Here is a 230,686-nt window from a genome sequence, read left to right on the forward strand (position 1 = left end):
TAAATCTGTTACAATAATATCCATAAGAAACCGCCTCTTGTAAGTAGTGCTCGCCAGCCTAATTACTAGAGTAACGGTTTCTTTTTTATTCGTCTAATGTTCTACCTCAATAAATTTTACACTTAGCCTCAAGGGTTTTCACGTTCAACGATCTGATAATAGGTACGGGCAGTCAACAGATAAACGATAAAATAAAGAATCGTAAAAGCGACCGCTACCAGTAATGTCGCGTAAAGAAAAACCTGCGTATGAGCAATCTCAAACAATAACAGTAGCTGTTTTATCATTGGAAAAGCAAAGAGCAAGTGACTAAAAGCTGTCAGTAGTGGCAGTGAAAAGAACATCAAGACTTGCTGGCGAATCGTTTTTTTGACTTCTGCACGACTCATGCCGACTTTTTGTAAAATAATGAAGCGTTCACGATCCTCTAAGCCCTCTGAAATTTGTTTGAAGTAGATGATCAGCACCGTTCCTAGAATGAAGACGATGCTCAACAACATACCAATAAAGAAAAAGCTGCTGTCGAAGTCTCGATTGACTTCACTAACAAGATCACGTTCCCCTCTTCTATAAGAATAACCACTCTCTTCAGGCAGTACACCGGTGCTACCGATCCTTGACAACTGTTCCGACAGTTGGCTGGCAAAGTTTATTCGTTGATCGTCTTCTTTGGTTTCAAAATTGAAATCAACCTGATACCACCAACGATCGATCGTAGTCCCTTGATAGTTTTCCGGAACAGTTGCGTTCAGCACTTCATTGAGTACTTCATCATTTGGCATAACGACCAACACGATCTGATTGAATGGCAGTGTAAACTGGTGCATCTTAAATCCTGATACTTTATCTTTTACGTGGAAGAGCAGGTTATCGCCAAAGTTCAACGTATCCTGCTTTTTATAGACGTTTTCTAGTTCATCCACTAGCACCTCATCCTCTGACAAAGTGTAGGAAGTGTGCATTTGACGATTGTATTCCTCCAACGAGATGAAAACATGGTAGTTCGAGCGAGCGATTTTTCTGGCTTCATTGAAATCTAAACCTGCTTCATAGACCCATTGCAACTGACCATTTTCTTTCAGATAAAGCAGTTCTTTACTCGTCTTGACTTCATGGTTTTCAGTGATCTCTACGTTCTCTTCCTCTGCCAGCTGATAGACTTCATCTACCCACTTCTTATTATCAAAAGAAGTAGCAAAGCTGTAATCATAAGGATACTGAACATTCAGATCTGTCTCCCGACCAAAGTACAAGCTCGCCGTGGTCGAGATGGTAATCAATGCCATCGTCGAAAGAATACAAATACTAGCAAGTCCAGCAGCATTTTGCTTCATCCGATACATCATGCTTGAGATCGAGATGAACAAACGCGGTCGATAATAGATTTTTTTGCGCTTTTTCAAAAACCGTAAAAAGGTGATGCTGCCACCGATAAAAAGCGTATAAGTCGCCAAAATAACCAACACGACAGCAACCACAAAATAAAGCATCGCCTCAAACGGAGAATGGATGGTAGCCGCAATCCAATAGCCAATGACTAGGGACAAGACACCAATAAGCGTCAGCAGCTTTTTGGACTTGGGTTCTTTTTCCCCTTTTTTAGCACTGGTCAATAACTCAAGTGGATTCGTTTTGTAAATATAGCGACAGTTTAAAAGAAACAGAAGCAAGAAAATACCGAAAAATTGGAGAAACAGGAACAACAAGCTGCTTCCTTCGATTTGAAAAATAAATTGCTCGCCGATCTCAAACATCTTCATCAGTAGCAACGAGGTAAGTTTAAATAAAACATAACCTGAGATTACACCAAAACTAATCGAAAAGAAGAAGCTGTAACAAATCTCCCAAAAAGATAGTCGATACAAATCACTTTTTCCTAAACCTAAGATATTGTACAAGCCGAGTTCCCTCGTTCGCTGCTTGATCAAAAAACGGTGAGTATAGACAGAAAAGATCCACGTAAATAACATGATCACGATTTGTCCTAAACGAAAAGCGACTTCCACGCCTTCACGTGTGCCTAATGTCTCCATCCCTTGATTGTAGACCAATAAATGAATCATGGTATTGATTGCAACAATGAAAATCATCGAGATCAAAAACGGCAAATAAATCTGCTTATTTTTTCGTAAATTTTGAAAACCTAACTTTGCAAAAAACATTTTACCCCTCCTTTGTCAGCAAGGCGGTCATTGTCTCAGCAATGGTTTCTAAAAACTGCTGGTTGTTTTTTTTCCCGCGATAAAGCTGGTGAAAGACTTGTCCATCTTTGATAAACAAAACTCTTTGAGCATGACTGGCAGCAATCGAACTGTGGGTAACCATCAAAATCGTTTGACCATTATCATTCAGACGTTCAAACAGCTGTAATAATTGATTGGATGTCTTGGAATCCAAGGCTCCAGTTGGTTCATCTGCCAACAAAAGCTCAGGTTGGGTAATCAAGGCTCGGGCAATCGCCACTCGTTGCTGCTGTCCTCCTGATAATTCATAAGGATATTTCTCCAACAGCTCACTGATTCCCAAGGCTGCTGCCAAAGGTGTTAAACGGGCTTCCATCTTTGGATACGGCGTCCGTGACAAAACCAACGGCAGTAAAATATTGTCCTTCACGGAGAAGGTGTCCAGCAAGTTAAAATCTTGAAAAACAAAACCTAAATGGTCACGGCGAAAATTAGCCGCTTCTTTTTCTAAAATTCGATTAAAATCCATGTCCCGCAGCTGGATCAAGCCAGAGGTCGGTTTGTCTAGCGTAGCAATCAGATTCAGCAACGTACTTTTCCCTGAACCGGACTCTCCCATGATCGCCACATATTCTCCTTCATCGATCGTAAAATCGATTTGACGAAGGGCGTGGACTAGTTGACCGCTAAAACGGCTTTGATAGACTTTTTTTACATTTTTTACTGTTAATAATCGTGACATTTTTCATTCCCCCTCTTCTCTATCTTAACGACAAAGGCTCTCAACAGCTACTTACAAAAAGAAATCCAAACTTACAGTTCGGTAAGTTTGGATCATTCATAAAAATTTTGCTCTTTCGGAAAAGTTAGGTAGACCCGCGTGCCTTTTCCCAAGATCGATCCGATCCTCATTTGGATACCGATCTTGCTCGCAACCATTTGGCAAAGATACAAACCTAGACCACTGGCCCGCTGCTGCTCCCGTCCATTATAGCCGGTATAGCCCTTTTCAAAAACTCGCGGCAAATCTTCCGGACGAATCCCAATCCCGGTATCGGCGATCACCAGCTGATCTGGTTCCCAAAACAAAGCAATCTCGCCATCGCTCGTGTATTTGACTGCATTAAAAATTAGCTGTTCCAAAATAAAGGTCAACCACTTGCGGTCTGTATAGACCTGGACATTCAATGATTTCAAAACCAGACGTAAATTTTTCTGCGAGAAAAAAATAGCATACTTTCGCAAAACAACTTTGACGACCGACTCCAAAGAAACCTTTTCAATCACTAGATCTTCATGATCCAGATTCTGACGTAAATAATTCAACATCATTTGCAGATATTCATTGATCTTAAAGAGTTCACTTTTCATTTTGACTGGATCTGGTTCTGGCGACTGCACTAAAAGATCCAAACCGGCGATCGGGGTTTTGATCTGATGTAACCAAAGTCCAAAGTCTTCCAAAATCTCTTCTTTGTTGAAATGGATCTGCTGCTGTTGTTCTTCTTTTTGTTGGATGGCTTTCAAGACCAGTTGCTGATACAAGTCTTCACTACCAGAGCTTGCTTTTGGCAAGAACTGACGAATCTGAGAGGTCATTTCTCTCTCTGTAAAACGTTGCAGCTCTTTGATTTTTTGATGATAAAAATAAAATCGAACCATTGAATAGACTGCCAAAACGAAGGTCAAAAATAAAAATATATCGGTAAAGGGACGCAAAGAGAGATCGTGTAGATACAGAGTCAAAAACGTCAATCCCAGAAATAAAAGATAGATGATATAAACATTGCTGTTTTCCTTTAAATAAGATACGACCACTTTCATTGTGCTTGCCTCTCTATCAAATAGCCTCGGTTTTTAACAGTTTGAATTAGATTCTCTACACCGATCGACTGTAATTTTTTACGAATCCGAGTCATATTGACCGACAAGGTATTGTTGTCAATAAATTCATCGCTGTTCCATAAGGTTTGAATAATGTCTTCTCTAGCCACGACTTCCCCTTGTCTTCCCATCAAAACTGCCAAAATACGTGTTTCATTTGGAGAAAGAACCAACGTCTCTTTCTCAGATTTGATTTGATTTTCTAAAGGATTGAACATCAGTCCCTGAAGTTCATAGGTCAGTGCATGTTGTCCATACTGGTAACTGCGTCGCAGCAAAGCTTGAATCTTCGCCACTAACAAACCTAAATCAAAAGGTTTGGCTACAAAATCATCTGCCCCCATATTCATCGCCATGATTTGATTCATTTTGTCTTCTGCTGAAGAAAGAAAAATGATCGGTACCTCTGAAACCTTGCGAATCTCCTGACACCAGTAAAATCCATTAAAATAAGGCAATGAGATATCCATTAAAATCAAATCCGGTTCGATTATTTGGAATTCTTCAAAAATCTTTTGAAATTCGTTTGGTGAAAACATTTGATATCCCCATTGCTTCAAATGTTCTGAAATACCCGCAACGATCGTCTCATCATCTTCAATCAAATAAATCTTTTCCATGATTTCGCCTCTTTTCTCTTAAAATTAGTTATAACACAATCAGAAAAGAGAAGAAAGTCGATTTTTGAGCTTCCGACCATTCTTTCAATTTTGATAGCTCTCCTTTTTGGTTAGAACCGCTACACTACACAACGAAGGACTCACTTCGGATCAGTTGTGGAACGTCGTTAGTTTTTCTCTCCATTGTGCTAAAAGCTATCTTTCAATCATGACCAACTTTCATGGTAAAGACGGTAATTGTTCGTAGTGAAACGAAACAACAAGGCTGCGACGTCACCGTGCCCAAGAGCCAATGTGAATTACTGGGACTAGTCGCTTGAGCGATTAGTCCCAGTTTGAAGCTTGGCAGGCTTGAGACTTTAGGCTCAAGGTGGTCTCACGGTCGACAAAAGCAGACTTTGTTGTGCAGTGAAGCAATTCTCTTAGAGTCGAACTTCAAACAGTTTCTATTGAAAATAAATCCTCTGAAACGGTCTATGCCTAGAATTCAGAAGCCAACCATGCTAAAATGAGTAGGACTTTAAAAGAAATGAGGGAAAATCGTGACAGAATATCTAAATGTAGGAAAAATCGTCAATACTCATGGGATTCGTGGGGAAGTGCGCGTAATCTCGCAAACAGACTTTCCTGAACAGCGTTACCAAAAAGGTGCTGTATTGACTTTGTTTCAACAAGGAAAAGCCCCACTAAAATTGACGATTGCGAATCATCGCAAACACAAAAATTTTGACTTATTGATTTTCGAAGGTTATCCGAATATCAATGATGTCGAACCTTTTCGAGACGGTATCTTGAAGGTTTCTGAGGAAGACCTGACCGATCTAGAAGAAAATGAATATTACTACTACGAGATCATCGGCTTAGACGTGATCGATGAAGAAGGAAAACTGTTAGGAAAAATCAAAGAGATTCTTTCTCCAGGAGCGAATGACGTTTGGGTCGTTCAACGAAAAGGTCAAAAAGATGCCTTGATCCCTTATATCTCTTCTGTAGTGAAAGAAATTGACTTGGATGCCAACGAAGTCCACGTAGAAATTCCGGAAGGATTGTTAGACGATGCGAATTGATATCTTGACCTTATTTCCAAGAATGTTTGAGCGTCCGATGGGCGAATCGATCATCGGCAAGGCCCGAGAAAAAGATTTACTAGAATTGAAGGTCTCAAATTTTCGCGACTATTCAGATAACAAGCACCAAACCGTGGATGATTATCCTTATGGCGGCGGCGCCGGGATGCTTTTGAAGGTCCAACCGATCTATGACAATCTCCAAGCGATCGAGCAGGAAGCACCTGCGACCAAGAAACGCGTGATTCTTTTGGACCCTGCTGGTAAACGATTTGACCAGGCGATGGCAGAAGAATTTTCTCAAGAGGAACATTTGGTCTTTATTTGTGGACACTACGAAGGCTACGATGAGCGTATCCGTTCGCTAGTCACGGATGAAGTATCTTTGGGTGATTATGTCCTGACTGGCGGAGAACTGGGCGCCATGGTCATGGTGGATGCCACTGTTCGTTTGTTGCCGGATGTTTTGGGAAACAATCTTTCAGCACAAACCGACTCACACTCTACCGGCTTACTGGAACACCCGCAATACACACGTCCAGCCGTTTTCAACGAAATGGAAGTTCCTGCAGTCCTCATGAACGGCAACCATAAGCTGATCGAAGAATGGCAGTTGAAGGAATCTCTGCGTCGAACCTATTTGCGCCGACCAGATATGCTAGAGAGAATCGAGCTGACCGATCAGATGAAAAAACTGCTGAACACCATCAAAAAAGAAGAGAACTAACAAACAAGCCGACTGATCTCGTGATCAAACGGCTGTTTGCTCTTTTTTCATTTGTTTACTACGCAATTGCCCACAGGCAGCATCGATATCCGTTCCGTGTTCTTTACGAATCACACAATTGACCCCATTTTTCTTCAAAACATCGTAAAAAGCTAGTACATCTTCCTTGCTACTACGTGAATACTGATCGTGCTCACTTACTGGATTGTAAGGAATCAAATTGACATACGCCAATTTTGCTTTGTCCTTCAATAAATTCGCCAATTGACGGGCATGTTCTGGCCGATCATTGACATTGTTCAGCATGATGTATTCAAAAGTGATTCGACGGTTAGTCTTTTCAAGATATTCATCAACAGCTGCCATCAATTTTTCAAGAGGGAAGCTGCGATTGATCCGCATAATTGAGGTTCTTAGCTCATTGTTTGGTGCATGTAGAGAGATCGCCAGATTGACCTGTAGTCCATTTTCCGCAAATTCTTTGATCTTATGTGCTAAGCCACTGGTAGAAACGGTGATATGACGCGCACCGATCGCCAGACCTTTTGCATCATTGACAATATGCAGAAAATTCATCAGATTGTTGTAATTGTCGAAAGGTTCCCCGATCCCCATCACTACGATGTGGGACACTCGCTCTCCTGCTTGACGTTCATCAAAATAACGTTGAACCAACATGATCTGAGCAACGATCTCACCCGCGGTCAAATCCCGTTGCTTTTTCAACAAACCGCTGGCACAAAAAGTACAGCCGATGTTGCAGCCGACCTGTGTCGTCACACAAACAGACATGCCGTAGTCCTGTCGCATCAGTACTGTTTCAATCATGTGTTTGTCGGGTAACTGAAAAAGATATTTAACGGTCCCGTCTTTCGATTCTTGGACGACCACTTGCTTTAACGGATTAATCACAAAGTGTTCATCGAGTTTTTGAATTAGATTTTTTGAGAGATTGGTCATTTCATTGAAGGACGATACTCGTTTTTGATACAGCCATTCCCAGACTTGGTTGGCACGGAATTTCCGCTCATCGTTCTCTATAAACCAAGCTTCTAGTTCTTGTTTTTGCATTCCATAAATTGAAGGTTTCACTTTTTTTCCTCTTTTCGAAATAGTCGTTTTCACTATAGCTGAAAATGACCTTGAAAGCAACCATCCTTCAAAAAAAGAAGCAATATTGCTTCTTTCGTAGTTTATTTCACTAGATATTCTTTTGCTGCAGCCAACACATAGTCAATATCCTGTTGATTATTGAAGCCACCTAGTGAAAAACGGATGTACTGATCCGCACTGATACTTAGACAAATATTTTTCTCGAAAGAAACAAATAAAATTTGATTATTTTTTCTTTACACGGCTCTTCAATTATGCTAGTATATTTCAGTGAGTGTAATGCTCAACTATTACAATATTCCGCTGGAGCCTCATAAGAGCTTTATGAATATTTGGGAATAAGGAGAATGATAAATATGAATCCATTGATTCAAGAACTAACTCAAGAACAATTACGCACAGATATCCCTGACTTCCGTCCTGGAGACACTGTACGCGTACACGCAAAAGTTGTCGAAGGAACTCGCGAACGTATCCAGTTATTCGAAGGCGTAGTTATCAAACGTCGTGGAGCTGGAATCAGCGAAACTTACACTGTTCGTAAAATGTCTAGCGGTGTTGGTGTTGAGCGTACCTTCCCATTGCACACACCACGTGTTGCACAAATCGAAGTTGTTCGTTACGGTAAAGTACGTCGTGCAAAATTGTACTACCTACGTGCTCTTCACGGGAAAGCAGCAAGAATCCAAGAACGCAGAAGATAAGAATCGCGTACGAGAAACCCTTGATTTCAAGGGTTTTTTTGTTTCTTCGCTTTCTCAGTTTTTTCTACTATTCTAATAACTGACTGCATAGGTAATTAAATAGGGCAAAAATAAACTTAAAAATGCTATTATTCTTGTTAGAAAAGAAAAATTTACAAGGAGTTTTACTAACAATGAAAGTGAAAAATGAAAGCAAAGGTCATATCTTTGCCATACTCACTGTTTTTATCTGGGGTACCACCTTTATCTCTACAAAAATATTACTGGTTGATTTTTCGCCAGTGGAATTACTGATTTATCGGTTTCTGATCGGCTTTTTAGCTTTATCTTTGGTCGTTCCCAAACGATTCAAATGGACAGGTTGGAAAAGAGAACTGATCTTGGCAGTGGCTGGATTATGCGGTGTAATACTGTATTTTCTATTGGAAAATATTGCCTTGACCTTTACCCTCGCTTCTAATGTAGGGGTGATCATTTCCGTTGCGCCTATTTTTACCGTATTGTTCTCAAAGCTATTTAGCTCTGAAGAAAAGTTGAGTCGGCATTTTTTTCTAGGCTTTTTGATTGCTGTGACGGGGATCATCCTAATCAATTTTAATAGTAGCCAGTTACTGAAGCTCAATCCTACAGGGGATATTTTAGCCGTCCTGGCAGCCATCGTCTGGGCAATCTACGCCTTACTCACTAAAAAAATCAGCCACTGGGGCTACAATACGATCCAAACAACACGGCGAACCTTTGGCCATGGTCTATTCTTTATGTTACCAAGCTCTCTGCTTTTACCTTTTGACTGGCCTCTGGATAAAGTACTAGAACCGATCTATCTGCTTAATATTTTATTTTTAGGGTTAGGAGCCTCTGCTTTTTGTTTTGTCAGCTGGAATACGGCGGTCAAAATTTTAGGTGCGATCAAAACCAGCAACTATATCTATCTAGTTCCAGCAATCACAGTAGTCACTTCGATCCTTGTTTTACAAGAACCTGTTTCTTGGCTCTCTATTTTCGGTACCCTGTTGACGCTGGTAGGGCTCATCCTTTCAGAAAAAAAAGAAGCTACCGCACTTCCAACAAAGATAAAAAGAATATAAAAAAGACCATCTGAAATCCGTTTGTTTTTAAACATTGATTTCAGATGGTCTATTCATTTCTATGATTGAAAATAAATTTTGTCTTTCTATCCAGTCTTTTGTCCTTTGCACTTACCGATCATTAGAACCTGTCATTTTATAGCTTTCTGTTTGTAGCTTGCGGTTGCGTAAAATGTTGATGATCGTTGGAATTGCTCCAAGAGCTGTAAATAAGTAGCTTAAACCCAGATCAGCATAAAAACTGCTGCCTTCGATGAATCCTTCACGAATCAAATCCGGTAGTATTTGAAAGGCATAAACGATATCGACATCTTCGTAATAACTGGCAACACTGATCGACCAGTCTAATCGTGTGCCAAAATAGACCATAATGATCATAATAACTGTACTCCCGATGATTCCTTGACTGCTTAATTGTCCTCCCAGTAGCTCGTAGCCTTTTAATGTACAAACCGCCAAGACGATTCCTGATAAGGCTGCAACGTAACCCAACTGTCCCAAAACAACGATCGTCGCCACACCTAGCAATGAACCAAGTAGAGCACCTACTAAACCACCGATCAAGTTTTCCTTTCGTTGCTTTTTCTCATTGGTAGTTGCAGAGAGTGTTGACTGCTGTGCTTTGAAACAGTCCTCGCAACAGATTGTCGGTACCCCTGCAAGATTATAAACAGCCTCTGTTCCTTCTGCTCCACAAATTTGACAGCAACTGACCATTCTCTGATCTTTTAAAAAGTCTGTGATGATCTCTAACGCCTCTCGTAGTTTCTCGGTACTTTTATTCGCAGTCAAGCCTGTTTTCAAAGTGTAATTGACTTGATGTCCCTGTACCGTACAGGCAGAGATGATCTTTGACTCAGAAACAACACGTTTCAGCAGATCCGCATCCGGTAGCTCGCTATTTTGACTAAGTGACAGCTGCAGAGTAAACGTATACGACTCATTGTAAGGGATCAAACAGAGTGTATAGCCATTAAATTCTCCAAAGATCAATGCTAACTGCTTGTCTACCGATAAGTTTGTTTCTTCGGCGATTTTAGTTAATGCCTTTACAAATTTTTTTGACATTTTTTTCCTCCTGTTTATACCAAATCAACATAAGTTAAGAAAAGTTTAATCGAGTCTAAAAATACTGTCAAATAAAAGAGATTGGCATGAAAAAAAGGACTATGACAGAAGTAGCTTAACCGTAAAATATCCGAACAATAGAAGAGTGGTACTCGTCGCAAATTCCCTTCGATTGGACGAATCCATTCTATTTTGTTCGGACATTTTTGTCTTGTTTTTACTTCTGTCACAGTCACTTTTTCTTATTTTCTGATTTTCAGTGTCATTGCATTCAATGCCACGATCACGGTACTCAAGGACATCAGAATCGCTCCGACCGCTGGACTCAAAAGAATTCCGATCGGTGCCAAAACACCTGCTGCCAAAGGAATCGCAACAATGTTGTAGCCAGCTCCCCACCAAAGATTTTGGATCATTTTTTTTCGTGTTTCTTTTGCTAGATCCAAGAAATGTAAAATATCTTCTGGATTGCTGTTGGTCAACACGACATCTGCCGAATCAATGGCGACATCAGTCCCGGCACCAATCGCGACCCCAATAGTCGCTCGAGCCAGACTAGGTGCATCATTGATCCCATCACCGACCATCATTACGCGCTTGCCTGCTTGGGTCCAAGAAGCAACGATTTTTTCTTTGCCTTCAGGCAGTAAAGCTGAATAGTAATCACTCATTCCTAAATAATCCGCGACATTGGCTGCAGCATCCTCATTATCTCCAGTCAGCATCACTGGTTGAATTCCTCGTTCCTTCAACTCTGCAATAAAGGTTTTCGCTTCTGGCTTGATTTTATCTCCCAAAGCAATCAGCGCGACTAACTTATTTTCAACTAGCAAGTAACTGATCGTATTTCCTTGCTCTTGATAGGATTGAATCCGATTTTTTTCTACACTTTGGTCGATTCGATTCAATTCTTTTTCATTGATGATTTTGACTGTTTTCCCTCTTACCGTTCCTGACAGACCCACACCGGAGATATTTTTCTCATCCTGTGCTTCATAGGGTTGAATCTTTTGCTCCTTCAAATAGTTCATGATCCCGGTTGCGATCGGATGATTGGCTGAGGCTTCCAGCGCACCGATGTACTGTAGTGCTTCGTCTTGAGTATACTGTTCATCCAACAACTCAACACCTGTGACAGAGAAGGTTCCTTGGGTCAAGGTTCCTGTCTTGTCGAGCAGGATCATCTCGATATCATGGGCGTTCTCCAAAGCATTCCGATTTTTTAGCAATAAGCCATTTTTTGCTGCGATCGAAGTAGAACGAGCTACAACCAGAGGAATCGCCAATCCAAGAGCATGAGGACAGGCAATGATAAAGACGGTCACCATTCGTTCCAGTGCATTTGGCAGATCATCGATAAACAACCACAAGACAAAAGTCAAGATTCCAGCAAATAAAGCCACATAGAAAAGCCATTTAGCGACTTTGTCTGACAATGCTTCTAATTTTGATTTTTCTGATTGTGCGAGACGAACCATCTCCATCACTTTGGCTAAATAACCACTTTCACCAGTACCCGTAACTTTGATTTGAATCGTGCCATCGCCATTGACCGAGCCTCCGATGACTTTGTCGCCTTCTTTTTTGACCACACCGCGAGATTCTCCAGTGACGGCGGATTCGTCGACTGTCGTTGATCCTTTTTCGATCCTACCATCTGTCGGCATTTTGTCTCCGGCACGAACGATCAAGAGGTCTCCTTCGTGAACTTCCTGTAGCGAAACTGTCTCTTCCCCATTTTCTGTCAATCGTGTGACCTCGTCCGGTAACAATTCTGCTAGTTTTTGCAAGGCGTCGCTGGCATTAGACACAGCATTCATTTCAATCCAGTGTCCAAGTAGCATGATAACGATCAGCGTTGCCAGCTCCCAGAAAAAGTCCATCACATGTTGATGGAAAAACTGATTCGCAAGGAAGGAATAGATACTGTAAAAATAAGCGACTGAGATCCCCATAGAAATCAGGGTCATCATAGCTGGATTTTTCTGTTTCAATTCCATTTTTGCTCCACTCAAGAAAGGCTGTCCGCCATACACAAAAAGAATTGTCGCTAAAATCAAAACAATCCAGTCAGAACCTGGAAACGTAAACTGAAAGGGCAATTCAATCCCCATCATCGGTGATAGTACAATGATCGGTATCGCCAAAATCAATGAAAGCCAAAATTTCTGTTTGAAGTTTCCCATATGCATGGAATGATCCATTCCACTCATTTCATGGTGCGCGTGGCCTGTATGGTCATGATGCGAATGATTCATTCCGTCCATACCAGAAGAATGTTCCTCATGCTGCATATGATGGTGATGATGCTCGTGTTCGTTCTTTGACTGTTGTCCCATTTTTCTCTCTCCTTCGTTCTTATTTACAGATTACAACATTTTTATTGCGATCAAGAATTTGATATTCTCGTTTACAAATGTAATCTATTTATTTACAGTATACGCGCATCTTTTTTTTTCGTCAATTCATACGACAGCTGTAGAAAGGTGATTTTTGTTTTTACACTAATCAGCACCTCTTGCTTAACACAAAAAACCAAACAACTCCAAATGGCATCGATTGGTTTTTGTTCGATTATACTTTAAACTTCATAGATTCTTCTTTTAGCTGTTGTGCGGTTTGACTCAATGACATGGCAACATTGGCAACATCATTGATCGTTTCTGTTTGTTCTTGCATAGCAACTGCGATCGAATCAATATTATTAGAGGTCATTTGTGAGCCAGTCGAGATCTCTGAGACAGAGGCTGAAACTTCTTCGGCACTTGCTGACAGTTCTTCCGCTGTCGTGGAGACATCTTGGATCTGACTAGTCATGCCACGAATAGCAGACAAGATCGACTCAAAGGATTGACCCGCCTCACCAATAATCTCCACGCCTTCTTCAACAGCTGGTAACGCACTTGCCATCGCATCAGCAACTTTTTTCGTATCGTCTTTGATTTCAGTCGTTAAGGCAGTGATCGATGTGGCAGATTGTTTGGATTCTTCTGCTAGTTTACGAACTTCTTCAGCAACTACGAGGAAGCCTTTCCCTTGCTCTCCGGCACGAGCGGCTTCAATCGTTGCGTTCAATGCCAGAAGATTGGTTTGATCTGTAATACTCGTAATAATATTGATGATACTTTCAATTTCTTCGGTTTCTTTCGCTAGTTTTTGAATCAGCGTATTGACTGCGGACGCAGAATCATAAATCGTATTCATCTGTTGCGTGGCATGATGGATAACTCCTGTCCCCTTCTGTGCCACTTGATTTGTCTCATTCGATGAATCAAATAAAACTTGAGAGGCTTCGGCGATTCGTTGAACCCCTTGTGCCGTTTCATCCATTGCGAGAGAGCTTTCATTGGCTGCACTAGCCGACCCTTGGGCAATATCTGCGGTATCTCCAGCTTGTCTAGCCACTTCTTCTGTCGTTGCCAAAACCTCTTCTGAGCTGGCAGAAAGTTCCTGTGAGGAAGCACTTAGCTGATCTGAATTTCCTTGAATACCAACGATCAAGTCGCGGGTATTGCGCTTCGCTTCATTAAAGATCGTAGCTAACTGTCCAATCTCATCATTTGATTGGACGACAATATCTTCTGTTGCAAGATTGCCTTCTCCGAAATCCTTCGCGGTATCGATCACCGCTAATAATGGCTTCGTTACCGTCCGTCGAACGAGGAGCACCAATGCTGTTACTGCAACAATACTAATAACAAAAATAACAATAGAAATGATTTGAGCTAAGAGAACACTGTCATGGATCTCTTCGTTGATCTCATCCATCTGGCGAACTTGGTAAGCTACCATATCTTCTACCCCAAGTAGCAATTGCGCGGTGACATCACTGATCGTTGTATTGATGATCTCCGTAGCTCCATCGATATTGCCATTATCGATTGCTGAAAAAATCACGGGTACCAGTTCATTGAACTGATCATTGGCTTCATCTACTTCAAGCCAAGCAGCTCTAAATTCGTCTGACTGGATCAGCTTCTCCAGTACAACTAAATTGTTGTTCAATCGATCCATCGCTTCTTGTAGGATTCGTCTCTGATCACCATCTTCTGGACTTAGAACGGCTGAACGCAGATAAGTCGATTGTGTTCCAGCGTCTCTGCGAATACTCGTCGCAAGCAATAATTGCTCTAAGCGATAATCCAAGGCCTCTTCTGTTTCATTCTTCACTTCAGCAAAATTGATAAAAGCGCTACCAATAGAAAGTGCCAATAAAACAATTAGAGAAAGAAAAGCTACGTTTAATTTTTTTCCAACACTCATAATTTTTCTCCTTTTTGATCTTTTCCTGCTTCACACAGGGATGAAGCGTATTTACTTTTTGATGGTGCCTATCGGAGATATCCTTCTCCGCTTCTTATACAAAACCTCCTTTTTAGATAACTTATTTTATACTATCGGCAGATATTTCTAGATTTTTAGTCTTTTTATTAAAAAAATTGCACTTATACATTTATTTTTTTCACAAAAAAACACAAACAACATCGAACATCTGATGTTGTTTGTGAAAGAAGTTTATTTTATTAGAATCGTTTTTTTTAATTAAAAATCGATTCCAGTTTTTATCTACTATAATAATAGTATTTTCAAGAATTTTTTCCACTTTTCCAGATACATGCTCTTCATGCGCATCAAGAGCAGTAATCGAATCACCAATTTGTAAGTTTGGCATGACTCCACATCCTTTTTTTGCAATATGAACAAATGAGAACATCTGTTTTGGATTCTTACTCCTGTTTTTAAGAATCTTGGGGAAGATTTCTATTGTACTTCTAAAAGTTTAAGCACTTCTGCTGATAAAGAATGATACTACTGCAATTAAGATAATTGCACCAATGATGGAAGGAATCAATGCCATACCGGCTAATGATGGTCCCCAGCTGCCTAATAGTGACTGACCAATTGCTGATCCTACCAATCCTGCTACCACATTTGCAATAAGTCCCATTGATGAGCCTTTGTTAATGATTGCTCCTGCGATTGCTCCAATAACTCCACCTACGATTAATGACCAAATCAAACCCATGTTGATCCTCTCCTTTATAATTTTTTTATTGTACACGAGGTTCCGTTCTTACTGGATACTCGTTTGCACCTTTGTTCATAGAGTTTCTTGCTTTTGTTGACTGTTTTGAGATGTAACCACCTGCTGTATTTGCTGCACCGGTTACTTTGTCTTGAACGGTCTCACTGTCTTCTTCGTATTCTTTTTTAGATTTGATGTTCGCAATATTGACATTCACTTCAATCACCTCTAAATGAGTCATTTTTCCAACTTCTCTAGAGATCACTTTTTTGATTTTGTCAAAGATTTGACGGATATCTTTGCCATATTCAACAACAACATCCATGTCCACTGCGACTTGCCTTGTACCGACCTCCGTGCTGATACCTGATGTCACGTTATCGGTATTCACTAATTTTTCAGCTAAATTGGAAAAGAATCCACCATCGACTGTCAATAGACCGTCGATTTCTTCCAAAGCGATCCCAATGATTTTTTGGATTACTTTATCGTCAAAGGTGAGTTCGCCTGTAATTCGCTGAAGTTCAGGTGCTGGTATCGCATCTTTTTCTGGTACTACAGGTACATGCGGTTGTTTTTCCATGTTGGCTCCTCCTAAAAAATTATTTTTTATATTCTGGGCCGCTTGAATGGATCAAAAAAGCCTGCTTCATTCAAGTAAAACCCTAAATATGCACCAATTAAAGTAAGCACAATGATCAGTATTGTCTTGAAAAACCCCACTGTGATGAGTAGGATCGCCAGAATCAAACCAGCAGCTCCTCCAATGATCGGATACTGATACTGATGAAATAATCCATACATATGATCCGCTCCTTTACTCTACACGATGAGAATCTTTGTTACTTTTTGTTGTCCGATACTCATCCAAAACAACTTGTATTTTGATGGTTTCTTTTGTTTCCAGTAAACGTTGCAGCTCTTGTTCAATTTCCTGAACTAAAGCTTGTTGCTTCTCAGGGATTGCTGTACTTTTTCTCATTTGTCCTACGATCTTTACTTTGATCGTCTTTCCGGGAATCTTGATTCTCACGGAAGGTGCCGCTATAAAGGGCTCTTGTCTGACGATCGTCAATACAAAGTGCTCTAATGCTTTTTTTTGGATCTTTAAAGAACCCTGATCCGATTCTAAAAGCAATGAATGCTTCGTGTTTGGAGAAAAGACCAACAGTAAGAACAAAAGTAACAGGACGACCATGCAAACCGCACTTCCCCAAAATAGAACATAAGGAATAGATCCGCCGATCCAAGGATAGTTATACATCGAAACAAAGCGGAAAGGTAAGTAGGCGACCGCCTGATTTTCGATCATTACAAAACCGAGAATACAGAAAAGCAGCAATAAAAAAATTCCTATGAGCCATTTCCAAAGTTTATTCATAACTTCACCCCTTTTTTATTAAAAAAATTGGTTGTAGAAATTATCAATAGTGCGAAAAATATCAAAAGAATGTTTCTAATTATTTTTTTTAGCTAGCTAGACTTAAGATAACAACAGAACGGATATCTTTCGTTATAAATATTCTACAACGATGTTTTTTAAAACAGATATCATTTTTTAACCTACAATGGACACTTAATGACACAGGTGTTTGGTGACTCGAATAAAATTCGTATCTCTGGAAGATAATCGATGTATTGTAAGCCTTCTCTTTATTAGAGTAACACGTTTTCTTTTTAATTGTTTCTTCTTTCCATTTCATTTTTTAAACCAGACTGGATAATTAGAAAAAACACTATCTTTTATACCTACAATACATCTATAATGGGTTAATGGTTTAGGTCAAATAAAAGCAGGATTCTTTTCCTCCCTCTAAACATTCATTCCCTGTTTCAATCTCCCCTTCGCAGTCGAACATACTACTCAATCCCTTTTATAATAATCTAAAGTAAACATCAGAAAGGATAACAAATATGATGTATGGAATTTCTTCGAATGCCTGGTTGAAACAAAACATTTTATTTGCTTTAGAAGAAGAAACACAATTCATTTCCAGTAGAGAACTGACTCAAATCGTTGGCAACTACAGTCAATCTACAATCAAGAAAATTTGTCGAGAGCTTCAAGCGGAAATCGAAATGGCGTATCCTTCTGATTTAGCAACACTAGTCATCGATCAACGCAACGGTATCAAGCTTATAAGAAAACCCTTTATCAATTATCAAAAGCTACTGGCTGCAATTTTCTCTGCCGAACTAGGCTATGAACTCCTGCAGCAGCTACTCGTATCACGTTCCATCTCAACAATCTCTTTTTGCCAAACCCATTATATCAGTGAATCGCAATTGAGAAGAAAGATCAAAGATATCAATGCTTCACTGGAAAAACATGAGATTTATATTTCCCTTTCAACAGACATCACGATCGTTGGGGAAGAATACAAATTACGTTCCTTCTTTTTTGTCTTTCTATTTACGATCCATCGACAATTTTCTCATATTGGTTGGTCGAAAAACAAAGACAGTGTCATGCTGATTGCTGAACAGATTGCTTCGCATCTGGCCATTGACACCGATCATCAAACACTAGAGATCCTATCGATCTGGCTATTCATCACAATGACAGCTATCAAGGGCCATTGGAAACTTATCTATACTGAGCAGGAAGCGAATATGCTCAACAGCTTTTTGATGCCTGAATGTCCTGCGCTACTCACAGACTGGCAGAAAGAAGATTGGCAGTTTCTAGTGATCTCGATCTATGCGTCAGATATCATCGATTTTCATTTACAAGTCAATTTAGAAGCCGTCAAAAAAGAACTACCTCTTCAGGATGCAGCTATTTGGATCGATTTATTTGAGGAGATTTTTATGCCTTTGACAGATATCCAACAGGAATTCGTCTATAAAAAATTTGTCAAACAACTATTGTCGCATCATTTCTTTGAGCCTGACGAAAATATTTTGAACAATTTTACCAAGGGCTACAGCAATGAACTGAAGGATTTATATCCTGTCCTAATCGATAAATACGATACATTATGGAGGAGATTTACTCACGATGTGGAGACAAATTCCTATGAGTACTTTAAAATTGAAAGTTTACTCTTATGTTTCTATTTGGTCCCAACAAAGATCTTCTTTCCAAAAGTCAAAATCTATATTCATTCGGATTTGACTTTCTTGTATACCAAGCATATTGAATTCAGAGTGTCGACAAGATTCTGCGAAAAATATTTTGTTGAATTTACAAGTGATCTCCATAAAGCAGACATTATTTTAAGCACTGTTTCCTTAAAAGGAATGGATGAGTATGTATCGGATTTCAACAACTTGGTGCCAATCATTTTGATCAATTCCAAAATATCTGAAAATGATTTCGCTAAAATTGAAGACACCTTGATCCAAATTACCAACAATTTACTGGAAGAATAGAAAATACCGTCCAAACAAAATGGACGGTATTTTCTATTCTCTGACAATCAAGACATCGCAATGCGCCAGATTGATGATATAGGTTGCTGTAGATCCTGTAAACTGTTCTTCCGATTCCCCAGTTGCTCCAATAACGATCAAATCGATCACTGGTTCTCTTTGCTCAGCGAGTTCAAGAATTTTTTGTTTGGGATTGCCCTCTTCAACAAAGGTAAAGATCTGATCACTCGGAAATTGTTCACTAAGTGTCTCTTTCAGCTCTTTCAGTTCCGTTTCCAAATATTTTTTCGTTTGTTCCATGATTCTTAATGCTCTGGGCGTATTCCATAAATATTGAGGCGTTTCGAGTACCCGAACGATTGTTAAGGACGCATGTTTCAAGGAGGCTTCTTCGACCGCTTTGTCAATGACGGTCTTGGCCATCCTGGAGCCGTCAATAGCAACTAATAGATTTTTATGCAAACGAATCATTCCTTCCAAAAGCTCTCTTTTCTTTATTGTAACAGAAAGACAGTGCTTTTAGGCCCCTTCCAATAAATCTCTGTTCCGATAGCCCAAATATCCCAGTAGGATCATCATCATTCCCAGAAAAGCGATCCCTAGAAATACAATCGGATCAAATTCCTCCACAGGCATCGCTGGAATCCAATTCAATATGGCCGTTTTCGCCAGCCATTCTGGCAGATTTAGTAATTCGCCGAAAAAACTCAGAGCAAAGGAATACGCTAGATAAATATAGGTAAAAGAATGTCCTTTCGGAAACCAACCAAGAAAGATGGCTGCGACTCCTATGAAAAATAAAAGGCTTGGTAGATAATTCAAGCCTGCTGTCAGAAAACTCCCTAGCGTTAGCTTCGTTTCCCCTTCCATCACAAACAGAGCACTTACTCCCAATCCCCCCGCTGAAAACAAGATTCCGACCACTCCCGCAAGCACTGACAGTCCAATCGTATAGCCAAACACTTTTCCTCGACTGACTTTTGTTGCGTATAACTGGCTAAATCGTAGCTGACGTTCCTCAAAAAACAACTTATTGATGATCACGATCGGCAAGATTACTACTAGCAGGATCACTTCTTTTAAAATCGTACTTGTAAACGAAGCCTCAATCGAAATCCCCGACTGCAGGAACATTTGACGCATCAATTCGTTTCCTTCAAGAAAGGTCTGCATGTCGCCATAGATCGAGCCATAGGCCGCACCCAAAATAAGAAAAGCCAAAAACCAGCTGATCATTACTCCTCGATTGATTCGTAGTAACAAACCCGGAACAGAAAGTAAACTTTTTTTGGCATGGGACCTTCCCTCTCTTTCCGGCAGATAACCGGCCCCCATATCCCGATAATTTTCTAAAGCAAAAGCAATAAATACCAGAATCAGGCTAACTATAACAATCAAGTAGAGATAAAATCCATTGTTTTCAGTGAAAGGATTCGTATAATAATTCCAACCCAACGGATTCCACTTTGAAAGTTGTGGATCGGACACATCGGTTCCTGCACGTAAAATATACAGCAAACCGATCGTTCCTAGAGTGCTGCCGATTGCACTGGCCGCATTTGGCATGATCTGAGCGTGAATCAAAGCGAGACTACCACCAAGGATTCCAGCACCACCGATCGAAAGACCAAACAAGATGGCTCCTGACAGATTGATCGTTTCAGCATCAAATATCACCATCGTACCCGCAATCATCAGCGCCAGCAATAGATTGATCACCACTGTCTCTAGTATGACTGCCAAAGAATTGGCTTGTCGTCCGACCTGGAAAGAACGAATTAGTTCGATCAAACCAAGCTCCTCTTCTTTTCTTGTATGACTGATCACGTGTAAGCCAGACACAATCATGGAGAACAGGCAACAAAACAATAGCATGGTTTGACTGTACATCGCGCCAATCGTATAGTTTGCAGCTTCCGTTATTGGTGTCGATCCGACCATTGAGATCATTGCCGGATTCTGTAAGATCTCAAACATCCCCAACAATTCCTGATCTTTGCCGATTTCTTCAAACGCAGGGACAAAGGCACCGGAAAACAACGCCAGACCAATCAGCCAACCAATGATCTTTTTCCAATCTCGTCTCAAATATTGAATAAACAAGACGATACTTCGTGCAAATTTTTCTCTCATTTGTCTCCTCCTTCCCGACTAATCGCCTTCATAATGACGCATAAATAAATCTTCCAGTGTTGGAGGGACTGACTCAAATTTTTTCACGTCCAATTTTGTCGCTTCTAGTAAAATTTCATTGATGAAAGGTGCATCTACAGAAAAAATCGCCGAGTTCCCTTCCTTCTGCTGAAAATCGTGTACACCCTTCAACTCAGCCAATGGAGAGAGGTCTTTTTTTGTTTCGACAGTGACCGTCGAGCGTGTCAGGTGACGCAGGTCCTTCAGTGTGCCCGTTTCAACGATTCTGCCTTTGCGGATAATTACTACTCTATCTGCTAACCGTTCCACTTCACTCAAAATATGAGAGGAGAGCAGGATCGCTTTACCGGCGTGCTTCAGTTTTTCAACCTCTTCTTGAAAAACAGCTTCCATCAAGGGGTCCAATCCAGAGGTTGGTTCATCAAAAATATAGAGATCCGAATGGACAGACAGGGCAGCGATCAAACCGACTTTTTGTCGATTTCCTTTTGAATAGCTCTTGGCTTTTTTCTTTGGGTCCAATTCAAATCGTCGGATCAAGTACTTTTTTTTCTCATGGTCTCCGCCGCCATGAAGCTTCATAAATAAATCAATGATCTCTCCTCCCGTCAAGCTACCCCATAAAGCAACATCTCCTGGAACGTAAGAAATCCGTTTGTGGATCTCCAGACTGTCTTTCCAGACATCTTTCCCAAAAATAGTCGCTTCTCCTGCTTGCCGATTGATGATCCCTAATAAAACGCGGATCGTTGTTGATTTTCCAGCACCATTCGGGCCAATAAAACCTACGACTTCTCCTGCTTCAACGGTGAACGTCACATCTGACAATGCTTGAAATTTTCCAAAGTTTTTTTTGACATTTTTAACTTTCACAATTTCTGCCATTGCTTCCCCTCCTTGTAAAAATAAATAACTTTCTTCTTTCATTATAAAGAGCAAAAAATAACCCGTCAAATCAAAATTTTGCATTTTGCGAACTTTACGGTATTGAAAGTACGTAATTATTTTTATATAATCAATAAGAAGAGAAAATACGAACTGTGTATCAAAAAAAGTTTTTATTTAAGGAGAGAGAGCTAGTGAATGGCTTTGAAAAACGTCGAGAGATCAAAAAGAAACAAATTTTAGAAGCAACTTTTGACTTGCTAAATAGCGGACAAGGCGTCAAGCAGCTAAAAATAGAGAGCATCGTTCAAAAAGCAGATGTCGGTAAAACGACCATTTTCAAATATTTTGGTAGTAAAGAAAACCTGATCCACGAAGTTTTCAAACAGTTGATCTTGGAAGCTCATAGACAGTCAAAAGAAATTATGGCTAAAAATTTGAGCTTCGAAGAAACCTTTGTGGCCTTTACTAAAAGCAAGCTCCTTTCTTTGGAAGAGATTTCCGATCCTCTTTATCTCGATCTCATGGCCTACATGACCACCAAAGACGGCAGTGAATTGTCGCAGCTAATGGAACAAGTCACCCAAGAAAGCATTGATATCATGCTCGATTTATTTCATCGCGGACGCAAAGAGGGAAAAGTGGACCTAAAATATTCAGATGAATTTTTGATTCTTTATTTCGAGACCTTGATCGAGGGAATGTCTCATCCTATGATTTACGAGCGTGTCTTGCTCCATACAGAAGAATGGATGGAGGTTTTACTGAAGGGGATGACGCCAAATACATGAAAAAAGCTCTTTTTCAGAGCTTTTTTATGCTTCAATTTTGATCTGGATACCATTAGGATCAGTGATCCATAATTGACCGTCAAGATCTTTTTGATAGTTTACTGTTTGCTTTTGCCAGTGCTTCTCGATCCGAACAAGCTCTTTTGTGGAGGTCACACGAAAAGTGAAAAAAGCTAAACCAAGATCGCGTTCCTCCATATTAGGTAAGTTTTTTCCCGACCAGCTATTTGTTCCCACATGGTGATGGTAAGAGCCAGCAGCAAAAAATTTTGCCTGACTGCCAAAATCACTTGTTCGCGTCAAACCTAAAATTTCTGTGTAAAACGCCTCGGTTTTAACCAGATCTGCTACCTTCAAATGAACATGTCCAATGATCGTCCCTTCAGGAAAGAGATTTTCCTCTCCAGTTGAAGCTGCTAGTACTCCCTCAGCATCCATCGGAATCGTCTGTCCGACAATCTCTCCATCTTCTCGAATGTCCCATTTCTTCAAGGACTTATCACAATAAACTTCGATTCCATTTCCTTCTGGATCGGTTAAATACAAGGCTTCACTGTAACCATGATCACTAGCACCAATGATTGGTGCCTTGACTTGCAGGTAATGATGCAATGCGTTGCCCAAATCTGTTCTTGTAGGGAGCAAAAAAGCTGTATGATAGAGACCCGTCTTGTTTGCTGAAGGCAACGGTTCCTTGCATTTCCTTAGAATCAGCAATGGATATGCTGCTGTGCCCAATGTGCTCTCTTCATTTTTTTCTGATAGTACTGATAAACCAATGATCTTGTGGTAAAATGTCGTCATTTTCTCAAGATTGGCTACCTTCAGCACCACCGTTCCTATCTGAGTGTCTGAAGCTAGTTGAAACTCCGGTTGAGCTCTGTTCATCGTCGTTCCCTTCTTTCTGCTTTGCTTTCTTTTATTATACAACTTACATTTAGTAAGATGTATAATTTTGCCTACAAAAAACCAACCGCTCAGCGATTGGTTCTTCTTTATTTTTCAGTCGAAACAGCCATGGTCAAGGCTGCAATTGGCTCTTGATGACGAATCGTATATGTTTGATTTGTCCTTTGCCAGCTGACTTCGTTGCTAGTATAGTCTGATCCATTCATATCGACGGTGATTTGTCCAATCGTTTCCGGCGCTGGAAGCATTTCTTTCTCCAGATACTCAACAATTTCTTTCGCCGCAGCTACAGGATCCTGCTCTGCCATATTGTTCGCTCGCACGAGCAAGTTCCAGTTCCCTTCTTTCCACGAAAGATAGGACGAGCCGGCTGCACCCTGTTGATAGCCTGTGATGCCATGCCCTAGATCAACTCTTTGTCCCTGAGTATCTACTCGTAGGCTAACGGCTGCCTCTGCTTCTTCTTTTGTCGAATAGGTTTCTTTTTGGTACTGAGCGATCGGACGCTCATTGTTCAAGGCATTTTGATTAAGTATCATCGGTGTCTCCATATCAAAATATAAGACAGACAATTTATCCTCAGTTCCTGTACTGGCAATATTCAGCACATTACCTGCCGTATGAGGAATTTCTTTAGGCAGTTCCACATTCGGATAACGATCGATAAGCTGTTCAAAAGCACTGATCTCCTCTGCCGATTGACTCGTCATCGTTTCCGATGTTTCTGGTAGCGAAGATTCCTCTACTGATTCCGTCGAAAAAGTTGACTCGCTTGTTGTTGAAGAAATACTACTTTGGCTCTGGATCGTTTCTTCGGTACTTTCTTTAGAGCTTTCAGTACTGGCAGCTGCTTGATTTGCACTTTTGCCACAGCCTACCAACACTAATATCCCCATAAAAAGACTCATCCAAACTGCTTTTTTCATCCTTTTCGCCTCCAAATACTTCTATCGAGTATTGAAATCTATGATGCTAGTCCTCCAAACCATTGGACCAAGCCGTTCCAGATGCTCATCATCCATTCCTTGAAGCTATCCCAGAAATTGCCCGACTCAATCATGTTGAACCAACTGTTGATTTGTGATAGTATCTCGTCTCTAAACATCCAGATAAGTGCGCCTAAAATGACGATGCCCAACACTCGCCAGATCATTGAACCTACTTTAGAAATAAAAACCAAAATCAGAATAACGACAATGATAGCTAGTATGCTTTCCATATTCCCCGCCCCTTTCGTTCTTATTGTGTATTATGAAGGAGTTTTGGTCAAGAAACATGGTGCTAAGGACTGATTTTTTATGGAACTCCTAAAATTTAGCATCAAAAAAAGCAAAATCACCGAGGTAATTTTGCTTTTTGATTATTTACCATCCAAAATATTCAGCCGAACTTTTTTAGGTCCTTCTGTGCGTACACCGTAAACGATCGTACGAATTGCTTTTGCCACTCGTCCTTGTTTACCGATGATACGACCAATATCTTCTGGTGCTACAGATAAATTGTATTCAAAGAAATCTTCTGATTCAACGATTTCCAAGGAAACCTGATCAGGCTGGGTTACCAAAGGACGAACGATTGTTAAGACTAAATCTGTCAAATCTTTCATACTTGGTCTCCTTATTTCTTAGTGAATTTAGCTTCGTGATGTTTTTTCATAACGCCTTCTTTAGAAAGGATGTTACGAACTGTATCAGAAGGTTGTGCACCTTTTGATAACCAATCAAGAACTAGATCTTCTTTGATTGTCACTACTGCAGGTTCAGTTAAAGGATTATAAGTTCCTACTGTTTCGATGAAACGTCCATCACGAGGAGAACGAGAATCTGCTACTACAATACGGTAAAAAGGACTCTTTTTAGAACCCATGCGTTTTAAACGAATTTTTACTGCCATTATTATTTACACCTCCGTTGGTTTTAATCACAAGAGCTAGTTTAACAGGTTTTCAAACAGGTGTAAAGAGTTTTTTCTTTACAGTCTGTATTTTTTTTAATAAAAAAACAAATATGTTGAATTTTTATCGTTAATCGTTAAATTTTAATTGTTTTACATTAAACAAACTGATAAAATAACTTTAGAAAAAAAAGTAGATATTCTGATATATCAGAATATCTGCACCAAAGAACACAATACTTCATTCATTGAACAAGTAAATTTAATCCCGAGGAGTGTTTTTCATGACACAGCAAAAAATCCAAGCAAGAGCTCAGATCCTGGCAAAAATTTTTTTTTTATTTTTTGCCATGTATCTTTTCGTCGTTCTCTTTGTCTTCGTCAGCTTCCTGTTTCCCACTCTACAGCAAAATATTCAGCTCTCTGAACCATCAACCGGATATGTGTTCAATCTACTTACGTGGAGCTCTACTAGTGGTCAAACGACCGAATCGATGCGCATGACATATCTTTTGATCACGTTTGTTCTCAATGCGGCTATGGTTTCCTCGATTTTTTACAGAATCGCCCACTTATTTCAAACGATTGCTGAAGGAAAGCCGATCTTTGATCTGTCAATCATCAAACAATTAAAAAAGATTTCCTTATGGTTATATCTTTATGCGATTGTGCCAATGTTTCTGTTCCCACTCTTGTCTTATTTCCTAACCCAATCGTTCCATTTTGAATTAGGAATTTCCAACAGTCTGCTCTTTGCTTTGGGTACCTCGCTACTAATAGAGATTTTTAAATACGGGGCTTCCTTACAGCATGAAGTCAATGAAACTGTTTAGGATGTGAATGAAAAATGGCAATTATTTCTCGATTGGATCGTGTCATGGCAGATCGAAAAATCAGCTTGAATGAACTCGCTGAAAAAGTCGGCGTTAGTCATGTCAATTTATCTAAACTAAAAAACGGTCGAGTCAATGCTGTCCGATTCTCTACCTTGGATGCGATCTGCAGAGCCCTTGACTGTCAACCAGGAGACATTCTGGAATATCAGAAAGACGAATAGTTATTCTTTGCATGATCCACTAACTTTCAGTAAGATTAAGTTATAGACAAAGGAGGAGTTTTTTATGGTCAAAAGAATTGGTATTGTCGTTGGCAGTCTCCGAGAAGGTTCTTTCAATCGCAAAGCAGCAGAGACATTTGCAGATTTGTTACCAGAAGGCTATGAAGCAGTCTTTGTGGATATCAGTGATCTTCCTTTTTACAACGAAGATCTGGATACAGAGGGCAAAATCCCAGAAAGCTGGACCCGCTTTAGAGAAGAAATGAAAAGCGTGGACGGTGTCTACTTCTTCACTCCAGAATACAATCGCTCGGTTCCAGCAACGATCAAAAATGCTTTGGATGTTGGTTCCCGACCTAGAGGCAGCAACGTATGGAATCAAAAGCCTGCTCTGGTAGTCAGTGTTTCTCCAGGTGCGATCAGTGGCTTTGGTGCAAATCATCATCTGCGTCAGTCATTGGTTAGTCTGAACGCCCCTACGTTACAACAACCAGAAGCCTATATCGGTAATGTGACTCAGCTGTTGAATGAGGATGGCTCTTTTAAGGAAGATACGGTGAAATTCTTCCAGCTGGTCACTAAAAAATACATTGAATTTTTTGAAAAACTGACGGCATAGCAAAACGACCAATGAGGGAGTCATCCTTTATTGGTCGTTTTTGTCATTTGATAAACGAAAACAGTATCACGATTTTCTTTGGCATGATAGAGTGCCACATCAGCATTGAACAAGAGATCCTCCGCAAAGGCCTGCTGTGAATACTCTGCGATACCAATACTGATGGTCAGCGATAATTGCAGTCTATTCAAGATATTCTCTTTCAACTCCAGTCGGATCGTTTCACAAATACTTAGGGCTTCTTCGAGTGATTTGTTTTTGAAGACAATGCAGAATTCATCTCCGCCAAAACGAAACGGAACGATCGTCTCTGTACTATTCGCCTTCAGAAGAGCACCAATCTCTTCTAGACATTCATCTCCTTTAGAATGTCCTAAAGTATCGTTCAAAACTTTGAAATGATCCAGATCCAGCATGGCAAAAAAATAGTTGTCTGTCGAAAAGGTAGCCTCTATTTGCTGAAATGTTTTACGAAGTGCGATTCGATTGTTGATCCCAGTCAAAGGGTCAGTGATTAGTTGTAACTCTAATTGCTGTCGCTTGACCTCTTTTTGGACCACCGTATCGTTTTTCTTTTTCTGGAAATGGATGATCACCATACTGATCGCATAGAAAAAAATCAGCAACAGCGTGGAGATCAGTATTTGCATCATCGTGACTGCCTCAGTGAATGGCATATCTGGATAATTATTTTGATAGATAAGAATATCTGAACTCGTCTTGATCAAAACACTCAAAGCCGTGACTACACTGGTCAATAGATACTCTCCATAAATCGCTGTAAACAAAGTCGGTGCAAAAAAGACCATGTAAAGATTGAAATCATAGTGCGTTGTATAAAAAACAGCAGAGATCCCTATCAAAACGATCGATAACAGATAGACTCGACTTCTAGCTCGTAACTTTTTACTTTTCATCGTAAAGAAGCTTACGAAAAGCCAAGCGGTATTTATCAAAAAAGGCTGCAGGACATAACGAATGGTATACGCCTCAAAACTCAGCACAACATTGGGGGATTCCCAAACATACAAAACAATGGCCAAAATAAACTCAAGAAAAACACCCACACCTACGACACTAATGATCGTCCAATAATGAAGAGTCAACCATTGACTGTCTATTTTTCTTTGCTCCTGCTGGATTCCTTCAATGAATAGGTCTTTTTCACTATCCATCTCATCCGCCACCTCCTTGCAAAACCAGCCTTACTTAGAAATAGTATAACACCTGAAAAGATCATTTAAAATCTTTTGAAACTTAACCTATCTCAAAAAGACACGAAATTTTTTATTTCCCTTCTTATTTTCTCTCTAAATGGCGTTCAGTCAGTTCTCCTAGCCATAAAAAGCAATCTTATTTATCACTTTCACTTCCCTGCCATTCTTAATTTAATAAAAATTAAAAAAATACTTGTAATTTCCAACTGTACTGTGTACCATAGTACACATAAAGAAAGTGTATGACGAGAACTAGTACACTAAAGTCATACAGAAAGGAGTTTGCCATGGTTACTATCAACAAAACCAGCAGTCGTCCGTATTACGAACAATTAGTACTTAGTATCAAAGAAGATATTCTGCATGGTTTGCTGGAGCCGGGGGATCGCATCCCTTCTGTTCGCGAAATGGCCAAGCAATTACTGATGAACCCAAACACCGTCAGTAAGGCTTACAAAGTCCTCGAGTCAGAACAAGTCCTCGTGACAGTGAAGGGCAAAGGAACCTTTGTTAAACAACTGGATGAGGTACCTCGCGATGAGATCCGCATCCAGAAATTAAAACGACAATTCAAAATTCTTTTGATCGAAGCGAAGCATCTGCAAGTTTCCGAAAAAGAAATCAGTACTTGGCTGGCAGAAGAGCAAGCCGAACTAGGAGGGATACAGAAATGAAGCTTTCACACGTAACCAAAAAAATCGATCAGCACATGATCTTGGAAGATGTCAATTTTGAGCTTTCCGACAATGAAATCGTCGGTCTGATTGGTCGAAATGGCTCCGGAAAAACAACTTTGTTTCGGACAATTGCCGGACAGTATTATTCTGATGGTGGGGAAATTCTTTTAAACGGAACCAACATCGAAAAAAATTCAGCTGATAAGAATCAGATCTTTTATATTGATGAAAAAGAAAATTTTCTGAGCCATTATTCACTAAAAAAGCTCAATGAATTCTATCGTCTGGCCTATCCTAACTTTGACCAAGATTTGTTTATCGAGCTGATCAGAGAACATCAGCTACCGATTAATCTGTCCTACAAACGAATCTCTAAAGGAATGCAAGGACTTTTTCAAATGATTCTTGCTTTATCATCCAATGCCAAATACTTACTGCTAGACGAACCCTTTGACGGACTAGATGTGATTGTTCGTAAGAAAGTGATTGGACTGCTACTGGAAAATTTAAGCGACGGCAAACGCACAGCTTTGATTGCTTCCCATAATCTTAACGAACTAGAAAACATCATTGACCGTGCCTTGTTATTGAAGGGAAATACGATCACTCATGACTATCGTCTGGAGGATCTCCGAGAACACGCAAAAAAAATCCAAATGGTCTTCAAAACAAAAAGAGTACCCGATTGTGTCAAAATGAATTCCAAAGCTCTGCAATTCCAAGGACGTGTAGTTACTGCTTTGTTTGAAAACTTCACCTCGAAATTGTCCGAAGAGATTCAGGCTTTAGAACCAGTCCTTTTTGAAGAACTGCCTTTGACTCTGGAAGATTTGTTTGAAGCAAATCTTAGCCAAGAAACTTTGATGAAAGGACTGAATGAACTATGAACCCAACGATTCGATCAATTTATTACAAACGCTATGGAAAAAGTCTGATCGCGATCATCTTGCTGCTATTCTTTTTCTACTGGACAGGAGCATTCGGTCTAAATAACAGCTGGCAAGGTCATTATGAATGGCTCCACTCCTACGAGTTTGAAACAAAACATTACAATAACGATTTGGACAACCAGATCAAAGGTTATGTGGGTGACAGCGATACACCAATCTACTATTCATCGATCGATGAATATCGTGATGAGGAATTAACTGTTTATCATGCGAGCAATGCTCCTTATCTCCCTACAATACGTGAGAGTGCTGATCAATATTTTCTAAGAAATGAGTACTATGATTATGGAAGCACTAGCGACCCAAATGACTATCAACGAGGAGTGGAGTATTATTTTAGGTTCGGTGGCTCAGATCCAATCTTTACGATGGGGTTGATGCTTCTAGCTGGCTTTGCATTGTTTTTCGTTGATCAAAAAACCAATTTCAATCGATTTTTATTTTCATTACCTGTCAGTCGACGACAATTGTTTACTGGCAAACTGCTCTATCTTGGCTTACCTTTGCTGGGAGCGCTGGCTCTAGCTATCTTGGGCTCGATTTTTATTAATTATTTTGGGATTCCAGCACCGTACTTAAATGTGACGCTCCCACAGATGCTTTATTCTGGGCTTAGTCATTTTGCTACCATGACCTTGTTATTGACGAGTGGTATTTTCTTCGGAGCCTTGCTAGGAAATCTGGTGCTCGGACCAGCGGCACTGATGGGAGGACTGTTCTTTTTTGTAGGATTTTTCAATCCCTTTTACATTCAGTTCAACGATTTGATCACCTACTTTTTCCCAAATATCCATCTGCAAAATCCTTGGACACTGATCGTGACCAGTGTAGGTAAAACAGGAACCACCCTAACCACGCTGATCTTATTCTTTTTATTCAGTTTGGTTCTGTTAGGATTAACTGAAAGAATCTATCAGAAAACCTCGATGGAAAACGATGGGGATTTTGTCACGGATCCATCACTCCGTTTGCCGACCTTTCTAAGTCTATGTATCGGTTCCAACCTCTTCTTCGGCATTGGGAGCACACCTTGGAGTTGGGTATTCTCTATCGATCCTACAGAATACTACGTTAATCGTTCGGGTTACTGGTTTACTCTTCTGGTCCAATTTGTTCTCGTATTTATCGTAAGCTTTGGACTGGTCTACTTCCAATCGATCCAAAAATGGTGGAGAAAACGCCGTGATCTACGGTTGAAACAAAAATCGATCTAAAAAAAGTTGCGTCCTTCAAAAAGAGGGACGCAACTTTTTTTCTTATTGATCTTCTTTATCTTTTTTATCTAATGTATCATTTACCTTGCTAGCAGCATCATCTGCTAAGTCTTTGGCTTTCTCTTTGGCGTCTCCGTATTTTTTCTTCACTTTTCCTTTTAGTTCTTCGGAGTCGTCACCAGTTATTTTACCTTTAGCTTCAGTTGCTTTGCCTTCCACTTGTTCTTTGTTTACCATAGTGCATTTCTCCTTTCGTGTATCTTCTTCTATCATAACACCAAACGAAAAAACGAACCAATGATATGGTAGCCTTTTCTATTTTTTGCATTCAAAAAAAGAACCTAACGTCAGTGCACTGGAAGTGATGTTATGACCAATCTGACTGGTCTTGATGATCGGTAACTGCTCATCTTCTATCACATCCTGGACTAACTGTGTCAACGGGTAGTCGCACTCCTTCTCATAAGTGGTAAACTCTCCTAACAGCAGACCTTTTACCTTAGAAAAATTTGGCTGCTGCTTCAATTGATGCAACATGGAAAACACGGCGTCCACTTCTCCACCTAGTGCCTCCAAAAATAACAATTTGTCTGTAAGATCAGGCTGGTATTGTGTGCCGGAAAGCTTGAGAAAACAGCGAAGATTGCCCCCTACCAATTCACCAGACATCGACGTTCCTTGGATCCATTCCCAATCGGTTTGATACAAACTGTCCTTTTGCTCAAAAAAAGTCTCTTTGAATCGTTTAATTTGTCCACCTGTCTTGTCCCAGATCAGTGTTTTGATCTGAAACAGTTCAACGGACTGATCGGTTTGACTGATCAAGCTATTCAAGACAGTCGAAAGGTCACTGTAACCGAAAAAAGGCGTAGGATTTTTCTTAAGCACAGAATAATCCAGCGAAGATAGGATACTGTTTCCTCGATCTCCGCCTGATACATCAAAAATCGCACGAATCATTGGATCTTCAAAATACTGCTGAAGAATCCCGGCTTTCTCTGTCGTGTTTCTAGTCGAGGTGTCGAACAATAAAGGACTTGTGACAACCTGCAGTCCCAGATTTTTCAATATTCCTATCAGCTGTTCGATGGGGTCTTTTTTTAATTGTGGATTGGAGTTACAGACCAGTGCAACAGCATCCCCGTGTTTTAATGTCAAATCCATAAGCTTTCTCCTTTAATTGATCTATTTTCTTTTATGATACCATGCGATTCTTAAGTTTTAAAACGATAGGAAAACTTGTTTAGATTGTTTCTGTTTTTTGAACGTCGATTGTCTCGAACTGTTCATCTCTTCACTGCATTACGATCTCATCACGCTCTAAGCGGTAAACCGCTAAGTTCTTGAAGGATCAGTTCTCAGCTCCTTTTAGTCGCTGAATCACTGTGATTCGGGACGAAGGTGACTACGCTCCCGTTGGTCGCCTAGTACTGTTCATCATCAGTTCTCAGCTCCTTTTAGTCGCTGAATCGCAGTGATTCGGGACGAAGGTGACTACGCTCCCGTTGGTCGCCTAGTACTGTTCATCATCAGTTCTCAGCTCCTTTTAGTCGCTGAATCACTGTGATTCGAGACGAAGGTGACTACGCTCCCGTTGGTCGCCTAGTACTGTTCATCATCAGTTCTCAGCTCCTTTTAGTCGCTGAATCACTGTGATTCACAGCAAAAAGCTGAATCGGATCCCCCCGATTCAGCTTCGATTATTTGCGCTTTTTCTTTCTTTTCTTATTTTTCTTGACCATTCGATTCATGGCCATTTTGCCGAGTTTTCCTTTGACTCCGCCGCCTAGCATTTGATCCATGCCAGGTATATTGTTCAGATTGCCTTTCGACATTTGCTGCATCATTTTACGTGACTCTTTGAACTGCTTGATCATGCGGTTCACTTCTACTACGCTGTTTCCAGAACCGGCAGCGATACGTCGGCGTCGGCTTGGATTCAACAAATCAGGATCTTCACGCTCGGCTGGGGTCATAGAATAGACCATCGCCTTTTTGCGGGCTACATCTTTAGGATCGATCTTTAGATTATCCATGCCAGGAACTTGGTTCATTCCGGGAATCATCTTCATCAAATCTTCCAATGGTCCCATGTTTTCCAACTGCTCAAACTGTTCGATGAAATCATTGAAGTCGAAGCTGTTTTCACGCATTTTCTGTGCTAGTTCTTCTGCTTTTTTCTCATCGTAGTCCTGCTGTGCTTTTTCAATCAGCGTCAGCATGTCCCCCATACCTAAAATACGGCTCGACATCCGATCTGGATGGAAAATTTCCAGATCGGTCAGCTTTTCACCGGTACCAGTGAATTTGATTGGTGCCCCAGTCACAGAACGAATCGACAGTGCCGCACCACCACGAGTGTCACCGTCTAATTTGGTGATGACAACCCCAGTGATTCCCAACTGCTGATTGAAACTGTCGGCAACATTGACGGCATCCTGACCTGTCATCGCATCGACGACTAACAGGATCTCATTCGGCTGTGCAATCTCTTTGATCTGCTGTAACTCTTCCATCAACCCTTCGTCGATATGCAAACGACCGGCTGTATCGATCAGAACGTAATCATTTTTCTTCTCACGCGCCAGCTCCATCCCTTGGCGAACGATCTCGACAGGACTAACATCTGTACCCATGTCAAAGACTGGAACATCCAGTTGTTTCCCTAATACTTTCAATTGATCAATCGCTGCTGGACGATAGACGTCACCTGCAATCATCAATGGTCTTGCTTTTTCAGTTTTAATCAAATGATTGGCTAATTTTCCAGCAAAAGTCGTTTTACCGGCCCCTTGCAAACCAACCATCATGATCACTGTCGGAATCTTAGGATTTTTTTGGATGCCCACAGTTTCAGAGCCCAGAGTTTTCGTCAATTCTTCGTCAACGATCTTCACAATCTGTTGCGCAGGAGAAAGACTCTCCAATACTTCTACACCAACTGCACGTTCACGGACGTTTTTAGTAAACTCCTTAACAACTTGCAAATTGACATCGGCTTCCAGCAACGCAAGACGAATCTCACGCATCATTTCTCTGACATCAGCCTCAGTGACCTTTCCTTTTTTACGAAGTTTGCTCATCGCCTGCTGCAGGCGTTCTGTTAAACTTTCAAATGCCATTTTTTCTCATTCCTTTATTCTTCAATTTCTTGGATTTCTTTGACAAAATTAACAAGTGTCTCATCTTTTGGATACTGCTTCATTATATATTCACTTAGTTGATCCAGCAATTCGTTACGGACAACATAATCAGAAAACATGTGTAGCTTTCGCTCATAGTCTTCCAAAATTTTTTCGGTTCTCTTTATATTATCATACACTGCCTGACGACTGATACTGAATTCTTCAGCGATCTCTCCCAGTGAAAAATCATCTGCATAGTACAATTCCATATAATTCATTTGTTTTTCTGTTAGCAATGTGGAGTAAAATTCAAACAATACATTCATGCGATTCGTTTTTTCTAGTTCCATTCAATTTCCTCCTTGCTGTTGTGCAAGCCACTGTGTCTCTGATTGGACGGAAAGTCCTTGTTTAATGAAATAAGCTGTTGCAACACCAATATTCTCTATCTTTGTTCCTGAAAACGTGCCATCGTAGATCCACTGACTGCCACAGGAAGGACTCTTGTCTTTCAAAATCAAATGATCGACCTGCTGTTCTTTTAATGCCTGATAGGCACGTTTGGCACCTTCTTTGAACAATTCTGTTACATCTTCTCCCTGATTCGTCAACACTTTCGCCTTGCCATCCCAAACATCATGACCGTTACCGCCAACGATTTCGGCAGGATCACGAGGTACTGGCAATCCCCCCAATACTTCCGGGCAGACGCTGACTATTTCTTTTTGATCCAGCAATTTTTTTAATGCGGATACTTCTTGATGTCGACCATCATAACGGCAACATTGTCCGCCAAGACAAGCACTGATCCCAATCATAGAGACAGACCTCATTTCTATTCAAAGTCGCTTTACATTATAACATTTATTCAGTCTATACAATAGTCCCCAGAGCGTATTCATGCTAAAATATAAGCAGTACAAAAATAATCTTTACAAGGAGTACGTTATGAAAAAAGTTTTGATCGTTGACGATGAACCCTCCATCGTTACTTTACTTACATTCAACCTGGAAAAGGAAGGGTACCAAGTGACTAGTACTACGGATGGTCTAGAGGGATATGAACTCGCTTTGACCCAACCGTTCGATTTTCTCATTCTAGATGTAATGCTGCCAAATATGGATGGGATCGACATTACCAAAAAGCTGAGACAAGAAAAAATCGAGACACCGATCTTAGTGCTAACTGCCAAGGATGACCCGATCGACCGAATTTTAGGTTTAGAGATTGGTGCAGATGATTATCTCACCAAGCCGTTTAGCCCACGAGAAGTGTTGGCTAGGATGAAAGCAATCTTCCGCAGAATGGAACCTCGGTCGCAATCGGTCAAAGAAGAAACCGAAGAACAGCTTGTCGTTGGTCAGATCGTGGCAGATGTCACCAACTATCAAGTCACAGTCAACGGCAACCCCATCGTGCTGACCCCAAAAGAATTCGAATTACTGGTCTACTTTATGAAACGTAAAGGCCGTGTCATCGACAGAGATACCTTGCTAGACCGAATCTGGCATTTTGATTTTGACGGTCAGAGTCGAATCGTCGATGTCCATGTCAGTCATTTGCGGGAAAAAATCGAACATGATCCAAAACACCCACAATATTTGCAAACCATTCGTGGATTCGGTTATAAATTCCAGGAGCCAAAAGAATAATGAAAAAGCAAAGCTATCTAGGATGGATCCTGCTTTTGATATTGATTTTTTTCACCAGCTGGTTGTTTATCGGTAATTTTTACGATCAGCAGGTGCTCTCACAGCATGAAACGTTTTTACGACAAAAAGCCGATTTGGTGATTCGTCTGGCAGCAGACGAGCCTTCACTGGGAAAGGTCATCGAACAATACACCCTCGGTTCTGAAGAGCGGATCACTTATATGGATGAACAAGGCATGATCTTATTCGATACCTATGGGGATAACTTGACCGAGACACGTTCACAGCGCCCCGAGATCAAGGCAGTCTTGCAAGGAAGCTCTATCGGACGGTCCATTCGGATCAGTCCAACCTTACACAAAGAGTTACTGTATGTCGCTTTACCAATCAAAGAAGATGGACAGCTGACGGCAATCATTCGCATCGCTGAACCAACAGAAAGTTTCCTACCAAATGCCAATAGAATGAAACAAGCGATCTTCCTTGTCTACGGCATCTTTTGGCTGATTCTTAGCGGGATCATCCTGCAAATACTACGCAGACGTAACCGTCCGATCGAAACGATTCTCCCTGTTCTTCACAAGATGATTGAAGAACCTGCCCATCCGGAAACGATCATGCAATCTTCGCCCGAATGGAAAGAGCTCTATCGCAGTATCAATCTTTTGAGCGAACAGTTGAGCCAAACTTATCAAGCTTACACTGCCAGTGAACGGCAGTTGTATACGCTGCTAAATGAATTGACGATCGGTATTTTTATGATTGATGCAGAAGGACAGCTGATCTTGATGAATGGCACAATGCAGGAGCAGCTAGGATTATTCGTTACATCTGAAAAACAACCTTTTACAGAAACGATCACCAATACACAGCTGATTCAAATGATTTATCGTGTCAGTGAAACCAAAACATTTGTCCATGAAGAGATCCAAACGGCGAATGAACGAGTACTGGATGTCACCCTACGTTATTTTGAGGAAGCAAACCAGATTTTAGCAGTCTCTTACGATCTGACACGTATTCGTCAATTGGAAAAATTACAAAAGGACTTTGTCGGAAATGTCTCTCACGAATTAAAAACACCTGTCACTTCACTGATTGGTTTTACAGAAACACTGTTAGACGGAGCCAAAGAAGATCCTGAAACCCTGAATGCTTTTCTAAAGATCATGCAAAAAGATGCCTATCGTTTAGAAAATCTGATTCAGGAAATCATTCAATTATCAAAAAGTGCCGCTATCAGTTATCCAATCCAAACAATCGATGTAACAAGTCAGCTGATCCAGATCGTCAGAGACTATCACTTAGTCATTGAAGAAAAGCAACTGAAACTGACGATCGATGGTCCACCTGATTATTCCTTTGCCACTCAGATCGAGCTATTCCATCCAATTTGTAAAAATTTGATTGAAAATGCAGTCAACTATTCCCTGCCAGAAGGAGAAATCCAAATTACCTTCTATGAAGAAAATGGTTTTCATCTGCAGGTCCAGGATTTTGGGATCGGGATCGACTCTGATGAGCAAAGTAGAATCTTTGAACGATTCTATCGCGTAGACAAGGCTCGTGCGCGAAATTCTGGAGGAACAGGTCTTGGCTTAGCGATTGTCAAAGATTATATAGAGATTCTCGGCGGAAGTATCCAAGTGGAAAGTCACTTAGGTGTAGGTTCGACTTTCCATGTCTATCTCCCCTTGGAATAAGGAGGATACATGAAAAAAATTTTTTATTTGAGTTTAGGCTGGACGGGATTGGCTTTAGGGGCTGTCGGAGCAATTCTACCCGTTCTGCCTGCTTTTCCTTTTTTACTGCTGGCGACCTTTTCATTTTCAAGAGGTTCCGATCGACTGCATCAGTGGTTTATACAAACCAAACTATACAAAGAAAACCTGGCGAGTTATGTCCAAGGCAGTGGGATGACCAGACCAACGAAAAAAAGAGTCATGCTGACAATCACAGCCACCATGTCTGTCAGTCTTTGGATGGTTCGAACACATCCCTGGTTGCCTTACTTGCTAGCAATCATCTGGCTAGGGCTGATGATTTATTTTTTATTCAAAGTGACTACCTTAAAAAATTAAAAAAGACGACATAGGGAAACCGCCCTAAAGCAGTTCGAACTGCTTTAGGACGGTACAGAGATGTCGTCTTTTTATTTTATAGGTTTAGATTAAAGATTTGTTACTTCTCCGTCAACACTACGGTCAACTTTCATTTCAGTAATTGGTAGGTAACCTAGTTCGATAACTGTACCTTGTTGGATTTCATCTGTCAAGATGTAATCTAGGAAAGCTTTAACGTCAGCCTCTGGTTCACCTTTTGTATACATGTGCTCATAAGACCAGATTGTCCAGTCGTTTGTTTCAATGTTTTCAGGTGTTGGTTCAATACCATCGATCGCCAATGCTTGTAAAGAATCATCCAAGTAAGACAATGCTAGGTAACTGATTGTTCCTGGTGTTTGAGAAACGATTTGGCGAACAGTTCCTGAAGAATCTTGCTCTTGGCTTTGAATTGTTTCTGCTCCGTCTAAGCCCCATTTTTCAAAAGTAGCACGAGTTCCGCTTCCTGAAGCACGGTTAACAACAGAAATTTCCATGTCTGCTCCGCCAACTTCACTCCAGTTTGTGATTTCACCAGTAAAGATACCGATTAATTGTTCTTTAGTAATGTCTGAAACTTCAGCTTCTTTGTTGACAACAGGTGCCATTCCGACAACCGCAACACGGTGGTCAACTAATTCGTCAGCAGGAACGCCGTCTTTTTCTTCTGCAAACACGTCAGAGTTACCGATTGTTACCGCTCCAGCAGCAACTTGGCTCAAACCAGTACCGCTTCCGCCACCCTGGACAGAAATTTCATAATTTGGATTTTGAGCTGTAAAGCTTTCGTTAGCTGCATCTACTAAAGGTTGTAAAGCTGTTGAACCAACTGCTAGGATTTCTACTTTTTCATTTGATCCAGCTGCTTCCGAAGAACCTGCTGCACTTGAATCTGTATCTCCATTTCCGCCGCCGCAGCCAGCTAATAACACACCTGCTAATACAAGTAATCCAGTAATTTTTTTCATGGTTTATTATCTCCTCTTTCTCTCTCTTTGTCACACCCATAGTCTAGCAATCGAATGTAAAACCATTATGGACTTTATGTAAAATTTTGATTAATCGATGTAAAGTTTATGTAAATAAAAAGAGCTGCACGATGTCGTGCAACTCCTTGCCTTTAGTCTTTTCGTAAACGCTTTTGTTCTTCCACAAAGAAATTTTCTGTCCCATCCGGATTTCCTGTAGGATCAACGGTGCCACTACCTGAGCGCACGATCACCTGATTCAAGCCGCCAACACCTGTATCCACCACTCTGTGCCAGCCCTGATGTGGGTCGATCCCTTTTTTTCGTAACAGGTGATTCTTTCGTCGCAGCTCTTTCTTTCGCTGCTCCTGCTTCTCTTTTCTTCGATTTGAAAGTTCTTCAATGATTTTCATAGGAATCCCCTTCCTCAAGCTTAAAATGAAAACGTTACTTATAAATAGTATAACACAAAGTCTATCTTTTATAGAAACGTACTTCTTACAATCAAGTTTGCATTCGTCTGTTTTGAGAGCTCTTGGATTCGAAAGTCTTAGGCTTGAAAGCGATCCCTTCGTCTAAAAGTAAACTTCTTAAATTTTTCATATGCTAGCAATTCATTAGATATAGATCATCCACAAGACGATTCCTGTCAGGACTTCTAAGATACCAATAAGAATTTTTTTCAAAAAAATCCCTCCGAAAATTTCTATCCTATAAGAAGAAACGATGCTTCTACTCTATCTAGTAGTAAGGTAAAGATATATCCCTTCGATTAGATTCTTGAGTACAAAACTCGTCAAAAATCCAGCTAAAAAGATTAAAGCGTTCTTCCGTGTGAATAATTTTTTCATACTATCCCTCCAAACTATAACATCTTTAAGAAAGGACAAAGTGTCTTCTCACCATTCCTTTCATTAATACTGTCTATTTTTTGAACATTCATTCTCCCTTACTATAAGCGTACCACGTAAAGAAAGCGCACTCAAACATTATCCTAGTAAGATAACACCACGTTTAAAAGGTGGGTTTAACTAAATAACAAACACGACTTTTTCCCCTTATCCGAGCATCTTTTTACTCAGTTACTGTCTTGAAGGTGACAGCAGATGTTTTTTTTAACCATTCGCTTCTACAAAAATAACAAGCACTTTATTATTATACTTTAAAAAAAAATTGATAATAAAGTAAAAAACACTGCCTTCAACAGGCAGTGCTCACTTTTTATACTATATGATTATTCACCTAGAACATAACGTTCCATTCGTGTCATAGCTTCTTCCAAATCTTCCATACTTGCTGCATAGCTGATTCGAATATAGCTTTCACCAGCCTCTCCAAAGGCAATTCCCGGAATCACAGCTAAAGCTTGTTTTTGAGCCAGATCCACACAAAAATCCATCGAATCCTGAATACAGTTTGCTGGAACTTTGGCAAAAATGTAAAATGCGCCAGACGGTTTCGCCACTTCAAAACCAAGCTGAGTCATTTTTTCATAGACAAAATCACGGCGTTTTTGGTATTCCACTTTCATCACTTGAGCATCGTTGATTCCATCAACCAGTGCTTGAACTGCCGCTTTTTGCGAAACAGTCGATGCAGCAGTCACTAGATACTGATGAACCTTCATGATTTCTTTGGTCATTTCTTCAGGTGCTAGAATGAAACCGATCCGCCAACCGGTCATTGCATGAGATTTGGATAAACCATTGATCAAGATTGTTTGTTCACGCAAATATTCGGCAATCGAAACATGATCAGTGTCATAGGTAAGCTCACTATAGATTTCATCACTGATAACAAAGACTGGATAGTTTTTCAAGACCTCAGCCAACGCTTTGACCTCTTCACGAGAATACGTCACCCCTGTTGGATTGCTTGGATAGTTTAGAATCACTGTCTTGACTTTTTCACCATGTTCCTGAAGGGCTGCTTCCAGAGCTTCAGGAGCCAAAACAAAACCATTATCGCTCGTATCGATATACACTGGTTCTGCCCCAGCTAAAGCGATCACAGGCTCATAGCCAGGATAGATTGGTGAAGGAAGTAATACTTTATCGCCTGCTTCTAAGATACCTAAAAGACTCGCTGCAATCGCCTCTGTTGCTCCGACAGTCACTAAAATCTCTGACTGCCAATCATAAGAGATTTGGTATTTCTTTTCCATAAATTGGCTGGCTGCTTGGCGAACATCTGGCAAGCCTGACATTCCTGTATAATGACTAAAATTTTCTTCGATCGCTGTAGAACCGGCTGATTTTACATGATCCGGTGTATTGAAATCAGGTTCTCCTAAAGTCAGTTTTAAAATATTGGGAATATTTGAGACACGGTCATCGAATTGTCGAATTAATGATACCGCGATCTTGTCCAGTTGTTTATTGAATCGTTTAGTTAAATCAGTCATTTGTTACCACTCCTCGTAATTTCTTTTAATGAATTAAAATTTCTGAAAAACGAAATTTTAGTTTGATCGAAATGCCGTATACCATTCCACTAGTTCAGAACTCCTAGAGCTATTTCGTTTGAGAGTATTTAAATCTTCTAAAAACGAAAATTTAAGTTTGATCCTCTCTACGCATACCATCTCACTAGCTTGGAGTTCCTAGTAAGTGAGACTGGTAAAGTAGGACTGGCAAAGTGGAACTGGCATCCTTATTGTTGATATCCTACCATAAATTCTCACATTTTTGTCATTTTTTGAAACTTTTATCGAAATTTTCTAACAATTCATCAAACAAAAAGAACTATTGCAAACATTTTGAGTTTGTGTTAGTTTTTATATAAACAAAATAAAATTATGTTTGAGGTTATGCAGATGAAAGAAGAAAAAGTTTATACAATCACTGAATACAAGCAAGGATGGCTTAAAGATCAGGATCAGTACCACTGTCTTTATTGTAACCAATCTTTTACAGAGGGCTTCATTTATCCTTTGGGAGAACATTTCTTGACCGCTGAAAAAGCAATCGAAGAACACGTCACAACACATGGTGGTCCTCTTGCCGCTTTACTGGAGCTACCGAAGGAAACACTGGGAGTCACAGAAACCCAACAGGAGATTCTACAACTGTTCGCTCAAAAGCTGAGTGACACGGTGATCGCGCAACGTTTGGGAATCTCTGCCTCTACCGTCCGGAATCATCGCTTCAAATTAAAAGAAAAAGAGCGACAGTCCAGAATTTTTTTGAGCATCATGGAATCCTTGAATGTTTCTTCCGGTTTGCTGCCACATAAAGGGGCAACCATGTTGGATGATCGTTACCAGATCACTCAAGAAGAACAACAAAAAATTCTAGCAACTTATTTTGAAGACGGTCGTGTGATTCAATTTCCACGCAAAGAAAAACGCAAGTTAGTAATCTTAGCGAAGATCGCTCAAGCCTTTGATGAAACGAAAAACTATTCTGAAAAAGCAGTCAACGAAATCTTAAAACAATTCGTTGAAGACTTTGTAACTGTTCGCCGTTACCTGATCGAATACGGCTTTTTAGATCGAACCAAAGATGGACAAACCTATTGGAGGAAAAAATGAACTAAGAAATTTCTTCAAAACATTCAGAAAAACTACGAGAATTTTTGATAAATAACGAATATTATTTTACCGGTTATCAGCAGCTATCTTCGCTACAAACAATCATTGATGAATTTTTTCTGGAAGTACCGGTCAGTACGCTGAACTGTGACCATGTCCATGAGATTATTATGGAAAAAACACAGTGATACACATATGTTTAACAACAAATATATCCGAACAATAGAGGATCGTCCTTGTCACAAATCCACCTAGATTAAGTAACATTCCTTCTAATTTGTTCGGATATTTTTGATTCATGTTATCACTCTTTTTTACTAATCAGACAGATTAATCCTTAGCGGTTCCAACTCGAGAGGTTCATTCGGATCTTCTCCTTCGATGGCAATCTTTGGGAAAACGTCGATATATTCTGTTTCTTCTACAACTGGCTGCAAGATCATTCCTCGTCCCTGAATAAGAACCCGATTCCCCTCAGTCTTTTTGTCCAATCGGATCCCATTCGTGGTAGGGAAAAGCGCTTCTCCCTGATCATTATAGAATTCCAGACGAACTTGATTCCTTTGATGATCAGCCGTAAAATCTGCTGTATAATTGACAGAAACTGTTGCTTGTCCAAGATAGACGGAAAGAAAATCGATCCTTAGATCATTCTCCTCGTCGCTTCGTGTTTCCTTCAAAGAAATCGTCTGGTAAGGAAGTTGTTGAAAAGGAAGCTGAAACGCCCAGTTCCCTTCTGTTGTGCCAATTCTAGTAAAGTTTAAAGGGACTGTTATAGTTTCGGCAGGATCGTTGTAAGGATAGGGTTGTGTGATATGACCCATCAATCCCTCTTCGGTTTCCTTTAGTGAAGCCATTTCAATTGTTTCAGAAATATTCTGATCTGTATGAAATATTTCATAGATTGAACTGTAGGTGCCTAGTGCATCTTTTTCAACCTCTCCAGTTATTTTAAAACTAATCCCTAGCGCGCCTCCATCAAAATAGGCTTCTGTGACCGTCACATCAATTCCCTGACTGCTGACAGTCTCATTCAAAGAAGCGGTCATCTCCTTTTCTTCTAATTTTTTCCCTGTCAAATCATGAAAATAGCTGTAGACTGATCCGATCAACGGGACCGTAGATAATGCTTCTGACACTGGTGAGATAATAAATGTCAAAATCAGAGCAGCAACTAAGAAGCTACTTAATATCACTTTCTTTCTGATAGATCCTCGCTGTTTTGGTTGTCGCAACGCAGCTGCCCGACGAATCCCTATCTGAATTGCCTGACGTATTTCTTTTTCAGGGATAGGATCTTCACTATGCTTTATCTGGAAAAATTTTTTGTCCATTTTGATCGTCTCCTTTCAAAGTTTTTTTTAACTCTTCCTTACCTCTACGTAAATGGGTTTTGACAGTCCCGACTGGTAGCCGCATTACTTTCGCTACTTGTTTCACAGGTAGATCATGCAAGTAAAAAAGAACCAGCACATCGCGATAATCGCTTCTTAACTCTTGCAATGCTTCCATTAACTGCAGATGTTCGATTCTATCAATCTCTTCAACAAAAACCCTTTCATTGATCGAATCAATATCTACTTGCGGGCGTTTTTTTCTCAAACATTCAAATGCTGTATGGATCAATATGCGCATCAGCCATGTCGAAAAATAGTGATCTTTTTTTAAATTCGGTATAGCCAGATAAGCCTTATACGCTGTTTCTTGAACAATGTCCAACGCATCTTCACGATTGGAGACATAACGAAACGCCATTTTGTACATCTGCTCACTGTATAACTGCAACAGTTCTTCAAACGCTTCTGGTTTCCCTGCTTTCGATTGTCTGATCAAAGAGCGTTCTTTCATTTTCTTTCCCCCTTTATCTATTAGATGCTCTCCTTTCTCAAAAAGTTTCAAAAATCAGTATTTTTTCACAAAAAAATAAACGACACTCTCTTTTGGCAGAATGTCGTTTCTATCACTAAATTTCTCTTAAATAAATTTTCTTGATAATTAATTTATCAAATAATTGCGTCTGATTATCTGGTTCACCAATCACTTCTGCCACCACATTTTTTCCTTCCGGTTTGCGACGCAGCTGATACACGATCTTGCCAGATTCTTTCAACTCGTTGATCATTTCTACCACACCGCCAAAGCCCGTTTTCTTTGTGATAAAGCCTAAAGCGACCATGCGCTCATCCAGATTCTTTGCAGAGATCGAGGCTCCCGTAATCAAGGTTTTGCGCAATGTCTGAGAAAAATCCTCCAAACCAGTAACTGTTGTAAATTCCACTTCATCTGTGGCAACCTCTACTGGACGCTCCCTCAATTCGTGCAATTCTTGAAGTAAGGTTTCATATTGTGCTTGCGTAAGCATGACACCAGCAACTTTTTCACGATTGAATACATAAACAGCTGTGCCCGCCTCTCGCGCCTGGCTGAAAACATCCATCGGAGATTTTTTCACTTCTGTTATTGAAGTTGTGGGAACTTCTAGCTTTTTCAGTTCCATTCCTTCCCCTCCTTGTCTCGACTCTCACATTATATCATAACTTTTGTATAAGATTTCATTAGAATAAAAAAAATGTGAGGAAATTGTCTTTCCTCACAGGATGATCCATAATCAATAAAAAGGTTCTTTTATTTTAAGAGGCTTGCTTCGTAACCAGTCTCTTTAACTGTTTCAATAATTGACTCAGTCGATGTCTGAGTTTCATCGAATTTGACGACACCATTTTTCTTTTTCAAATGGACTTTGACCTTTTGTACCCCTGGCAACTCCGACACAGCCTTTTCTACACGGGCAACACAATGCTCACAGCTTAGTCCTTCGATAGCAAATTTTTGTTTCATGATACAGCTTCCTCCTCTTGTTTACAGTGGCACTGACCTGGCAGACAGTCACAGGCGATCGACGAGACTGCTTGTTTTTCCGACAGTACTTGCTGAATCGTTTCTATATCGTCAACCGTCAGATCGACTTCACTGATCCAATCAGCAATCGTCTTTCCTGCTTTGACAGCACAAATGTGAGAAAACAAATTAGCTGTTGCACTGCGAACGGTCTCTTCTTCTGTTATGAGGGCAGAATAGACGAACTTTTTCCCTACTTGTTCAGTATGCAAAACATCTTTTTTAACGAGTCGTCCCAGCAATGTTTTGACCGTTGCGATCTTCCAGCCTTTTGACTCACTCAGCAGTTGACTGATTGTTGTCGCATCTACCGCTTTTTTATGCCAAACGACACGCATGATCTCCCATTCAGAATCACTAATTTTCACTGGTTCTTTTGTTGTTCTCATTTGTCATGCCTCCTTCAACAATAAGTTTACATCTGTAATCGAATTTTGTCAAAGGAATTATTTTGGCGACGATGATCCTTGCTCTTTCACCAATTGTCCATGATGGGTCACAAATCAAAGAGGGTCTCTTTTTCATTATTGAAGGACTTACTATAAAATAGTAGATAACGAAAGGAGCGAATCACATGACAGAACCTATTTTAACAGATCCAAGAACGTTGTATCACACGGAAAAATTTGTAAAACAGGATCAAGATACGCCTGCCTTACAAGACAAAATGGAACCAAAACCAGATTGCGGAGAAGAAAGTTATCACGGAAGCGAAGAATTAAAAGATCGTCGCGTTCTGATCACAGGCGGAGATTCTGGAATCGGACGTGCTGTTGCGATCGCCTATGCTAGAGAAGGAGCCGATATTGCCCTTCAGTTCTTTCCTGGTGAAGAAAAAGACGCAGAAGAAGTGGCGACTTATATCCAAGAAGCCGGTCGCAAAGTCGTCCTTCTCCCTTATGATCTGCGGGAGGAAGGCGCTGGCAAAGAAATCGTAGAAAAAGCGGTGAAAGGTCTCGGCGGTTTAGATACCCTTGTTTTGAATGCGGCACAGCAGATTGCTCGTAAGAAAATCTCTGATTTACCAATGACACAGGTCAAAGACACCTTTACTGTCAACATCATTTCTATGTTTGAAACAGTCAAGACAGCTGAATCGTACTTACCTGCTGGTGGTGCAATCGTGACGACAACCTCTGTTCAAGGCTTTGATCCAAGTCCACACTTAATGGATTATGCAGCAACGAACGCGGCCATCGTCAGCTTTACGGTTAGCTTGGCGAAGCAATTTGCTGAAAAAGGTATTCGCGTCAATGGCGTTGCTCCTGGTCCGATTTGGACACCGCTTCAACTAGATGGTGGACAACCAAATGAAGAACTACCAGAATTTGGTCAGGAGGCTTTGATGGAACGAGCAGGACAGCCCGTCGAATTGGCCCCTGTTTATGTTTTTTTAGCTTCGAATAAAGCCAGCTACGTGACGGCACAAATTTACGGTATTACTGGTGGACAAGCAATCAACTGATAACCTATAAATAAACAGCTCTAAATGTCTGACTGCTGAGGTCAGCACATTTAGAGCTGTTTTTATTTACAGTTTTTTTTGCCATTTGAATAGGACAGCAGCTAGCAGATCCATCAACCCAAATAGTAAGAAACCAAAGCTACTCAAAATCAAAATACCGGCATACATGGCTGGGTAATCCATTCTCGTCCAAGAATCCATAATAAAATACCCCATGCCAAACTCTGTGCCATAATTTTCAGTAAAAAATAAAATCGAGAGCGCTGTGCCTAAAGAGACACGAGTCGCACTGAAGATCGCCGGCAAGGTCGCTGGAAAGGTAATGGCTGTAAACTGTTGCCAACGACTTGCTTGTAGACAACGATAGACATCGTATTCATTTTTTGGTACCTCTCTGACTGCGTCTCGGACAGCGATCGTTACTTGAGGTAACACGATCAAAATGATCATCACGATTTTCGATAGATCCCCTAAACCTCCGAGTAGCATAACAATCGGCAATAGAGCCATCTTGGGTATCGGATAAGTCAAATAGATCAACGGGTCAAAGAACGGATTCCATTTTGGAAAACTGCCCATCGTCAAACCTAACAAAAATCCTCCCGCAATCGAATAGCCGATTCCTAGCAACACCCGATAAAAACTGGTTTGCAGATGTTGTAAAATGCCTTCTCTGAATAATTCTGGCAGTCTTTGAAGTACTACGAATGGTGAAGGAAGCAATGGCTTGGCCAGCAAGACACTGCTCATCCACCAAATCCCCAGTAGTAAAGCCGCCGCGGTCACAGCTCCAATGAGTGGACGAACAGATTGTTTCTTCACTCTTCGATCTCCTTTCGCAAACGTAGCGACGTCTGAAAAAGTGTTTCTGAACGACGATAACGATCAAGATCAGTTTTCTTTTGAAAAGGTGAAGGAAACAGCTTTTTAACGGTTCCGGGATTGCCTTGTAGAATGATCACTTCATGTGCCAACAGCAGTGCTTCCTCGATATCATGTGTTACAAAGACCGTCAAACGGGGAGCTTCTTGCCAACATTCCAAAAACAAGCGCTGGGCTTTTTCTTTGGTGAAGGTATCCAGAGCAGAAAAAGGCTCATCCATCAGCAGCACCTCACTGCGACTGGCAAGTCCTCGGGCGATCGCTACCCGTTGTTTTTGACCGCCACTCAGTTGGTTCGGATATTTATGGGATAACTCTGTCAGTGCCATTTGCTCAAAAAAGCGCTGTAGCTCTTCTTTGTCTTCTGCGATCAGCTTTTTTCCTTGGCTGATCTTCCGTCCTTCAGACACCGCTTGCCCTGCTGTTTGCCAAGGAAGCAAGCCATAATCTTGCGGAACGATCGAAATTACTGCTTGCTTCGGAGAGCTTCCTTTCAGCAAGAGTTCTCCTTTTGAAGGTTCTTTCAATCCAGCCAATAAATGCAGCAAGGTGGTCTTGCCTGCCCCAGAAGGACCAATCAGTGCATAGATTTTTTCTTTCTCCAAAGAAAGAGAGATCTCCTGCAAGATCGTTTGTTCTTCAATCTTATAGGATATCTGGTTCAGTTGAAAAAGATCATTGGAAATAGACATCGCTCAATACGTCCTTTGGTTCAACCTCAATGTTTAAAAGACCTTTATCCTTTGCCCATGTAAAGGCCTGAGTCACCTCTTCTTCTGTGACTTGACTTGCTTGCGGATAGTCAGGAACAATGATTTGGTCGATCATCGCTTCAGGAAAACCGATTTTATCCACAAATAGCCCAATATATTCCGATTCATCTTGTTCTTTCATCCAAGTGACAGCCTGGTTGTACGCCTCATACATGCCCTGCAAAGCCGTTGCTTTTTCATCGATGACCTCCGTTGTGAAGCAAAGCACAAATGGATTCAAGCCAACTTCTCTGGTTGAGCCTAAATTATGCATACCTTCTGCAGCAGTCATCGTTACGAAAGGCTCTGGTAAAATCGCAGCAGCGGCCTGTTGGTTCTGCAATAATTCGACACGACTAGGAACTTGCGGTACTTCAATGAAACGAACATCCTCTGTTGAGAGTCCTGCTTGTGCTAAAATAGCTTCCGCAGCGTATTCCGGTCCTTGATTTTTCAAAATAATGATTTCTTGGTCCTTGAGTTCTTCCAGTGATTGATGTTCCGTACTGGCGACTAAGTCAAATTGACCATAGGTAGAGCTAGTGATCTGGATATCCATTCCTCCCTGTAAATAGGTAGAAAATGCGATCAGATCCGAATTGATCCCGTCTACTGTCCCCGATTGGAAAGCGGCATCGCGGTCTTTTGCAGATTTGAAGGTTTCCAGCTCGATATTCACACCATGCTCTCGATCAAAACCTTGCTCATGGGCAACGATCAACGGCATATTGTCTGTCGAAGGCATCACACCGATCTTCACTGTTGTGATCTCCTCTGAACTAGAAGACGTTGCTTCATCCGTATTTCCACAGCCTCCTAAAAACAATGTGCCCGCCAAAATGAAACTTAAAACGATTTTTTTCATTTAAACACGTTCCTTTCTAAATAATCTCATCTGTTATATTTTACCATGTATTTTTCTGAACAAAAAAAAAACATTTATCATTTGACTGATAAATGCTTTATTTTTCTTCTTTTGTCTCTTCCTCTGTGCCATGCAACACCTTTTGCCGATATCTACGGTTACCTAAAAATTTCAAGCTACGCATCAACGGTTGACGATTCTCTCCTACGAGACCAATCAGTTCAATAAACAATTCTAGACCGATCGTCGTACTGATGATCAAAAGAATGATCGCCCAAGTACTCGCATAATTCATTAATAAGGCGATAAACGAAAATACTAACGCCATCGCATAGATCGTCAAGACGGCTCCTCGATGAGTAAAACCCAGTGAGAGTAAACGATGATGCAAATGCATTTTGTCTGCAGATGAGATCGGCTGATTGTTGAAACGACGACGAATCATCGCAAAGACCGTGTCCGTGATCGGTACTCCTAAAATAAACATTGGAGTCAATACAGAGATAAAGGTCGCATTTTTTAATCCTTGAAGCGAGAAAACCGCGATCATGAAACCTAAAAATAAGGCCCCAGTATCTCCCAGAAAAATCGTTGCCGGATGGAAATTATAGGGAAAGAACCCTACGATCGCTGCTACCAATGAAAAAATCAGGATCGCCAACGTCACACCATTGCCCGGCAGGAAGAAATAACTGACCAATCCGATCGTTGTTAAAGCAATTATAGAGACTCCGGCTGCCAGTCCGTCCAATCCGTCAATCAAATTGACCGCATTGGTGATCGCCAAGATCCATAAAATAGTCAACGGTAAACCTAACCAGCCTGTGTGAAAAATACCCATGAAGGGAATCGAGATCGTACTGATACCGATATCTGCCACAAAATAAATGACCAAAGCGGCGGAAGTCAGACCGATCGTTTTTTGCAGCGGACTCAGCTCATAAATATCATCGATCAAACCGGTCAAAACAACGATTAGCGCACCTAAAAGCATCGGCCAGATCCGGTGGACACTCAAAGTATCGCTGAATTCCCATAAAACAGCGATCGAAAAAGAAAGAAAAATACTTAATCCACCCGCTGTTGGCATCGTTGTTGTGTTGATCTTGCGTTCTCCCGGACGGTCGACCGCACCAATTTTAAAGGAAAGCAATTTAATTAACGGTGTCAAGATGATTGAAAGTAACATCGTCATAAAAAGCCTAACAATAAATTGAAATGTAAATCCCATCAACTTTTCTCACTTTCATCTTCTTTATTACCTAATTTTTTCAACCCTGATTTTACTTTGTCCATTGGGTCCGTTCGTTCAACGACTTCTCCACCAACAAATTCTTCGACTACCGCATTGATGATTCCACCTAAAATAATGATCATGGCAGCAAAGTTTAACCATAACATCAAAACAACGAAGCTTCCGATGATTTGATAGCCGCTGACTCTAGCAGCAAAATATTTTGCATACAGACCAAACACTTGAGAAAGGAGCATCCAGCCAACGGTCGCAAAAGCGGCTCCCGGTAATACGGAACGCCAGCGTACTTTTACGTTCGGCACGATCCAGTAGATCACTCCCATGATCACCAGCATCGTGATGATCGTTAACGGCCATTTGACCGTTTGGAAGGTCGAAATGATATTGTCTGAAAATTGGAAGATAGGCTGCAGACTGTCCAGAATCAGTTTTCCTGAACCAACCACGATCGTTACTCCTACAATCGCAATAAGTAACAAGACGATAATAAATACAGAGACGATACGAGTGATAATAAAATTCCCTCGCTCTTCAACTCCGTACACTTTGTTTAACGCTTTTTGGAGTGCATTGATACTTTGACTGGCAGACCATAGTGTAGCAATCGCTGAAATAGACAATAAGCCACCCGATCCCTGTGTCAAAAGATCCTGAATCGCTGGTCCTAAAAATTCATAGACCGTTTCTGGAATGATCTCCTGCAGATAAGGTAAGACAGTGTTCGGATCGATCTCCAAAAATGGTAAGACATTCCCCACTGCGATCAACAACGGAAACAATGACAGCAACAAATAATAAGCAACTACGATTGAATAGTTGGTCATCTCAGACTCTGTTACACGAGCTTGCACCGTCTGTATGAAGCGTTTAAGATCTTTATTTGCACTAAATTTTTTTAATAGATTCATGACCTTCTCCTTTACTTGAAATCAGTATGTGCCTTCTTCTCCTTGAGAGGTCAGAATACGAGGGCCTTCTTTTGTGATGGCCAAGCTATGTTCATACTGACAACTCAATCCGCCATCCAAAGTGTAGGCTGTCCAGCCATTTGGATCCATCCTCATTTTCCAAGTTCCTGTATTGATCATCGGTTCAATTGTGATCACCATGCCTTCTTTCAGGCGCAAGCCTTTGCCAGCTTCTCCATAATGGGGAACTGCCGGACTTTCATGGATCGTAGGACCAATGCCGTGACCGATAAAATCACGGACCACTCCGTACCCTTCGCCTTCCGCATAGGTTTGGATCGCATGACCAATGTCACCGATACGGTTGCCGACCTGTGCTTGCTCGATCCCTAAATACAAAGCTTTTTTAGTGACTTCCATCAACCGTTTTACTTCCGGTGAAGGTTCTCCAACTGAATAAGTCCAACAAGAATCGGAGATTGCGCCTTTTAGATCGATACACATATCAACTTTGATCAAGTCGCCTTCCTTCAAAACTTTTTTACGTGGAAATCCATGACAGATCTCATCATTGATACTGCAGCAAGTCGCATATTTGTAGCCTTCAAAGCCGATCTGTGCTGCTACACCACCGTGACTCTCAATATAATGACGAACGAAAACTTCAATGTCCCAACTTGTGATTCCTGGTTTGATGAATGTTCTTAGTTCTTTATGGACTTTGGCCAATAATGCGCCGGATTCAGCCATACGCTCGATTTCTCTCTGTGATTTTAATGTAATCATTTTATCTAATTCCCTTCGTTTAAATCTCATCTATTTTACCATAGGAAGCTATTTTTTTCCAAATTCCTTCTACTGACTTGAAGAACAGTTCACATATTCTAAATATTTTGCTATAATCAACGGTGGAACGGAACGTTGATCAAGAGATAAAATAGGAGGACATCATGACCTTAGCAAAAATCGTTTATGCAAGTATGACCGGAAATACCGAAGAAATCGCCGATATTGTCGCTGAGACAATGGAAAATATGGGGATCGATGTTGAAATAGAAGAATGTACACAAATCGATGCGGAGGATTTTGAAGAAGCAGACATTTGTGTGGTAGCATCTTATACATACGATGAAGGAAGTCTGCCCGATGAGATCATGGATTTTTATGATGACTTACTAGAACTGGACCTTTCTGGAAAAATCTTTGGTGTCTGTGGTTCAGGAGACACTTTTTACGACTTCTTTTGTAAAGCAGTCGACGATTTTGAAGCAGCCTTCTTAAAAACAGGGGCAACAAAAGGCGCAGACGGTGTAAAAGTTGATCTTGCTGCCGAAGAAGAGGACATCCAAAATCTCGAAGCATTTGCAAAAAAATTAGTGGAACAGTTATAAAAAAGAGTTAAAAAGTAGGCATCGTCACTTTTCTTTGTGACGATGCCTGTTTTTAACGTTGCAATGATTTGAAAGACAAATCGATTGGCTCTTGCTTTTTCATAATCTGGAAAGAATTTTCCAATAGTTCGATCGTTTCCTCGCGAGACAAGTCCACGATACTAGAGGAGGTCAATGCTGCCAACCCAGTCACAATGATCCAAAAGCCCATATAGACCGACTGAAGTCGTTTCTCTGACAATTCTTCGTATTCAGTTCCCTTGATCACCGAACCAACAAAATATTCATAGGAATATTCTTTGATATCCCCTACACTAACTTCACCTTCTAGAAAGAGAGCTTTGTATAGCTGCTTTTCCTTATTGGCAAATTCGATACAGTTCAACCCCAAATCGATCAGTCGATTACCGGTCACTTCTTTTTTTAATAACTTAGTCAGCACATTGTTTGTGATCTCTGTGACCAAGACATTCTTCAAATCATCCATGTTCTTGAATTCCAAGTAAATCGGCTGGGTGGAACACTTCATTTTTGCTGCAATATTTCTAGCAGTAAAACGAGAAAACCCTTCTTTTGCGACAACTTCGTAAGCAGCATTCAAAATCTGGTCTCTTGTGATTGTTTTTTTTCTAGCCATGGTCATCGGTCTCCTTATCTAAATTATCTACCGCTTTCATAAATGCTTTTCATTCATTCTAACATGTTTTCATCATAATTCAAATCTCCTTATTTATTTTCCAATAAAAAAAACGATTCTTATTGTTTTTTTATCATTCTTACAATCCACAGCAAGTTTCCTGTGGGAAGATCTTGTCTGATGTCAATCGTGAAACGTAGCGGACAGCAATTTTCTTGAGGAATCAACTGTCGATCTGCCTCAGCTTTGCTACAAGTTACAGTTGACTTTGAATAGCCCTGCTCAGCTACAAGAACCGTTTGTTTCAGCATAACCATGAGCCCCAGTATACTGCTTGTTTCTTTTCAAGTATTAAATGTCTGCCATCATCCTACTGGCTTGATTCTTCTGTTAAGAAGAATTGGCTGACTGCATTGTATAGTGTAGCGATTCTCTCTAAAAACAACTATAAATGATCGCCATCTTTTCCATTAAACGTCCCTCTCTTCTATTTGTTTTGATTTTTACTTAGTGTTATGATAATAACAGATTATTTTAGGGGGCAAACAAAATGGTTTTACCAAAATTCAACGAATATCTTGAAAAATATGCACAACTGATTGCTGAAGTCGGAGTCAATGTCCAAGACTCACATACAGTTGTTTTGCAAATCAGTGTGGATCAAGCGCCACTCGCCCGTTTGATCACCAAAGAAGCCTATAAATTAGGAGCAGCTGAAGTCATCGTTCAATGGACCGATGACACTGTACAAAAAGAATTTCTAACACATGCCGCAGAGGAACGCTTGAAAAATATCCCTCAGCACAAAGTCGATCAAGCCGATGATTGGATTGCTAAGGGTGCTAGTCGCATCAGCATTGTGTCGTCTGATCCAGGTTCATTAGCTGGCGTTGATCCAGAACGCGTGGCAGCTTACCAATTGGCCGCTGGCAAAGCGATGCACAATCTACGAATCGCCACACAAGCAAACAAAGTCAGCTGGGTCGTAGCTGCTGCAGCTGGTAGCAAGTGGGCACAACAAGTCTTTCCAGAGCTTTCTGCAGAAGAAGCAGAAGATGCTCTGTGGGATCAAATTTTCAAAACAACACGTATCTATGCAGAAGATCCTGTTGCGGCTTGGAAAAAACATGATCAAACACTACAAACCAAAGCGGATGAATTAAATGCAGAACAATTCGATTCCTTGCACTACACAGCTCCAGGAACAGACTTGACCATCGGCCTACCACAAGATCATTTGTGGGAAGGTGCTGGCAGTCTAAATGCACGAGGAGAAAAATTCATGGCGAACATGCCAACAGAAGAAGTCTTTACCGCACCGGACAGCCGCCGTGTGGATGGCTACATCTCAAGCACAAAGCCGTTGAGTTACGCCGGTACGATTATTTCTGGCATGACCTTTACCTTCAAAGACGGCAGGGTCGTTGATTTCTCTGCTGAACAAGGAGAAGACGTTTTAGCAAAACTGTTAGAAACAGATGAAGGCGCAAAACATCTGGGCGAGGTCGCTCTAGTTCCAGATCCTTCACCGATCTCTCAGTCTGGAATCACTTTCTTCAACACTTTGTTTGACGAAAATGCTTCGAATCATTTGGCACTGGGTTCTGCTTATGCTTTCAATCTACAAGGTGGAACGGAAATGACCGAAGAAGAATTAGTCAAAGCTGGTTTGAACCGAAGCCAGACACACGTTGACTTCATGGTTGGATCAGCAGAAATGAACATCGATGGTGTCCGCAAGGATGGGACAACTGCTCCGATTTTTAGAAACGGTGATTGGGCATAAATCAATTATTTAAGAGAGAGACCTCGGTGTCCTCTCTTTTTTTGTTTCTATTTAATAGATGTTTACTAGAATAGCTGCAAAAAAAAAGAAGCCAGTTTTGACTTCCTTACGTTTTTTACCAGACATTCAATTGTTGGGCGATCTGTGCATCCTGCTCTTTACTGATACCAATATTGATGTTGACTGCGCCTTTTCTTCTGCACCAAATGGCCTGCAGTAGGATCGGGATCGCCTCCTCATTAATTTTTGAAAGCTGCAACGTCTGGTCCACTGAGGTTGCAGTCACTGTTGGATTTGTTTGGACATAGTTTTGCTGAGCTTCATTCCAAACAAAAAATCCTGTGGAAGCCTCCATCAACATCCCTCCATTAAGCTTGCCGCTCAACGATCCGATAATACACTCGCGACGTTTGCAAATAAACCAGAAAATAAGCCAAACTAAATACTGCCACTGAGATTCCTGTGATCCAATAGTACAAACGCGGATTGTGAAAACCAAACATCAGCAGCAATTTTTGAATGAGCGGCGATGCAAAGGCTAGATGGATCCCTGCCAGTAAAATAGGAAAAAGAAAGACCATCAAGACTTGACTGTGGATCGTTTGTTTGACTTCTTTGTGACTCATCCCCACTTTTTGCATGACTTCAAAGCGGTAGGCATCCTCATAGCCCTCCGAAATCTGCTTGTAGTAAATGATCAAAGCCGTCGCCGCAGTGAAAGTGAGACTGAAGATCAGACCGATAAACAAAAAGCCGCCGGTAAAATCAGAGATCTCATTTCTTCTTTGATCGATCGAGGAAAGACTAGCATAGTCCTCTTCCTGATCAGGTACATTTTGAGCCTCCTGATTCAATTGCGATACAAAATCAGCTACCGCTTGAACAAAATGTTCCCGCTGTTTGGCGGTTCCTGAGAAATTATAATCCAGCCGTGTACCAATCACGACATTCGCTGATTCGTCAAAGCTGGCTGCCAATTGATGGACTACCGTTTGATCTTTTACGATCAGCGTGTAATCGTCAAGCATCATTGCTTCATGATTGGCAAAAGGCAGCTCAGACAATTTCTCTTTGATCTGGAATGTTTGGTCAGCAATGGTGATTTCTTGATCCAGTTTTTCTGAAGGCGAGTATAGATACACCTCTTGTGCTTCAAGTGTCAGTGCTTCTCCAGTCAATTGCTGATAATCTGCCAAAGTCAGTACTTCGATCGCCGATAAGTCAGCGCTCGAATCGCTTGGTGTCTCTCTAAAAAAATCGCTGGAGACAGCTGTGAACTGACTACCCTTTCTCAACAGTAGAGGTAGTGTCAGATTTTCTTCAAAAGTATACAAGTCTTCCGTCTTCACCGGATGCTCCTCAATGATTTTCTCTAACGCCGGTTCAATGGAGCTATCTGGTACTTGTGTAGTGATCTCAAGATCAAAAGGATGCTGATTGCGCAAACTATCTTCTTGACCGACATATAGACCGACTGTCGAAGAGACCGTGACTAGGACCATCGTACTCAAAATACAAATACTCGCTAAGCCGGTACCATTTTGTTTCATTCGATAAAGCATTCCTGAAAGATTGACAAAGGCTTTCGGACGATAATAGATAAACGGCCGATTTTTCAGTAATTTTAACAAGGCTACACTAAACGAAACCATCGTTGCATAGGTTCCTGCAATCACAAAAATGATCGCAATAAAGAAAATATATAAGCTTTCTAGCGGTGAGGTCGTCTTGAGGGCTAAATAATAACCAATACCCAAACAAATCAATCCTAGGACACTGTTGATCCAATTCGCTTTTGGTTCTTTCTCTCCCTGATTCTTTCCTTTTAACAAATCAATTGGACTAGTTCGTATCAAGGAAATAATATTGACCACAAAGAGTGCAAAAAAGATTCCCAACATCAAGAGAAGAGTCTCTCGAAACATTCCGCCAGACAATTCAAAAACAAAGTCTGCTCCATAACCGGTCAATTTCTTCAAAATCAGAAAAAGATACTTGGAAAAAATACTGCCAAACAACAAACCTGTTCCTACAGTCACTAGGTAGCTGAGAATGCTTTCTATAAACAGCATCCAGCCGATTGCTTTTTTATCTAGACCTAGAACATTGTACAAGCCCAGTTCTTTCTTGCGATTTTTGTTTAAGAAACCATTCGTGTAAAAAGCAAAGATCAAAGAAAAAATCATGATCACCACAGCACCAAAACCAAACATACTCCGCACGGCTTGTGCTCTTGGCATGGCAGCTAAGCCTTCGTTCATTAAAATGACTCGCATCAAAAAATTGAGCATGACGACAAAGAACATTGAAAATAGAAAAGGAAAATAGATCGGCTTGTTTTTCGTTATATTTCTTGTGGCTAATTTAATATAAAACATGGCTACACCTCTTCTTTAAGTAGCACGGAAACCGTTTGAGCGATCTCATCCATAAAGGTCAGCTGCTCGCGTTCCCCTCGATATAGTTGATGGAAAATCTTTCCGTCTTTAATGAATAGCACTCTTTTGGCATGACTAGCAGCTAATACACTGTGCGTCACCAGCAAGATCGTTTGACCCTTGTCATTGATTTGATCAAACAGCTGTAACAACTGCTGTGCTGATTTTGAATCGAGTGCTCCCGTCGGTTCATCCGCCAGTACGATATCCGGATCAGTAATTAACGCACGAGCCACGGCCACTCGTTGTTTCTGCCCACCTGAGATCTCATAAGGAAACTGTTTCAACAGCGAACTGATCGACAACTGATTGGCTAAGGGCTCCAATCGCTGGATCATTTCTTTCAGCGGAACGCGAGACAAGACCAATGGCAATAAAATATTGTCCTGTACATTGAAGGTATCCAATAAGTTAAAATCTTGAAAAACAAAGCCTAGATGCTCTCTGCGAAACTGAGCCATCTTTCCTTCTGCAATCGTTGATAGCTCTTGCTGTTTCAATAAAATCGTTCCCGTTGACGGCTTGTCCAAAGTCGCTAAAATATTCAACAAGGTACTTTTACCCGAACCTGACTCTCCCATCACAGCGATATATTCACCGGCGTCTACAGTAAATTCAATATTTTTCAAGGCCTCCACCGGATGCTGACTCAACCGTGGATGATACACTTTTTTTATGTTTTTCACTTTTAATAATTCCATCATTCCATTCCTCCGTTTCTATTTTCAGTTTAAAGGAGGACAAGGAGAAAAAACAGTGACAATCCCGGGGTCCAAAACTACATTTTTGTCACATTGAAAAAAGCTGGTGATTCTCAACTACCAGCTTGCTCTATTCAACTTGCAGACTTGCGGGCAAGGTGAGACAGACCTCTGTCCCCTGATTGATCGTTGACGTAATGTCCAGCGTGATCCCCAACTGATCGGCAATTTCTCGACACATATACAAGCCCAAGCCACTAGATCCTTCATGATTGTGTCCATTAAAACCAGTATATCCCCGTTCAAACACCCGAGGAAGATCCTCTGGCAAAATTCCTTGTCCTGTGTCCTTCACTCGGATCTGCTGTGGATCATCCTCTGGTGAGTAAATACAGATCGAACCTGTCTGGGTATATTTGATGGCATTGAAAACAATTTGTTCTAGTAGAAAGGAGAACCACTTTTTGTCTGTTGTCACCGTCTGTTCCAAATTCACCAATTCGATCTCGAGGTCTTTATAAATAAAGAATCGGGCATATTTTTTGATCAGATTTTTGACGATTGGTTGATACTCGACGGTCTCAAAACGAAAGTCCTGCTGAATCGATTGTAGACGAAGATACTGCAACATCATATCTAAATACTGCTGAATTTTAAAAGCCTCTTCCTTCAGCGCTTGCTTCTCCTTACTTTCCATCATTTGAATCAGTAAGTCGATTGATGCTAGTGGTGTTTTGATCTGATGGCTCCAAAGAACAGAGTAATCCAGCAAGTCTTTTTCTTTTTGTTCATAATTTTCTTCGGTCTGTTTCAACTGTTCTTGGATCTTAGCCAACAGCTGATGATAATCTTGTTCCAAAAGAGTCGCTTTCTGCAGGATACTAAGTTCATACAGCTGTTTTTGCTGGATAGCAGACTGCAGGTGTTGATGTTTCCTCCACAGACGAAGACCACGCCACAAAAGAATCAAGAGCACAACTGGTCCTGTAAACAGCAGGGTGTCTAAATAAATCGATAGCGGGATCTCATGAAAATAAAGCGTGCTCCCCAATAAGCCAACGATCAGTAAATACATTGCAAGGAACCAACTGTTTTCTTTGATCACTTGCCACAGAAAACGCCATAGATTATTTTCCATCCGGCATCACCAACATATAACCAATTCCTTTTAACGTTTGAATTGTATGTGACAGACCGGCATCGGCTAGCTTTTTACGCAAACGTGTCATATTGACCGTTAAGGTATTTTTACTGATAAATTCTTCACTCTCCCACAGCTTCTCCATCAGCTCTTCTTTTGTAACCTTCTGTTCTGCATGTAAAAATAATTGTGACAGCAGTTTTGTTTCATTAGGAGTCAATGAAATGACCTGCTGCTGATAATACAGTTCATGTTCAACCAAAGAGAGTGACAATTCGCGATAAACCAGGAGCTGTTCCTGCTGATTAAATTGATAGGTCCGTCGAAAGGTTGCCTGGATCTTCGCCACCAGCAACTCTAAATCAAAAGGTTTCGCAATAAAATCATCCGCCCCCAAATTCATCGCCATCAGCATATTCATCTTGTCACTGGCTGAAGATAGAAAAATAATTGGCACCGTCGAGTGTTTTCGAATCTCCTGACACCAATGATAACCACTATAAAAAGGAAGTGAGATATCCAGAATCACTAGCTGTGGCTGCAACTGCTGAAACTCTGCTAAAACATGCTGAAAGTCCTGTACGACCGTTGTTTGAAATTGCCACTTTTCCAGTCCTGCTTTGGTCAAGCGAGCAATTTTTTCATCGTCTTCTACCAGTAAAATTTTTTGTCCTTGCATATACTTCCTTCTCTCTGTTTTTCCATATTATTATTCAGTATAGCTTTTAGCAGACCCGATTGTAAATTGAAAACTGACTCTGTTCTGATTTCTCTTCATTTTGACTATTTTCTTCATTTTCTCAACCATTTTGCATAGTAAAAAGTCTAAAATTTTGATAGAATTTACATCATATGGAAGGGATGAATACGAATGACACCTAATCGTGAAGATTATCTAAAGCTTATCTTGGAGCTCGGTGGCGATCAAGAGCAAATCAGCAACAAAAAAATCGTTTCTGGTTTGGCTGTCTCTGCAGCATCCGTCAGTGAAATGATTTCCAAACTCGTCAAAGAGGACCTTGTCAAACACATCCCATATCAAGGGGTGCAGCTGACCGAATCAGGCTTAAAAAAAGCCAGTTCATTGATTCGCAGACATCGACTTTGGGAAGTTTTTTTAGTGGAGCATTTAAATTATTCTTGGAATGAAGTACATGACGATGCGGAAGTTTTAGAACACGTCACATCTTTGACTCTGGCTCGGCGTTTAGAAGCCTATTTGAATCATCCTGAGTATTGCCCACACGGCGGTATGATTCCCAAAGAAAGCCAAACGATTCATGAGAAAAAAAGAGAGACCCTCACTTCTTATCCCGTCGGCACTCAGATCCGAATCGCTCGTGTTCTGGATGAACGTGAACTCCTTGATTATCTAGTTGCGATCGATTTAAAGATTCACGAAGAATATGAGATCGTTGATGTTGCTGCCTACGAAGGACCGATCACCATCAGAAACCAAGAGAAAACTCTTGCGGTCAGCTATAAAGCTGCCAATACAATCTTCGTAGATAAACTGTGAAACTGCAGCCTTCACAGAGCAAAAAATTTACGTTTTTACTAGAATAAATTACTTAATACGAACTATAGGAGTGAATCAAATGAACGAAAAAAAGGTTTTATTTACTATTTTTGGTGGTACGGGTGATCTAGCCCAAAGAAAATTGTACCCTTCGCTATTCCGTTTATATCGCAAAGGTGATCTGGTTGAATCATTTGCGGTGATTGGAACAGCCCGTCGTCCGTGGAGTGACGAAACCTACCGAAACATCATCAAAGAAACGATCGCTAGCTTGGATCCTACGGAAGAAGAAGCCGATGCTTTTGCTTCTCACTTCTACTATCAATCCCACGATGTTCAAGATACGGAACATTATGACACATTGAAAAAATTAGCTGACGAGCTGGACGAAAAATATGATCTGGAAGGCAACCGCCTGTTTTATCTGGCCATGTCTCCTAATTTCTTTGGTACGATCGTCTCTCATTTGAAATCTCAAGGCATGTTGGATTCCAAAGGTTACCATCGGGTGATTATCGAAAAACCTTTTGGTACGGACTACGAAACAGCCAGTCAGTTGAACGAAGAAATCACTCAAGTGTTCCAAGAAGAAGAGATCTACCGAATCGATCATTATCTTGGAAAAGAAATGGTTCAAAATATTTCTGCGATTCGTTTTGCAAATAGTATTTTTGAATCATTATGGAGCAATCGCTACATTGATAACATTCAGATCAACATTGCTGAAGATCTTGGAGTAGAAGAACGTGGCGGCTACTATGACCAGAGTGGTGCTTTGAAAGATATGGTCCAAAATCATATTCTTCAAGTTCTTTCGCTGCTTGCGATGGAACCACCAGTTGCTTTTTCTGACAAAGAAATCCGTGCAGAAAAAATCAAAGCTCTTGAAGCTGTTCGTGTCTATACAGCAGAAGAAGTTGCCAAGAACTTTGTTCGTGCTCAATATGGTCCAGGCTCTATGGAGGGGCAAGACTATACTGCTTACAAAGAAGAACTGAACGTTGATCCAAATTCTTCAACAGAGACCTTTGTTGCAGGTAAATTTATTATCGATAACTTCCGCTGGTCAGGCGTTCCATTTTATGTGCGTACTGGGAAACGTTTAACTGAAAAAGGAACACGTATCAATATTGTCTTTAAACAAGTCCCTGTCAATGTTTTCAAAGACTCTGTTGGAGGATCCTGTGAACAAAAACAATTGTCTCCAAATGTGCTAACAATCTATATCCAGCCAACAGAAGGCTTCTCGCTTTCTCTTAATGGAAAGGAAGTTGGGCAAGGTTTCAATATGTTGCCGATTCGTCTAGAACACCGCAACAGCGCAGAGATCATTGAGAATACGCCAGAAGCCTATGAGAAATTGATGTTGGACTCTCTGAATGGTGACGGAACCAACTTTACTCACTGGAAAGAAGTCGCTCAGTCTTGGCATATCGTAGACGTGATTCGCCAAACATGGGATCAAGACCCTTCCGAATTGCCTCAATACTCAGCTCGCTCAATGGGACCGAAAGAAGCCTACGAGCTATTAGAAAAAGACGGTTTCGAGTGGATTTGGGCCCCTGATGAATGGTACCGCAAACGAGATTTATTATCATAAGACAAAGAAACGAGGAGTAACCTATGGCGGTTATCTCCTCGTTTTGCATTTGTAGTAGTATGTTCTCCACACTCACCTGAATGGGACAGTCTGCTGATAAAAACTTTTTAAAAGAATTCTCTGCTTCTTTTGAAAAATCACTCCATGGAAAGTTCAGTGAAATGATTCCCTTCAAAGTCTGCTTCAAATTCGAAATCTTGACGTTCGCCAGTGACATTAGAACGAAGAAGTCCCTCATCGACAAACTTACCAAATCTCACTGAAATTTGTATTTCTCTATTTTCATCTAATTCATAATTGCCCTCTTCCAAATATATTGATATTTTTTGGTAGAATTCAGTGAGCCCCTGTATCGGAACTTCCTTTATTTCTAAGCGATCCACAGTATCAGACGTTTTGTAGGTCTGTCTTTTCTCCACTTCTGAAAAAATCTCGTGCCATCATAACGATAGTAATCATAATAGGATGTTTGATTGGGATCTTCAATGATCGCAAGGATCGAATCATTCGATACATTCAATAATGTAAAATAAATTTGCTGTCCCTCAAAATCGACTGACAATTCCTGAAAGACTTGATCTAAATGCTCCTCGTCCTCTAATAGTGTTGATCTTTTACCAATATATCCTCGGGTTTCTCCCCCCATTCGAAATGTTACATAATAGCGAAGTTCTCCAGTGACAAATAAATAGACTGTCATCAGTACGGTCATTCCTAACAGAATAGACACCAGCTTAAGAAAAAATTTTTTTCATGCAACCACTCCTTATCCATACTGTAAATGGCGATAGTAAAATGTAGGAAAACCGCGATTAAGAATTGTCGGTTTTCCTACATTTTTATTTTATACTTTTCTTATCATGATTAAGGAGGTACACATGGTAAGAAAAGACATTTATGAAGGAGTGCAGATATACGTGAAACAAGGAATAAAACCAAATTATGCCGAAATTGCCTGGCAATACAACTCAGATTATCGAACAGTAAAAACGGCTTATGAAAAACTTTCTTCTAGAAAAGACGACCCTCAAAAGGAAGAAATCATCAAGCCTTCTCGACCAAGCAAATTGGATCCATTCAAAGAAATTATCCATGATAAATTGGCTTTAGGATGCAGTGCCAAAGCTATTTATAAATTTATTGAAAAACACGGTTTTGAAGGGAAATATATGATTGTAAGAGAATATTGTAAACACCACAAAGCAGACAAAATAAAACAAACGACTATTCGAGTGACACATCATCCAGCACGTTCAGCTCAGGTAGATTGGAAAGAAGAAATAAAATTAGTTAGTAAGCATGGAGAAGTTTTTCAATTCAATATTTTTCTCTATGTCCTCTCTTATTCAAAAAAGAAATTTATTACACTTACCTTTGATCGTAAACAAGACACATTGTTTGAATGTTTAGATGAGGCCTTTTACCACACTGGTGGTGTCCCGCAAGAAATATGGTTTGATAATATGCGTACCGTCGTTGATCGTTCAAGAACGCAATTTACAACCGTGCATTTCAATGAACGGTTCTATGAATTTAGTAAAGATGCCGGTTTTAACCCGATTGCTTGTCGTCCCTATCGATCACAAACAAAAGGGATTGTAGAATCTCTAGCTCGAACGATGGAACGGTTGCGGGTTTACAACGACGAATTTTATGATGGCACAGACTTGATTCGAATCATTAATGATTTTTGTGCGGAACTCAATCAAGAAGTTTCGCAAGCAACCAATCGGATTCCCAATGAATTGTGGGAGGAAAAAGAAAAAGAGCACCTCCATCTTCTACCTGACCATCTACTAAATCCTTATTTTGAAGATGATATTCGCCGTATCGTCTCCAAAGAATCTATGGTGCAGTTTAGAAAATGTAAGTACTCCGTCCACCCTAAGTATATAGGTTGTGAAGTCATTTTGGAAGTCTCAGAGACAGAAGATAAAGTAAAAATATATTACAATGGCGAAGAGATTCGCATGCATCCATTGTCCATCCAACCTTTAAACTACCATCGAGAAGATATGACCACTATTCTAAAATCGGATGTTTTCAAACATCGAACAGAAGATGAAATCGAACAGTATATTGAAGAATCACTTACACAATACGATGTGCTTTAGGAGGAATCTATGAGTAATCACCAGCAATTAATTGTAAATTTTGACCGCTTAGGCTTACAACGAATCAAAGAATATTTTCCCAATTATTTAGAGGTTGTCAACAATCAGTCTATCCCTTTTACAGAAGCCCTTTTGGAATTGACCAATCAAGAGCTTCTCTACAAACACTCGAAAAAAATCGATCGCGCTTTAATTAAAGCCAGATTTCCCAAAATTAAACGGATGATCGATTTTGAATTTGGTTATCAACCAAGTATCAATAAGAAACAGATGCTTGATTTACAACATTTAGCGTTCTTAGAAAAACAAGAAAATATTCTTTTTATAGGTAGTCCTGGTGTTGGAAAAGACCATCTAGCGATTAGCATCGGTGTTTCTGCTTGTGAACAAGGTGTTCGTACACTGTTTATCAATTGCCACGAATTACTTTTGAGATTACAAACAGCCTATGAAAATGGCACCATAGAACGTGTCATGAAAAGATATAGCAACTATGAGCTTCTCATTATTGATGAAATTGGTTATTTACCCATCCAAAGGCAAGAAGCCGATCTTTTGTTTCAGTTAATAAATGTACGTTATGAGCGTCATTCAACGATTTTCACTACCAACTCTAATCTTTCGGGTTGGAGTGAAGTCTTTAGAAATCCTACGGCGACAGCAGCCATTTTGGATCGTTTAGTTCACCATTCTCAAATTTTTAAAATTACAGGAAAATCCTATCGATTGAGAGATTATCAGGAAAAGCAGCAAAAATAAAAGATTCAAACCGCTTTTTTCCTACAATTCCTAACCGCCCTAAACCTACAAATTTAAACCGCCCTTGACATCCATACATTTATTTCCTACTTTCAGTATAAATTAGAGAAAATTCCTAAACAATAAAAACATTGCTATTTACATTTTTCGAACCTTTTTTTAACCACAAAAAAACTGAAAGACAGGTTTAGACTGTCTCTCAGGTTCATCTATTATTTTGTTTCAAAGCCTTCTGCTACAGCTTCTGGAAATTCTTTTTCCACTACTTCTGCACAATGTGAGCATAGAGTTGGCAAGGCTTCATTAGAACCAACGCTGTTCTTCACTTGACGACAACGATCACAAACTTCACCTTCTGCTTTTTCAACTAAAATGGCTCCATTTTCAAATTGTTGCGCGCTTGCGGGAACTTCTGTTCCAACAGCTTTCACTTCGAAGAAATCAGGAGATACGATCAGTAATTGCGCTAAATCCGTATCTACAGCAGTCAATAGTGTCGACAAGGTTTCATTTGGATAAATCGTTACTTTCGCTTCTAAAGATTTTCCAATTAATTTTTCGTTACGAGCGACTTCCAATGCTTTTAGAACATCGTCACGGAAATCCATAAAGGCAGCCCACGTGTCTAACAATTCTACTTGATTTGGGTACTCTTGATAAGCTGGGAATTCAGCTAATTGCACGTATTCCTCTTCTTCTTTCAGATGTGACCAGATCTCTTCTGCTGTATGCGGAATAATCGGTGTCAATAATTTAGACAATACCACAGCAGCCTGATAGAAAACAGTTTGCATGCAACGACGTTGATAATCATTTTCTGCTTCGATATAAACGACATCCTTCGCAAAATCCAAGTAGAAAGATGATAGCTCAACTGTTAGGAAATTCATGACTGTCCGATAAATGTGCAAGAAGTTATACTTCTCATAACCATTTTCACGGATCTCTTTGATCACTTGATTCAAACGAACGGTCATATATTTATCGACTGAACGTAAGTCTTCAAAAGCAACAGCATCTGTTTTAGGGTCAAAATCAGTTGTGTTTGCCAAAAGGAAACGCATCGTATTACGAATTTTACGATAAACTTCAGATACTTGATTTAGAATCTCCATTGAGACACGGACGTCTGATTCATAATCAACACTACTTACCCATAAGCGTAAGATGTCAGCACCCATTTGATTGATGACTTTGCTTGGAACGATTGTATTTCCTAGTGATTTACTCATTTTACGACCTTCTCCATCCAAGGCAAAACCTTGTGATAAAACAGCCTTATAAGGAGCAACACCATTAATAGCCACACTTGTAGTGATACTTGAGTTAAACCAACCACGGTACTGGTCAGAACCTTCTAAATACATGTCTGCTGGGAAGCTAAGATCTTCTCTTTGACGTAACACAGCTTCATGAGAAGAACCTGAATCAAACCAGACGTCCATGATATCTGTTTCTTTCGTAAATTCACCATTTGGAGAACCAGGATGAGTGAATCCTTCTGGTAGTAGGTCCTTGGCTTCACGTTCAAACCAAACGTTTGAACCGAATTTTCCAAATAATTGAGCGACATGCTCAGTTGTTTCTGGTGTAATGATTGCTTCACCGTTCTCAGCATAAAAAATTGGTAGTGGTACGCCCCAAGCACGCTGACGAGAAATCACCCAGTCGCCACGATCACGAATCATGTTGTACAAGCGTGTTTTACCCCATGGAATGATCCAGTCTACTTTTTCGATCTCGTCCAGAATATCCTGACGGAACTTATCGATAGAAGCGAACCATTGCGGTGTTGCACGATAAATCACTGGTTTTTTCGTACGCCAGTCATGTGGATAACTATGTGTGAAGAAATCCAATTTCAACAAAGCGCCTTTTTCTTTCAATAGATCAGTGATCATCGGATTGGCTTTATCATAAAAAATCCCTTCAAAACCAGGAGCTTCATCTGTAAAGCAACCACGATTATCTACCGGAGAAATCACTTCTAAACCATAGCGACGGCTAACAATGTAGTCATCTTCCCCGTGTCCAGGAGCGGTGTGGACCAAACCAGTACCAGCATCCAAGGTTACATGATCACCTAACATCACTAATGAAGTACGATCATAGAATGGGTGTTGTGCCGTCATGTTTTCAAACTGATCCCCAGCAAGCTCTTGTAAAACAGTGACTGTTTCCCAGCCAATCTCTTTTTGAACAGTTTCCAGCAAGTCTTTGGCAACGACAAATTTACGTCCATCTGCTTCGACATGCACATAAGTGTACTCTGGATTTACAGAAATTCCTAGATTTGCCGGCAATGTCCATGGAGTCGTCGTCCAAATCACAAAGGCCGTCTCTTCATTCAATAAGTCTTTACCATCTGCTACTTGGAAAGCAACATAAATCGATGGAGATTTCACGTCTTTGTATTCAATCTCAGCTTCAGCTAGAGAAGACTCACTTGATGGTGACCAATAGATTGGTTTCAAGCCTTTATAGATATAGCCTTTTTCAGCCATTTTACCAAATACCCGGATTTCAGCTGCTTCGTAATCAGGGGTCAAAGTGATATATGGGTTTTCCCAATCTCCCGCCACACCTAAACGTTTGAAATCTTCACGTTGTGTATCAACTTGCGTCAATGCATAGTCATAACATTTTTGACGATATTCAGCCATTGACATCTCTTTACGTTTGATTCCTTTGTTCGTCAATACCTGCTCGATCGGCAAGCCATGTGTATCCCAGCCCGGAACATATGGTGCACGGTAGCCAGACATTGATTTCGAGCGGATAATAATGTCTTTACTGATCTTATTCAGTGAATGTCCAATATGGATATTGCCGTTTGCATAGGGAGGACCATCATGTAAAACAAAACTCGGTTTACCTTCGTTTAATTTTTGACGCTGTCCGTAAATGTCTTTTTCATCCCATTCTTTTTGCCATTCGCCTTCACGATTTGGCAAATTTCCACGCATTGGAAATGCTGTTTTTCCTAAATGCAAGGTTTCTTTCATTTTCATCGTTGCATGCTCCTTTTTTTTTCTTATAATCTAACTTTGTAAGAGATACAAAATAAAAAACGTCCGTGCCTATGCCTAAGCACAGGGACGAACGTGTCGTGGTACCACCCAAAGTTTAAAAACAATTTGTTTTTCTCTAGTGATCATTAACGAGATCAATCGTTGATTCCTACTTTATTCAAAATCAAGACCAGTAGATGATCTGGCAAATCGCAGGGTTTTTTCGGGCTTCCACTCTCCCCGATTCGCTTGAAAAATACCATTTGCTTTTCTGTTCTACCTGTTGTTTTTTATTTATTCTTTTTCAGATACTTCAACGACTTTTTGATCTGCTTCAACAATTGAGATATCTGCTTCCTCTGAGTTTACTTCAGATGTATTTTCATTGTCAAGCTCTTTAGACAGAACTTCGCGAATGACTTCGTGACTATCTTGAACATAGCTTGAGAATGGTGCTAAGATCTCTTCCCATTCAGGACTCTTGACTTGCTCCAATTGTGCTTGTAGCATGACACTCAAGTTGTTGTGGAAGACTCTTGTTTTCTTCTTCAAATCATTGGTTTCTGTTGCTAGCTGACGAGCATTGTTTGTTGCTTCTTCCAAAATTTCTTTAGCTTTTGCTTCAGCAGTCGTCGTCAACTCGTAGGCACGTTTTTCTGCATTCGCCACCAGTTCATCGGCTTTGTTTTGCGCAGAAGTCACGATAACCTCTGATTCTTTGCTAGCACTTGTTTTCACTTTGTCTGCTGTATCTTGTGCCACAATGATTGACTGGTTCAACGCATCTTTCAATTCATTGAAATATTCCAGTTTTTCTTCTGCATGACGTAAGGCTTTTTCAAGCTCGCGATTTTTTTGGACTGCATCTTCATAATCTCTAACAACTAAATCTAAAAAATCATCTACTTCGTCTTTTTCGTACCCTCTCATTTTTACCGGGAAACTTTTATTTTGAATATCTAATGGAGTCAATGCCATCTTTTTACACCTCTTTTAATTATTTACGTAAAACACCTAATAACAAACGCACTTTTTCTTTTTTTGTCGTTCCTTCTATTCCTTGAATCTGTAAGCGTCCAAAGCCTCGAATCGAAACAATGTCTAACAAATCCAAAAGAAAATCTGGTCGTACTGTTTCCGTCCAGTTCACTTTTATTTTCCCTGCCTCGATCAATTGTTTAGAACGTTGACGAGAAATATTGAATACACTGGAAATCACGGTGTCTAATCTTAACGAGCTGACAGTTGTTCTTTCTTCTGACCAGCCATCTTTAGGTACTAAAATTTTGGTATAATCCTGTTCTTCCAAGCGAACACTGACATTGCCCATTTTTGTTACCTGAAGCTGTACAAAGGAATGAACTTCCTTTGCCACAAAAACCTGCCAGTTTTCACCGTCTGAGATAATATCTCCGAACATTTCCCGTTTTACACCTGAACCGATCAGCGTTCCTAAAATCTTGCCATGACTCAAAGACGTGAACTTTTTAGGATAGTTGATCTCGTATAAAACCAGATCAAACTCGTCTTGTTCTGGTTCATAGTAATCAGGAAAAATAAGGCACCTCGTTCGCTCAGCGGCTTCATAGCCTCCAAAAAATTTGAACTTCAAATCTGTGTTTTGTCGAACAAGTGTCTCTACGATATAGGCTTGCCTTGGATCTAAAAATTCTGTTAGCAATGGTGCATATTGCATCGTCACTTGCTCGATCCAATCTTCAACGGTATCAATAAAAGGGCGTTCATCGGATCGAAAATGCTGATAGACATTTGCGTTCATCGACTCTCACCCCTCCTTTACTCATCAAAAAATTGCTGAAATGATACTAAATAATGCTCGTGAAGCTAATTGCAACACAATCACTGCAAATGCGATATTAAAATTCATTGGACCAATTGAAAGATTCAAATGATCAAACAGACTCAAATAAGGTTCACAAATCTTAGCTAAAAATTTGCCGATCGAAGACTGGTAGCCTCCTGGGAACCAAGACAAAAGCGCATAGATCACAAGAGCAATAGTATAAAGATAGACTATATTAGCCAAAAGATTGATCAAATTATAGATAAAAATAACTTTTTCCTCCTCTAAATATCAAACATATTGCTATCAACTAGTGATTGCGCGGTGCCGTCAATTTCTATACCCTTCGGTGTGCAAAGGAAGATCTCATCTGCCACTCGTTTGATATCACCATCTTCAGCGTACACTGTTCCGGTCAGAAAATCAACGATCCTACGTGCCTGATACTCTTCAATTAAACGAAAATTAACAAGTACCGATTCTCCACCCATCACATGCTTTGCAATATTCATGGCTTCTGAATAAACTCGTGGTTCAATAATCAGTATCTTACCCGGATTCGCATTGCTTGAAGCGGTTTGTTTTGGTTGTTTCGTCGGTATTTGTCGCATGGAAACAACTTTCTTTTCATTTTGAACAGACTGCTGTGGTCGCTCAAAAACCTGCTGCTGTTTAGTTGGCTGTTCTGAGACCGCTTGTTTCTGTGCAGATCTTTGGTCAACTGTTGGTTGATTAACTGTCTGTGTTTGTCTTGCTGTTGGTTGTGTTGCTCTTGGTTTAAATGTATTTTTTGGTTTTACAGAACTGGTTGGTTGTTGGCGTACAACCTGTTGAGGAGGTAACTGCTCCTCTTCCATGTACTCTTCGTCTTCCAGACCAAAAAAAGTGGATACCTTTGCTAAAAATGACATGGAATAACCTCCTTTATCCTTTGAATAATGCTGTCCCGACTCTCACAAAAGTGGCACCTTCTTGAATAGCGACTGAAAAATCATTGGACATTCCCATACTTGTTTCTGAACATGGTGCATGACTCAAATTTTTCTGTTGTATGTTTTCTTGTAATTGTTTTAATTTTGAAAAGAATCGATGTTGTTCTTCCGCAGTAGAATCAAAAGGTGCCATCGTCATCAAACCGACAATGGATAACTTATCCAACTCTGCTGTCTGAGTAACAAAATCTTCCAAATCTTCTGGAGAAATTCCATGCTTGCTTTCTTCTCCAGAAACATTTACTTCTACAAAACAACGAATCACTTTTTCAGCTCTTTTTTGAATCTCATGTGCAAGTTTTATACTGTCTAAGGCATGAAAAAAATCAATCTCATTTATAACTGATTTTACCTTTCTACGCTGCAAATTGCCAATAAAATGCCATGAAACATTAGAAAAATCAGTCATTTTTTCTTTTTTCTCTAAAAACTTGTCCACACGATTTTCAGCTAGATGGTCCACACCTTCATTGACTAGTTCGATTGTTGTTTCAAGATCGACAGTCTTCGTTACAGCGACAAGGGTCACTCCATCAAGCTGACGAGAAACAAGAGCACAGGAATCCTGCATCTCTTGCCTAATCTCCTGCAAGTTGTCAGAAATCATGTGCTCTTCCTCCCTATCTTTTACGACGGAAAAATGGTGGTGTATTCAACTCGTCGTCATTTGATTTCGGCTCTTCACGATTGAAAGTATCAAATTCTTTTTTTTCAATCGATTCAAATTGTGTTTCTTCTACTTTTGGGCGTACGCTTTGTTCTTTACGAATATCCCAGTCGCCAAATGTCGTATCTTCCTGTTGTGCAGGTTTAGCCTGGTCCATTTCAAAAACTGGTTTTTGAGGTGCCGACTGCTGTACTTGACTTTGTCTTGCACGAGATGGACGTTGCTCACGCTTTGAAGGGTCGATACCTGTGGCGATCACAGTTACTCGAATCTCATCACCTAGTTCTTCATTGATTGAAGTACCAAGAATGATATTCACATCCCCAGCTGATGCACTTGCCACGATGTCAGAAGCATCTTGCGCTTCAAACAAGGTCATATCCAGACCACCCGTGATATTTAGTAAGACTTGTTCTGCTCCATCGATAGATGTTTCTAGCAATGGAGAAGAGATTGCTTTCTTCGTTGCTTCGATCACACGTTCTTCACCGCTAGCAACACCGATACCCATCAAGGCTGTTCCTTGGTTTTCCATGACTGTTTTCACGTCTGCGAAATCCAGATTGACATAGCCTGGTGCTGTGATTAAATCAGAGATCCCTTGTACCCCTTGACGTAAAACATTGTCTGCTTCACGGAAGGCTTCCAGCATAGGTGTTTTCTTGTCAACGACTTCTAACAAACGGTTATTTGAAATAATCAATAATGTATCGACATTCTCTTTTAATTTAGCGATTCCTTCTGCGGCAAAACGTCCGCGTTTAGGACCTTCAAAGGTAAATGGACGTGTTACTACGCCTACTGTCAAAGCGCCAAGTTCTTTGGCAATACTTGCGACGATTGGTGCAGCACCTGTTCCTGTTCCTCCTCCCATTCCGGCAGTAATGAACACCATGTCAGCACCTTGAAGAGATTCGCGAATAAATTCTTCACTTTCTTCTGCGGCTTTTTGACCAACTTCTGGTTGAGAACCTGCGCCAAGTCCGCGCGTATATTTAGGGCCTAATTGGATAACAGTTTCAGCTTTTGAATTTTTTAATGCTTGCACGTCTGTGTTGACAGCGATAAACTCAACACCTTTTACGTTTTCTTCGATCATACGGTTAACTGCGTTTCCGCCGCCGCCGCCGACACCGATGACTTTGATCACTGCGCCGTCATTGATCGTATTATCAATTGAAAATTCCATAATTTATCTTCCTCCTGAACTTATTAATCGAAAATGTTAGAAAAGAAATTCTTCATTTTATTCGTCAAACCTTCACCTGATTGTTCTGTTTCAGGTTCATGATAAACGTCTTCTGTTGCTTCATATTGAGGTTGTTCATAGGCTGTCTCTTGTTGAATAGCAACTGGCTGATCAACAACTGGACTTTCGCCAGTTACAGCGATTTTAGCCATTTGATAAACTTCATTTAGATTTGCTGAGTAATCAACAATACTAATAACATTCGTAAATACTGGATTGCGAAGTCCCATTTGATTTGGAACATGCAATTTAACATTCACACCAAAGACTTCTTGTGCCAAATCTACGACACCCGGAAGACTTGCTGCTCCACCCGTCAAGACGATACCGCCAGGTAAAGCCAATGCTTCGATATCATCCAATACATCTTTTGCTTTTGTGAAGATTTGTTCCATACGAGCCTCGATGACTTCTGAAAGATAACGCTCATCGATTTTTACAGGTTCTGATTTTCCAATAACATCTACAGGAAATTCTTCACTAGCAGATGTTCTTCCAGGATAAGCATCGCCGTAATTAATCTTCAAGGCTTCTGCGTTATTGAAGGATGTGTTCAATACTGTTGAAATATCCTTCGTCACAAACTCACCGCCTTCTTGATTGACATGAGTGAACTTCAATTGCTTGTCATGCATGACCGCAACTGTTGTTTGTCCACCGCCAATGTCGATGACAGTCGTACCAAAATCTTTTTCACCGTCAGAAAGGATCGTTTCTGTCAAAGCTAGTGGTGTAATCACCATTTCATTCAATGTCAGACCGGCTTTTTCCACACATTTACGAATATTATGAATGATGGTTTTCGGACCAGTGAAGACAACACCGATCATTTCTAAACGAACACCGATCATTCCACGAGGATCTTTGATACCTTCAAATCCATCGACAGTAAATTCCTGAGGTAAAACCGTAATGATTTGTCTTTCAGGTGGAATCGAGCGAACCAATGCAGCTGATGCTACATTGCGGACGTCTTCATTGGTGATTTCTTTTGATTGACTGCTTACAGCAATCATTCCTTGACAATTTTCAACTTCTAACAGATTTGCCGGTACACCCACACTCACATTGCGGATTTGAATACCTGCTTTTTCTTCTGCCTGCCGAACTGCTCTCTGAATAGCAGCCACAGTTTTGTCAATATCAACAACGATTCCACGATTAATTCCTTCTGATTTTGCGTTTCCTACACCAATAATGTTCATCTGGCCTTCCACATATTCAGCTACAACAACTTTAACAGATGTTGTGCCAATATCTAGACCAACATACATTCCCGTTTTTGCCATGGATGGGGTTCCCTCCTACTTATTTCCATATATCCCGAACAATAAATGCTCGTATTTAATTATCTATTAAATCATTTATTCACTGCTACCAATTTTACCATAGTTTAGCCCATTTAAGAAAGCAGTTAGTAAAAATAATATGACAATTATATTAAAAATTTAAATCTGTTTCGTTACTTTCTTCCTCTGTTGCTTCCGAATCGGGATATGGGTAAGCAAAAATCCCAACTTCCATGTCTATGATCCCTTTATCATCCATTTCTCTGGCTACTTGCGGATAGTATCTCATTTGGCTCGCCATATTAGAAATATTGACGATTACTTGATTACCATCATTCATATACAAGTTCAGCAACTGATCATTGTTGCTGTCGGGTGCATACTTGACTTGTGAAATACCTTCTTGGATTTCTTTTTCCAATGTCTGGTAAGCATTCAAAGTTTGCAAGATTTTTTCTTCGTCAGAGAATCCTTCAAAAATCAGCTTGTCTTGTCCTGCATCCGACTGTGGTTCTTCAAGGATACTGCCATTCTCTAAGATTGGTAAGTATTCCTGTCCCCTGACTAGCACTGCGATTTCTTCAAATTCCTGAACATCGATCTGCAGTTGATTGAACTGGCTAATCGTGATGTTGGCGTTTTTGATTCTTGGAGATGCTGTCTGGATTTTGTCTATGGCTACTTCACGATCAAAGTATTGCTTCCAGATTTCTTCATGTACTTGAAGTTCAGAGCCTTCAATAATCAATTCTGCCGAAACTTTTTGGTTTCCTTTCACAGTAATAGCGGAAAGCCTGCTTAAAGGTGAGATGTAGTAGATCGTCGCCAATAATGGAACCAAAAAGAGCATCAGCAACAGAATCAAACGTCGAAACATTTTCTTGTTGCGATAAGCTTTGATTTTCGGGAGACGATTAATGAAGGAAACTCTTTCTTCTTCGACTGTTTTTTCCAGTTCTTGATCTGAGACTTCTTCAGTCTCTGGTTCTTCGATCTCTTCTGGTTCAAATAGCTCTTCTTCAGTCTCTTGCTTCCCAGTTTCCTCTAAATAACGCATATGTTCTTTTTGCCAGGGAGTCAGATTTACTTCATCAATGCCTTTTTCTGTACCCTGTGGCTCTTCTTTTTTACTGATACTAATCGCCTCCTTTTATTGCTTCTCACTAGATCAATGTTTTGACTAGCTGATACAGTCGTTCTGAAGCATCTGTGATTCCTTGTGATTTCGACGCCTCTGCCATTTGATTTCTCAATACTTCGTCGTTCATAATCGTATCTACTGCAACCACCAGATTTTCCTCGGTCAAGTCACTGTCGGCAATCATTTTCACCGCACCAGCGTGTACTAAACTCATCGCATTTTTCGTTTGATGATCGTTGGTGACGTAGGGACTTGGGATCAAGATTGCTGGCAGTCCTAGTCCAGTAAATTCAGCAATCGAAGTCGCTCCAGCTCGACCAATTAATAATTCACAGTTGGCCATGACCTCCGTCATTCGATCAATATATGGATGGATACTGATATTGGAAAAAGCATCCTTTGACATGCCAATCGATTCCTCGATCTCCTGATAGTAGCGCTCTCCTGAAGCATACAAAAGCTGATAGTTTTTCTCAGCAAACTTAGGAATTGCTGCTACAACTGCCTGATTGATTTTCATTGCTCCTTGACTGCCACCAAAAACAAGGACTGTTTTCTTATTTGGATCAAGATTGTATTCTTTCAAAATTTCTGACTTCGTCAACTCCCCAACTTCCTGTGCACGAGGATTTCCCACTAAAGCCGTTTTATTTTTCGGAAAATACTTTCGAGCATCCTCAAAAGCAATTCCGACCTTATCCACGTAACGAGCTAAAAACTTGTTCGTCACACCTGGAACACTGTTTTGCTCATGGACGATCGTTGGGATCTTCATTTTGGCTGCAGCATAGACCACCGCACCAGAAACATAGCCTCCTGTTCCAATAACAATATCCGGTTGGAACTCAGCTAGAATTTTTTTTGCTTCACGGATACTTTTAAGAAACAATTGGATCGTTTTAAAATTGTCCAAAGACAAACTGCGTTTAAAGCCCTGGATTTCTAAAGTTTTAAAAGGAATATCGGTTTTAGGAAGAATTTTATTCTCCAAACCTCTTGTTGCTCCTACATATAAAAAACTTGAATTCGGTTCTTTTTCTTTCACATAGTTTACAAAGGCAAGCGCAGGATAAATATGTCCTCCTGTTCCTCCACCAGTGACTAATACTTTCATGTCGCATTCCTCACTCTTTTAATTTTTTAATGATTCCACAGCAGCAATATAGCGTTCTCCCCGAACTTCAAAGTTCGGATACTGATCCCAGCTAGCGTTTGCCGGCGACAAGAGGATCGTATCTCCTTTTTCGCTCATTTCAAAAGCGATCGGCACAGCTGTTTCCACGTTTTCTGTCAAATATATCTCAGAAATACCGGCCTGCTTCGCTGCTTCTTTTAATTTGTATTTTGTTTCACCAAATAATACGACGGCCTTGATGTCTTTTAGTGAAGGAATCAACTCATCAAAGGCATTGCCACGATCCAGACCACCAGCCAGCAGGATCAACCGTTCATGATCAAAACCACCCAGGGCCATTTCTGTTGCTAAAATATTGGTTGCCTTGGAGTCATTGAAGAAAACAACATCGTTCACCTTGCCAACGTATTGGGTTCTATGAGGCACTCCTGAGAAAATACGCAGTGCTTCTGCGATCGACTGATTGTCTATTCCCCATAGTTTAGCCACAGCGATTGCCGCCAACGCATTCTCGATATTGTGCTTTCCAGGAACGCCAAGCTCCTTCGCCAACATGATTTTTTCGTCTTTAAAGTAAAGAGCTTCCTCAAATAAATAGGCACCGTCTACTTTTTCATTGGTAGAGAAAGGTACAACTGTTGCTTTAGTTGTTTTCGCTAGTTCTTGGATTTCCTGTTGATTCCAGTTGAGTACCATATGATCTTCTGCAGTCATCTTATTTTGAATGTTCCACTTTGCTGCAACATACTCCTCGCGACTGCCATGATAATCTAAATGAGCTTCATAAAGATTGGTAATCACAGCGATTTTCGGATGGAAGTTTTCTGTTCCCATCAACTGAAAACTAGACAGCTCCATGACCAAACAATCCTCAGAAGATGCTTTTTGCACAACTGAACTGGCAGGAAAACCAATATTTCCCGACAAACGAGCAGTTCCCTTAGACAAGCCGGTATTCAAAACCTGCTCAATCATCGTCGTTGTCGTGGTTTTCCCATTGGTTCCTGTGATCCCAATGATCGGTGCCTCTGAAATTTGATAAGCCAATTCTACTTCAGTCAATACAGGAATCTTTTTTTCTATGGCTTTTTGAACCAATGGTTGTGAATAAGGGATTCCAGGATTTTTGACCATCAAAGAGAACTCTTCATCCAGTAATTCGATTGGATGGCTTCCTGTCACTACTTTGATACCTAGTGCCAGTAAATCCTGAGCTTCTGGATTTTCCTCAAAAGGTTTTCCATCATTAACGGTAACAAGTGCGCCCAAATTATGTAACAATTTGGCCGCACTAAATCCGCTTTTGGCTAGCCCTAGGACTAGAATTTTTTTGTTTTTATATGCAGTTATTTTTTTCATTTTCTTCATCTCCCGCGGATTGATCTCTCAAATTCTCATAGTCTATCGAAAATTTTAGAGAAAATAAATCAATAATGTCAGGGCGGAGCAGAGTAAAGCCACTAGCCAAAAAACACCATCTATTTTCCATTCAGTCCAACCACTCATTTCAAAATGATGATGGATCGGGGACATCTTGAAAATTCTTTTACCAGTTAATTTGAAAGAGGCAACTTGCAAAATCACACTCGCAGTCTCAATCACATAAACAAGACCAATCAATAGAAGTGTCCATTCTTGATGCAATAGCATAGAGATCGCTGCCAATACACCACCTAAAGCCAGGGAACCCACATCTCCCATAAAAATCTTAGCAGGTTTATGGTTGTAAAGGAAGAAACCTACCAAACCCCCAATAATACTTAGACATAAGATCAATACATCATACTGTTGTTGATGCCATGCAATCACTGCATAAGTAGCAAAAGAGATCGTCCCTAAACCAGAGACGAGGCCATCGATACCATCTGTCAAATTGACTGCGTTGGAAAAGCCTACTAGCCAAAACACAGCGAAAATACCATACACGTAAGACAAATGTAGATCAAAGCCAAAAATATTCAACACATTTTGATTTCCTTCTATTAAAAAGACAATATAGAAGACAATTCCGCCAATGATCTGGCCGATCAATTTTTGCTTAGAATTTAAGCCCATATTTCTTTTTTTGAAAATCTTGATGAAATCATCTAAAAATCCCAATGCACCATACAAGCCTAAGATAAACAATAGAATGAACAAAGACGGTGTCAATTCGTTTTGCCATACGCCTACCCAAAGTGCGGTAATGATCGACGCAACTAAGAAAACTACTCCACCCATTGTCGGTGTGCCAGCTTTTATATTGTGCCACTTAGGTCCGTCCTCACGAATTTCTTGTCCGTATTTTTTCATTTGAAAATAAGCAATAAATCGTGGCATCGTAGCTACCGTCACCGCAAAACTGCTGGCGATCGGTAAGATCATATGTGTCCATTCCATGTTTGTTCTCTCCTAGATTAATTTTCTTTCAAAGTAAAGGTCAATTCTTCTCCTGTCAACAGGTCATAAGGTGCTAGACTCTGTTCTACACAAAAGCCCTCGCCTTCAAACTTGACGTCCACCTCTAGTAGCTCGCCAAATTTGATCAAGTCGGCTTTTGACCAGCCTGTTGTATCAGGCATATAGCGATTTTGACTATCCGTCAAAAGAATTAGTTTTTCTGAGGGCAGCAATCGCTGTCCATTTTTTATTGATTGTTTGGTTACTTTTGCACCATCACCGATTACAATCGGTGTCAATCCACTTCTCTGTACATCTTGTGCAGCAGCATCTGTTTCAAGATTACGATAATCTTGAACAACAACCTTTTCAGTAGTGGCCACTCCACTATCTTCCACCAAGTCTACATCATAAAGATCCATTGCTCGCTTCAAAAGCGGATTGGCAATACTTGGAATGATCGTTGAATTTGCTTCTTTCGGTCGTTTCATCGTAACGTACAGCACATATTTAGGATCTTCCGCTGGTAGCATCGTAACAGAAGAGTAAATGAAATCACTTGCTCCCGTTAGATACCCTCCATCTTGAGAAATTTGAGCGGTCCCTGTTTTGGCTGCAATATGGTAGCCCGGTACATCATACTGCCCATAAGCTGTTCCATAACCGGAGTCTTCAACCGTATCACGCATATATTCACGAACTGTTTGGGCACTTTCTGCGGTTATTGGATGTCCAACAACTTCTGGTTGTGACACCACTTCGTCTGAGCTTGTGGGATCAACTATTTTTTTGATGACCTGCGGCTTGACCATTACGCCATCATTCGAGACTGCAGTAAAGGCCTGAAGCATTTGGAATTGACTCACACCAATCGCTTGACCAAACGCACTCATCGTTTGACTCACCACGTTGTCTTCTGGCAAGGTTCCCTTGGTTTCTCCATACAAACCTGAGTAGGTACTTCTACCGAAACCAAATTCCTGTAAATAACGCTGCCAACGTTCTGGCATACGCTGTTCCAATTTGACCATGCCGACATTGCTAGACCAAGACAAGGCTTGGCGCATCGTCAGTGTTCCTCGTCCCCCACGATCCCAGTCTCTGATTGTCGTATCCGCGACATCGATCGTACCGCCTTCGTAGGTTTCATTAGGATCAAAAACACCTTGATCAATCGCGCTTGCTACGGTTAGGATCTTGATCGTCGAACCTGGTTCATACTGATCTTCAACAAACAAATTGAACCAAGTAAAGTCTTCATCTCCAAATTCTTCCTTTGTTTCAGGATCGAAGGTTGGTCGCTGAGACATCGCTACGATCTCTCCAGTCTTCGCTTCCATCAAGACAGCTGTCAAATTTTCAGATTCAGCCTCTTCCCAAGCGTCCGTCATCAGTGTTTCCAAATAGCTTTGCAAACGACTGTCCAGCGTCACGTAGATATCCTGCCCGTCCTCAGCTGGTTCCAACTCAGCGGTTGTCCCAGGGAGTGGATTTTGGTAATTGTCCTTTTGAAAGATGACTTGTCCGTCTTTTCCTTTCAACACATCATTGTAGACTTGCTCTAAACCAATCACGCCATTCAGCTCTTCTTGATTGTCTTCGACTTGAATATCTGCATAGCCAATCAAGTGAGAAGAAAACGTTCCATTAGGATAAATTCGAGAAGGATGCTCGTTAAAGTACAACCCGGTGATCCCCTCTTTTTCCATCGCATCGTTGATTGCTTGTCTTTCTTGCAAAGTAATATTTCTGCCATTGGGAATATCTACCTGCCAGGCTCCATTTTTTATTCCTTGCTTCAATACCTCGAGCATTCTCTTCTTGCTAATTTTGCCATCTAAAACAGTAGAAGCAATCTCAGCTAATGCGTCAAAATTTTCAGGCTCCGCATACAATTTAATGTCATTGCCTTCCTCGTCTTTCCCACTAACATAAGATTCGTCCAACACGGCATACATAGAATAAGAAGTTGCATCCTCAGCAATCGGAACACCATTACGGTCATAGATCGTGCCACGCTTCGCTTTGACTACTTGGCTACCTTGATACAATGATTGTGTCTTAGTTTCCAAAGAAGTCTTTCCTACTTTACCCACAAGAACGATATAACTTAATCGTGTGGCAAACAAAAAGAACAATCCAATACTCGTAGCAAAGAGAATAATTCCTACTTTTTTGCGATTGTTCATTGTAGACAAATTTTTCTTTTTAAAGTACTGCTTCATTTTTTCTATCATTCGCATTTACTTCTTCACTTTCCTTAAATTGTCACTAGTGATCGTCAAGCCTTTCTCCTCGGCTATCTCACGAATGCGTTCACTTTTAGACAACTCACTTTTCTCTTGTTCCAATTGAAGAATCTCTGCTTCGTTTTTCGTCACTCCATCTTGAATAATAGAAATATCCTGCTCTACCTTGCTGATCGTTGTACGCAGATTGATCATGACCAATCCTAAACCAATCAGTGCTGCGATCAAAACTAAAGTTAGCCATTTCTCCATTTTGCTGATTCGGTTCAGTTTACGAGAAGGGGACAAAGGAACGACCACTACTTCTGGACGTTCTGGAGTGTGAGAATGTTCGGAAGCAACGGGTTGAATCGCTTCTTCTTCAATGTCGTACGGTATTTCATGTACTTTTAATTCTGCCATTCTTACAACTCCTTTTCTTTTAGTTTTTCTGCGATTCGCAACTTGGCACTGCGGGACCGATTGTTCTCTTCCAGCTCTTGCTCAGAAGGGAGGATCGGTTTGCGAGTGATCACTTTTAATTCTGGTTGAAATTCTTCTGGGATAACCGGAAGTCCCGGTGGTAGATCCTTCATCGTACTGTATTCTTTGAACATACTTTTAACGATGCGATCCTCCAGAGAATGGAAGGTAATCACACTGATACGTCCATTTTTCTTTAACAGTTCGATCGCTTGTTCCAAAGAATCCTCGACAACACCCAATTCATCATTCACAGCGATACGAATCGCCTGAAAGACACGTTTTGCGGGATGTCCGCCTTTTCTTCGAGCAGGGGCTGGAATGGCCGTTTTAATGACTTCTACCAGTTCTCCTGTCGTTTCAATTGGTTTATCCGCACGAATACGTTCGATTGCGCGAGCGATTTGCTTAGAAAATTTTTCTTCACCATAACGAAAGAAAATTTTCACTAGCTCATGGTACTCAAAGCTATTGACAACCTCGTAAGCCGATAAGGATGCTGTTTGATCCATTCGCATATCCAGCGGTGCATCCTGATGATAACTGAAACCACGTTCTGCTTCATCCAGCTGTGGTGAGGACACACCCAAGTCATACAAAATACCATCGACTTGAGTAACACCCAATTTATTCAATTCTTCTTTTAAATAGCGAAAGTTTCTTTTAATAAAGGTAACTTGACCTTTTTCGATATACGGAGCCAATCTCTCGGCTGCAAAATCGATCGCATGTTGATCCTGATCAAAGGCATACAAGTGACCTTCTTTATTCAATTGCTGTAAAATATATTCACTGTGTCCCGCACCACCAAGGGTACAGTCCACATAGATACCATTAGGTTTGATGGCTAGTCCATCAACTGTCTCTTTTTTCATGACGGTGTAATGTTGAAACACTACCATTTGATTGCCTCTTTCTATAAGCCAAAATCAATCATTGTTTCGGCGATCTCATCAAAATTCTCTTCAGCTTCTGTCGAAAATGCACTCCAGCGTTCCTCATCCCAAATCTCAATTCGATTGGAAACTCCAATGATCACACAGCTTTTTTGTAAGTTTGCATGATTTCTAAGAGTAACCGGGATATTGATTCGACCCTGTTTGTCAATTTCACATTCAGTGGCAGCAGAATAGAAGAAGCGAACAAAAGTACGTGCATCTTTTTTTGCAAGAGGCATTTCGTTCAATTTTTCTTCCAATTTTTCCCATTCTGGCAGAGGGTAGCCAAATAAACAGCCATCTAACCCACGTGTCACCACAAACTTTTCTCCGAGTTTTTCTCTAAGTTTGGATGGTACGATGAGTCGGCCTTTTGCATCGATTGAGTGTTGAAATTCGCCCATAAACATCGATAAACCCCTCCAGTCACCACCTGATATTCACAGTCTACCACAATCCCCCACTTTCTACCACAATTTATGCAAAAATGGGCGGGAAGTTTTCTGACTTATTCTTACCAAAAAGACTTTGCAGGGAATTCTATCCTTTAAAAAGTTTTTAAGAAAACTTTAAGGGCTATATGCTATAGTACAGAAAGAATATTTAAAATGATCAGCACCAAATATAAGACGATTGAAAGTAAAAAAACCGAGCGCCAATACATTTTAAAAAAACGGTCGTATTTGATTTCGTCATAAAAATAAGCATGAAAAAATGCCAGACCCATACCTAATAAAAATAGAGACAATAAAAAATACGGGAAAATAGAGCTTGGGAATGTGGCTACTGACAGCTGGTGGATCCCATAAAGTAAAAATGGGACAGATAAATCCGGTGCTTTAATACGGAAGCGCTTATCCAAAGAAAAAACGGATACTAGCAGACGTGCTGCAAAAAGTACAATGACCGGGAAAATATACCAGAACAAAAAAACAGGGGAAAATGTTGTCATACCAATAAATCCTTTCTTTACAACTAGGGTTACTATACTGTATCTTCATTACATAGATGTTTCAGTTTTCTTAAAATTTTGTACTATATTTAAGGAAAGTTTTTTAAAAGTTTTTACCTCCCTCTTCTTACCATTCTAACAGTTAAAAGCTTGTCTAGACTACTCAGGTAAAGATCTAACAAAAATCTTAACCTTCCTGATTACTTACAGCAAGGTTGCTCACTTCACTGAGAGAATTGTAAGAAAATCTCTTTCAATAAATATTTTTCAGTAGTCAAACCTTGAGTTATTTACTTAATGGTTGTAAACTATCACTATCAATTAAAAAGGATGACATGAAATGAACGAAAAGAAAAAAACAAGTACGTTTTCAAAAATCACCAAGATCGTGATTTGGACAATGTTGATTGCTACGATTGGAACAGCACTTTTAAGTGCACTTGCGGCATTTTCATAAAATTGAAACAATGATATTCATAGCAAAAGGTCTGAGTGATTTCTCAGACCTTTTTTCTGTCATACTGATTTTCTTGCCGTCACCAGAAGCTCTTTCGCGTGTTCTAGTGTCAGACTCGTGATTTCGGCTCCTGAAAGCATGCGAGCAATTTCATCGATCCGCTCTTCTTTTTTCAACTGGACGACTTTGGTTTCTGTTCGTCCGTGCTTGATTTCTTTGGAAATGAAGTACTGATAGTCAGCGACTGCCGCAACTTGAGGCAGATGGGTAATACACAAAACTTGAGAATTATAGGCAATTTTAGCGATTTTTTCAGCAATAGCCTGTGCTACTCGACCACTTACTCCGGTATCCACTTCATCAAAAACGATGCTTGTCATCCCTTGTTCTTTAGAAAAGATCGTCTTCAGCGCCAGCAAAATTCTTGACAGCTCTCCACCAGAGGCAACTTTGACCAATGGTTTCAACGGTTCTCCCGGATTGGTCGTCAAATAGAATTCTACCTGATCGAAGCCAGTTTCCTTCAATGATTTCTCTGAATGAAAATGAACTTCAAACTGAGTATTTTCCATATATAGTTCTGCTAATTCCTGCAGGATCTCTTTTTCCAAACGACGAGCAAGTTCTTTTCTATGGCTGTGCAGCCTTTCAGCCAACTGCCAAATTTCATTACTCTGTTTCTCCAGCCGCTGTTCTAGTTCTTCCAGTTGTCCCTCAGTAATAGTCGCTTCTGCGAGTTCTTCTGAGATTTCCTCATAATAACTTAGAATAGCGGGGATCGACTCTCCATATTTACGTTTCAATTGACGAATGATCTCCAAGCGCAACATGATTTCTTCCAGTCGTTCTTCGTCAAGTTCCAAATGATCAAGCTGACGGGAAATATCACTGGCGGCATCCTGCAATAAATAGTAAGCACTTTGGATATTTTCACTAATCTGTTCGAACTCAAGATCTAAATGAGCAATTCCTTGTACCTCCGTAAGAGCAACACTAACACCATCTAAGCTATTACTCTCAGATTCAGATGAAAGGACTCCATAGCTTTTAGCCAAGGCATCTACGATTTTTTGAAAATTACTCAACTTGTCACGTTCTTCGATCAATAGCTCTTCTTCATTTGGCTGCAGGTCTGCCTGCTCGATCTCCTCTTGCTGAAACTTCAGCATATCGATCCGTTGAACATAGGATTGCTCGTTTTCTTGAATTTTACGTACTTGCTTTTCAAGCTGTCTAAAGACTGAGTATTTTTTTTCAAAAGTTGTCAGCTGCTGCTTAAATTCTTCTGAACCAAACCCATCCAGTAATGCCAGATGTCTTTCCGGCTGCAACAATTCCTGATGATCATTCTGTCCCTGGATATCAACTAAATACATACCGATCCGTCGTAAATTAGCCAGTGTAACGATTCGCCCATTTACCCGACAGATGCTTTTTCCAGAAATCGCCATGTCTCGCTGAACAATCAAAAAATCCTCCGAATGATCAATTCCTAATTCATCCAGCACTTGAGAAAAGCCTGGCTGATCCGGCATTTCAAAGAGTCCTTCCAGCAGGCATTTTTCTGCTCCCTGACGAATATAATCACTGGAGCTACGGCTACCAGCCAATAAACCCATCGCATCAATAATAATCGATTTACCAGCACCCGTTTCTCCAGTCAATGCCGTCATTCCTTGATAAAACGCTAGATGAAGCCTTGGAATAATTGCAAAATTCTCAATAGTTAGTTCCAGAAGCATACCATTCACTCCTAACGACTGTATTTTTGAAAGGCTTGGAACAAGGTCTCTCTGCCCTCTTCTGTTCGTGTGATCATTAGAATATTATCGTCATCATTCAATGTCCCAAACAGTTCCTCTTTGTAACGTTTTTCGATCAAATTCGTGATCGCCGAAGCGTTTCCGGGCAGCGTTCGCAGAATGACAAATTTATCCATTTGATCCACTGTTAGAAAAGCATTTCGTAACAATTTATCTAATTTTTCTTCCACATCCTCACTGGATTCCAGTGGTAGACCATAGCGATAGCCGCCAGATGCAGAAGGAACTTTGATCAGTTTCAATTCCTTGATGTCTCTTGAGATCGTTGCTTGGGTGACGTAGACACCTTTTTGTTCCAAGAAACCAACAAACTCTTCTTGTTTTTGAATATCATGCTCTGTTAACAAGCGTGTGATCAAACGATGGCGTTCTTTTTTTCTCATCTTGCTTTCCTCCTAGTTGAATTCCTACTTATCATAGCTTATTTTCCAACAGAATGAAAGGACTTACTAAAAACAAAAGCAATGTAAAAAGAGCGTATTTTTACTCATTTTCTACAATCAAAAAAAGAGCAGAAAAAATATAGTGATATCTAAAAGCTGAGCCACGAAAGCTAATTTTTAGTATTCACTATACAACTACTTTTCTTTTTTATTTATCCAGCTGCTGATGAGCTTCTGCAACTACCTGTTGAATATCAACGGTCTCTGCCGATATTCCTTGTGTATCACTTTTTTGCAAATGAACGATAAACTCGATGTTACCCTCTCCTCCAGTAATTGGAGAATAACTCAAGTTTTGCACATCGTAATTTTCTTTGATCGCAAATTGTAGGATATCCTCAAGGACCGCTTGATGCGTTTTAGGGTCACGAACGATCCCATTTTTCCCGACAAACTCTCTGCCTGCTTCAAATTGGGGTTTGATCAGAGCCATGACATCCCCTCTATCTGCTAAAATCGCATGCAAAGGTGGTAGCATCAGCTTTAACGAGATAAAAGATACATCGATTGTTGCTGCTTCCGGTACCCCTTCAGTAAAATCTGTTGGTTGGCAATAACGAAAGTTGGTCCTCTCCATGACGGTCACCCGGGGATCCTGACGAATTTTCCAGGCCAGCTGATTGTAGCCAACATCTAAAGCATAACTTCTGACTGCACCGTTTTGCAGTGCAACATCTGTAAATCCGCCAGTTGAAGCACCAATATCCAAGACGATCTTGTTCTGAAGAGTAAGCTCAAAGATTTTTAAAGCTTTTTCTAATTTCAAACCACCACGAGAGACGTATGGAAGCTTCTGTCCCTTAACTTTCAAAGCCGTCTCAACAGGTATCTTTTCTCCTGGTTTATCTAAGCGTTCATTATTTTTTTCCACATAGACCAGACCCGCCATCACCCCACGCTTGGCCTGTTCTCTTGTTTCAAATAGACCTTGTTGGAAGGCCAAAACGTCTACACGTTCTTTTTTCATGTTGTTCCTCTTTCTTTTTATAAACGAAATAACGAAAGTACCTCACCCAGAAGTGAAGGATCCTTCATCTTATCAGACAATTCCGTCAGCAGATCATCGGCAGCTTGAAGTTCACTGGTCAAGGCTTCTTTTGCCCCTTCTAAACCAAGCAAACCTGGATAGGTACTCTTTTCCAGCAGTTGATCACGATGTGCTTCTTTTCCCAATTCTTCCGTCGTACCAACCACATCCAGCAAATCATCTCGAATCTGAAAAGCCAGACCCAAATGCTTGGCTAGCTGATCCAAAGAAGCCAGAATCTCCTGTGGCTGATCGGCAAGAATTCCACCTGCAACTACTGCAAAACGAATCAAAGCACCTGTTTTGCGCTGATGGATACTCACTAGCTCATCCAATGGAATTTTTTTGCCTTCTGCTTGCATATCAGCTGATTGACCCGCAACCATCCCTTGTGTTCCTGCTGCCTTTGTTAAAAGCTGTAACAAAGAGATTTTCTTTTCTGGATCGATCTCAGCAATGCTCAACGACTCAAAGGCCGCTGTCAATAAACCGTCTCCTGCTAAAATAGCCGTTGCTTCACCAAAAACCTTATGATTGGTTGGCTTACCACGTCTCAGATCATCGTCGTCCATCGCAGGTAGATCATCATGGATCAGCGAGTAGGTATGAATCATTTCCAGCGCAGCTGCTGCTTGATATGCACCAGATACATCCTTTGTTTGAAAAGCATTTAAGGTTGTCACGAGCAGCAACGGTCGAATTCTTTTACCACCTGCCGCAAGTGAATACAGCATACTTTCTTTCAACTGTTCATCACTAGTTGATTCACGAATAAAATCAAGCATTACTGCTTCTGTTTTTGAGATTGTTTCTTTCCGAAAATCGTTTAGTTTACTCATTTTTCTTCCTCTTCAAAAAGAACTTCTTCATTCGCTTCGGTCATCATCTTTGTTAAGGTTGTTTCTGCTTTTGCTAGTGTATCCTTACACTGCTTACTCAATTCCATCCCTTTTTGGAAAGCAGTTAGAGCCTCCTCTAAGGGGACATCGCCTTGCTCTAAACGAGTGACGATCTGTTCCAACTCCTGTAACGATGCTTCAAATGTCGGATTTGACATACTATCCCTCCTTTTCAAACAATCTGCTAACTAACTTTGCTTAGTCGGCGTCTTCTTCTTTGATCTCCAAAACTTCTACCTTGGCTTGTCCATCTTGATAATGGATATCTAATTGATCGCCGACCGTCAATTCATGAACCGATTTGACGACAGCTTCTTTCGTCGTATAGCTGTATCCTCGTCCCATGATTTTTAACGGACTTAGTAAATCAAGAGCTTGGATCGCTTGCTGAAATTGACGTTGCTTGTCATCAAAAATCAATCGGATCTGCTTGTTTAAACGTTCCGATAAATAACGGACTTGCTGATCTGACTCTCTGACACGATTCGTCGGGACTACCTGCTCCAAACGGTGGATCATTTGATTGGCTTCTCGTTCCTTTTCATAGCGCAAGGTTTGCATCTGCTGTATCATGCGTTGTTGCAGTTGATCCAGCTTTAAAGATTGTGCCTCATACAAACGTTCCGGCTGTCGGAAGATATAGGAATTTCGGATGCGTTGATAGCGCTCATCTTTGCGCTGTAACTGACGGACAAAAGCCTGCTGCAAACGTGTTTGTCGTTCTTCGATCCGCAAAAGCTCTTCCGACAGTAAAGGGACCGCCAATTCTGCCGCAGCAGTCGGTGTCGCTGCCCGAACATCAGCCACCAAGTCCGCGATCGTCGTATCTGTTTCGTGCCCCACAGAGGAGATGACCGGCGTTCGCGCGTCAAAAATCGCTCGTGCTACCCGCTCCTCATTGAAAGGCCAAAGATCTTCGATTGAGCCACCTCCACGTCCGAGGATCATTGTATCAAAATCCCCAGCTGCTTCCACACGGGCAATATTTCGAACCACATCATCTGCCGCTTTGTCTCCCTGAACGACCGTTGGAAACAAGACGATCTGTGCGATCGGATAGCGTCTGCGAGCCGTCGTGATGATGTCACGAATGACTGCACCACTGGGACTCGTCAAGACAGCGATCCGTTTTGGATATCTCGGCAAGTTTTTTTTAGGCGCCCGAAATAGTCCTTCTTTGTCTAATTTTTCTTTTAATTGTTCGTACGCTTGATACAAAGCCCCGATCCCATCAGGCTCCATATGTTCGATATAAATCTGGTAATTTCCACTCGCTTCATACAAAGAAATACGTCCGACAGCCATGACCTTCATTCCCTCTTCAGGCTTAAAGGTCAACTTATCAAACGCTCCTTTGAACATGATCGCCGAGATTTTCGCTCGATCGTCTTTCAAGCTGAAATACTGGTGATTCGGACGCAAACGAAAGTTGGAGATCTCCCCAGTCAAGAAAACTCGCTCTAGATAAGGATCTACATCAAATTTACGTTTTAGATACTTCGTCAATGCCGTAACAGATAAATACTGCTGTGCCATTTTGTCTAGCAACTCCTCTTTTTCTGTGTTCAGTACTATGCTGGATCCTGCTCTTGACGTTTAGCTGCTTCAACGGTTTGTAGCATCAACATCGTGATCGTCATTGGACCGACACCTTTAGGAACCGGTGTGATGTAACCGGCAATTGGTTCCACCTCATCAAACTTCACATCTCCGATCAGTTTGCCTTCAGGGCTACGGTTCATACCGACATCGATCACGACTGCACCTTCTTTGACGAACTCTTTAGTCACAAAATGTCCGCGACCAATCGCTACAACTAAGACGTCCGCTTGTTTGGCAACCTCTGGAAGATTTTTAGTTCGTGAATGCGTCATCGTCACTGTTGCATTTTCAGCCAGCAGTAAATGTGCCATTGGTTTGCCGACAATGTTACTTCGTCCGATCACCACAGCATTCTTTCCTTCTAAATCAATCCCATACGCCTCAAACATTTTCATAATGCCGTAGGGTGTGCAAGGAATCATTTCTGGTGATCCAGCAAATAATTTCCCTAGATTCATCGGATGGAAACCATCGACATCTTTTTTAGAGTCGATTGCCAGCAAGACCTTCTCTTCATCGATATGTGCAGGTAAAGGAAGCTGTACTAGAATCCCATGAAAAGCTGGATCTTGATTGTATCTTTCAATTTCAGCCAATAGATCTTCTTCCGTAATAGCCTCTGGATAACGCTCTACTTTGGAATGGATTCCGATACGTTGTGCTGCCAGTTCCTTATTTTTTACATAGGTCTGACTAGCTGGATTTTCTCCTACTAATAAAACGACCAAACCCGGTTGAAGTCCTTTTTCTTTCAGTTGTTGGACCTCTAAACGAATTTCCTCTTGCATCTTTTCTGCCAATTCTTTTCCATTGATCAATACACCCATTGTTGCACAGCCCCCTTGTATTTTTTATTATTTTAGCATAGCTCGATTTTGAGAGACAGTTCTCAGGATTCATTTACTGAAACTTTCTAGAGAATGTTCGGTTCTCTTCCGCTACTTTTTCCAAGAACAAAAGCTAGCTTATTCGCTAGCTTCCAGTTCATTATTCACTGTTGATAGAATCCCATTGATAAATTTACGTGATTGATCATCACTAAATGTTTTAGCTAATTCAATCGCTTCATTCAAGGCTACTTTGTTAGGCACATTGTCAACATGAAGCATTTCAAACAAAGCGATGCGCAGGATCGTCACATCCATTTTAGATAAACGCTTCAATGTCCATCCACGGCGTAGATGCTTTTGAACGACTTCATCCAAGGAGGCCTTGTACTCACAAACACCTGTAACTAGCAAGTCCAGATAAGTCGGCACAAAATTTTCTTGCTCTTCATCGACCATCTCTTCATGCTCTAATGCGATTGCATGGATGATTGCATCCTGCTTCGTCAAATCCTGATTAAAATCCAATGGGAACAGGGCCTGAACAGCCATCTGTCTTATTTCATGTCTGGATAACTCTTTACTCATTTTCGTCCTCGTCATTTCCAAATAATTCTTCTAAGTTCAACTGTTCTGTTTTTTCAGGAACAACGGCAACAATATGCACATTGACTTCCGACAAATCAACATCTGTCATGAACAGTACCTGTTCTTTCACACGTTTTTGAATCTCCATTGCTACTTTAGGAACAGAGACACCGTACTTCATATAAGTGTAGACATCCACCTTCAGTCCTGCTTCATCTGCTTCCAGATAAACACCTTTACCATAAGCAGATCGACCCAATAGTTCAGTAACATTGTTTGCAAATGTCCCTTGCATACGGTAGACACCTTCTACCTTCGAAGCTGCAATACCAATGATTACTTCAATCACTTCAGGAGCAATAACGATTTCTCCTAATTCTTGATTGGCATCTAATACGAAATCTTTTTTATCGACCATTCTAAATTCCTCCATCTCTGAATACGTTCAACTCTTTTTAGTTGATATTTGAGGTACCCTGACACCACTAAAAACTGTAGTTCAAAATCATCTGTTGAGCGTCATCCAACAATCCCTGCCACTGTTTTCAAGTGGAGAACAAACCTGAACTTCGTTTCTAGTTTATCATTTAATCCAGGGATAAGCTATAAAAACTCTTTCTGTCTATGCGAAATCCGTACGATTTTACAGGATAATCAGCTCTTTTGGAGAATGGGTCAGGATCTTGTTTCCTGTTTCTGTGATCAATAGATCATCTTCAATACGAACACCGCCGATTCCTGGCAAATAGATCCCTGGTTCGTCTGTGATTACATTGCCTGGTACAAAACGTTTTTCAGCACGGAAGGACACGTTGGGACCTTCATGGATCTCCAAACCGATCCCATGACCAGTTGAATGACCAAAGGCTTCACCGTAACCAAATGAAGCAATGTGATCACGAGCAACAGCATCCAGCTCGATCCCAGTGATCCCTGGTTTGGCTGCTTCGATCACTTTCAACTGTGCTTCCAAGACAATTTGATAAATTTCTTTTAATTTTTCTCCCGGATCACCGATCGAAAAGGTACGGGTCATGTCAGAGACATAGCCATTGTAATAACAACCAAAATCTAATGTGATCAAATCACCTTGTTCAATGACCTTCTCGCTGGCAACACCATGGGGCATCGCTGACCGAACACCACTGGCAACGATTGTCTCAAAAGATACCCCGGAAGCACCTAAAGAGCGCATGAAGAAATCCATTTGGTTGGCAACTTCGATCTCCGTCATACCTGGGCGAACCATTTTTAAAATATGATCGAATGCCTGATCTGCGATATGGCAAGCTTGCTGAATCGTAGCAACTTCTTCTTCGTCCTTGATTTCTCTTAAGTCCTCAATTATACCTGAGATTGGTACAAGTGCACTTTCCTCAATCAAGTCTTCCAGCACTGTATATTCAGCAAAACTGATAAAGGACTCTTCAAAAGCCAACGCATTGATTTCTTCCTGTTCACAGATTTTTGCCACTTCTTCAAAAATAGGACCAGTATTTTTAACGATCTCGTATCCCTCTGCTTGTTTTGCCGCTTGCTCAGTATAACGAAAATCCGTTACAAAAAAGGCTTTGTCCAGAGTGATCACAGCTAAGCCAGTCGTCCCAGTAAAATTGGTCAAATAGCGAAGATTATAGGGACTTGTTACTAAGAAGCCATCCACTTCTTCTTTTCTCATTTGTTCTCGCAACTTCTGTACACGTAACATCTATCAATTCCTTCTTTCCATTTGATTTCACTGTCTATTATAACAAACTTCTTCTCTAAGCGAAAAGAGAAGATATCAAAAAAGACAAGCAACTCCGCTTGTCTTTTACCATTTACAGTTACTTTATTTTTACTAGAATCGCTTCACTACACAACGAAGTCTGCTTTTGTCGACCGTTAGACCAACTTGAGCCTAAAGTCTCAAGTCTGCCAAGCTCCAAACTGGAACTAATCGCTCAAGCGACCAGTTCCAGTAATTCACATTGGCTCTTCAACACGGTGACATCGCAGCCTTGTTGTTTCATTTCGCTAAGCATAAACATCTACTACTTTCATCGTAAAAGTTATTCATATAGAAGTATCTCTTAGTGTAACGAAGAGTAGGGCTTGCGTTGTCGCCGTGCTCAGAATTCAAAGTGAATTAGAGTCAGTTGCCGATTTTATTGGCTACTGACTCTTTGAAGCTTGAAAGTCTTGAGACTACAGGCTCAAGACGGTTCCACGGTCGACCTTAAGCAAGACCTGCTCGCAGTGAAACGTTACTATGCAAAATCGACTGTAAATAGTAACCTTACATTTTCTATTTACTTCTTCCGAAGAAGAAAGATACTACTGCTACGAAGATGATTCCACCTAGCACAGACGGTATGATCGCCATACCTGCCACGGTGGGACCCCAGCTGTTGAATAAACTTTCACCAATCGATGAACCGATAATTCCTGCAATAATATTAAAAATACAACCTCGTTTTTCACCGACGATTGCTCCAGCAATCATCCCGATCACAGCACCTACAATCAGTACCCATAACCAATGCATACGAAGCACCTCCTTGTATTTGTTACAATTAGTTTATCACAAATACAAATAGCCACAAAACAATAACCATTGAGTTAAAATAACAATAACTTACTTTTTCTTACCCAAAGAACGCACGCCGCGCTTGACTACATCCCAAAAGCTCAATGAATGAACCATGCGTTCAGGATCAACATATTCTCGGACTGCACGCAAAACGACTTTCGGTTTTTTAGAAGAGAACGTATACGTGCCATTGCGTTTTGTCTGAACTGCATATCTTGGGATCCATTTACCTTTGAACAGTACAGAAGCAATCACATAATCTACTTCCTCCCAGGGAATCTGAATATATTTTCGAGGATCTCTTGCATGATAAAATTCAAAACCTTTATCACCGACCATGACTTTTCCATAATCTGTCAGTCCTGTAAACGCAGTCCCATCCATCACTAGGTCTACTTTAGTATTTAACGATTGAACCATTGTGTTCCCCCATCTCTTGTTTTGCTTAAGTATAACTTTTTTTACTCTCTTAAGCGAGCTATGTAGAAAACCAGACTAAGAAGAGTCTTAATCTGGTTTTTTCTAATGTTTAAAAAATACCTACAAGATGTCCTAGAATACCTACAACGAATAGTCCAAGAATGATCACGATCGGAGAAACCTTTTTGTTCAATAACCACATGCACAACAAGGTTAGTAATAGACCAGCCAGACCAGGAATCAACTGATCCAGATTGTCTTGCAATGTTGTTACTTGGATATTAGATAAAGCTTTTCCTGAAGCAACCTCACCAAAGACATTTTGTAGTCCTTGACCAGTCATTTCTACTTGATCCCATTCGATATAAGCACCTGGCTGCAGTTCAACTTCAGAAACGGTTGGAGCAAAGCTGATATTTACCCACCGCTGAACGAGGGCTGCCAGTACAAACATCCCCAAGATCGAAGCACCTTTAGTGACATCCTGCAACAAACCGCCAGACAAATCGTCTGTGATCGCTGAACCTGCTTTGTAACCAAATTCCTGTGTATACCACATGAATCCCCAACGAATCAAGTTCCATGCAACGAAGAAGATGATTGGACCTAAAATATTTCCCCCCATCGCAAGTGACGCACCTAGCGCCCCAAGCATTGGACGAACGGTGAACCAGAAAACCGGATCGCCGATACCGGCCAATGGCCCCATCATTCCGACTTTTACCCCTTGGATCGCTACATCATCTACTGGTGCGCCGTTTGCACGTTCTTCTTCCAGTGCCAGAGTTACTCCAAGAATTGGAGAAGCAATGTATGGGTGTGTGTTAAAGAACTCCAAATGACGTTTCAACGCATCTGTACGTTCTTCCTTTGTATTATATAATTTTTTAAGTGCAGGAATCATCGAAAAAGCAAACCCGCCGTTTTGCATACGCTCATAGTTCCATGAACCTTGAATAAATGTTGAACGCCAAGCAACAGCTAATCGGTCTCTTTTCGTTAATTGAATTTTTTCTTCTGCCATTTTTCCTTTTCCTCCTTTGAAAGATTAATAGTCGTTCAGAATATCGCCTAGAGGATCGCCTGAGTTGCCTCCGCCTCCACCATTTGACGAACCGCCCACTTTAGACAGGTGCAAGTAGATCAAGGCAAATGCCACACCGATCGCACCTAAACCAATAAGCGTAATTTCTGAAAGAGCAGCAATAACGAATCCAAGGATAAAGAAAGGCCATACTTCTCTACTTGCCATCATGTTGATAACGAGTGCATAACCAACGGCAACGACCATTCCACCACCGATTGCCATTCCATCTGTCAACCATGCAGGCATGGATTCCAATGCGCCACGAACAACAGGTGCAGGAATAAATAGTAGCGCACCAGCTGGAATCGCGATACGTACCCCTTGCATACAAATAGCTAAAATTTGCAACACTTCGATTTTTCTAAAGTTTCCTTCTTCTGCAGCTGCGTCCATCATATGAACGATCGGTACAGCTAAGGTACGAACGATCATCGTCAAGAACAAACCAGCAACTGCCAACGGAATCGCAATTGCGATCGCAGATGGGATACCAGCAGAACCCTGTCCACCTAAAACTAAAATAATTGCTGCGGCAACTGAAGCTAACGCTGCATCGGGCGCAACTGCTGCTCCGATATTTGCCCAACCTAATGCGATCATTTGTAGAGAACCACCTAACATGATTCCCGCTGTTAAATTACCTGTTACCAAGCCAATCAATGTACATGCCACTAATGGTTGATGGAATTGAAATTCATCCAAGATCCCTTCCATACCAGCTAGAAAAGCAACAAGGACAACTAGTATCATTTGGATAATATTTAAATCTGACATGATAAACCTCCTAGTTCAATGTATTTTCTTATTTTAATTCATTTTTCGCTCTATTTAGAAGTTCATCTAAATTCGCTTTTGAATCATTTGGTACTTTACGTACATCAAATGTAACGCCTAATGTTTTCAATTTTTCAAACGCTGCAACATCTTCTGTTCCCATTGACAACACTTTGTTTACTACAACTTTTCCTGTCGAGTGAGCCATTGAACCAACGTTGACTTCTTCGATCTCAACGCCGCCTTCTACTGCTGTCGCAACATCTTCTGGGTTTTCAAATAAAAGCAATGCCTTAGTTGCGCCAAAACGAGGATCTTTTGCCACTTCAATCATTTTGCTGATCGGCACCACGTCGGCTTTGACACCTGGAGGAGCTGCCTGCTGGATCAATCGCTTACGCAAATCGTCTTTAGCTACGGCATCTGATACAACAATGATTCGTGTCGGTTGTGTTGCTTTCGTCCAAGCTGTCGCTACTTGACCATGCAACAAACGAGAATCGATACGTGCAAGTACATATTTGATCTTGCCATCACCAACAACTGTACCTGGAGGAAGTGCCCCTTGTGGTACTTCTGCTTCTTGCGCTGCAGGAGCTGCAACTTCTGGCTCAAGTTCTTCAGGTTTTACCTTCACACCATCTTTTGCAGTACCCAAAATCGCCGCTGCGATCTCATGTGCTGTATTCATTGAAAAACGAGATGCGTATGATTCGATCACCATTGGTAAATTCATACCAGAAACAATGGCCCATTTGTCTTTGTGGTCTTCCAGAAGACTGTTCGCCTGATTGAATGGCGTTCCGCCCCAAAGATCAACCAAGAAAAGTACTTCTTCCTGATCATCAAATGAATTGATCGCTTCTTGCATTTTTGCTTTGATATCGTCTGGTCCTTCACTAGGCTCTAATACACAAGCCGCAACATTTTGTTGTTCTCCGAAAATCATTGCTCCTGACTGTAAGATCCCTTTAGCGAAATCGCCATGACTTGCTAGGATAATTCCTACCATCTTCTTACCTCCTATTTTCTAAAATTCTTTGTTCTTGTTGATTCCATTGAATCAACCTGTATCATTTTTCCAACAGATCCATTAGATAGACTTTGCGGTCAGTCGGTACTTTACGGATCTCAAGCTCGATCTCCTGACTGGCTAAAAATCGAAAAGAAGCTGCATCCTGATCATCGATCGACACAAAATTAGTGATCATTCTTTTCCCGTTCGTAAAACGCATACCGCCGATATTCAATGAATGTAATTTTACTCCTCCGTTGACTAGTGATTCCACTTCTTGAGGATTTGTAAATAATAGCATAGCTTTTTGACTGATAAACAATGGATCATTGTAGACTTCCAACATCTTTTTTACAGTCACGATATTTGCTGTGATACCCGGGGGTGCCGCTTCCTGTAGCAAGAATTTTCGTAATGAATCCTCCGCTACTTCATCGCTTACAACAATGATACGATTGATTCCGGTCTGTTTTGCCCATGTTGTGGCTACCTGTCCATGAATCAAACGGTCATCGATGCGAGCCAATCGAATCTCCATCCTTCTTCTCGCCTCCTGCCTATTCCAATTTAACTGTTGTTCAAAAATCCACCTCCCCTTAACACTTTAATAAAAGCAAGAAGCGTGCCAACTCAAAATAATACACTAGTTGATTTAATCTTTTTTAACAACTAAAAAAAGATACACTAAAACAATACAGAATAAAAAGTGTATCATTTTAGTGTATCTTTTCTGTTTTAATTTGTTTTCTGTCTCTGAATCATCGTTAACAGATAATACTCTTCAATAAGTGGAATCATTAAGTTTAGTGTGCGACCCAAGGACAAGACATGGACATGAAGTTGTTCGTACTCTTCAGACTCAAGAGCTGTCTTCTCTTCTTTTTCTGTTCCTGTTAATGGCTGATTCAATAAAACTCGTTCCAACATTCCTGCTACATGTAGCAGGAAATTGATTCGAAAACCTTTTTCATCACTGGGAATTCCCCAGGTATTCATAATATCTGATGTAAACTGCCACAAAGGATCGATCATTTTTTTCGGATTCAGAAAAGTAAAACTTTTTTCAAGGAACTTCACACAAACTTCTTTCGTTTCCTCAAGGTCCAAAGCAACACTACCGGTTTGAAGTAAGTAATCCCCAAACAACAAACGATCAACCAACTCATCTGTATTTTGCATGACAAAATCTTCCAGAGAAATAAAGGGTACAGGCAATCCTGGATCCAAGACTCCAGTTGTTGCGATCAACTGATATTTCTTTTGGATTTCCGGAACCGCTTCTTGGATCTCCAAAACCGAAAGTGTTAGGATCTCAACATCTGTGATCTGCTTTTTAACGAGGACATTTTGGATCGTCTTTTTAATCTGTTCTGCGGTTCCTTCACCGGAAGCACAGATCGCTAATATCCCTCTTGGCAGATGGGACTCCTTGACTGGATGAGACAGTTCTTCAAAACGACTATAACCTCTAAAGTTCTCTAGAGATTCATACAGTTCCTCCAAACTCGTCCCCAATACAGACGCCTTACGAACAGCTTCCAAGACGATTGGTGTCGTCACCATGTCGATGGTTCGAACGAAAATACCCGTTTCCCGCTGAATCTCGACATTGAAGGTAGCCAATGAACCCATATCCACTAGTAGGAGCACACCACTACCATCATTTACCGAAAGAACTGCCTGCTTCATTTTTTCCAAAGCGACTCTAGGTGGCATGTCCAGTGGCATATCTACCGCTGCGATCTGCCCGACACCTAGTAGTTGTTTTACTACATCGACCATACTAGTTGCGGTACTATTACCATGAGCTGCCACGACCACACCAATTTTCCCTTCAGCTGTACTGTTCTTGAGAGAGACTAGCAAGACAGCTAAATAGTATTCTTCGCTTGCTGGAATCGTCACATTGAACCATTCACCGATGAATTGACGGATCTCCTGTGCCACCTTGAATTCCTCTGGATAGTCTGCCACCATTTCACGGATATTGTCATTAGTATGTCGTGTTTCCCCCAGTTGGATCTTCTTTAAAAATGAACTGATATGCAAACTCATCGCATAGACAAAGTTTTGCTGAAATTCATAATTCAAGCGACTGCGAACCATGGTATAGACTCGATTGGTCAGTTCAATAACCTTTTGGTCGACGAATTCACTCAATTTGTTGTCCGCATGAAACGAGAAGCCGTGATCTTTGTAAAAAGATTTCAAATGAACATTGATATCTGTCGAAATAAAATGATTGATTGCTTCCTGATCGACTCCATCGGCTTTTAACAACGCTGCTTTGTCACCGATGATGTCATATAAATTATAGGGTAATTCATACGAATCCGACTGAATATTCAAAATATCTTCATTCGGTTGAATAATCAGCTTAGACTCCAAGTTTTGAGACAATTCCATGACCGTCTCCCGATTGTTCGCCAGCATGATCAAACCTGATCGAATCCCCTCTGGCACATCATCCAGCGTGATATCAATTTGTGCCTGATGCATATGATTCAAGAAACCGCGAGCACATACTAGCTGTACATTGGATTTCAACTGTCCTATATTACCAAAGCTCACACTGCCGACCAACGCTTTCACAACATCTTCTGTCAAAGAAATCGTTCGCTGAATGCGACTTGCCTCATGAGAGACCATGACCTTGACTAGATCCAGCTTTTCACTGGCAGGACGTTTCTCAAAGGATGGCAAGTGAATGTTGATCGGAATCCGGCGAACGAAGGTATCCAACAAGGCTGAACTGGGATCCTCCGTTGTCGCGCCAATGATTCGAACGTCTGCATAATGGTTTTTTCCAGTTTCACCCAACCGACTATAAGAACCATGATCCATAAAATAAAAGATCATTTCCTGTCCTTCAGGAGGCAAACGATGAATCTCATCTAAAAAGAGCATGCTTCCATCCGCTTGATCGATCACACCCAGTTTTTCATTCTCTGCTCCTGTAAAGGCACCTTTTGTATAACCAAACAGATGACTCATCAAAAGCTCAGGGTTGTTTGCATAATCTGCACAGTTAAAGACAATCATTTCCTTGTCTTCAGCGATTACTTGATTTTCTTGGGCGAACTGAAACATGGCATGCGCAAAAAATGTTTTCCCCGAGCCTGTCGGACCCGTGATCAAACAATTCAATCCTTTAGGTGGATACAAGATTGCTGCTTTGGCCTGCTCACCGGCATTTTTCATACTGCCACTCATGCCGATAATCCTTGAAAAGATATCGTTCGATTTGCCAAAAGAAGAGACCCGTTGTGGTTCTCTCTTTTTTCTCGGCTGACGGATTTCTTTGTAGCTTGCTACATATTTTTTTTGACTATCTCTAGTATCTGAGGGCAGCATATAACCTACAGGACGACCATCCAGTTTGATCAATCGACCTTCTCGAACAAGCTGATTAAGATCTTTACTGACATTGCTTCGTTGAATCTGCAACGCTTCAGCGATTTCCACCGTCGTTACCGACACGTCCTGATCCAATGCAGAGGACTTATTTTCCTTATCAACGAGATATTGATAAATCCTTTCCATTCGTTTACTCAAATACCCCACCTCTTCATCCAACTCTTTCTTTATATTATAAACGCTATCACCTAGAATTACCAACTCGTTTTAATTCCGACAATTTTCCAAAAAAACGATCGAAGCACCGATAGCACTCCGATCGTTTCAAACGTTAAGCATACAGATCGATTTCTGAAAAGGGGATCATGGGGCTTGGCTTGCCACCTTCTTCAAGAATCGTTTTTTGCATCCACAGAACATCACACCACTGATCAAATTTGAAACCTACTTGAGGAAAAACGCCGACTTCTCGATAGCCTAGCTTTTGATGAAAACCAACACTTTTCGCATTTCCGGCTGTGATACAGGCAATCAACTGATAGATGTTTTGCGCTTTGAGAACTTCTTCCAATGCCGTGTACAAACGAGTCCCTACACCTTTTACTGGACAATTTTCTTTGACATATACCGTCGTTTCCACTGACCAGTCATAGGCTGCTCTCGTCTTATAAGCTCCTGCATAAGCATAGCCCAGAATCTCCCCCTCCGCTGATTCTGCAATCAAATAAGGATAGCGTGGAAGTGTTTGCTCGATTCTTTGAGCAAATTCTTCCGTCGAAGGGACTTCATATTCAAAAGTGATCGTCGTTTTATTGACGTAAGGAGCATAAATTTGCAACAATGCTTCGGCATCTTCTCTTTTCGCTTTGCGAATGAACAAGTTATTCATCTCCTTCACCTGCATACACATTTAAATGAGCAGGCAAGATTTGAAGTGAGATCGGAAGTTCAGGTCCTTCGTCACCATCGATATTCGTTCCTAGGGTTCCATCCTTCAATGCGATCTTTCCTTCAGAAAATGTCAGATATCCAATATTTTGTGTGCTTTTTTCTACTCCCTTGACTAAATCAGGCAAGGATTGAACCGTCTCTAAAAGAGATTCATCTTTCAAATAAATCAGATGTAATTTGCCATCATCTACTTCTGCCTCAGACAAAAATTGTTCAAATCCACCAATGGAACTTGTTAAACCAACAATGATCGTGCTGCTAGTCACTTTTTTTGTTTCACCATCGACGATAAGTTCAAAATCATAGGATTCAGTAGCGATCACATTTTTGATCCCTGAGATAAAATAAGCCAGCTTGCCGAATTTCGTTTTGTCTTCTACCTCGACATCATTGATCGACTCTGGGATCGTACCAATCGCAACGACATTCTGAAAATATTGCTCATTGATTTTTCCAATATCTAGCTTAGTTTTACGTGTTAGATCCAGCTGTGCGATTGCTTCTTCCGGATCCATCGGGAGCTTCAAAGAACGTGCCAAATCATTGACTGTTCCTAAGGGAAAGAAACCAAAGTTTGGACGAAAGTCTTCTTCAGCCAATCCGCTGATTGCTTCATTGACCGTGCCGTCACCGCCCATTGCAAAAACACTGTCCCATTGTTCCTGAGCTGCCTCTTTAGCAAATGCTGTTGCATCGCCCTCTTTTTCTGTATGCTTAACAACAACCTCCTGGAACAAAGTCTCCAGTTTTTGAGTTGCCTGCGCTTCATAATTTTCAGCTTCTTCTCCGCCCGCGCTTGGATTTACGATCAGTAATGCTTTCGTCATAGAATTTCGCTCCCATCTTCGTTTTATTTTAATTGCCACACAAAGGTAGCGGTCATTTTTTCTTCGATCTCTATCGGTGAGATACTTGGAACGGATTGTTGAAAAGATCTTGCTTCCATCTGAAAATCAACAGGCGAAACTCCTGTGATCTCTGAGGGTTGATTTTTGATCTGAATCAATTCTCCTAAAGAAAGACCCGCAGCTCCTGCCAGACATTCTGCTTGAAAAAGAGCATCGGCAGCGACACTTTGAATCAGCTGTTGCTGTAGTGCTCTTGTATCCTCCACCGCAAACTGAATGGTCAACTCTGGCGTAAGTGTCGATGCAGACAATGCTTGTATGACAGCAGAAAGCCGACTCTGTTCAAATGGAAACCGAATCTCCAGCGTCTGATTGACTTCATAACCTATAATTTCTGTCTCATAGAGATCATTTTTTAGAACGCTTTTTTCTTTGGTATGGATGAAAAAAGCACGAGTTTTTATCGTTTCTTTCAAAAATCCAAGTTCTTCAAAAAGAAGACTGATTCTCTCCGCTTTTTCACTAGATTTTTCAACACTTTTTCTATAGTCTTCGTCTAGCGTGACTAGTCTTAAAAGTAAAATCAATTGATCAGGTAATGAACTGACCTTGCCTGTCCCCTGAATCGTTATTGTTCGCTCCATTGACTCACCTCCTGCTGCTATTTATTTTACACGAAGAAAAAGGGAATTGTCTTGTAACATCTATTTTTTAAATTAGAGGTTCATCGATTCTTTTTAATCGTGAATCTTTCGAGAGTTCGTACAGTTCGATTTCATTTTCTAACAAATAACTATATATTCGATAATACTCTTGCGCAAGAGTTAATCCTTGGTTATTGACCACTTCTGTCTTACTTAATCAAATGATTTTCCGCTTGTTTTTTCCTAATAATTTTAAATGTAGGACATCCTCATTAATCGCTTTGCGCGTACCACTGCTTAACGTGATATTCGTCCCCCAAGAACGATACTTGCATTCAATAAAGACATGATTATCTTCGCTAACTAAATCAAAGGAATGCATTTTAGCTGGATTGCCTATCGCCTGTTTGTATTCCATCAAAACCTCTTGACTCAGAATTTCTTCAAAATCTATTTTTACGTTCTCTTGAAACGCTCTACCTATTTTACTACTTCGCTGATTCCTTTTGCTTTGTTCCAAATATTTCAACTCATAGGGATTCACCGCTGATCGATCCATCCAAATTCCTCCTGTTTTTTCCCATCTTACCACGAAAAAGTCATATATTCAGCACAAAAAAAGCTCTATTCCTTATCAGTTAAGGAATAGAGCTTTGGTCCAATTATGCTTCAACAGCTACTGGATAAACAGATACTTGTTTTTTGTCACGGCCTTTACGTTCGAAACGTACCACGCCGTCAACTTTAGCGAATAAAGTGTCGTCTCCACCGATACCTACGTTCACACCTGGGTAAATTTTAGTACCGCGTTGGCGATAAAGGATAGAACCACCTGTAACAGCTTGACCGTCCGCACGTTTAGCGCCTAAACGTTTAGATTCAGAGTCACGTCCGTTAGATGTAGAACCTCCACCTTTTTTATGCGCGAATAATTGTAAATTCATTTTCATCAACATGAGATGCACCTCCTATGATTTCGTTAATGTTTCAATTTGGATATGATCGCTATTTCCTTCTTGAACAGCTTGAAGTCCCAGCAACAAATTTTCTAATAAAATTTGAATAATATTCGTTTGCTCTTGCGTAAGCTCAGCTGGCACTGCTACATATAAGTAGCCTGCTTCTTCGTCTACCTCATCAATGATCGGTTCCACACCGGCTAAGGCATCGATGCCATTGACTGTACTGATAGCGAGCACTGAAACTGCTGCACAAACGATATCACTGCCGAATTCTCCAGCATACGCATGTCCGGTGATTTCGTATGAAACGATATGTCCTGACGCATTGCGTGTAAATGTTCCTTTAATCATAGCTCATCACTCTTTTGTAAGAATTATGCGTTGATTGCTTCAATAACAACTTTAGTGTAAGGCTGACGATGCCCTTGTTTGCGGTGAGTGTGTTTTTTAGGTTTGTATTTGTAAGTCACGACTTTCTTTTGTTTGCCATGCTTTTCAACAGTTCCTTCAACAGTTGCACCTGCTACAGTTGGAGCACCAACTTTTGTTGATTCGCCACCTACTAAGATTACTTCGTCAAAAGTTACTTTTTGTCCAGCTTCAACGTCTAATTTTTCAATGTAGACTGCTTGACCAACCTCAACTTTTACTTGTTTACCACCAGTTTTGATAATTGCGTACATGCTATACAGCACCTCCTTGTAATATACTTAGACTCGCCATCCCAAGTGACTTAACGTACTTAAAAACTTGTTCTGTGCGGTTGTAGCTGTGGAGTCCACAATTACAACATTAACATCTTAACAAAAAGTCAGCTTCTCGTCAATGAAAAGTTCTGAAATATTTTCTTACCTATAACAAAAAGGTTCATTATTCCCAGTAAGAAGGGATCTTTTTCTCGTAAGCTTCGATCGCATCAATCTCTTTTAAAGTAATACCGATCTCATCTAAACCGTTCACCAGCTTGTGTTTCCAAGTCGGATCAATATCAAAAGAATATTCCTTCTCTCCAGAAACGACTTTTTGATTCGGCAGATCGATCGTGATCTCATCTGTCGGAGCCAAGGCTGCCAATTCGTCTAGTGACTCTCTTGGCAGAACGACTGGCAACAAGCCATTTTTCAGCGAATTCATATAAAAGATATCACCGAAACCACCCGCGATTACTGCTCGAAAACCATAGTTGGCGATTGCCCAGACCGCATGCTCTCTGGAAGATCCTAGACCAAAATTGTCGCCGGAGATCAAAACAGTCGCTTCCTGATATTCTGGAAAATTCAAAACAAACTCGGGATTTGGCTTACGTCCCTTCAGGTAACGCCAGTCATCAAATAAAAATTCGCCAAAGCCTGTTTTCTCGATCAATTTTAAATACGTCTTTGGTAGGATCTGGTCGGTATCCAGATTATCATTCATAAAAGGAACGGTTTTTCCGGTATAAACTGTAAATGGCTCCATTAGCTCACGCCTCCTATCTCTTCGCGTACATCAACAAAACGTCCGTGGATCGAGGCCAAAGCCGCCATCGCCGGACTGCAAAGATGTGTGCGGGAATTTTTTCCCTGACGACCAACAAAGTTTCGATTGGATGTGGATGCACAGTGGACAAATTCCGGTACCTTGTCAGGATTCATTCCCAAGCACATGGAACAGCCGGGTTCACGCCACTCAAAGCCAGCCTCCGTAAAGACCTTATCCAACCCGATTTTCTCCGCCGCTTTACGAACTGGTCTAGAGCCAGGAACAACGATTCCAGTGACACCCTCTTTGATCTTCTTACCCTTCACAAATTTTGCTGCTTCCTGTAGATCTGACAAGCGTCCATTTGTACAAGAACCGATAAAAACATATTCGATCTTGATATCAGAAGCTGTTTGTCCCGGTTGAAGATCCATGTACTCGTAAGCCAAACGATCATTATGATCTTTGATTTCCGGGAAGGGCTGATTGAAGGACACAGACATCTCAGGATTTGTTCCCCAAGTAACATAAGGTTCTAGCTTAGAAGCATCCAGTTCTAGAACACGGTCAAATTCAGCGTCTTCATCTGTATAAAGAGTTTTCCAGTCAGCGATCGCTGCTTCAAGCGCTTCTCCCTTAGGTGCATATTCCCGACCACGAACAAAGTCAAAGGTTTTCTCATCCGGTGCCATCATACTCATTTTGGTCCCGCCTTCAACAGACATGTTGCAGATCGTCATGCGTTCTTCCATTGACAAATTCTTGATTGTCTCTCCATAAAATTCCACTGCATACCCTACACCAAAATCAACACCATAAATAGCAATCAGCGCCATAATGATGTCTTTGGCATAAACTCCTGGCTGCAAGCTTCCTGTAACATGGATACCCAATTTTTTAGGTTTGGTCTGCCAGATCGTTTGCGTTGCTAACACATGCTCAACCTCACTTGTTCCGATCCCAAAAGCGATCGCACCGAACGCACCATGTGTTGCTGTATGAGAGTCTCCACAAACGACCGTTTTTCCTGGCTGTGTCAAGCCTACTTCAGGGCCGACTACGTGTACGATCCCTTGACGATCAGAGCCATTGTCACAAAGCGTGACACCAAACTCCTCACAATTTTTTCTTAATGTATCGATCTGTTTTTTTGAAATAAGATCGGTAATATGATGAATATCTTTGGTCGGCACATTGTGATCCATCGTTCCAAAAGTTTTGTTCGGCTGGCGAACAGGTCGACCTGCTTCACGCAATCCTTCAAAAGCCTGTGGTGTAGTCACTTCATGGATCATGTGCAAATCAATGTAAATCAGCTGTGCTTCGCCTTCCTCACCACTGATGACATGCCGTTCCCAAAGTTTATCAAATAGTGTTTTTCCCATTTTTAAGACCCCTTTAGCTTAGTTTTTCAAGAATCACTGCTGTAAAATCAGTTGTCGAAGTTTCCCCGCCTAAATCTTTAGTCAAAACGCCTTCCTCCATCGCTTCAAAACAAGCTCGGTCGATTCGATCTGCTTCTTGGTTCATATCAAATGACTGACGCAACATCAAACTAGCTGAAAGAATCATCGATACTGGATTGGCAATATTTTTCCCTGCAATGTCCGGTGCTGAACCATGAATCGGTTCATATAATGAGACACCCGCTTCTCCATGACTGGCACTCGGTAGCACCCCTAAAGTTCCCGGAAGCACCGAAGCCTCGTCACTTAAGATATCACCAAAGAGATTTTCGGTCACGACGACATCAAAAATCGTCGGATTTTGAATGATGCGCATTGCCGCTGAATCTACATATTGATGCTCCAAAATGCAATCAGGAAATTCTTGAGCGACTTCTTCTGCTACTTTTCGCCATAATTTGCTGGTTGCCAGAACATTGGCTTTATCCACAGACAGAATATATTTACGACGCCCTTGTGCAATTTCAAAAGCCTGACGCATGATCCGACGAATCTCTTCCTCATGATAGCGATTCGTATCGTAGGCTTCTTGAGCCCCCAAATGACGGGGTTCTCCAAAATAAATCCCGCTGGTCAATTCACGAACGACAATGAAATCCGTCCCTTTGACGATTTCTTCTTTGATCGGTGACAAATGTAAGAGTGCATCTGGAACAGCGATCGGACGAATATTGGCAAATAAGTTCAATGCTCGTCGCAAAGCTAGCAATCCTTGTTCAGGTGTTTGAGCAGCATGCTCCCATTTAGGACCACCGATCGCTCCTAGCAGAATCGCATCTGCCGACTGACAAGCTGCCAATGTTTCTTCAGGTAGCGGCGCGCCCTTAGCATCGATACCTGCTCCGCCAAAGGGATGTGCTTCAAACTCAAATTGTATCTCGGCATTTTCAACTGCTTTTTTCAATACTGCCACGCCACTGGCCATAATCTCGGGACCGATTCCGTCACCCGCTAAAACAACAACCTTTTTTTTCATTGATTATTCTCCCTTTTCCTTCAAGATCGCACTAGCCTGTGTATAAGCTTTTGCTGAAGCTTCCAGAACATCAAAATCCACACCAATTCCGTTGATACGATCTTTAGTTTTCTCACATTCGATTGACACATGTACCTCAGCCTGAGCATCTTCCCCACTAGTCAATGCAGTAATTTCATAGTCAACCAGTTTTGGCTGCTGCTGGAAGATTTGATCGATCGAATTGTAGATTGCTTGAATACTTCCTGCTCCAATAGCCGAAGCTGTGTGTACAGCTTCCTGTTCATCTTCAATAGAAACGATTGCTCCCTGATAGCCATTTGAAACATATTGTAGTTGAACTGTTTTCAATTGATAGTTTTCTTCATTCCGACGAACCTCATCAGCACGCAGCGCAATCAAATCTTCATCGGTGATCTGTTTTTTCTTATCTGCTAACTCTTTGAATTTCTTGAACAGACTCTTCACTTCTTCATCCGTTAGCTGATAGCCCAGCTCAGACATTTTGGTGGTAAAGGCATGACGCCCTGAAAGCTTGCCCAATGGTAGAGCATTCTTCTTCACACCAACTAGCTGCGGTGTGATGATCTCGTAGGTTTCCGGATTTTTCAACACGCCATCCTGATGGATTCCTGATTCATGGGCATAGGCGTTACCACCAACGACTGCCTTGTTTTTAGGAACACCGTAACCAGATAGTCTAGCCACAATATCGCTGGTTCTTTTCGTTTCATCTAAAACAATATTGGCTTCACATTGATAAAAGTCTTTGCGAATATGCAAAGCAACGGCAACTTCTTCCAAAGCTGTATTGCCAGCACGTTCACCGATCCCGTTGATGGCACCTTCCACTCGTTTCGCACCATTTTCGATCGCTGCCAAAGCATTGGCAGTAGCCATCCCCAGATCATCGTGGCAATGTGAAGAGAAGATGATTTCCTGATCACTCTTGATGTTATCGATCAAATAAGCGAACAAGGCGCCATATTCTGTCGGATTGGAGTAGCCGACAGTATCTGGAACATTGATGATCGTTGCGCCAGCATCGATCGCTGTTTGGATAGCTTCCAGCAAAAAGCTTTTCTCAGTTCTGGTCGCATCTTCTGGAGAAAACTGGACTTCCTCAAATCTGTCTCTCGCATAGCTGACGTGCTCTTTGATCGAAGCTAGTATTTCTTCCCTTGTCATTTTTAATTTATATTTCAAATGAACATCACTGGTTGCAAGGAAGACATGGATCTGCGGTTTTTTGGCATCCTTCAATGCTTCATAGGCGCGGTCAATGTCTTTTTTCTGACAGCGAGCCAAACCAGCCACAGCCATATTCGTTACTGCTGCAGCAATCGCTTGAACAGCCTCAAAATCACCTGGTGAAGCAATCGGAAAACCTGCTTCGATCGTGTCGATCCCCCATTTCTCCAATTGTAGAGCAATTTGGACTTTCTCATTCGTATTAAAGTTTACACCGGGAGTTTGCTCCCCATCCCTTAGGGTGGTGTCAAAGAATTGTATTTTTCTCATCTTACTTCTCCTTCTTCTGTCTGATCGTGATTAGAACGTATAAAAAAAGCACTCCATAAAGGTTTTCCTTCATGCAATGCGAATAGGACTCTTCTTAAATGTACACTAGAAAAGAGTCCTGATCTATAATAATAAAAATGCAGTGATTGAGCTTCCTGAAATTTTCATATTAACCACCTAATCCGTCGAGTTCTTGATAAAAAGATACCGAAAAACCAAAAAGAAGTCAACACTTTTGTGCTAATTTTCTGAATATTTCGTCTTTCCATTCCGACTCACTTTAACCACCGCATGCATATAGCTTGTCAACTATGTACTGCAATCAAAAATAGACAATCTCTGGAACACCTTCCAATGACTGCCTATTTTAGCTTTATTCGACTGTATAAGTATTTTTTTCCCATGTGTAAACAGAATCCAATCCAAAATATTGCACAAATGTCGTAACAGCATTTGCTTCAAAGCGATTTGAAATGTTGACTTCTTCAACCTGTCCCTGTTCATAACCTGTGATGACCAAACGACACAATAAATTTCCTTTAGATAATAATGAAACCACATTGTCTTCTCGTTTGAATTCATAGTTTTTATTTTTTAAGTAACCTGTCTCATAGCCATCTTTACACAATGTCTCAATTACTTTTACTTTTTTCACCAAATTCGTCTCCCCCTTTTTGTAAGATTATACACAAAATCTGCTATTTGGCAACTTTCTCTGGAAAATTACCTCTTCTATACCTTTATACTAGAGGATTCTTTTCATTAGCAATCGTCTTTATGTTACAATCAGTGACTTCTAGAAATCAGTAGCACTAAAAATTTTGTCCTCTATTAGGACATTCCTTTCTACGTAGGCAAGAACCATGTCTACCTTTTTTTCATTTAGTCTAAGAAGGTAACAAATCTATCACTCCAAATCAGCTCGTAGAAAGCATTTAGCTCTTCAGCCGTCAAAAAATCATTGTCATGAGTCATCGTAGAACGATGAAACATATTCAGTTGATAACCAAAGCTATGAGCAACTTTGATTGTTGTATCCACACAAAATTCTGTTTGGGAACCACAAATCTCAATTGTTTGAACATTTAACACAGTAAGTAGCTTTTTCAAATCAGTTTGGTAAAAAGAACTGGCAAACTCCTTCAAAATATAATGGGCATTTTCAGGTTGATTCAACTCAGAAACAAGTTGCCACAACTCTTCATTAGGGACTAGTTCTTCATCACAATGTTGGACAAAAATCACTGGTGAATCATGGTATTCAGCTATTCGTTGATTGACATGGTCTATCACCGTAGCAAAATTATAGGTCTTAGGATATTTACAAACACCATTTTGTAAATCAATGATCAATAAAGCATCACTTTTCATCTCTTTTATTCCTTTCAAGAATCATTTGACTAACGATCCTTTTCTCTCTTTTTCAAAGTGTAGCATTTTTTACACAAAAAAACATCCAGCCCTTCTCAAACTGGATGCAACACTATTTTTTCTTACATCATTTCTTCTTCAATAATCTTGATTCTTTCTTCAAAGCTTAGCTCTCTATACACCTGATGCAGCATCCACATGTAGCCAAAGGGATCCACAAACAATGAATTACTGATCGAATCTCCCATCATTTTGGTGACTCCTTGCATTTCCGTACAGCCTTTTTCAAGAGCTGCCTTATGGGTCTTCTCAATATCGTCTACTGTAATATTGAACCAGATCGTATTGGGATGTTCTGGATCAGGGGCTTTTAGTCCGTATTCCTCATTGGCATCCAGCATATGGAATCTAGTCCCGTACAGGGTGAATACTGCTTCATTCAGACCTTCCTGATACTCTGTTGCTTCGACCACTTCCACATCAAAAATCTCTTTGTACAAAGCCAAAGCGTCTAAACTATTTTTGACAATAAAATCTATTTCTGTTCCTTTGATCATTTGTTTTTCCTCCTTTAATAATTTCAGCTGTTCATTAATTTTTTCGATTTTCTGCTGCTCCACTTCAATCACTTGATACGACTGAACTTTTTTTCTTTCTAAAACCACACTCAAAAAATCTGGATCATTGACGCGTTTCAGAGCGACATTGATTTCTTCAACCTTAAACCCAGAATCTCGCAACAACAGAATTTGATTCAAATGTGGAATCTGATGACCGCTATACAGTCGATACCCTGTCTTTTCATCCACATGGAAAGGACTAAATATCCCGCATTCATCATAGTATCGCAACATTCGGGGCGATACTTTTACTAATTTCGAAAACTGACAGATTCTATACATCTCACACTCCGTCGTTCCTTATTTCTTTAACTTACATCCTTATCATAAACCTTCTCACTATGTGAAGGTCAATAAAAAAGTATTGAAAATATGGAACGATTGTTTTAATTAGAATTCCCAAGTGCATCAACTAATTCACTTGTCTATGAAAATCAAGGTATGAGCAATAAAAAAACACTCAACCTTTCTTGAGTGTTAGCGAAATTCTTATTAATTGAATAGTTTACCAAAAATAAAATAGAACACGGACCACAAAACTATGCCGACAAATAGAAAAATACCTAAAATTTTAAAGAAATCTGACACATTATTTAAAGGAAACCAGCCGCTGATCAATAAAATCGGAAACACAACCAAGAGCATAATACAGAAATGAATCACTGACTGCTTCAGTAATGACCAATTCTCTACTTGATAAATAACCGAAGCTGCTGAGACAGCACTAATAATTATCCCAGTTAGAAAGGTCGATTTGACCTGAAACGTGTCTAAGTTTTGGAACTTCATAATTCCAGATATGCCACTCATGATGACAAATGGGATCCCACCTCTTATTAAAGCTTGAATGATATAGTTCGTGTCTGTCACGTCCTTTTCAACTACATTTGTTTACTTTTATACTAGCAAAACTTTAAAAATTTTTCAATTATCAGACGATTTCGTCTAACATCGTTAAATTTTATGCTTATTTTTCTAAGAAAAGTGAGAACAAAAAAAGAAAGAACCTTGATATATCAAGGTTCTTTCAGCGTCTTTTACGTCACAGGAGGGATTCGAACCCCCGACCGTCCGCTTAGAAGGCGGATGCTCTATCCAGCTGAGCTACTATGACAAATGTGTTTCAGCAACAAAAATTATTATATGAAAAGACAAGAGGAATGTCAATCTTTTTTCTGTTGTTTTTAAGGCGTCTCACATGAGACGCCCTAAAAATCAGTCTTCGATCACGATTTCTTCTGCTTCTTTGGTGATCAAAGCAACGCCATCCCCCAAAGGAACCAGACTGGTTGTTAAATCCGGATGAGTGTTGATCACGTCAAGGAATCGTTTTAGTTTACGATGGATCGTTCTGCGGTTGCGAGGAACGTCTTCAATCGGATCTAACACAGTTCCCCCTTGAAAGACATCATCCACCATCAAGACACCGCCTTTTCTCAACAATCTCAGACACTCCGGCAGAAATTCGATATATTTTGACTTTGCACTATCCATAAAAATAAAATCATAGGGACCTGTCAATTCAGGCAAAATATCTGCTGCCTGTCCTTCAAGCAAGGTCACCTTATCGGCCAGTCCCAAGCGTTCGTAAGTTGCTTTGGCTTTGCGGATCATCACATCAAACCGATCGATCGTTGTAACATGTCCGTCTTCTCCAACATATTGTGCCATCAAGCTAGACGAGAAGCCTAATGCTGTTCCTATTTCCAAGATCTGCTTTGGTTTGATCTGACCTAAAAGAAATTGCAAAAAAACGACTGTTTCGTGAGGAATGATTGGTACCTCATTTTCATTTGCTTCTTTTTCGATCTGTGCCAGTTCTCCTGTTAATTGTTTTTGTTCAGTTCTTAAAAAATCGACAAGCTCGGGTTTCACTACTGGTCGATGCATCATTTCATTTCGCATGTTTTACACCTCATGATTCTCTTTGTTTAAATCGTCTGTTTATTCACTGTTTTACATTATACGAATTTCAGAAGCAACCTGCAAATATTAATTTTCATTCGTCGACCAATTTGAAGAAAAATTTTCCACTTGCTTTTTTCGTCGTTTCCGATTAGTCTAGAGACAGGATTTGGATCAGTAGTAAAAATACGTTTATAGAGAGTCAAGGCTTGGCTGAAACCTTGATACCCCTGTTTTTACGAACCTGCCAATGGTAATGACTGCAAAACAGTCGGGTGAAGACCCTTATTTCTTTTTTGAGCTGGATTGTAAAATACAATCAACAAAGGTGGTACCGCGAACGTCACGCACTTCGTCCTTTTTTAGGATGAAGTGCGTTTTGCTTTGAAACACTACGATTTGCCGACTGAAGGGAAAGCAAGAGTAGATGTTGAAAAGTACTAGCTGAGCGTAGCGAGGGTAGTCACATTTGCTTTGAAACACTACGATTTGCCGACTGAAGGGAAAGCAAGAGTAGATGTTTCAAGAACTTAGCGGTTTACCGCTTAGAGCTTGATGAGATCGGAACGCAGTGAAGTGATGAAAAGTACTAGGCGACCAGAGGGAGCGTAGTGTCCTTCGTCTCGAAACACAGTGATTCAACGAGAACTGATCCTACAAGCTCTAAAGACAATCAAAGGTCCTACCCTATTTATTTCAATTATCAAACCTATATACTTTTAGGAGGAAAACTAATGTCAGAACAAAAAAATGATTTTACAGAATGGTATCTGCAAACTGTCCAACAGGCAGAATTGATGTCGTATTCACCAGTACGAGGATCAATCATCTTCCGTCCAGATGGCTTTGAATTATGGGAACATATTCAGGAAGAATTCAACAAATACTTGCGCAGCCAAGATATTCGCAATGCCTATTTCCCAATGCTGATTCCACAAAACTTCTTTATGAAAGAAGCGGACCATGTCGAAGGCTTCGCTCCTGAGATTCCTTGGGTAACGGAAGTCGGCAATGAGAAATTGGAAGAACCTCTAGGCTTGCGCCCGACCTCTGAAACAATGATCGGTTCAGCATTTTCTGACTGGATCAATTCTTACCGTGACCTGCCTTACGAGATCAACCAATGGGCCAACGTGTTTCGTTGGGAAAAGAAAACCTTACCTTTCTTACGTACGTCAGAATTTTTATGGCAAGAAGGTCATACGGCACATATCGATGAAGAGGATGCTCGCCAACGTACTTTAAGTGTTCTAGATGAATATGCACGTCTATGCGAAGAATTTTTAGCAATTCCTGTGCATAAAGGTGAAAAAACGCCATCTGAACGTTTTGCTGGAGCTTCTGAAACTTATTCGATCGAAGCAATGATGAAAGATGGAAAAGCAGTTCAAGCAGGAACTTCTCACTACATGGGAACTAATTTTGCAAAAGCCTTTGACATCACGTATTTGAATAAAGAAAATAAACATGTTCTTGCACATACCACTTCATGGGGCGCATCTACACGATTGATCGGTTCACTTATCATGACTCATGGGGATGAAAACGGGCTAGTCTTCCCACCAACAGTTGCTCCAACGCAAGTTGTTTTGCTACCAGTCGGTCCATGGAAGAAAAATCCAGCGATCATGGAAAAACTAGATGAGATCTTTGCTGAACTAAAAGCAAAAGGAATTCGCGTTCGTTTAGATGACAGTAATAACTCTCCTGGTTTCAAATTCAATCAATGGGAATTAAAAGGTGCCTGCCTACGGATTGAATGTGGTCCTCGTGATTTGGAAAACGGCCATGTGATGGTCAAAGTACGGGATCTCCCAGAAAAAGAAACCTTATCTTTTGACTCATTATTTGACTATATCGATGAACAACTTGCTGCGATGACACCACGTCTACTGGCTTCAGCTAAAGCACGCAATGCCGAAAATGAACATTTTGACATTGAAACTTTGGATGATTTGAAAGCACATATTGAAAAATGTAAAGAGAACAACACCCCTACTGGCTTTGCATTGATTGGTTGGGACGGTACGGAAGAAACTGAAGCAAAAATCAAAGAAGAAACCGGCTTTACGACACGGAACATTCCATTTGAAGCACCTATGGAAAAAACCGTGGATATCGTTAGTGGCAAACCAGCCAAACATACGGTCTGGATCGCCAGAGCTTATTAATCGATTATCTAGAGATACCTGTTCAAACAGGTGTCTCTTATTTTTTACAGAAAAAAGCGAAGAATTGCTTCTCCGCTTTTTGTCTATTCGATTTTAAAAACGGTCTCCATCTCTATCGCCACCAGGAGCACCTTCACGCATATTGTCCTCGCCAAAACCACCACCCATGCTGCCGCCAGGTCCCATCATTGACGAAGGAAGCTCGCTGAGTGTTTCACCATTGACGATCAGTGTGCCACCAGTAAAACTGCCGGTTCCATCATAATCGACTGCGGATTGAGCCGTCAACGTGACTACGCCACCGGCGATCGTCAAATCACCATTACTATCCAGCGCATCGGTATCTCCTTGACCGACTTCAACCGTCACATTGCCATCATTGATCGTTAGACTTAAACCTGTAGTAATAATCTCAGATACAGAAGCATTGATGCCATCATCCGTTGCATAGATTGTAATGTCCCCGTCATCAATCACGATGACCGGTGCTTCGATCCCTTCAACACTGTTAACGATATTCAATGTCCCACCTGTGATCCAGATTTTTTGTTCTGCCTTCACAGCATCATCCCTAGAATCGATCGTAATCTCTCCACCAGATATATTCAACTGCCCTTTTTCAAGGTCAGTGTCATTACTTGCCTTCAGTCCATCGCCTTGTGCTGTGATCGTGAGTGTCCCCTCAGAAATAGTTAATGAATCTTTGCCACGAATACCATCGTCTACACTAGTAACATCGATGATCCCTCCTTCAATCCATAAATCATCCTTACCAACGATGCCATCTTCAAAGTTTGCGGTCACATTCAAGACTCCTTCACCTGTAATAACTAGGTCATCTGAGGAATAGATCGCACCATTGATTTCTTCATCGCTACGCGTCGCAGCATCTCCTACTGTATTCGTGGTGTTCGCTGCCAGCTCCAGTACTGTTTGTTCCGCATTTTCAATGAGGATCGCGGCACCTTCACTGCTTTTGATCGTTGCATCGTTCAAAATGATACGAACATATCCTTCTGTGTTGACGGTGACTTGCCCGGTAGTACTCCCACTAAGGACATAGGTACCGGCTTCCGTGATCGCCAGTCCTTCATCTGATAAAGTGACTTCTGTCGTCGGTAACTCATCCCAGTCGATCTCGTCGTTGTCTGTACTTGTCGATAATTGGATCGTTTCACTTTCTCCATTCGCTGTTGAGACTTGTGTGTCATTTACCACCAAACTTGCAGTTTCTGACTGTGTATCCGTTCTACTGCATGCGCCAGCTACCGCCATTGTGATAATTAGAGAAGCAGTCACCACTGTTTTTTTTAATTTCTTCATTCTATCTTCCTCCTTGTATCGTAGTCCTTCTTTTGAATGAGGCTTCTTTCCTGTATCAATTCCTCATTTGAGTCGTACTGTCTTTTAGTACTGTTTTTACAATACAAGGTCTTGCTTAAAGTAAACTTAAAGTAGGAACAAGAAATAAAAAAATGTTGTGCCTCTAAAAATTTCTCCTCCCTGGTCGGCGAGTCGCTGTGATTCGAAACGTCGGTTACTACTCTCTCTTCGTTCGCCTAGTACTGTTCATCAGCAGCTCTCGCTCTCCCTCTGGTCGGTGAGTCGCTGTGATTCACAGCAAAAAACTTCCAATCTAATCATTGATTGAAAGTTTTCTTTCTTCTATAAAACGGCTAAGCGTTGTTTGTGGGTTGGTGTTGGATAGATTTTGTCGATCAAAGTGATTTCTTCTTTTGTTAATTGAATTTCAGCTGCTTTGATATTGCTGATGGTATGTTCTTGGTCGCTTGACTGTGGGATCGCCAATGTATGTCCGTCACGGATGCACCACGCAAGCAAAATTTGAAACACGCTTGCCTGATGGGCAGTCGCGATTTCCTGCAGGAGTTTTTGTTGGGTCAATCCATCTCCCAAGCTATCCCCTTGGGCAATTGGCGAGTACGCAATCAAAGGGATGTGCTTTTCTCGCATATAAGGAAGCAAATCAAACTCGATGCCACGTTCTCCTAAATTATACAAGACCTGATTCGACTGGCAATAACGACCATCTGGAAGATCCAGCAGCTCCTCCATATCGGAAACATCAAAATTGGACACGCCCCAAGAACGGATCAGACCCGCTTTCCTAGCTTGCTCCATCGCTGCAACGGTTTCTTTCAAAGGAATATTACCGGTCCAGTGTAACAAATACATGTCTAAATAATCGGTCTGCAAACGTTTCAGACTGTTCTCTAAACTGATGGGTAATTGTTTCGTTGAAGCGTTCCATGGATAAACTTTCGAGATCAAGTACAGTTCCTCTCTCTGATAGGGTTGGATCGCTTCACCAACTAAACGTTCCGCATTCCCTTTCCCATACATTTCCGCTGTATCAATGACTTGCGCTCCCTGTTCAATTCCTGTACGCAAAGCAGCGATCTCTTGGTTACGCTTTGCTAGCTGATCACCCATATGCCAAGTACCCAAACCGATCGGTAGCACCTCGCGATTGTCTAACTTCATAGAATCCTGCTCCTTTCTAGGTTCTCTCTTGAATTTTCTTCTCTTCTATTATACGGTAATACAAACTATCCTTCTTTGCAAAAAATAAAATACTTTTTCCCAACCTTTTTCCATCCTCCGTCGTCTAATCAATAGAACTCCTTCAAAAGAAAGGATGCGTAAACAGTGAAAAAAACTCTCGTCTTACAAGCGATCGCTGGTGATCGGCTCTCCTTGGAGCAATTGTTAGCAGACAGCTATCCACAATTATACAAAACTGCCTTTATCTATGTAAAAAATGAAGCCGACGCGTTGGATATCGTTCAAGAAGCAGTCATCAAAATTCTCAATAAGATACCGACGCTCAAGCAACCTGAATACTTCACTACTTGGATGATCCGGATCGTTATTTGGACTGCACTGGATTTTTTGAAACGACGCAGACCCCATAGTGATCTAGAAGCCGTTCAAGAAGCAGCGATCAATGAGCCGCTTTCTGCTGAAGATCACTTAGACATCTACACCGCAATTCAGCTATTACCCCAGCATTTACAGGAAATCACTATTCTACACTATTTTTATGGGAAAAAGCTAAAAGAGATCAGTCTAGTTTTCAACGAACCGCTGGGAACCGTCAAATACAAACTTCGTGAAGCAAGAATTCTTTTAAAAGACTATCTTGAGGAGGATGGATCAGATGAAAGTAAATAAAGAATGGCAAACTCAATGGGAAAATATTGAGCTTCCAGAAGAAAAAATAAAGCAAGCGATCGATACAGCGTTGCAAGATCAACCACGCACGAATAAAACATCTTTTTCGAAAAAAATCCGACACTTCTTTCAACGTCCTGTCTATCGGAGGGGAATCATTGCTGCTGCGATTTTGTTGATTATCACTATGAGTGCTTCCCAACTGTTAGGCTACTTTCGAGATGCTAGCACTGAGACTAGCAGCGAGATGGCATTTCTCACCAACGATGCTGCTAGTGACTATGCACTGGACCAAAAAAATTATCAGGAGGCAGCCACAGAAGGTCAAGTACCTTTTACGGAAGCAGACTCCGTCGAAGAACCGGCAAATACAAGCATCGCTTCTGACAAAACGTCTTACTTTTATATGATCGACAAAGAAACGACTGATTTTGATGCCGACACCGAAAAAATCCAACAGCTCACAATGAAGCTAGGTGGTTATATCGAAAATTCTTCGATCGAAACACCTTACTACTCGTCAGGCAACCGCTACGCGACCTTTATACTGCGGATTCCAGCAGATCAAACCACTGCCTTTCTGGAAGAGCTCAAACCGCTTGGCCATACACTTAGCGAAAATCTTTCTTCAACCAACCACTCGCTAGCCTATAGCGATAATGAAAGTCGGATCAGCGCACTACAAGCGGAAGAAGACGCCCTCTTATCTATGTTGGAAAAAAGTGGTACTGTAGAAGAAGCCCTGCAGATTCAAGAACAGTTGACCCGGATTCGGACAGAAAGAGAACAACTATCCAGAGAAAATAGAGGGATCGATAATCAAGTCGATTTTACGACCTTTACCTTGACTTTTAATGAGATCACAGAGATTCAGGAAGCTGAAAAAAGCGAATCTGCTTTTACCAAAATCAAAAACAACTGGCAAAAACAGCTTCTTGGCTGGCAAAATTTCTTTGTTCAACTGGGGATCTTCCTAGCCAGTAATATCTTCTATCTGATTGGCATCCTGATCGTTGCCGTAGTGACAGTCATTTATTGGAAAAAGAAAAACACCAAAAAAACTAAAATCTAACACAAAGGAGAAGCATCGATCCTATCGATCAATGCTTCTCCTTTTTCAGCTTGATTTTTAATTAATAGATCAGGTCAAACAGCTCGTCGTTTTCGATATTGCCAAAATATTTCTTCACATCAATAGCGTCAACGACTTCTTTCAAGGCATTTCTTTCGTATTTTGTACCCATCAAGGCTGTTTCAACATCTTTGATCTCGCCCAATCCAAAGAAGTCTCCGTAAATTTTAGCATCGGTAATTTTTCCTTCAGTAACGTTCAAACGCACCTCGATTGAACCGATTGGGAATCGTTTACGGCGTTCGATATCAAAAGCCGGAGATTTGCCATAATTCCAATCCCAGTTAGCATAATAGTTTTCAGAGATTACTTTGACTTTTTCCCAATCCTGCTCAGTCAAAGTATAAGTTTCAATCTCGTTTACAGAGTCAACTCCAAAAATTTTCAACAAAATTTCTTGGCTAAATTCGACGGTTGTCATGTCTTGATTTTCTGCTAGCAGGAAAGGTTTGATATTGGTCACGCGAGAACGAATCGATTTGATCCCTTTTGATTCGATTTTATCCTTACGAACCTTCAGGGAGTTTACAACTTCATTGACGTCACTGTCAAACATGATCGTACCGTGGGCAAACATCCGGCCATTAGTTGCGTACATCGCATTGCCAGAGAATTTCATGTCATCGATCACCAAATCGTTACGACCTTTTAATTGTGCCCCTTCAACGCCTAAATCGTGTAGTGCCTGAACGATCGGCTTGGTCACTTTCTCAAAATCACGGAAGGAATTGCCATCATCTGGCATAATAAAGCTAAAGTTCAAATTTCCTTCGTCGTGATAGACAGCTCCACCACCGCTAAAGCGACGAACGACATGGATTCCTTTTTCATCCACGTATTCCTTGTTGATCTCTTCGATCGTATTTTGGTTACGACCAATAATGATCGATGGTTCATTGATGTAAAAAAGTAAGATCGGTTCATCGACATTCATTTCTTGTAGCAAAAATGTTTCGATCGCTAAGTTTACTCGAGGGTCTCTTAAATCATTGGGTACAAAAATCATGGAAAGTATCCTCCTGTATAGTTATATTTATCATCAAATCTCAAACGTCTTCCCAATTGCTGCTAATTCGACAGGCAATTCATCTTTGGCTGCTTGACTCGCTTCCAAACGTAATTGCTCCAAATCTCCCTGCTGTGGCAAATGTGTCAGCACCAATTTTTTAACGCCAGCTTCACGAGAGATTTCCCCCGCTTCTTTAGACGTAAAATGAGCAATGTGCTTTTCATTTCCCGCAAACAGATAGGTGTCTGCTAAAAATAAATCCGCATCTCTGGCAAAATCAACAAAGGTTTCTAAATATCCAGAGTCACCAGTGAATACAAATATTTTACCTGTACTATTCTCTACAAACCGCATCGCATAACAAACAACAGGATGGATCGTTTTCATAAATGTAACAGAAAACGGACCCAAATTCAACTGTTCTACTCCCAAGTAATCATGCCCCTCGGAAACATTCGGCAAGGACAAACGGGCAAAATTCTCCTGATCCTCTCCATGACCATAAATTGGTAAAACAGGACGTTCTTCTGTCTTAGGGAATAGCTGCCAGTAATGTTGGAGCACACCAACATCTGCAATATGATCCGGATGGTAATGACTTAGGATGACGGCGTCTAATGCCAAAGGACTGATCTCATTTTCCAACTGGATCAAGCTTCCACTCCCTGCATCCAATAGTAAATTAAACCCTTCTGATTGTAACAAAAAACTTGTCGTTCCTTGTCCTTTGTAAGGATAGCCTCCTAAGCAACCAATGACTGTTAATTTCATAAAACGTTCCTCCTTATAAGTTTCTGCAAAGATTCGACTCTATATAAATGACTACTTCTAGTGTATCGCTTGGCATACTCTTTTGGCAAATAAATTTATAGAAAGAACAATGTTCTACTGAAAGCTAGCTGCGACAATACAACAATTCTATTAAAAAATCGAACAGTACCGAAACAGACACAAGGACTGTTGGATAGCTGTTTGATTGCATATGTCGATCAATGATGTTGCCATAACTGGCGAATTTTTGCTAAAAAGCCTTCCTTCGAGGATTCTTTAGAGACGACCGTCAAAGATACGCTGTTTTCCATGAAAAAATCCTGTGCAGAAAAATCATTTCCCTCTAAGTGACGTTTATAGAGTCCGTTTTCTTCTAGATAATAAGCTTTCTTTTGATCCTTTTTAAAGGTCTCTAGAATAGTCTCTAATTCATCTCTAGTCGATCCGGTAACTGGTGTGGCGATCTCAATTCGATGCAGCATATTTCTAGTCATCGCATCTGCCGAAGAAATCCATACTTTGGACTCCTTTTCGTCACCAAAAGAAAAAGCATAGATCCGACTATGTTCTAAAAATCGTCCAACGATACTCGTGACTTGAATGGTTTCACTCAAATTAGCAACTCCCGGTTTCAGACAACATGCTCCACGAACGATCAAATAAATAGGGATCCCGATTTGGCTCGCTTCATAAAGTTTGTCTATAATCACTGTGTCGGTCAATGAATTGATCTTAAAGCAGATCTCTCCAGTCTTTGTTTCCTGAAAATGATCCATGACTGCTTGAATGTTTTCCAGTAGCATCTCGCGAATTCCATTAGGCGAAACGGAGATTTGTTGGTATTCAGGAACCGAACGATAGCCACTTAAAAAATTGAAGAAAACGGTGATGTCTTCTACATACTCATTTTTTGCCGTAAAGAAACTGATATCCGTATATAATTTTGCCGATTTTTCATTGTAATTTCCTGTACCAAAATGGGCATATTGTTTGATCTGATTTTTTTCTTTCTTAACGATCAGAAGTGCTTTACAATGGGTTTTTAAATGCTGTAAGCCGTAGCTGACATAACAGCCGGCCTGCTCCAGCTCCTGAACCCAATGCAAGTTATTCTCCTCATCAAAGCGGGCCTTCAACTCGACTAGCACCGTCACTTGTTTCCCTTTCATCGCGGCTTTTTTAAGGGCAGCAATGACTCTGGAATTTGGCGCCATGCGATACAAGGTTTGCTTGATAGCAATCGTATTTGGATCTTCTGCTGCCGCCTCTAACAAGCGGAGGACGACTTCAAAAGAATCGTAAGGATGCTGTAGCAGCAAATCCTCCTGCTCGATCTTACGAAACAGCGCCTCACCTTGCAATTCTTTATGAGGATTTCCTTTATAGTTTGGGAAAATCAGTTCTGGCAGCTTTTCAGCTAGCTCATCAACTACAGGAAACAGAAAAGTCAAATCCAGTGGTCCTGGCACCCAATACAGATCATAAGATTCTAATTGAAGTTTCTCCGCCAGATAAAGTACACTTTCTTCAATTGTCGCTGACCATTCTCCACTGATTTCTAAGCGAGACGCCAATCCCTTGTTACGTTCGATCACATACTCTTCCATCTGAAGGAACAGCTCTTCATCTGCGTCTTCTTGAAATTCTAGATCTTTATCATAGGTGATCCTGAAAAAGAAGGAATGCTCTATTTCCCAACCAACAAAAATGTCTGACAAGTGGTAAGCAATGATTTGCTCTAAGTAGACATAGGTTTGTGGATTCGATAACTGATGGAGTCTCTTAAACAAAGGCGGCAAAGGAACGATCGCTTGTCTAACGTCCTCTCCCTGACGTAATTTGACAAAGAGATGGATACTCTTTTCAACAATTTTTGGAAAAGCATGGTAGACGTCTAATCCGATGTGTGTAATTGCTGGAAGCAGCAATTCATGAAAAAAATCAGCGACTTCCTGACGATCTTCACTTTGAAGCTCCTCAACATCTTGAATAAAATATAGCTGTTCCTCTAATTTTTCGATAAGTGCATCATAATATTGATATTGCAAGCGTGTATTGTTCAAATTCATTTCATACAGCTTTAATAGAACTTCTTTTTTGGTCCAACCCGTTCGCCGATCCTTTGAATCTGGTTTTAAACGCGCGACGCTCTGGATACTTGGTACTCGAACCATAAAAAATTCGTCCAAATTACTACTGGCGATCGCCAAAAATCGTAATTGTTCTAATAATGAATTACTGGCGTCTTTAGCCTCATGGATCACTCTTCGATTGAATAGTAACCAACTTAAATCTCGATGATAGTAATTTAAATTAGTCAAATCCGATATTTCCATATGAACGACTCCCTAATTTTTACTTTATTTTAAAATCAAGCACAACTTTTTTTTGCAACACATTTTCTAAATGTTTTTTTTGACGATTTCCACGATAGGTTTCAGCTAAGGGATCAAACGACCATTCGATCACTAAAACATATTTGTTCGACTTCTCAACTAACGAAAAAGACAAGACATCATTGACACTGGTAGCATTCAGAGCTTCCATAAATTTCGTTAAACCTCCTGCCCGTCGCAGTAGATTTAATTCTTCCTCTGTAAACCATTTTTTAAAAGGTTTAGACAAAAGCTTAAAAAAGGATTTGTTTTTATAGCTTGCCAACAAGGCCAAGGCGATTCGCTGCTTATGGGTAAAACCATTCAAATTACTATTCGCTAACAGATAAAAAGAATGGAAGGGACTGTCATCCTCTTCGATCGCTGACCCGATCAGATAGAGTTGCGCCCCAAAGGTTAGATAAGAAAGCAATTTCTCTTTGTCTTCTGTCAGAAATTGCTTTTCCTGTAATTCATTGACAAACAGACGCATCAATTCAATTCTTTTGTTTGAGCGAGAAACATCCATCTGATAGGTCTCAACAAATCTTTGGACACTGGTTTCCGCAATATTCGTGGTAGTGAAGGCCTGAGGAAAACGGTGATTGATCTCCTCCATCAATAGCCCTTCACGCAACCCTTTGTTGCAGAAGATAAATTTCTTGGCTTCGACCTGTTCCATTAAAGCCATAAAAGTGATGTTTGCAGGAATGATGATATCGGCACGATCCTTGCTAAGGCCATCTAAAGATTGCAATTCTTCTAAAGAGAGTGAGGTAAACAAATCGAGGGTTTCCTTCAAATCTTTTTGTTTCATTTCATATTGATGAATACCGACTACCGGAAAATCCGTCATTTGTTCATGAACGCTGGCAATATTTCGAGAACTTCCACCGATCGCAATGATGGGAATATTTCTTTCACGCAGCCAAGACAGCGTGTCAAATTGCTCTTTGACATACTTTCGTACTTGCTTCAACGTCGCTTCTTTTTCAGGAAAACTCTCGTTGAAAAACAGGTTTTTCAGTGTCACTACACCAAAAGGAAAGCTGTGACTATGAGCGATCTGATTGTCTTTGAAATAAGTAATTTCTGTGCTTCCACCGCCCATGTCAACGGTATAACCTTCAGTAAAGGCTGTCGTCCTAGCGATGGCATACTGCCCGTAAAAGGCTTCCTCTTCTTCTGATAATAATCTTAAAGAGATCCCTGTTGCCTTCTTAACATCAGAAAGAATCTTTTTATTGTTTTTTGATTGGCGGATCACTGCCGTTGCTGTAGCAATCAGCTTCTCCAATTGATAATGAGCTGTAATTTTTTTATAGACTTCCATGACTTCAATCAACTTATCAATTCCTTCTTGGCTAAGTTCATTTTCATCATTTAAATATTGATAGAGACGAATCGGTAATTTCACATTTTGCACTTCGTTATAAACCATTTGTGGTTGTATTTGATAAACGACTAGACGTACTGTGTTAGAACCAATATCGATAATGCCGTAGTGGGTAGTTTCTTTCATTGATTTTCCTCCAAACTGTCTCAATAAGCACAATCATTTTTTATTATAGTATAGTTGTTGACGTTATTATAGAAATCCTCAGGTGAATTTCGTAACGTTTATGTAAATATAATGTTAACACAATTATCGGATTTTTTTGCTTGATATGTCAGTAGCCAAGGAGATGCTTGGCGTTTTCTCTCAATAAGGACATTTTTCAATACCTCTCTCAAATCAATTCTAAAGGACAGCAATTCCTGGAATAATGAAAAAAACCTGATGAAATCTATTTAAAACCGATTTCATCAGGTTGCTCGTCATCTTATAGAGAAAATGACAAGGTCTTCTTTTAATAACTTTTTAGTTCTTTGACTGTTTCATCGTCTAGACGACGCACGACTTCCGTGACTAATTTTACCGTATTGAGGTAATCGTCTTCATGAATGATCGAGGTGTGTGAATGTAAGTAGCGCACAGGAACTGTGATGGCTACTGATGGTACACCGTCACGAGTCAAGTGCATTTGTCCGGCATCTGTTCCACCACCAGTGATCACTGTATATTGGAAAGGAATTGCCAATTCTTCTGCTACTTGGATCACGAAATTCAACAATTTTTTATGCGGGATCATCGATGCATCAAAAATCAAGACTTGTGGTCCTTTACCTAATACCGAATCGGCTTCTTTGGGTGTCATACCTGGGGTGTCCCCTGCCGTTCCTGTATCTAAAGCGATCGCAATATCTGGGTTGACTAAGTGTGTACTGGTGCGGGCACCGCGCAAACCAACTTCTTCCATCACATCACTGCCGGCAAATAAACAATTGGGATGCCCTTCTTTAGATAGGTTCTCCAACACACGTAAAGAGACAGCTGTCCCAATACGGTTATCCCACGCTTTTGCTAACAAAAATTTGCTGTCATTCATGCGTTTGTATTCAATATAAGGTGTTATCATGTCTCCCGGACGAATCCCCCAAGACTTGGCTTCTTCTTCACTAGAAGCACCGATATCTATAAACATCTCTTTGACATCGTAGGGTTTTTTGCGGGCTTCCATGCTCAACACATGTGGGGGTTTCGAACCTATTACACCATGGATGATTTTTTCAGCTTGGGTTTTGATCTCCACTTGCTGCGCCAACATTACTTGGCCCCACCAACCACCGAGTGTCTGAAATTCAATAAAACCTTTTTCAGTAATTTTCGTTACCATGAAGCCTACTTCATCCATATGACCAGAAATAAAGACTTTCGGACCACCGCCTTCACCTGAATGCTTGGCAATTACGCTCCCCAAGCCATCGAAAAAGACATCCTCCGCATGTTCTTTGGCATATTTTTTGAAAACCTCGCGAACTTCTTCTTCGTTTCCTGGGACTCCCCGAGCAGAAGTCAGATCAATCAGTAGCTGCTCTTCATTTTTTTCTAACATAGACAAACGCTCCTTCAATTCTGAATTACCTATTAAGTATACCATTCTGACTTAAAAAACACAGAAAAAAAACCGATCAGTGACCGGTTTTACTTCTCCTCAACGATCCTCAAATAAAAGGTAGTTGTCAAAAAATAGGCAGCTGTAAATATAAAAAGGGTAATAAAGCAAAACAGATAGGCGATCCAGTAACTCGTATCTTGAACCAACTGTGTTAGCATATAAATCGCAAAACTTCCATGACTGATCGCAATCAACATGGGTGGGAAAAAGATCCAGGCGTTTTGCCGATAAACGGTACGATGTAGGTTTTGCTTCGGAATCCCCATTTGCTGCAATAGCTGATACTTCTTCTTTTCTCGACCCGCCTGGAAAAATTGCCTAACCATCAAGGAACTAGCAGTTGTGATCAAGACGATCATCCCGACAAAAAGCGCTACATATAGGAAGATTCCTCCTTGTCGACGAGCAGAACGGACGTTGGGATAACGGCTACTTTGATTCAAACGGGATATACTATGCCAATCTTCTAGCTGCTTGTTTTCCTCAGATAACGAAGTTTCGAGCTCTCCGTGGAGCTGCCCATTCTGGTATACATAATGATAAGAGATCTCGTTGCCCCACTCTGTTGGAAACTGTGTGACATAATTTTGCTGGAATCTTTCCTGATTATAACCGTGTGCATTCATGTAGACGATTTGATAATCTAGTCCCTCGATCTGTTCGTAAATCTCTTCTTTGACGACCAGTAAAAGCGTCCCGTAACGCAGCAAATTATCGCCAATAAAATCTGGATAAGATTGTTCCACATCAAGCTCAAGATCCTTCGTCAAAGAGATCTTTTTTTGATAAGAGACTAGCTCGTTGTTCAAGCTGTACATCGGATTGAACAGTACCGCTCCGTTAGAATCCTGGATAGCTACCTCTGGACTTTCCGGCAGAATATGGCGCAGCCGTTGGTATTCTTTTTCTGAAAGAATATCTACCACACTGATGTCTGAGTAAAATTCCTGTTCCGCCAATTCATTGCGACGAAGTGCCTGTGCTCCAGTTACTTTGAGGGGTAAAACCAGCTTCTGAGAAAGAGTGCCCCCATTTCTTTGGATCAGCTGCTCCAAACGATAGGCAGATTCGCTTGTAACCTGAAAATCAACGGGGTAGTTCAATTCCATCATGCGAAAGGTGACGGCAAAAACACCCAGCGCCCCACCGATCATGGAAATGGCGATCCCGACGATCACTGAGATCAAAGACAGTGTACGCCAGCTTTTTTGCAATAGTTTCCGCGTATCATTCAAAACAAAGAAGCGTAACTGACGATAGCTATACTTCCGCCACTTTCCTATTAAAAATAGCAATACTTGAAGCCCTTGACCAAAAAACAAGTAGGTGCCAAAGACACATAAGGCAAAGATCAACAAGGGAATCCATAAAAAAGCGGATGAATCACCAGTCTCTTGAATATATTTGCCTAATACTTCATTGAAATTTACTGCAATATAATAGCCAGTACCAATCAACAGAATACTTAAACCTGCAGTAAAATAGGCTGACCAGTGCATGCGTAAACGACGACTAGAAAAATCATTTTTCTGTGTGAACAATTCGATCAGCTGCTTCTGCCAGATCAGTAGCATGTTTTGAACAGAGATAAAACCCAAAGCAATCAAAAACATCACAACCGTTGTCACGATCGACGGCCAGGAAATGAAAAAGCGGCTATTGATATCCAGTGCCATCGCTTTGATCAAAATCATGGCAAAAAATTTAGAGAAGACCATGCCCATCAAGATCCCCACGATCAGTGACACAATATTCAAGACCACTGCTTCAACGAGAAATTGATACAAGATCCGTGATTTTCTCAAGCCAAAAAGCTGGTACAACCCGATTTCCTTCTGGCGTTGCTGGACGAAAAACTGATTTGCACTCAGCATAAAGATCAGAATGACGACTGCTACAACAATGTTTCCTAATGTCAGTACTCCCTCGATCTGGATATCTTGCCTCGCTCGGCGAGTCAAAGGCTGATCATAGGTCATGGCACTGAAGGAATAAAAAATCATCACTGACGTCATCATACATAAAAAATAAACGATATAATTGCGTGTTTGACGTAAAAAACTTCGCCAAATGATTTTAAAAAGCATTGGTTCGACCGCCTCCCCCAATCGTCGCCTGCATGTCGATGACCTGCTCAAAGAATTCTTTGCGTGAGCCTCGCCGAACGACCTCGGCGAAAAAAACGCCATCTTTGATAAACAAGATCCGATTGCAATAGCTTGCCGTGAAGGGATCATGGGTCACCATCAGGATCGTCGTTTCCTGATGCAGATTAAGCTCTGCCAAATAGCGTAGCAGCTCAGCAGCAGATTTGGAATCCAGCGACCCTGTCGGCTCATCGGCAAAAATCACTTCCGGCTGAACAACCATCGCTCGTCCAGCAGCAACTCGCTGTTTCTGCCCTACTGACAGCTCATCGGGATAGCGATCCATCAGATAAGAGATACCTAATAGCTCAGCGACTCGTTTGACACGGTTCTCCATTTCTTCAATCGGTAGCTTGTCGATCGCCAAAGGCAATAAAATATTATCTTTTGTTGTCAATGTATCCAACAAATTAAAATCTTGAAAAATAAAACCAATTTTCTTTCGGCGAAAATCACTCAGTTCTTTTTCTTTCAAACGAGTGATGTCCTGTCCACCAATGTAAACAGAGCCCATCGTTGGCAGGCTAATGGAAGACAGAATGTTCATCAAGGTTGTTTTCCCGGCACCACTTGGACCCATGATGCCAACAAATTCGCCTTTGTCTACACTAAAAGACAGGTTGTCCAAGACTTTTGTTTGATTCAAATGTGTCCCATAAGCTTTAGTCAGATGCTTCACATCGATTATTTTTACCATTTATCCTCGCCTCTTTTCTCTCTAGTATCTTAGCATATTTTTTTAGCTTTCACTAAAAACAAACGATCTCTCAAAAACAAAAATTTTTATACATTTTGTGTAAAGAAAAACAATCGCAAACTTTGATAAAATACAGATCTCCACGAAACTAATCGATGAATAATTACTATATATAGTGTATATAAAATATTTACTCACTATATGTAGTTGAAAAAGTCTATTTTTTAGTTTATGATAAATAGGATTAAACGCAAGGAGGAGATCATAATGATGGAGCCTAAGATAAAAGATGAACAATCTTTTCTTTCTTCAAAATTGACACTTATCAAAATCATCAAACGTGATGGACGAACCGTTGATTTTGATGACCAGAAAATTTATGACGCATTAGCAAAAGCAAAAATTCAAATACAAGGAGAATTGTCCCCGCTTGACTATAGTTTGTTGTCAACCATCGTGGAAAAAGTCAACCAGGAGATCTCTGATCGTTTTTCTGACAACATCAAGATCTATGAGATCCAAAACATCGTAGAACACATTCTATTGCAACATCATGAATATGCTTTGGCGGAGGAATATATTCGTTACCGCACACAACGTGATTTTGCGCGCAGTCAAGCAACTGATATCAACTTTACGATCGAGAAACTGATGCAAAAAGATCAGACGGTCGTCAATGAGAATGCTAACAAAGACAGTAACGTCTTTAATACACAACGTGACTTGACTGCAGGGATCGTCGGCAAGTCGATTGGTCTGAAGATGCTGCCTCCACATGTAGCCAATGCCCATCAAAAAGGAGATATCCATTATCATGATCTGGACTATCATCCTTATGCTCCGATGACTAATTGCTGTCTGATTGATTTTAAGAAAATGTTGAACGAAGGCTTCAAAATGGGCAACGCCGAAGTGGAAGCTCCTCGTTCGATTCAAACAGCTACGGCTCAAATCTCGCAGATCATTGCCAATGTGGCTTCTAGTCAATACGGCGGCTGCTCGGCAGACCGAATCGATGAGCTGTTAGCACCTTTTGCCAAACGTAATTATGAAAAGCATCTAGCAGATGCCAAAGAATGGATTGATGGTCAGGAACGCCAAGAAGCCTTTGCCCGCAAAAAAACGAAGAAAGATATTTTCGATGCCATGCAAAGTTTGGAGTACGAAATCAATACCTTGTTTACTTCCAATGGTCAAACACCTTTCACCTCTCTAGGGTTTGGATTGGGGACCAATTGGTTTGAACGTGAGATCCAAAAAGCGATCCTGCAAAACCGGATCAACGGCTTAGGCAGTGAGCACCGCACAGCGATCTTTCCAAAATTGATCTTTACCATCAAACGTGGCTTGAATTTAGAAGCAGGCGACCCTAATTATGATATTAAACAGCTAGCACTGGAATGTGCCACTAAACGGATGTATCCAGATATTCTAAATTACGACAAGATCATTGAACTGACTGGTAGCTTCAAGGTGCCAATGGGCTGTCGCTCCTTCCTACAAGGCTGGAAAAATGAACAGGGTGAGGAAATCAATGCTGGTCGGATGAATCTAGGAGTCGTAACATTGAATCTTCCTCGGATCGCTTTGGAGTCAGAAGGCAAGAAAGAAAAATTCTGGAATCTGTTGGCGGATCGTTTGGAGATCGTCAAAGACGCCTTGGTTTACCGAGTGGAACGCTGCAAGGAAGCAACACCAGCCAACGCACCAATCCTTTATATGTATGGTGCATTTGGGAAACGTTTGAACCGTCAAGATGCTGTCGATGAACTCTTCAAACATCGCCGAGCAACCATTTCTCTGGGATACATCGGTCTTTATGAAGTCGCTGCTGCCTTTTACGGTGGCGAATGGGAAAAAGATCCTGAAGCGAAAGAATTCACCATGGCTATCCTGCGTTTGATGAAAAGGAATGCCGACAACTGGGCCAATCAGTATGATTATCATTTTAGTGTTTACTCTACCCCAAGCGAAAGTCTAACCGACCGCTTCTGTCGTCTAGACACTGAAAAGTTCGGTCTAGTCGAGAACATTACTGATAAAGATTACTATACAAACAGTTTCCACTATGACGTACGTAAGAATCCAACACCTTTTGAAAAGCTCGACTTTGAAAAAGATTATCCTGCTTACTGTAGTGGCGGATTCATCCATTACTGCGAGTACCCGATTTTGCAGCAAAATCCAAAAGCCTTGGAAGCTGTCTGGGACTACTCTTATGATCGTGTCGGCTATCTAGGAACCAATACACCGATCGATCACTGTTATGGATGCGGATTCGAAGGAGATTTCACCCCAACAGAACGAGGATTCGAATGTCCACAGTGTGGCAATCACGATCCAAAAACTTGTGATGTTGTCAAACGAACATGTGGTTATTTAGGTAATCCACAAGCTCGTCCAATGGTCCATGGACGTCACAAGGAGATCTCATCTCGGGTCAAACATATGAAATAAATACAGGAAGTGATTCTCTTGAGAAATCCAAGTCCACAAGAATGGCAAAGCGAGGAATACAGTCACAAAAAAATCGCCGACTACAAACCTTTTATGTTTGTAGACGGCGAAGGAGTTCGCAACAGTCTCTATGTCAGTGGCTGTCTGTTTGCTTGCGAGGGCTGTTTTAACAAAGCCATCCAAAATTTTCGCTACGGTACCCCCTACACACAAGAGCTGGAAGATCAGATCATCGAAGATCTCAGCCATGATTATGTTCAAGGACTGACACTTTTAGGCGGTGAACCTTTTCTCAATACCGAAGTTTGCCTCCAGCTGGTTCGTCGAGTACGAGCTACCTTTGGACAAACAAAAGATATTTGGAGCTGGTCCGGTTATACCTTTGAAGAATTATTGCTAGAAACAGAAGACAAGCTGGAGCTACTTCACACGATCGATATTTTGGTCGATGGACGTTTTGAATTAAGCAAACGCAACTTGAATCTTCAGTTTCGGGGCAGTAGTAACCAACGGATTCTAGATGTACCCAAATCGCTGGAAGCCGGGCAGGCCATCATCTGGGAAAAATGCGTAGACACCGAAAGACAGTACGAACAAATCGATAAACAAACCTTGATTTAAGCGCAACATCGTTCAGATGAACTGCCAAGTAAATATAGAAATTAGCAAACCACCCAAAAGAGGCGTACAATTACACTCTTTTGGGCGGTTTATTTGTTCATTTATTGACGCTTTATGACGAGCATGGCTTAACTACTTTGATAAGGATCACCTGTCTCCCATAAAGGTAAAACAATATTCTCGTAGGTCAGTGGATCAAGATTGGTGACGGTCACGCCAAGTAAACGAATCCCTTTTTCAATACCCATGATCTCTTCCCAAATCAAACTAGCTTGTGAGAAAATTGCTTCTTTTTTATGGATGTATTCTCTTAATGTCACACGCTTGGTGACTGTCGTATAATCGGCATAACGGATTTTCAGTACAATGGTTTTTCCATGCTTCTGCGTCCGCTTCAAAGCAGTTTCCACTTCTTCTGACAATCTTCTCAGCTGTGTCAAGCAGGCATCTTCCGTTGTTAGCGGATGACCATAGGTATGCTCTTTTCCGACCGATTTTCTCTCTCTGGTCACACTTACAGGTGAATTATGAATCCCTCTTACTTTGCGATAAAGAGAGTAGCCCATTTTTCCAAAGTGCTGCATCAGCTCCATCTCACTTTTTTCATAGAGGTCTGCGCCAGTAAAAATTCCTAATTCGTGCATCCTAGGCACGGTTTTTTTGCCTACCCCATGAAATTTTTCGATTGGCAAAGCTTTCAAAAATGAGACAGCTTCATTTGGTGTGATCACTGTCAAGCCACGAGGTTTTTGAAAATCCGAACCCAATTTCGCTAAAAACTTATTGTAGCTAACTCCTGCTGAACAAGTCAGCTGTAACTCCTGCCAAATATCATGCTGAATCATCTTGGCGATTTTCATCGCAGATTTGCTGTTGATCTTATTTTCTGTTACATCCAAATACGCTTCATCAATCGAAACAGGTTCAATCAGTTCTGTATAACGTTGAAAAATTTCACGCACTTTTTGTGAGATTTCCCGATATTTTTGATGATTGCCGGGAACGAAGACCGCATGAGGACAAAGCTCATACGCTTTTTGCGCACTCATCGCCGAATGGATTCCGTATTTTCTTGCCAAATAATTGGCTGTTGTGACCACTCCTCTGCCCCCAGTATCACTAGGATGACGAGCAATCACTAACGGATGCTTGGCAAGCTCCGGATTGTCTCGTTCTTCGACTGAAGCAAAAAAAGCATCCATGTCAATATGAATAATTTTTCGGGATAGATCATTTTTTAATGGAAACCGCAGCCCAGTCATCGCTCTCACCTCTCCTTTATTATATACAAACGAGCGTTCCCCTTCAAGTTTGAGAAATCAAAAAAGATCTGGCTTTAGATAACCATAAACATCCTCTTAAATTCGAAGCATCATGAAATTCGAAGTTTAAAACATCTCCTGTTTTTCTATTCTATTTGTTTTGTGGTATGCTTAGGCAAATAAAGTACCTAGTACTACATCGGAGGTGGATCAAATGTTTGGATTAGACGCTTCTACATGGACAAAGCAACAAGTGTTATACATTCTGGAGGATCGCTCTGATTTTATTTCTGTTCAAAAATTAATGGAGCTGCTGAATGCTTCCAGTGTTGAATCTATCAAAAGACTGTGCAGAGAATTACAAAAAGACATTGCCCACTGTTATCCACAAGGTGAAATCGAACTATCGATCAACAGGGCTCGCGGAATCAAGCTAAAGCACCAGTCACTCTCGCAGCTACAGCCTGTATTTGACTATCTTTTCTCTCATGATCTAGCCTATACTATTTATTGCTCGGTCCTCTTAAGAGAAGAACTGTCGACCATTGATTTTTGTAAAAAACATTTTATAAGTGTTTCGGAGCTGAAAGAAAAAACCAAAGAACTCAATACTCACTTGAATCCATATGATTTGCATATTTCTCTTTTAGAAAACATTCAGATCCAAGGTACAGAAGCCAAGATCAGAAGTTTTGCTTTCGTGTTTCTGTTTGTTGTCCATCGACAATTTTCTAAAATTCCTTGGCTTTTTCAAAAAGACAATACCCTACAAATAATCGATGCAATCGGTCAGTATTTAAAATTGGAGCTACTTGAAGCTCAACGAGAGATCTTAGCGATTTTCTTTAGTGTCAACCAATCTCCCATCGAAAAAGAGGAGCATATTTATTTTTTTCCCTATCAAAAAAAATTTTTTCGGCAGCTTAGCTTTCCTGAGAAACCAGCATTTTTACCTGACTGGACAAAAAAAGACTGGGAATTTTTCCTACTCGTGATATTTACGGATGATTTTTCTCGCTTCTATCTGCCTATCCAAACCGAGCATTTTCATTCAACCTTGATCGATGCTGAAACAAAGCTCTGGATCGATTTATTTGAAAAACATTTTACTATTTTTGATCAACGATTTGCCGTTTTTCTAAAAGAAAAAGCAGTCAAAAAATACCTGTCGACACTCATTTTCCCAGTCAACAAACTAATGGCTGAAGTGTTTCCCGTCGTTGATTTAAACTACTTGACCGATGCCTATCCTCATTACATGAACCATTTTGCTCATTTTTGGCAGGAATTTTCTCAACGGAATACTGTATTAGCAGACGATTCTTTCAAAATAAACAGTTTGTTACTGTGCTTCTCCTTACTCCCCCCGCAAGACTTTCTTCCGAAACGAAAGATTTATTTTTACACTGATTTGACAGACCTATACTTCAATTATATCAAGAATCGGCTACAGCTCTTTTTCTCTAATCAGTATGAGCTATTATTTGTCGAAGAGATCCAAGAAGCGGATCTGATCATTAGTACGATTGATTTTTTAGAAATTGAAGACTATGCTCCTCAGTCTTTCGTACGGATCAATGTCCAATTGACCAATGATGATCTGGATAAGATCGATCAAATAATCAAAAAACAATTCCCCAGCACCTCGTTCCATCTTATTTAGTGATAAAAAAACTGTGACAAACATTCATATGGTAAAACACCGGCTGAATGTTTGTCACAGTTTGATTGAAGTCTCTATTTTTCTTCTTGACCATCTGGTTCAGATCTCTTTCTATTTTTACTTACGATTTTGCTGGCGGTCACTCTGATCGCCTCTACATCATTCGGAGGAAAAGTCGCTCGAACGATAATTGTTTTCTGATGAGACAGTGGCGTTAATTCATCGAATGTACTAATAATCAAATCTGCTTCCTCAATTTTTTTGACAAAGATCAACTCAAAATCAGTCAGTTTTTTCTTGAGTACAGACTGCATATATTCACGGTGCAAATAGTTACCGTCCGAATTAATGTAGAGACGAATCACTGGCAAAAGAAAGTTAAAATTCGTTAAGCTAAACATCAACAAAAGTGAGATGTTTCGTGAGTAAGGAGACATTTCGTAAAGCGGCAATTTTGATGAAATTGCTGTCCAAAAAACCTGAAAACGCTCCGTGAGTTCATAGAATACTTGGGCTACGTGATGCTCATCAAATGTCTTGAAGTTACCTAACACATCTTCATTAAGCATCACTGTCTGTAGCAAAAGGAATTGTTTCTCCAAAGTGATACTCGCTCTCTGTTTGTCAGAGTCTGATAAATAAAAGAAGTCGTGTTCAAATTGATCGATCCAGCCTCTAGCTTCTTCTTCAAAAAAACACTTGGTAGATTGGATAAACTTCTCATCATATATAGGATTCAAATAGTTAGAAACATAGATGAAATAGAGATAGAATTCCCAGTCTAACGATGTCCAAGACTCAAGAAATACCGGTTTTTCTTTATAAGAAAAATACCTTGAATATTGTCGAAACGACTCCTCTTCTGACAAGGGATTTCTGACTACATTGTAGTGTATCACAAAGGTAAAAATGGACAGAACCTGTAGCTGACTCTCGGTGACAGGAATGTCTAAATAGCCCACGATTTTTTGGGTCTGTTCAAGGATTACTTTTACTTCATCCTTGTTGAAGGCTCTGCTTAATCTGCGACGGCTAAGAAAAATCAAAACAAAGGAACAAATACGAATAGAGCTTTCCTCTCCTTTTAAACGAATCTGGTTTGATAGAGAAATATGCAGACCAAACTGTTCCAAGGTATGATTGAGCTTTTTGATACGATTATACAGTGTCGACCTTGAAAGGTAATTTTTTTCTAGATACTCCTCCGTTGAGAGACAACGTTGTTTCAAGAGTCTATCAACAAGATCATAGACAAAATCCTTTGCCAGCATATCCTCGACTAAACGATGAATCGTCGTACTGTAACGATTGATTTTGACGCCTTCAGAGATTTTTATAATAAACTCTACTTCCTCTTTGGTAAACAATCGATCAAATTCTGCTTGCAATTCTTTACAGGTTTTTTTGACGCGATTAAAGGCAGGGTACTTCAATATATCTCTAATTTCTGTATAGGTTAAAAAATCCGATGCTGTATCTAATACCTCTAAAATATCCCTTTTCAATCGAATATCCTCGTGTAAGCCAAACAACTTTTCCACCTCCTTACAAACTTCTCTTGAATATCTGATACTTGTCCATCTATCAACTTTTATCCGTAATTTTATTAAAGTCATAGTATCATGCTTACTCTACAAGAAGCAAGTTCTCCCTTGCTTACTACAATAGCGCTTTCAGGATATACTTCTGCCCTCAAAATAAAAAAACCAAGCAATCAACATCGCTTGGCGTAAAAATTTACATTCAACTTTACTCACTCAATCCATGGTATTCTTTGTAGACCTCTTGTTTTTTCAAACCGTTTCTTTTAGCAACTTCTTTGATTGCTGTATTTGGCTTCATACCTTCTTCTAGTAAGGCTTCGACTTGTTCGATCAAGCTACCTTCAATCTCTTCTTGCGGAGCCTCTTCCGTTGTTCCAGCAACCATCAGACAGCATTCTCCTTTGATCGTTTGCTCTTCAAGGTAGTCACTTAGTTCCTGCAAACTGCCTCTCAAATACTCCTCATGGATTTTGGTCAATTCTCGACAGATGACCGCCTGACGTTCCGAACCAAAAATTTCGATCATATTTCGAATCGTTGCACCTAAGCGATACGGGGATTCGTAAAAGATCATCGTTGCTTTTTGATATCTCAGTTCCTCTAATTCCTGCAGCTGCTCTTTTTTCTTACGCGCCAAAAAACCATAGAAATAATTGGGTTGAGGGGGCAGACCGGAAGCGATCAAAGCGGTTAGACCAGCAGTCGGTCCTGGCAAAGCAATGACTGAAAGCTCTGCTTCGATACAGGCCTCTACTAGCTCATGGCCTGGATCACTGATGGAAGGCATTCCAGCATCGCTGACCTGGGCGATCGTCTTCCCTGCTTCTAGTTCAGCGATCAATTGAGGAATTCGTTCTTTGTAATTGTGCTCGTGCAAACTTTTTTGCGGTACAGAAATATCAAAATGGTTCAACAGTTTCTGAGTATTTCGCGTATCTTCACTGGCGATCAAATCTGCTTCCTGTAGAATTTTCACACTACGGAAGGTCATGTCCTCCAAATTACCAATTGGGGTCGGAACAAGATACAACACACCCGCAGTCTGTTCTTTAAAACTCCGTTGTTTCTTCATCTGGTTCACTCCTAACAAAAAGACTGGACACAAAAAATGCCAGTCTTTTTCACTAATTGCCGCTTTCTCGATAGATCACTTCTAAACAAAAGGCACAAGGTTCGTCATGCTCCCGTCTCGATCCATAAAGATCGTAGCAAACATGAAAGCCTTCCTCATAGATTTTTTCCAAATTCATCCGAGATTGAGAAAGTTCTTGCTTGACCTTTTCGGAAGGTGTACCAGTGACTTGGTTCAATTCACGGATATGCTCACGCAAACGCTGATTTTCCAATTCAAGTGTCGCATTTTTTTCCACGACTTCTTGAAGTGAATCTTTCATTTCCGCCAATTTCTCCAAGAGATGTTGCAGATCGCTCTCAAAATCATTCAGACCATCATATAGAGAACGTTTATCCATTGACATCGGCTTCACCTGCTTTGGCAGCTTCCTGGAGCTCTTCGTAATCATATTCGACAGGGGTATCTTTGCCAAACAAGCGTACTTTGATCACACGACTCAATAAGTTCAGTCCGATCACACGTCCTTTTCCGTCTGGCGTCAAAATCTCAGTTCCAAAATCCGGCAGCTCTTTTTTAGCTGCTTCGTATTCATCGTTCTCATAATTTAGACAGCACATCAAACGTCCACACAAACCAGAGATCTTCGCAGGATTCAATGAAAGTCCTTGATCTTTGGCCATCTTGATCGATACTGGTACAAAATCGCCTAAAAAAGTCGAACAACACAACTGTCTGCCGCACGGACCGATTCCACCAAGGATCTTGGCTTCATCACGGACACCAATCTGACGCAACTCGATTCGAGTGCGGAAGATTCCCGCAAGGTCTTTGACCAATTCTCTAAAATCGATGCGTCCATCCGCTGTAAACTGGAAGATCATTTTGCTGCGGTCAAACGTATATTCCACAGCGACCAATTTCATTTCCAACTTGTGTTCACGGATTTTTTGCTTACCGATACGCAAAGCGTCTTTGGCATCTTGTTTGTTTTTGTCATCTTGCTTCAATTCTTTTGCTGTCACTTTGTGTAAAACAGGTTTGATCCCATCCGGTAGATCTTCTGCGTCCATTTCTTTGTTTGGAATGGCGACGGTTGCTATATATTTGGCTTGCTGGGATTCCACCAAGACCTTGTCATCATATAAAAATTCAGTTTCACCAGGAGAAAAATAATAGATTCGTCCCGCTGGTCGGTAACGAACACCCACTACTTTAACCATGTGTCTCCTCCCTTCTTCTGGATTCGATTCATGCGATGATCCGGAGTGCCAGTTGTTCTGCGACTCCCTGAAAAGAAACATTCGCCTCTAATTTCTGTTGTGCTTGAAGAATCAGTTCTAGTTCCTGATTCAAATCTTTCACTAAGCCCTGTTGTAAAAACTGGTTGCGCTCTCTTTGGAAATAGAACAAAAGCATGCTAAAAATCAGACGCTGCTGTTGTTTTTCTTTTGCTAGCGGCAACAGTTTTTTTTGTACAAAAATAAATGCTTGAGGATCTTTTTTCTTTAAATGATCAAACCATTGTAAAACGATATCCTTAGCACCATTAAACCACTCATCCTGAGAGATTTCAACTGCTTTATCATAACTATTTGTCAGACTCGCTAGAAGTTCCGCGGTCTGCTGAGTGATTCCTTCATTTCGTAATTTTTCAATTAGTCTTTCTTTAGCTAAAGGAGAGAAATGAACAATCTGACAGCGTGACTGGATCGTTGGCAGAATTCGTCCCAAGGCATTGGTTTCAAGAATAGCTAGAACACTACCTTCAGGTTCTTCCAAAAACTTCAATAGACTGTTGGCGGCACTGACGTTCATTTTTTCAGCATCTTGAATAATAAAAACCTGCTGTCGTTGTTCAAAACCACTTTTCGAAAATTCTGCCTGCAGTTGGCGAATCTGATCCACCTTGATCGTTTGTCCGTCAGGGGCGATCATCTGTACATTGGGATGCTCCTGCATATCGATCCGCAAACAGTTGATACACTGATTGCATGGTTCATGATCGGTCGTTTCCTCACAAAATAACTGCTTTGCCAGCCAAATACTCATTTCATGCTTTCCTGTGCCGCTGTCTCCTTCAAAAAGATAAGCATGAGCGAGACGCTCATGCTCAACATTTTTCTTCATTTGAGAGTAGACAAGAGGTTGGTATTCAGCTAAAAATTTGCCTTCCTCCATAGCTTCCTCCTAATATTGATGAAATCCTTCTACTGGTAGAACAAACACAGTCGCACCGCCTACTTCAACTTCGACTGGATAAGGAACTTGTCCGTCCAAAGAAACATCTAGTGTCATTGGTGTTGAAACGTACTGGTTGCGTGATTGACAGGTCTTTTTGATCAGCTCTAGTACCTCATCTATTCGATCGTCTTCGATCCCGATGATAAAGGTGCTGTTCCCTGCTTTCAGAAATCCGCCTGTTGATGATAATTTCGTTGCACGAATATTCGCGTCGATAAATTCATTTGCTAAACGGTTACTATCCTTGTCCTGAACAATTGCCATAACTAATTTCATGTGATCCTCTCCTTCTTGTTGCACATCTAACGAGTCTCTCCCTCTCTAAAAGTGCTGATTGATTTAAAAGTACTGAGGGTAAGCCTCCACAATAGCAGTATAACTTGCTTCCACAACATCTTGCAGTGCCATGCGCGCATCTACGCGATGGATACGAACAGGATCTTCCTCTGCAAGTTTTAGGTAAGCATGACGCACCCTTTGATGAAATTCTAACCCTTCTGAGTCCAATCGGTCAACCTGATGACGGCGATTTTGTTGAATTCTTCTTAATCCAGTGTCCGAATCCACATCTAAATACAAAGTAAAATCTGGTGCCGTTCCCTCTGTTGCAAACTCATTGATTCGAGCAATCTCTTCAACACCGATGCGTCGACCTGCTCCTTGATAAGCTAACGAGCTATCAACAAATCGGTCACAAATCACGATTTTTCCAGCATTCAATACAGGCAAGATCACTTCGACCAAATGTTGGCGACGAGCGGCAGCATAAAGCAATGCTTCCGTGCGCTCGTCCATCTCACCATGTCCCGGATCCAAAATGATTTGACGAATCTTCTCAGAAATTCGTACGCCTCCAGGTTCTCTTGTTTTAACGATGCCTTTTTTGGCATATAACTGTAACCGTGGATACAGCTCATTGATGACACTGGTCTTACCTGCGCCATCTGGTCCTTCAATTGTTATGAATAATCCATTCACTAGGGGTTCCTCCATCGTTTCTATTTCTGGGTACTAGAGTTCTCTGCGCCCTTCTACTGCTTTCAATAATGTTACTTCATCTGCATATTCAATATCACTACCGACCGACAAACCATGTGCCAGTCTCGTCACTTTGATTCCTGCTGGCTTAATCAGCCGAGACAGATACATCGCAGTTGCCTCTCCTTCGGTCGTTGCATTCGTCGCAAGGATCACCTCTTTGACTTCTGCATCGTGCAATCGTTGGATCAAGCTAGCAATATTGATGTCTTCCGGACCGGTGCCCTCCATTGGAGAAAGTACCCCATGCAGTACATGATACAATCCGTGATATTCTCGCATTTTTTCCAAGGCCATCACATCTTTTGGTTCTTCAACCACCAAGATCGTTCCTCGCTCCCGGGTCGTGTCTGAACAGATCTCGCAAGGATCATCCTCTGTGATATTTCCACATACACTGCAAAAGGTCAAATCACGCTTGACACTCAACAGTGATTTGGCAAATTCATTAACGACCTCATCCTTCATATCGATGGTATGGAATGCCAGACGAGTGGCTGTTTTTTGACCGATCCCCGGCAAGTTCATGTAGCTTGCGATCAGTCTTGCAATTGGTTCTGGATATTGCACAGGTCAAAACCCCTTCTTTAGAATCCTGGGATTCCTTTTGTATATTTACCAAGTGTTGCTTCGGATTCTTTCTCTACTCTGCCAAGTACATCGTTAACTGCCATCAAGACAAGATCTTGAAGCATTTCTGGATCTTCCGCATCAATGATCGCTGGATCAATTACGATGTCTTTCACTTTACGGTCACCTGTTGCGGTCACTTTTACGTAACCGTTGGTGGATTCACCTGTAAATTCTGTTGCATTTAGTGTTTCTTGCGCTTTGGACATTTCCTTTTGCATTTTTTGTACTTGTTTCATCATACCTTGCATATTTCCCATGCCTCGCATCATTCGTCATCTCTCCATTCATTAATTTTCTTCAATTGTTGTTAGTTCACCAAAAAGCTCTTGGGCTTTCTGGACGACAGCATCGTTTGCTGGCTCTTCGGGAACCAAAGAGGGATCCTCTTGGTCTTCAAAGATTTCATTTTCGACTACTTGGTGATCTCCTGCTAAAAATTCTTTACGTAGCTGGGGCCAACTGTCGACGGTGATAAAAATCGGATCTGGTGCATAGTCTGGGATCATTCGGCTCAAATTGTTATGAACAGCCAAAACAAAATTTTCATCATTAGCAGCTCGTTGACAAATGATCTCATAATCAAAGGCGATCACCAAGCCTTTAGGACTGGCCGCTTTCGGCTCACTCGCTCGCAGCATCGCCCTCTGTGTCGCTGACAGGCTCATCAACAAGTCTTCCCAAACCATTTTGACATTGACTAAATTCTGTTTCGTTGCTTCTTTCAATACATTGAAGACTCGCTCTTTCGGTACCCGATAGCTGCTCGTCTGCTGCTTGCGCTTAGGTGCTGGTGCACTCGTGTTCTCTTGTGAAGAAGCTGTTGCAACACCATTTTGCTTCAACTGCTGGACTTCCTGTCGTAAGCTTTGCAGTTCATTTTTTAACTGCAGAACCTCCTGATCATTGACTGCTGTTGACTCGATAGCCGGTTGAGCTGACGAGCCATTTGCTAACTTAACAGTCGCTACTTCCAAATAAATCGTTGGGTTGGTGGTGAAGCGTATCTCATTTTGAGTATCATTCAACACAGTGATCCACTGATACAATTGCTGTGGGGATACTTGTTGAGCTAATTGCTGAAAGCTTTCTGTCAAATGACCTGTTTTTTCATTCAGTAATTGGGGTGCTTGTTGATAAATCAATAGATCACGACAATAGACTAACAGATTTTCGATCAGTCTTCGTGATTCCTTCCCAGATGCCAGCATTTCCTCCAACATCTCAAGTGCACCAGTGACATTTTTTTGCTGGCAGTATTCAATAAATTGATCCATCATCTCGAAGGTCAAGCTACCGGTGACTTCCATTGCATCCTGCATCGTGATTTTGCCATCACTAAAGGAGATCGCTTGATCTAGGATACTCAAGGCATCTCGCATCCCACCTTCTGCTGCTCGGGCAATCACCTGTAATGCTGGTTCTTCAAAGTCGATCTGATTCTCTTCTAAAATATGCTTCAGATGCCCCATGATGTCTTCGGTCCGGATCCGTTTGAAATCAAAGCGCTGTGTCCGCGAAATGATCGTTGCCGGAATTTTATGAGGCTCGGTCGTTGCCAAAATAAAAATGACATTCTTTCGCGGTTCTTCCAATGTTTTTAAAAGTGCATTGAATGCTCCTGTCGAAAGCATATGGACCTCATCGATTATATATACTTTATAGGTTGCCTGTGTCGGAGCATAATTGGCACGCTCACGAATAAAACGAATTTCCTCTACACCATTATTACTTGCTGCATCGATCTCAATAACATCTTCCTGACTACCAGCAGTGATCGAGCGACACATCTCACATTCATTACAGGGTTCGCCATCTTTACTGTGGGGGCAATTCACCGCTTTGGCAAGAATTTTTGCCGCACTGGTTTTTCCTGTTCCTCTTGGCCCAGTAAACAAATAGGCATGAGAAATCTGATTCTGGATGATTGCATTTTTTAAGGTCTGTGTGATCGCCTGCTGTCCAACAACATCTTCAAAACGCTGTGAACGCCACACACGATAGAGTGCTTGATAGGCCAAACTTGCCACCTCTTTTCAAAATTCGCTACCTACTATTATACGCAATTTTGGGTAAAAAAACTACCAACTTACAAAACTCTCACAATCTTTTTCACTATCAACGTTACCATTCACAGTTACTTTTATGTAGCGACTCTGTACTACAAGAAGGAAGTCTGCTTTGATAGACTGCGAGATCAACTTGAGTCTGAAGTTTCAAAGTTTATTTCTTTTAAGCTATTAAAATGACGCATACCATTCTACTAGCTTAATGTCTTAGTAAGTAGGACGGGCATTTGCCAAGCTTCAACACAATGATATCGCAGCCTTGTTGTTACATTTCGCTCAATACAAATACTTCTATTTTATTTCTTGTAAAAATGACTCATGATTTAAAACACTCTTTAGCGTAACGAAGAGAAGAGCTTGCGTTGTCGCCGTACTCATAATTCAATGTGAATTAGTCTCAGTTGCCAATTTCATTGGTTACTGAGACTTTGAAGCTTGAAAGTCGAGAGACTACAGGCTCACGACGATTCCACGGCCGACTTGAGGCAAGAGCTTCTCGCAGTGCAGGGGTTTTAAATAAAAGCAGCAGATGTCCTTCTCTCATCAATTGTTATTTACAATATCACCCTCACTTTTAAAAAAGCGCAGAATTCCGCCTTCCGCCTGATACAAGGAAACCCAGGTCTTATGGTATAATTTACCTGTAGATGTTTTTTACATTTTAAATTTTACTGAAGGAGGAAACATCATGGGATTAATCAAAGCAGCAACAAGTACAGTCGGCGGTGGTCTAGCTGACCAATGGCTAGAGATCATTGAACCTGATAATATGAGTGATTCAACAGTAATGACAAAAGGTGTCAAAGTTAGAAAAGACAGCAAACGCGGTTCGAACCGAAAAGGAACCGACGATGTGCTCACAGACGGCTCTGTCGTTCACGTTTATCCGAATATGATGATGCTGTTAGTAGACGGCGGAAAAATCATTGACTACACCGCAGAAGAAGGCTACTACACCGTTCAAAACAATTCCGCACCATCCATGTTCAATGGCTCATTGAAATCTGCTATTTCTGAAACTTTTGACCGTTTTAAATTTGGTGGTGTCACTCCCCAGAAACAACAGGTTTTCTATATCAATTTGCAAGAGATCAAAGGCATTCGCTTTGGAACCTCTTCTCCCTTGAACTATTTCGATAATTTTTATAATGCCGAATTGTTCTTGCGCACTCACGGGACCTATTCGATCCAAGTGTCGGATCCGATCTTGTTTTACACCAATGCCATTCCTAAAAATAAAACACAAGTAGAGATCAATGATATCAACGAACAATACTTGCAGGAATTTCTGACCGCTTTGCAGGCAACGATCAATAAAATGTCCGCTGATGGCGAACGGATTTCTTACGTGCCCTCTAAGAGTATGGAACTAAGTAAATACATGAGTGATGTCTTGGACGATAACTGGCGTGAACTACGCGGGATCGAAGTCGTATCCGTAGCGGTATCCAGCATTTCTTATACCGATGATTCTGTGAAACTGATCAATATGCGGAATCAAGGTGCGATGCTGGGAGACCCTAGTATTCGTGAAGGCTATGTCCAAGGTTCGATCGCCAAGGGACTGGAATCTGCCGGCAGTAATCCTGGTGGCGCAGCGCAAAGTTTCATGGGGATGGGCGTCGGTATGAATGCGGGCGGAAACTTTATGGGGCAAGCCTCTCAGTCCAATCAACAGCAAATGCAGCAGCAAGCTGCTCAAAAAGCCAGCAGTGATACTTGGTCTTGTTCAGAATGCGGCACGGAAAATACAGGTAAATTCTGTAGCAACTGTGGCACGGCCAAACCAACAGCTGCGTCTGCAACGATCAAAATGAAATGCGCTTCGTGTAACGAAGTCGTTGATCTGTCCAATGGCGTCCCTAAATTCTGTCCGGAATGTGGCAAACCTTTTCAAGGTGTACCGTTAGACTAGATCGTTGAGCAGTCAAATTGTTTTAACTTTTAATTAGGAACAAGGAGGCGTTGGTATGGAAGTTGTTACACATAAGTGTCCTAATTGTGACGGTCCCCTTTCTTTTGAGCCTAGTGATCAAAAATTTCATTGTCCGTATTGTATGAGTGTCTTCACTGAAGAAGAAGTCAGTGCCTTTGAGGCCAGTCAAAAAGAAGCCCGCTTACAGAACGAACCGGTCTCTCAAGACGATACAGAAACGATCGTTGAAGAGATGGTCGATGATCAAGAGGAGGCAATGGCACTCTTTATTTGTCCAAGCTGTGGTGCAGAGATCGTAACAGATGCCACCACAGCAGCAACCTACTGTTATTTCTGTCACAATCCAGTGGTGCTCTCTGGGCGATTAAGCGGTAAATTTTTACCAGATAAAGTGCTACCTTTTGCTATCAAAAAAGAAAAAGCAACCGAAGAATTTCTACAATGGGCACAGAAAAAGTGGTTCGTTCCAAGAGAATTTTTCAATAAAGCACAGGTCGAAAAATTAACCGGTGTCTATTTTCCTTATTGGGCAGTAGATGCTGAAGCAGACGGGGAGATCTCAGGTATGGGAACGACGCTCCGTGTTTGGCGGGTCGGCGATATCGAATACACAGAGACCAAGCAATTTGATGTCCTGCGCAAAGGAAAACTAAATTTCAATGAGTTGATCAAAAATGCGCTGTCTAAAAATACTCAGCAAAAAATGGTCGAAGGCGTACAGCCTTTCCCGCTGAACAAAGCGGTTCCCTTCAAAAATCAGTATCTAGCTGGCTTTCAAGCAGAAAAGCGTGACATTGAATATCATACGATCCAAAAAGAGATTCAAAATGAACTAGCTCGTTATGGAGAGAATCTTTTGAATAACTCCGTCAGTGGCTATACGAGCTTTTCTCGTAGAAATCGGCAGTTCCAGATCACTGAAGAGAACAATCGCTATGTTCTTCTACCCGTTTGGCTGGTGACCTATCGCGGTGACGATCAATCGAAAAAAGTCTTTTACTATGCCATGAATGGACAAACTGGAAAAGTCAGTGGTGTGCTACCAATCAGCTACAAACGTCTTGGATTGACCTCCTTTGGTATTTTTGCCGCGTTGGCGATCCTCTTTATGATCGTGGGGTATCTGATATGAAAAAACTTTTTTATACATTTACTTTACTGCTAGGCTTCTTGGCCTTTACAGTCCCCGCCTATGCAGCAGGTCCAAGTGTCATTGACGATGCTGATTTATTTACTGAAGAAGAGATCCAAGAACTGACTAGCTTGGCAGCAACATTGAACGAACAAATCAAAGGTGAAGTCTTTATCTACACAAACAATGAAAACTATAGTAGTGCAGAGACCTTCACGGACGATTTTCTCAGAGATAAGATCGGTAACGACAACAATGGTGCCGTCTTGATGATCAACATGACCTATCGCGACTATTTCTTCTCTACTTCAGGAAATATGATCGACTATCTGACAGAGAGACGTTTGGATGAGATCGAAGAACGCGTTGTCAATGGTCTTTCCAGTGGTGATTACTTCAGTGGCGCTCGTGCTTTTCTGACTCTGTCTAGTGAATATGTCGAGGAAGGCGTCCCTAGTGGGCATTATCGAATCGATCGTGACACGGGGAAAATCACCTACTACAAAGTATTGACCCCGTTAGAGATCACTTTAGCGCTGATTGCTGCGGCAATCATCAGTCTGATCGTCTTTTTCGTGATCAAATCACGTTACCAGCTGAGGTCCGGTGGCTATCGTTATCCCTATACTCAAAAGTCAGCCTTAAAGATCAGTCAAAAAGAAGATCGCCTGACCAATTCCTTTGTTACTACACGCAGAATCCCCCGCAACAATAACAGTGGCGGAGGTGGCGGAAGATCCGGTGGTGGCGGTTCAGTCACCCGTTCCAGCGGCGGAGGTAGCTTTGGTGGTCGTGGCGGAAAATTCTAAGTCCTTTAAAATGAAAAGAAGCAGCGATCAGAACCTCACATTCTGATCGCTGCTTCTTTGACTTTAAATCAAACTTTGATACATTTCCTCAAGAATCTCATCCGTGATCTCTACTGGATTGTTCAATAGATTCGGATGGTGAGACAGACTAACTAGATCTGCTAACTGACCAGGGGAAATATCAAAATCCTTTAGATCCGTTCGCATGTTCATTTCCACTTTCATCGCATGGATCTTCTCACACATCTCATCAATGGAAGAAAATCCGACTCTGTTTGCAAAGGCCAACAGTCGATCACTCGCATTGACCTTAGCAAAATAATCGATCGTCAAAGTACATGCTTCGCCATGAGGAATTCCATAAATATTCGTCAAAGGATAACTGCAGGCATGCGAAGAAGTCGTTTTAGGGATCGCAAAAGCCAATCCCGCGATCAATGCAGCCTCACTCATATTTTCTCTGGCTGTCAGATTTTCCGGCTCATGATAGACCGTTAAAAGATTTTCAAAAATCAAACGTGCGGCGTGAATCGCCAGTGCATCACAGATCGGTTGATGTCCTTTAGACCAATAACCTTCGATTGCCTGACAAAGTGCATCCATTCCTGTATTGGCTGTCACTCTCGGCGGCACGGTCAAGGTCAATTCAGGATCGACCAAGGCAATATCTGGATAAAAATTATCAGAGATGATCGGTGATTTTTTCCCAAGCTCTCTGTCTGTCAATACTGCAGCAGCAGTGACCTCAGTTCCTGTTCCTGAAGTCGTCGGTATCGCGATCAATGGCAATCTCTGCTCAGGCAGTGCTAAGCCGGAACCCAGATAGGCAGCTACCTCTTCTTCTGCAAAACAAAGGGTCCCGCACACTTTCGCAAGATCGATCACACTACCGCCGCCCAAAGCAACGATAAAAGTGATTTGCTTTTCCCTGATCAACTCGACACATTCCTGTGCTTCGGTCACGTCAGGATTTTCTGATATCTCAGTAAAAGTCGCAGCCAACTGTTTGTTTTCTTCAAACAACTTTGCTGTGAAGCCATTTTTGACTAAGCGTTTACTACAGATCAATAAGCCTTTTCCAGTAAAATCTGCCAACAACTGGGGCAGTTCTTGTAAACGACCATTCCCAAAATGAATCTTTACTGGCTGTGCGTAATCAAAATTCATTGGACACCTCCTAGATCAATGTTTCATCTACCCATGTAAATACTTCGTCTACGATTGGTAGATATTCTTCCAATTCTTCTTTCCTGATTGTCAATGGTGGACAAATACTCACATAGTTGTCACGACTAAAAGCCAAGAAGCCTTTTTCTTTCAGTTTGCCTAAAATGGCAGGCATTGCCGTGTTTGGTTCATTATAAGTAGTCAATGTTTCTCTCGTTTCTTTGTCTTTGACCATTTCAAAAGCAGAGAACAATCCGATACAGCGAGCTTCACCAACGCTAGGATGTTTTTCAACCATCTCTTCCATAAATCCTTTTAAGATTGCTTCCATTTCTAAAACATGGGCACCAATCTGATGTTTTTCGTAATAATCGACACAGGCATTCCCTACAGCACAGGCCAATGTATGACCACTGTATGTCAAACCACACTGTAGCACGTTTTCTTCGAAATATTCAGAGATTGTTTCGTTGACGATCACACCGCCTAGAGGAACATAGGCGTTCGTTACCCCTTTGGCAAAGGTGATCATATCTGGTACAAGATCAAAATGCTGCCAGCCAAATGTTGGTCCTGTCCGATAAAAACCAGCCATGACTTCATCCATGATCAATAAAATACCATATTTGTCACACAAGGTACGAATGCCTTCCATATAGCCCTCTGGTGGTAAGATTACACCATTGGCACCGACGATACTTTCCATCAAGACTGCCGCAATCTGATTTGGTCCTTCATAACGGATTTGCTGCTCTAAGGCCTTCAAGGCTTTTTCTGTACATTCGGCATCATCGACTCCACGTGTATAACCATCTTGATACATATGTGGATTCATGAATTTCACAAAACCATTTGCCCCACCCAGCTCTGCAGCAAAACGACGAGCATCTCCACTGGCATTACTGGCACCTAGTGTCGCTCCATGATATGAACGATAACAAGAAAAGATCTTGGTCCGACCTGTGACCATCCGCGCCATCTTGATCGCATTTTCATTGGACTCGGCACCACTATTGGTAAAGAACACTCGGCGGAAAGATGGTCCAGCCAGATCGACTAGTTTTTTAGCCAAACGACTTTTGGCATCTGTAGCATAAGAAGGTGCCATAAAAGGCATCCAGTCTGCTTGCTCTTTTAATGCTTCAATGATCTCTTTGTTGCCGTGTCCCAGATTGGTACACACTAGCTGACTGGACATATCCGCATATTTATTATCATCGTAATCATACAGGAAGATCCCTTCTGCTTTAGCAACAGGGATCGCATCCTTTCCTGCGACTGACCAAGACTGTAAAATATAATCTCGATGTAGTTCTTTTATTTCTGTTCCACTTAATTTTCCCATAGTGTTTCTCCTCATCTATTTTAGTGTTGGGTATTGATGATGTTTAGGATCTCTTCCCGCAGTTCCGTATATTCAGGTGAATAAGTGACACTTTCTTGATTGGTTCCATCAATGTCATAAGTAAATTCCGTTTGAAACTCTTTAGCGATTTTCCCTGGACGACTGGTCATAACGATCACGCGTGTAGCCAATGCCAATGCTTCATCTACATCATGAGTAATCAGGAAAATCGTGTTCTGCGTCACGTTCCAAATGTCCCGAACCAGCTTTTGCATGTTGATTCGAGTCAAGGCGTCTAAGGCACCAAAAGGCTCATCCATCAAAATCATACGTGGTTCATTGATCAGGACCCTTGCGAGAGACGCGCGCTGGCGCATCCCTCCTGAAAGCTCATACGGTTTATTCGTATGAAATTTATCCAAATGGACTAGTTCCAAATATTTTTCTACTTCTTCCTTGACCTTGGCTTTCCTTTGCTTACGCATTTTAGGTCCAAAAGCCACATTGTCATAGATATTCAACCAAGGATAAAGGGTCGGCGTTTGGAAAACAACACCTCTGTCCCAGTCTGGTTTTGTGATCGGTTTGCCATCGATCATGGCTACCCCGCTTGTCGGCTGGTGAAAGCCAGCGATAATATTCAGCAAGGTACTTTTCCCACAGCCGCTGGGCCCTAGTACACAAATGAATTCCCCTTTTTGAATATCGAGATTGACATTTTGCAAGGCAACCACTTCAGCCTTATCGCCTTGATAGACAAGACTGGCATCCTTGATTGAAACAACGACCTCTTCTTCTCTTAAATAGTTACTCATCCTCACACCTTGCTTTCTTCTATTTATTTCACGTTTTCGATATACGATGGATTGATTGCTTCTTCAAAGACAGAGATATCTGGAACTTCTGTGATACTTCCTTGTTCTTTCAAGAAAGTGGCTAGATCATACAAGTTTTGAGAAAGCTCACCGATATTACCAGTCGTTCCCATGTATTCTGGCGCGATTTGCTCCTCTGCATTCAACCAGATTGATCCTGTCATTTGGAACTCAGCTTCTTCTGTTGAGAAACCTAATTCATCCGCAATGATTTGAACAGCTTCTTCTTTGTTATCCTGGAAAAGGACAGTTGCTTTATTGACTGCACGAATATAGCCTTCTACGATTTCCGGATTTGCTTCAGCAAATTCTGTTCGGACCATTTCAACATTAGCTGTCATGTAACCAGCTTCTGCCATATCTTCACCACTGACTAGCAACTTCGTATCTGACATCTCAGACATGGTTGGTTCCCAGATGTAGGCCGCATCGATCTGATCACTTTCCCAAGCTGTATAGATTTCTGCCGTCTGCATGTCTAGCAGGTTGACATCACTTTCAGCAATTCCATTCATTTCCAAATACTTCAAAATAGAAAAGTGAGCAGTAGAAGAGAACGGTGTAGCGATCGTTTTGCCAACAAGATCTTGTGCTGTTTCGATCTCTGGTTTGACGACCAATGATTCAACTGTTCCTAAAATCTCATGTGTCCAAATGTATTCTGCTTCTACCCCTTGGGCCAGAGCCAGTGCGGCGGAGGTCGAACCCATCAAACCAAAATCGATGTCTCCAGTCATCATGGCTGTCACTGTATCCCTACCGGCATCAAATACGCGAATTTCCACAGGCACACCCATCTCTTCTTCAAAATAATTCTCTGCCTTGGCAATTCCTTCATCGTTGGGCATGACCAATGTCCCGATAATGACTTTTTCAGCCGATTCACTTGAAGCCGTGCTGCCACCAGAATTTCCACAACCAACCAATAATGCTAAACTACTTGCAACCAATAACGTTAACTTTTTATTTAATTTCATTTTATATTCCCCCGTATTGTTAGATGTTAGGCTTTACCACTCCATGGAACCAGTTTTCTTTCTAAGACTTTCAATAGGAAATCAATCAGGATCCCTGTGATCCCCATTACGATGATCCCAACAAAAATGACATCATTTCTAAACCAGTTTTTCGCATCCAGAACCATCCAACCGATCCCGCTAGAAGCGGCAACCATTTCTGAGGCAACCAGTGTTGTATAGGCAACACCGATCGCTGTCCGAATACCGATGAACATTTCTGGCAGACACGCTGGAAAAATCACATGTCCGAAAATTTGTGTCTTACTTGCACCCAGAGTTTCTGCACTGTGGATGAAATCCGCCTTGACCTTGGTTACCCCAGAGACACAAGCGATATAGATTGGAGCAAAACACGCTAGATAAAGCAAAGCGATCTTTGATTCATCATCGATGCCTAAAGCTAGAACCAACAGCGTATAGTATGCTAGTGGTGGCAATGGACGATAAAACTCAATGATCGGTGTCAATACCGCACGCGCTTTGTCAGAATAACCACTTAACAACCCGATCGGCACCGCTGTAACGACTGCCAAGAAAAAAGCTGACAGCAAACGATACATGCTGGCTCCAAAGTGTTCCATCAATGAATGTCCCTTATAATCCGATAAGACTTGAATAAATGCATTCCAAGTTGCCTGCGGTGTTGGAATCAACCGTCGATCGACCCAATCAAGATTCGTAGATACAAACCAGAGAACAAAAATAAGAATGATCGTTACTGCTGAAATCAGCAGATTGATATTTTTTTTCTTTTTCATATAGTCACTACTTTCTATTCTAAATGGACATTGTAACTGTCTGTCAGTTTGGTCACGAAGATTTTTCCATCCCCTTCATTTCCTGACCAGTTAGCATCAATGATCGCCTGGACGACTTCCTCTTTCGCTACATCCTCTACGACGATCAAAAACAGTCGTTTACTTACTAGTTTTGTTTTCAATTTTTTTCCGTCAGCCAAAATCACCTCTACCGTTTTTTTCCCACGGCCAACTGCTCGAATACAAGTATATCCGGGATACCCAGTCTTGATCAGTGCTTGCTTTGTTGCAGAGGTTTTATTGGGTCTGACTATCGCAATAATCTCTATCATCGAATCCCTCCACTTACAATTCTGGTTTTCTAGTACTGATCGTGTAGGCTTCCCCTACTTCACTCACAAAAACTCGTCCGTCTCCGTAATTCCCTGCTTCACTGGTTTTGGCAACCGTCAGGATAATGTCCAGAACCGCTTCGGTATTCTCGTCTTCTGTCACGATCACCAATAACGTCTTGGGTAGTTCATCGTAAAAGACGTCTCCTACTTGCAAACCTTTTTGCTTCCCTCTACCATAAACATCGATCTTGGTCATTGCAGGAAATCCAGCTTTCAACAACGCTTCTGAAACATCTTCTGTTTTTTCCACTCGAATGATTGCTTGAATCATTTTCATTTTAGAACCACCTCTTTCTTATGGCTTTCATTTAACCAAATAGCTTACGCACAAACAATATTCCGCCACACAAATTAATTTGTGCATACGCACAAATCCAAACACGGTGATCCTAGTATTCAGCTCTGCGTAACGGAAGAGCTGCGGAAAAGATCCCACACTGTTCATCGACAAAAAAAGTAAAAAATCTGATGAAATCAATGTTTAACAACAGATTTCATCAGATTCTTTTTAGTTTGAGCTCTTTTTCTACAATACTAAGCGGACTTTCAATGCAACCAGTAATTCTACACGTACGTTGAAATCACTCAGGTCACAATGCAGGATTTCTTCGATTTTTTTTAATTTGTAATTGATCGAATTCCGATGTAAGTACAAGCGTTTGGCAGTTTCTTGGACGCGACAGCCTTCTTCAAAATAGATTTCCAGAAAGGACGTATGATCCGTTTGATTCATTTGATCGTAATCGACCAGCTGCTTCAATTTGTTCGTATAAAACTCGTTCATGATCTCTGTATCATCCATCGCTAAAAGTAGCTGTGACACGCCCAGATCTTTATAAGAAAGGATCTCATAAGACTTCTCCAGCTTTTTCTGTAGCCGGACGACTTTCCTAGCGATCTGGTAGGTTTTGTGAATACAACGGACACTTAAAGTATTACGTCCAATTCCAGCGTACATGGTGTACATTTTTTTGAAAGGACGTGGAAGATTATCAATCAGTTGGGTCATGATCATCGTGATACTTTCCTCTAGACAATTCGCAAAGCAAATCACCAAAGCATCATTCAAACGAAAAACAATGCCTTGAGGTGCTAGATACGCCAGCATGTTCTCTAAATATTTTTTGATGCGCCGTAATTCATCAGGGGGGACAACATCTTCTTTGTCTAGATATTCTACTTCAATGATGCTGATGCAATATTTCCATTCCGCCTGATAATCATAGCGGGCCAGATCTGCGGAATAAAATTCCTGTTTTTCTGGGAAAAAGATCGCATTCTTAAAGGAAGAGACCAGTTCATTTTTACGTTTGAAATGATGATTCACTTCCTGTGCAATGATCTTTGCGATATTAGTCATATAGATTTCCCAGGGAATCGTAAATAGCGGGAAGCTATGCTCGTTACAAAATTCAAGTACTTCAGCATCGACAGACAAAATATGACGTCCGGTATTGACGATGATGGCCGAGGCACCTTTTTGCAAAGATTTTTGTACAATATCAAAAAGGGTCTCGCCATTTTCCTTCAATGCTAAGCCTGTGACAATGATCATCTCACGACCTTCTAGAAAATCTGTGATCTCTGCAACTTCAACGACGTGAAACCAATCGATTAGATTGCTCATCCCGCCCTCACCAGCTAAGAGATCGATGTGCTCCATATGTTCTTTGATACTCTTATAAATATCTTTTACTTTCACTGCCACTGGTCTCACCTCGTTTTTTCTGAATTTTCTGAATTTATTTTACAGAAAGATCCGGCAATTGGCAAGTTGAATAGAAAAGAAGCAATAACATCCTCTCATTGCTTCTTCATTGAAAGCGCTCAGCGATTCGATAAATCTGTCGACTAAAGGCTAAAACGTAGGGACTAGGTCCACTTAAAGAAAAACGCATCAGCTTATTTGGTAGCAGCTGATAACTGAATAATCGATTGCTTCCTCCGACATACATTTGATTGTAATACTCGATCACCGCCTCTTTAAAGGCTTCGATTTGTTCTGAAGGCATCGATGGAAAATCTAGAACGATCACGGCTTGATTTGTTACATGCACTTCTTCTAAGAAACGAGTAGTTAAATCATTTTGATCCTCCGAATGTTCTTTACCCATCAATTTGGCAACCTCTGCCATTGAAAAACGCCACTGTCCTCCGACTTTGCTGCCTTTTAATCTACCGTCACGCAAATAGTTACGAATCGTTCGCGTGGTCACATTCAGTTCGTTTGCCAATTCTTCCACAGAATAAAATTGCTTCATGCCTGCCTCCTTAAACAATCCCATTGTTCTCAGTTTTTATCATTGGATCCCTCCAATGTAGAACCGTCACTTTTTCCCTATTATATCAGATTTGTACCATCTGTGACTTGTCTACTTTTATTCGTTGGAACTTTTGAATGACAGCAAGATTTCTCTATGAAATTTATTGTTTTGGAAATTTTCAGAATAATGACAATACTTTCGATAAGTGATATACTAGCAACAATATGAACAAGGAGTGGTTTTTTATGACAATTGATTGGAACAGCTTAGGATTTGAGTATATAAAAACGCCATGGCGTTTTCTCGCTAAATGGAAAAACGGTTCATGGGAAGAAGGCACACTGACCGAAGACAGTACTTTACATATCAGTGAATCTTCACCTGCTTTACACTACGGTCAGCAGTGCTTCGAAGGTTTGAAAGCCTATGGTAGAAAAGATGGTGGTATCAACTTATTCCGTGTGGATGAGAATAGCAAACGTCTGAATCGCAGTGCCAACCGCCTGCGCATGCCAGAAGTTCCGCAAGAAATGTTCATTGATGCGGTCAAATCAGTCGTCAAAGCCAATCGTGAATTTGTTCCACCTTATGGTACAGGCGCGACTCTTTATATTCGACCACTATTGATCGGTGTGGGTGATACGATCGGTGTCCATCCAGCAGATGAATTCATCTTTACTGTTTTTTGTATGCCCGTAGGTCCTTACTTCAAAGGTGGCATGGCCCCTACCAACTTCATCGTCTCCGATTACGATCGTGCCGCACCTAACGGAACAGGTGCAGCCAAAGTTGGTGGAAACTATGCAGCCAGCTTGCTTCCTGGTGAAGAAGCTCAAGGCAAAAATTTCTCTGACTGTATCTATCTTGATCCAGAGACACACAGCAAAATCGAGGAGGTCGGTTCTGCCAACTTCTTTGGGATCACCAAAGACAATGAGTTTATTACGCCAAAATCACCTTCGATCCTGCCAAGTATCACCAAATATTCTCTACTCCATCTAGCAGAGAAACTTGGAATGAAAGCCGTCGAAGCAGAAGTTCATTTGGATGAGCTTGATCAATTTGTTGAAGCTGGTGCTTGCGGAACAGCTGCAGTGATCTCACCGATCGGTGGCATCCAAACAAAAGACGAGTTCCATGTCTTTTACAGTGAGACCGAAGTCGGACCAGTCACCAAAAAATTATACGATGAATTGGTCAGCATTCAATATGGTGATCGTCCAGCACCTGAGGGTTGGATTTTTGAAGTAGAATAAACAGATAAAACGTTCGGAAAAATTTCCGGACGTTTTTTTGAGGTTTAGAAATTCGATTTTCCACTAAAAAACAGTATACTGTTTAGAGAAGCCTTTTGCTGTTTTCTCTTATTCAAAGTCGATGACAGCTAGGAATAATTTCTTATTATTTACAAATCAAAGGAGAAAAATAATGTCAAAAACATTTCCAAAAGATTTTTTATGGGGTGCTTCCATTAGTGCCCATCAAACTGAAGGCGGCTATCTGGCTGATGGCAAAGGATTGAGTGTTCAAGACACACGTCCCCGTGACAATCATGAGATCACTGATTTCACTGTAGCTGTCGATCATTACCATCATTATAAAGAAGACATTCGCTTATTAGCGGAATTAGGACTGCAGGTCTTTCGCTTTTCTGTAGCCTGGACAAGAATCTTTCCCCAAGGTCGCGGGGAGATCAATCAAGCAGGACTAGCCCATTATAAAGATGTCATCAATGAATGTTTACGTCAGGGGATCGAACCGATCATCACATTAAATCACTTTGACTTACCACAAGCACTAGAAGATGAAGGTGGCTGGAGCGTTCGCACGACTGTCGAAGCATTTACAGAATATGCCAAAACCTTGTTTGAAGCTTACGGAGATCGGGTCAAAAAATGGCTGACAATCAATGAACCAAATATCATGCTACTAGTGGATCAAAAGATTTTGGGGCACTCGATTCCATTGCAAGAAAAATACCAGCAATTCCATCATTTGATGATAGCGGAAAAATATGCCTTCAAGCTCTGTCATGAACTGATTGAAAATGGCAAGATCGGACCTGTGCCAAATATTTCTCTTGTTTATCCGGCAACCAGTAAACCGGCAGACAATCAAGCTTCACTGTATTTCAACAGTGTCAGAAACTGGGCTTATCTGGACTTTTCTTGCTTCGGTCGCTACAACACAGTTTTCAAAGACTACTTGAATCAACAGGGCGTGACGATTAGCTTTGCACCAGAAGACGAAGAACTGATGCAAGCGCACTTCCCAGATTTTATTGCCATGAACTTTTATACGACGGTCACTGTGGAAAAACCAGTCAAAAAAGACGGCATGTCAGACGGGATCAGCGATCAACAAAGTGAAGACATTATGGAATGGGGCTTTTACAAAGGTTACACCAATCCCTTCCTTCAAAAAAATGAATTCAATTGGACGATCGATCCAGACGGGTTGAAAACAACTCTGCAAACTCTTTATGACCGTTATCATTTGCCAATCATTATCACAGAGAATGGTTTAGGTGCCCGCGATGAATTGACCGAGGATGGGCAGATCCACGATACCTATCGAATCAATTACTTGCAGCAACATCTTAGTCAATGCTTGGAAGCCATCGAAGCTGGAGTCGATTTATTTGGCTACAGTCCTTGGTCAGCGATCGATCTAGTTAGCGTCCACGAAGGAATCAGCAAGCGCTATGGCTTCATTTACGTTGATCGAGACGAAAAGGATGAAAAACAGCTGGCACGTTATAAAAAAGATAGCTTTTATTGGTATCAAAAATTGATCGAGACCCATCAGCTTCCATCATAGAAAGGTTGAACCAAAATGAATCGTATTTTTCAATTTTTAGAAACAAAACTGATGCCACCTTTAAATAAAATGGCCAACTTGCGCTTCATTCGAGCAATCATGCAGGCCGGTGTCATCACTGTTCCCTTTACGATCGTGGGATCGATCTTTCTGATCATCAATAATCTTCCACAGATCCTACCGCCTCTCGCTCCTTTTTTCGAGGCAACGATCTTAAAATTTTCACCGCTCTATAGCGTTGTTACGACTATGTCGATTGGATCGATCGCGGTTTTCTATAGTTTAGCAACAGCTTATTACCTGACTGACAGCTATCGACAAGAGGATCAACGCCTAAGCAGCTTTGTCGGTGCGATCCTGGGTCTGTTCGCTTTTCTTTTGACCATCGTCCAAGTCGATATCACAGATGGTGCGGCACATCTCGTGCAAGAAACCAGTGAGTCTGCGATGATCTATAATGGCGTAGAGATCGGTGGCTGGATCAGTCGCTTCAGCGGTATCGGCATCTTCATAGGAATTATCGCCGCAGTGATTGCTACACAAATTTATCGTTTTTGTATGAATAAAAACCTGACGATCCGCATGCCAGAGGGCGTACCTGATGGTGTCAGTAAAGCCTTTGCTTCATTGATCCCAGCCATTTTGATTGCTTTGGTAATGGTGGTGATCAATGGGATTTTAGCTGTTTTCCATACAGATCTTCACGGTCTGCTGTCACAACCTTTTGAATTCGTGAAGGATCTGACCGGATCTTGGTTGGGTATCGTAGTGATCATGCTGTTGATCCATCTTTTATGGGCAGTCGGTGTTCACGGGACTGCCATTATCAAAAACAGCTTTATCAATCCAATCTTATTAGTTGCTCTTACCGAAAATATCGACGGTGCGAACAATATTTTTGCTGGTGATTTTACCAATATGTATATCTTCTTAGGCGGTGCTGGTAGCACCTTAGGATTAGTACTACTGATGCTTCTGTTTGCGAAATCAGATCAGTTGAAAGTTCTCGGACGAACAGCTATTTTACCGGGCATCTTCAACATCAACGAACCGGTGATCTTTGGGGCTCCCATCGTTTACAATCCCTATCTGATCCTGCCCTTTATTCTGACACCGATCGTTAGTGCATCGGTTGCCTACTTGGCTACCTCGATGCAACTGGTCAATAAAATAATTACTGGTATTCCTTGGATTTCTCCAGTCGGAATCGGTGCTTTCTTGGGATCAGGCGGTGATTGGCGGGCTGTCCTGATCGCCTTGATCAATCTAGGTCTCTCGATGCTGATCTATTATCCATTTTTCAAAATGTATGATGGAAAATTATATGCCGAACAAATTGCTTCAAAATAATTCTTATCTTTAAAGCGAAAACGATCTAAACTTAGCTCCTGCTAATGCTAGATCGTTTTTGCTCTTTGTTTATGGTTGGATATTTTTATAATAATAAATCGCCAACTGTGTGCGATCTCTGACTTCTAATTTATCTAACAATTGACTGATATAATTTCGGACAGTCCCTTCGCTTAAATACAAGGTCTGAGCAATCTCCTTATTATTTTTCCCCTCGGCGATCTGTTCTAAAATCTCTTGTTCTCGATCGGTCAGTTCGATCGTCATCTCTCTGCCTTTTTGAGTAAGAATACTCGACAATTTTCCAACGATTTCATTACCAAAAACCGATTGGCCTTTGTTCACAGCCTTGATCGCTGGAATGATATCCGCTAAGTTTTGTTTGATGAGATAACCCTTCACACCAATTTGCAAGGCCTCACGGATATATTCGTCATCAGAAAAAGTCGTCAACAATAACACGACCGCTTCCGGTTGAGTGGTAAAGATTTTTTTCGCCGCATCAATCCCGGTCTGTTCTCCCATCCGAATATCCATCAATAAAACATCTGGTTGAAATTCTTGATATAAGCTGACCGCTTCCTCCGCTGAATGGCCAATTGCTGGCACTTGAATCTCGGAATCAATTTCTAAAATTGTCCGCAAAGACTCCGTCACCAAACGATCATCATCTACCACAATCACACGAATCATTTAATCTCCTCCTTTGCTGTTTTATTTTTGTGTTTTCGGTAAAATCATCGTCACAGTAAATCCTTTGTCTGTTTGATTAGTGTGGAGCTGTCCGCCAATTTCTTCCATTCGTTGCTGCATACTCAACAAACCAATTCCCTTTTTACCAACGGCTTGCTTCGTGCCGTTATCCACAATTTGACAGCGATAAAAAGCCGGCAAATTTGCCTGTTCAATCTTCACTTGCGTCGCATTGCTGTGCTTCATAATATTTGCCAAAGCTTCACGAATCACCGTCAAGAAGATTTGACTTTCTTCCGCAGACAACTCATTGGATAGATCTCCTTCAATCGTCACTGGACAAAAATGAAAATCCTCCAGTATAAGTTCTAATCCCTTTTGAAAAGCCAGAGATGTTTGATGTAGATCATGGACACTCTCACGAATTCGATTCATTCCTGTATGCACGGTGTCTTTTAATTGAGTCAAAGGCTGTTGCAGGTTTTCATCTTCGTTGACAACTTCTAATGCCCCCAACTGAATGATCGCACTGGACAACAGATGTCCCACATTGTCGTGGATATCACGAGCAATTCGATTACGTTCCTCAGCAATTTCTAAATTTAACACCATCTCTTGCGACTTTTGTAATTCTTCGTTTTTCCTTCGTAGAACTTGTTCCTTTTCCCAACTGTCGTCTTTTAACTCTAACAACTGGTACGTCATCTCTAGATAATTGTTTCGCAAGTAGCTGAGATACGTTGCCAATAAGATCATTAACGCGACCATTATTTTGACAATCAAAGTTAATTCTAAGAGAAAAATGCCCATCAAACCAATCAGTGACCACCAGATTGGCACGAGCTCATTGCGATTGATTATCCACCAAGTTGCTGGCAAAAAATAACCTACTTCAGGAAAAAAGAGACTCATTCCATAAAAAAGAAGCAAGGTCACACCTCTCCCTTTGACGCCCTCAATATATAAGGTAGGTGACATAAAAATGATACTTAATAATAAAAACAAGACAAAGATTGGTTGAAAACCTTCTTGAAAGAGCAATAAGAAACTCAAAATTTGCAAGAAAAGATACACCATAAAAAAAGATTGTCTTTCCATCGTCTCCCCCCTTATTTCTTTTAATGAATTAAACTAGTTTGATTTAGAGTAATTAAATTTGATTCTCACTACGCATACCATCCTACTAACTTAGAGTTCCTGGTGCTGCTTCGGTTGCATGTATTTAAATTTTCAAACACCAAAAATTTAAATTTCATTCTCAGCGCGCATACCATCCTACTAGCTTGGTGTTCCTGTTAAGTAGGACTGGCAAAGTGGGACTGGTAATATGACAAATGTCATGTTGCTTTTAGTCAATCGACACTACTATCCATGACTTATTTCTATTATAGTCAGAGTATAAAGAAAAAGAAAAGGAGTTTTTCATTATGGTGATACAAATCGAAAATTTAGTCAAACGCTATAAAGATTTATTGGCTTTGAATCATTTTAATTTAGAAGTTGAAGAAGGAACAATTTTAGGCTTATTGGGTCCGAACGGCAGTGGGAAATCGACCGCGATTCATTGTATGCTTTCCTTATTGACTTATGACAGAGGTACGGTGAAATTATTCGGTGAAGAAATGTCACCCACTCGTTTTGATATTAAGCGTCGGATTGGGATCGTGCCTCAAGAAGTAGCGATTTTCCAAGAGTTAAACGTCACGGAAAATATTGATTACTACTGTGGTTTGTATGTGAACGATAAAAAGCTACGCCAGCAATATGTAGAAGAGGTCATTGAATTAGTTGGTTTAGATAAATTTCGGAAATTTTTACCTAGTCAATTAAGTGGTGGTTTGAGTCGTCGTTTAAATATCGCTTGTGGTATTTCCCATAAGCCGGAATTAATTTTCTTAGATGAGCCGACTGTGGCAGTGGATCCGCAAAGTCGGAATAAAATTCTGAGCAGCATCAAAGAACTCAATAAACAAGGCACGACGATTGTTTATACGACGCATTACATGGAAGAAGTCGAAATTCTTTGTGATCAAATCGTCATTATCGATCAAGGACAAGTCATTGCTAAAGGAAGCAAAGAAGAATTAAAAAACATGGTTCGAACCGGTGAAAAATTATTGTTGGAAGTTCCCTCATTAACAGATACCGCTAAAGAGGATTTACAAAAAATCCCTGGTGTCTTGGATGTTGAGTATGATCAATTGATCTTAACTTTACGAGTGGAATCAACCAGAGATAGCTTGTTGCCAATCCTGACGTATTTACAAAATCAACAAATTGCCTATGCCAATCTCCATACCGAAGAAGTCACCCTTAACGATGTCTTCTTGGAAATCACTGGAAAAGAGTTGCGAGATTAAGCAACCATCAAACGAACACGAACAAGGAGGAGAAAATCTATGTTTTGGCATTTATTTACCTATCGATTAAAAATTTTATCCAGAAATCTTCCACTCATTTTCTGGACAATGTTATTCCCCATACTCTTAGGACTTTTGTTTATGGCAGCCTTTAGTAATCTATCGTCTCCGATCTCACTAGAAACTTCCCCGATTGGTATCGTAACAAATGGCGAAGATAGTGCAGAATTTGAAGCTATTTTAGAAGAAGTAAAATCTGATGACACCGTCTTATTTGAAGTTCAACATTTAGAAAAGACAGAAGCCGATGAACAACTTGCTGCTGACGATATTGTCGGTTACTACGAATTTACTGATGGAAACATTGAATTGTTCGTTGGACGTAATCAAATCCCACAGTCGATTCTATTAGACTTTTTAAATCAATATCTCCAATCACAAGACAAAGTCGAAATTTTGATGGCAGCGGGTCTTTCCTATGAAGAAATCGCCTCAGAATTAAGTCAGCAAACGAGTTTTATTACTGATCAAGAGCAAGCCCATGCCAATCAAAGCGATTATTTTTTCTACACTTTAATCGGAATGGCTATTATGAACGGTTTGATTTGGGGTCTGGGAAATACAAATGACCAGCAAGCCGATCAATCAGCCAACGGCATTCGAGTCAGTCTCTCACCAAGAAACAAATTTGTCGTTTCATTAGCCAATTTACTGGCTAGTTTTGTCCTGTTTTTCACACAAATCTTGATTATTTTAGCCGTCTTTCGTTATATCTATGGAGTGGCATTTGGAAATCATTGGCAATGGCTCTTAGTTCTCGTTGCTTTAGGTGTATTAAATGCCCTTTCTTTAGGAACTTTGTTAGGTAATTTTTCTTCCAAAATTACCTTTGATCAGAAAATCAGTATTGGTTCGACCATCACAATGATTTTGAGTTTCCTAGCCGGAATGATGGGCTCAACCAGCTTGAAATTTTGGATTAGTCAAAATTTGCCACTTCTCGGTCGAATCAACTTAGTGAATTTAATTAGCGAAAGCTTTTTCCAATTATTTTATTACCAGTCACTCACGCCTTTTTACCATAATCTTTTATGGTTAGCCGGATTTACCCTACTCTTTTTCTTAGCAAATGTTTATTTCGAAAGGAGAGTTTCCTATGAACATTTATAAAACCGTCTTTAAAATTTTGCGATCAAATCGAGGAACCCTACTACTAGGTGTGGCAATTACTGCTTTTATCATTTTTGCCCAATCTGGTGCTATCAGTACCGATTATGAAGCCGAAGCTCGCAAAGCCGATATCACGATTTTATCTGAAGATGATTCTCCGATTGCTCTCGAACTGATTGACTATTTAGAAGAGGAACAAAATGTTGTCCAGCTTGCAGATGCTTCTGAAAAAGGCTTGGATGATGCTTTGTATTTTGAAGAAATTTCCTATATTGTAACAATTCCCTCTTTATTCAGTGAGGAATTGTTACAAGGAAATCAGCCCGAATTAATCGTTCGAACGAGACCCGGGACTTTTTCCAAAGTTCTTGTGGATACGTCGATTAATCAATTTTTAAATACCTTTTTGCTTTTCCAAAGGAATCAACCCGATGCTTCCCAAGAAACTCTGTTACAGCAAACAAGAAAAACTTTACAGACCGAAAAAAACTATCAACTGGATTCAGAATATAATCAGCGGGTCAGAAAAAGTGTGGCTGCTCGTTTAGTCAATCTCTTAGCCTATGGTTTATTTGCATCGATTTTCTCAGCCTATGGACTGGTCAATGTCTCGTTTAATCGTCCAGCCGTTCGCATGAGAAATAATTGCTCACCCATGTCCCGTCGAAAGCTTTCACGAAAAGTCGGGACTGCCAATTTACTGTATTCTTTGGTATTGACTATTGGATTTGGGGCCTTTGTCCTTTATTTTTCCAAGATTCAGGATGTACAAATTCTAGGACTCTTTGTAGTGAACATATTGGCATTCTTCTTTACAATGGTGGCATTTTCGATCATGGTCACCAGTCTAACCAGTAACATTGATACGATCAGTGGTGTCAGTAATATCTTTATTTTGGGAAGTTGTTTTATCAGCGGTGTTTTTGTTCCATCAGAAATCCTACCAGATATTGTCAATCGTATTGCAGCCTTTACACCTTCTTATTGGTTTATTCAAAACAATCAATTGATTGGTGACAGTCCAAGCTTCGGCAATGACTTTTATCAGACATTTGGTTTGAATCTACTCGTTCTACTTGCTTTCTCATTGGCCTTTCTCATTGTGCAATTTATCAGTACCAGAGAAAAAGGTTTGGATGTCTTGAATAAAAACAAACGTACGGCACGATAGATCAAAAATAATATTCGAGCGATGAATTCTTTACCAAATATTTAAGTAAATAACCAAAAAAGTTTCTGAAAGCTGATTTCGGAAGCTTTTTTTATAGTCAACAGTTATACCAAATACTTACTTTTGGATTCCTAGAATTTTTAAAGTCTTTTTAACGTATGCCCCTTGGAAAAACTTTTCCAAGACTTGCTGAAACACGCTGTCTTCTTCTGTTATCAAGACAAACAAAGTCATCGATGAATGCAATTTTAATTCATCGGGAGAGCCAAAGATCGCATAAGCATCACTTGATTCTAGAAAAAGTAACTCCCGTGAGATCTCCTGTAGATGACTTCCTAAAACTGGATGTTTCAGAAAGAGCAACGCCTCCTGAAGCGAGTCGATGCCATAGTATTCGGCTGTTGAACTTCTGCCAAGTCCTTTCACCTGTGGAAAAATGAACCACATCCAATGACTTTGCTTCCATCCGCTTTTGATTTCCTTTAAAGCTTGTGCATAGCTTGATTGATGATCTTGAACAAAATGTTCCATAATTACCTCTTTTCTGTATGCTACTTTGAACCTCACATCAACTGAGCTGGTTATAAAAGTACCCTTCTTTTTTTGAACAAATCAAAGATGAAAAATTGATTGTATATCGCGTTGTAATTCTGTTGATAGGACAAGTATAAACAATTCTTCGATCGCTGAAACACTAGCAACTAAACCAATCAAAATGACTCCCAGATCTTTTCCAGCTATAGTAAATAATACTGGGAAGAAAAATAAGACGATTCCTGTAAATTTATTGGATAGCGTATGTAAAAAAGAAATTTGATGGTATTTTGTGTACCCTATGATTATTGAAGTCAAACGAACCAAGGCTATACCCACTCTCCAAACTAGGATCAGATCAGACAATTTTATTCTCGGTAGGAAAACAAACAGCATGATACTAACAAAAATCAGATCTGCTAAACTATCCAACACTTGCCCTAATTTACTGGTGACACCTAAGCGTCTAGCAAGATAGCCATTCAGCACATCACTTATTCCACAAGCAATAATAACAGGGATAACGGTTCAGCCATTATTAAACAAACGGCACACAGCATTCTGATGATCGATAGATAATTAGGAATATTTTTAATAATAACTTCCATCCTTTATAATGCTAATAGGCATTCAATATGATAGATCAGACTATACTAAAAAAACTGGAAAACCTAAAATAGGTCTTCCAGTTTTCAAATATCTTGAAAAGATTATTTAACAGTTACAGAAGCGCCAACTTCTTCTAGAGAAGCTTTCAATGCTTCAGCGTCTTCTTTAGAAACGCCTTCTTTAACTGGTGCAGGAGCTCCATCAACTACAGCTTTAGCTTCTTTCAAGCCTAGGCCAGTTGCTTCACGAACTGCTTTGATAACTTTAACTTTTGAATCACCAACAGCTGTTAATTCAACTGTGAATTCAGTTTGTTCTTCAGCAGCTTCACCAGCGCCACCAGCAGCTACAGCTACAGGAGCAGCAGCAGATACGCCAAATTCTTCTTCGATAGCTTTAACTAAGTCGTTTAATTCTAAGATTGTCGCGCCTTTTAGCTCTTCGACAATGTTTTCAATGTTCAATGCCATTTTTGTTTTCCTCCATATAATAGGTAATTTTTTTAGTTTTTGTTATTTATAATACGTGTATCATGCGGCAATTAAGCTGCATCTCCGTCTTTTTCTGCCACTGCATTGATAGCGTAAGCCACGTTGCGGACTGGCGCTTGAAGTACAGATAAAAGCATAGATAGTAAGCCTTCGCGGTTTGGTAGTTTTGCCAAAGCAATAACTTCCTCCAATGAAGAAACTTTACCTTCGATGATACCGCCTTTGATTTCTAATGCTTTTGCATCTTTAGCAAAATCGTTGATGATTTTCGCAGGTGCTACGACATCTTCGTTACTGAATGCTACTGCTGTCGGGCCAGTGAATACTTCACCCATGCCTTCCAAACCAGCTGCTTCAGCTGCACGTGAAAGAATAGAGTTTTTGATAACTTTCATCTCCACGCCTGCTTCGCGCAATTGTTTACGTAAAAGTGTTACTTCTTCAACTGTTAATCCACGGTAGTCAACGACTACTACAGATGCAGCTTCTTTGAATTTAGCAGTTACTTCATCTACAATTGCAGCTTTTTTAGCGATAGTTGCTTCACTCATTATTAAAATTCACCTCCTGGTTTTGATGGAAGAGTTCTTTTGTCAAAAGACAGAAAAAAACTCTATGCCACCGTAGACATAGAGGGACAATTGAAGTTTCTCAATAAATGTCCTCGGTAGGAATTATGACTGACGTCACCTACTGTCTTCGGTACAGTTAATTATTTAACCTCAAACACCTTAACATAAGAAAGGTGTTTGAGTCAATAATTTTTTTGTTTAATTTTTGATATTTGCTTAGAAAGAAGCTGAATCTACATGAATACCAGGTCCAAATGTTGTTGTCACTGTGATGTTTTTCATGTAAGTTCCTTTTGCTGCAGATGGTTTAGCTTTCACTAATACATCATGGATCGTGTTGAAGTTTTCAACAAGTTTTTCGTTGTCGAAAGATACTTTACCGATTGGAACATGAACGTTTCCGTTACGGTCAACACGGTAAGTTACTTTACCAGCTTTTACTTCTTCGATCGCTTTTGTAACATCCATTGTTACAGTACCAGTTTTAGGGTTAGGCATTAAACCTTTTGGTCCTAAAACGCGTCCTAGTTTACCAACTTCAGCCATCATATCAGGTGTCGCTACAACAACATCAAAATCGAACCAGCCACCTTGGATTTTTTGAGCCAAGTCGCCTTCGCCAACGTAATCAGCGCCAGCAGCTTCTGCTTCTTTTGCTTTTTCGCCTTTAGCGAATACTAATACTTTTTGAGTTTTACCAGTTCCGTTTGGTAGCACCACTGCACCACGGATTTGTTGGTCCGCTTTTTTAGGGTCTACGTTTAGACGGTAAGCAACTTCAACAGTTGCGTCGAATTTTGCACTATTTGTGTCTTTTGCTAATGCTACAGCTTCTTCCACTGCGTATGCTTTAGTCGCATCAACTTTTTTCAATGCATCTTGCATTTTTTTGCTTTTTTTAGCCATTTTTGTGTTTCCTCCTTGATGTGGTTATAACGGTAGAACCTCCCACGTGTCCTATATCTTTCAATACAGAGCCGACTGAGAAGCTACTTCCTTGGGGGTCAGTAGAAAATTATTCTACAGTGATTCCCATGCTTCGTGCAGTACCTTCGACCATGCGCATTGCTGACTCAACGTTAGCTGCGTTTAGGTCTTCCATTTTCAACTCAGCGATTTCTTTTACTTGATCGCTAGTAACTTTAGCTACTTTGTTTTTGTTTGGTTCGCCTGAACCTTTATCAATTTTTGCAGCTTTTTTCAATAATACTGCTGCTGGCGGTGTTTTTGTAACGAAAGTGAATGAACGGTCTTCGTATACAGAAATAACAACCGGAATGATCAAACCTGCTTGATCAGCTGTACGAGCGTTGAATTCTTTAGTGAATCCCATGATGTTGATACCCGCTTGACCTAATGCAGGACCTACTGGTGGAGCTGGTGTTGCTTTACCTGCAGGGATTTGCAATTTAACTAGTTTTTCTACTTTTTTTGCCACGAGACATACCTCCTTGAGTCCGTGATGTGGTGAATTGGAGATCAAAATTTCTCCTCCCACGTGTTTCAGCGCACACAAAACACGGTGTTTCATGCACACTGGAACATATTAACAGAATCGAAATCCTTTTTCAAGTATTTTCTTCTGAAATTCTTTATTTTTGCTCGAAATTCGTCACAAGTAGTTTTCGTTATGGCGTGCATCGATGCACACACGTCATTGATTTGTTCTATTTTTCTTTTTCTACTATAATGTGGCTAATACAAATTGAGGGAGTTCATTATGAAAAAAATCTTTTTATTGCTGTCCTTGTTCCTACTTGCTGCCTGTGGTCAACAAGCAACGGCTGTGAATCAAACCGAAGAAACCACACAAATAACTTCAACTTCTACAGAAGAAGCCTTTCCCAAGTCAACAACCCCCACCTTGTTCATCCATGGCTTTGCCGGAGGAAGAAGCTCTTTCGGGCCTCTGATTCAACGAATGGAAGATACGGGTTTGGCAAAAAAGGAACTGACGATCACTGTTTTAGCTGATGGCAGTTTGCAAACAGAAGGACAGCTGACTGGTGAAGCAAACAATCCCATGATTCAGGTACTTTTTGAAGACAACCAAAGCCATGAATGGAATCAAGCGGAATGGATCCGCTCAGTTTTGAGTTATTTAAAAACTAACGAACAGGTAGAAACAGTCAACCTTGTCGGTCATTCCATGGGTGGTGTCAGCAGCTTCCGTTATTTAGGCACCTATCCCAATGATACTTCGCTGCCTGTCGTAGAAAAATTTAGTGCGATCGGTGCTCCTTTCAATGATTTTGTTGATACCAGTACCGAACAGTCCATTGAAGATCTACTGGCCAATGGTCCCAATGCCTTTTTAGATCGCTTGAATGATTTCTATACTCTTGCTCCAACAATCAACGAACCCACGATCCAGCTGATCGCTGGACAAGTTAGTCCGGAAGACCTAAGTGATGGTACCGTTCCTTTAGGCAGTGCCTTGGCGATCTATCACGTGATGCAGGAACAAGGTGCAACGATCACTTACTCGATCATCACTGAAAACGCCCAACACAGTCAGCTCCACGAAAATAGCGAAGTCGATCTGTTACTGCAACAGTTTCTATGGGAATAAGTAAAAAAGTGAGCGGGATTTTTTCCCACTCACTTCTTTTTTATTTTTCTCCGGGAAGATACACATCGTTCTGTCCTTTGTCGTAAAGGAATTTTGTCCCGAAATAAAGCGAGGGCAATAACACTAGAACGACTAGCCCTTGATATCTAGACATAATCCCAATGTGGAAAACATATTGATCCAATACAGCGATCAACAGGGTACCAAGAAAGGGTAAGATCCCCCCTTTGATCTTGTTCGGTGACGTAATTCCACTACCCAAACGGGAATCCATCATCGAAACGATCAAGGTCCCAAACAAAGCTGGCAAAATATAAGCTGTTGCGGTTTGCACAACGGGTGTCTCCAAAATCGGCTGTAGTGGGATCATCAAGATCACTCCCAGTGCCAAAACTAAAATCGTGACAAATGAAGAAACACCTACTGCGATCGAACTGAAAATATCGGCCTCCTCTGTTCCATAGGAAGCGTCCATCATCTGGACCGCATTTGTTGCGACCGGTAGTTTCAAATTGGCAAGATTGCCGGTATAATAAAGGTCAAATAAATCGAACTGCCGACGATTGGCGTGTAAGAAATAACTTCTCCGATATTGGTTGGAATAAAAATAGCTAATAAACCTGCACTAGCAGTCAGAATTTGAACTAAACTTGGAAACTCGCCAAAATAGATCCCGGCGATCGTAGGCATGGCCAGCATGACGATGATCGTCAAAACAGCGGCTCGTCGGCCAAATTTATGCATAGAATGAATGTATTTGTTTGTTTCAGTTGGTTGGTCTTTTTTCATGTTCTGTCTCTCCTTTTCAGATAATTATCAGCCTAAAAGTCCGGTCCACAAGATTGCCGATCCCATAGCGATCAGCATCGCGAAGACTAGGATAAAATTGCTCAGCCAAGCCATTCGGAATTTTCACTGCTATGAGCTGCAGCAAATACGCAGCCAGACCACTCGTAAGCAAGGTCAACAGATTGACGATACCTGACAACAGCATCGGTACGACAAAAGCGATGATGATCGCCTGCATAAACACACTATTGCCCAAGGCTCCCCAACGTGGATCACGGTCTTTTCGCTTGATCGATCCGGTATGGATTTTCTCGGCAAGAAAAGCTGACAAAACTAATCCACCAATGATTCCGATCGACATCACAAACATTACCAAAACAAAATCCCCTGCCGAAGCCGTCGCGGCACTTACATTGTTGGTTGCCAACGCAATATTGGCTGCCATGATCTCAAACGTGACTGAGCCGATCACACTCAAGCGCCACCAAGCCCACGGAATGCCCAACAAAGAGGCTAAAGAAAAGAAACCTACGACGATCGCGATCGAAGGTACGATCGTAAATGTTGCAGAAGATCGGACGATCCTCATTAATTGCTCTTTCGTATAACCTAGTTCTCTTGCTCGCTTCCACGATTTTCTTACAGACAATAAAGCAATTGCTGAAACGTACAATAAGCCAATAATAACCATTCCATAAATCAGTGGATGTGTTGCTGCTTCTAAAAAATTCATCTGTTTACTCCCCATTTCCTTTTATTTTCTCCTTTTTCTACTCCTTCTCCAAAGATACTTCATTTTCTGAAAATTCTGACGATTCAACCTACAGTTTCATTTGATAAAAAATAGTATAAAGGAATTTTCTGTCTGATGGAGGAGTCAAGAACAAAAAAAGGATCATTTTCTCCTAGGGGAAAACGATCCTTTCTTTAAATCTTCTTTGGATTGAAAATAGATAGACTGATCAATCAGACTGTCTATCGATAAACTGGAGCAACGTCTGTTCAATTTCTTCAGAATGCCCCACCATTAAATGGCCACCGGTTTCAAAGGAAACAAAAGTAGCTTTGGGAAAACGATCGATCACATCTTTGACTGCTTGAATATTTACTAGCTTGTCATCTTTGGCATGAAAGATATAGACTGGAGCTTGAAGTGTTTCAATAGGGTATTCATTAAAATTTCTAGCCATATCAGGATTTGTTACTGCAGCGTCTAAGACGATTCCCTTTTTTCTTTCGGAAGTAGGCAACATGGAATAAATAGTTGCTGGGTCCATCCCCATCAAAAGTGAAAATAAAGGACTTAATAAGAACATCGTGTAGTCCTTGCATAAAAAAGCGGGTGGACCCGCATATTCAGAATAATTCGCAGGCTTTTCAACAAAAGGCATGGCCGAGCTGTAGAGGATCAATCCTTTGGTTCTTTCCGGATAGTCTAAAGCAAAACGAATAGCACTTGTTCCCCCAGCAGAGGTCCCTAGTATATAGGCTTGTTCAATCCTTAGCCTGTCGAGTAATTGAACAAAAACGGCCGCTTGTTCTGAAGGCGTCCCTGCTCCTAAAATATCGCTGCCTAAATAGCCGAATCTTGATGGCGCGATGACCCTACAAGAAGATTTAAAATTTTTCACTGTTTCATATGCTTGATCATAACCACCAAAAATACCATGTATGGAGAGAATGACTTCCCCATTCCCTTCATCCATATAAGCGATCTTTCCAAAATCAAGTATTTCTGTTTCTACCCTATATGAAACAAGTCGCTCTTTACTAGCTTTTACTGCTAAATAACAACGAACTCCTTGTATGATCAAATAGAGAAAGATGACCAATAGTCCGCCACTTAAGATAGCTACTTTCATATACTTACCCTTGTCTTTCTAATAACTAGTTTGTTATCGATACCAGCCAACTTTGTAATTCTCACAAAACTTTTTGACTACTATTTTGTATGATCACTTTCGTTTAAACGTATGCCCTTTGCAACAAGTAAAAGATAGCTGTATGGAAGCTCAAATGCCATACTATGCAGACCTTCTTGAGCTAATTATAGGTTAATTAGAATGGACCTTCAATGAAGGGATGGTTCCTTAAGGAAAAATAAGACAAAAAATATCCAAACAAAATAAAAACTGCCACTAAATCCAGAGACAGTCTATTATTGTTCAGATATTTATGAAGAAGTTTCGAAAAAGTTGATTCAATAAAAATTCCTTTGTAGGATCAAAAAGTTTTCATTGCTGGAATAATTTTAACTGTTTTCCCAACTAAAAAAACTCTCCCCAAAAGAGTGACTCACTTCCTTGATCGCTTCATGTAATATGGACAAGCCCCTCTGTAGCTGCTCCTCGCTTATAACAAGTGGTGCTAGAAAGCGAATGACATTCCCATGAATCCCAGCATTCTCAATGATCAAACCTGATTGGACACAAGTTTGAACTAATTGACTAACAAACTCTGGGTAAGGTTGTTTGGTCTCTTTATCTTTAATAAATTCGATCCCAATCATTGCTCCTAATCCTCGAACGTCGCCAATCACTGGAAATTCTTTCTGCCATTTTATAAATTCTTCCATACACTTTTGCCCAATTTCCTGTGCTCTATCTATCAGCTTTTCTTGCTCAAAAATTTCCAATACTTTTAAACCTGCAGCACAAGCAATCGCGTTCCCGCCATAAGTTCCACCAATAATTCCAGCTGGGACCGCATCCATGATAGCTGCTCTAGCAATGACCCCACTCAATGGTAATCCCGCTGCAAGAGACTTAGCAATAACTAAGATATCTGGTTGAAACCCTAACTCTTCCCAATAGTTTGAAGCAAACATTTTACCTGTACGACCAAATCCTGTTTGTACCTCATCAGCAATCAATAAAATACCGTTTTTGTCACAAATAGCTCGTAATGCTTTTACATATTCAAATGGAGCTGGTATAAAACCACCTTCACCTTGTAGCGGCTCTAAAACAATCGCAGCAATCTCATCAGCTGGGGTACATTCTTCAAAGACTTTGTCTATTTTGTCTATATAATAATCGAGTGCTTCTGCTGGGCTGACAGGACTACGGTAATAATAAGGAAACTCAGCACGAAAAACACCATTCGCCAGAGCGCCCATCCCTTTCGCATAGGCTTTTTTTGAGGTCATTGTCATCGTCATCAAAGTCCGCCCATGAAAGGCTCCTGAGAACACGACGATATTGGTTCTTTTCGTCGCGGCCTTAGCGATCTTCACTGCATTCTCGACTGCTTCAGCGCCACTATTAGCGAAAAATGTCTTCCTCCCTTCTCCTTTGACTGGAGCCAATCGAGCCAATTTCTCTGAAAGTAACACATAATTTTCGTGCGTCACTATATTCATCATGCCATGAAAAAATTTCTCAGATTGTTCTTGAACAGCTTCCACGATCGCTGGATGTGTATGACCAACATTTAAAACTCCTACACCTCCAACCCAATCAAGAAAAATGTTTCCATCAGGATCTTGTAGCATCGCACCACTCGCTTCTTCAATAACAATTGGATACACACAAGTGACACCATCGGGAATAGATTGTTTACGTCTTTGAATAATCTGAGATGCTTTGGGACCAGGCACTTCACCTGTGATGATCTTCGGTAATTGATTACGCAACATGTCTAACACACCCACTTTCTTCCTTTATTTGATAAATAGCATAAGTAGCTTGCACTTATTCCACACTCTTTTTTCTTACTTGATCGAATTTTATAAACCGATCATTCGGTTACATCTCCATAATTGGCTGATAATGCTCCGGTCGGCGATCACGATAGATCCCCCAAGTTCTTCGTTCAAACGCGGCCTGATCTAAATCAACCGTCGCTAAAATCACAGATTCGGTTTCACGATCAGCTTGATTCAAAATTTCTCCAAAATGATCCGTAATAAACGATGTGCCATAAAAGTTCATCTGACTGTCATCTACTTCTGTTCCGATGCGATTTGAGGCAATGACTGGAACGAGGTTGCCAGCAGCATGTCCCTGCATGACTCTCTGCCAATGAGACTGACTATCCCTATTCAGAACAGGTTCTGAACCGATTGCGGTAGGATACATCAGTAATTCAGCTCCTAGTAAAGTCATACAGCGTGCACTTTCAGGAAACCACTGGTCCCAACAGATACCTACACCGATTTTACCGTAACGGGTATCCCAAACTTTAAAGCCTGTATCTCCAGGTGCAAAATAAAATTTTTCTTCATAAGAATGACCATCTGGGATATGCGTCTTGCGATACGTCTCCATAATGGTCCCATCCGCATCCAAGACTACCAGTGAATTGAAAAAAGTATTATTCGCTCGTTCAAAAAAACTGATCGGCAAAACAACTTCTAACTCCTTCGCAATTGCTTGAAAATAGTGAATCGCTACATTTTCCGAAGTTGGTTTTGCATATTGAAAATATTCGTATCTTTCTTGCTGGCAAAAATAAGGTGTTTCAAATAGTTCTTGAAGCAGAATGATTTTTGCTCCTTGTTGTGCAGCCTTTCGCACAAGTTTCTCTGCTTTTTTCAAGTTATCTTCCAAATCCCATGAGCAACTCATTTGAGTAGCAGCAACTGTAACTAAGCGCATTGGTTTCCTCCCTTACAACGGTACTTGTTGGGTGATACAGTGAATGTTTCCTCCGCCAAGTAACACTTCTCTTGAATAGATTTGAATAATTTTTCTATCTGGCAAAAGCTTGCTAAATAGTTCTTTTACCTTTTTATCAAGCAGATGACCAAATGCAGGCAGTATCACTGCTCCATTGCAAAAATAAAAGTTGATGTACGAACCGCCCAAGTAATCTCCTTTTTTTCTGGGAAGCGTTCCTTCTACCTGATCTAAGCCGTTCGCTTCTTCTTCAGTCATCTCTAGATCCGTTGGAATTGGAATCTTATGAATGATCAACGAACGTCCTTTATGATCCTTTTGCTTGGACAGAGCTAAAAATGTAGCCTGAGAATAGGCATACTGAGGCTCTTCCTTATTTTCCGTCCACCCCAGAACAACCTCTCCTGGTCGAATAAAGGCACACAGATTATCAATGTGTTCGTTGGTCTCATCTTGATAAATTCCATGAGGTACCCAGATCACACACTCGACATTTAAATATTCTTTGAGCTTCGCTTCAATCTCTGCTTTTGTCAAATGAGGATTTCTTCCAGCACTCAAGAGACACGCCTCCGTTACCAAAGCCGTTCCCTCACCATCGACATGAAACGAACCGCCTTCTAGTACAAAATCCTCCAAAAAATATCGATCACATCTTTCTAACTGGCACATCTTTTGTGCTACCATGTCATCTAAATCCCAAGGAAAATATAAGCCATCTGTTAAGCCGCCCCAAGCATTGAACCGCCAGTCTATTCCTCTTAGTTCTCCAGCTTGATTTTTTATAAATGAAGCCCCGGTATCTCGAGCCCAAGCATCATTGGTACTCATTTCAATAACTACGACTTTCTCATTGAGTTGCTGACGTGCATGTTGATACTGATCCGCCTGCACAAGCATCACGACTTCTTCAAAATCAGCAATAGCATGGGCAATCTCAACGAAATTTTTTTGAGCTGGCTTGCCGCCTAACCGCCAATTGTCTGGTCGTTGTGGCCAGATCATGTAGGTTCTTCGATGCGTTGAAAATTCAGCAGGCATGTAAAAACCATCGTCTTTCGGTCTCTTATTTTTCATTTTTTTCATTGAAATCCATCCATCCACTAAAAATTAAACAATGATTTATGCTAAGGTCTCGCTGGTGCTTTTTAATGCAACGTCCAACCGCTCAACGACTTGATCTAATTGGTCTAAAGTAATCGTTCCAGCTGGTTCAAAACGAATACATTTTGAATTAACTAAAGTTCCCGCTGTCATAACGCCTTGAGAAAACAATGATTTTGCCACATCGTACCCGATCTCATCTGAGAAAAACTCAATAGCGATCATCAATCCAGCCCCGCGAACTTCTTCGATCACAGTCGGATATTTCACTGCCAAAGTCTTTAATTGTTCAAGCAGATAATCCCCTTTTTCCTGACATTGTTTAGGAATATCTTCTTTCAACATATAAGAGATTGTTGCCAGAGCAGCTGAACATGCGAGAGGATTGCCTCCAAAGGTTGGAGAACCTAACAACCATGGGTTATCAACCAACTTTTGAACCCACATTTTTGGACGACAAATAATTCCAGTGATCGGCATGATCCCACCACCAAAAGCTTTACCGTAAGTCATAATATCAGGAACAACCTCTTCCGCCTCACAACGCCACATCGTCCCTGTTCTGCCCATTCCTGATTGGATCTCATCGAAAATCAATGCCACACCGTACTCATCGCAGATTTCACGAACTTCCTTCAAGTAACCTTTTGGTGGAATGATCACGCCCGCTTCTCCCTGGATCGGTTCTAAAATGACTGCAGCTACTTTTTCTCCGACCACAGTCAAATTTTGAATGGCCTTTCTCATATCTTTTGCATTTCCATATTCTACGTGCTGAACTTGCTGAACCATTGGTGTGTAAGGTAAACGATAGGTTCCTTTTCCGCCCATTGAAACGGCTCCCATTGATTTCCCATGAAAAGCCCCTACTGTTGATATATACCAGCTGCCTCCGGTCGCAATTCGAGCAAGCTTCAACGCCATTTCAACCGCTTCAGCTCCACCATTTGTAAAGAAGCAATACTCTAAATCTCCTGGTGTGATATCCGCAACTGCCTTCGCCAGATAGCCTCTCAAAGGATCTAACAATTCTTGAGAATGCAATGCTTGATGCTCCAATTGAGCTTTGACAGTGTTTAATATCTCTTCATTTCGATGACCACAAGTGTAAATACCAAATCCTCCCAAGCAATCAATAAAGGTTTCTCCCTTTAGTCCATAACAATATGAATCTTTATCCGTCCATTCAACGACTGCGGCATTTGTTGAAACTGATTTTCGGTATTTTAACCAACCAGGGCTCACATAATTATTGAAATAGTCGACTGTTTGCTCTGTAATGGTTTCTTTTTCGTCCTCGGTCAGTGAATCACTGTGGATATATCCTAAAACTTTGTCTAAATCGGCAATCACTTGTTCTTTACTCATCTTTGATCTCTCCTGTCTGTTTTTTACTCTGCAACAACCGTTGCGTTTTTAGTTTCTTGATAGTTTATTTCTCCGTTTGAAATAGTCATTTCTACATGCATCTGGAGAATTTTTTTGGAGGAAGTCTGTTCAATGTTATGACTTAATACAATAAAATCCGCAAATTTTCCTCGTTCTAAAGTTCCAATTTTATCTGAGAAGCTACACGCTTTACTCGCTTCTCTCGTTTGGGCGAGAATAGCTTCTTCAACATCCATACATTCTGCTGGGAACCAACCTTCAAAAGGCTCCTCTGAGACTGTCTGACGAGTTACCGCATAATAAATATTTTCTAGTGGAGAAACATTTGTCACTACGGGGGCGTCTGTCCCAAAGGCTAAGGGAACTCCTTGATCAACCAATGTCTGGAAAGGCCACATACGTGTCTCACGTTCTCTTCCAACATCTTTAAACACAGTAGGGTAATCCATTAAGCAGTGACTTGGCTGGACGGAGGCAACAACGCCGCTCTTTTTCAATTTTTTAATATCTACTGGATCAATAATCTCCAAATGTTCTAAGCAGTGAAAGCCTTCGTTCAATCCACCGTATTTTTCATTGGCTTCCAAAAAATAATCAATAGCCAGTTCAATCGCGCGGTCTCCGATCGCATGGATTCTTAAAGGTAGGTTCCGTGAAGCGGCTAGCATTATTTTGTTTTTGATTTTTTCTGGAGGAACAATCGATGTTCCCAGTGTTCTTGGGTCATTCTCATAAACTTCCTTCATAAAAGCCGTGTGTGTGCTGATCACTCCGTCAAAGAAATATTTGCCACCGACCACTCGTAGTTTTTCTGTTCGATATTTTTTCTGCCAATGCTCAATCCGATCCAAATCGTCTTGCATAATGGGAAATAAATGGACACGTATCTTGAGTTTGTTCTGTTCTTCAAGATATTGATAAACTTCTGGATATATTTGATCATCCATTTCTTCTTGTGTTTCATCAGGTAAGACAGCTAAGTCACAAACAGAGGTGATCCCCATTTTCAAAAGCTGCTCAAAAAAAAGATGGATATGCTCCGACTTACTTACCATTGACTCTGTTAAGATTTTACTGATCCCTGCCATAGCAGCGCCTTCTTTGATCACACCAGTATATTCGTTTGTATCAATCTCCTTTTCGAATGCTTCTTTATGTGAGGACAAATACTCTGGATCAAATGCTAATTGCTCAAAGCCTTTGCTATTGACCCACAAGGTATGCAGATCAGCTGAGATCATCGCTACTGGAATATCAGGAAAATAGGCATCTAAGCTTTTTTTTGTAGGCAACACCTTGTTTTTCCATGTGGGTGAATACCAGTCTTTCCCGACTAACCATGCTTCTTCATCTAGTTTTTTCAGATCCACTTGATTCACTAAGGAACGAACACATTCTTCTTCAGATCCGCCGGTCGCTAATTTGATTTTTCCAGCATAAACCAGGGCAGACAAATTTACATGGATATGCGAGTCAATAAAGCCTGGTAGAATGGTTTTTTCTCCTACATCATAAAATTCAGCTCCTAATAAATCACGTGAAGGAATTTCTCCAAAACTTTGATAAATTTCTTTGATTTTCTCTCCTTCAACAACAAGAAATCCTTCTTGATAACGCTTATCGATCCCTGTAAAAATCGATTTGCTTTTAAAAATCATTCGTTTTTCTTCCAAATACATTCACCTGTCTTCAAATTTACGATTTTGCCAATTTTTTGATCTTTCTAACTTGAAAAACGGCATTGGCAATAACTAACCCAAACATGACGACCATCATCATCGTTGACAGTGCATTGACTTCAGGTGTTACTCCTGTTCTTACCATTGAAAGAACTTTTAACGGTAAGGTCGTACTGTCTGGTCCAGTTGTAAAAAAGCTAATGATCACATCATCTAATGACAAAGTGAATGCCAACATCGCCCCTGAAGTGATTCCGGGTATCAACAACGGTAAAGTGATTTTATAAAATGCTACAAAAGGACGTGCTCCTAGATCCAGCGCAGCTTCCTCTAAAGCATGATCCAATCCAGCTAACCGCGCACGAACATTGATCAAAACAAAAGGAATACAAAAGGTGATATGCGCAAATATCAAGGTATATAAACTAAGCCTGATTCCTGAAATCGAATAGATCGACAATAAGGAGATACCCAGAACGACTTCTGGAATAACTACCGGAATATACAAGATCTTATCTAGGATGTTTTTTCCGGGAAATTGAAATTTATGCAGAGCAAAAGCTCCTAATGTTCCAATGATCGTTGCACAGATCGTACTAATTACTCCAACAAAAAGTGAATTTTTTAACGATTCCATGAGTGTCCGATTGTCAAATACCGTTCGATACCAAGAAGTAGTGAAACCTTCAAATAAAATATTCATTTTCGAGGTATTAAATGAGAAAATGACCACAATAATAATTGGTAAATAGAGAAAGAGAAAAACCAGTGCAATAAAAATATTTTTCCAGATATTGCCATTTTTTCTGTTCGTTTTCATCCTATCTACCTCCTAAATCTTCCATGTTTCCGCCTCTTTTTCCATAGACATACAAGACGAGCAAGGTGATCAAAATTAGCATGATCGACATCGCTGCACCTAATGGCCAATTTTGTGCGACCATAAATTGGTTCTTGATCAGATTTCCCATTGTAAGAGAAGTTCCTCCACCTAGGACATCTGAAACGAAAAAATAGCCCAGTGATGGAATAAAGACCATTACACAACCTGCAAAAATACCCGGAACAGTCAAAGGAAAAATAATTTCCCATAGAACAGCACTTTTTTTTGCCCCAAGATCACTGGCAGCTTCAATCAAGGAATGATCAATTTTTTCCATCGAACTATACAATGGTAAGATCATAAACATAATCAATAGATACACCATCCCGATCACTACGCCTAGATTATTGTAAATAAAAGAGATCGGATTCTGAATGATATCAAATCTCAGCAAAAAGCTATTGACCACTCCGGTTTTACGTAATAAAGTTACCCAACCAAATAATCGCACCAAAGAATTTACTACAGACGGCAAAACGACCAATGCCATAAACACCGTCTGGATAACCTTTGATTTTTGCGAAATAAACAATGTAAATGGATAAGCAATGGCTAAACAGATGACCGTTGTCAAAAGCGCCATGAAAATTGAAGCGCCATAGATTCTTAAATAATCTATTTGAAAAACCTGTATAAAATTATTTAGTGAAAAACCAAGTGATATTCCTCCGTACATCCCTTTGTTCATGAAACTCATCATAAAGACATACAACAAAGGTACGACGACAAATAGTAACATCCAAAAAGAAACGGGAAGGACACTGACCCACTTTAATACTGCAACATTGCTCGTCTTTCCTTTAACTTTTTTTTCCATAAGCTCTCTCCTATTTTTCATTGACTGAAGTAAAATCAGGATTTTCGATGATTTCAAATACTTTTTGGCTGACCGTAGGCATTAAGAATGCGTCATCTGCCTGCCAATAAACGTATACTTGAGTTCCTATCTCTAAAAGCTTTTGTTCAGCTAAACTATTCATCTTCAGCTCCATCCCGTTGGATAAGGAAATCAGCGTTTTGTTCATGTTGCCCGTGAAATAATGTTCAGAAACGACCCCCACTAGTGAAAAACCTGGTACCGGTGTAGTCGAAAGTTTGATATTTTCGGGTCGTACCGACAAATAAATGATTTGATCTTTCTTCACTACTTCGGTAAATGCAACTGTCACCTGACCCGCCTCAACACTAATTTCAACACCACTTGAATCAATCGCAGCCACAGTTCCATAAAAAATATTGGATTCTCCAATAAAATCAGCAACAAACTTAGAAGCCGGTTTTTCATAAACTGCTTTCGGTGTGTCAAGCTGCTCTAAATTCCCTTTGTTCATAATGGCTATTCGATCACTCATCATCAAGGCTTCTTCCTGATCATGAGTCACATAGATAAAAGTGATCCCCAATTTTCGTTGCAAACGTTTAAGCTCTACCTGCATTTGCTTTCTTAATTTTAGATCCAGCGCACTTAGTGGTTCATCTAACAGCAGAACCTTTGGCTGATTGACCAAGGCTCTGGCAATTGCCACCCGTTGTCGTTGTCCACCAGAAAGCTGCTCAGGCTTTCGATTTTGATAACCCTCTAATTGCACGAGCTTCAACATTTCTTCTACGCGAGATTGGATCTCTTTTTTGGGCAGCTTACTCATTTTTAATCCGAAGCTGATATTTTCAGCAATAGTCATATGAGGAAACAGAGCATAGTTTTGGAAAACGGTATTCACTTTTCGTTTATATGGAGGAATACCGGCGACAGGCTCACCTTCCAAAAAGATCTCTCCCTCTGTTGGATCCTCAAATCCGGCAATCATTCGTAAAGTTGTCGTTTTTCCGCAACCAGAAGGACCCAGCATTGTCAGAAATTCGCCTGATTGTATGCTCATGTCTAAGCTTTTGATTATTTCAAAATCATCGTATTTTTTGTTTATCTGCTTTAAGCTTATGATTTCGTCCATAGGTTGATGTCTCCCTTTCTACTATAATGCTTTGTCTCCTCGTTCACCTGTTCGAATCCTCATGATATCTTCCATCGCAAAGATGGCTACCTTTCCATCTCCAACATTCCCGGAAGAAACATTTTCATGGATAGACAATATCACTTGTTCCACTACTTTATCTGAAACATAAGCAAGAACTTGGATTTTGGGTAATAGATTTATTCTGAAATTACCACCTTTAAACACGGTACTTTCCTCTGCATCTCCCTTTTGATTTCCACAGCCCATTCCACTGAGTACTGTCATTCCGGAACACCCATTCTCAAATAAAATTGTTTTTACGCTTTCCAACGCCTCGGGTTTGATCGTTATCTCTAGTTTTTTCATACTCTTTATCCTTTCTTCCCTCATTATTCGCTTAATTTTTGAAGGTACTCCAGACTTGATCTACTTTTTCTGTATCGTCTCCAATATCCAAAACAGTTTCTGAACGTGCTAATACATCGCTAGGAACAACTTTCGCCTCATTTTGTTTGTACTCATCCGGCAACAGATCAAGGGCTGCTTTGTTCGGATTGTAGTAAGGGAATTCTTGTGAAATTTCTGCACTTACTTCTGGTTCTAAAATATGGTCAATAAACTTCTCTACGTTTTCTGAATTTTCTGAATTTTTAAGTTCCATAAAAGTATCAAAAGCAAAATAATTTTGTTCTTGTGGATAATAAATTTTGATTGCTGGATCGGCATCCATTGCCAATGCAATCTCACCTGCATAGATCAAGCCAACAGAGACTTCTCCATTGATCAAAGAGGTTTTTGGACTGGTACCATCAAAAATTTTGATATTTGGTTTTAAGGCTGCTAAATACTCGCTTGCGGCGTCTAAAGCTTCATCACTAGTATCATTTATTTCGTATCCCGCCTGCATCAATGCAATTCCAACAATCGCTCTAGCATCCTCTACCGTGACGATCGAGTCTTTGAATTGGGGATCCAGCAAGTCTTGATAACTGTGCAATTCTTCCGATACCTCATTCGAATTTACGGCAATTCCCATAGCAGTTCCTAAATAAGGAACAGAGTACTCATCTTCGGGATCATACGATTGCTTCAATGACATTTCATCTAAATTACTTAGGTTTGAAATACTATCCAAATCTAATTTTTCCAGCATATCCAGATTTCTGAAGGTTTCAACATACATCCCAGGAGCAAGCACCATGTCGTACGTCCCTTCGGAAGAAGATTGAACTTTCGCCAACATTTCATTTGGATCTGAATAGGTCGTGTAATTCACAGTAATACCTGTCTCCTGCTCAAAATCTGAAATGACACTGTCCGGAACATATTCAGACCATCCAATCACATTTAACACTTCTTTAGAGCCTGCACTCGAATCGTTACCGCACCCTGCAATCAATGCGGCACCCAAACCTGCCATCATGAAATAAATTTTTCTTTTCCGTCTCATCTTATCTTCCCCCTTGTTTCGAATGTTATATTTTCTTACATGTGAATTAGTATATAATAGTTTTCATTCCCTTTCCATTCAACAATTTGACCATTTAAATCCTCAAAACAGCAAAATAATCACCCTAAAGAAGTATTTTTGACTAAAACAAACTTTAAAAAAAGCAAAATGAATGTTACAATTCATGATATAGGAGGCGATACGTATATGGAAAATATTTCCAAAAATGATTTGCTCTTACTCAATAATATGATTCATCACATCTATAGTTGTGAAAATTCGAACGAAATGAGAAAACAATTGCTGCAAAAAATCTCACTTTTGATTTCTTTTACTGGAGGAAATTTTTATCTAGCTGACGTTTTAGATCATACAAAATTGTCTTCACCCATCTCTTATGACCTTCCTGCTGAATTCTGTACACAATATATTGAAAATTATCAAAATCTTGATTATTCAAGAGGTCTCTTATTTACGGGGAAAAGTATTGTTTATCGTGAATCCGATATTCTTCCGGATAATCAAAGAATTGAAACGCCCTACTACAAAATCTTTTATGCAAAATATGACTTTCATCATTCTTTACATATAAGTATTTCGAATCATCAACAGTTCTTGGGTGTACTCTCACTTTTTCGCCATAAAAAAGAACCTAATTTTAGTCAATATGACCTCACCATACTCACTTGTCTGATTGATCACTTAGAATTTCGTTTATTCCAAGATCACCAAAAATTAAAACTGGCTGATCAAAAACGAACCGTGCATCAGACCGCTGAATACTATGATCTAACCAAAAGGGAAGAGAAAGTTTTGCGATTGTTGATCGATGGTTTAGAAAATCAAGAAATCTGCGATCTTTTATGCATCACAAACAATACCTTGAAAAAACATATTCTTAATTTGTATAGAAAAATGAATATTAACAATCGTGTTCAACTATTCAAATCAGTCAAAGAAAAAGAAGAGTGATTTTACGATTCTAAAAAAGCAGCTATTCCTATGAACAGCTGCTTTTCTATAACTTCAATTGATTTAATTTTCATACCAACCAATCGTACCTGGCTCTAAGTTGATATTGATCTGTTTCACTTCCTGATACTCTTCTAATCCGTAAGTCCCTAGCTCTCTTCCGATACCACTCATCTTATATCCGCCCCAAGGTGCCTCATTGAATGTTGGATTGTAAGCATTGATCCAAGTGATTCCGGCACGAATTTCTTTGATCACACGCAGAGCACGTGCACCATCTGAAGTAAAGACCGCCCCAGCTAAACCATAAATACTATCATTGGCTAGTGCAACAGCTTCTTCTTCCGTTTTAAAAGTTTGAATCGTAACGACCGGACCAAAAATTTCTTCTCTAACGATTGCCATCTCAGCTGTACATTCGTCAAAAATCGTAGGCTTCACAAAATAACCCTTACTGTATTCCCCTTCTGTCAATCGTTCACCACCACAGACAAGCTTCGCACCTTCCTCTTTCCCTTTACTGATATATGATAACACTTTATCCATCTGACGTTTGGAAATCAACGGACCTATATCCGGATTGTCCATGCCATTCCCAATCGTCATGGCATTGGCACGTTCTGCTAAGCGTTCCACAAATTTATCCTTCAAAGACTCTTCAATGATAATTCGAGAACCTGCAGAGCAAACCTCTCCTTGATTGAAGAAAATACCAATCATCGCCCATTCAATAGCTCCTTCAAAATCAGCATCTGAAAAAATAATATTTGGTGATTTACCACCTAACTCTAATCCGATTTTTTTAACATTACTAGCTGCTGCTTTCATGATCCCTTGACCGACTTTTGTACTCCCAGTAAAAGTGATCATATCCACATCGATATTTTCTGCTAGTTCATGTCCCACATCGCTTCCTCCAAGAACCAAGTTCACCGAACCTGGAGGCATTCCTACTTCGTCAAAAATCTCAAAGAGGGCGATCGTGGACAAGGGAGCTTCAGGACTTGGTTTAAAAACGACACTGTTACCGGCTGCTATCGCTGGTGCCAATTTCCAAGCCGACATCAACAAAGGATAGTTCCAAGGAGTGATCTGACCACAAACACCGACTGGTTCATGTAAGGTATAGCTGTGCATTTTTCCAAAACCATCGTTGACCTCATAGACTCCACCCGCAGGTTTCTTGATCAAGCCAGCATAATATTGAAAACAATGATAGGCATCATCGATATCTCCTTCAGCTTCACGAAGTGGCTTACCATTGTCCAAAGTATCCAATCTTGCAAGCTCGGCTCTTTTCTCGTCGATCTTTGCACAAATTTGATACAACACATCTGCACGATCTTGAGCACTGCTGTCTCGCCATTCTCTTGTTTCATAGAAAGATTTTTTTGCCGCCTGTATCGCCGTTTGCGCATCTTCCTGATTTCCATCAGCAACTTCAGCAAGAATTTCTCCTGTTGCTGGATTTTCTATCGAGATTTTTGCTCCAGATTTTGCAGCTACCCATTTCCCATCAATATAATTTCGTTTTATCATACAATCCAACTCCTTCATTGATGATGCTCTATTTTTAACTATTATCTTATCTCATAAAAGAGGCTGCACACAATACAACATAAGAATGAAAAAAAGTAACTATTCAAACAAGAACTACTTATTAAGAAGTAGCTTCCTTGAAAAACTTCTACAAAAAAAAGAAACTACGGCATACCTACGCTAACAAAAAAATATTCGAACAGTAGAAGTCTGATCCTCGTCGCAAGTCCATCTAGCCTTAGCGACACTCATTCTAGCTTGTTCGAATATTTTTTCTGGTTTTTACTTATAGCAAAGCTTCAAATCTGTCATCATTAGTTTATTCAACTCGTAACGCTTTATTTCTGCTTCTCTAATATCTCTTGCGTCAGACGTTTAGCTGTCCGGGTGACCGCTAAACCACCTTCTGCTGTCTCACGAAATGTCGCCGGCATTTGTCGTCCGACCTGATACATCGCTTCAACCACTTCATCCGGTGGGATTACACTTTCAATACCTGCCAATGCCATATCCGCGGAAATAAAGGCTTGCGAGGAACCCAAGGCATTGCGTTTAACACAAGGAACTTCGACTAGTCCCGCTACAGGATCACAAATCAACCCCATCATATTTTTCAGCGTGATCGCGACAGCTTGGGCAGACTGATGGGCACTGCCACCTTTTACAGCGACTAGTGCGGCAGAAGCCATTGCGCTCGCAGAACCTACTTCTGCCTGACAGCCTCCTTCTGCACCGGAGATCGAGGCATTGTTTGCCATCACTAAACCAAAGGCACCTGCTGTGAACAGAAAGTCCAACTGTTCTTGACGAGACATGGCCAGTCGTTCCCGACAAGCCATCAGTACTCCTGGCACCACTCCTGCGCTTCCGGCTGTCGGAGTCGCACAGATCAAGCCCATTTTGGCATTGACCTCATTGACAGCAATCGCATTTCTAACCGCCATCAAAATCGTTTCGCCACTTAAAAAATCACCCGCTGCGATGTAATCATTCATTTTTGGTGAATCTCCACCTGTCAAACCTGTCACGGAGGTCACGCCTTCCACACCTTCCGCAACTGAATTCTCCATCACCTTCAAATTGCGTTCCATCAATTCAATGATTTGCTCTCTGGTGCGACCTGTTAATTCAATCTCTGTAGCGATCATCAATTCTGCGACAGAGGGATAGCTCTGACTTTGTTCAACTAATTCTTCTATTGAATAGAACATGATAAAACTCCTTTAACCAAAATAGGATGCACTGTGGATCTGTTTTAATGAACGGATCGCTTCCAGTATCTCTTCATTTCTTTCATCGACTTCAATGATCATGATCGCTTTTTCCCCTTTGGATTCACGTGTCACAGTCATCATGCCAATGTTTACCTCCGCCTCTGAAAGCAGTTGGCTCACCTTGGCGATCATTCCTGGTACATCTTGATGAACAATGATGAAGGTTGGCACACCTAAAGAAAGGGACAGCTTAAAGCCATTCAATTCAGAAATTTGAATATTGCCGCCGCCGATCGATTTGCCAGTGACCGTCAACTTTCGCTCGCCTTTTGTGATTTTCAGCTGGATCATGTTCGGATGCTCAGCCTTCTCCTGTTTAGGTACAAACAGAACCTCCATGCCTTTTCCATGTGCGATCTTCAATGAATCAGCCAGTTGCGGATCATCTGGTTCCATCCCCAACAGTCCGCCAACCAACGCAATATCAGTCCCGTGACCTCGATAAGTCTTGGCAAAAGATTCATATAAATAAATATCTACCGTATCCGGTTGTTCGCCAAAAATCTTACGTACCACCTTTCCAATACGTGCAGCTCCAGCAGTATGCGAACTGCTGGGACCCACCATGACTGGCCCGATGATATCAAAGACACTGCGATACTTTAAGTGTTCCATTTTTGTCACCCTCTACTTATTTTGGTACAACATCAGCAGGGATCGCTGATTGATAGATTTGATTCCCTAACGTTTGTTTATGTTCAGCTTTCGCCTTTTCGATTAGTTCAGGATTTGTCAATAAATCATAAGCCGTGGTAGCGATCACTTTTCCTTCTGATAGCAGACCTTTGTGGGCAATCGCTGATTTTCCATTAGCCACCTATTGCCATGAATGTGGGGGGTTCCCTGTGGTTCACAGCCAATCATGACTTGAGCTGTTGGACAGACCCAGCTGACATCCCCAACATCTGTAGAACCGCTTGTTTTGTCTGAAAAAGCTAGTGGCATGGTTTGTTCTGAAATCGGCAAGCTAGCTAAACGCTACGCTTCTGCCTCATCGATTCCTGGAGCAAAAGCTTTTGCCCGTTGCGTCAAACTCAATTTTACTGGAGCCGACAAGGTATCATAGTAACATTGTGCATAGCTTTGATCTTCCTCCGTCAATCCTAGCAAACCAAAAGCCTGCAAGTTTTCATACATCGCTGTCGTCACTGACTGATTGGGAATATAATTGTAACAAGCAGAGTCAAAGGTCATTTCCAACTCTGTTTCTGTCATTAGAGCAGCTCCCTGAGCAACCTTGTTGACCCGATCATAGATTTCTTTGGCCTGTTCGATTTTTGGTGCCCGTATAAAATAATACAAACGAGCAGACGGCTGGACGACATTGGCGGATTCACCACTAGCATCCATAAAGGCTTTGCCGTAACCACTTTCTTCTGCCGGACAACCAAACAATTGGATCGTGCCTTCTAAATCGCTTTGAGCTAAATAATCTTTGATCCCAACAGCTCCTGCTAAAGCTCCGGTTCCCAAGAGGTTGTGGCCACAACCTTGACCGTTTTCACCTTCTAGCAATGCTTTTTGTTCACCCAGATCCGCTACTTGACTCAAATTAGCCAAGGCATCGTACTCTGCCAAGATACCGATCACAGGCTTACCACTGCCATAAGTCGCTACAAAGGCATGCTCCATATTGGCAACACCCTTCTCGATCGAAAAGCCCTCTTCCTCCAAAATACGATAAAAAGGCTTGACCGATTCTTTTACTGCAAAACGAGTCTCTGGTGTTGCCCAGATCTCATCTGCCGCATCCGTAAATTTTTTTGCTTTTGCTTCGATCAACTCAACAATTGTTTCTTTTGCTTTTGTCATACCACTGACACTCTTTTTTTTGATTTTGAAAACAGAAAAAGCAGAGTTCACCATTCACTCTGCCCTTTTTCTATAATTAATCGATTTTATCCACTTGTTCAAAGTCTAGCTCTGTACTTGTCTCACGACCAAACATGTTGATGTTTACTTTTAGTTTTTCTTTTTCTCCATCAACTTCAGTTACATGACCTTCCAAACCAGAGAAAGCCCCTTCGATGATTTTGACTGTTTCGCCGACTTCTACTTCCAATTCTACTGTACGAGTACTCATTCCTAGAGAACGCAAGATCGAATTGATCTCTTCTTGCAATAATGGTGCAGGTTTGCTTCCGGCACCGTGAGAGCCTACAAAGCCTGTAACACCCGGTGTATTACGAACAACATACCAAGACTCATCTGTCATGATCATCTCTACCAAAACATAACCAGGGAAAGTTTTATGAACAACTTCTTTTTCTTTACCATTTTTCACTTCTGTCTCAGTTTCTTCTGGAACAACAACACGGTGAATAAAGTCACCCATCCCCATACTTTGTGCACGAGATTCAATATTTGCTTTTACTCTGTTTTCATAACCTGAATACGTATGCAGTACATACCAGCTTTTTTCAAAAGACTCCATTTATTTCGGCTCCCTATCTGTTTGTAAAATAAAAAAACCCCAGCAGTCCCGAAGTTTTTTTCTCACTGATTATTATAGCATCCTTTAAAGGATTCCGCTAGTCTGATATTTTCGCTTATCTTAAAATCCAGTTGAACAAGGATTGGATCCCTGTGTCCATGATATAAAACAATACGGCAAAAATCAGAGACGTTTGAATCACGATGACCACGTCACGACGTAATTTTTTGCCTGTTGGCCATGTTACTTTTTTCATTTCATCTCTTACACTGGCTAAAAATTTCATGGGACACCTCCTTATTTTGTTTCTCTATGTAGTGTATATTGATTGCAGTATTTACAAAATTTATTGATTTCTAAACGTTCGCCTTTTTTTCCTTCGCTGATCGATTTTGAGTAGTTACGAGAACCACAAACCGAACACGCCAAAGCTGCTTTTTTTACGGCCATTTTTTTGCCTCCTGATTGGAACAGATCCCTGTTGATTTCATACTAAATAAAACTACCATGTTTTTCAATCACTGTCAATTCCTTCAACTACTAAGTGATGATTTTTGAGAGAACCAACCACTCCTCGTGGTACGCTAGTCAATACATGATTCATTTAGTCCTCCTACATACCTTTCTCCGAATAAGCAATCGAAAGATGCGCATTTTGATATAAACAAAATTTCCTCTAATGGTTTGCCTATCTAAGAGAAACAATTTGCCTTTTTTATGTTATGATAAGAGAAACAAAAATAACATAAACGGAGGAATATACATGTTATTAAAAACAATGGTCTATAAAAAAAATAGTTTGACGACGGTCAAAGAAACCAACACTCTAGAAGAAGCCTTGGCGATCCTTGAAGAATCAGGTTTCCGCTGTGTACCGATCCTCGATGAATCAGAAAAGATTTTCCGTGGCAATATTTATAAAATGCATATCTACCGTCACAAAGCCAATGGTGGCGATATGACTTTACCTGTCACTCATTTGTTAAAAAATGCAACGAAATTTATCCATGTGAATGATTCGTTCTTCCATGTTTTCTTTACGATCAAAGAGCTTCCTTACATCGCTGTATTGAACGCTGACAATCATTTTTACGGTATCTTGACCCACAGCTCGCTGCTGAATATGCTAGCACAATCTTGGAGTATTGAGGAAGGCAGTTACGTGTTAACGATCGCTTCAACTGGTAACCAAGGAGATCTGTCGGTCATGACAAAGATCATCTCCAAATACAGTAGTATTGCCAGCTGTATCACGCTGGATGTCGGTAAAGATGAATTCATTCGCCGGACACTGATTACCTTGCCGGCCAAAACAACACCGGAACTACGAGACAAGATCATCGCACAACTGGAAAATAAACAATTCAAAGTAGTGGAAGTCGAAGATCTGAACGCATGATCAAAGACAAAACTGCCCCACGTTAGCTTATCCTAACATGGTGGCAGTTTTTTTGTGCTTAATTCAAAAGTAAGTCAGTGAGCTCAGCTGCTGATACTGCGCCAAAATAAACCGGAACATCCAAGCTTTCAAATACCTGTAGCAACTCTTCTCGAACCAACTTCACACCGATCAGTGCTTCTTCGACTTCACTGATTTCCTTTCTACCGAAGAAGTCTCCATAGATCTTACATTCTGAGATACGGCCTTTGGTCACTTGCAAGCTACATTCAATCGTCCCCGCCTTGAAATGAGCATTACGGCTGGATTCGAACTTAGGATTGGTCCCCTAGTTCTATTCCCAGAGGGTGGCTAAGTTCATTATAAAATGCGCCCAAGAAAAATTTCTTTATATATTACAGAAAACTGATGTTATAAAATAGCAAGTATAAATGAAGATTCATTAAACCCTCCTATACTTCTTCGTATTTCGACTCGATTTCCTTGATTTTTTGATAGAAGGCGTAATTGACAGGTACTTCGATCTCGTGTTTTTCCGCTAAACGCAGGACTGTCCCAGAGAACAATGTCACTTCCGAATAGCGCTTGGCATCGGCATCTTGTTTCATTGATGGAAAGCTTTCTGCACTCAGTGTTGCCAGGACGTCTAACCAGTAAGTGATCTCTGTTTCATCCAAAGCAATCCCCTCTGCCTGTGCCAACTGCAGCACTTCTTTCATCGCCTTGATCATCGCCTCGCGGGCAGATCCTGCTTTCTGCAGACCACCATAGTTTGTGTCAAAGACCATCGCCGCCTGATTGACACCACAATTCAGCATAAACTTACTCCAAATTTTGACCAACATATTCTCAGGGGTTTCATAAGCGATCTCTACCTTGTCAAAAAAGCGAGTCAGGGTCTTAACACGTTCCGTCGGCGGTTGCTTTTCTTCTCCAAAACTCAGCAAGCCCATATTTTCATAATCGATCCTGTTTTGACTGCGTCGGGCATCCATCCCTTGCGCTACACAACAAATGACTTTTTCTTTACCAAAAGCCTCTGCCAGCATTTGCTCGCTTAAGATGCCATTCAATAAAGACAGTACCATCGTTTTTTTACCAACATGTTTTTTTGCCGATTTGACTGCTGCTTTTAAACCACTATGCTTTACCGCAATGATTACTAAATCAGCTGGAATCACCTCTTGCTCAGGTGTAAAATACGCAAAGTGGCAGACTTCGCCATTGACGTAAAGACCTTCTTCATACCGCTTGATCCTCTCTTTATCCGCAACTATCCGAAGCTGATCTGAAGATAAGTGTTTTTGCATTTGTGCAGCAAACATCGCACCCAAAGCGCCCATTCCGATCACTGAAACTGTTTGTATCTCCATTTGACATCCTCGCTTTTTCGATTCTAATTTGAACGACTGACGCTTCATTCATGATTTTAGTATACCTGAAAAGTTCGTAGAAATCATAAAGAAGAGAATTGCTTATCACGCTACTCAGATTTCAATGCGAAGGAAACTTACTCCAAACGAATTCACAGTATACCTGAAGCCGTAGGATGTAAAAGTAATGTTACCTATATAAAACAGTTACTACTTTTGAAATGGCACAAAGAGATTTTTCATTGACTTTCATGAAAAATCCCTCTACAATAATAGCTGTTGTCAAAGAGCCTCCAGCTTTTTGACTCGCGGTTCATCAACCATCCCGCGTCATCAAAACTCGGAGAAAGAAGGAAAAGTAAATGGAAAAAAGAAACAATTCAGTACAAACACTGACAATCAATGCAATCATTATGGGTCTCTATGTCGTTTTAAGTCTGATCGGCCCTAGTTCAGGAGCGATCCAGTTTCGTGTATCAGAAAGCTTGAATCACCTAGTTGTCTTCAACCGCAAGTTGATCTGGGGTGTTTTCGGTGGAGTCATCATCTTCAATCTGTTTTTTGGATACGGTATTCTGGATGTCGTATTCGGTGGGGCACAAACCTTGTTGGCACTGGCTGCAACAGCATTTTTGCACAAGTATGTCCAAGACCGTAAACTATTGATGGTTTTAAACATCCTGTTCTTTACAGTAAGTATGTTTATGATCGCCATTATGCTGAACATTACATTAGACTTACCTTTCTGGCCGACCTATGGCACCACTGCACTGAGCGAATTGATCATTATGAGTATCTCTGCACCAGTGATGTACTATATCGACAACAAATTAGACTTTGCCAATAAGGCTTAGAAAACAAAAAATGGGACAATGACATAAGGAAAAACAGTAAAAACTATCCGATGTTCGGATAGTCTGCTGTTAAATGCCTGCCGTCATTGTCCTATTTTTTTGCATTAAAAAAAGCCTACCTAAGGCTCTTTTTCTCTATTGAATTTAGCTGGCCTTCAAATAAACGGACTTCTTTCCAGCTTCCCTAGTTAGTGGAACGATATTTTCTCTGGACTTCTTATTTTGTTTCTTTTTCCCTAAAAGAAGCATCAGCATCAACGAGCTATAGCCTACGATTAATACCAATTGAATCATAAAGAAAACTTTTCTAATCAAATATGGGACAGGTAATGAAAAAACACTTTGTAACACAAACTGTAACAAAAATAAACCTGCTGAAACCGCAACAATATGATAATACTTCATATAAGTAAACACCCCTCAATGAGAGAATTATAGCAGATATCTGAGAATAAAGTAAGCAACTCAGCTTCATTTTTCCAATAAAAATTAGCCTTTCACTATCAGCTTCACTTGTTCAAAATCAACAATTGATCTCCTCAATTTAGTCTCCAGATAGTAAAAAACAAAGTGCATGATCGTAAGGAAGCCAACTCTATCAAAAAATCATCCAGAGTTTATAAACAAAAAAGAAAACGCTTGCAAAAAATATAGAAATATGGTATAAAATAAGTGTAAGGGGTCATAGGAATTCCCAGTAAAGCAGTCGAAATAGGAACTGCAGAAAAGAATTGTTGTGAATCTTAAGAAAACCGTAAAGGAAGTGGGAATTTGAGAAACTCCTTACTAACTGAATAGGAATCCGATGAGAAAAACACAACTGGAGTGGACATAGGAACCTTCAATGTGTGTATCACGACAAAATCTATGAAACAACGATAGATCTTTCAACCCTCACTCATCGGATTCTATTTTTTTGCGCTTCTTTCATTCCATGTTATAATTTGAAACAGTAAAAAATCATGGGAGAATACAAAACTTATGAAATTTCATTATCATCTTCTCATCAATCAAGCCTCTGGAGGCGGAAATGGGAAGAAGACCAGCACAAAGCTCATTGAATTATTGGAGAAACGTAGCTATTCGTTTACCTCATATTTCACTGAATATCCAAATCATGAGCTGGAAATCGTTGAAAACCTTGCAACCGATATTCTTTTTCCTTGGCAGGAAGAATTTACAGATACACTGGACTGCTACCCTTTACTGATTGTTATCGGCGGCGATGGCACACTGCATCAAGTCGTCAATCAATTGAAGCAAATGGATCAAAAACTGCCAATTGCTTATATTCCGGCAGGTTCCGGTAACGACTTTGCTAGAGGAGTGGGCTTGTCAAGAGAGGTGGAAAAAGCTTTCAGGCAAATTATCAAAACACAAGAGCCTCGCAGCATCAATGTCTTAGCTTATGAAGAAAAAATCCAGGAAACTACGGGAATCAGTGTCAACAATGTAGGGATCGGTTTGGATGCAGCGATCGTTGAACACACGAATCAGTCAGTCACGAAGAAAAATTTAAATAAATACAATCTTGGTTCACTGACGTATATTTCGTCTGTTTTCCATGTGTTATTTAAACAAAAAGGCTTTCCGATCCTTGTAGAGTGTAACGGTCAAACCTACAGCTATAAAAAAGCTTTTTTATGTACGACAACCAACCATCCTTACTTCGGTGGTGGTGTGGCAATTGCTCCAATGGCGGATGCCGCCAAGCCTGTCTTGGATCTTGTTTTGGTCGAACGTCTTTCTATGTTCAAAATCGCTTGGCTGATCTTTTTGTTGATGCGTAAAAAACATGCAACTTCTAGATACTATCACCATCACTCTGCTTCAAAGTTACGAATCATCTCTACGACACCACAATATATGCAAGCAGATGGTGAAGCTCTTGGAGAAGGATCCTATGATATTTCTTACTCTATCCAATCCCAACTATTTTGGTTCTAATCAAAAAAGCGAGTCGACTCACATCGGCTCGCTTTTTTCTTTAAAAATCATAGGGTGAAGCATCATCCATACCGATCATCGGATCAATTTTTCCACTTAAAACAAGTTCTTCCGTCAAATAATCAGGCAGGATCTCTGTCTCTTCTTCAAACAGGGAGGCTTGTTCTTCTTCCCTCGGCTTTTCTTCTACATGCTCTTTTTTGGGTAACGCTGGTTTTGCCTTCACTTCAAATGGCGAATCGTCCTCTTCCTCAAAGGCATAGATCCGCTCACGCATTCCTGCTGAAACGGTATCGATCCCTAAAATCCGTTCTTTCAAAGTCGTAAAACGCAGATTCGATTCTTGTTGGACACATTGCTGGTAAGAAGGAACTTCCCCTAATAAGATCAAAATCTCTTTACTTCTGGTCACTGCTGTATACAGCAGATTCCGCTGCAACATGCGTTGATACTGATGAACCATCGGCAAAAGCACCATCTTGAACTCGCTCCCCTGCGCTTTGTGGATTGAACAACAGTAGGACAAAGTGATTTTGTTCCATTCACTGCGTTTATAAGTCACTTCAGTGGCATCAAATTGGATCGTTAGCTCATCCACTTTGTCTTCTGAATCTTTGGCATAAGTAATCCCGACAATCTGTCCCATATCACCATTGAACACATTATCTTCCGGTGAATTGACCAGCTGCAGAACTTTGTCGCCAATCCGATAGACCGTCTCGTTGAACTGGACTTCTTTCTTTCTACCGTCTGCGTTACTGTTGAAAATTTCCTGCATCATTTTATTTAGAGCATTGATTCCAGCAGCTCCCCGATACATCGGTGCCAACACCTGAATATCTTGTGGCGTGAAGCCTTTATCTTTGGCTCGTTGGACGATCTGAGCGATCAAGGGTTCGATCTGATAGGCATCACAGCCAAAGAACGAACGGTCCTTTTGATTTTGCGTAAAATCCTGAGGCAATCGACCATTTTTGATTTCATGAGCCAAGGGAATAATGCTGGAACCATCTCCTTGACGGTAAATTTCCGTGAGTTCCTGTTTAGGGATCTCCTCGATTTCCAACAAATCATGTAATACCTGTCCGGGTCCCACAGAAGGTAGCTGATCCTTATCTCCGACAAAGATCACTTGCATATTGGTAGCAATCGACTTGAAGAGCGTATTTGCTAGCCAAGTGTCTACCATAGACATTTCATCAACGATCAACAGACCGCCTTCTAATTCCTTCGGCGGCATGGCAGAAACTTTTTCTCGTCCATTCAAACCTAACAAACGGTGGATCGTCCCACTTGGCAATCCCGTTGTCTCGTTCATTCTTTTAGCCGCTCGTCCCGTCGGTGCAGCCAAAAGAATCGGAAAGGTCTCATCTGTATACTTGCTGGGATCTAAATCTACCTCATTTAACTCGGCAAATAGCTGGACGATCCCGTTGATCACGGTGGTTTTCCCCGTGCCCGGACCGCCTGTGAGAATGAAGAAGGGCGATCGGATCGCTTGCTTGATCGCTACTTCCTGAGAATCACCATATGTAATCCCAAAGCGTTTTTCGATCTTGCGCAAGTTTTTTTCGATCGCTTTTTCCGGATAATCGATTTCTTTTTTTCGTTCAAGTAGTCGTTGAATAGACGAAGCAATGCCCCATTCTGAGAAGAACAAGCTGTTTTCGTACAGATTCGTTCCTTCTTGCTGAATCTTGCCTTCTTCTACCAGCTGGATCACCACATCTGCCACTCGCTCCGGCGCAATCTCCACCGGTCGGCTAGTCTCCAGCAATTGGATCGTCTGACTAAGTAGATGCTTTGCAGGGACATAGGTATTCCCTGTTTGGATCGCTTGCTGAAAAATCTGATGCAACAGCGCTGCACGCATTCTCTTGGAGGAAGTTGCTTCGATCCCTAACTGTTCAGCAAGTTGATCGGCTTTTTTGAAGCCGATTCCTTCAATGTCTTCTACTAGCTGATACGGATTTTCTTCAATGACTTCCAGTGCTTCATTTTTATAGGTTTGGTAAATGGCAAAAGACAACTGACTCCCAAAACCATAACGGTTCAAACCAACGATCACTTGATCCATCCCATAATTCAAACGAATCGTTTCCAGCATCATGCGCTGTTTTTTATCCGTCAAACCCGGAATCTGTGCCAGCAGCTCTGGTTCTTCAAGCATACGATCGATCGCCTGATCTCCCAATAGATCAACGATTTTTTCGGCAGTCTTCTTACCGATCCCAGGAAACTTTTCGCTGGAGAGATAGTTGATGATCCCATTCTCAGAAGTTGGCTGTTCCTGCTGATAGGTATCCGACTTTAACTGTTCACCATATTTGGAATGTTCTACCATTTCGCCAAAGAAACGATAACTCTCCTCTTCCTGAATCTCACCAAAGCTACCGGTCACAACGATTTCTTTTTCACGATAATTCGCATTTGTTTCCTCGATTTTGATCAACAGAACCTTGAAAAAATTACCAGGATTTTGATAAAAAATAGCGGCAACTCTGCCGACAACATATGTTTTTTCAGGCATTTTCGTCCCCGCTCCCTTCTAAAATCAAAAAAATTACTGATCCTGCTCTAAAAAATGAACATCGTTCCACAAGAGTAACTGATGTGGCTGTTGTTCTTTGGCTTCCAAAATAGTCAAACTATTGTTCAATAAGCCACCTTCCGAACGCAATTCAGCCAAAGGTTTACCGATCAAATGACGAATCGCAGCAGTCAATGATGCACCATGACCGACAAATAAAATCGGACCTTCGTGCGCCGCGATCGCTGTATCGATCGCTTGAGTCATCCGAGTAAGCATCGCCTGTGTCTCTTCCCCACGAAAAGCAGAAGGATCATAACGATCCAAATGATAGCGTAAATTGATCAAATCTTCCCCGTATTTTTCATACATATCGTCGATTTTCTGTCCTTCTAGTTCACCGTAACCCATTTCCCGCAAGTTTTCGTCATAAATAATCTCCGCAAACTGAGCCAGCTCTTGTTGAATGCCTTTGGCTGTGTCACTTGCTCGTTTTGAGGGACTAGCGTAGATTGCCTCAAAAGGAACATCCTTCAAACACTGCCCTAATAAATGAATTTCTTCGTGGCTGGCAGGTAAAAGCGGAGAGTCTCCGTTCATTCCTTGAAAACGGCGTTCCTGATTCCATTCTGTTTTGCCGTGTCGGGTAAAATATAGTTTCATTGGTCCTCCTCTTGGCTAGTCAATTTTGTCGTTCTCGTAATGGTGGGTCAATTCCAAATTCGGAAATCCTTGCTGACGCAAGGCTTCATAAACGATCATTGCTGCAGTATTCGATAGATTCAATGAACGAACATGCTCATCATTCATGGGGATTCGCAAACATTTTTCCGAATGGGTACGCATGAATTCTTCCGGTAGCCCTGTTGTTTCCTTCCCAAAAATAAAGTAATGATCCTTACCATCAGCAAAGTTTTCATCACTGTAGACTTTATTGGCGAATTTCGAGATCAAATGCAGTGGATTCTCTCCCACATGTGCCATAAAAGCCTCTAGGTCTTTATGATATGTAATGGCTACATCGTGCCAGTAATCAAGCCCCGCACGTTTCAAATGCTTGTCATCTGTTGAAAATCCTAAGGGTTCAATCAAATGCAAAGGCGTGTTGGTTGCAGCACAAGTACGTGCAATATTTCCAGTATTCGCTGGAATCTGTGGTTCAAATAATACGATATGGTTCACTTTAACGGACCTCTTTCTTTACAAACACTCTAATTTCATACTTAACAATCATATCGCAAATGTGCTTTTTTTTCCATATTCTTCTTTTGAATAGATAAAAATAAAACGATCAGGCAACAAGATTACTTGCCTGATCGAAAGTGTTTCTTTGACTTATTTAGCTCCATCAACTCTGAAATTCAGAATCAGTGTGCTCTACTGCGTTTCCAGAAAATCAAGCCGCTTACAAGAACGATCACTAAACCAATCAATGGTAGGAAGATCGAAATCACTTCCCCTGTTTGTGGCAGTACTTTTTCTTTTTCAGCAGATGTTTTTTCTTCTTCCGCTTGTTCTTGTTTCTCTTTGGCAATCAATGAAGCCAAGGCTTCATCCAATTGCTTGATCGCATCAGCGATTTCTTGGTCAGTAGCACCTTCTCGAGCTAAGACAGCTTCTGCTTGACGTAATTTTTCTTGCAGTTTATTCCAGCTTTCTGCTTGATAGTCTGCTTCTTTACGTTTTTTCGCTTCTGCTACCAACTGATCCAAGGTATCTCTGCTTGGTCGAGCAACAAGGAAATTCATCGCACGGTTCAAATCAGCCAAAGCTTTGTCGACATCTTCCTGTGTAGCATTCAGATTGGCTAAAGTTCCTTCAGCATATTGCAAGGCTGTTAAAAATTCTGCCCATGATTCTGCTGTATAAGTAGCTTCAACCAATTTTCTAGCTGCTTCTAGTTTTGTTTCCAAAACAGATTTATCTAGTTTGGTTTCTTCTGATTCCCCAGGTTGTTCTCCTGGTTGTTCAGATTCTCCAGAATCCTCTGATTCAGGCTCTTCTTCTACTAAAGCATAGTAAGAGAATTGATCTGTCTCAAAAACATAATAAGCGCCTTCGACCCAGCCTTTAAGAGCGGTGCGTGCCCCAGTATACTGACTTCATCTACAAGTCCTTGTTGGATCAACGACCAATTCAAGACACCTCCACCACCAAGCATCAAGGTCTCAATCCCAAATTCCTGCTTTAGTTTCGTAAATAATAGGCGGAAATCGATTTGATCTTGACCAACGATCAAGTAGGAAATATTTTTCTCACGTAAGAAGTGTTTGTAGGCATTACTCGCTTTTTCAGTCAATACTTCAACAATGTGAGCCGGAGTCTGACGGTAAGTGATACTATTGGATTCCCAGCCTAATTTTCCAGATGAATCGATGGAAATATAATAGGTCGAGACTGGTTGATCCGCAATAAAATCTCCTTCAGGAACAACGGGCGCGCCCAAATCTAATTCAGGCTGTTCGCCTTTGGTGAAGCCCGCTTCCGATGTTGCTCTTCCAGATAGCCAGCCATCAGGATGATAATACGCCTTTTCACCAAATGCCAATTCATAATAATCTAAGGCATTGGCACTTCTTTCTTGAAATTCTTTGTGACGGCCATCGATTTTTCCATCGATCGAAGTAATCATGTGACAAAAAATAAATGATTTATCGATAACAATCTCTCCTTAATATAAATAAATTTGTCGTTCAAAAGCCTACATATTTGAAAAGTTACTACTCGTCTATGTAATAAGCGCTACATATGTATAATGTATAGATCATATTTTCAATAACCGTCGTTCTTTTAAACGTTTTCATCTTTTGAAAAAACAAAAAAAACGTAGCAACTCGGTGTCCAGCACTGCGAGTCGTTACGTTAGTGAAGCTCTTCTCACTAACTTTTATCAGAACAGGATGCTGATAAAAACCAATGAAAAATGACTTGAAATTAATATATCACTCCTGTGTGAGGATTGCAAGCGTTTGAACTAGAAAAATTCAAAAAATCTTCAATATTTGAGCGGAATTACTGCCGATTTTTAGCTAGAACCACTACACCACACAACGAAGTCTGCTTCGGTCGACCGTGAGACCAACTTGAGCCTGAAGTCTCAAGTTTGCCAAGCTTCAAACTGGGACTAATCTCTAAAGCGGATCAGTCCCAGTAATTCACATTGGCTCTTGGACACGGTGACACCGCAGCCTTGTTGTTTTGTTTCGCTAGCTATAAAAATGATTGTCTTTTAAAAGAGAATCATGCTTGAAAAAGGTTCTTTAGCGTAACGGAGAGAATGACTTGCGTTGTCGCCGTGTCTAGAATTCAATGTGAATTAGTCTCAGTTGCCAATTTATTGGTTACTGAGACTTTGAAGCTTGAAAGTCGTGAGACTACTGGCTCACGACGGTTCCACGGCTGACTTGAAGCAAGTCATTCTTGCAGTGGCGCAGTTATAACAATACACTATTTGTAGATTCCACTCTTAACAATAGCTAATCATTTTTTACCGATCAATACATCCAGGTCGATCGTGATCTGTTCGATCGGCGCTTTTTGTAAGGCTGCTTTTCTCTCAGGGTCAACGCCCCATTCCAAAGGAGACATCTCCAATAAAGACAGACGCTGCGCTTTTGGAACATCAAACACATAAGTAACTTGAGACCTTTCCACTTTCGGATACATCTGCTTGAATTTCTCAACGACCTGCACGTTGGAGTATTGCTGTTTTTCAGGCTCATCTGGATAAAAAGCTGCCCGTAGCTCTTTCAAATAATGACTTCTAGGGACTACTTTGATCACTTTGCCACCAGGTTTTAAAATCCGGTCAAATTCCTGATAATTCGAGGGTGAAAAAATATTCAAAATCGTTGAGAAGGACTGGTCAGCAAAGGGCAATTTCGTCAAATCCGCCACACACCAAAAAAGTGGCTGAGGTTGATTCGTTGCCAGATAGACTCCCTCTTTCGAAATATCAAAGCCTACACTCGGTTGAAGGGACGTTTTCTCTGCCAGAGCATTCAAAAAGCTACCTTCTCCACAACCGACATCGAGCACCTGCTCATTGTCACAAAAAATGGCTAGTTGCTCAATCAAGGGTTGATACATCCCACTTTTGATCATTGCTCCGCGATGAGCGAACATCTGATTGTCATATTCTGTTTTGATTTGACGGTCCAAAAAGTAAAGCGTGCCTTTTTTTGATAAATCAAAGCGGTGCTTGTTGGGACAAATCAGAGCTTTTTCTTTGTTCGTCACTGTTTCATGACACAAAGGACACTGAAACAAAGCCGTATTTTCTTTTAAAAACAACGCACTGCGATCAATTTTTTTTAACATAGTCATTCCTCATCTTTCCTTCATTACTTTAGCATATTCTTATGCTAAAATGCTACATATACAAAAGGAAAAGGAGCAGCAAACATGTTGAAAGAATTTTGTGCAGAAAATTATACCCACATTCCGCAAGCGATCGCCAAGGGAGCCAAGCGCATTGAGCTTTGTGACAACCTATCTGTCGGAGGCACGACTCCCAGTACTGGTGTGATCGAAGAAGCCCTAAGCTATGCTGGAGAAAAAGGGGTGACCGTAATGACCATGATTCGTCCTCGTGGTGGAGACTTTGTTTACAATGACATCGAACTGCGAATCATGCATACCGATTTGATCGAAGCTAAAAAACTCGGCACAGATGGTGTCGTCTTTGGCTGCCTGACACCCAACAATTGGCTGGACGAAGAAGCCTTGGAAATGCTGATCGAACATGCGGAAGGTCTCCAAATCACTTTTCATATGGCTTTTGATGCGATTCCCAAAGAACGTCAATTTGAAGCCATCGACTGGTTAGCTGAACGGGGAATCACGCGGATCTTGACCCATGGAGGTTCGATGGATTCAGCGCTCTCAGAGAATTACGAGCATTTAAAAGCACTGATTGCTCACGCAGCGAATCGAATCGAGATCTTACCTGGTGGTGGTATCACCTTTGAAAATGCCCAGGAAGTCGTCGATACATTAGGAGTTAGTGACGTCCATGGTACCAAGATCGTTGAACTAATATAAAGTTTGCAAATAAAAAGGAATCGTCCACTTTGATCAGTGACGATTCCTTTTCTTTTCGAATTTAGTTAACTAGCTTCCTATAAAGTGACTCATGAACAAGCTAGCAATATTGAAATAGATCAGCACACTCGTCAAATCACTCAAGGTAGTAATAAATGGACCACTGGCGACCGCTGGATCGAAACCCAGCTTGTCCATCAGCATCGGGATCAAGCTGCCGGCTAAATTTGCCACAGTGATCGCACACATCATCGCCATACCGATCACAAAACCTAAGATCGGATTTCCTTGCCAGATAGCAACGATTCCAAAGATCGTCAAGCCGGTGATCGCACCGGTGACTAGACCTGTCAATACCTCACCTATCACCGTAGAAAAAAAACTGTTGGCCTTGTCATCGTTTATAGTCAAACGACGGACCGCAACGGCTAGAGACTGGGTGCCGGCATTACCGGCCGTCCCAGTGATCAGCGAAATAAAGACAGCCAAAATACTGGCTTCGCTGACTAAATCTTCGTAGTGACTGATCAAGGTCGCTGTTGCCATTCCCAAGAACAGCAGTGTGATCAACCAAGGCAAACGTTTGCCAGAAGCTTTGATTGGATTCTCACTGATTTCTTCAACGTTGACCCCCGCCAAACCAGAGTAGTCACTCGCCGCTTCATCATCGATAACGTCGATGATATCATCGACGGTTACGATCCCTAGCAAACGATCATCATAATCGGTGACCGGCAATGCCAGGAAGTCATAGTCACGGACAGTTTGAGCAACGTCTTCTTGGTCGTCACCTACGTGGACAGACATCACACGCTCATTCATGATGTCAGAGATCATCGTATCATCTTCACTGATGATCAAGTCTCTCAAGGAGATTACACCTACGAGACGCCCATCTTGATCAACCACATAAATGTAGTAAATCGTTTCAGCGAAATCAGCCTTACTTTTCAAGACATACATCGCAGAACGGACCGTCTGATTAGCGACGATCGATACAAACTCCGTTGTCATGATCGAGCCGGCGGTGTCATCCTCGTAATGCAACAGCTCTTTGACTTCAGCCGAGCTTTCTGCAGTCATCAGACTCAAATACTTGGCCATTTGTTTTTTACTCAACGTGTTCAACAAATCGACGGCATTATCCGTATACATTTCAGAAAGCATCTCAGCGGCATAGCTTGGACGCATCTCCGCTAAATAATCCTTCATGTACTCATTGTCTTCTTCAATGACGTCAAACATGTCCGCTAGCTCTTTAGGTGAGAGATAGGAATAGACACGCAAGCGTTGTTTTTTGTTTAAAGACTGATAAAACTGCCCCTGCTCATAAATATGCATCTCCAAGAAATCCTCGCGGAATTGCTGGAGATTCCCTTTATCCAAATCTTCTTCTAATTGAGCAAAACGTTCTTCTAGTTCTTGTGTTTCATCCAATCTTCTCACCTCTTTTCAATCATTCGCTTAACCGCAGCCATGTCTTCCGGCAACGGGCAAGTAAAAGCCAAGTCCTCATTTGTAAACGGATGGCTGAAATGTAGCTCATAACAATGCAGTGCTTGCCGTTCCAGTGGCAAATCCATACTGCCACCGTACAGATCGTCTCCCACCAAAGGACAACCAATCGCCGCAAAATGGACACGAATCTGATGGGTCCTACCCGTATGTAGTTGGATATCTGCAAGTGCTGTTGCTTCTTCACGGATCTTTAGCCAGTATTCTGTCTTTGCGTACTGTCCTTCTTCAGAGACTTTTCGCTTGATGATCGATGTCAGATCTCGGCTGATCGGCAATTCGATCAGCGCATGCTCCTTCAATGAATCTACTTCTCCCGAGAGCAGCGCTTGATATTTTTTGACAAACTTCTTCTCCCGTAGCTGGACATCCAGCTTGGCATGTGCAAAACCATGCTTAGCAAACAACATCAAGCCTGACGTATCACGATCAAGACGTGTCACAATATGCACGACCTGATCAACATAGCCCTGACGCTTGTAATAAGCCTTGACTCGATTAGCCATCGTTTGATTCGGATGATATTGTGCCGGAATCGATGAAACACCTGCCGGCTTATTGACCACAAGCAGATGATCATCTTCAAAGACGATATCGATCGGTGTCTCGTCTAAAAGCAGCGTCTCGTGCTCTCCCTCATCAGGAATTACGATCCGGATCAGGTCCGATGGCTTTAATACATATAAAACATTTTGGATAGCCTCATTAACAAAAATCCTGCCACCTTGAAACTTGATCTTTGCCAGCAACCCTTTTGAGATTCCCTGTTCTTTCAGAAAATACTTGACTTGCTGTGGTTCTTCTTTAGTAAAACGATACGTAAATTCCATAAACTTTAAATTTCTCCAATAAATGCGTCTCTTACTCGATGCCAAAAGTGCATATGACGATACGAAGCAAAGTGGATCCGTTCATCAGCGATGCGATAATTAACCGATTCGATCTCATCTTGTTGAATATTGAATTGATCGATCGTGACTAGGTAATCGGTACTATCCTGCAGTTTGACTGCGACCCATTCTTGCTGGGCAACGACGATCGGAGAACCCAGTGTCCGAAAGACTCGGTTGTTGAGGGAAGCAATCTCTGCCAGTTGGAAAGCATTGATGCTAGGATGCAGCACCGCTCCGCCAACACTCTTGTTGTAGGCAGTAGAACCAGTCGGGGTCGAGACAGAGAGTCCGTCTCCCCGAAATCGTTCAAATAATTCGTCCTTGATATAGATATCAGCGACCATCGTGCGGTTGCCCCGCTTGATCGTCGATTCATTCAATGCTAAGAAATGCTTGTCTGGTTTCCCGTTGCGGTATTTGATCCGAACATCCAGCAGAGGGTAGCTGACACTTTTCTCTTGGTCACTGCAAAGAGTTTCAACCAGCTCTTCCAATTCATAATCGCGCCAGTCCGTATAAAAGCCTAGATGTCCAGTATGCACACCTAAAAAACGTACTTTGTCCAGTTTATGATTGTAAAGGTGGAAAGCCGATAAAAGCGTCCCGTCGCCACCTACCGAAATCACGATATCCGGTTGCTCACGATTGATCTCATGGCCTCTTTCTGTCAGTAAAGTATACAGCCTGTCTGCTGCCCGCAGCGACTGCTCCACATGACTGTGGATGACTGCTACTTTTAGTTGTTTCATTTCGACCCTCCCTTCCATTCAGCGATCCTTCGGTAACCTGTATCATCAGAACTGCCTTTACCATGAGAAAACAAATGCTGCGCTTCCTGAATTTCTTCTCGGATACTCGACATTTCTTCATCCAACTGGTAGGCTGCTTCTGCTGCTCGTTTCAAGCGTTCACCGATCTCTTTTGGAAAATCTCCTTGATATTTATAATTCAATGAATGTTCGATCGTCGCCCAAAAATTCATTGCTAGCGTCCGGATCTGGATCTCAGCTAAGATCCTTTTTTCGCCTTCAACTAGCTGGACAGGATATTCAACAACTAAATGATAAGAGCGGTAACCACTTAATTTGTTGTTTGTCACATAATCTCTTTCAATGATTACTTTCATGTCTTTGCGACTCCGCAACAAACGAACGACTTCGTGGATGTCTTCTACAAACTGGCACATGATCCGCAAACCAGCGATGTCCGACATTTCGGCCTCAAGTCGTTCGATCGAGATATTTCGTAACTGTGCTTTCGCCAAAATACTTTCGACGGGTTTAACACGACCCGTGACGAACTCGATGGGTACATGTTCATTTTTTTCTCGAAATTGTTTACGGATACCACGCAGCTTGACTTTCAATTCAGCTACTGCTTGCTCATAGGGGGCTAACAAACGGTCCCACTCTCTCTCCATCAAAATCCCTCATTTCTCAGCTAACATACAATTACCATTTTAGCATAAGTCATCGAAAACCTTTAGTATTCACCTTCAGTTTTTTTAAGTTGACGAACCTAGGTCTTTCCTGTAAAAGTAAAGCAAGGAGTTGAAGACATGAAACAACTGGAGATCGAATTTAAAACGATGCTGACAGCAGATAGCTATCAACAACTGTGTAGCTATTATCAACTGAAGGAAACACAATTTCATACACAAACCAATGTGTATTTTGATACTGCGGACAACACCTTGCGCCAATTGCGTTGCGGGCTGAGAATCCGCGAATATGAGACTTACGGCGAAGTCACCTTAAAGACTCCGCAAACAGTCGGCTTACTGGAGACAACGGAAACTCTTTCACTGAAAGAAACACAGGATTGGATTCAGAAGCAAGCTATCCCAACTGACGGCGTCGTGGCTGAAGAGCTACACCGCTTGTCGATCGATCCACAATCGTTGCTCCTTCTGACAAAATTAACTACTAAACGAGCTGAATTCCCAATCGAAGAAGGTCTGCTGGCTTTGGATGAAAGCTGGTACAATGAACAGCATGACTACGAACTGGAGCTGGAAGTAAGTGACGCTGTCAAAGGAAGAGCATCCTTTGATAATTATCTACAGCAGCACGACATTCCTTATCTTCCCGCAGAAAATAAGATCCTTCGTGCTACACGGAGTAGCTAAAAAAGGTTTTCGTTTCTCCTTTTACTCTTTTTCTGTTAGAATGGGGGCTGGATTTATTAGAAAGTATGATATTCGGGGGATTATTTTGTGATTGAGATTTATTTATTCGTTCATCCATTTGGTGTTGCATGCTACGAAACAGAAAAGAAACTAGTTGACTTTATCCAGAAGCACCACCAAAAGATCAATTTACAAATTTGTCCTTTGGTCAATCTCACGACAAATAGAGCTGTGGTGCAAAGCAGCGATCGACTGTCACAGGATAAGACTGCGCAAACAGCATTTTTGGCACATGCCTATTCAGCCGCACTGGATGTAAAGGCTGCTCAGCTACAAGGAAAAAAATATGCCAGAAATTTTTTACTGAAACTACAAACCGCTATCCTTTGTCATCATACAGCCTATACACCGGAATTGGTTGAGATACTTTTTGCTAAAACTGGTGGCGACATTGAAGTTTTCCGGGAGGATCGGAAATCTAACTTGATCAAGGAGCTCTTTTGGCAGGATCAAGAAATGGCCCGCAATTTCCAAATCGAAAAACAGAATTCAGCAGTCTTATATAATTACGATCACGAATGTGACGGACTTCTTCTCAATGGTCCAGAAGCTGTCCAAGTCATTCCTAAACTTTGTCAGTCAGGATATGAAGATTATCTAGATTCTCCATTGTGCAACTTGAAACAAGGCAACGGATATGTTGAGCAAAGTATCTCTTCACTAAAATTATTATAATTCAAACCCAAGCGACTTCAATTCTTGCGATTGACAGTCGTTTTTTGTATAGTAATGCTCACTGCGAGAAGGGCTTGCTTCAAGTCAGCCGTGGAACCGACGGGAGCCTTTCGTCTCTCGTCTTTCAAGCTTCAAAGTCTCAGTAACCAATCAAGTTGGCAACTGAGACTAATTCACATTGAATTCTAAGCACGGCGACAACGCAATCCCTTCTCTTCGTTACGCTAAACAGCAACTTTCAACTATGAGTTACTTTTACAAAAATAAAACAGAAGTGTTTATACTTAGCGGAATGAAGCAACAAGGCTGCGGCGTCACCGTGTCCAAGAGCCAATGTGAATTACTGGGACTGATCCGCTTTAGCGATTAGTCCCAGTTTGAAGCTTGGCAAACTTGAGACTTCAGGCTCAAGTTGGTCTCACGGTCGACCGAAGCAGACTTCGTTGTGTAGTGCAGCGGTTCTATTCATATTAGATTGTACATTGCAACATTCAAGTTTCTTTATGTACAAAAGAAAAGAGCTGTAGAAGGAAAAAATTTTCTACAGCTCTTTCGTTTGTTTTTAATGTTCATCTGCGGATCAAGTATTCTGCAAAGTATTCATTTGCTTACTCAAATGATTTTTGACCTTTTGAGAAATCCCTTGATCGGTCAAAATGATCAGCACATCTCCTCCAAGAATGACTGTGTCACCATGAGTCAATAACTCCGCCGCTCCTCGACGAATCGACGTCAAGAGCATCTCCCGAGGCCACTCGATATCTCGAACCATGCACTCATCAAAAGCACTACCAGGAGCCACAGGAAATTCAATGATCGTTTTCTTACCAGTGATATCGCCAAAATTGGGCTGAACGATTCGTTCAAGCAACGTCTCATAGATCGGCTTGCCACCCAGGCTGTCCACGACGATATAGCTGACTAGCACAACGATTCCGATCGACATCAAATGACTCATACTGCCAATCATCTCTGTTACCAAGACCATCGCTGTCAGCGGTGCCTTCCCGATTGCAGCGAAATAACCCGCCATTGCAAAGACCAAGAAGTTTTTGATCAAGCCTTCGTCCACTCCAAATGATTGTGACAAGACCACGCCATACAAGGTCCCTAAAATTGCTCCCAAAGAAAGGATCGGTAAAAAAATACCTCCTGGTAAATTTGAACCATAAGAAACCATTGAGAAAACAAAACGAAATAAAAATAAGCCCACTAGCATCCAAAAACTCAACGGTACCTCCGCTAAAAATAAAACGATCTGATGGCCGCCACCCAAAAAACGAGGCAACACTAACCCGATCGGTAAAATAAGCAAGAAAGGAATGATACCATAATAATTTGGTGATAGAAAAGGAAGTTTTCCGTAGAGTTTTGGCAAGGCAAGCAGGACTCGCTGATAGAGCCAGCCCATCAGACCTACAAAAACGCCTAATAATGGCAGTGTCCAGTAATATCGCAAAGGGATTTTTTCCATTTCACCAATAAACAAGACCGGGGTCATCCCAAAAAAATGCAAAGAAACCAGATTCGCCGATAAGGCTGCTGAAAAAGAAGTCAACCAAATCAATGGCGAAAACGAATGATGGACTTCTTCAAGCACAAACAAAAGTCCTGCGATCGGTGCATTGAAAGCCGCCGCCAAACCAGCACTCGCCCCGCTGGATACCAAAATTTTTTCTTCTGATTTTGACTGGTGCATCCCCTCACTGATTCCTTGTGCCACAACAGCTCCCAACTGAATAGACGGTCCCTCTCTTCCCAGAAATAAACCCGAGCTGATCGCTAAGATCCCGCCAATAAATTTCTTCCATAAAACAGAGAACCAACGAACCTTCAACTGTCCTCTTAAAAAGGCCTCTACCTGAGGAATTCCACTACCTTTGATATTCGATTCACTGGCAATCAATTTTCCTAACCACAAAGCAACTAGCAAAGAAATTCCTGCCCATGGAATCAGCCACAAAGGTGACTCCCAAAAAAACAAATAAAGCTCCACCACGTAATGGCTGGCTGTTTCGATCAATAAGCGAAACAAACTAACCACGAATCCTACACAAACCCCAACAACAAGCCCCTTGGCAATAAAGATGATTTTCGTCCCATCTAATTTTTTTAATTCATTCTCCTCTTTCATTCTCATCCCTCGCGTTCTGTAAGTTTACTATACTGCGAAATAAAGTCGCTTTCAAGAAAATTTACAGAAAAAATAGACGCTGACAAGTTGTCAACGTCTGTTTGCTAGAGGATGGATCAGCGAGCGCCACCGCCGCCTCCACCACCGGCACCGCCTCCGCCACCAGCCGAGGTCGAACCACCGGAACCAGAGGAAGAAGAACCATATCCACTGTTGTCAAAGCCTTGTGACCAGCTGCCATAAAAACCATGGTAGCCATGAAAACCACCGTAGAAATAAGGATATTCATTTGACCAGGATTCCCAAACCTCTGGGAAAAACTCTTCCAGTTGTTTCACAACGAGCTCGGCCCGACCGTAAACAGCTGCCCAGATAACAAGATCCTCCCAAGGCATATTTTGCTCATAAGTTGCTGCTTCCTTTAGATTGATCTGACTCAAATAATTCTGAAACTGAGTCAGACGATCTGCCAATTCTCGACCTTTGTCTGATGGTGAAGCTACCGGCAAGGTTTGACCAAAGACTCGGACTTCATTCATGGTGAGATACCCTTTTTTCTCAAGGGTCTTTTGCGAATACTCGATCAGTTTCGAATCCAATTCACTGATTTCTTCTCCATGAGCAGTTGACCACTCCTGGATCTTTTTGCCAGTAACAACTCCATTGCTGTCGGCTGCCTCCAGCATGATCTTCCAGACTGCTGACTCATAGGACAGCTCCCCATCACTGGCGATCACATGATCAATGTAGTTGTCAAAAGGTACGCCAAATTCCTCTGTTGCCTCTTCATAATCAAGGATCTGGATGGTTGTTTCCTGTTTTGTTCGAAGAAGTTTTTTAACTTCTTCTGTCTCAATATGGATTTCCTCTTCCTTCGCCCATTTCAAAAGATAAGCAAAGAAAAGCTGCTGGAAAGAACCTACATAGAGACGTTGCAACAAGAAGGCAAGATCCGCAAAATCTCCATCAGTATAGGGAATTTGATCGTAAAGAACATCTTTGTTGCGTTTTTTTAGTTTGCCACGTCGATCAAATTCTCCCACACCTTTGAAAGCTTTTTTGGTGTGCAAGATCATAAAGGTCACCAAGGCGATGATCCCTGCAACGGCTGCTATGATCAAAGCAATCACTGTCCGGCTGATACCACCGCCCCCTTGACGGTCATTGTAAGCAGAACCTTCCATCGCCATTTCCCGTTGCTCTTCAAGCGTCATGTCTTCTTGAACAGCCGGCTGAAAAGTACCTACTGGAAACTGAGCCAAAACTGTTGCATAGTTTCTACTACTCAGTGGATGAGTCGAGCGCCAGATGATCCGACCATTTTCCAACTGGATATCTCCTTCTAAACCAAAGCCCCAGATGTTTGTATTTTCATTCGTGAAAGGAACAGGTCCTTCGATCGTCATCGTCAATTCAGCAGGTGGAATATCACCAAAAGTATTGAAATTCCATAGCAGGGCTTGACCATCCTCCAGATCGCGTACCAAATTAGACAAAGTGTAGGTCAGCTCATACTGATTTTGTCCGTAGTCGCCAATCCCCCAGATCAACTCGTAGCCATCTCCCGTCTCTGCTACCCCGTAAGTACCAGCTTTTTCTACTTGACTTCTCTGACTGTCCCAATTTGGATCATTTTGAAAGCCCTCGACTTGAAAATCAATTAGATTTGATTCCTGCAGGTTATCAAGAACGATGTATAATTCTGTTCCTTCATGCATATCCATTTCTCGATGCTCTGTGATCACACCGGAACCGTCTTCTAATAGTTGTACTTGAATGTCTATCGTAGACATCGTGTTTTCTGCGGCTTGCACCTCGCTACTAAACATTAAGATACTGACACTCAGTAAAAAGAACGTCGTAACGGTTTTCATCAATCGTTTCATCCTTTTTCCCTCCTGTTTATCAAAGTTCTACTTTCATTGTACCATAGGAAAAAAAGAAAACCGTCAGCCGAAAGCCTGATAGATGGGCAAAAAAACCGGAGAACCCACATTCTCCGGTTTTTCTTCGCTTATTTTTCTAATTCTTCGACCAATGCTTCCAATTCATTCAAGCGTGTTTCAAAGATATTCATCGCATCTTCGATATAGGTCGCTTGTGTCATATCCACACCAGCTTTTTTCATTACTTCAATTGGATAATCGCTGTTACCAGCTTTTAGATAATTCAAGTAATTGGTCAAAGCTTCTGGTCCTTCATTCAAGATCTTACCTGCCAAAGCAGAAGCGGCAGAGAAACCTGTTGAATACTGGAACACATAGTAATTGTAGTAGAAGTGCGGGATACGGGCCCATTCAAAGTGAATCTCTGGATCATCCGTAATTGCTTCCCCGTAATATTTCTTGTTCAACTCGCCATAGCTGTCGCTTAGGAATTCGCTAGTCAATGGCGTGCCTTTCGCCTCTTCTACGTGCATGAAGTGTTCAAATTCTGCAAATTGCGTTTGGCGGAACACGGTCCCTTTGAAACCGTCCAGATAATGGTTCAACACATAGGCTCTGACCCGAGGATCTGATTCAGTTTCTAGTAAATGTTCAGTTAGAATATTTTCATTGGTCGTTGAAGCGATCTCCGCCAAGAAAATCGAGTAATCACCGTAGACATACGGTTGATTTTTACGTGTGAAATAGCTGTGGACACTGTGTCCCATTTCATGGACTAATGTAAAGAGTTGGTCCAATGTATCGTGCCAATTCATTAAAATGTATGGTAGGGTATCATACGCACCAGAAGAATACGCACCGCTGCGTTTGCCTTTGTTCTCGATCACATCGATCCAGCGTGTAGCAAAAGCTTCTTTGACGACAGTCAGATACTCTTCTCCCATTGGTGCCAATGCCTCGATCGCTTTGTCTACCGCTTGTTCGTAGGTATAGCTGATCGGTGCCTCTCCCAACAAAGGTGTGTAGACATCATACATGTGTAGCTCCTCTACTTTTAGTAGACGCTTGCGCAAGTCCATGTAGCGATGTAGTAGAGGTAAGTTTTTGTTGACAACGTCTACCAATGTATCATACACGCTTTCTGGAATATGATTGTTACTTAATGCTGCCTCACGAGCAGAATCGTATTTGCGAACCTTCGCTTTGTAATTGTGCCCTTTAACATTCGTACTCAAAGTAGAAGCAAAGGTATTACGGAATTGCTCATAAACACTGTACATCCCTTTAAAGGCATCTTCACGAACACGACGGTCAGTACTTTCCAGTAATTGACCATAGACACCATGAGAAAGTTGGATTTTTTCTCCTTCTTCTCCTTCGATCGTTGGAAATTCCAAATCTGCATTGTTCAACACAGCAAAAGTATTGCCCGGTGAACCAAAGATCTCACCAGCTCCAGCCAGTAAGGCTTCCTGTTCTGCTGGCAGTACATGTGCTCGATTATCGACCGACTGTTTCACAAAATGACGGTAAAGCTCGAGTCCAGGTTCTTCATCAAAGTAGCCCCAAATCGTTTCATCACTCAGTGTCAGTAATTCCGGCTCAAACCATGAGATTGCTTCACTTGCTTGTGCTAACAAACTGCTTGAACGAGCATACAAGGCTTGATAGGTCGTATTGGCAGTATCCTGATCATTTTTCAAATGACTATAAACATATAATTTTTCTAGTTTACGAGAAACATCCAAAATATATTCCAATGCTTCTAGAAAAGCAGAACCCCCATTTTTCAACGTTCCTTTGAAAGACGCTGCTTTCTTTAATTCTTCCTGTATTTCTTTGAATGAAAGCTCAAAAGCCGCATCATCTTCAAAGATTTTTGTTAAGTCCCAAGTCGATGCTTCAGCAACTTCTTCCCGACTTGGCAATTGTTTTGCTTCTGACATAATAGTCATTCCTCCTTCGATCAATAAGACAAGTGTATCATATTTCAACTTTTCGCTACAGTCAAACTGCTCAAAAATAAGCAGTGTTTTCATTCAGTCTTTGACACTCCTGATAGACCTGCCAAAGAATCTCTTTTTGTGAGACCAATGGAAACAGCCATAGATAGGCTAATTTTTTTAGAAACATCAACCATGCTTTGAAATCCTCTGTCAAGGTATAGCAATACCTCAAAAATAACAGACAGTCTTCGAAATAAAAATAATACCCGCTGGCTTCGTAACACCAACGTGGCAGTGCTTGAATATTTCCACCTAACAGATACAGCTGCTCCTGCAAGGAACGAATTCGTGGATCCTCCTGAAACAATTTTTTCTGAATATGGCGCTGATAGTCACTAGCTTGCCACTGAATCTCTGCACAGCAGTCTGGTTCAAAAGCCCAAAGCTGCCCCAGATTATTTTTAGAAGACCATGTTTTACTTTGATAAACTGTCCCCAAACGAAAATGCAGCTGAACGTTGTAGAACAATGAGATTTCCTTTTCACGAATCGTCCATAAATGAATGCCCCAGCTATCAGAATAATAGCTACAGGCTTTCTGCAACTCGCGCCAATGTTTGTTAGGAGACAGTTTGATGCCCAACAACCACCAAGAAAAATAATTATGTTGCCGATAATTGGTTATTCTTTCAGTCAAGCGCTCGATCGAAAGTGCTGAACACTGAACTTCAACTGCCACTGTTCCCCACAGGATATCTGGTCGCTGCTTCAACTCCGGCAAATAGGCCTCTAGCTGACTGCCAGAAAGCCACTGCTGCAACCATAATTTATTGTCCAAATGCTCTTTCGTCTCGCCCTCACTAAAGCTATCACAAACAGTTGTCTGACGATGAGCAAAATGAGGCTGCTTGATGATTCCCTTTTTGAAAATGACAGTTCCTTTACACCCCGGGCACACAAAAGCTTTTTCTGTCTTTTCTACAACTTCATTGGCAAGAATTCTTTCTCCCGTGAGCGTTTCTGCAACAAACATACGCTTCTCCCCTTTTATACCTAAATACGCAGGAAAAGCGTAAAAATACAAAAAAAAGACAAGCGAGCTTGTCTTTTAAACGCTAAAATAGTTTCGTGTCAATCCTAGTGCATCTTCTTCCATGATCCGTTCACCGTGTTCAGACAATACTTCAGAAGTCACAGAGCTTTTACGGGCAAATTCAGAAATGATCGCGATCTGATTCTCAATCTGTTTCTCTGTTACTATTTCACCTAAAAATTGTACTTCTAGATAATATTGATCGTTCATTAAATGCAGATTTGTTACTGCGTCTTCGATCTCGATCTGCGCAGCCAGTTGAATCATTGCTTCAAAACCAGACAATTCGAAGACCAATTCTCGAACGATCGGTGCAGGTTCATTTTGATTTTTTTCATTTTTACCTGGAAATTGATTTTTGAACCATTCCATCAGCTCAGTCTGTGTAAATCCTTCATAGGAATCTGGGTCTTCATTTTTCAGCCAGTCTGTGATCTCTTCTGGTGAATAGTAATCCCCGTATACCTGATAAGGATCAACATTCTCAAGAGAAGAGTTTTTGCTGATGAACAATTCCAAGCCATCACCCTTCGGCAGAACCTGAAAGGTCACCGCTTCACTCCCTTTGAATTCATCGTCCACATCAACTTCTTCTAAAATACTATAGAAAAAGTTTTCAATCTCCTTGTGATTTCCCAGTAAATCTAAAAAAGTGATGCCTCTAGCAGCTAAATCTTCGCTTTTGATCAATACACGAATCGTATTTTCATTGATATGTTCCATTTCCATCTTAGCTACACCTCACTTATTTGATACTATAGCTTCATTGTAACGGAAGTGCTAAAAATGTAAAGAGAAAAACGTTACAAATATCAAACTAGCCATAGAGCCCTCTACATTCTTAAGAAAAATAAAAGAGATCAGGATCTACGAAAAGATCCTGATCTCTTTATTAGCTTCTATAATCCCGCCATCAATTGCGCTTGACGCAATTCAAGTTGACGTACATCTCTTGGTAAGAAACGACGAATCTCATCTTCATTAAAGCCTACCTGAAGTCTCTTCTCATCAATCATAATCGGACGACGTAACAGACCGGGGTTCTCTTGTACCAAAGTCAACAATTCTTTCAACGGAAGCTCGTCTAAATTCATATTTAACTTTTGGAAAACTTTTGAGCGAGTTGAAATGATTTCTTCAGTACCATCTTCAGTCATTTGAAGAATCGATTTTAATTCATCGATGTTCAATGGTTCAGAGAAAATATTTCTCTCTACAAAAGGAATCTCATGTTCTTGTAACCAGGCACGAGCTTTTCTACATGATGTACAACTTGGGGAAGTATATAGTGTTAACAACGTGTATCACTCCTTTTAAATTTAAAACAGTAGCAACTTTCGATTTGTTTCTGTCTCTATTATAACGCACACTATTGAGAATTACTAGTGTTTTTTTCGACTTTATAAACAAACAAAACGTTATTTAATAAAAACATATGCTTATTCAAACCGCTTTTTATCAACCTTTTCCTTGCTTTAAAATATTTTTCTCATTTTTTTATTATTATGTAACAGATGGATTTATCTGTTACATTAATATTTTATGACAATCTTTTTACAATTTGTTTTTAATTTGGTTTCTAACAAAAAATCTCTCTTTTATGAAAAAGACGCGAGAGAAAAAACTTTTCACAGCAAGCTCTTTTCTCTTTTTAAATCGCCTCGGTCAATAGCGAGTGTTCCAAACACTTCATTTTTGTTATTTTATAACTTAAGTAAATTTTTCACGAGGTGTTACTGTTTTTCTTAGAGGCTACTCGAGACTCTCATCAAACACCTCATTTTCATGAAAATGAGGTGTTTTATTTTAACGATTATGAGAAAACTAAAAAATCAAATAGGACAAAGAAAAATTGCCTTTTTCGGCCTTTTCTTTGTCCTTTGTTTTGTTATTAATGATGAAATTGTGCTTCGTACAGTTTACGATAGTGTCCATTTCTGTTCATCAGTTCTTCGTGGGTACCTTCTTCAAGGATCCCTCGCTCACTCATGACAATGATCCGAGTCGCATGTTTGATCGTTGCCAGTCTATGGGCAATGATCAAGGTCGTTCGACCAGCGGCCAAGGAGTTGAGTGATTCCTGAATTACTTGTTCTGTCTCCGTATCTAAAGCAGAGGTCGCTTCATCCAAGATCAAGATTGGTGGATTTTTCAAGAACATACGTGCGATCGCTACCCGCTGACGCTGTCCGCCAGATAATTTCACGCCACGTTCACCAATCACCGTATCCAATCCGTCACTCATTTGATCGATCACACCTTCCAAATGGGCCCAACGAACAGCTTCACGGATCTCTCTTTCACCTGCATCCAAATTGCCATAAGCAATATTTTCACGGATCGTTCCCGGAAACAAGAAGACCTCCTGTTGCACAGTACCGATCTGTTGTCGCAAGGATGCCAAGGTCATATCCTGAATATCTTGACCATCAATCGTGATTTGACCTTCCGTCACTTCATAAAAACGTGGCAATAAATTACAAAGCGTCGTCTTTCCAGAGCCACTTTGTCCCACAAAAGCCACCGTCTCTCCTGCTTTGATATCCAACGAAATGTTATTTAATACTTTCGTTGCATCTGCATAAGCAAAGGAAACATTTTGATAAGAGATATTGCCCGTCAATTGTGTCACAGGTTTCGCTCCTGGCTTGTCTTGGATCAATGATTCTTTATCCAGCTCCTCTGTCAAACGCTTGAAACCAGCGATTCCTTTAGGATAACTTTCAATCATAGTATTGACCTTTTCGATTGGACGAACAAACACATTTGAAAGCAAGATAAAGCCGACGAACTCTCCATAAGTCAGTTCTCCTTGAATCGTATAATAGGCACCAAAAATCAAGGCAAACAAATTGATCAAGCGAATCATCAAATAATTGTAGGCCGAGCTGATCGCCATCACACGATAAAAGACGATCTTGGACTGACGATATAATTCACTCAAACGATTGAAACGCTGGGCTTCAAAGTTCTCACGAGCAAAGGACTGAGTCACACGGATACCGCTGACAGCAGCCTCCACACCCGCATTGAATTCCCCTAGATTGTCGTAGATCTCGGTATTCACATTGGTCATTTTCTTATTGAAGAAAATCAGCGCCAACGAGATTAGCGGAATCAACGCAAAGGTTGCTAACGCCAGTTTGACGTGCATATTCAGCATCAAAAGAAACGAACCTGCCAGAGTCATGATCGTAATGAAAACATCTTCTGGACCATGATGGGCAACCTCGGAGATCTCAAACAGATCGGTGGTCAAACGGCTGATCAATTTACCAGTCTTTTGGTTGTCGTAATACTCGAAGGACTGCTTTTGCAGATGACCAAACAATTCCCGACGCATATCTGTCTCAATATTGACACCTAGCTTATGTCCGTAGTAAACGACAATGTATTGCAAAACCGTATTGATAATATAAAAAGCAAATAGACCGATCGATGCTAGGATCACATAGCGAAAATTATTTTGTGGCATGATCGTATCAATTACTTGATTGACAGCGATCGGAAAAGCCAATTCAAGAATACCGGCTAAGATCGCACAACAAAAATCTAATAAAAACAACGACTTGTACGGTCGATAATAACTAAAGAAACGTTTTAACATTCCCTTTCCTCCTTTCAATAACTCTCATTATAGAGAAACTAAAATAGAAACGCAAAGAAGGGATTTTGCAGTTCCTCTCATTAAAAAAAGTATCTGTCTCTTATTCAGAAAACAGATACTTTTTGTTATTCTTCACCAACACTCAAAATCAGGCGAATGTCTTCTTCGGTCATTTGCTGCAATTGTGTTTCATTGCCTTGAATGACTTTTTGGAACAATTCTCGTTTTTCCTGCTGCAGAGAATTCATCCGTTCCTCAATGGTTCCTTCAGCGATCATACGCCAAACCTCGACGACATGCTTTTGTCCGATTCGATGTGCTCGGCCGGCTGCCTGCTCTTCGACTGCTGGATTCCACCATAGGTCATAGAGAATCACCGTATCGGCACCTGTCAGATTCAGTCCGGTCCCGCCAGCTTTCAATGAAATCAGGAAGACATCCTTCTCTCCTGCATTAAAGGCATCAACCATCTCGATACGTTCTTTGGGCGGTGTACTGCCTCGCAGATAGAAGGTCTCCAGACCAATTTCTGCCAACTCTTCTTCAATGATCGACAACATACTAGTAAATTGAGAAAACAACAATACACGACGATTGTTTTCCTTCGCTGCTTGAATCAGATCCTTGACCTGCTCCAGTTTGCCAGAGCCACCTTCGTAGTCCTCAACAAAGAGTCGTGGATCACAACAAATCTGTCGCAAACGAGTTAGACCAGCTAAAATACTGATACGATTTTTCTTGAACGTTGACGAATCCATTCCCGAGATCTCTTCGCGCATTTGACGTAGATATGCCAGATAGACTGTTTTTTGCTCTTCGGTCAGAGCACTGTAATAATTGGTCTCCAGTTTTTCCGGCAGATCCTTCAATACCGTTCGTTTGTCACGACGCAGAATAAAGGGTTGGATCATAGCTGCGATTTTTTCAGTCGACAGCTCTCGGTATTTTTGCTTGCTTGGGAAGAAGCCCGGCATGATCATTTGGAACAAGGCCCACAGCTCCTCCAGATGATTCTCGATCGGCGTGCCACTCAAAGCAAAACGATGCGGCACTTTCAGCGAACGTAACGCCTGCGCAGTCTTAGTACTGCTGTTTTTGACCATTTGAGCTTCATCCAAGATCAGATAGTCGATGTTTTGCTGACGATACGTTTCGATGTCTTGACGCAAGCTGGCATAGGAGGTGATCCAGATGTCGCCTTCCTGTTGTAGCTGTTGCTCACGTTCTTCCTTGCTGCCACTCACTACAACTGCCTGCAGACTCGGTGCAAATTTTTTGAGCTCCTGCTGCCAGTTATAAGTCAAACTTGCCGGTGCCACGATCAGAACCTGGATGGTTTGATGTTCTGCTTTTTCAGAAAGCAAATAGCTGATCGTCTGCAAGGTTTTCCCAAGTCCCATCTCGTCGGCCAAAATTCCACCAAATTGATAGTGACTCAACATTTTCAACCATCGGAAACCCGTCAGCTGATATTCCCGCAAGTCTGCCTGCAGATTGTCGGGAAGCTCCGCTGCATAATTCTCCGGATGAGTCAGATCATCCACCATCTGCTCGAAATCTTCACTAAAATGTGCTCGATCTCCTAGCTGATCTTGTAGCTGCAATCCTTGATTCAGGGGCAACTGCACCACTCCACGCTGTGTCTGGATGTTTTCTCTTAACTGTGCCAGCACTTTGCTGGTTTCCTGAAATTCTTCAGAATCCAAGGATAAGACCTGACCATTTTCCAAAGCATGGAAACGTTCGTTACGCATCAGACTTTGCAGTACGGCATCGATCTCATTCGTTTGAATGCCAGAGATATCAAAGGAAACATCCAGCCATGAACCTGATTGACTGACCTCGATCTGTGGTTGGAATTTGCGACCGTCTAGATAAAGTTCCCGCAATTTTTTCCCCATACGGATTTCACCCAACTGGCGCATATAAGACAATTCGAGATTAAAGAAGCGATACAAGTCTTCTCCTGTCGGGATCGGCTTCTTCCAGCCGGTCGTTGTCTTGAGGAAATTCAAGGTTTGTACCAGTAGTTCCACTCGCTGTTCCTGCTTGTAATCCCGCAAAATCTCAGGATGCCCGTCAGGAATTCGCTGATGTTTGTCATCCGTCGAATAAACCACTTCGCCATAAACATAATCCACTCGTAGATCGATATTTCCTTGACGTCTCTTCAAATAAAAGATGACTCTCAAGGCTTCATCACTGATATATTGATAGACTTCTTCAGAAATCTGGACTTGTCCGATCTTGCGTAACAAAGGCAAGACCTGTTTGAACAAGACCGACAATTCATTTTTAGGATAGGCAATAACCGGAATTTCTAAGCGTTTTAACAGCTGCTGCATGGTCAAATAGATTTCCAGCTCTTTCGTATTCAAGAAATAGATCTGCTGATCCACGATGCCCCAACCATAATATTTGTACACTTGGTCAAAGTCCTTCAAGACCTTTAATTCAAACTGATCTGCTGCTCTTGCCAAAGAAAAGCGCAAAGGCTTCGTCTCTTCTGCAAATCGTAGCGTTCGTATTTTTTCCGTCTCCGTTTGTAAGAGGAAAGGAAACTGTAGCATTTCTTCCACGAAGGAACGCGCCGATTCTACTGGTAAAAGCAAATACTTTTTATCCAGCTTTCCCTTCACTTGAATCCCAGACTGCCCACTCAATTGCTGTGTTTGTGCTAGATGAGACAATCTTTCCAGAAAAGCGTTGGTTGCTTCATCAAAAGCCTTTGGATTCAAATGAAAGCTGTTTTGTTTATTGACCAAAAATTTTTTTTCTTCTTCATAGACTTGTAAAAACTTGTAAATATTTTTAACCACGTAGCTGCGACCTGTTCGTTCGCCAATTTTCAGCGAGATCCCCAAGACATCCAGCTCATGACGATACGGATTGGTTGGTAAACTCTCTAGCTGACACTCGATCGCCAGTGGCACCACTTGCTCATTGGCTTCCATCGCTAAACGGTGAAAACCATTAGAAAACATGACAGAAGGTGAAAAAACTTCTTTTTTAGGCGCTTCACTCTTTGAAAGCATCCGTGTTTTGCCTTCTTTACGCAAATACAATTCAACTGCTACCGTATGTTTGCAGTAATGATGCTCTTCCCAATAAGGACATTGACAATAGTCTTCTTCCTTAGCACTGGCATCCAAATCCACACGATACAGTTCGCTTCCCAATACTTCCGCATGCCAGACTTGATTCTCTGGATCTGGTGTCACAGACAGGACACGACCATCATTGAGATAGGCTCTTGCTTTATCAATGATTTTTTCTGGAATGCTCCACTTCATTCATTTTCCTCCTCTACATCAATTGACTCTTGATGCGGCTTTGTCCATTTCCATTGGCTTGTACGACCAGCTGCTGCTGGATACGATCCTTCAATTCCCTTACGTGACTAATGATCCCGATCAATCGACCTTCATTCTCGATCATTTCCAAGGCCTCCATCGCCATTTCCAAGGATTCCTCGTCCAGAGAACCAAAGCCTTCATCGATGAACAAGGCTTCAATGGCGATCCCGCCTGATCGGTTTTGGATCACATCTGCCAGTGAAAGAGCCAAGGCTAGCGCCGCAATGAAGCTCTCTCCGCCAGACAAGGTATGGGCTCGACGACTCATACCAGCATTGTCATCATAAATATTGATCTCCAGACCTGTTGAACTGCGGTAGCTTCCCTTTTCCTCTGCTAGAAGGAACTGGTAGCGTCCGCGAGTCAGTTTGATCAGCCGTTGATTGGCCACTTCTAAAATCTCTGCTAAAAATGATTGTAACACATATCGCTCAATGCTGATTTTTTGCTGATTGTCACCATTCATCGTTTGGAACAATTGCTGCAATTGACTCATCTCTTCTAATTGTACACTGTTTTGCTCCGCTAATTGCGTCAGTTGCACCAACAGCTCCTGATTGTTGCGATAGAGCTCCTGTTGCTGAATGACCTGCTGCTGTAGCTCTTCTGCCTGCGCCTCAGCCTGCTGATGCTCTGCCTGAAGCTGTGCCAGATCAGGTGCTTTTTGCTGGGCAACCTCCGCCAACTCTTCTAGACGCTGGATCACAAAACGCCGTTCCTGCCCATAGTTATCCAAGGAACGTTTTAACTCCTGAGCTTCCCCGACCTTCGTCAATTCCTGGCGCAACGATTCTTCGGAAAAGTCATAGGTACTTGCCGCGATCTGCTCTTGGATTTTTTGCTGATACTCCAAAACTTTGGCTGTTAATCCAGACAGCTGCTGTTTCCAGTGCTCTTGGTCAGCAGTCAAACGAGTTTGCGTCAGCTTTAAGGTCTCTCCTTGTTCATCATAGATCTGGATCGTTGCTGTTACTTGGTGTATTTCCTTGGAAAGTTTCTCCTGCTCTAGCTGTAGCTCCTCATACGATCGCTGTTGTAGCTGCTCCATTAGCGTAGAAATCTTCGTTGACAACTGCTGACAAGTCGCTTGTTTTTTTTGTTTCTCTTTTTCCAGAGTCTGCTGTTGCTGAGCAAGCTCGTTTTTTTGCAAGTGGATCATTTCAAGGCGGGCCTGCACTTCTGTCTGTCGGCTCTTTTCCTTTTGCAACCTTGCTTGACGATCCTTCAGCAGCTCTACTGGTGACTGTTCAAAAAACGTCGTCTCCAATGATTCTTCACATTGCATCGTTTGTTGTTCCAGTGCCTGTTGCTCCTCTGCAAGCTGTTCTTCCAGATTTTTCTGTTGATGCTCCAGCTGCTCTTGTCTCATAATCAGCTGTTGTAGCTGTTCTCTTTGCTCTCGAAAATTGGCTTCTGCTGCTTCTAGCTCCCGCTCACTTTGAGCGATCTCTTCGGTAGAATACGTTTGATGTGTATTTTCCTGAGCATGCTCTTTAGAACCACAGACCGGGCAAGGCTCCCCGTCTTTTAACAACAAGCGCAGACGTGCGATCTGCATCTTGGCATTTTCACTTTGACGTTCCTCAAAGGTCTCCTTTAGAGCAAGGCATGCTTCTTCAGCTACTGTTCGTTCTTTTTGAAGGGACGTCTGCTCATTCTTCACTTGCTCTTCGGCCTTCTGACTCATTTCAACAGCTTGTTTCAGACGTTGCCAGCCTTCTACCAAATGTTCTGACTGGATCAAACGAATCTCGCTTTGCTGCAGATCCTCAGCCGCTTTCAACTGTTCCTGACAGGTAGTCTCCTCTGTTTCGATCCGCTGAAGGGTCTGTTGAAGCTCGATCAGCTCTTGCTCTAGCTTTTTCAACACTTCCTGATGCGTGCTCTGCTCTTTCTGAAGCTTTTGGACTTCTTGGGCATAAGGCAACAGATCTTCTAAGCGTTGGAGACTTTTCTGTTGGTCCTGCACTTGTTTTCTCTGTTCTTCGATGGTTGCTGCCTGCGCTTGCCACTCGAGTTGAGCCTGTTCATTTTGTTGAAGCTGATTCTGAACGATTGTCGCTGCTTCTTCCGCTGTTTGATGTTCCTTGCGGTATTGATCCAGATTGCTCAGTAGGCTGGCTTGTTTTTCCACCCAGATCAAACGATCCAAGCGGTTTTGCATCGCTTCGATCTCGGAAGACCGTTCTTCGATTTCTTGTTTTTTCGCTTGTAGCTGCTGGTATTCTTCCCTTTTTTTCAGGAGTTCTTTGCCTGCATAAAGGGCTTGTTCCGTCTCTTTTTCCAGCACTTTAACTGCTGTCAGCGCTTCTTGAGCAAGTGCTTGTTCCGACTGTAAATAGGCTAGATCCTTCTGCCAACCTTGCAAAGTCTCTTGCAAAGCAAGGCCCGGTCGCGCCTCTTCTTGCCAGCGAAAGCGTTCCACCAGTGCCTCCATTCGGTGTTGCTGCTGACTCAGAGCTTCTGTCATCGTCTTTTGCCTTTGGCGTAGCCATTCGTTCAACCGTTGATACAATTCAGTGCTAAACAAATGTCGCAGAAGCTTTTCTTTATCATTACTGGAAGCAACTAAAAAATTACGAAATTCTCCCTGCGGTAGTAAAATGATCTGGAAAAACTGTTTCGCATCCAGATGTAGCAAGTCCTTGATAAACTGATCAACTTCCGTTCGCTTGGTATATTGTTTTTGTTCCTGCATTTGTGCGTCATAAATCGTCAACGAAACCTTGGCTGTTTGCTTTCTGGTTCCTTCGCCACGTTTTTTCTTCAATACTTGTTCCGGAGAACGAGCAATCTCATAAAAAAGTCCTTGATGCTCAAAGGTAAAAGTGACCAACGTTTCTTCCTCTGGCGTAGCAAACATGGAACGCATCTCTTTGCCAGAACGCATTTGTCCAGATGTCTCGCCAAAAAGAGCAAAAGTCATGCCGTCAAAAATCGTTGTTTTACCGGCACCGGTCTTGCCACTGATCAAAAAGAGACCTGCTTCTTGAAAATCATCAAAATCGACAGTCTCATGAATAAACGGTCCGAAATTGGTCAAGGTCAGTTTTTTCGGTTGCATCTATCCATCCCTCTTTTCTGTATCCAGTGCTGCTTGCAGTCCTTCCTGCAACCAGTTCTCCTGATTTTTGGTCAGTTCTTCTCCAGTGATTTCCTCAAAAAAAGTATGTACTAGCTTTTGAGGTTGTTGTTCACGTTTCTTTAATCGCTGGATCGTCTGAGACTCATGACCGTTGACTCTTTCCACTGTCAGGATATTTGGATAGATCTCCCGCAGTTGATTCATCATATTAGGAATCACCGCACGATCTGTTAATTGGATTTGCCAAAAATGCTCTCGCTCCACGGTTTGGTAAAAAGCTGGATCGATCAGTTCCGCAAAAGAAGCTTCCATCTGTCGAATGTCTCTTAAGGGCTTCAAGGGATGAAACGTCGGTTCGATCTCCGCTTGTTCAGTATCCACGATCCAAACCCCTTTTTGATCATTTAATTCAGATAAAGAGAACTTCAAGGGTGAGCCACTATAACGTAGGCTACCCTTTTTCAACGCATTTTTAGAATGCAGATGCCCCAAGGCCACGTAGTCAAAAGCTTGCAAAAGCTCGCTGGGCACACTGTTTAGTCCGCCTACCTCGATCGGTGTCTCTGATTCTGTTCGCAGACCACCTGCGATGAAAAAATGTGTCACAAGTACTTGTTTCTTGGTTGGATCGAACAGCTTCACAAATTCCTCAACGACTCTCTGTACAGCGTCTGAGATCGTCATCAAAGGTTCATCAAAATACAGACGGGCAGCGATTGGTTCAAAATACGGCAACAGAAAAAATTGGGTATCGCCCATCGTCACTGGCGCAAAAGCCTCTGACAGGTCGGTAACCAGATGAAAATTCGTTTGCTGATACCAGGGCGCACCAGTGCCTAGTCTGGTACTGGAATCGTGGTTGCCTGAGATCGCTAAAATTGGCAGTTCTTCCTCTAAGTTGAACTGGATCAAGCTTTGATTCAACAGCTCGACTGCTTCCACACTAGGGACGGAACGATCATACAGATCGCCTGCAATGACGACTGCATCCACCTGTTCTTCCTTTGCAAGATGCAGAATTTGCGCCAAACTGTCCTTTTGATCCGCCAGCAGATCGTAGCCGTGGAGCTTTTTTCCGATATGCCAATCAGCTGTATGTAAAAATCGCATGCCGTCACCTCTTAAAAATCGTCTTCTGACCATTATAACACTTTCTTGAGAGTTGCTTCAAATCTATCCCATAAAAATGCTATAATTTATCCTTGCTTTTACCTTGCACCACTTCACTGCGAGAAGCTTTTTCAATCACGACTAACCCTGAATCAATTTTCTAGAAGATAAGGAGTCAATCAAAAAGTACTTTTTATAATTCAGAAAACGAAAATAGAACGATTAGCGTGACAAAAAAACAAGACATTCTTCCTTGAAAAAGGGAAAATGTCTTGTTGCTTTATTTTTTGACTTCGTAGCGGAAACTAGGATCTATTTCTTTATCCAGCTGATCAAATGCTCCTTGGATACGGCGTTCAACTTCTGCCAAGCCATCGTTATTGATTTTCTTGATATCACTCAGATCGATCGGTTCACCAAATCGAACGGTTACTCGTTTACGCTTGAACAGATCTTTCAACGACAAGGGACCCTGATAGACCGAAGGCACCACACGAACCTTTGCCATTTTTGCGATCACAGCCATTCCACCTTTTAATGCGGTAGAATGTCGGGTACCACTTGGAAACATGATCAAACTCAGCTCTGTGTCCTTCAAGATTTTAACGGGTGTCTTGATCGCGCTTGGTCCAGGTTTGTCTCGTTTGACTGGAAACGCATTGGCTTTCGTTAAAATAAAACGTAAAACTGGATTTTTAAACAACTCTTCTTTCGCCATAAAAGCAAATTTCTTCGGCCGCGCTCCTACAGCCAGATACAAGGGATCCCACCAAGTACGGTGAGGGGCCACCAAAATATAGTTTTCATCTTTTGGTAGTAATTCTCGGTTTTGATAGCGGACATTGCCGTTCACTAAAAATAAAACCACGCGTACAAGACCGCGCATAAATGTAAAAAACATACTCTCGTTCCTTTCTTAACCACTCGTTCCTACAAATCTATCCTGTTACCCAGTTGGATGTTTGGAAAAGTGGCACTGACAACTAAATTTAGTATGCAAAAAAAAAGCCGGCTTGACAAGTTTTTTCTCTCAAATTTTACGCAAATCAAGTATAATGGAAAATGAAATTTATTTTAAAGGAGTATCCGTCATGTATCTTAATGAAGGTGAACGAATCGATCAGCTCTATGCAGACGATATCCAGATCATCCAAAGCGCAAAAGTCTTCTCCTTTTCTTTAGATGCTGTCTTATTGGCAAACTTCCCTTCGATCCCGAAACGTGGAACGATCGTGGATCTCTGTGCTGGTAACGGTGCGGTGGGTCTCTTCGTTAGCCGGAAGACCAACGCCAAGATCTATCAAATCGAGCTACAGGAAAAGCTAGCCGACATGGCCCAAAGAAGCATTCAGTTGAATCAACTAGAAGAGCAGATGACCGTCTATCCCATCGATCTCAAAGAAAGCTTGAGTAAAATCAAAGGAGACTCCGTGGATCTACTGCTGTGCAACCCTCCTTATTTCAAAAATACGGAGACCGCGATCAAAAATCCCAATCCACATTTGGCGATCGCCCGGCATGAACTCCATACAAATTTGGATGAAGTGATCCAGACAGCCAGTAAACTATTGAAAACCAACGGACGTTTGGCCCTGGTCCACCGTCCTGACCGCTTTCTTGATATTCTCGAGTGCATGCGCAACTACCGGATCGCACCTAAACGTGTGCAGTTCGTTTATCCTAAACAAGGAAAAGAAGCCAATATCCTTTTGATCGAAGGGATCAAAGATGGCAAAACAGACGGGTTCAAAGTCGCTCCCCCGCTGATCACTTACGATGAAAACGGGAATTATAACCCCGAAACTCACAGGATGCTTTATGGAAACTAAGCATTATTTCTATGTCCTACACTGCAAGGACAATTCGTTTTACGGTGGTTACACCACGGATCTGCTTCGTCGATTGCAAGAGCACAATGCCGGGACGGGTGCAAAATATACTCATCCTGCCAGTCGCCGACCTTTGCAAATGATCCATGCCGAAGTCTTTGAAACTCGCAGCGAAGCCACCAAAGCCGAAGCAGCTTTCAAAAAACTGCAGAGAAAACAAAAAGAGCGCTATTTGATTGATCATCAGAATAAAAACGTCTGCCCGTAAAAAAAGGTGCTTTCACAACGGAAAGCACCTTTTCATTTGGTTCTATGAGATGAACTTAATAACCTTAAACAAAAAAAGTGACTGCTTCTTTTTCAAGAGACAGTCGCTTTTTTGTGGCTTATTTATTTTTCAGCTTCAAAAAACTCTTCAATATTATCGATCACTTTTTTTGCCAGTCTGTTTTTCGCACGAGCGGTCAGTCCAGCACTTCGCGTTCCAACATAAGCATTTTCCAATCCCACTACAGCTTCTCCCAAACCTGCAGGTGTATCACTAAAGGCGTGATTGCCGGGAGCTTCCAGCCATTTCGCCAATGCCTCAATCTCATGGGAAGGACTGATTGAGACATTCATCAATATTTTGCCATTTCCAAATAGTTCAAATTCTTCTTGATGTAAAACAACGACATTTTTATTCAAACAAGTGATCAAAATCTCTACTTTAGGCAGTAGCTGTTCCAGCGGAAGATAGGTACAATCATAGTCTTCTTCAATCTCTGGTTTACGCGTTCGGCTGTAGTAAAAGGTATTGGCGCCAAAGAAATTCAGCGTTTGTGTCACCAAGCTACCCACAGCTCCCATACCAACGATTCCGATATTCAGATCGGTCAACTCCATGGGCTCGCCTTTCCACATGACATCGCCGAAACCGTGCAACAATCTGGCCAGTTCGCTGATCACATACTCACTGACACCTTCATCGCCGTAGTCTCGAACACCTTTGACCGTAATGCCTTGCTCGTTGGCAAAAAGAATATCTACATTCGCACTCTCTGGAGCATACAAACTGCAACACATACCGATATAACGAATTTGTTTGCAGGCCTCCAGTACCTCTTTCTCAATCTTACTGGTGAAGCTCAACATCACACAGTCTGCATCACCGATTCGTCGAATGATTTCTTCAGAATCATTGGGTATATCTTTGTAAAAAACCGTTTCTTCCGCATAGTTTTTTAATTTTTCATCCCATTCAGGCAATAGCTTTGTCGGCTCGATCGCGACCATTTTCTTAAATTTTTTCTGAGGATTTTTACTGCGCATCGCTCTTCGTCTCCCTTCCTTCTCTTCATCATTCTCGCAAGTATAAGGGACGATCCTTCGTCCTGTCAATCATCCATGCTACTCTTCAAGC

The 230,686-nt window shown here is 41.1% G+C and carries 231 protein-coding genes, 1 tRNA gene, 5 pseudogenes and 3 other annotated features (1 of these 240 cut by a window edge); of the genes and pseudogenes, 50 read left to right on the top strand and 187 right to left on the bottom strand.

The window, feature by feature from the left end; genetic code table 11:
- Nucleotides 1-128: 128 nt before the first annotated feature.
- The 4 genes from ACWODM_RS02115 to ACWODM_RS02130 form a co-directional block, all read right to left on the bottom strand.
- The gene (locus ACWODM_RS02115; protein ID WP_455319716.1) at nt 129-2,162 is read right to left on the bottom strand and encodes an ABC transporter permease; all 2,034 of its coding nucleotides are present in this window, start codon (nt 2,160-2,162) and stop codon (nt 129-131) included.
- Nucleotide 2,163: 1 nt separating this feature from the next.
- Complete coding sequence (locus tag ACWODM_RS02120) at nt 2,164-2,925, bottom strand: ABC transporter ATP-binding protein (RefSeq protein ID WP_455319717.1); 762 nt, start codon at nt 2,923-2,925, stop codon at nt 2,164-2,166.
- 92 nt (nt 2,926-3,017) lie between these two features.
- Nucleotides 3,018-4,007 (bottom strand): ATP-binding protein, encoded by a 990-nt coding sequence (locus tag ACWODM_RS02125; protein WP_455319718.1) that lies wholly within the window; start codon nt 4,005-4,007, stop codon nt 3,018-3,020.
- Nucleotides 4,004-4,687: a response regulator transcription factor gene (locus tag ACWODM_RS02130; RefSeq protein ID WP_455319719.1), complete on the bottom strand. Its 684-nt coding sequence runs from the start codon at nt 4,685-4,687 to the stop codon at nt 4,004-4,006. The genes ACWODM_RS02125 and ACWODM_RS02130 overlap by 4 nt, the downstream gene beginning before the upstream one ends.
- 542 nt (nt 4,688-5,229) lie before the next feature.
- Here ACWODM_RS02130 and rimM point away from each other — a divergent pair.
- Together rimM and trmD are read left to right on the top strand one after the other, a co-directional pair.
- Nucleotides 5,230-5,754 (top strand): ribosome maturation factor RimM, encoded by a 525-nt coding sequence (rimM, locus tag ACWODM_RS02135; protein ID WP_455319720.1) that lies wholly within the window; start codon nt 5,230-5,232, stop codon nt 5,752-5,754.
- Nucleotides 5,744-6,481, top strand: coding sequence for a tRNA (guanosine(37)-N1)-methyltransferase TrmD (gene trmD, locus ACWODM_RS02140; RefSeq protein WP_455319721.1), 738 nt, complete (start codon nt 5,744-5,746; stop codon nt 6,479-6,481). The genes rimM and trmD overlap by 11 nt, the downstream gene beginning before the upstream one ends.
- Before the next feature lie 24 nt (nt 6,482-6,505).
- Here the strand turns inward: trmD and rlmN are convergent, their stop codons facing one another.
- Complete coding sequence (gene rlmN / locus ACWODM_RS02145) at nt 6,506-7,573, bottom strand: 23S rRNA (adenine(2503)-C(2))-methyltransferase RlmN (protein ID WP_455319722.1); 1,068 nt, start codon at nt 7,571-7,573, stop codon at nt 6,506-6,508.
- 377 nt (nt 7,574-7,950) lie between these two features.
- On the opposite strand from rlmN, the gene rplS reads away from it, so the two are divergent.
- The gene (rplS, locus tag ACWODM_RS02150; RefSeq protein WP_455319723.1) at nt 7,951-8,298 is read left to right on the top strand and encodes a 50S ribosomal protein L19; all 348 of its coding nucleotides are present in this window, start codon (nt 7,951-7,953) and stop codon (nt 8,296-8,298) included.
- Nucleotides 8,299-8,471: 173 nt separating this feature from the next.
- Nucleotides 8,472-9,386 carry a DMT family transporter gene (locus ACWODM_RS02155; RefSeq protein WP_455319724.1) on the top strand — a complete coding sequence of 305 codons (915 nt, stop codon included), beginning with the start codon at nt 8,472-8,474 and terminating at the stop codon, nt 9,384-9,386.
- A gap of 111 nt (nt 9,387-9,497) precedes the next feature.
- Here ACWODM_RS02155 and ACWODM_RS02160 read toward each other — a convergent pair whose 3' ends face one another.
- From ACWODM_RS02160 to amaP, 8 genes are all read right to left on the bottom strand, one after another.
- Nucleotides 9,498-10,454 (bottom strand): hypothetical protein, encoded by a 957-nt coding sequence (locus tag ACWODM_RS02160; protein ID WP_455319725.1) that lies wholly within the window; start codon nt 10,452-10,454, stop codon nt 9,498-9,500.
- A gap of 242 nt (nt 10,455-10,696) precedes the next feature.
- Nucleotides 10,697-12,793 carry a heavy metal translocating P-type ATPase gene (locus ACWODM_RS02165; RefSeq protein ID WP_455319726.1) on the bottom strand — a complete coding sequence of 699 codons (2,097 nt, stop codon included), beginning with the start codon at nt 12,791-12,793 and terminating at the stop codon, nt 10,697-10,699.
- Nucleotides 12,794-13,028: 235 nt separating this feature from the next.
- The gene (locus ACWODM_RS02170) at nt 13,029-14,717 is read right to left on the bottom strand and encodes a methyl-accepting chemotaxis protein (protein ID WP_455319727.1); all 1,689 of its coding nucleotides are present in this window, start codon (nt 14,715-14,717) and stop codon (nt 13,029-13,031) included.
- Between the two features lie 199 nt (nt 14,718-14,916).
- The gene (locus ACWODM_RS02175; RefSeq protein ID WP_455319728.1) at nt 14,917-15,126 is read right to left on the bottom strand and encodes a hypothetical protein; all 210 of its coding nucleotides are present in this window, start codon (nt 15,124-15,126) and stop codon (nt 14,917-14,919) included.
- Between the two features lie 108 nt (nt 15,127-15,234).
- On the bottom strand, nt 15,235-15,480 hold the full coding sequence (locus ACWODM_RS02180) for a GlsB/YeaQ/YmgE family stress response membrane protein (protein WP_455319729.1): 246 nt from the start codon (nt 15,478-15,480) through the stop codon (nt 15,235-15,237).
- Between the two features lie 25 nt (nt 15,481-15,505).
- Nucleotides 15,506-16,063 carry an Asp23/Gls24 family envelope stress response protein gene (locus tag ACWODM_RS02185; protein WP_455319730.1) on the bottom strand — a complete coding sequence of 186 codons (558 nt, stop codon included), beginning with the start codon at nt 16,061-16,063 and terminating at the stop codon, nt 15,506-15,508.
- A 26-nt stretch (nt 16,064-16,089) separates the two neighbouring features.
- On the bottom strand, nt 16,090-16,284 hold the full coding sequence (locus ACWODM_RS02190) for a DUF2273 domain-containing protein (RefSeq protein WP_455319731.1): 195 nt from the start codon (nt 16,282-16,284) through the stop codon (nt 16,090-16,092).
- Nucleotides 16,285-16,297: 13 nt separating this feature from the next.
- Nucleotides 16,298-16,861 carry an alkaline shock response membrane anchor protein AmaP gene (gene amaP, locus ACWODM_RS02195; RefSeq protein ID WP_455319732.1) on the bottom strand — a complete coding sequence of 188 codons (564 nt, stop codon included), beginning with the start codon at nt 16,859-16,861 and terminating at the stop codon, nt 16,298-16,300.
- A gap of 533 nt (nt 16,862-17,394) precedes the next feature.
- Between amaP and ACWODM_RS02200 the strand changes: the two genes are divergently transcribed.
- Nucleotides 17,395-18,855, top strand: coding sequence for a helix-turn-helix domain-containing protein (locus ACWODM_RS02200; protein WP_455319733.1), 1,461 nt, complete (start codon nt 17,395-17,397; stop codon nt 18,853-18,855).
- Nucleotides 18,856-18,888: 33 nt separating this feature from the next.
- Here ACWODM_RS02200 and ACWODM_RS02205 read toward each other — a convergent pair whose 3' ends face one another.
- Genes ACWODM_RS02205 through ACWODM_RS02215 form a run of 3 tightly spaced genes read right to left on the bottom strand, consistent with a single transcriptional unit; the run spans nt 18,889 to nt 21,894 of the window.
- Nucleotides 18,889-19,326 (bottom strand): universal stress protein, encoded by a 438-nt coding sequence (locus ACWODM_RS02205; RefSeq protein WP_455319734.1) that lies wholly within the window; start codon nt 19,324-19,326, stop codon nt 18,889-18,891.
- A gap of 48 nt (nt 19,327-19,374) precedes the next feature.
- Entirely contained in the window at nt 19,375-20,988 is a 1,614-nt protein-coding gene (locus tag ACWODM_RS02210; RefSeq protein ID WP_455319735.1) for an ABC transporter permease, read from the bottom strand.
- An 18-nt stretch (nt 20,989-21,006) separates the two neighbouring features.
- Complete coding sequence (locus ACWODM_RS02215; RefSeq protein WP_455319736.1) at nt 21,007-21,894, bottom strand: ABC transporter ATP-binding protein; 888 nt, start codon at nt 21,892-21,894, stop codon at nt 21,007-21,009.
- Nucleotides 21,895-22,088: 194 nt separating this feature from the next.
- Here ACWODM_RS02215 and ACWODM_RS02220 point away from each other — a divergent pair, with 194 nt between their 5' ends.
- Nucleotides 22,089-22,685: a TetR/AcrR family transcriptional regulator gene (locus tag ACWODM_RS02220; protein WP_455319737.1), complete on the top strand. Its 597-nt coding sequence runs from the start codon at nt 22,089-22,091 to the stop codon at nt 22,683-22,685.
- A 24-nt stretch (nt 22,686-22,709) separates the two neighbouring features.
- Here ACWODM_RS02220 and ACWODM_RS02225 read toward each other — a convergent pair whose 3' ends face one another.
- From ACWODM_RS02225 to rpsP, 5 genes are all read right to left on the bottom strand, one after another.
- Nucleotides 22,710-23,573 carry a VOC family protein gene (locus tag ACWODM_RS02225; protein WP_455319738.1) on the bottom strand — a complete coding sequence of 288 codons (864 nt, stop codon included), beginning with the start codon at nt 23,571-23,573 and terminating at the stop codon, nt 22,710-22,712.
- A gap of 107 nt (nt 23,574-23,680) precedes the next feature.
- The gene (locus ACWODM_RS02230) at nt 23,681-24,520 is read right to left on the bottom strand and encodes a hypothetical protein (protein WP_455319739.1); all 840 of its coding nucleotides are present in this window, start codon (nt 24,518-24,520) and stop codon (nt 23,681-23,683) included.
- Between the two features lie 38 nt (nt 24,521-24,558).
- Nucleotides 24,559-24,813, bottom strand: a complete 255-nt coding sequence (locus ACWODM_RS02235) for a hypothetical protein (RefSeq protein WP_455319740.1) — start codon at nt 24,811-24,813, stop codon at nt 24,559-24,561.
- Nucleotides 24,814-24,954: 141 nt separating this feature from the next.
- The gene (locus ACWODM_RS02240; protein ID WP_455319741.1) at nt 24,955-25,200 is read right to left on the bottom strand and encodes a KH domain-containing protein; all 246 of its coding nucleotides are present in this window, start codon (nt 25,198-25,200) and stop codon (nt 24,955-24,957) included.
- An 11-nt stretch (nt 25,201-25,211) separates the two neighbouring features.
- Entirely contained in the window at nt 25,212-25,487 is a 276-nt protein-coding gene (gene rpsP, locus ACWODM_RS02245; RefSeq protein ID WP_455319742.1) for a 30S ribosomal protein S16, read from the bottom strand.
- 284 nt (nt 25,488-25,771) lie between these two features.
- On the opposite strand from rpsP, the gene ACWODM_RS02250 reads away from it, so the two are divergent.
- From ACWODM_RS02250 to ACWODM_RS02260, 3 genes are all read left to right on the top strand, one after another.
- Entirely contained in the window at nt 25,772-26,320 is a 549-nt protein-coding gene (locus ACWODM_RS02250; RefSeq protein WP_455319743.1) for a hypothetical protein, read from the top strand.
- A 14-nt stretch (nt 26,321-26,334) separates the two neighbouring features.
- Entirely contained in the window at nt 26,335-26,544 is a 210-nt protein-coding gene (locus ACWODM_RS02255; RefSeq protein ID WP_455319744.1) for a helix-turn-helix domain-containing protein, read from the top strand.
- Between the two features lie 64 nt (nt 26,545-26,608).
- Nucleotides 26,609-27,163 (top strand): NADPH-dependent FMN reductase, encoded by a 555-nt coding sequence (locus ACWODM_RS02260; RefSeq protein WP_455319745.1) that lies wholly within the window; start codon nt 26,609-26,611, stop codon nt 27,161-27,163.
- A gap of 20 nt (nt 27,164-27,183) precedes the next feature.
- Here ACWODM_RS02260 and ACWODM_RS02265 read toward each other — a convergent pair whose 3' ends face one another.
- Complete coding sequence (locus ACWODM_RS02265) at nt 27,184-28,338, bottom strand: GGDEF domain-containing protein (RefSeq protein ID WP_455319746.1); 1,155 nt, start codon at nt 28,336-28,338, stop codon at nt 27,184-27,186.
- A 329-nt stretch (nt 28,339-28,667) separates the two neighbouring features.
- On the opposite strand from ACWODM_RS02265, the gene ACWODM_RS02270 reads away from it, so the two are divergent.
- From ACWODM_RS02270 to ACWODM_RS02280, 3 genes are read left to right on the top strand one after another with little or no spacing between them, the layout of a single operon-like run.
- Complete coding sequence (locus ACWODM_RS02270; protein WP_455319747.1) at nt 28,668-29,054, top strand: GntR family transcriptional regulator; 387 nt, start codon at nt 28,668-28,670, stop codon at nt 29,052-29,054.
- Entirely contained in the window at nt 29,051-29,944 is an 894-nt protein-coding gene (locus ACWODM_RS02275) for an ATP-binding cassette domain-containing protein (protein WP_455319748.1), read from the top strand. The genes ACWODM_RS02270 and ACWODM_RS02275 overlap by 4 nt, the downstream gene beginning before the upstream one ends.
- A complete protein-coding gene (locus ACWODM_RS02280) occupies nt 29,941-31,221 on the top strand; it encodes a hypothetical protein (RefSeq protein ID WP_455319749.1) in 1,281 nt (426 codons plus the stop codon). Before ACWODM_RS02275 ends, ACWODM_RS02280 begins: the two co-directional genes overlap by 4 nt.
- A gap of 42 nt (nt 31,222-31,263) precedes the next feature.
- Here the strand turns inward: ACWODM_RS02280 and ACWODM_RS02285 are convergent, their stop codons facing one another.
- From ACWODM_RS02285 to ACWODM_RS02305, 5 genes are all read right to left on the bottom strand, one after another.
- Complete coding sequence (locus tag ACWODM_RS02285; protein ID WP_455319750.1) at nt 31,264-31,458, bottom strand: CsbD family protein; 195 nt, start codon at nt 31,456-31,458, stop codon at nt 31,264-31,266.
- A gap of 78 nt (nt 31,459-31,536) precedes the next feature.
- Nucleotides 31,537-32,385 carry a S66 peptidase family protein gene (locus tag ACWODM_RS02290; protein ID WP_455319751.1) on the bottom strand — a complete coding sequence of 283 codons (849 nt, stop codon included), beginning with the start codon at nt 32,383-32,385 and terminating at the stop codon, nt 31,537-31,539.
- 536 nt (nt 32,386-32,921) lie between these two features.
- Nucleotides 32,922-34,343 (bottom strand): signal recognition particle protein, encoded by a 1,422-nt coding sequence (ffh, locus tag ACWODM_RS02295; protein WP_455319752.1) that lies wholly within the window; start codon nt 34,341-34,343, stop codon nt 32,922-32,924.
- Nucleotides 34,344-34,357: 14 nt separating this feature from the next.
- Nucleotides 34,358-34,696, bottom strand: a complete 339-nt coding sequence (locus ACWODM_RS02300; protein ID WP_455319753.1) for a putative DNA-binding protein — start codon at nt 34,694-34,696, stop codon at nt 34,358-34,360.
- Nucleotides 34,697-35,164: a DUF523 domain-containing protein gene (locus ACWODM_RS02305; protein ID WP_455319754.1), complete on the bottom strand. Its 468-nt coding sequence runs from the start codon at nt 35,162-35,164 to the stop codon at nt 34,697-34,699.
- Between the two features lie 130 nt (nt 35,165-35,294).
- Between ACWODM_RS02305 and ACWODM_RS02310 the strand changes: the two genes are divergently transcribed.
- The 3 genes from ACWODM_RS02310 to ACWODM_RS02320 are packed head-to-tail and all read left to right on the top strand — an operon-like array spanning nt 35,295 to nt 38,080.
- Nucleotides 35,295-35,999, top strand: a complete 705-nt coding sequence (locus tag ACWODM_RS02310; RefSeq protein WP_455319755.1) for a response regulator transcription factor — start codon at nt 35,295-35,297, stop codon at nt 35,997-35,999.
- On the top strand, nt 35,999-37,702 hold the full coding sequence (locus tag ACWODM_RS02315; protein WP_455319756.1) for an ATP-binding protein: 1,704 nt from the start codon (nt 35,999-36,001) through the stop codon (nt 37,700-37,702). Before ACWODM_RS02310 ends, ACWODM_RS02315 begins: the two co-directional genes overlap by 1 nt.
- A gap of 9 nt (nt 37,703-37,711) precedes the next feature.
- The gene (locus ACWODM_RS02320) at nt 37,712-38,080 is read left to right on the top strand and encodes a YbaN family protein (protein ID WP_455319757.1); all 369 of its coding nucleotides are present in this window, start codon (nt 37,712-37,714) and stop codon (nt 38,078-38,080) included.
- Nucleotides 38,081-38,169: 89 nt separating this feature from the next.
- Here ACWODM_RS02320 and ACWODM_RS02325 read toward each other — a convergent pair whose 3' ends face one another.
- The 3 genes from ACWODM_RS02325 to ACWODM_RS02335 all read right to left on the bottom strand — a co-directional run bounded on the left by ACWODM_RS02325 (nt 38,170) and on the right by ACWODM_RS02335 (nt 41,473).
- Nucleotides 38,170-39,069: a phosphate ABC transporter substrate-binding protein PstS family protein gene (locus ACWODM_RS02325; protein ID WP_455319758.1), complete on the bottom strand. Its 900-nt coding sequence runs from the start codon at nt 39,067-39,069 to the stop codon at nt 38,170-38,172.
- Nucleotides 39,070-39,221: 152 nt separating this feature from the next.
- The gene (locus tag ACWODM_RS02330) at nt 39,222-39,482 is read right to left on the bottom strand and encodes a hypothetical protein (RefSeq protein WP_455319759.1); all 261 of its coding nucleotides are present in this window, start codon (nt 39,480-39,482) and stop codon (nt 39,222-39,224) included.
- Between the two features lie 821 nt (nt 39,483-40,303).
- Nucleotides 40,304-41,473, bottom strand: a complete 1,170-nt coding sequence (locus tag ACWODM_RS02335) for a pyridoxal phosphate-dependent aminotransferase (RefSeq protein ID WP_455319760.1) — start codon at nt 41,471-41,473, stop codon at nt 40,304-40,306.
- Nucleotides 41,474-41,884: 411 nt separating this feature from the next.
- Here ACWODM_RS02335 and ACWODM_RS02340 point away from each other — a divergent pair, with 411 nt between their 5' ends.
- Together ACWODM_RS02340 and ACWODM_RS02345 are read left to right on the top strand one after the other, a co-directional pair.
- On the top strand, nt 41,885-42,601 hold the full coding sequence (locus tag ACWODM_RS02340) for a DUF2087 domain-containing protein (RefSeq protein WP_455319761.1): 717 nt from the start codon (nt 41,885-41,887) through the stop codon (nt 42,599-42,601).
- 44 nt (nt 42,602-42,645) lie between these two features.
- On the top strand, nt 42,646-42,789 hold the full coding sequence (locus ACWODM_RS02345) for a hypothetical protein (RefSeq protein WP_455319762.1): 144 nt from the start codon (nt 42,646-42,648) through the stop codon (nt 42,787-42,789).
- Nucleotides 42,790-42,918: 129 nt separating this feature from the next.
- On the opposite strand, the gene ACWODM_RS02350 is transcribed toward ACWODM_RS02345, so the two are convergent.
- From ACWODM_RS02350 to ACWODM_RS02370, 5 genes are all read right to left on the bottom strand, one after another.
- Nucleotides 42,919-43,935 (bottom strand): DUF4179 domain-containing protein, encoded by a 1,017-nt coding sequence (locus ACWODM_RS02350; protein WP_455319763.1) that lies wholly within the window; start codon nt 43,933-43,935, stop codon nt 42,919-42,921.
- Nucleotides 43,904-44,449, bottom strand: coding sequence for a sigma-70 family RNA polymerase sigma factor (locus ACWODM_RS02355; protein WP_455319764.1), 546 nt, complete (start codon nt 44,447-44,449; stop codon nt 43,904-43,906). Before ACWODM_RS02355 ends, ACWODM_RS02350 begins: the two co-directional genes overlap by 32 nt.
- Nucleotides 44,450-44,564: 115 nt before the next feature.
- Nucleotides 44,565-45,098, bottom strand: coding sequence for a type II toxin-antitoxin system Phd/YefM family antitoxin (locus ACWODM_RS02360; RefSeq protein ID WP_455319765.1), 534 nt, complete (start codon nt 45,096-45,098; stop codon nt 44,565-44,567).
- 128 nt (nt 45,099-45,226) lie between these two features.
- Nucleotides 45,227-45,439: a copper chaperone CopZ gene (gene copZ / locus ACWODM_RS02365; protein WP_455319766.1), complete on the bottom strand. Its 213-nt coding sequence runs from the start codon at nt 45,437-45,439 to the stop codon at nt 45,227-45,229.
- Nucleotides 45,436-45,888, bottom strand: a complete 453-nt coding sequence (locus ACWODM_RS02370; protein WP_455319767.1) for a CopY/TcrY family copper transport repressor — start codon at nt 45,886-45,888, stop codon at nt 45,436-45,438. The genes copZ and ACWODM_RS02370 overlap by 4 nt, the downstream gene beginning before the upstream one ends.
- 185 nt (nt 45,889-46,073) lie before the next feature.
- Here ACWODM_RS02370 and ACWODM_RS02375 point away from each other — a divergent pair, with 185 nt between their 5' ends.
- The gene (locus ACWODM_RS02375) at nt 46,074-46,964 is read left to right on the top strand and encodes an SDR family oxidoreductase (RefSeq protein ID WP_455319768.1); all 891 of its coding nucleotides are present in this window, start codon (nt 46,074-46,076) and stop codon (nt 46,962-46,964) included.
- Nucleotides 46,965-47,030: 66 nt separating this feature from the next.
- On the opposite strand, the gene ACWODM_RS02380 is transcribed toward ACWODM_RS02375, so the two are convergent.
- The 6 genes from ACWODM_RS02380 to map all read right to left on the bottom strand — a co-directional run bounded on the left by ACWODM_RS02380 (nt 47,031) and on the right by map (nt 52,412).
- Nucleotides 47,031-47,786, bottom strand: coding sequence for an ABC transporter permease (locus ACWODM_RS02380; protein ID WP_455319769.1), 756 nt, complete (start codon nt 47,784-47,786; stop codon nt 47,031-47,033).
- Nucleotides 47,783-48,538, bottom strand: coding sequence for an ABC transporter ATP-binding protein (locus tag ACWODM_RS02385; protein ID WP_455319770.1), 756 nt, complete (start codon nt 48,536-48,538; stop codon nt 47,783-47,785). Before ACWODM_RS02385 ends, ACWODM_RS02380 begins: the two co-directional genes overlap by 4 nt.
- Entirely contained in the window at nt 48,522-49,463 is a 942-nt protein-coding gene (locus ACWODM_RS02390) for an ABC transporter substrate-binding protein (RefSeq protein WP_455319771.1), read from the bottom strand. Before ACWODM_RS02390 ends, ACWODM_RS02385 begins: the two co-directional genes overlap by 17 nt.
- 97 nt (nt 49,464-49,560) lie before the next feature.
- A complete protein-coding gene (locus tag ACWODM_RS02395) occupies nt 49,561-50,694 on the bottom strand; it encodes a glycosyltransferase family 4 protein (RefSeq protein WP_455319772.1) in 1,134 nt (377 codons plus the stop codon).
- The gene (locus ACWODM_RS02400) at nt 50,694-51,626 is read right to left on the bottom strand and encodes a YihY/virulence factor BrkB family protein (protein WP_455319773.1); all 933 of its coding nucleotides are present in this window, start codon (nt 51,624-51,626) and stop codon (nt 50,694-50,696) included. Before ACWODM_RS02400 ends, ACWODM_RS02395 begins: the two co-directional genes overlap by 1 nt.
- A 21-nt stretch (nt 51,627-51,647) precedes the next feature.
- Nucleotides 51,648-52,412 (bottom strand): type I methionyl aminopeptidase, encoded by a 765-nt coding sequence (gene map / locus ACWODM_RS02405; protein WP_455319774.1) that lies wholly within the window; start codon nt 52,410-52,412, stop codon nt 51,648-51,650.
- 164 nt (nt 52,413-52,576) lie between these two features.
- Here map and ACWODM_RS02410 point away from each other — a divergent pair, with 164 nt between their 5' ends.
- The gene (locus tag ACWODM_RS02410; RefSeq protein ID WP_455319775.1) at nt 52,577-53,017 is read left to right on the top strand and encodes a flavodoxin; all 441 of its coding nucleotides are present in this window, start codon (nt 52,577-52,579) and stop codon (nt 53,015-53,017) included.
- Nucleotides 53,018-53,069: 52 nt separating this feature from the next.
- On the opposite strand, the gene ACWODM_RS02415 is transcribed toward ACWODM_RS02410, so the two are convergent.
- Nucleotides 53,070-53,654 carry a TetR/AcrR family transcriptional regulator gene (locus tag ACWODM_RS02415; protein ID WP_455319776.1) on the bottom strand — a complete coding sequence of 195 codons (585 nt, stop codon included), beginning with the start codon at nt 53,652-53,654 and terminating at the stop codon, nt 53,070-53,072.
- Nucleotides 53,655-54,204: 550 nt separating this feature from the next.
- Here ACWODM_RS02415 and ACWODM_RS02420 point away from each other — a divergent pair.
- Nucleotides 54,205-55,440 carry an aminopeptidase gene (locus ACWODM_RS02420; RefSeq protein ID WP_455319777.1) on the top strand — a complete coding sequence of 412 codons (1,236 nt, stop codon included), beginning with the start codon at nt 54,205-54,207 and terminating at the stop codon, nt 55,438-55,440.
- A gap of 115 nt (nt 55,441-55,555) precedes the next feature.
- Here the strand turns inward: ACWODM_RS02420 and ACWODM_RS02425 are convergent, their stop codons facing one another.
- The 5 genes from ACWODM_RS02425 to ACWODM_RS02445 all read right to left on the bottom strand — a co-directional run bounded on the left by ACWODM_RS02425 (nt 55,556) and on the right by ACWODM_RS02445 (nt 60,399).
- Entirely contained in the window at nt 55,556-55,795 is a 240-nt protein-coding gene (locus tag ACWODM_RS02425; RefSeq protein ID WP_455319778.1) for a hypothetical protein, read from the bottom strand.
- Nucleotides 55,796-55,808: 13 nt separating this feature from the next.
- Entirely contained in the window at nt 55,809-57,818 is a 2,010-nt protein-coding gene (locus tag ACWODM_RS02430; protein WP_455319779.1) for an FtsX-like permease family protein, read from the bottom strand.
- A 2-nt stretch (nt 57,819-57,820) separates the two neighbouring features.
- Nucleotides 57,821-58,579: an ABC transporter ATP-binding protein gene (locus ACWODM_RS02435; protein ID WP_455319960.1), complete on the bottom strand. Its 759-nt coding sequence runs from the start codon at nt 58,577-58,579 to the stop codon at nt 57,821-57,823.
- Between the two features lie 130 nt (nt 58,580-58,709).
- Nucleotides 58,710-59,717 carry a sensor histidine kinase gene (locus ACWODM_RS02440; protein ID WP_455319780.1) on the bottom strand — a complete coding sequence of 336 codons (1,008 nt, stop codon included), beginning with the start codon at nt 59,715-59,717 and terminating at the stop codon, nt 58,710-58,712.
- Nucleotides 59,707-60,399, bottom strand: a complete 693-nt coding sequence (locus tag ACWODM_RS02445; protein WP_455319781.1) for a response regulator transcription factor — start codon at nt 60,397-60,399, stop codon at nt 59,707-59,709. The genes ACWODM_RS02440 and ACWODM_RS02445 overlap by 11 nt, the downstream gene beginning before the upstream one ends.
- A 192-nt stretch (nt 60,400-60,591) precedes the next feature.
- Here ACWODM_RS02445 and ACWODM_RS02450 point away from each other — a divergent pair, with 192 nt between their 5' ends.
- Both ACWODM_RS02450 and zwf read left to right on the top strand, forming a co-directional pair.
- On the top strand, nt 60,592-61,239 hold the full coding sequence (locus tag ACWODM_RS02450; protein WP_455319782.1) for a metal-dependent transcriptional regulator: 648 nt from the start codon (nt 60,592-60,594) through the stop codon (nt 61,237-61,239).
- A 79-nt stretch (nt 61,240-61,318) separates the two neighbouring features.
- On the top strand, nt 61,319-62,839 hold the full coding sequence (gene zwf / locus ACWODM_RS02455) for a glucose-6-phosphate dehydrogenase (RefSeq protein ID WP_455319783.1): 1,521 nt from the start codon (nt 61,319-61,321) through the stop codon (nt 62,837-62,839).
- A 137-nt stretch (nt 62,840-62,976) separates the two neighbouring features.
- Here the strand turns inward: zwf and ACWODM_RS02460 are convergent, their stop codons facing one another.
- Both ACWODM_RS02460 and ACWODM_RS02465 read right to left on the bottom strand, forming a co-directional pair.
- The gene (locus ACWODM_RS02460) at nt 62,977-63,222 is read right to left on the bottom strand and encodes a hypothetical protein (RefSeq protein WP_455319784.1); all 246 of its coding nucleotides are present in this window, start codon (nt 63,220-63,222) and stop codon (nt 62,977-62,979) included.
- Nucleotides 63,210-63,539, bottom strand: a complete 330-nt coding sequence (locus tag ACWODM_RS02465) for a hypothetical protein (RefSeq protein WP_455319785.1) — start codon at nt 63,537-63,539, stop codon at nt 63,210-63,212. Before ACWODM_RS02465 ends, ACWODM_RS02460 begins: the two co-directional genes overlap by 13 nt.
- A 178-nt stretch (nt 63,540-63,717) precedes the next feature.
- On the opposite strand from ACWODM_RS02465, the gene istA reads away from it, so the two are divergent.
- Together istA and istB are read left to right on the top strand one after the other, a co-directional pair.
- On the top strand, nt 63,718-64,953 hold the full coding sequence (gene istA, locus ACWODM_RS02470) for an IS21 family transposase (RefSeq protein WP_455319786.1): 1,236 nt from the start codon (nt 63,718-63,720) through the stop codon (nt 64,951-64,953).
- Nucleotides 64,954-64,962: 9 nt separating this feature from the next.
- Nucleotides 64,963-65,712, top strand: coding sequence for an IS21-like element helper ATPase IstB (gene istB / locus ACWODM_RS02475; RefSeq protein ID WP_455319787.1), 750 nt, complete (start codon nt 64,963-64,965; stop codon nt 65,710-65,712).
- Nucleotides 65,713-65,924: 212 nt separating this feature from the next.
- Here istB and ileS read toward each other — a convergent pair whose 3' ends face one another.
- From ileS to ACWODM_RS02560, 17 genes are all read right to left on the bottom strand, one after another.
- The gene (gene ileS / locus ACWODM_RS02480) at nt 65,925-68,723 is read right to left on the bottom strand and encodes an isoleucine--tRNA ligase (RefSeq protein WP_455319788.1); all 2,799 of its coding nucleotides are present in this window, start codon (nt 68,721-68,723) and stop codon (nt 65,925-65,927) included.
- Nucleotides 68,724-69,017: 294 nt separating this feature from the next.
- The gene (locus ACWODM_RS02485) at nt 69,018-69,701 is read right to left on the bottom strand and encodes a DivIVA domain-containing protein (protein ID WP_455319789.1); all 684 of its coding nucleotides are present in this window, start codon (nt 69,699-69,701) and stop codon (nt 69,018-69,020) included.
- A gap of 19 nt (nt 69,702-69,720) precedes the next feature.
- Nucleotides 69,721-70,503 carry a YlmH family RNA-binding protein gene (locus tag ACWODM_RS02490; RefSeq protein ID WP_455319790.1) on the bottom strand — a complete coding sequence of 261 codons (783 nt, stop codon included), beginning with the start codon at nt 70,501-70,503 and terminating at the stop codon, nt 69,721-69,723.
- Nucleotides 70,504-70,527: 24 nt separating this feature from the next.
- Nucleotides 70,528-70,779, bottom strand: coding sequence for a YggT family protein (locus tag ACWODM_RS02495; protein WP_455319961.1), 252 nt, complete (start codon nt 70,777-70,779; stop codon nt 70,528-70,530).
- A 32-nt stretch (nt 70,780-70,811) separates the two neighbouring features.
- On the bottom strand, nt 70,812-71,438 hold the full coding sequence (gene sepF / locus ACWODM_RS02500; RefSeq protein WP_455319791.1) for a cell division protein SepF: 627 nt from the start codon (nt 71,436-71,438) through the stop codon (nt 70,812-70,814).
- A gap of 13 nt (nt 71,439-71,451) precedes the next feature.
- Nucleotides 71,452-72,126, bottom strand: coding sequence for a YggS family pyridoxal phosphate-dependent enzyme (locus tag ACWODM_RS02505; protein WP_455319792.1), 675 nt, complete (start codon nt 72,124-72,126; stop codon nt 71,452-71,454).
- A gap of 13 nt (nt 72,127-72,139) precedes the next feature.
- Nucleotides 72,140-73,375, bottom strand: a complete 1,236-nt coding sequence (gene ftsZ / locus ACWODM_RS02510) for a cell division protein FtsZ (RefSeq protein WP_455319793.1) — start codon at nt 73,373-73,375, stop codon at nt 72,140-72,142.
- A 23-nt stretch (nt 73,376-73,398) separates the two neighbouring features.
- Complete coding sequence (ftsA, locus tag ACWODM_RS02515; RefSeq protein WP_455319794.1) at nt 73,399-74,724, bottom strand: cell division protein FtsA; 1,326 nt, start codon at nt 74,722-74,724, stop codon at nt 73,399-73,401.
- 151 nt (nt 74,725-74,875) lie between these two features.
- Nucleotides 74,876-75,781 (bottom strand): cell division protein FtsQ/DivIB, encoded by a 906-nt coding sequence (locus ACWODM_RS02520; RefSeq protein WP_455319795.1) that lies wholly within the window; start codon nt 75,779-75,781, stop codon nt 74,876-74,878.
- Nucleotides 75,782-75,887: 106 nt separating this feature from the next.
- Nucleotides 75,888-76,979, bottom strand: a complete 1,092-nt coding sequence (gene murG / locus ACWODM_RS02525; RefSeq protein WP_455319796.1) for an undecaprenyldiphospho-muramoylpentapeptide beta-N-acetylglucosaminyltransferase — start codon at nt 76,977-76,979, stop codon at nt 75,888-75,890.
- A gap of 18 nt (nt 76,980-76,997) precedes the next feature.
- The gene (gene murD, locus ACWODM_RS02530) at nt 76,998-78,359 is read right to left on the bottom strand and encodes a UDP-N-acetylmuramoyl-L-alanine--D-glutamate ligase (RefSeq protein WP_455319797.1); all 1,362 of its coding nucleotides are present in this window, start codon (nt 78,357-78,359) and stop codon (nt 76,998-77,000) included.
- Between the two features lie 54 nt (nt 78,360-78,413).
- Nucleotides 78,414-79,379, bottom strand: coding sequence for a phospho-N-acetylmuramoyl-pentapeptide-transferase (gene mraY / locus ACWODM_RS02535; protein WP_455319798.1), 966 nt, complete (start codon nt 79,377-79,379; stop codon nt 78,414-78,416).
- Nucleotides 79,380-79,396: 17 nt separating this feature from the next.
- Nucleotides 79,397-81,622 (bottom strand): penicillin-binding transpeptidase domain-containing protein, encoded by a 2,226-nt coding sequence (locus tag ACWODM_RS02540; protein WP_455319799.1) that lies wholly within the window; start codon nt 81,620-81,622, stop codon nt 79,397-79,399.
- Nucleotides 81,623-82,030 (bottom strand): cell division protein FtsL, encoded by a 408-nt coding sequence (gene ftsL / locus ACWODM_RS02545; protein ID WP_455319800.1) that lies wholly within the window; start codon nt 82,028-82,030, stop codon nt 81,623-81,625.
- A 2-nt stretch (nt 82,031-82,032) separates the two neighbouring features.
- A complete protein-coding gene (gene rsmH / locus ACWODM_RS02550) occupies nt 82,033-82,992 on the bottom strand; it encodes a 16S rRNA (cytosine(1402)-N(4))-methyltransferase RsmH (RefSeq protein ID WP_455319801.1) in 960 nt (319 codons plus the stop codon).
- Nucleotides 82,993-83,006: 14 nt separating this feature from the next.
- A complete protein-coding gene (mraZ, locus tag ACWODM_RS02555) occupies nt 83,007-83,438 on the bottom strand; it encodes a division/cell wall cluster transcriptional repressor MraZ (protein WP_455319802.1) in 432 nt (143 codons plus the stop codon).
- A 173-nt stretch (nt 83,439-83,611) separates the two neighbouring features.
- Nucleotides 83,612-83,980, bottom strand: a complete 369-nt coding sequence (locus tag ACWODM_RS02560) for a DUF3397 domain-containing protein (RefSeq protein ID WP_455319803.1) — start codon at nt 83,978-83,980, stop codon at nt 83,612-83,614.
- 340 nt (nt 83,981-84,320) lie between these two features.
- On the opposite strand from ACWODM_RS02560, the gene ACWODM_RS02565 reads away from it, so the two are divergent.
- Complete coding sequence (locus tag ACWODM_RS02565) at nt 84,321-84,437, top strand: DUF4044 domain-containing protein (protein WP_455319804.1); 117 nt, start codon at nt 84,321-84,323, stop codon at nt 84,435-84,437.
- Between the two features lie 59 nt (nt 84,438-84,496).
- On the opposite strand, the gene recN is transcribed toward ACWODM_RS02565, so the two are convergent.
- The 35 genes and pseudogenes from recN to ACWODM_RS02740 all read right to left on the bottom strand — a co-directional run bounded on the left by recN (nt 84,497) and on the right by ACWODM_RS02740 (nt 113,596).
- Complete coding sequence (recN, locus tag ACWODM_RS02570; RefSeq protein WP_455319805.1) at nt 84,497-86,179, bottom strand: DNA repair protein RecN; 1,683 nt, start codon at nt 86,177-86,179, stop codon at nt 84,497-84,499.
- A gap of 11 nt (nt 86,180-86,190) precedes the next feature.
- Nucleotides 86,191-86,643: an arginine repressor gene (locus ACWODM_RS02575; RefSeq protein ID WP_455319806.1), complete on the bottom strand. Its 453-nt coding sequence runs from the start codon at nt 86,641-86,643 to the stop codon at nt 86,191-86,193.
- Between the two features lie 208 nt (nt 86,644-86,851).
- A complete protein-coding gene (locus ACWODM_RS02580) occupies nt 86,852-87,670 on the bottom strand; it encodes a TlyA family RNA methyltransferase (RefSeq protein WP_455319807.1) in 819 nt (272 codons plus the stop codon).
- 17 nt (nt 87,671-87,687) lie between these two features.
- On the bottom strand, nt 87,688-88,569 hold the full coding sequence (locus ACWODM_RS02585) for a polyprenyl synthetase family protein (protein ID WP_455319808.1): 882 nt from the start codon (nt 88,567-88,569) through the stop codon (nt 87,688-87,690).
- Nucleotides 88,566-88,787, bottom strand: a complete 222-nt coding sequence (locus ACWODM_RS02590; protein ID WP_455319809.1) for an exodeoxyribonuclease VII small subunit — start codon at nt 88,785-88,787, stop codon at nt 88,566-88,568. The genes ACWODM_RS02585 and ACWODM_RS02590 overlap by 4 nt, the downstream gene beginning before the upstream one ends.
- A 40-nt stretch (nt 88,788-88,827) precedes the next feature.
- Nucleotides 88,828-90,165, bottom strand: a complete 1,338-nt coding sequence (gene xseA, locus ACWODM_RS02595) for an exodeoxyribonuclease VII large subunit (RefSeq protein WP_455319810.1) — start codon at nt 90,163-90,165, stop codon at nt 88,828-88,830.
- Nucleotides 90,166-90,200: 35 nt separating this feature from the next.
- Complete coding sequence (locus tag ACWODM_RS02600; protein ID WP_455319811.1) at nt 90,201-91,058, bottom strand: bifunctional methylenetetrahydrofolate dehydrogenase/methenyltetrahydrofolate cyclohydrolase; 858 nt, start codon at nt 91,056-91,058, stop codon at nt 90,201-90,203.
- Nucleotides 91,059-91,196: 138 nt separating this feature from the next.
- Nucleotides 91,197-91,646 carry a transcription antitermination factor NusB gene (nusB, locus tag ACWODM_RS02605; protein WP_455319812.1) on the bottom strand — a complete coding sequence of 150 codons (450 nt, stop codon included), beginning with the start codon at nt 91,644-91,646 and terminating at the stop codon, nt 91,197-91,199.
- Complete coding sequence (locus tag ACWODM_RS02610; RefSeq protein WP_455319813.1) at nt 91,639-92,064, bottom strand: Asp23/Gls24 family envelope stress response protein; 426 nt, start codon at nt 92,062-92,064, stop codon at nt 91,639-91,641. The genes nusB and ACWODM_RS02610 overlap by 8 nt, the downstream gene beginning before the upstream one ends.
- A 225-nt stretch (nt 92,065-92,289) precedes the next feature.
- Nucleotides 92,290-93,354, bottom strand: coding sequence for a M24 family metallopeptidase (locus ACWODM_RS02615; protein WP_455319814.1), 1,065 nt, complete (start codon nt 93,352-93,354; stop codon nt 92,290-92,292).
- 579 nt (nt 93,355-93,933) lie between these two features.
- A complete protein-coding gene (locus ACWODM_RS02620) occupies nt 93,934-94,173 on the bottom strand; it encodes a GlsB/YeaQ/YmgE family stress response membrane protein (RefSeq protein ID WP_455319815.1) in 240 nt (79 codons plus the stop codon).
- 90 nt (nt 94,174-94,263) lie between these two features.
- The gene (locus ACWODM_RS02625) at nt 94,264-94,638 is read right to left on the bottom strand and encodes a DUF956 family protein (protein WP_455319816.1); all 375 of its coding nucleotides are present in this window, start codon (nt 94,636-94,638) and stop codon (nt 94,264-94,266) included.
- A 109-nt stretch (nt 94,639-94,747) separates the two neighbouring features.
- A complete protein-coding gene (locus ACWODM_RS02630) occupies nt 94,748-95,662 on the bottom strand; it encodes a PTS system mannose/fructose/sorbose family transporter subunit IID (protein WP_455319817.1) in 915 nt (304 codons plus the stop codon).
- Nucleotides 95,663-95,686: 24 nt separating this feature from the next.
- Complete coding sequence (locus ACWODM_RS02635) at nt 95,687-96,499, bottom strand: PTS mannose/fructose/sorbose transporter subunit IIC (protein ID WP_455319818.1); 813 nt, start codon at nt 96,497-96,499, stop codon at nt 95,687-95,689.
- A gap of 28 nt (nt 96,500-96,527) precedes the next feature.
- Nucleotides 96,528-97,511 (bottom strand): mannose/fructose/sorbose PTS transporter subunit IIA, encoded by a 984-nt coding sequence (locus ACWODM_RS02640; RefSeq protein ID WP_455319819.1) that lies wholly within the window; start codon nt 97,509-97,511, stop codon nt 96,528-96,530.
- Between the two features lie 61 nt (nt 97,512-97,572).
- On the bottom strand, nt 97,573-98,052 hold the full coding sequence (locus ACWODM_RS02645) for a mannose/fructose/sorbose PTS transporter subunit IIB (protein ID WP_455319820.1): 480 nt from the start codon (nt 98,050-98,052) through the stop codon (nt 97,573-97,575).
- A 197-nt stretch (nt 98,053-98,249) separates the two neighbouring features.
- Entirely contained in the window at nt 98,250-101,069 is a 2,820-nt protein-coding gene (locus ACWODM_RS02650; RefSeq protein WP_455319821.1) for a sigma-54-dependent transcriptional regulator, read from the bottom strand.
- 133 nt (nt 101,070-101,202) lie between these two features.
- Entirely contained in the window at nt 101,203-101,760 is a 558-nt protein-coding gene (locus tag ACWODM_RS02655) for an N-acetyltransferase family protein (RefSeq protein ID WP_455319822.1), read from the bottom strand.
- Nucleotides 101,753-102,649, bottom strand: a complete 897-nt coding sequence (locus ACWODM_RS02660) for a diacylglycerol/lipid kinase family protein (protein ID WP_455319823.1) — start codon at nt 102,647-102,649, stop codon at nt 101,753-101,755. The genes ACWODM_RS02655 and ACWODM_RS02660 overlap by 8 nt, the downstream gene beginning before the upstream one ends.
- 23 nt (nt 102,650-102,672) lie before the next feature.
- Nucleotides 102,673-103,314 carry an SIMPL domain-containing protein gene (locus ACWODM_RS02665; RefSeq protein ID WP_455319824.1) on the bottom strand — a complete coding sequence of 214 codons (642 nt, stop codon included), beginning with the start codon at nt 103,312-103,314 and terminating at the stop codon, nt 102,673-102,675.
- A 217-nt stretch (nt 103,315-103,531) separates the two neighbouring features.
- Nucleotides 103,532-103,873, bottom strand: a complete 342-nt coding sequence (locus ACWODM_RS02670) for a hypothetical protein (protein WP_455319825.1) — start codon at nt 103,871-103,873, stop codon at nt 103,532-103,534.
- Between the two features lie 103 nt (nt 103,874-103,976).
- A complete protein-coding gene (gene rpmA / locus ACWODM_RS02675) occupies nt 103,977-104,270 on the bottom strand; it encodes a 50S ribosomal protein L27 (RefSeq protein ID WP_455319826.1) in 294 nt (97 codons plus the stop codon).
- 12 nt (nt 104,271-104,282) lie between these two features.
- Entirely contained in the window at nt 104,283-104,627 is a 345-nt protein-coding gene (locus ACWODM_RS02680) for a ribosomal-processing cysteine protease Prp (protein ID WP_455319827.1), read from the bottom strand.
- A gap of 23 nt (nt 104,628-104,650) precedes the next feature.
- Nucleotides 104,651-104,959 carry a 50S ribosomal protein L21 gene (rplU, locus tag ACWODM_RS02685; protein WP_455319828.1) on the bottom strand — a complete coding sequence of 103 codons (309 nt, stop codon included), beginning with the start codon at nt 104,957-104,959 and terminating at the stop codon, nt 104,651-104,653.
- Between the two features lie 19 nt (nt 104,960-104,978).
- Nucleotides 104,979-105,051, bottom strand: a sequence feature (ribosomal protein L21 leader region).
- Between the two features lie 95 nt (nt 105,052-105,146).
- Nucleotides 105,147-105,734: a 3-isopropylmalate dehydratase small subunit gene (gene leuD, locus ACWODM_RS02690; protein WP_455319829.1), complete on the bottom strand. Its 588-nt coding sequence runs from the start codon at nt 105,732-105,734 to the stop codon at nt 105,147-105,149.
- Nucleotides 105,734-107,122, bottom strand: a complete 1,389-nt coding sequence (gene leuC, locus ACWODM_RS02695) for a 3-isopropylmalate dehydratase large subunit (protein WP_455319830.1) — start codon at nt 107,120-107,122, stop codon at nt 105,734-105,736. Before leuC ends, leuD begins: the two co-directional genes overlap by 1 nt.
- 13 nt (nt 107,123-107,135) lie before the next feature.
- On the bottom strand, nt 107,136-108,179 hold the full coding sequence (gene leuB, locus ACWODM_RS02700; protein WP_455319831.1) for a 3-isopropylmalate dehydrogenase: 1,044 nt from the start codon (nt 108,177-108,179) through the stop codon (nt 107,136-107,138).
- 3 nt (nt 108,180-108,182) lie between these two features.
- The gene (locus ACWODM_RS02705; RefSeq protein WP_455319832.1) at nt 108,183-109,700 is read right to left on the bottom strand and encodes a 2-isopropylmalate synthase; all 1,518 of its coding nucleotides are present in this window, start codon (nt 109,698-109,700) and stop codon (nt 108,183-108,185) included.
- A 373-nt stretch (nt 109,701-110,073) separates the two neighbouring features.
- Nucleotides 110,074-110,355, bottom strand: coding sequence for a hypothetical protein (locus tag ACWODM_RS02710; RefSeq protein ID WP_455319833.1), 282 nt, complete (start codon nt 110,353-110,355; stop codon nt 110,074-110,076).
- A 227-nt stretch (nt 110,356-110,582) separates the two neighbouring features.
- Nucleotides 110,583-111,071 carry a cysteine hydrolase family protein gene (locus ACWODM_RS02715; protein WP_455319834.1) on the bottom strand — a complete coding sequence of 163 codons (489 nt, stop codon included), beginning with the start codon at nt 111,069-111,071 and terminating at the stop codon, nt 110,583-110,585.
- 122 nt (nt 111,072-111,193) lie between these two features.
- Entirely contained in the window at nt 111,194-111,628 is a 435-nt protein-coding gene (locus ACWODM_RS02720) for a VOC family protein (protein WP_455319962.1), read from the bottom strand.
- 147 nt (nt 111,629-111,775) lie between these two features.
- Nucleotides 111,776-111,973, bottom strand: a pseudogene (locus tag ACWODM_RS02725) (MerR family transcriptional regulator); the annotation flags it as partial.
- A 210-nt stretch (nt 111,974-112,183) separates the two neighbouring features.
- Nucleotides 112,184-112,561, bottom strand: a complete 378-nt coding sequence (locus tag ACWODM_RS02730; protein ID WP_455319835.1) for a DUF3021 family protein — start codon at nt 112,559-112,561, stop codon at nt 112,184-112,186.
- Nucleotides 112,562-112,731: 170 nt separating this feature from the next.
- Nucleotides 112,732-112,805, bottom strand: a tRNA-Arg gene (locus tag ACWODM_RS02735).
- Nucleotides 112,806-112,906: 101 nt separating this feature from the next.
- Nucleotides 112,907-113,596: an O-methyltransferase gene (locus tag ACWODM_RS02740; protein WP_455319836.1), complete on the bottom strand. Its 690-nt coding sequence runs from the start codon at nt 113,594-113,596 to the stop codon at nt 112,907-112,909.
- A gap of 155 nt (nt 113,597-113,751) precedes the next feature.
- Nucleotides 113,752-113,959: a binding site (T-box leader), on the top strand.
- 371 nt (nt 113,960-114,330) lie between these two features.
- On the opposite strand from ACWODM_RS02740, the gene proS reads away from it, so the two are divergent.
- Entirely contained in the window at nt 114,331-115,767 is a 1,437-nt protein-coding gene (gene proS, locus ACWODM_RS02745; RefSeq protein WP_455319837.1) for a proline--tRNA ligase, read from the top strand.
- A 93-nt stretch (nt 115,768-115,860) separates the two neighbouring features.
- On the opposite strand, the gene ACWODM_RS02750 is transcribed toward proS, so the two are convergent.
- Both ACWODM_RS02750 and ACWODM_RS02755 read right to left on the bottom strand, forming a co-directional pair.
- On the bottom strand, nt 115,861-117,090 hold the full coding sequence (locus tag ACWODM_RS02750; RefSeq protein WP_455319838.1) for a carbohydrate-binding domain-containing protein: 1,230 nt from the start codon (nt 117,088-117,090) through the stop codon (nt 115,861-115,863).
- Nucleotides 117,091-117,432: 342 nt separating this feature from the next.
- Nucleotides 117,433-118,272, bottom strand: coding sequence for an aldo/keto reductase (locus ACWODM_RS02755; protein WP_455319839.1), 840 nt, complete (start codon nt 118,270-118,272; stop codon nt 117,433-117,435).
- 165 nt (nt 118,273-118,437) lie between these two features.
- Between ACWODM_RS02755 and ACWODM_RS02760 the strand changes: the two genes are divergently transcribed.
- Nucleotides 118,438-118,962 (top strand): sigma-70 family RNA polymerase sigma factor, encoded by a 525-nt coding sequence (locus tag ACWODM_RS02760; RefSeq protein WP_455319840.1) that lies wholly within the window; start codon nt 118,438-118,440, stop codon nt 118,960-118,962.
- Nucleotides 118,949-120,034: a DUF4349 domain-containing protein gene (locus tag ACWODM_RS02765; protein WP_455319841.1), complete on the top strand. Its 1,086-nt coding sequence runs from the start codon at nt 118,949-118,951 to the stop codon at nt 120,032-120,034. The genes ACWODM_RS02760 and ACWODM_RS02765 overlap by 14 nt, the downstream gene beginning before the upstream one ends.
- A gap of 61 nt (nt 120,035-120,095) precedes the next feature.
- On the opposite strand, the gene ACWODM_RS02770 is transcribed toward ACWODM_RS02765, so the two are convergent.
- From ACWODM_RS02770 to ACWODM_RS02800, 7 genes are all read right to left on the bottom strand, one after another.
- Entirely contained in the window at nt 120,096-121,100 is a 1,005-nt protein-coding gene (locus ACWODM_RS02770; protein WP_455319842.1) for a lipoate--protein ligase, read from the bottom strand.
- A 33-nt stretch (nt 121,101-121,133) separates the two neighbouring features.
- Nucleotides 121,134-121,874, bottom strand: coding sequence for an MBL fold metallo-hydrolase (locus tag ACWODM_RS02775; protein ID WP_455319843.1), 741 nt, complete (start codon nt 121,872-121,874; stop codon nt 121,134-121,136).
- 218 nt (nt 121,875-122,092) lie between these two features.
- Nucleotides 122,093-124,210 carry a polyphosphate kinase 1 gene (gene ppk1, locus ACWODM_RS02780; RefSeq protein WP_455319844.1) on the bottom strand — a complete coding sequence of 706 codons (2,118 nt, stop codon included), beginning with the start codon at nt 124,208-124,210 and terminating at the stop codon, nt 122,093-122,095.
- A gap of 19 nt (nt 124,211-124,229) precedes the next feature.
- Nucleotides 124,230-125,771, bottom strand: coding sequence for a Ppx/GppA phosphatase family protein (locus ACWODM_RS02785; RefSeq protein ID WP_455319845.1), 1,542 nt, complete (start codon nt 125,769-125,771; stop codon nt 124,230-124,232).
- A 328-nt stretch (nt 125,772-126,099) separates the two neighbouring features.
- Nucleotides 126,100-127,185: a M42 family metallopeptidase gene (locus ACWODM_RS02790; RefSeq protein WP_455319846.1), complete on the bottom strand. Its 1,086-nt coding sequence runs from the start codon at nt 127,183-127,185 to the stop codon at nt 126,100-126,102.
- A gap of 89 nt (nt 127,186-127,274) precedes the next feature.
- A complete protein-coding gene (locus tag ACWODM_RS02795) occupies nt 127,275-129,335 on the bottom strand; it encodes an FtsX-like permease family protein (RefSeq protein WP_455319847.1) in 2,061 nt (686 codons plus the stop codon).
- Nucleotides 129,325-130,092 carry an ABC transporter ATP-binding protein gene (locus ACWODM_RS02800; RefSeq protein ID WP_455319848.1) on the bottom strand — a complete coding sequence of 256 codons (768 nt, stop codon included), beginning with the start codon at nt 130,090-130,092 and terminating at the stop codon, nt 129,325-129,327. Before ACWODM_RS02800 ends, ACWODM_RS02795 begins: the two co-directional genes overlap by 11 nt.
- 267 nt (nt 130,093-130,359) lie before the next feature.
- On the opposite strand from ACWODM_RS02800, the gene nrdD reads away from it, so the two are divergent.
- Both nrdD and nrdG read left to right on the top strand, forming a co-directional pair.
- Nucleotides 130,360-132,549, top strand: coding sequence for an anaerobic ribonucleoside-triphosphate reductase (nrdD, locus tag ACWODM_RS02805; protein ID WP_455319849.1), 2,190 nt, complete (start codon nt 130,360-130,362; stop codon nt 132,547-132,549).
- 18 nt (nt 132,550-132,567) lie between these two features.
- Nucleotides 132,568-133,170 (top strand): anaerobic ribonucleoside-triphosphate reductase activating protein, encoded by a 603-nt coding sequence (gene nrdG, locus ACWODM_RS02810; RefSeq protein ID WP_455319850.1) that lies wholly within the window; start codon nt 132,568-132,570, stop codon nt 133,168-133,170.
- 128 nt (nt 133,171-133,298) lie between these two features.
- Here nrdG and dinB read toward each other — a convergent pair whose 3' ends face one another.
- The gene (gene dinB / locus ACWODM_RS02815; protein ID WP_455319851.1) at nt 133,299-134,432 is read right to left on the bottom strand and encodes a DNA polymerase IV; all 1,134 of its coding nucleotides are present in this window, start codon (nt 134,430-134,432) and stop codon (nt 133,299-133,301) included.
- A 214-nt stretch (nt 134,433-134,646) separates the two neighbouring features.
- Here dinB and ACWODM_RS02820 point away from each other — a divergent pair, with 214 nt between their 5' ends.
- Nucleotides 134,647-136,095, top strand: a complete 1,449-nt coding sequence (locus ACWODM_RS02820) for a helix-turn-helix domain-containing protein (protein WP_455319852.1) — start codon at nt 134,647-134,649, stop codon at nt 136,093-136,095.
- 74 nt (nt 136,096-136,169) lie between these two features.
- On the opposite strand, the gene ACWODM_RS02825 is transcribed toward ACWODM_RS02820, so the two are convergent.
- From ACWODM_RS02825 to dnaX, 10 genes are all read right to left on the bottom strand, one after another.
- A complete protein-coding gene (locus tag ACWODM_RS02825; protein ID WP_455319853.1) occupies nt 136,170-137,627 on the bottom strand; it encodes a helix-turn-helix domain-containing protein in 1,458 nt (485 codons plus the stop codon).
- 217 nt (nt 137,628-137,844) lie between these two features.
- Nucleotides 137,845-138,711 (bottom strand): 16S rRNA (cytidine(1402)-2'-O)-methyltransferase, encoded by an 867-nt coding sequence (rsmI, locus tag ACWODM_RS02830; RefSeq protein ID WP_455319854.1) that lies wholly within the window; start codon nt 138,709-138,711, stop codon nt 137,845-137,847.
- Nucleotides 138,712-138,763: 52 nt separating this feature from the next.
- The gene (locus ACWODM_RS02835; RefSeq protein ID WP_455319963.1) at nt 138,764-139,111 is read right to left on the bottom strand and encodes a DNA replication initiation control protein YabA; all 348 of its coding nucleotides are present in this window, start codon (nt 139,109-139,111) and stop codon (nt 138,764-138,766) included.
- On the bottom strand, nt 139,104-139,934 hold the full coding sequence (locus ACWODM_RS02840) for a PSP1 domain-containing protein (RefSeq protein ID WP_455319855.1): 831 nt from the start codon (nt 139,932-139,934) through the stop codon (nt 139,104-139,106). The genes ACWODM_RS02835 and ACWODM_RS02840 overlap by 8 nt, the downstream gene beginning before the upstream one ends.
- A 28-nt stretch (nt 139,935-139,962) precedes the next feature.
- Entirely contained in the window at nt 139,963-140,892 is a 930-nt protein-coding gene (gene holB / locus ACWODM_RS02845) for a DNA polymerase III subunit delta' (protein ID WP_455319856.1), read from the bottom strand.
- Between the two features lie 9 nt (nt 140,893-140,901).
- Nucleotides 140,902-141,231, bottom strand: coding sequence for a cyclic-di-AMP receptor (locus ACWODM_RS02850; protein WP_455319857.1), 330 nt, complete (start codon nt 141,229-141,231; stop codon nt 140,902-140,904).
- A gap of 63 nt (nt 141,232-141,294) precedes the next feature.
- Entirely contained in the window at nt 141,295-141,933 is a 639-nt protein-coding gene (gene tmk, locus ACWODM_RS02855) for a dTMP kinase (RefSeq protein WP_455319858.1), read from the bottom strand.
- A gap of 33 nt (nt 141,934-141,966) precedes the next feature.
- Entirely contained in the window at nt 141,967-142,563 is a 597-nt protein-coding gene (recR, locus tag ACWODM_RS02860; protein WP_455319859.1) for a recombination mediator RecR, read from the bottom strand.
- 17 nt (nt 142,564-142,580) lie between these two features.
- Nucleotides 142,581-142,895 carry a YbaB/EbfC family nucleoid-associated protein gene (locus tag ACWODM_RS02865; protein ID WP_455319860.1) on the bottom strand — a complete coding sequence of 105 codons (315 nt, stop codon included), beginning with the start codon at nt 142,893-142,895 and terminating at the stop codon, nt 142,581-142,583.
- A gap of 18 nt (nt 142,896-142,913) precedes the next feature.
- Nucleotides 142,914-144,644: a DNA polymerase III subunit gamma/tau gene (gene dnaX, locus ACWODM_RS02870; RefSeq protein ID WP_455319861.1), complete on the bottom strand. Its 1,731-nt coding sequence runs from the start codon at nt 144,642-144,644 to the stop codon at nt 142,914-142,916.
- Nucleotides 144,645-145,380: 736 nt separating this feature from the next.
- On the opposite strand from dnaX, the gene ACWODM_RS02875 reads away from it, so the two are divergent.
- The 3 genes from ACWODM_RS02875 to ACWODM_RS02885 are packed head-to-tail and all read left to right on the top strand — an operon-like array spanning nt 145,381 to nt 148,569.
- On the top strand, nt 145,381-146,607 hold the full coding sequence (locus ACWODM_RS02875) for an SPFH domain-containing protein (RefSeq protein ID WP_455319862.1): 1,227 nt from the start codon (nt 145,381-145,383) through the stop codon (nt 146,605-146,607).
- A gap of 55 nt (nt 146,608-146,662) precedes the next feature.
- Nucleotides 146,663-147,760 carry a TFIIB-type zinc ribbon-containing protein gene (locus ACWODM_RS02880; protein ID WP_455319863.1) on the top strand — a complete coding sequence of 366 codons (1,098 nt, stop codon included), beginning with the start codon at nt 146,663-146,665 and terminating at the stop codon, nt 147,758-147,760.
- A complete protein-coding gene (locus ACWODM_RS02885; RefSeq protein ID WP_455319864.1) occupies nt 147,757-148,569 on the top strand; it encodes a TPM domain-containing protein in 813 nt (270 codons plus the stop codon). Before ACWODM_RS02880 ends, ACWODM_RS02885 begins: the two co-directional genes overlap by 4 nt.
- A 63-nt stretch (nt 148,570-148,632) precedes the next feature.
- On the opposite strand, the gene ACWODM_RS02890 is transcribed toward ACWODM_RS02885, so the two are convergent.
- The 9 genes from ACWODM_RS02890 to ACWODM_RS02930 form a co-directional block, all read right to left on the bottom strand.
- Nucleotides 148,633-149,736: an iron-containing alcohol dehydrogenase family protein gene (locus ACWODM_RS02890; protein WP_455319865.1), complete on the bottom strand. Its 1,104-nt coding sequence runs from the start codon at nt 149,734-149,736 to the stop codon at nt 148,633-148,635.
- 10 nt (nt 149,737-149,746) lie between these two features.
- Nucleotides 149,747-151,081, bottom strand: a complete 1,335-nt coding sequence (locus ACWODM_RS02895; protein ID WP_455319866.1) for an aminotransferase class III-fold pyridoxal phosphate-dependent enzyme — start codon at nt 151,079-151,081, stop codon at nt 149,747-149,749.
- Nucleotides 151,082-151,101: 20 nt separating this feature from the next.
- Nucleotides 151,102-151,896 (bottom strand): ABC transporter ATP-binding protein, encoded by a 795-nt coding sequence (locus ACWODM_RS02900; protein WP_455319867.1) that lies wholly within the window; start codon nt 151,894-151,896, stop codon nt 151,102-151,104.
- 23 nt (nt 151,897-151,919) lie between these two features.
- Nucleotides 151,920-152,933 (bottom strand): taurine ABC transporter substrate-binding protein, encoded by a 1,014-nt coding sequence (locus ACWODM_RS02905; protein ID WP_455319868.1) that lies wholly within the window; start codon nt 152,931-152,933, stop codon nt 151,920-151,922.
- Between the two features lie 26 nt (nt 152,934-152,959).
- Nucleotides 152,960-153,733 (bottom strand): ABC transporter permease, encoded by a 774-nt coding sequence (locus ACWODM_RS02910; RefSeq protein ID WP_455319869.1) that lies wholly within the window; start codon nt 153,731-153,733, stop codon nt 152,960-152,962.
- Between the two features lie 14 nt (nt 153,734-153,747).
- A complete protein-coding gene (locus ACWODM_RS02915) occupies nt 153,748-154,065 on the bottom strand; it encodes a P-II family nitrogen regulator (RefSeq protein ID WP_455319870.1) in 318 nt (105 codons plus the stop codon).
- A gap of 13 nt (nt 154,066-154,078) precedes the next feature.
- On the bottom strand, nt 154,079-154,405 hold the full coding sequence (locus ACWODM_RS02920) for a P-II family nitrogen regulator (RefSeq protein ID WP_455319871.1): 327 nt from the start codon (nt 154,403-154,405) through the stop codon (nt 154,079-154,081).
- Between the two features lie 249 nt (nt 154,406-154,654).
- Nucleotides 154,655-155,836 (bottom strand): PucR family transcriptional regulator, encoded by a 1,182-nt coding sequence (locus tag ACWODM_RS02925; protein WP_455319872.1) that lies wholly within the window; start codon nt 155,834-155,836, stop codon nt 154,655-154,657.
- Nucleotides 155,837-155,942: 106 nt separating this feature from the next.
- A complete protein-coding gene (locus tag ACWODM_RS02930; protein WP_455319873.1) occupies nt 155,943-156,389 on the bottom strand; it encodes a helix-turn-helix domain-containing protein in 447 nt (148 codons plus the stop codon).
- Nucleotides 156,390-156,637: 248 nt separating this feature from the next.
- On the opposite strand from ACWODM_RS02930, the gene ACWODM_RS02935 reads away from it, so the two are divergent.
- The 3 genes from ACWODM_RS02935 to celB all read left to right on the top strand — a co-directional run bounded on the left by ACWODM_RS02935 (nt 156,638) and on the right by celB (nt 160,562).
- Nucleotides 156,638-157,648 (top strand): branched-chain amino acid aminotransferase, encoded by a 1,011-nt coding sequence (locus tag ACWODM_RS02935; RefSeq protein WP_455319874.1) that lies wholly within the window; start codon nt 156,638-156,640, stop codon nt 157,646-157,648.
- A gap of 172 nt (nt 157,649-157,820) precedes the next feature.
- Entirely contained in the window at nt 157,821-159,212 is a 1,392-nt protein-coding gene (locus ACWODM_RS02940) for a glycoside hydrolase family 1 protein (protein WP_455319875.1), read from the top strand.
- A gap of 15 nt (nt 159,213-159,227) precedes the next feature.
- Complete coding sequence (celB, locus tag ACWODM_RS02945; RefSeq protein WP_455319876.1) at nt 159,228-160,562, top strand: PTS cellobiose transporter subunit IIC; 1,335 nt, start codon at nt 159,228-159,230, stop codon at nt 160,560-160,562.
- 69 nt (nt 160,563-160,631) lie between these two features.
- Here the strand turns inward: celB and ACWODM_RS02950 are convergent, their stop codons facing one another.
- Both ACWODM_RS02950 and ACWODM_RS02955 read right to left on the bottom strand, forming a co-directional pair.
- Complete coding sequence (locus ACWODM_RS02950) at nt 160,632-161,255, bottom strand: response regulator transcription factor (protein ID WP_455319877.1); 624 nt, start codon at nt 161,253-161,255, stop codon at nt 160,632-160,634.
- 21 nt (nt 161,256-161,276) lie between these two features.
- A complete protein-coding gene (locus ACWODM_RS02955) occupies nt 161,277-162,353 on the bottom strand; it encodes a sensor histidine kinase (RefSeq protein WP_455319878.1) in 1,077 nt (358 codons plus the stop codon).
- A 329-nt stretch (nt 162,354-162,682) separates the two neighbouring features.
- Between ACWODM_RS02955 and ACWODM_RS02960 the strand changes: the two genes are divergently transcribed.
- Genes ACWODM_RS02960 through ACWODM_RS02970 form a run of 3 tightly spaced genes read left to right on the top strand, consistent with a single transcriptional unit; the run spans nt 162,683 to nt 165,956 of the window.
- Nucleotides 162,683-163,615, top strand: coding sequence for an ATP-binding cassette domain-containing protein (locus ACWODM_RS02960; RefSeq protein ID WP_455319879.1), 933 nt, complete (start codon nt 162,683-162,685; stop codon nt 163,613-163,615).
- A 39-nt stretch (nt 163,616-163,654) separates the two neighbouring features.
- Nucleotides 163,655-164,785 carry an ABC transporter permease gene (locus tag ACWODM_RS02965; protein WP_455319880.1) on the top strand — a complete coding sequence of 377 codons (1,131 nt, stop codon included), beginning with the start codon at nt 163,655-163,657 and terminating at the stop codon, nt 164,783-164,785.
- A complete protein-coding gene (locus ACWODM_RS02970; RefSeq protein WP_455319881.1) occupies nt 164,772-165,956 on the top strand; it encodes an ABC transporter permease in 1,185 nt (394 codons plus the stop codon). The genes ACWODM_RS02965 and ACWODM_RS02970 overlap by 14 nt, the downstream gene beginning before the upstream one ends.
- 117 nt (nt 165,957-166,073) lie before the next feature.
- Here ACWODM_RS02970 and ACWODM_RS02975 read toward each other — a convergent pair whose 3' ends face one another.
- The 6 genes from ACWODM_RS02975 to rplK all read right to left on the bottom strand — a co-directional run bounded on the left by ACWODM_RS02975 (nt 166,074) and on the right by rplK (nt 169,600).
- The gene (locus tag ACWODM_RS02975) at nt 166,074-166,487 is read right to left on the bottom strand and encodes a DUF1810 domain-containing protein (protein ID WP_455319882.1); all 414 of its coding nucleotides are present in this window, start codon (nt 166,485-166,487) and stop codon (nt 166,074-166,076) included.
- Nucleotides 166,488-166,568: 81 nt separating this feature from the next.
- Nucleotides 166,569-167,012, bottom strand: coding sequence for a CDP-alcohol phosphatidyltransferase family protein (locus ACWODM_RS02980; protein ID WP_455319964.1), 444 nt, complete (start codon nt 167,010-167,012; stop codon nt 166,569-166,571).
- Between the two features lie 188 nt (nt 167,013-167,200).
- Entirely contained in the window at nt 167,201-167,569 is a 369-nt protein-coding gene (rplL, locus tag ACWODM_RS02985) for a 50S ribosomal protein L7/L12 (protein WP_455319883.1), read from the bottom strand.
- A gap of 71 nt (nt 167,570-167,640) precedes the next feature.
- The gene (rplJ, locus tag ACWODM_RS02990; protein WP_455319884.1) at nt 167,641-168,141 is read right to left on the bottom strand and encodes a 50S ribosomal protein L10; all 501 of its coding nucleotides are present in this window, start codon (nt 168,139-168,141) and stop codon (nt 167,641-167,643) included.
- 44 nt (nt 168,142-168,185) lie between these two features.
- Nucleotides 168,186-168,311: a sequence feature (ribosomal protein L10 leader region), on the bottom strand.
- Between the two features lie 67 nt (nt 168,312-168,378).
- The gene (gene rplA, locus ACWODM_RS02995) at nt 168,379-169,068 is read right to left on the bottom strand and encodes a 50S ribosomal protein L1 (protein WP_455319885.1); all 690 of its coding nucleotides are present in this window, start codon (nt 169,066-169,068) and stop codon (nt 168,379-168,381) included.
- Between the two features lie 109 nt (nt 169,069-169,177).
- Nucleotides 169,178-169,600 carry a 50S ribosomal protein L11 gene (rplK, locus tag ACWODM_RS03000; RefSeq protein WP_455319886.1) on the bottom strand — a complete coding sequence of 141 codons (423 nt, stop codon included), beginning with the start codon at nt 169,598-169,600 and terminating at the stop codon, nt 169,178-169,180.
- 282 nt (nt 169,601-169,882) lie between these two features.
- Between rplK and ACWODM_RS03005 the strand changes: the two genes are divergently transcribed.
- Nucleotides 169,883-170,734, top strand: a complete 852-nt coding sequence (locus tag ACWODM_RS03005; RefSeq protein ID WP_455319887.1) for an alpha/beta hydrolase — start codon at nt 169,883-169,885, stop codon at nt 170,732-170,734.
- Nucleotides 170,735-170,774: 40 nt separating this feature from the next.
- On the opposite strand, the gene ACWODM_RS03010 is transcribed toward ACWODM_RS03005, so the two are convergent.
- The 14 genes and pseudogenes from ACWODM_RS03010 to ACWODM_RS03075 all read right to left on the bottom strand — a co-directional run bounded on the left by ACWODM_RS03010 (nt 170,775) and on the right by ACWODM_RS03075 (nt 184,602).
- Complete coding sequence (locus ACWODM_RS03010; protein WP_455319888.1) at nt 170,775-171,209, bottom strand: hypothetical protein; 435 nt, start codon at nt 171,207-171,209, stop codon at nt 170,775-170,777.
- Between the two features lie 32 nt (nt 171,210-171,241).
- Entirely contained in the window at nt 171,242-171,523 is a 282-nt protein-coding gene (locus ACWODM_RS03015) for a hypothetical protein (protein WP_455319889.1), read from the bottom strand.
- Nucleotides 171,524-171,539: 16 nt separating this feature from the next.
- Entirely contained in the window at nt 171,540-172,256 is a 717-nt protein-coding gene (locus ACWODM_RS03020; protein ID WP_455319890.1) for a DUF5058 family protein, read from the bottom strand.
- Between the two features lie 229 nt (nt 172,257-172,485).
- Nucleotides 172,486-173,385: an alpha/beta fold hydrolase gene (locus ACWODM_RS03025; protein WP_455319891.1), complete on the bottom strand. Its 900-nt coding sequence runs from the start codon at nt 173,383-173,385 to the stop codon at nt 172,486-172,488.
- Between the two features lie 389 nt (nt 173,386-173,774).
- Entirely contained in the window at nt 173,775-175,160 is a 1,386-nt protein-coding gene (locus ACWODM_RS03030) for an aspartate aminotransferase family protein (RefSeq protein WP_455319892.1), read from the bottom strand.
- A 109-nt stretch (nt 175,161-175,269) separates the two neighbouring features.
- Nucleotides 175,270-176,121, bottom strand: coding sequence for an N-carbamoylputrescine amidase (gene aguB / locus ACWODM_RS03035; RefSeq protein ID WP_455319893.1), 852 nt, complete (start codon nt 176,119-176,121; stop codon nt 175,270-175,272).
- A 12-nt stretch (nt 176,122-176,133) separates the two neighbouring features.
- Nucleotides 176,134-177,228, bottom strand: a complete 1,095-nt coding sequence (aguA, locus tag ACWODM_RS03040; RefSeq protein WP_455319894.1) for an agmatine deiminase — start codon at nt 177,226-177,228, stop codon at nt 176,134-176,136.
- Nucleotides 177,229-177,264: 36 nt separating this feature from the next.
- Nucleotides 177,265-178,620, bottom strand: a pseudogene (locus ACWODM_RS03045) (putrescine aminotransferase); the annotation flags it as partial.
- A 17-nt stretch (nt 178,621-178,637) separates the two neighbouring features.
- Nucleotides 178,638-180,293 (bottom strand): amidohydrolase, encoded by a 1,656-nt coding sequence (locus tag ACWODM_RS03050; RefSeq protein WP_455319895.1) that lies wholly within the window; start codon nt 180,291-180,293, stop codon nt 178,638-178,640.
- Nucleotides 180,294-180,330: 37 nt separating this feature from the next.
- Nucleotides 180,331-181,134, bottom strand: a complete 804-nt coding sequence (locus ACWODM_RS03055; RefSeq protein WP_455319896.1) for an ABC transporter permease — start codon at nt 181,132-181,134, stop codon at nt 180,331-180,333.
- 1 nt (nt 181,135) lies between these two features.
- Nucleotides 181,136-182,014 carry an ABC transporter permease gene (locus tag ACWODM_RS03060; protein ID WP_455319897.1) on the bottom strand — a complete coding sequence of 293 codons (879 nt, stop codon included), beginning with the start codon at nt 182,012-182,014 and terminating at the stop codon, nt 181,136-181,138.
- A 10-nt stretch (nt 182,015-182,024) separates the two neighbouring features.
- Nucleotides 182,025-183,149 (bottom strand): ABC transporter ATP-binding protein, encoded by a 1,125-nt coding sequence (locus ACWODM_RS03065; RefSeq protein WP_455319898.1) that lies wholly within the window; start codon nt 183,147-183,149, stop codon nt 182,025-182,027.
- A 21-nt stretch (nt 183,150-183,170) separates the two neighbouring features.
- Nucleotides 183,171-183,518 carry a P-II family nitrogen regulator gene (locus tag ACWODM_RS03070; RefSeq protein WP_455319899.1) on the bottom strand — a complete coding sequence of 116 codons (348 nt, stop codon included), beginning with the start codon at nt 183,516-183,518 and terminating at the stop codon, nt 183,171-183,173.
- Nucleotides 183,519-183,549: 31 nt separating this feature from the next.
- Complete coding sequence (locus ACWODM_RS03075) at nt 183,550-184,602, bottom strand: ABC transporter substrate-binding protein (RefSeq protein WP_455319900.1); 1,053 nt, start codon at nt 184,600-184,602, stop codon at nt 183,550-183,552.
- Nucleotides 184,603-184,809: 207 nt separating this feature from the next.
- Here ACWODM_RS03075 and ACWODM_RS03080 point away from each other — a divergent pair, with 207 nt between their 5' ends.
- Entirely contained in the window at nt 184,810-185,574 is a 765-nt protein-coding gene (locus ACWODM_RS03080; RefSeq protein WP_455319901.1) for a LuxR C-terminal-related transcriptional regulator, read from the top strand.
- A gap of 63 nt (nt 185,575-185,637) precedes the next feature.
- Here ACWODM_RS03080 and ACWODM_RS03085 read toward each other — a convergent pair whose 3' ends face one another.
- The 8 genes from ACWODM_RS03085 to rpmG all read right to left on the bottom strand — a co-directional run bounded on the left by ACWODM_RS03085 (nt 185,638) and on the right by rpmG (nt 191,271).
- Nucleotides 185,638-187,113, bottom strand: a complete 1,476-nt coding sequence (locus ACWODM_RS03085; RefSeq protein ID WP_455319902.1) for an aldehyde dehydrogenase family protein — start codon at nt 187,111-187,113, stop codon at nt 185,638-185,640.
- A gap of 338 nt (nt 187,114-187,451) precedes the next feature.
- The gene (sdaAA, locus tag ACWODM_RS03090) at nt 187,452-188,324 is read right to left on the bottom strand and encodes an L-serine ammonia-lyase, iron-sulfur-dependent, subunit alpha (RefSeq protein WP_455319903.1); all 873 of its coding nucleotides are present in this window, start codon (nt 188,322-188,324) and stop codon (nt 187,452-187,454) included.
- Between the two features lie 12 nt (nt 188,325-188,336).
- Nucleotides 188,337-189,002 (bottom strand): L-serine ammonia-lyase, iron-sulfur-dependent subunit beta, encoded by a 666-nt coding sequence (gene sdaAB, locus ACWODM_RS03095; protein ID WP_455319904.1) that lies wholly within the window; start codon nt 189,000-189,002, stop codon nt 188,337-188,339.
- A gap of 16 nt (nt 189,003-189,018) precedes the next feature.
- On the bottom strand, nt 189,019-189,204 hold the full coding sequence (locus ACWODM_RS03100) for a hypothetical protein (RefSeq protein ID WP_455319905.1): 186 nt from the start codon (nt 189,202-189,204) through the stop codon (nt 189,019-189,021).
- 161 nt (nt 189,205-189,365) lie between these two features.
- Entirely contained in the window at nt 189,366-190,199 is an 834-nt protein-coding gene (locus ACWODM_RS03105; protein ID WP_455319906.1) for a hypothetical protein, read from the bottom strand.
- A 76-nt stretch (nt 190,200-190,275) separates the two neighbouring features.
- A complete protein-coding gene (gene nusG, locus ACWODM_RS03110) occupies nt 190,276-190,821 on the bottom strand; it encodes a transcription termination/antitermination protein NusG (RefSeq protein WP_455319907.1) in 546 nt (181 codons plus the stop codon).
- A gap of 115 nt (nt 190,822-190,936) precedes the next feature.
- Entirely contained in the window at nt 190,937-191,107 is a 171-nt protein-coding gene (gene secE, locus ACWODM_RS03115) for a preprotein translocase subunit SecE (RefSeq protein WP_455319908.1), read from the bottom strand.
- Nucleotides 191,108-191,118: 11 nt separating this feature from the next.
- Nucleotides 191,119-191,271 carry a 50S ribosomal protein L33 gene (gene rpmG / locus ACWODM_RS03120; protein WP_455319909.1) on the bottom strand — a complete coding sequence of 51 codons (153 nt, stop codon included), beginning with the start codon at nt 191,269-191,271 and terminating at the stop codon, nt 191,119-191,121.
- Nucleotides 191,272-191,584: 313 nt separating this feature from the next.
- Here rpmG and cbpA point away from each other — a divergent pair, with 313 nt between their 5' ends.
- On the top strand, nt 191,585-192,220 hold the full coding sequence (gene cbpA, locus ACWODM_RS03125; protein WP_455319910.1) for a cyclic di-AMP binding protein CbpA: 636 nt from the start codon (nt 191,585-191,587) through the stop codon (nt 192,218-192,220).
- Between the two features lie 58 nt (nt 192,221-192,278).
- On the opposite strand, the pseudogene ACWODM_RS03130 reads toward cbpA, so the two are convergent.
- A pseudogene (locus ACWODM_RS03130) lies at nt 192,279-192,530 on the bottom strand (lipoate protein ligase C-terminal domain-containing protein); the annotation flags it as partial.
- A gap of 142 nt (nt 192,531-192,672) precedes the next feature.
- Nucleotides 192,673-193,593 (bottom strand): ketopantoate reductase family protein, encoded by a 921-nt coding sequence (locus ACWODM_RS03135; protein WP_455319911.1) that lies wholly within the window; start codon nt 193,591-193,593, stop codon nt 192,673-192,675.
- 362 nt (nt 193,594-193,955) lie between these two features.
- On the opposite strand from ACWODM_RS03135, the gene ACWODM_RS03140 reads away from it, so the two are divergent.
- Entirely contained in the window at nt 193,956-194,447 is a 492-nt protein-coding gene (locus ACWODM_RS03140; protein ID WP_455319912.1) for a QueT transporter family protein, read from the top strand.
- Nucleotides 194,448-194,591: 144 nt separating this feature from the next.
- Here the strand turns inward: ACWODM_RS03140 and ACWODM_RS03145 are convergent, their stop codons facing one another.
- A complete protein-coding gene (locus tag ACWODM_RS03145; protein WP_455319913.1) occupies nt 194,592-194,852 on the bottom strand; it encodes a hypothetical protein in 261 nt (86 codons plus the stop codon).
- A 576-nt stretch (nt 194,853-195,428) separates the two neighbouring features.
- On the opposite strand from ACWODM_RS03145, the gene ACWODM_RS03150 reads away from it, so the two are divergent.
- Complete coding sequence (locus ACWODM_RS03150; protein ID WP_455319914.1) at nt 195,429-196,394, top strand: diacylglycerol/lipid kinase family protein; 966 nt, start codon at nt 195,429-195,431, stop codon at nt 196,392-196,394.
- A 40-nt stretch (nt 196,395-196,434) separates the two neighbouring features.
- On the opposite strand, the gene recD2 is transcribed toward ACWODM_RS03150, so the two are convergent.
- From recD2 to ACWODM_RS03180, 6 genes are all read right to left on the bottom strand, one after another.
- The gene (recD2, locus tag ACWODM_RS03155) at nt 196,435-198,924 is read right to left on the bottom strand and encodes an SF1B family DNA helicase RecD2 (protein WP_455319915.1); all 2,490 of its coding nucleotides are present in this window, start codon (nt 198,922-198,924) and stop codon (nt 196,435-196,437) included.
- Nucleotides 198,925-198,957: 33 nt separating this feature from the next.
- Entirely contained in the window at nt 198,958-199,587 is a 630-nt protein-coding gene (locus ACWODM_RS03160; protein ID WP_455319916.1) for a histidine phosphatase family protein, read from the bottom strand.
- A 15-nt stretch (nt 199,588-199,602) separates the two neighbouring features.
- A complete protein-coding gene (gene trmL, locus ACWODM_RS03165; protein ID WP_455319917.1) occupies nt 199,603-200,106 on the bottom strand; it encodes a tRNA (uridine(34)/cytosine(34)/5-carboxymethylaminomethyluridine(34)-2'-O)-methyltransferase TrmL in 504 nt (167 codons plus the stop codon).
- Nucleotides 200,107-200,291: 185 nt separating this feature from the next.
- Complete coding sequence (locus ACWODM_RS03170) at nt 200,292-200,837, bottom strand: LPXTG cell wall anchor domain-containing protein (RefSeq protein ID WP_455319918.1); 546 nt, start codon at nt 200,835-200,837, stop codon at nt 200,292-200,294.
- 95 nt (nt 200,838-200,932) lie between these two features.
- Nucleotides 200,933-201,589 (bottom strand): dihydrofolate reductase family protein, encoded by a 657-nt coding sequence (locus ACWODM_RS03175; protein ID WP_455319965.1) that lies wholly within the window; start codon nt 201,587-201,589, stop codon nt 200,933-200,935.
- A gap of 815 nt (nt 201,590-202,404) precedes the next feature.
- Nucleotides 202,405-203,244 carry a methyltransferase domain-containing protein gene (locus tag ACWODM_RS03180; RefSeq protein WP_455319919.1) on the bottom strand — a complete coding sequence of 280 codons (840 nt, stop codon included), beginning with the start codon at nt 203,242-203,244 and terminating at the stop codon, nt 202,405-202,407.
- An 84-nt stretch (nt 203,245-203,328) separates the two neighbouring features.
- Here ACWODM_RS03180 and ACWODM_RS03185 point away from each other — a divergent pair, with 84 nt between their 5' ends.
- On the top strand, nt 203,329-203,967 hold the full coding sequence (locus tag ACWODM_RS03185; protein WP_455319920.1) for a copper homeostasis protein CutC: 639 nt from the start codon (nt 203,329-203,331) through the stop codon (nt 203,965-203,967).
- Nucleotides 203,968-204,036: 69 nt separating this feature from the next.
- On the opposite strand, the gene mgtE is transcribed toward ACWODM_RS03185, so the two are convergent.
- From mgtE to ACWODM_RS03205, 4 genes are read right to left on the bottom strand one after another with little or no spacing between them, the layout of a single operon-like run.
- A complete protein-coding gene (gene mgtE / locus ACWODM_RS03190; protein ID WP_455319921.1) occupies nt 204,037-205,404 on the bottom strand; it encodes a magnesium transporter in 1,368 nt (455 codons plus the stop codon).
- Nucleotides 205,405-205,409: 5 nt separating this feature from the next.
- On the bottom strand, nt 205,410-206,312 hold the full coding sequence (locus ACWODM_RS03195; protein WP_455319922.1) for an RluA family pseudouridine synthase: 903 nt from the start codon (nt 206,310-206,312) through the stop codon (nt 205,410-205,412).
- 5 nt (nt 206,313-206,317) lie between these two features.
- Nucleotides 206,318-207,124 (bottom strand): NAD kinase, encoded by an 807-nt coding sequence (locus ACWODM_RS03200; RefSeq protein ID WP_455319923.1) that lies wholly within the window; start codon nt 207,122-207,124, stop codon nt 206,318-206,320.
- Nucleotides 207,121-207,795, bottom strand: coding sequence for a GTP pyrophosphokinase (locus ACWODM_RS03205; RefSeq protein WP_455319924.1), 675 nt, complete (start codon nt 207,793-207,795; stop codon nt 207,121-207,123). The genes ACWODM_RS03200 and ACWODM_RS03205 overlap by 4 nt, the downstream gene beginning before the upstream one ends.
- Nucleotides 207,796-207,933: 138 nt before the next feature.
- Between ACWODM_RS03205 and ACWODM_RS03210 the strand changes: the two genes are divergently transcribed.
- Both ACWODM_RS03210 and ACWODM_RS03215 read left to right on the top strand, forming a co-directional pair.
- Nucleotides 207,934-208,503, top strand: a complete 570-nt coding sequence (locus ACWODM_RS03210) for a CYTH domain-containing protein (protein ID WP_455319925.1) — start codon at nt 207,934-207,936, stop codon at nt 208,501-208,503.
- Nucleotides 208,504-208,590: 87 nt separating this feature from the next.
- Entirely contained in the window at nt 208,591-209,238 is a 648-nt protein-coding gene (locus tag ACWODM_RS03215; protein ID WP_455319926.1) for a DsbA family protein, read from the top strand.
- Nucleotides 209,239-209,818: 580 nt separating this feature from the next.
- Here the strand turns inward: ACWODM_RS03215 and ACWODM_RS03220 are convergent.
- The 12 genes and pseudogenes from ACWODM_RS03220 to ACWODM_RS03275 all read right to left on the bottom strand — a co-directional run bounded on the left by ACWODM_RS03220 (nt 209,819) and on the right by ACWODM_RS03275 (nt 228,356).
- A complete protein-coding gene (locus tag ACWODM_RS03220) occupies nt 209,819-211,372 on the bottom strand; it encodes a chloride channel protein (protein WP_455319927.1) in 1,554 nt (517 codons plus the stop codon).
- 116 nt (nt 211,373-211,488) lie between these two features.
- A complete protein-coding gene (locus ACWODM_RS03225; RefSeq protein WP_455319928.1) occupies nt 211,489-213,258 on the bottom strand; it encodes a DUF2207 domain-containing protein in 1,770 nt (589 codons plus the stop codon).
- Nucleotides 213,259-213,386: 128 nt separating this feature from the next.
- A complete protein-coding gene (gene pepF / locus ACWODM_RS03230; RefSeq protein ID WP_455319929.1) occupies nt 213,387-215,204 on the bottom strand; it encodes an oligoendopeptidase F in 1,818 nt (605 codons plus the stop codon).
- Between the two features lie 70 nt (nt 215,205-215,274).
- Nucleotides 215,275-216,237 carry a competence protein CoiA gene (locus ACWODM_RS03235; protein WP_455319930.1) on the bottom strand — a complete coding sequence of 321 codons (963 nt, stop codon included), beginning with the start codon at nt 216,235-216,237 and terminating at the stop codon, nt 215,275-215,277.
- 75 nt (nt 216,238-216,312) lie between these two features.
- Nucleotides 216,313-217,026 (bottom strand): adaptor protein MecA, encoded by a 714-nt coding sequence (locus ACWODM_RS03240; RefSeq protein WP_455319931.1) that lies wholly within the window; start codon nt 217,024-217,026, stop codon nt 216,313-216,315.
- Nucleotides 217,027-217,196: 170 nt separating this feature from the next.
- A complete protein-coding gene (gene spxA / locus ACWODM_RS03245) occupies nt 217,197-217,595 on the bottom strand; it encodes a transcriptional regulator SpxA (RefSeq protein ID WP_455319932.1) in 399 nt (132 codons plus the stop codon).
- A 593-nt stretch (nt 217,596-218,188) separates the two neighbouring features.
- Nucleotides 218,189-219,904 carry an ABC transporter ATP-binding protein gene (locus tag ACWODM_RS03250; RefSeq protein WP_455319933.1) on the bottom strand — a complete coding sequence of 572 codons (1,716 nt, stop codon included), beginning with the start codon at nt 219,902-219,904 and terminating at the stop codon, nt 218,189-218,191.
- A gap of 125 nt (nt 219,905-220,029) precedes the next feature.
- On the bottom strand, nt 220,030-223,197 hold the full coding sequence (locus ACWODM_RS03255) for a DEAD/DEAH box helicase (protein WP_455319934.1): 3,168 nt from the start codon (nt 223,195-223,197) through the stop codon (nt 220,030-220,032).
- 13 nt (nt 223,198-223,210) lie between these two features.
- A pseudogene (locus ACWODM_RS03260) lies at nt 223,211-224,833 on the bottom strand (SbcC/MukB-like Walker B domain-containing protein); the annotation flags it as partial.
- A gap of 657 nt (nt 224,834-225,490) precedes the next feature.
- Nucleotides 225,491-226,324: pseudogene (locus ACWODM_RS03265) on the bottom strand (AAA family ATPase); the annotation flags it as partial.
- Nucleotides 226,325-227,455 carry an exonuclease SbcCD subunit D gene (locus ACWODM_RS03270; protein WP_455319935.1) on the bottom strand — a complete coding sequence of 377 codons (1,131 nt, stop codon included), beginning with the start codon at nt 227,453-227,455 and terminating at the stop codon, nt 226,325-226,327.
- 280 nt (nt 227,456-227,735) lie between these two features.
- Complete coding sequence (locus ACWODM_RS03275) at nt 227,736-228,356, bottom strand: lysophospholipid acyltransferase family protein (protein ID WP_455319936.1); 621 nt, start codon at nt 228,354-228,356, stop codon at nt 227,736-227,738.
- 190 nt (nt 228,357-228,546) lie between these two features.
- Here ACWODM_RS03275 and ACWODM_RS03280 point away from each other — a divergent pair, with 190 nt between their 5' ends.
- Both ACWODM_RS03280 and ACWODM_RS03285 read left to right on the top strand, forming a co-directional pair.
- Nucleotides 228,547-229,284: a tRNA1(Val) (adenine(37)-N6)-methyltransferase gene (locus ACWODM_RS03280; protein WP_455319937.1), complete on the top strand. Its 738-nt coding sequence runs from the start codon at nt 228,547-228,549 to the stop codon at nt 229,282-229,284.
- Nucleotides 229,274-229,552, top strand: coding sequence for a GIY-YIG nuclease family protein (locus ACWODM_RS03285; RefSeq protein WP_455319938.1), 279 nt, complete (start codon nt 229,274-229,276; stop codon nt 229,550-229,552). The genes ACWODM_RS03280 and ACWODM_RS03285 overlap by 11 nt, the downstream gene beginning before the upstream one ends.
- A 122-nt stretch (nt 229,553-229,674) precedes the next feature.
- On the opposite strand, the gene ACWODM_RS03290 is transcribed toward ACWODM_RS03285, so the two are convergent.
- On the bottom strand, nt 229,675-230,664 hold the full coding sequence (locus ACWODM_RS03290) for an NAD(P)-dependent oxidoreductase (protein ID WP_455319939.1): 990 nt from the start codon (nt 230,662-230,664) through the stop codon (nt 229,675-229,677).
- A 9-nt stretch (nt 230,665-230,673) separates the two neighbouring features.
- A protein-coding gene (locus ACWODM_RS03295) for a chloride channel protein (RefSeq protein WP_455319966.1) crosses the window boundary here: on the bottom strand, nt 230,674-230,686 show its 3' end. It continues 1,178 nt past the right edge of the window; the window shows 13 of its 1,191 coding nt (coding positions 1,179-1,191); the start codon falls outside the window, past its right edge; the stop codon is at nt 230,674-230,676.

It is taken from the genome of Enterococcus olivae (assembly GCF_053760925.1).

Excerpts from the sequence above, each read along its gene's own strand:
- ACWODM_RS02720 (WP_455319962.1), bottom strand. The coding sequence starts at position 111,628 with ATGATCAAAGGAACAGAAATAGATTTTATTGTCAAAAATAGTTTAGAC.
- ACWODM_RS02390 (WP_455319771.1), bottom strand. The coding sequence starts at position 49,463 with ATGAAAAAAATCGTTTTAAGTTTCATTTTGGCGGGCACATTGTTTTTA.
- ACWODM_RS02230 (WP_455319739.1), bottom strand. The coding sequence starts at position 24,520 with ATGAAAAAAGCAGTTTGGATGAGTCTTTTTATGGGGATATTAGTGTTG.
- ACWODM_RS02585 (WP_455319808.1), bottom strand. The coding sequence starts at position 88,569 with ATGAGTAAACTAAACGATTTTCGGAAAGAAACAATCTCAAAAACAGAA.
- ACWODM_RS02775 (WP_455319843.1), bottom strand. The coding sequence starts at position 121,874 with ATGAAATTAACAGTCATTGGTTGCTTAGGAGGCTATCCTTACAAAGGA.
- dinB (WP_455319851.1), bottom strand. The coding sequence starts at position 134,432 with ATGACTGGGCTGCGGTTTCCATTAAAAAATGATCTATCCCGAAAAATT.
- ACWODM_RS02225 (WP_455319738.1), bottom strand. The coding sequence starts at position 23,573 with ATGAACAGAGCTCAACCGGAGTTTCAACTAGCTTCAGACACTCAGATA.
- ACWODM_RS02950 (WP_455319877.1), bottom strand. The coding sequence starts at position 161,255 with ATGATTCGTGTGATTGTGGTAGATGATGATCGTTTGGTGACGGAGTCT.
- rplL (WP_455319883.1), bottom strand. The coding sequence starts at position 167,569 with ATGGCATTGAACATTGAAAACATTGTCGAAGAGCTAAAAGGCGCGACA.
- rsmH (WP_455319801.1), bottom strand. The coding sequence starts at position 82,992 with ATGGTAGTGTTTCAACATTACACCGTCATGAAAAAAGAGACAGTTGAT.
- ACWODM_RS03055 (WP_455319896.1), bottom strand. The coding sequence starts at position 181,134 with ATGAAAACGAACAGAAAAAATGGCAATATCTGGAAAAATATTTTTATT.
- rpmG (WP_455319909.1), bottom strand. The coding sequence starts at position 191,271 with ATGGCCGTAAAAAAAGCAGCTTTGGCGTGTTCGGTTTGTGGTTCTCGT.
- ACWODM_RS02200 (WP_455319733.1), top strand. The coding sequence starts at position 17,395 with ATGATGTATGGAATTTCTTCGAATGCCTGGTTGAAACAAAACATTTTA.
- aguA (WP_455319894.1), bottom strand. The coding sequence starts at position 177,228 with ATGAAAAAAATGAAAAATAAGAGACCGAAAGACGATGGTTTTTACATG.
- ftsA (WP_455319794.1), bottom strand. The coding sequence starts at position 74,724 with ATGGCAAAAACGGGAATGTATGTTGGTCTAGATATTGGCACAACATCT.
- ppk1 (WP_455319844.1), bottom strand. The coding sequence starts at position 124,210 with ATGGAAATATCGGATTTGACTAATTTAAATTACTATCATCGAGATTTA.
- ACWODM_RS02540 (WP_455319799.1), bottom strand. The coding sequence starts at position 81,622 with ATGCGAATGATAGAAAAAATGAAGCAGTACTTTAAAAAGAAAAATTTG.
- leuD (WP_455319829.1), bottom strand. The coding sequence starts at position 105,734 with ATGGAGCCATTTACAGTTTATACCGGAAAAACCGTTCCTTTTATGAAT.
- ACWODM_RS02285 (WP_455319750.1), bottom strand. The coding sequence starts at position 31,458 with ATGGTAAACAAAGAACAAGTGGAAGGCAAAGCAACTGAAGCTAAAGGT.
- rplU (WP_455319828.1), bottom strand. The coding sequence starts at position 104,959 with ATGTACGCAATTATCAAAACTGGTGGTAAACAAGTAAAAGTTGAGGTT.
- ftsL (WP_455319800.1), bottom strand. The coding sequence starts at position 82,030 with ATGGCAGAATTAAAAGTACATGAAATACCGTACGACATTGAAGAAGAA.
- ACWODM_RS02905 (WP_455319868.1), bottom strand. The coding sequence starts at position 152,933 with ATGAAATTAAATAAAAAGTTAACGTTATTGGTTGCAAGTAGTTTAGCA.
- ACWODM_RS02615 (WP_455319814.1), bottom strand. The coding sequence starts at position 93,354 with ATGTTACGTGTACAGAAGTTGCGAGAACAAATGAGAAAAGAAGAAGTG.
- ACWODM_RS03235 (WP_455319930.1), bottom strand. The coding sequence starts at position 216,237 with ATGTTTGTTGCAGAAACGCTCACGGGAGAAAGAATTCTTGCCAATGAA.
- ACWODM_RS02235 (WP_455319740.1), bottom strand. The coding sequence starts at position 24,813 with ATGGAAAGCATACTAGCTATCATTGTCGTTATTCTGATTTTGGTTTTT.
- istB (WP_455319787.1), top strand. The coding sequence starts at position 64,963 with ATGAGTAATCACCAGCAATTAATTGTAAATTTTGACCGCTTAGGCTTA.
- ACWODM_RS02265 (WP_455319746.1), bottom strand. The coding sequence starts at position 28,338 with ATGGATAGTGAAAAAGACCTATTCATTGAAGGAATCCAGCAGGAGCAA.
- ACWODM_RS02375 (WP_455319768.1), top strand. The coding sequence starts at position 46,074 with ATGACAGAACCTATTTTAACAGATCCAAGAACGTTGTATCACACGGAA.
- ACWODM_RS03005 (WP_455319887.1), top strand. The coding sequence starts at position 169,883 with ATGAAAAAAATCTTTTTATTGCTGTCCTTGTTCCTACTTGCTGCCTGT.
- ACWODM_RS03180 (WP_455319919.1), bottom strand. The coding sequence starts at position 203,244 with ATGTTAAAAAAAATTGATCGCAGTGCGTTGTTTTTAAAAGAAAATACG.
- ACWODM_RS02120 (WP_455319717.1), bottom strand. The coding sequence starts at position 2,925 with ATGTCACGATTATTAACAGTAAAAAATGTAAAAAAAGTCTATCAAAGC.
- ACWODM_RS02190 (WP_455319731.1), bottom strand. The coding sequence starts at position 16,284 with ATGTATGGATTATTTCATCAGTATCAGTATCCGATCATTGGAGGAGCT.
- recD2 (WP_455319915.1), bottom strand. The coding sequence starts at position 198,924 with ATGCCTGAAAAAACATATGTTGTCGGCAGAGTTGCCGCTATTTTTTAT.
- ACWODM_RS02335 (WP_455319760.1), bottom strand. The coding sequence starts at position 41,473 with ATGACTGATTTAACTAAACGATTCAATAAACAACTGGACAAGATCGCG.
- ACWODM_RS02415 (WP_455319776.1), bottom strand. The coding sequence starts at position 53,654 with ATGGCTAGAAAAAAAACAATCACAAGAGACCAGATTTTGAATGCTGCT.
- ACWODM_RS02560 (WP_455319803.1), bottom strand. The coding sequence starts at position 83,980 with ATGACAACATTTTCCCCTGTTTTTTTGTTCTGGTATATTTTCCCGGTC.
- ACWODM_RS03225 (WP_455319928.1), bottom strand. The coding sequence starts at position 213,258 with ATGAAACGATTGATGAAAACCGTTACGACGTTCTTTTTACTGAGTGTC.
- ACWODM_RS02640 (WP_455319819.1), bottom strand. The coding sequence starts at position 97,511 with ATGGTAGGAATTATCCTAGCAAGTCATGGCGATTTCGCTAAAGGGATC.
- ACWODM_RS03270 (WP_455319935.1), bottom strand. The coding sequence starts at position 227,455 with ATGCGATTTTTACATACAGCTGATTGGCATATCGGAAAAAAGCTCCAC.
- xseA (WP_455319810.1), bottom strand. The coding sequence starts at position 90,165 with ATGGCACAGCAGTATTTATCTGTTACGGCATTGACGAAGTATCTAAAA.
- ACWODM_RS02215 (WP_455319736.1), bottom strand. The coding sequence starts at position 21,894 with ATGGCAGAAATTGTGAAAGTTAAAAATGTCAAAAAAAACTTTGGAAAA.
- ACWODM_RS02350 (WP_455319763.1), bottom strand. The coding sequence starts at position 43,935 with ATGGACAAAAAATTTTTCCAGATAAAGCATAGTGAAGATCCTATCCCT.
- ACWODM_RS03070 (WP_455319899.1), bottom strand. The coding sequence starts at position 183,518 with ATGAAAAAACTAGAGATAACGATCAAACCCGAGGCGTTGGAAAGCGTA.
- ACWODM_RS03205 (WP_455319924.1), bottom strand. The coding sequence starts at position 207,795 with ATGGAGAGAGAGTGGGACCGTTTGTTAGCCCCCTATGAGCAAGCAGTA.
- ACWODM_RS02655 (WP_455319822.1), bottom strand. The coding sequence starts at position 101,760 with ATGAATAACTTGTTCATTCGCAAAGCGAAAAGAGAAGATGCCGAAGCA.
- ACWODM_RS03015 (WP_455319889.1), bottom strand. The coding sequence starts at position 171,523 with ATGAAAAAAGACCAACCAACTGAAACAAACAAATACATTCATTCTATG.
- ACWODM_RS02705 (WP_455319832.1), bottom strand. The coding sequence starts at position 109,700 with ATGAGAAAAATACAATTCTTTGACACCACCCTAAGGGATGGGGAGCAA.
- ACWODM_RS02125 (WP_455319718.1), bottom strand. The coding sequence starts at position 4,007 with ATGAAAGTGGTCGTATCTTATTTAAAGGAAAACAGCAATGTTTATATC.
- ACWODM_RS03255 (WP_455319934.1), bottom strand. The coding sequence starts at position 223,197 with ATGAAGTGGAGCATTCCAGAAAAAATCATTGATAAAGCAAGAGCCTAT.
- ACWODM_RS02580 (WP_455319807.1), bottom strand. The coding sequence starts at position 87,670 with ATGAAAAAAGAACGTGTAGACGTTTTGGCCTTCCAACAAGGTCTATTT.
- ACWODM_RS02440 (WP_455319780.1), bottom strand. The coding sequence starts at position 59,717 with ATGGAAAATAATCTATGGCGTTTTCTGTGGCAAGTGATCAAAGAAAAC.
- ACWODM_RS03220 (WP_455319927.1), bottom strand. The coding sequence starts at position 211,372 with ATGAAAGAGGAGAATGAATTAAAAAAATTAGATGGGACGAAAATCATC.
- ACWODM_RS02880 (WP_455319863.1), top strand. The coding sequence starts at position 146,663 with ATGGAAGTTGTTACACATAAGTGTCCTAATTGTGACGGTCCCCTTTCT.
- ACWODM_RS02115 (WP_455319716.1), bottom strand. The coding sequence starts at position 2,162 with ATGTTTTTTGCAAAGTTAGGTTTTCAAAATTTACGAAAAAATAAGCAG.
- ACWODM_RS02355 (WP_455319764.1), bottom strand. The coding sequence starts at position 44,449 with ATGAAAGAACGCTCTTTGATCAGACAATCGAAAGCAGGGAAACCAGAA.
- ACWODM_RS02965 (WP_455319880.1), top strand. The coding sequence starts at position 163,655 with ATGTTTTGGCATTTATTTACCTATCGATTAAAAATTTTATCCAGAAAT.
- ACWODM_RS02175 (WP_455319728.1), bottom strand. The coding sequence starts at position 15,126 with ATGCCAAACTTACAAATTGGTGATTCGATTACTGCTCTTGATGCGCAT.
- ACWODM_RS02385 (WP_455319770.1), bottom strand. The coding sequence starts at position 48,538 with ATGTCTATTTCCAATGATCTTTTTCAACTGAACCAGATATCCTATAAG.
- ACWODM_RS03065 (WP_455319898.1), bottom strand. The coding sequence starts at position 183,149 with ATGGACGAAATCATAAGCTTAAAGCAGATAAACAAAAAATACGATGAT.
- ACWODM_RS02665 (WP_455319824.1), bottom strand. The coding sequence starts at position 103,314 with ATGGAGCGAACAATAACGATTCAGGGGACAGGCAAGGTCAGTTCATTA.
- ACWODM_RS03200 (WP_455319923.1), bottom strand. The coding sequence starts at position 207,124 with ATGAAACAACTAAAAGTAGCAGTCATCCACAGTCATGTGGAGCAGTCG.
- ACWODM_RS02205 (WP_455319734.1), bottom strand. The coding sequence starts at position 19,326 with ATGATTCGTTTGCATAAAAATCTATTAGTTGCTATTGACGGCTCCAGG.
- pepF (WP_455319929.1), bottom strand. The coding sequence starts at position 215,204 with ATGTCAGAAGCAAAACAATTGCCAAGTCGGGAAGAAGTTGCTGAAGCA.
- trmD (WP_455319721.1), top strand. The coding sequence starts at position 5,744 with ATGCGAATTGATATCTTGACCTTATTTCCAAGAATGTTTGAGCGTCCG.
- ACWODM_RS02130 (WP_455319719.1), bottom strand. The coding sequence starts at position 4,687 with ATGGAAAAGATTTATTTGATTGAAGATGATGAGACGATCGTTGCGGGT.
- ACWODM_RS02185 (WP_455319730.1), bottom strand. The coding sequence starts at position 16,063 with ATGGAAAAACAACCGCATGTACCTGTAGTACCAGAAAAAGATGCGATA.
- celB (WP_455319876.1), top strand. The coding sequence starts at position 159,228 with ATGAATCGTATTTTTCAATTTTTAGAAACAAAACTGATGCCACCTTTA.
- ACWODM_RS02310 (WP_455319755.1), top strand. The coding sequence starts at position 35,295 with ATGAAAAAAGTTTTGATCGTTGACGATGAACCCTCCATCGTTACTTTA.
- ACWODM_RS02505 (WP_455319792.1), bottom strand. The coding sequence starts at position 72,126 with ATGATTTCTGACAACTTGCAGGAGATTAGGCAAGAGATGCAGGATTCC.
- ACWODM_RS02930 (WP_455319873.1), bottom strand. The coding sequence starts at position 156,389 with ATGAAGCAATTTTATTCTGTGGAAGAATTGGCAAACGAACTGAATGTG.
- ACWODM_RS02250 (WP_455319743.1), top strand. The coding sequence starts at position 25,772 with ATGACACAGCAAAAAATCCAAGCAAGAGCTCAGATCCTGGCAAAAATT.
- ACWODM_RS03080 (WP_455319901.1), top strand. The coding sequence starts at position 184,810 with ATGGAAAATATTTCCAAAAATGATTTGCTCTTACTCAATAATATGATT.
- rsmI (WP_455319854.1), bottom strand. The coding sequence starts at position 138,711 with ATGAAGAAACAACGGAGTTTTAAAGAACAGACTGCGGGTGTGTTGTAT.
- ACWODM_RS03085 (WP_455319902.1), bottom strand. The coding sequence starts at position 187,113 with ATGATAAAACGAAATTATATTGATGGGAAATGGGTAGCTGCAAAATCT.
- ACWODM_RS02155 (WP_455319724.1), top strand. The coding sequence starts at position 8,472 with ATGAAAGTGAAAAATGAAAGCAAAGGTCATATCTTTGCCATACTCACT.
- ACWODM_RS02290 (WP_455319751.1), bottom strand. The coding sequence starts at position 32,385 with ATGGATTTGACATTAAAACACGGGGATGCTGTTGCACTGGTCTGTAAC.
- sdaAA (WP_455319903.1), bottom strand. The coding sequence starts at position 188,324 with ATGTTCTATTCAATAGAAGAATTAGTTGAACAAAGTCAGAGCTATCCC.
- ACWODM_RS02910 (WP_455319869.1), bottom strand. The coding sequence starts at position 153,733 with ATGAAAAAGAAAAAAAATATCAATCTGCTGATTTCAGCAGTAACGATC.
- ACWODM_RS03285 (WP_455319938.1), top strand. The coding sequence starts at position 229,274 with ATGGAAACTAAGCATTATTTCTATGTCCTACACTGCAAGGACAATTCG.
- ACWODM_RS02915 (WP_455319870.1), bottom strand. The coding sequence starts at position 154,065 with ATGATAGAGATTATTGCGATAGTCAGACCCAATAAAACCTCTGCAACA.
- ACWODM_RS03075 (WP_455319900.1), bottom strand. The coding sequence starts at position 184,602 with ATGAGACGGAAAAGAAAAATTTATTTCATGATGGCAGGTTTGGGTGCC.
- mraZ (WP_455319802.1), bottom strand. The coding sequence starts at position 83,438 with ATGTTTATGGGCGAATTTCAACACTCAATCGATGCAAAAGGCCGACTC.
- ACWODM_RS02715 (WP_455319834.1), bottom strand. The coding sequence starts at position 111,071 with ATGAAAAGTGATGCTTTATTGATCATTGATTTACAAAATGGTGTTTGT.
- ACWODM_RS03140 (WP_455319912.1), top strand. The coding sequence starts at position 193,956 with ATGGAAAAAAGAAACAATTCAGTACAAACACTGACAATCAATGCAATC.
- ACWODM_RS02420 (WP_455319777.1), top strand. The coding sequence starts at position 54,205 with ATGGTTTTACCAAAATTCAACGAATATCTTGAAAAATATGCACAACTG.
- ACWODM_RS03020 (WP_455319890.1), bottom strand. The coding sequence starts at position 172,256 with ATGAATTTTTTAGAAGCAGCAACACATCCACTGATTTATGGAATGGTT.
- ACWODM_RS02960 (WP_455319879.1), top strand. The coding sequence starts at position 162,683 with ATGGTGATACAAATCGAAAATTTAGTCAAACGCTATAAAGATTTATTG.
- ACWODM_RS03025 (WP_455319891.1), bottom strand. The coding sequence starts at position 173,385 with ATGAAAGTAGCTATCTTAAGTGGCGGACTATTGGTCATCTTTCTCTAT.
- ACWODM_RS02360 (WP_455319765.1), bottom strand. The coding sequence starts at position 45,098 with ATGGAACTGAAAAAGCTAGAAGTTCCCACAACTTCAATAACAGAAGTG.
- ACWODM_RS02370 (WP_455319767.1), bottom strand. The coding sequence starts at position 45,888 with ATGAGAACAACAAAAGAACCAGTGAAAATTAGTGATTCTGAATGGGAG.
- ACWODM_RS02300 (WP_455319753.1), bottom strand. The coding sequence starts at position 34,696 with ATGGAACTAGAAAAAACGAATCGCATGAATGTATTGTTTGAATTTTAC.
- holB (WP_455319856.1), bottom strand. The coding sequence starts at position 140,892 with ATGGAGGAAGGCAAATTTTTAGCTGAATACCAACCTCTTGTCTACTCT.
- sepF (WP_455319791.1), bottom strand. The coding sequence starts at position 71,438 with ATGTCATTTTTAGCAAAGGTATCCACTTTTTTTGGTCTGGAAGACGAA.
- ACWODM_RS02635 (WP_455319818.1), bottom strand. The coding sequence starts at position 96,499 with ATGTCAGATTTAAATATTATCCAAATGATACTAGTTGTCCTTGTTGCT.
- ACWODM_RS02260 (WP_455319745.1), top strand. The coding sequence starts at position 26,609 with ATGGTCAAAAGAATTGGTATTGTCGTTGGCAGTCTCCGAGAAGGTTCT.
- ACWODM_RS02280 (WP_455319749.1), top strand. The coding sequence starts at position 29,941 with ATGAACCCAACGATTCGATCAATTTATTACAAACGCTATGGAAAAAGT.
- leuC (WP_455319830.1), bottom strand. The coding sequence starts at position 107,122 with ATGGGAAAAACACTATTTGATAAACTTTGGGAACGGCATGTCATCAGT.
- ACWODM_RS02485 (WP_455319789.1), bottom strand. The coding sequence starts at position 69,701 with ATGGCATTGACTCCATTAGATATTCAAAATAAAAGTTTCCCGGTAAAA.
- ACWODM_RS03050 (WP_455319895.1), bottom strand. The coding sequence starts at position 180,293 with ATGATTTTTAAAAGCAAATCGATTTTTACAGGGATCGATAAGCGTTAT.
- murD (WP_455319797.1), bottom strand. The coding sequence starts at position 78,359 with ATGAAAAAAATAACTGCATATAAAAACAAAAAAATTCTAGTCCTAGGG.
- ACWODM_RS02895 (WP_455319866.1), bottom strand. The coding sequence starts at position 151,081 with ATGGGAAAATTAAGTGGAACAGAAATAAAAGAACTACATCGAGATTAT.
- copZ (WP_455319766.1), bottom strand. The coding sequence starts at position 45,439 with ATGAAACAAAAATTTGCTATCGAAGGACTAAGCTGTGAGCATTGTGTT.
- ACWODM_RS02395 (WP_455319772.1), bottom strand. The coding sequence starts at position 50,694 with ATGGGATTTACATTTCAATTTATTGTTAGGCTTTTTATGACGATGTTA.
- nusG (WP_455319907.1), bottom strand. The coding sequence starts at position 190,821 with ATGGAGTCTTTTGAAAAAAGCTGGTATGTACTGCATACGTATTCAGGT.
- ACWODM_RS02875 (WP_455319862.1), top strand. The coding sequence starts at position 145,381 with ATGGGATTAATCAAAGCAGCAACAAGTACAGTCGGCGGTGGTCTAGCT.
- ACWODM_RS03210 (WP_455319925.1), top strand. The coding sequence starts at position 207,934 with ATGAAACAACTGGAGATCGAATTTAAAACGATGCTGACAGCAGATAGC.
- ACWODM_RS03060 (WP_455319897.1), bottom strand. The coding sequence starts at position 182,014 with ATGGAAAAAAAAGTTAAAGGAAAGACGAGCAATGTTGCAGTATTAAAG.
- ACWODM_RS02430 (WP_455319779.1), bottom strand. The coding sequence starts at position 57,818 with ATGTTTTATATTAAATTAGCCACAAGAAATATAACGAAAAACAAGCCG.
- ileS (WP_455319788.1), bottom strand. The coding sequence starts at position 68,723 with ATGAAAATGAAAGAAACCTTGCATTTAGGAAAAACAGCATTTCCAATG.
- recN (WP_455319805.1), bottom strand. The coding sequence starts at position 86,179 with ATGCTTCTGGAACTAACTATTGAGAATTTTGCAATTATTCCAAGGCTT.
- ACWODM_RS02680 (WP_455319827.1), bottom strand. The coding sequence starts at position 104,627 with ATGATTAAAGGAACATTTACACGCAATGCGTCAGGACATATCGTTTCA.
- rpsP (WP_455319742.1), bottom strand. The coding sequence starts at position 25,487 with ATGGCAGTAAAAATTCGTTTAAAACGCATGGGTTCTAAAAAGAGTCCT.
- rplA (WP_455319885.1), bottom strand. The coding sequence starts at position 169,068 with ATGGCTAAAAAAAGCAAAAAAATGCAAGATGCATTGAAAAAAGTTGAT.
- istA (WP_455319786.1), top strand. The coding sequence starts at position 63,718 with ATGGTAAGAAAAGACATTTATGAAGGAGTGCAGATATACGTGAAACAA.
- ACWODM_RS02320 (WP_455319757.1), top strand. The coding sequence starts at position 37,712 with ATGAAAAAAATTTTTTATTTGAGTTTAGGCTGGACGGGATTGGCTTTA.
- ACWODM_RS03160 (WP_455319916.1), bottom strand. The coding sequence starts at position 199,587 with ATGAAACTATATTTTACCCGACACGGCAAAACAGAATGGAATCAGGAA.
- ACWODM_RS02340 (WP_455319761.1), top strand. The coding sequence starts at position 41,885 with ATGAAAGAAGAAAAAGTTTATACAATCACTGAATACAAGCAAGGATGG.
- cbpA (WP_455319910.1), top strand. The coding sequence starts at position 191,585 with ATGTTATTAAAAACAATGGTCTATAAAAAAAATAGTTTGACGACGGTC.
- ACWODM_RS02610 (WP_455319813.1), bottom strand. The coding sequence starts at position 92,064 with ATGGTCGATAAAAAAGATTTCGTATTAGATGCCAATCAAGAATTAGGA.
- ACWODM_RS02305 (WP_455319754.1), bottom strand. The coding sequence starts at position 35,164 with ATGATTGGGATCAGTGCTTGTCTTGGCGGACAATGTTGCCGTTATGAT.
- rplJ (WP_455319884.1), bottom strand. The coding sequence starts at position 168,141 with ATGAGTGAAGCAACTATCGCTAAAAAAGCTGCAATTGTAGATGAAGTA.
- ACWODM_RS03250 (WP_455319933.1), bottom strand. The coding sequence starts at position 219,904 with ATGTTAAAACGTTTCTTTAGTTATTATCGACCGTACAAGTCGTTGTTT.
- ACWODM_RS02400 (WP_455319773.1), bottom strand. The coding sequence starts at position 51,626 with ATGAATCTATTAAAAAAATTTAGTGCAAATAAAGATCTTAAACGCTTC.
- ffh (WP_455319752.1), bottom strand. The coding sequence starts at position 34,343 with ATGGCATTTGAAAGTTTAACAGAACGCCTGCAGCAGGCGATGAGCAAA.
- murG (WP_455319796.1), bottom strand. The coding sequence starts at position 76,979 with ATGAAAGTATTAGTCACTGGTGGAGGAACAGGAGGACATATTTATCCT.
- proS (WP_455319837.1), top strand. The coding sequence starts at position 114,331 with ATGTCAGAACAAAAAAATGATTTTACAGAATGGTATCTGCAAACTGTC.
- ACWODM_RS02785 (WP_455319845.1), bottom strand. The coding sequence starts at position 125,771 with ATGAAAGAAACTACCCACTACGGCATTATCGATATTGGTTCTAACACA.
- ftsZ (WP_455319793.1), bottom strand. The coding sequence starts at position 73,375 with ATGGAATTTTCAATTGATAATACGATCAATGACGGCGCAGTGATCAAA.
- ACWODM_RS02425 (WP_455319778.1), bottom strand. The coding sequence starts at position 55,795 with ATGGAGGCTTCCACAGGATTTTTTGTTTGGAATGAAGCTCAGCAAAAC.
- nrdD (WP_455319849.1), top strand. The coding sequence starts at position 130,360 with ATGATGGAGCCTAAGATAAAAGATGAACAATCTTTTCTTTCTTCAAAA.
- ACWODM_RS02165 (WP_455319726.1), bottom strand. The coding sequence starts at position 12,793 with ATGGGACAACAGTCAAAGAACGAACACGAGCATCATCACCATCATATG.
- ACWODM_RS03010 (WP_455319888.1), bottom strand. The coding sequence starts at position 171,209 with ATGGACGCTTCCTATGGAACAGAGGAGGCCGATATTTTCAGTTCGATC.
- ACWODM_RS02970 (WP_455319881.1), top strand. The coding sequence starts at position 164,772 with ATGAACATTTATAAAACCGTCTTTAAAATTTTGCGATCAAATCGAGGA.
- ACWODM_RS02565 (WP_455319804.1), top strand. The coding sequence starts at position 84,321 with ATGAACGAAAAGAAAAAAACAAGTACGTTTTCAAAAATCACCAAGATC.
- ACWODM_RS02670 (WP_455319825.1), bottom strand. The coding sequence starts at position 103,873 with ATGGATCGATCAGCGGTGAATCCCTATGAGTTGAAATATTTGGAACAA.
- ACWODM_RS02800 (WP_455319848.1), bottom strand. The coding sequence starts at position 130,092 with ATGGTAAAAATAATCGATGTGAAGCATCTGACTAAAGCTTATGGGACA.
- ACWODM_RS02255 (WP_455319744.1), top strand. The coding sequence starts at position 26,335 with ATGGCAATTATTTCTCGATTGGATCGTGTCATGGCAGATCGAAAAATC.
- ACWODM_RS03030 (WP_455319892.1), bottom strand. The coding sequence starts at position 175,160 with ATGTTGCGTAATCAATTACCGAAGATCATCACAGGTGAAGTGCCTGGT.
- ACWODM_RS02240 (WP_455319741.1), bottom strand. The coding sequence starts at position 25,200 with ATGAAAGATTTGACAGATTTAGTCTTAACAATCGTTCGTCCTTTGGTA.
- ACWODM_RS02210 (WP_455319735.1), bottom strand. The coding sequence starts at position 20,988 with ATGAGAGAAAAATTTGCACGAAGTATCGTCTTGTTTATTCAATATTTG.
- ACWODM_RS02465 (WP_455319785.1), bottom strand. The coding sequence starts at position 63,539 with ATGACAGTCTATTTATTTGTCACTGGAGAACTTCGCTATTATGTAACA.
- ACWODM_RS02755 (WP_455319839.1), bottom strand. The coding sequence starts at position 118,272 with ATGAAGTTAGACAATCGCGAGGTGCTACCGATCGGTTTGGGTACTTGG.
- ACWODM_RS02940 (WP_455319875.1), top strand. The coding sequence starts at position 157,821 with ATGTCAAAAACATTTCCAAAAGATTTTTTATGGGGTGCTTCCATTAGT.
- ACWODM_RS02835 (WP_455319963.1), bottom strand. The coding sequence starts at position 139,111 with ATGGATAAACGTTCTCTATATGATGGTCTGAATGATTTTGAGAGCGAT.
- ACWODM_RS02600 (WP_455319811.1), bottom strand. The coding sequence starts at position 91,058 with ATGGGTGTATTGATCAATGGAAAAGAATTGGCAGAAAAGATGCAAGAG.
- ACWODM_RS03145 (WP_455319913.1), bottom strand. The coding sequence starts at position 194,852 with ATGAAGTATTATCATATTGTTGCGGTTTCAGCAGGTTTATTTTTGTTA.
- ACWODM_RS02450 (WP_455319782.1), top strand. The coding sequence starts at position 60,592 with ATGACACCTAATCGTGAAGATTATCTAAAGCTTATCTTGGAGCTCGGT.
- ACWODM_RS02330 (WP_455319759.1), bottom strand. The coding sequence starts at position 39,482 with ATGAAAATCATTGAAGAACTTTCAAATCGAAGAAAAGAGAAGCAGGAG.
- amaP (WP_455319732.1), bottom strand. The coding sequence starts at position 16,861 with ATGAATAAACTTTGGAAATGGCTCATAGGAATTTTTTTATTGCTGCTT.
- ACWODM_RS02410 (WP_455319775.1), top strand. The coding sequence starts at position 52,577 with ATGACCTTAGCAAAAATCGTTTATGCAAGTATGACCGGAAATACCGAA.
- ACWODM_RS02850 (WP_455319857.1), bottom strand. The coding sequence starts at position 141,231 with ATGAAATTAGTTATGGCAATTGTTCAGGACAAGGATAGTAACCGTTTA.
- ACWODM_RS02920 (WP_455319871.1), bottom strand. The coding sequence starts at position 154,405 with ATGAAAATGATTCAAGCAATCATTCGAGTGGAAAAAACAGAAGATGTT.
- ACWODM_RS02520 (WP_455319795.1), bottom strand. The coding sequence starts at position 75,781 with ATGCGTTATTTAGAGGAAACTGGGAAGCAAGAGACTGAAGAAGAGCTA.
- ACWODM_RS02445 (WP_455319781.1), bottom strand. The coding sequence starts at position 60,399 with ATGCAAGGACAAAAAATTTTACTGGTAGAAGACGATGAAAAAATTGCT.
- leuB (WP_455319831.1), bottom strand. The coding sequence starts at position 108,179 with ATGAAAAAAAAGGTTGTTGTTTTAGCGGGTGACGGAATCGGTCCCGAG.
- ACWODM_RS03135 (WP_455319911.1), bottom strand. The coding sequence starts at position 193,593 with ATGGAGATACAAACAGTTTCAGTGATCGGAATGGGCGCTTTGGGTGCG.
- ACWODM_RS02315 (WP_455319756.1), top strand. The coding sequence starts at position 35,999 with ATGAAAAAGCAAAGCTATCTAGGATGGATCCTGCTTTTGATATTGATT.
- ACWODM_RS02840 (WP_455319855.1), bottom strand. The coding sequence starts at position 139,934 with ATGGTTAAAGTAGTGGGTGTTCGTTACCGACCAGCGGGACGAATCTAT.
- ACWODM_RS02770 (WP_455319842.1), bottom strand. The coding sequence starts at position 121,100 with ATGATTTTTGTACCCAATGATTTAAGAGACCCTCGAGTAAACTTAGCG.
- ACWODM_RS02160 (WP_455319725.1), bottom strand. The coding sequence starts at position 10,454 with ATGTCAAAAAAATTTGTAAAGGCATTAACTAAAATCGCCGAAGAAACA.
- ACWODM_RS02660 (WP_455319823.1), bottom strand. The coding sequence starts at position 102,649 with ATGACGAAAGCATTACTGATCGTAAATCCAAGCGCGGGCGGAGAAGAA.
- nusB (WP_455319812.1), bottom strand. The coding sequence starts at position 91,646 with ATGAGTAAAGAGTTATCCAGACATGAAATAAGACAGATGGCTGTTCAG.
- ACWODM_RS02765 (WP_455319841.1), top strand. The coding sequence starts at position 118,949 with ATGAAAGTAAATAAAGAATGGCAAACTCAATGGGAAAATATTGAGCTT.
- ACWODM_RS02435 (WP_455319960.1), bottom strand. The coding sequence starts at position 58,579 with ATGGAATTATTAAAAGTGAAAAACATAAAAAAAGTGTATCATCCACGG.
- map (WP_455319774.1), bottom strand. The coding sequence starts at position 52,412 with ATGATTACATTAAAATCACAGAGAGAAATCGAGCGTATGGCTGAATCC.
- ACWODM_RS02750 (WP_455319838.1), bottom strand. The coding sequence starts at position 117,090 with ATGAAGAAATTAAAAAAAACAGTGGTGACTGCTTCTCTAATTATCACA.
- ACWODM_RS03280 (WP_455319937.1), top strand. The coding sequence starts at position 228,547 with ATGTATCTTAATGAAGGTGAACGAATCGATCAGCTCTATGCAGACGAT.
- ACWODM_RS03185 (WP_455319920.1), top strand. The coding sequence starts at position 203,329 with ATGTTGAAAGAATTTTGTGCAGAAAATTATACCCACATTCCGCAAGCG.
- ACWODM_RS02625 (WP_455319816.1), bottom strand. The coding sequence starts at position 94,638 with ATGGTTCAATCGTTAAATACTAAAGTAGACCTAGTGATGGATGGGACT.
- mraY (WP_455319798.1), bottom strand. The coding sequence starts at position 79,379 with ATGGAATGGACACATATGATCTTACCGATCGCCAGCAGTTTTGCGGTG.
- ACWODM_RS02180 (WP_455319729.1), bottom strand. The coding sequence starts at position 15,480 with ATGGGTTTGATTTGGTCATTAATCGTAGGTGGAGTTATTGGAGCAATC.
- rplS (WP_455319723.1), top strand. The coding sequence starts at position 7,951 with ATGAATCCATTGATTCAAGAACTAACTCAAGAACAATTACGCACAGAT.
- aguB (WP_455319893.1), bottom strand. The coding sequence starts at position 176,121 with ATGCGCTTAGTTACAGTTGCTGCTACTCAAATGAGTTGCTCATGGGAT.
- ACWODM_RS02645 (WP_455319820.1), bottom strand. The coding sequence starts at position 98,052 with ATGGAGATTCGATTGGCTCGCATCGATGACCGTTTGATTCATGGACAG.
- ACWODM_RS02590 (WP_455319809.1), bottom strand. The coding sequence starts at position 88,787 with ATGTCAAATCCGACATTTGAAGCATCGTTACAGGAGTTGGAACAGATC.
- ACWODM_RS02490 (WP_455319790.1), bottom strand. The coding sequence starts at position 70,503 with ATGAACGCAAATGTCTATCAGCATTTTCGATCCGATGAACGCCCTTTT.
- ACWODM_RS02620 (WP_455319815.1), bottom strand. The coding sequence starts at position 94,173 with ATGCATTGGTTATGGGTACTGATTGTAGGTGCTGTGATCGGGATGATT.
- ACWODM_RS02630 (WP_455319817.1), bottom strand. The coding sequence starts at position 95,662 with ATGGCAGAAGAAAAAATTCAATTAACGAAAAGAGACCGATTAGCTGTT.
- ACWODM_RS02935 (WP_455319874.1), top strand. The coding sequence starts at position 156,638 with ATGACAATTGATTGGAACAGCTTAGGATTTGAGTATATAAAAACGCCA.
- ACWODM_RS02740 (WP_455319836.1), bottom strand. The coding sequence starts at position 113,596 with ATGCGAAATGAAATGATGCATCGACCAGTAGTGAAACCCGAGCTTGTC.
- ACWODM_RS02890 (WP_455319865.1), bottom strand. The coding sequence starts at position 149,736 with ATGAATTTTGATTACGCACAGCCAGTAAAGATTCATTTTGGGAATGGT.
- ACWODM_RS03275 (WP_455319936.1), bottom strand. The coding sequence starts at position 228,356 with ATGTTTTTTACATTTATGCGCGGTCTTGTACGCGTGGTTTTATTTTTA.
- zwf (WP_455319783.1), top strand. The coding sequence starts at position 61,319 with ATGAACGAAAAAAAGGTTTTATTTACTATTTTTGGTGGTACGGGTGAT.
- ACWODM_RS02275 (WP_455319748.1), top strand. The coding sequence starts at position 29,051 with ATGAAGCTTTCACACGTAACCAAAAAAATCGATCAGCACATGATCTTG.
- ACWODM_RS02575 (WP_455319806.1), bottom strand. The coding sequence starts at position 86,643 with ATGAGAAAAAAAGAACGCCATCGTTTGATCACACGCTTGTTAACAGAG.
- ACWODM_RS02170 (WP_455319727.1), bottom strand. The coding sequence starts at position 14,717 with ATGAGTGTTGGAAAAAAATTAAACGTAGCTTTTCTTTCTCTAATTGTT.
- ACWODM_RS02325 (WP_455319758.1), bottom strand. The coding sequence starts at position 39,069 with ATGAAAAAAATTACTGGATTACTTGTATTAGCAGGTGTGTTATTAGCT.
- rpmA (WP_455319826.1), bottom strand. The coding sequence starts at position 104,270 with ATGTTGATGAAAATGAATTTACAATTATTCGCGCATAAAAAAGGTGGA.
- ACWODM_RS02820 (WP_455319852.1), top strand. The coding sequence starts at position 134,647 with ATGTTTGGATTAGACGCTTCTACATGGACAAAGCAACAAGTGTTATAC.
- ACWODM_RS02865 (WP_455319860.1), bottom strand. The coding sequence starts at position 142,895 with ATGATGCGAGGCATGGGAAATATGCAAGGTATGATGAAACAAGTACAA.
- ACWODM_RS02270 (WP_455319747.1), top strand. The coding sequence starts at position 28,668 with ATGGTTACTATCAACAAAACCAGCAGTCGTCCGTATTACGAACAATTA.
- ACWODM_RS02955 (WP_455319878.1), bottom strand. The coding sequence starts at position 162,353 with ATGGAAAGACAATCTTTTTTTATGGTGTATCTTTTCTTGCAAATTTTG.
- ACWODM_RS02790 (WP_455319846.1), bottom strand. The coding sequence starts at position 127,185 with ATGTTAGAAAAAAATGAAGAGCAGCTACTGATTGATCTGACTTCTGCT.
- ACWODM_RS03105 (WP_455319906.1), bottom strand. The coding sequence starts at position 190,199 with ATGACAAAAGCAAAAGAAACAATTGTTGAGTTGATCGAAGCAAAAGCA.
- ACWODM_RS02975 (WP_455319882.1), bottom strand. The coding sequence starts at position 166,487 with ATGGAACATTTTGTTCAAGATCATCAATCAAGCTATGCACAAGCTTTA.
- ACWODM_RS03240 (WP_455319931.1), bottom strand. The coding sequence starts at position 217,026 with ATGGAAATGGAACATATCAATGAAAATACGATTCGTGTATTGATCAAA.
- ACWODM_RS03150 (WP_455319914.1), top strand. The coding sequence starts at position 195,429 with ATGAAATTTCATTATCATCTTCTCATCAATCAAGCCTCTGGAGGCGGA.
- sdaAB (WP_455319904.1), bottom strand. The coding sequence starts at position 189,002 with ATGGAACACTTAAAGTATCGCAGTGTCTTTGATATCATCGGGCCAGTC.
- ACWODM_RS03195 (WP_455319922.1), bottom strand. The coding sequence starts at position 206,312 with ATGGAATTTACGTATCGTTTTACTAAAGAAGAACCACAGCAAGTCAAG.
- ACWODM_RS02885 (WP_455319864.1), top strand. The coding sequence starts at position 147,757 with ATGAAAAAACTTTTTTATACATTTACTTTACTGCTAGGCTTCTTGGCC.
- ACWODM_RS02900 (WP_455319867.1), bottom strand. The coding sequence starts at position 151,896 with ATGAGTAACTATTTAAGAGAAGAAGAGGTCGTTGTTTCAATCAAGGAT.
- secE (WP_455319908.1), bottom strand. The coding sequence starts at position 191,107 with ATGAAATTTTTAGCCAGTGTAAGAGATGAAATGAAAAAAGTAACATGG.
- ACWODM_RS02795 (WP_455319847.1), bottom strand. The coding sequence starts at position 129,335 with ATGCTTTTTAAAATCATTTGGCGAAGTTTTTTACGTCAAACACGCAAT.